This window comes from Streptomyces sp. NPDC030245, assembly GCF_055572995.1.
Genome location: NZ_JBVICF010000008.1, coordinates 1 through 176,782, shown reverse-complemented (window position 1 = coordinate 176,782; position 176,782 = coordinate 1). Strand labels below are relative to the sequence as shown.

General features: G+C 71.5%; 148 protein-coding genes, 1 tRNA gene and 2 pseudogenes. 84 read left to right on the top strand and 67 right to left on the bottom strand.

Features of this window, described 5'->3' with window-relative positions; all coding sequences use genetic code 11:
• Positions 1–237: 237 nt before the first annotated feature.
• Positions 238–1,275 carry a methyltransferase gene (locus ACZ4Z4_RS22390; protein ID WP_468329843.1) on the bottom strand — a complete coding sequence of 346 codons (1,038 nt, stop codon included), beginning with the start codon at positions 1,273–1,275 and terminating at the stop codon, positions 238–240.
• Between the two features lie 217 nt (positions 1,276–1,492).
• On the opposite strand from ACZ4Z4_RS22390, the gene lon reads away from it, so the two are divergent.
• Complete coding sequence (lon, locus tag ACZ4Z4_RS22385) at positions 1,493–3,907, top strand: endopeptidase La (RefSeq protein ID WP_468329840.1); 2,415 nt, start codon at positions 1,493–1,495, stop codon at positions 3,905–3,907.
• A gap of 56 nt (positions 3,908–3,963) precedes the next feature.
• Here the strand turns inward: lon and ACZ4Z4_RS22380 are convergent, their stop codons facing one another.
• The gene (locus ACZ4Z4_RS22380) at positions 3,964–4,800 is read right to left on the bottom strand and encodes a lysozyme (protein ID WP_468329838.1); all 837 of its coding nucleotides are present in this window, start codon (positions 4,798–4,800) and stop codon (positions 3,964–3,966) included.
• Positions 4,801–5,059: 259 nt separating this feature from the next.
• Here ACZ4Z4_RS22380 and ACZ4Z4_RS22375 point away from each other — a divergent pair, with 259 nt between their 5' ends.
• Positions 5,060–5,548, top strand: coding sequence for a MarR family winged helix-turn-helix transcriptional regulator (locus tag ACZ4Z4_RS22375; protein WP_468329835.1), 489 nt, complete (start codon positions 5,060–5,062; stop codon positions 5,546–5,548).
• Positions 5,549–5,655: 107 nt separating this feature from the next.
• On the opposite strand, the gene ACZ4Z4_RS22370 is transcribed toward ACZ4Z4_RS22375, so the two are convergent.
• A complete protein-coding gene (locus ACZ4Z4_RS22370; protein WP_468329832.1) occupies positions 5,656–6,501 on the bottom strand; it encodes a hypothetical protein in 846 nt (281 codons plus the stop codon).
• Positions 6,502–7,136: 635 nt separating this feature from the next.
• Between ACZ4Z4_RS22370 and ACZ4Z4_RS22365 the strand changes: the two genes are divergently transcribed.
• From ACZ4Z4_RS22365 to ACZ4Z4_RS22345, 5 genes are read left to right on the top strand one after another with little or no spacing between them, the layout of a single operon-like run.
• Positions 7,137–10,007 (top strand): sensor histidine kinase, encoded by a 2,871-nt coding sequence (locus ACZ4Z4_RS22365; protein ID WP_468330453.1) that lies wholly within the window; start codon positions 7,137–7,139, stop codon positions 10,005–10,007.
• 8 nt (positions 10,008–10,015) lie between these two features.
• Complete coding sequence (locus ACZ4Z4_RS22360; RefSeq protein ID WP_468329829.1) at positions 10,016–10,561, top strand: roadblock/LC7 domain-containing protein; 546 nt, start codon at positions 10,016–10,018, stop codon at positions 10,559–10,561.
• The gene (locus tag ACZ4Z4_RS22355) at positions 10,558–10,983 is read left to right on the top strand and encodes a DUF742 domain-containing protein (protein ID WP_468329826.1); all 426 of its coding nucleotides are present in this window, start codon (positions 10,558–10,560) and stop codon (positions 10,981–10,983) included. Before ACZ4Z4_RS22360 ends, ACZ4Z4_RS22355 begins: the two co-directional genes overlap by 4 nt.
• The gene (locus ACZ4Z4_RS22350; protein WP_468329823.1) at positions 10,964–11,581 is read left to right on the top strand and encodes a GTP-binding protein; all 618 of its coding nucleotides are present in this window, start codon (positions 10,964–10,966) and stop codon (positions 11,579–11,581) included. The genes ACZ4Z4_RS22355 and ACZ4Z4_RS22350 overlap by 20 nt, the downstream gene beginning before the upstream one ends.
• Before the next feature lie 13 nt (positions 11,582–11,594).
• Positions 11,595–12,833, top strand: coding sequence for a styrene monooxygenase/indole monooxygenase family protein (locus tag ACZ4Z4_RS22345; RefSeq protein ID WP_468329820.1), 1,239 nt, complete (start codon positions 11,595–11,597; stop codon positions 12,831–12,833).
• On the opposite strand, the gene ACZ4Z4_RS22340 is transcribed toward ACZ4Z4_RS22345, so the two are convergent.
• The 4 genes from ACZ4Z4_RS22340 to ACZ4Z4_RS22325 all read right to left on the bottom strand — a co-directional run bounded on the left by ACZ4Z4_RS22340 (position 12,803) and on the right by ACZ4Z4_RS22325 (position 16,538).
• Positions 12,803–14,035, bottom strand: a complete 1,233-nt coding sequence (locus ACZ4Z4_RS22340; protein ID WP_468329817.1) for a C40 family peptidase — start codon at positions 14,033–14,035, stop codon at positions 12,803–12,805. The two genes, ACZ4Z4_RS22345 and ACZ4Z4_RS22340, sit on opposite strands and share 31 nt — an antisense overlap.
• A 325-nt stretch (positions 14,036–14,360) precedes the next feature.
• Entirely contained in the window at positions 14,361–14,633 is a 273-nt protein-coding gene (locus tag ACZ4Z4_RS22335) for a hypothetical protein (protein WP_468329814.1), read from the bottom strand.
• Positions 14,634–14,667: 34 nt separating this feature from the next.
• On the bottom strand, positions 14,668–15,393 hold the full coding sequence (locus ACZ4Z4_RS22330) for a TetR/AcrR family transcriptional regulator (RefSeq protein ID WP_468329811.1): 726 nt from the start codon (positions 15,391–15,393) through the stop codon (positions 14,668–14,670).
• Between the two features lie 206 nt (positions 15,394–15,599).
• Complete coding sequence (locus tag ACZ4Z4_RS22325) at positions 15,600–16,538, bottom strand: AurF N-oxygenase family protein (RefSeq protein WP_468329808.1); 939 nt, start codon at positions 16,536–16,538, stop codon at positions 15,600–15,602.
• A 126-nt stretch (positions 16,539–16,664) separates the two neighbouring features.
• On the opposite strand from ACZ4Z4_RS22325, the gene ACZ4Z4_RS22320 reads away from it, so the two are divergent.
• Positions 16,665–17,771: a ferritin-like domain-containing protein gene (locus ACZ4Z4_RS22320; RefSeq protein ID WP_468329805.1), complete on the top strand. Its 1,107-nt coding sequence runs from the start codon at positions 16,665–16,667 to the stop codon at positions 17,769–17,771.
• Positions 17,772–17,798: 27 nt separating this feature from the next.
• Here ACZ4Z4_RS22320 and ACZ4Z4_RS22315 read toward each other — a convergent pair whose 3' ends face one another.
• From ACZ4Z4_RS22315 to ACZ4Z4_RS22295, 5 genes are all read right to left on the bottom strand, one after another.
• Positions 17,799–19,259: a peptidoglycan D,D-transpeptidase FtsI family protein gene (locus ACZ4Z4_RS22315; protein ID WP_468329802.1), complete on the bottom strand. Its 1,461-nt coding sequence runs from the start codon at positions 19,257–19,259 to the stop codon at positions 17,799–17,801.
• Positions 19,256–20,629 (bottom strand): FtsW/RodA/SpoVE family cell cycle protein, encoded by a 1,374-nt coding sequence (locus ACZ4Z4_RS22310; protein ID WP_468329799.1) that lies wholly within the window; start codon positions 20,627–20,629, stop codon positions 19,256–19,258. The genes ACZ4Z4_RS22315 and ACZ4Z4_RS22310 overlap by 4 nt, the downstream gene beginning before the upstream one ends.
• 62 nt (positions 20,630–20,691) lie before the next feature.
• On the bottom strand, positions 20,692–21,231 hold the full coding sequence (locus ACZ4Z4_RS22305; protein WP_468329796.1) for an SH3 domain-containing protein: 540 nt from the start codon (positions 21,229–21,231) through the stop codon (positions 20,692–20,694).
• Between the two features lie 131 nt (positions 21,232–21,362).
• Positions 21,363–22,670, bottom strand: coding sequence for an ATP-binding protein (locus tag ACZ4Z4_RS22300; RefSeq protein ID WP_468329793.1), 1,308 nt, complete (start codon positions 22,668–22,670; stop codon positions 21,363–21,365).
• Positions 22,667–23,431 (bottom strand): hypothetical protein, encoded by a 765-nt coding sequence (locus tag ACZ4Z4_RS22295; RefSeq protein ID WP_468329790.1) that lies wholly within the window; start codon positions 23,429–23,431, stop codon positions 22,667–22,669. The genes ACZ4Z4_RS22300 and ACZ4Z4_RS22295 overlap by 4 nt, the downstream gene beginning before the upstream one ends.
• Positions 23,432–23,836: 405 nt before the next feature.
• On the opposite strand from ACZ4Z4_RS22295, the gene ACZ4Z4_RS22290 reads away from it, so the two are divergent.
• Positions 23,837–24,646: a nuclease-related domain-containing protein gene (locus ACZ4Z4_RS22290; RefSeq protein ID WP_468329787.1), complete on the top strand. Its 810-nt coding sequence runs from the start codon at positions 23,837–23,839 to the stop codon at positions 24,644–24,646.
• A 3-nt stretch (positions 24,647–24,649) separates the two neighbouring features.
• Here the strand turns inward: ACZ4Z4_RS22290 and ACZ4Z4_RS22285 are convergent, their stop codons facing one another.
• Positions 24,650–25,078 (bottom strand): nuclear transport factor 2 family protein, encoded by a 429-nt coding sequence (locus ACZ4Z4_RS22285; protein ID WP_468329784.1) that lies wholly within the window; start codon positions 25,076–25,078, stop codon positions 24,650–24,652.
• 103 nt (positions 25,079–25,181) lie between these two features.
• Positions 25,182–26,069, bottom strand: coding sequence for a non-homologous end-joining DNA ligase (ligD, locus tag ACZ4Z4_RS22280; RefSeq protein ID WP_468329781.1), 888 nt, complete (start codon positions 26,067–26,069; stop codon positions 25,182–25,184).
• Between the two features lie 105 nt (positions 26,070–26,174).
• On the opposite strand from ligD, the gene ku reads away from it, so the two are divergent.
• The 9 genes from ku (at position 26,175) to ACZ4Z4_RS22235 (ending at position 48,567) form a co-directional block, all read left to right on the top strand.
• A complete protein-coding gene (ku, locus tag ACZ4Z4_RS22275) occupies positions 26,175–27,314 on the top strand; it encodes a non-homologous end joining protein Ku (protein ID WP_468329778.1) in 1,140 nt (379 codons plus the stop codon).
• Positions 27,315–27,514: 200 nt separating this feature from the next.
• Entirely contained in the window at positions 27,515–27,721 is a 207-nt protein-coding gene (locus ACZ4Z4_RS22270) for an MbtH family protein (RefSeq protein WP_468329775.1), read from the top strand.
• Complete coding sequence (locus ACZ4Z4_RS22265; RefSeq protein WP_468329772.1) at positions 27,666–29,174, top strand: MFS transporter; 1,509 nt, start codon at positions 27,666–27,668, stop codon at positions 29,172–29,174. Before ACZ4Z4_RS22270 ends, ACZ4Z4_RS22265 begins: the two co-directional genes overlap by 56 nt.
• Entirely contained in the window at positions 29,167–32,850 is a 3,684-nt protein-coding gene (locus ACZ4Z4_RS22260) for an amino acid adenylation domain-containing protein (RefSeq protein ID WP_468329769.1), read from the top strand. Before ACZ4Z4_RS22265 ends, ACZ4Z4_RS22260 begins: the two co-directional genes overlap by 8 nt.
• Entirely contained in the window at positions 32,835–33,923 is a 1,089-nt protein-coding gene (locus ACZ4Z4_RS22255; RefSeq protein ID WP_468329766.1) for a MupA/Atu3671 family FMN-dependent luciferase-like monooxygenase, read from the top strand. The genes ACZ4Z4_RS22260 and ACZ4Z4_RS22255 overlap by 16 nt, the downstream gene beginning before the upstream one ends.
• Entirely contained in the window at positions 33,920–38,959 is a 5,040-nt protein-coding gene (locus ACZ4Z4_RS22250; RefSeq protein WP_468329763.1) for an amino acid adenylation domain-containing protein, read from the top strand. Before ACZ4Z4_RS22255 ends, ACZ4Z4_RS22250 begins: the two co-directional genes overlap by 4 nt.
• Positions 38,956–42,978 (top strand): amino acid adenylation domain-containing protein, encoded by a 4,023-nt coding sequence (locus ACZ4Z4_RS22245; protein ID WP_468329760.1) that lies wholly within the window; start codon positions 38,956–38,958, stop codon positions 42,976–42,978. Before ACZ4Z4_RS22250 ends, ACZ4Z4_RS22245 begins: the two co-directional genes overlap by 4 nt.
• Before the next feature lie 4 nt (positions 42,979–42,982).
• The gene (locus tag ACZ4Z4_RS22240) at positions 42,983–46,369 is read left to right on the top strand and encodes a non-ribosomal peptide synthetase (protein WP_468329757.1); all 3,387 of its coding nucleotides are present in this window, start codon (positions 42,983–42,985) and stop codon (positions 46,367–46,369) included.
• A complete protein-coding gene (locus ACZ4Z4_RS22235) occupies positions 46,366–48,567 on the top strand; it encodes a beta-ketoacyl synthase N-terminal-like domain-containing protein (RefSeq protein WP_468329754.1) in 2,202 nt (733 codons plus the stop codon). The genes ACZ4Z4_RS22240 and ACZ4Z4_RS22235 overlap by 4 nt, the downstream gene beginning before the upstream one ends.
• An 18-nt stretch (positions 48,568–48,585) precedes the next feature.
• On the opposite strand, the gene ACZ4Z4_RS22230 is transcribed toward ACZ4Z4_RS22235, so the two are convergent.
• The 4 genes from ACZ4Z4_RS22230 to ACZ4Z4_RS22215 all read right to left on the bottom strand — a co-directional run bounded on the left by ACZ4Z4_RS22230 (position 48,586) and on the right by ACZ4Z4_RS22215 (position 51,187).
• On the bottom strand, positions 48,586–49,395 hold the full coding sequence (locus tag ACZ4Z4_RS22230) for a thioesterase II family protein (protein ID WP_468329751.1): 810 nt from the start codon (positions 49,393–49,395) through the stop codon (positions 48,586–48,588).
• 119 nt (positions 49,396–49,514) lie between these two features.
• The gene (locus ACZ4Z4_RS22225; RefSeq protein ID WP_468329748.1) at positions 49,515–50,141 is read right to left on the bottom strand and encodes a YceI family protein; all 627 of its coding nucleotides are present in this window, start codon (positions 50,139–50,141) and stop codon (positions 49,515–49,517) included.
• A gap of 316 nt (positions 50,142–50,457) precedes the next feature.
• Positions 50,458–50,661 (bottom strand): AraC family transcriptional regulator, encoded by a 204-nt coding sequence (locus ACZ4Z4_RS22220; RefSeq protein ID WP_468329745.1) that lies wholly within the window; start codon positions 50,659–50,661, stop codon positions 50,458–50,460.
• A gap of 163 nt (positions 50,662–50,824) precedes the next feature.
• A complete protein-coding gene (locus tag ACZ4Z4_RS22215) occupies positions 50,825–51,187 on the bottom strand; it encodes an AraC-like ligand-binding domain-containing protein (RefSeq protein ID WP_468329742.1) in 363 nt (120 codons plus the stop codon).
• Between the two features lie 229 nt (positions 51,188–51,416).
• Between ACZ4Z4_RS22215 and ACZ4Z4_RS22210 the strand changes: the two genes are divergently transcribed.
• Entirely contained in the window at positions 51,417–53,234 is a 1,818-nt protein-coding gene (locus tag ACZ4Z4_RS22210; RefSeq protein WP_468329739.1) for a phosphorothioated DNA-binding restriction endonuclease family protein, read from the top strand.
• A gap of 59 nt (positions 53,235–53,293) precedes the next feature.
• Here ACZ4Z4_RS22210 and ACZ4Z4_RS22205 read toward each other — a convergent pair whose 3' ends face one another.
• Positions 53,294–53,929, bottom strand: a complete 636-nt coding sequence (locus ACZ4Z4_RS22205; RefSeq protein ID WP_468329736.1) for a hypothetical protein — start codon at positions 53,927–53,929, stop codon at positions 53,294–53,296.
• A gap of 239 nt (positions 53,930–54,168) precedes the next feature.
• Positions 54,169–54,240, bottom strand: a tRNA-Arg gene (locus ACZ4Z4_RS22200).
• A 230-nt stretch (positions 54,241–54,470) separates the two neighbouring features.
• On the opposite strand from ACZ4Z4_RS22200, the gene ACZ4Z4_RS22195 reads away from it, so the two are divergent.
• The 25 genes from ACZ4Z4_RS22195 to ACZ4Z4_RS22075 all read left to right on the top strand — a co-directional run bounded on the left by ACZ4Z4_RS22195 (position 54,471) and on the right by ACZ4Z4_RS22075 (position 80,811).
• Positions 54,471–54,989 (top strand): response regulator, encoded by a 519-nt coding sequence (locus ACZ4Z4_RS22195; protein ID WP_468330450.1) that lies wholly within the window; start codon positions 54,471–54,473, stop codon positions 54,987–54,989.
• Between the two features lie 427 nt (positions 54,990–55,416).
• Complete coding sequence (gene nrtL, locus ACZ4Z4_RS22190; RefSeq protein WP_468329734.1) at positions 55,417–56,631, top strand: ArgS-related anticodon-binding protein NrtL; 1,215 nt, start codon at positions 55,417–55,419, stop codon at positions 56,629–56,631.
• A gap of 26 nt (positions 56,632–56,657) precedes the next feature.
• A complete protein-coding gene (lysA, locus tag ACZ4Z4_RS22185; protein WP_468329731.1) occupies positions 56,658–58,049 on the top strand; it encodes a diaminopimelate decarboxylase in 1,392 nt (463 codons plus the stop codon).
• 103 nt (positions 58,050–58,152) lie between these two features.
• Positions 58,153–59,445 carry a homoserine dehydrogenase gene (locus tag ACZ4Z4_RS22180; RefSeq protein WP_468329728.1) on the top strand — a complete coding sequence of 431 codons (1,293 nt, stop codon included), beginning with the start codon at positions 58,153–58,155 and terminating at the stop codon, positions 59,443–59,445.
• A gap of 6 nt (positions 59,446–59,451) precedes the next feature.
• Positions 59,452–60,510 (top strand): threonine synthase, encoded by a 1,059-nt coding sequence (gene thrC / locus ACZ4Z4_RS22175; protein WP_468329725.1) that lies wholly within the window; start codon positions 59,452–59,454, stop codon positions 60,508–60,510.
• A gap of 243 nt (positions 60,511–60,753) precedes the next feature.
• Positions 60,754–61,671 (top strand): homoserine kinase, encoded by a 918-nt coding sequence (gene thrB, locus ACZ4Z4_RS22170; RefSeq protein WP_468329722.1) that lies wholly within the window; start codon positions 60,754–60,756, stop codon positions 61,669–61,671.
• 394 nt (positions 61,672–62,065) lie between these two features.
• Complete coding sequence (gene rho / locus ACZ4Z4_RS22165; RefSeq protein WP_468329719.1) at positions 62,066–64,138, top strand: transcription termination factor Rho; 2,073 nt, start codon at positions 62,066–62,068, stop codon at positions 64,136–64,138.
• Positions 64,139–64,457: 319 nt separating this feature from the next.
• On the top strand, positions 64,458–65,573 hold the full coding sequence (locus ACZ4Z4_RS22160; RefSeq protein ID WP_468329716.1) for an LCP family protein: 1,116 nt from the start codon (positions 64,458–64,460) through the stop codon (positions 65,571–65,573).
• Positions 65,574–65,732: 159 nt separating this feature from the next.
• Complete coding sequence (gene rpmE / locus ACZ4Z4_RS22155) at positions 65,733–65,954, top strand: 50S ribosomal protein L31 (RefSeq protein WP_098244794.1); 222 nt, start codon at positions 65,733–65,735, stop codon at positions 65,952–65,954.
• A 115-nt stretch (positions 65,955–66,069) separates the two neighbouring features.
• Complete coding sequence (prfA, locus tag ACZ4Z4_RS22150) at positions 66,070–67,146, top strand: peptide chain release factor 1 (protein WP_468329713.1); 1,077 nt, start codon at positions 66,070–66,072, stop codon at positions 67,144–67,146.
• A gap of 44 nt (positions 67,147–67,190) precedes the next feature.
• Positions 67,191–68,036, top strand: coding sequence for a peptide chain release factor N(5)-glutamine methyltransferase (gene prmC / locus ACZ4Z4_RS22145; RefSeq protein ID WP_468329710.1), 846 nt, complete (start codon positions 67,191–67,193; stop codon positions 68,034–68,036).
• Positions 68,037–68,082: 46 nt separating this feature from the next.
• Positions 68,083–68,730, top strand: coding sequence for an L-threonylcarbamoyladenylate synthase (locus tag ACZ4Z4_RS22140; RefSeq protein WP_362990246.1), 648 nt, complete (start codon positions 68,083–68,085; stop codon positions 68,728–68,730).
• Positions 68,727–69,380: an arsenate reductase/protein-tyrosine-phosphatase family protein gene (locus tag ACZ4Z4_RS22135; RefSeq protein ID WP_468329707.1), complete on the top strand. Its 654-nt coding sequence runs from the start codon at positions 68,727–68,729 to the stop codon at positions 69,378–69,380. Before ACZ4Z4_RS22140 ends, ACZ4Z4_RS22135 begins: the two co-directional genes overlap by 4 nt.
• Before the next feature lie 50 nt (positions 69,381–69,430).
• Complete coding sequence (locus ACZ4Z4_RS22130) at positions 69,431–70,693, top strand: serine hydroxymethyltransferase (protein WP_468329704.1); 1,263 nt, start codon at positions 69,431–69,433, stop codon at positions 70,691–70,693.
• 138 nt (positions 70,694–70,831) lie between these two features.
• Complete coding sequence (locus tag ACZ4Z4_RS22125) at positions 70,832–72,142, top strand: MraY family glycosyltransferase (protein WP_468329701.1); 1,311 nt, start codon at positions 70,832–70,834, stop codon at positions 72,140–72,142.
• 261 nt (positions 72,143–72,403) lie between these two features.
• Positions 72,404–72,841, top strand: a complete 438-nt coding sequence (locus ACZ4Z4_RS22120) for a hypothetical protein (protein WP_468329699.1) — start codon at positions 72,404–72,406, stop codon at positions 72,839–72,841.
• A 276-nt stretch (positions 72,842–73,117) separates the two neighbouring features.
• Positions 73,118–73,888, top strand: a complete 771-nt coding sequence (gene atpB / locus ACZ4Z4_RS22115) for a F0F1 ATP synthase subunit A (protein WP_468330447.1) — start codon at positions 73,118–73,120, stop codon at positions 73,886–73,888.
• Between the two features lie 73 nt (positions 73,889–73,961).
• Positions 73,962–74,207: an ATP synthase F0 subunit C gene (gene atpE / locus ACZ4Z4_RS22110; RefSeq protein WP_016643250.1), complete on the top strand. Its 246-nt coding sequence runs from the start codon at positions 73,962–73,964 to the stop codon at positions 74,205–74,207.
• Positions 74,208–74,248: 41 nt separating this feature from the next.
• Positions 74,249–74,803 (top strand): F0F1 ATP synthase subunit B, encoded by a 555-nt coding sequence (locus tag ACZ4Z4_RS22105; RefSeq protein ID WP_468089703.1) that lies wholly within the window; start codon positions 74,249–74,251, stop codon positions 74,801–74,803.
• Complete coding sequence (locus tag ACZ4Z4_RS22100) at positions 74,800–75,624, top strand: F0F1 ATP synthase subunit delta (RefSeq protein WP_468329697.1); 825 nt, start codon at positions 74,800–74,802, stop codon at positions 75,622–75,624. Before ACZ4Z4_RS22105 ends, ACZ4Z4_RS22100 begins: the two co-directional genes overlap by 4 nt.
• Before the next feature lie 112 nt (positions 75,625–75,736).
• The gene (atpA, locus tag ACZ4Z4_RS22095) at positions 75,737–77,329 is read left to right on the top strand and encodes a F0F1 ATP synthase subunit alpha (protein ID WP_468329695.1); all 1,593 of its coding nucleotides are present in this window, start codon (positions 75,737–75,739) and stop codon (positions 77,327–77,329) included.
• A 20-nt stretch (positions 77,330–77,349) separates the two neighbouring features.
• Entirely contained in the window at positions 77,350–78,270 is a 921-nt protein-coding gene (locus tag ACZ4Z4_RS22090; RefSeq protein ID WP_468329693.1) for a F0F1 ATP synthase subunit gamma, read from the top strand.
• The gene (gene atpD, locus ACZ4Z4_RS22085; protein WP_468329690.1) at positions 78,270–79,712 is read left to right on the top strand and encodes a F0F1 ATP synthase subunit beta; all 1,443 of its coding nucleotides are present in this window, start codon (positions 78,270–78,272) and stop codon (positions 79,710–79,712) included. Before ACZ4Z4_RS22090 ends, atpD begins: the two co-directional genes overlap by 1 nt.
• 130 nt (positions 79,713–79,842) lie before the next feature.
• On the top strand, positions 79,843–80,217 hold the full coding sequence (locus tag ACZ4Z4_RS22080; RefSeq protein WP_150172272.1) for a F0F1 ATP synthase subunit epsilon: 375 nt from the start codon (positions 79,843–79,845) through the stop codon (positions 80,215–80,217).
• Positions 80,218–80,361: 144 nt separating this feature from the next.
• Complete coding sequence (locus ACZ4Z4_RS22075; RefSeq protein ID WP_468329687.1) at positions 80,362–80,811, top strand: DUF2550 domain-containing protein; 450 nt, start codon at positions 80,362–80,364, stop codon at positions 80,809–80,811.
• A gap of 74 nt (positions 80,812–80,885) precedes the next feature.
• Here ACZ4Z4_RS22075 and ACZ4Z4_RS22070 read toward each other — a convergent pair whose 3' ends face one another.
• From ACZ4Z4_RS22070 to ACZ4Z4_RS22060, 3 genes are all read right to left on the bottom strand, one after another.
• A complete protein-coding gene (locus tag ACZ4Z4_RS22070; protein WP_468330444.1) occupies positions 80,886–82,721 on the bottom strand; it encodes a glycosyl hydrolase family 18 protein in 1,836 nt (611 codons plus the stop codon).
• A gap of 214 nt (positions 82,722–82,935) precedes the next feature.
• On the bottom strand, positions 82,936–83,586 hold the full coding sequence (locus tag ACZ4Z4_RS22065; protein ID WP_468329684.1) for a response regulator: 651 nt from the start codon (positions 83,584–83,586) through the stop codon (positions 82,936–82,938).
• Positions 83,583–84,773, bottom strand: a complete 1,191-nt coding sequence (locus ACZ4Z4_RS22060) for a sensor histidine kinase (RefSeq protein WP_468329681.1) — start codon at positions 84,771–84,773, stop codon at positions 83,583–83,585. Before ACZ4Z4_RS22060 ends, ACZ4Z4_RS22065 begins: the two co-directional genes overlap by 4 nt.
• Positions 84,774–84,938: 165 nt before the next feature.
• Between ACZ4Z4_RS22060 and ACZ4Z4_RS22055 the strand changes: the two genes are divergently transcribed.
• Complete coding sequence (locus ACZ4Z4_RS22055) at positions 84,939–85,511, top strand: hypothetical protein (protein ID WP_468329678.1); 573 nt, start codon at positions 84,939–84,941, stop codon at positions 85,509–85,511.
• Here the strand turns inward: ACZ4Z4_RS22055 and ACZ4Z4_RS22050 are convergent.
• The 3 genes from ACZ4Z4_RS22050 to ACZ4Z4_RS22040 are packed head-to-tail and all read right to left on the bottom strand — an operon-like array spanning position 85,508 to position 87,651.
• Positions 85,508–86,080, bottom strand: coding sequence for a cob(I)yrinic acid a,c-diamide adenosyltransferase (locus tag ACZ4Z4_RS22050; protein ID WP_362990278.1), 573 nt, complete (start codon positions 86,078–86,080; stop codon positions 85,508–85,510). The genes ACZ4Z4_RS22055 and ACZ4Z4_RS22050 overlap by 4 nt on opposite strands.
• A gap of 13 nt (positions 86,081–86,093) precedes the next feature.
• Complete coding sequence (locus tag ACZ4Z4_RS22045) at positions 86,094–86,849, bottom strand: ABC transporter permease (RefSeq protein ID WP_468329675.1); 756 nt, start codon at positions 86,847–86,849, stop codon at positions 86,094–86,096.
• A 19-nt stretch (positions 86,850–86,868) separates the two neighbouring features.
• Complete coding sequence (locus ACZ4Z4_RS22040; protein WP_468329672.1) at positions 86,869–87,651, bottom strand: ABC transporter ATP-binding protein; 783 nt, start codon at positions 87,649–87,651, stop codon at positions 86,869–86,871.
• Between the two features lie 84 nt (positions 87,652–87,735).
• Between ACZ4Z4_RS22040 and ACZ4Z4_RS22035 the strand changes: the two genes are divergently transcribed.
• From ACZ4Z4_RS22035 to ACZ4Z4_RS22020, 4 genes are all read left to right on the top strand, one after another.
• Positions 87,736–88,377: a TetR/AcrR family transcriptional regulator gene (locus ACZ4Z4_RS22035; protein ID WP_468329669.1), complete on the top strand. Its 642-nt coding sequence runs from the start codon at positions 87,736–87,738 to the stop codon at positions 88,375–88,377.
• 147 nt (positions 88,378–88,524) lie between these two features.
• Positions 88,525–89,373 (top strand): 3-hydroxyacyl-CoA dehydrogenase family protein, encoded by an 849-nt coding sequence (locus ACZ4Z4_RS22030; RefSeq protein ID WP_468329666.1) that lies wholly within the window; start codon positions 88,525–88,527, stop codon positions 89,371–89,373.
• 196 nt (positions 89,374–89,569) lie between these two features.
• Positions 89,570–89,893 (top strand): STAS domain-containing protein, encoded by a 324-nt coding sequence (locus tag ACZ4Z4_RS22025; protein ID WP_030792181.1) that lies wholly within the window; start codon positions 89,570–89,572, stop codon positions 89,891–89,893.
• Positions 89,894–90,110: 217 nt separating this feature from the next.
• Positions 90,111–92,585, top strand: a complete 2,475-nt coding sequence (locus tag ACZ4Z4_RS22020) for an ATP-binding protein (RefSeq protein ID WP_468329663.1) — start codon at positions 90,111–90,113, stop codon at positions 92,583–92,585.
• A 13-nt stretch (positions 92,586–92,598) separates the two neighbouring features.
• On the opposite strand, the gene nucS is transcribed toward ACZ4Z4_RS22020, so the two are convergent.
• A complete protein-coding gene (gene nucS, locus ACZ4Z4_RS22015) occupies positions 92,599–93,270 on the bottom strand; it encodes an endonuclease NucS (RefSeq protein WP_362990291.1) in 672 nt (223 codons plus the stop codon).
• A 243-nt stretch (positions 93,271–93,513) separates the two neighbouring features.
• Here nucS and ACZ4Z4_RS22010 point away from each other — a divergent pair, with 243 nt between their 5' ends.
• On the top strand, positions 93,514–93,906 hold the full coding sequence (locus ACZ4Z4_RS22010) for an SCO5389 family protein (protein WP_467671383.1): 393 nt from the start codon (positions 93,514–93,516) through the stop codon (positions 93,904–93,906).
• Positions 93,907–93,980: 74 nt separating this feature from the next.
• On the opposite strand, the gene ACZ4Z4_RS22005 is transcribed toward ACZ4Z4_RS22010, so the two are convergent.
• Entirely contained in the window at positions 93,981–95,018 is a 1,038-nt protein-coding gene (locus ACZ4Z4_RS22005; protein ID WP_468329660.1) for an LLM class flavin-dependent oxidoreductase, read from the bottom strand.
• Between the two features lie 209 nt (positions 95,019–95,227).
• On the opposite strand from ACZ4Z4_RS22005, the gene ACZ4Z4_RS22000 reads away from it, so the two are divergent.
• Complete coding sequence (locus tag ACZ4Z4_RS22000; RefSeq protein ID WP_468329657.1) at positions 95,228–95,560, top strand: ATP/GTP-binding protein; 333 nt, start codon at positions 95,228–95,230, stop codon at positions 95,558–95,560.
• Between the two features lie 27 nt (positions 95,561–95,587).
• Here ACZ4Z4_RS22000 and ACZ4Z4_RS21995 read toward each other — a convergent pair whose 3' ends face one another.
• The 8 genes from ACZ4Z4_RS21995 to mce form a co-directional block, all read right to left on the bottom strand.
• Positions 95,588–96,430 carry an ABC transporter permease gene (locus tag ACZ4Z4_RS21995; RefSeq protein ID WP_468330441.1) on the bottom strand — a complete coding sequence of 281 codons (843 nt, stop codon included), beginning with the start codon at positions 96,428–96,430 and terminating at the stop codon, positions 95,588–95,590.
• Between the two features lie 92 nt (positions 96,431–96,522).
• A complete protein-coding gene (locus ACZ4Z4_RS21990) occupies positions 96,523–97,707 on the bottom strand; it encodes an ABC transporter ATP-binding protein (RefSeq protein ID WP_468329654.1) in 1,185 nt (394 codons plus the stop codon).
• Positions 97,708–97,812: 105 nt separating this feature from the next.
• Entirely contained in the window at positions 97,813–98,637 is an 825-nt protein-coding gene (locus tag ACZ4Z4_RS21985; protein ID WP_468329651.1) for a hypothetical protein, read from the bottom strand.
• Positions 98,638–98,683: 46 nt separating this feature from the next.
• A complete protein-coding gene (locus ACZ4Z4_RS21980) occupies positions 98,684–99,454 on the bottom strand; it encodes an ABC transporter permease (RefSeq protein ID WP_468329648.1) in 771 nt (256 codons plus the stop codon).
• A 3-nt stretch (positions 99,455–99,457) separates the two neighbouring features.
• On the bottom strand, positions 99,458–100,408 hold the full coding sequence (locus ACZ4Z4_RS21975; protein ID WP_468329646.1) for an ATP-binding cassette domain-containing protein: 951 nt from the start codon (positions 100,406–100,408) through the stop codon (positions 99,458–99,460).
• 127 nt (positions 100,409–100,535) lie between these two features.
• Entirely contained in the window at positions 100,536–101,471 is a 936-nt protein-coding gene (locus ACZ4Z4_RS21970; RefSeq protein ID WP_150216158.1) for a coiled-coil domain-containing protein, read from the bottom strand.
• Between the two features lie 181 nt (positions 101,472–101,652).
• The gene (gene scy, locus ACZ4Z4_RS21965; protein WP_468329643.1) at positions 101,653–105,657 is read right to left on the bottom strand and encodes a polarized growth protein Scy; all 4,005 of its coding nucleotides are present in this window, start codon (positions 105,655–105,657) and stop codon (positions 101,653–101,655) included.
• A 247-nt stretch (positions 105,658–105,904) separates the two neighbouring features.
• Positions 105,905–106,345: a methylmalonyl-CoA epimerase gene (gene mce / locus ACZ4Z4_RS21960; protein WP_362990308.1), complete on the bottom strand. Its 441-nt coding sequence runs from the start codon at positions 106,343–106,345 to the stop codon at positions 105,905–105,907.
• 138 nt (positions 106,346–106,483) lie between these two features.
• On the opposite strand from mce, the gene ACZ4Z4_RS21955 reads away from it, so the two are divergent.
• Together ACZ4Z4_RS21955 and meaB are read left to right on the top strand one after the other, a co-directional pair.
• Positions 106,484–107,686 (top strand): acetyl-CoA C-acetyltransferase, encoded by a 1,203-nt coding sequence (locus ACZ4Z4_RS21955; protein ID WP_468329640.1) that lies wholly within the window; start codon positions 106,484–106,486, stop codon positions 107,684–107,686.
• Positions 107,687–107,729: 43 nt separating this feature from the next.
• Positions 107,730–108,686 (top strand): methylmalonyl Co-A mutase-associated GTPase MeaB, encoded by a 957-nt coding sequence (gene meaB, locus ACZ4Z4_RS21950; RefSeq protein ID WP_468329637.1) that lies wholly within the window; start codon positions 107,730–107,732, stop codon positions 108,684–108,686.
• An 84-nt stretch (positions 108,687–108,770) separates the two neighbouring features.
• On the opposite strand, the gene ACZ4Z4_RS21945 is transcribed toward meaB, so the two are convergent.
• Positions 108,771–109,490: a PepSY domain-containing protein gene (locus ACZ4Z4_RS21945; protein ID WP_468329634.1), complete on the bottom strand. Its 720-nt coding sequence runs from the start codon at positions 109,488–109,490 to the stop codon at positions 108,771–108,773.
• A gap of 156 nt (positions 109,491–109,646) precedes the next feature.
• Here ACZ4Z4_RS21945 and ACZ4Z4_RS21940 point away from each other — a divergent pair, with 156 nt between their 5' ends.
• Positions 109,647–110,312, top strand: a complete 666-nt coding sequence (locus ACZ4Z4_RS21940) for a response regulator transcription factor (RefSeq protein WP_468329631.1) — start codon at positions 109,647–109,649, stop codon at positions 110,310–110,312.
• Complete coding sequence (locus ACZ4Z4_RS21935) at positions 110,309–111,751, top strand: sensor histidine kinase (RefSeq protein WP_468329628.1); 1,443 nt, start codon at positions 110,309–110,311, stop codon at positions 111,749–111,751. The genes ACZ4Z4_RS21940 and ACZ4Z4_RS21935 overlap by 4 nt, the downstream gene beginning before the upstream one ends.
• Before the next feature lie 31 nt (positions 111,752–111,782).
• On the opposite strand, the gene ACZ4Z4_RS21930 is transcribed toward ACZ4Z4_RS21935, so the two are convergent.
• The 4 genes from ACZ4Z4_RS21930 to ACZ4Z4_RS21915 all read right to left on the bottom strand — a co-directional run bounded on the left by ACZ4Z4_RS21930 (position 111,783) and on the right by ACZ4Z4_RS21915 (position 114,471).
• Complete coding sequence (locus tag ACZ4Z4_RS21930) at positions 111,783–112,259, bottom strand: MarR family winged helix-turn-helix transcriptional regulator (protein WP_468329625.1); 477 nt, start codon at positions 112,257–112,259, stop codon at positions 111,783–111,785.
• Positions 112,260–112,377: 118 nt separating this feature from the next.
• Positions 112,378–113,172 (bottom strand): AIM24 family protein, encoded by a 795-nt coding sequence (locus ACZ4Z4_RS21925; RefSeq protein ID WP_468330438.1) that lies wholly within the window; start codon positions 113,170–113,172, stop codon positions 112,378–112,380.
• A gap of 8 nt (positions 113,173–113,180) precedes the next feature.
• Positions 113,181–113,831, bottom strand: coding sequence for an AIM24 family protein (locus ACZ4Z4_RS21920; RefSeq protein ID WP_468329622.1), 651 nt, complete (start codon positions 113,829–113,831; stop codon positions 113,181–113,183).
• A gap of 1 nt (position 113,832) precedes the next feature.
• Positions 113,833–114,471, bottom strand: coding sequence for an AIM24 family protein (locus tag ACZ4Z4_RS21915; RefSeq protein ID WP_468329619.1), 639 nt, complete (start codon positions 114,469–114,471; stop codon positions 113,833–113,835).
• 167 nt (positions 114,472–114,638) lie between these two features.
• On the opposite strand from ACZ4Z4_RS21915, the gene ACZ4Z4_RS21910 reads away from it, so the two are divergent.
• From ACZ4Z4_RS21910 to glxA, 7 genes are all read left to right on the top strand, one after another.
• On the top strand, positions 114,639–114,989 hold the full coding sequence (locus ACZ4Z4_RS21910) for a DUF3817 domain-containing protein (RefSeq protein WP_468329617.1): 351 nt from the start codon (positions 114,639–114,641) through the stop codon (positions 114,987–114,989).
• Positions 114,986–115,279: an MTH1187 family thiamine-binding protein gene (locus ACZ4Z4_RS21905; RefSeq protein ID WP_468329614.1), complete on the top strand. Its 294-nt coding sequence runs from the start codon at positions 114,986–114,988 to the stop codon at positions 115,277–115,279. Before ACZ4Z4_RS21910 ends, ACZ4Z4_RS21905 begins: the two co-directional genes overlap by 4 nt.
• A 146-nt stretch (positions 115,280–115,425) precedes the next feature.
• The gene (locus ACZ4Z4_RS21900; RefSeq protein WP_468329611.1) at positions 115,426–116,142 is read left to right on the top strand and encodes a hypothetical protein; all 717 of its coding nucleotides are present in this window, start codon (positions 115,426–115,428) and stop codon (positions 116,140–116,142) included.
• A gap of 29 nt (positions 116,143–116,171) precedes the next feature.
• Positions 116,172–116,828: a DUF4166 domain-containing protein gene (locus tag ACZ4Z4_RS21895; protein ID WP_468330435.1), complete on the top strand. Its 657-nt coding sequence runs from the start codon at positions 116,172–116,174 to the stop codon at positions 116,826–116,828.
• Positions 116,825–117,478 carry a TetR/AcrR family transcriptional regulator gene (locus ACZ4Z4_RS21890; RefSeq protein WP_468329608.1) on the top strand — a complete coding sequence of 218 codons (654 nt, stop codon included), beginning with the start codon at positions 116,825–116,827 and terminating at the stop codon, positions 117,476–117,478. Before ACZ4Z4_RS21895 ends, ACZ4Z4_RS21890 begins: the two co-directional genes overlap by 4 nt.
• Positions 117,479–117,632: 154 nt before the next feature.
• Positions 117,633–119,510: a glycosyltransferase family 2 protein gene (locus ACZ4Z4_RS21885; protein WP_468329605.1), complete on the top strand. Its 1,878-nt coding sequence runs from the start codon at positions 117,633–117,635 to the stop codon at positions 119,508–119,510.
• A 3-nt stretch (positions 119,511–119,513) separates the two neighbouring features.
• Positions 119,514–121,481, top strand: coding sequence for a radical copper oxidase GlxA (gene glxA, locus ACZ4Z4_RS21880; RefSeq protein WP_468329602.1), 1,968 nt, complete (start codon positions 119,514–119,516; stop codon positions 121,479–121,481).
• Between the two features lie 18 nt (positions 121,482–121,499).
• Here the strand turns inward: glxA and ACZ4Z4_RS21875 are convergent, their stop codons facing one another.
• Together ACZ4Z4_RS21875 and ACZ4Z4_RS21870 are read right to left on the bottom strand one after the other, a co-directional pair.
• Positions 121,500–122,528 carry a glycoside hydrolase family 6 protein gene (locus ACZ4Z4_RS21875; protein ID WP_468329599.1) on the bottom strand — a complete coding sequence of 343 codons (1,029 nt, stop codon included), beginning with the start codon at positions 122,526–122,528 and terminating at the stop codon, positions 121,500–121,502.
• A 63-nt stretch (positions 122,529–122,591) separates the two neighbouring features.
• The gene (locus tag ACZ4Z4_RS21870; protein ID WP_468329596.1) at positions 122,592–123,593 is read right to left on the bottom strand and encodes an ArsR/SmtB family transcription factor; all 1,002 of its coding nucleotides are present in this window, start codon (positions 123,591–123,593) and stop codon (positions 122,592–122,594) included.
• 87 nt (positions 123,594–123,680) lie between these two features.
• Between ACZ4Z4_RS21870 and ACZ4Z4_RS21865 the strand changes: the two genes are divergently transcribed.
• The 5 genes from ACZ4Z4_RS21865 to ACZ4Z4_RS21845 all read left to right on the top strand — a co-directional run bounded on the left by ACZ4Z4_RS21865 (position 123,681) and on the right by ACZ4Z4_RS21845 (position 129,481).
• Complete coding sequence (locus ACZ4Z4_RS21865; protein ID WP_468329593.1) at positions 123,681–124,934, top strand: MFS transporter; 1,254 nt, start codon at positions 123,681–123,683, stop codon at positions 124,932–124,934.
• Between the two features lie 10 nt (positions 124,935–124,944).
• A complete protein-coding gene (locus ACZ4Z4_RS21860; protein ID WP_362990340.1) occupies positions 124,945–125,454 on the top strand; it encodes a MarR family winged helix-turn-helix transcriptional regulator in 510 nt (169 codons plus the stop codon).
• A gap of 88 nt (positions 125,455–125,542) precedes the next feature.
• Positions 125,543–125,875, top strand: coding sequence for a DUF3817 domain-containing protein (locus tag ACZ4Z4_RS21855; RefSeq protein WP_398301307.1), 333 nt, complete (start codon positions 125,543–125,545; stop codon positions 125,873–125,875).
• A 74-nt stretch (positions 125,876–125,949) separates the two neighbouring features.
• Positions 125,950–127,650 carry an acyl-CoA mutase large subunit family protein gene (locus tag ACZ4Z4_RS21850; protein ID WP_468329590.1) on the top strand — a complete coding sequence of 567 codons (1,701 nt, stop codon included), beginning with the start codon at positions 125,950–125,952 and terminating at the stop codon, positions 127,648–127,650.
• A 730-nt stretch (positions 127,651–128,380) separates the two neighbouring features.
• Positions 128,381–129,481, top strand: coding sequence for an alpha/beta fold hydrolase (locus ACZ4Z4_RS21845; RefSeq protein ID WP_468329587.1), 1,101 nt, complete (start codon positions 128,381–128,383; stop codon positions 129,479–129,481).
• 4 nt (positions 129,482–129,485) lie between these two features.
• Here the strand turns inward: ACZ4Z4_RS21845 and ACZ4Z4_RS21840 are convergent, their stop codons facing one another.
• Positions 129,486–130,886 (bottom strand): sensor histidine kinase, encoded by a 1,401-nt coding sequence (locus ACZ4Z4_RS21840; RefSeq protein WP_468329584.1) that lies wholly within the window; start codon positions 130,884–130,886, stop codon positions 129,486–129,488.
• On the bottom strand, positions 130,883–131,626 hold the full coding sequence (locus tag ACZ4Z4_RS21835) for a response regulator transcription factor (RefSeq protein ID WP_468089647.1): 744 nt from the start codon (positions 131,624–131,626) through the stop codon (positions 130,883–130,885). The genes ACZ4Z4_RS21840 and ACZ4Z4_RS21835 overlap by 4 nt, the downstream gene beginning before the upstream one ends.
• A 64-nt stretch (positions 131,627–131,690) precedes the next feature.
• Here ACZ4Z4_RS21835 and ACZ4Z4_RS21830 point away from each other — a divergent pair, with 64 nt between their 5' ends.
• Together ACZ4Z4_RS21830 and ACZ4Z4_RS21825 are read left to right on the top strand one after the other, a co-directional pair.
• Entirely contained in the window at positions 131,691–132,836 is a 1,146-nt protein-coding gene (locus tag ACZ4Z4_RS21830; protein WP_468329581.1) for a UDP-N-acetylglucosamine--N-acetylmuramyl-(pentapeptide) pyrophosphoryl-undecaprenol N-acetylglucosamine transferase, read from the top strand.
• On the top strand, positions 132,833–133,828 hold the full coding sequence (locus ACZ4Z4_RS21825; RefSeq protein ID WP_468329578.1) for an SDR family NAD(P)-dependent oxidoreductase: 996 nt from the start codon (positions 132,833–132,835) through the stop codon (positions 133,826–133,828). Before ACZ4Z4_RS21830 ends, ACZ4Z4_RS21825 begins: the two co-directional genes overlap by 4 nt.
• A gap of 75 nt (positions 133,829–133,903) precedes the next feature.
• On the opposite strand, the gene ACZ4Z4_RS21820 is transcribed toward ACZ4Z4_RS21825, so the two are convergent.
• Entirely contained in the window at positions 133,904–134,539 is a 636-nt protein-coding gene (locus ACZ4Z4_RS21820) for a TetR/AcrR family transcriptional regulator (RefSeq protein ID WP_468329575.1), read from the bottom strand.
• Positions 134,540–134,826: 287 nt separating this feature from the next.
• Here ACZ4Z4_RS21820 and ACZ4Z4_RS21815 point away from each other — a divergent pair, with 287 nt between their 5' ends.
• The 4 genes from ACZ4Z4_RS21815 to ACZ4Z4_RS21800 all read left to right on the top strand — a co-directional run bounded on the left by ACZ4Z4_RS21815 (position 134,827) and on the right by ACZ4Z4_RS21800 (position 139,129).
• Positions 134,827–135,810: a tetratricopeptide repeat protein gene (locus ACZ4Z4_RS21815; RefSeq protein ID WP_468329572.1), complete on the top strand. Its 984-nt coding sequence runs from the start codon at positions 134,827–134,829 to the stop codon at positions 135,808–135,810.
• Between the two features lie 638 nt (positions 135,811–136,448).
• Positions 136,449–137,081: a DUF6230 family protein gene (locus ACZ4Z4_RS21810; protein ID WP_468329570.1), complete on the top strand. Its 633-nt coding sequence runs from the start codon at positions 136,449–136,451 to the stop codon at positions 137,079–137,081.
• A 163-nt stretch (positions 137,082–137,244) separates the two neighbouring features.
• A complete protein-coding gene (locus tag ACZ4Z4_RS21805; RefSeq protein WP_468329567.1) occupies positions 137,245–137,796 on the top strand; it encodes a DUF6114 domain-containing protein in 552 nt (183 codons plus the stop codon).
• A complete protein-coding gene (locus ACZ4Z4_RS21800) occupies positions 137,786–139,129 on the top strand; it encodes a hypothetical protein (protein ID WP_468329564.1) in 1,344 nt (447 codons plus the stop codon). The genes ACZ4Z4_RS21805 and ACZ4Z4_RS21800 overlap by 11 nt, the downstream gene beginning before the upstream one ends.
• An 89-nt stretch (positions 139,130–139,218) precedes the next feature.
• On the opposite strand, the gene pyk is transcribed toward ACZ4Z4_RS21800, so the two are convergent.
• From pyk to pta, 3 genes are all read right to left on the bottom strand, one after another.
• Positions 139,219–140,649: a pyruvate kinase gene (gene pyk, locus ACZ4Z4_RS21795; protein ID WP_468329561.1), complete on the bottom strand. Its 1,431-nt coding sequence runs from the start codon at positions 140,647–140,649 to the stop codon at positions 139,219–139,221.
• Positions 140,650–140,722: 73 nt separating this feature from the next.
• Entirely contained in the window at positions 140,723–141,940 is a 1,218-nt protein-coding gene (locus tag ACZ4Z4_RS21790) for an acetate kinase (RefSeq protein ID WP_468329558.1), read from the bottom strand.
• A gap of 24 nt (positions 141,941–141,964) precedes the next feature.
• Entirely contained in the window at positions 141,965–144,046 is a 2,082-nt protein-coding gene (pta, locus tag ACZ4Z4_RS21785; protein ID WP_468329555.1) for a phosphate acetyltransferase, read from the bottom strand.
• A 296-nt stretch (positions 144,047–144,342) separates the two neighbouring features.
• Between pta and ACZ4Z4_RS21780 the strand changes: the two genes are divergently transcribed.
• On the top strand, positions 144,343–145,368 hold the full coding sequence (locus ACZ4Z4_RS21780) for a 6-phosphofructokinase (protein WP_468329552.1): 1,026 nt from the start codon (positions 144,343–144,345) through the stop codon (positions 145,366–145,368).
• Positions 145,369–145,410: 42 nt separating this feature from the next.
• On the opposite strand, the gene ACZ4Z4_RS21775 is transcribed toward ACZ4Z4_RS21780, so the two are convergent.
• The 10 genes from ACZ4Z4_RS21775 to ACZ4Z4_RS21730 all read right to left on the bottom strand — a co-directional run bounded on the left by ACZ4Z4_RS21775 (position 145,411) and on the right by ACZ4Z4_RS21730 (position 157,235).
• Complete coding sequence (locus ACZ4Z4_RS21775; protein WP_468330432.1) at positions 145,411–146,049, bottom strand: helix-turn-helix domain-containing protein; 639 nt, start codon at positions 146,047–146,049, stop codon at positions 145,411–145,413.
• Between the two features lie 463 nt (positions 146,050–146,512).
• Positions 146,513–147,004, bottom strand: coding sequence for a hypothetical protein (locus ACZ4Z4_RS21770; protein WP_468329549.1), 492 nt, complete (start codon positions 147,002–147,004; stop codon positions 146,513–146,515).
• 7 nt (positions 147,005–147,011) lie between these two features.
• A complete protein-coding gene (locus ACZ4Z4_RS21765) occupies positions 147,012–149,249 on the bottom strand; it encodes a protein kinase domain-containing protein (RefSeq protein WP_468329546.1) in 2,238 nt (745 codons plus the stop codon).
• Positions 149,250–149,304: 55 nt separating this feature from the next.
• The gene (locus ACZ4Z4_RS21760; RefSeq protein ID WP_468329544.1) at positions 149,305–150,339 is read right to left on the bottom strand and encodes a hypothetical protein; all 1,035 of its coding nucleotides are present in this window, start codon (positions 150,337–150,339) and stop codon (positions 149,305–149,307) included.
• On the bottom strand, positions 150,327–150,980 hold the full coding sequence (locus ACZ4Z4_RS21755; protein WP_468329542.1) for a hypothetical protein: 654 nt from the start codon (positions 150,978–150,980) through the stop codon (positions 150,327–150,329). Before ACZ4Z4_RS21755 ends, ACZ4Z4_RS21760 begins: the two co-directional genes overlap by 13 nt.
• A 190-nt stretch (positions 150,981–151,170) precedes the next feature.
• Entirely contained in the window at positions 151,171–152,025 is an 855-nt protein-coding gene (locus ACZ4Z4_RS21750; RefSeq protein WP_468329539.1) for a carbohydrate ABC transporter permease, read from the bottom strand.
• Positions 152,026–152,988 (bottom strand): carbohydrate ABC transporter permease, encoded by a 963-nt coding sequence (locus tag ACZ4Z4_RS21745; RefSeq protein ID WP_468329536.1) that lies wholly within the window; start codon positions 152,986–152,988, stop codon positions 152,026–152,028.
• Between the two features lie 80 nt (positions 152,989–153,068).
• Positions 153,069–154,436: an extracellular solute-binding protein gene (locus ACZ4Z4_RS21740; RefSeq protein WP_468329533.1), complete on the bottom strand. Its 1,368-nt coding sequence runs from the start codon at positions 154,434–154,436 to the stop codon at positions 153,069–153,071.
• 169 nt (positions 154,437–154,605) lie between these two features.
• Positions 154,606–155,289 carry a response regulator gene (locus ACZ4Z4_RS21735; protein ID WP_468329530.1) on the bottom strand — a complete coding sequence of 228 codons (684 nt, stop codon included), beginning with the start codon at positions 155,287–155,289 and terminating at the stop codon, positions 154,606–154,608.
• Positions 155,286–157,235, bottom strand: a complete 1,950-nt coding sequence (locus ACZ4Z4_RS21730; RefSeq protein ID WP_468329527.1) for a sensor histidine kinase — start codon at positions 157,233–157,235, stop codon at positions 155,286–155,288. Before ACZ4Z4_RS21730 ends, ACZ4Z4_RS21735 begins: the two co-directional genes overlap by 4 nt.
• A 300-nt stretch (positions 157,236–157,535) precedes the next feature.
• Here ACZ4Z4_RS21730 and ACZ4Z4_RS21725 point away from each other — a divergent pair, with 300 nt between their 5' ends.
• On the top strand, positions 157,536–158,945 hold the full coding sequence (locus ACZ4Z4_RS21725; RefSeq protein ID WP_468329524.1) for a cation:dicarboxylate symporter family transporter: 1,410 nt from the start codon (positions 157,536–157,538) through the stop codon (positions 158,943–158,945).
• 113 nt (positions 158,946–159,058) lie between these two features.
• Here ACZ4Z4_RS21725 and ACZ4Z4_RS21720 read toward each other — a convergent pair whose 3' ends face one another.
• Entirely contained in the window at positions 159,059–159,667 is a 609-nt protein-coding gene (locus ACZ4Z4_RS21720; protein ID WP_468329521.1) for a TetR/AcrR family transcriptional regulator, read from the bottom strand.
• Positions 159,668–159,842: 175 nt separating this feature from the next.
• On the opposite strand from ACZ4Z4_RS21720, the gene ACZ4Z4_RS21715 reads away from it, so the two are divergent.
• Positions 159,843–161,528, top strand: a complete 1,686-nt coding sequence (locus tag ACZ4Z4_RS21715; RefSeq protein ID WP_468329518.1) for an MFS transporter — start codon at positions 159,843–159,845, stop codon at positions 161,526–161,528.
• Positions 161,529–161,600: 72 nt separating this feature from the next.
• On the opposite strand, the gene ACZ4Z4_RS21710 is transcribed toward ACZ4Z4_RS21715, so the two are convergent.
• Positions 161,601–161,831, bottom strand: coding sequence for a DUF397 domain-containing protein (locus ACZ4Z4_RS21710; protein WP_468329515.1), 231 nt, complete (start codon positions 161,829–161,831; stop codon positions 161,601–161,603).
• 4 nt (positions 161,832–161,835) lie between these two features.
• Positions 161,836–162,717, bottom strand: a complete 882-nt coding sequence (locus ACZ4Z4_RS21705; RefSeq protein ID WP_468329512.1) for a helix-turn-helix domain-containing protein — start codon at positions 162,715–162,717, stop codon at positions 161,836–161,838.
• 234 nt (positions 162,718–162,951) lie between these two features.
• Between ACZ4Z4_RS21705 and ACZ4Z4_RS21700 the strand changes: the two genes are divergently transcribed.
• Together ACZ4Z4_RS21700 and ACZ4Z4_RS21695 are read left to right on the top strand one after the other, a co-directional pair.
• Positions 162,952–163,206 (top strand): ATP-binding protein, encoded by a 255-nt coding sequence (locus ACZ4Z4_RS21700; protein ID WP_468329509.1) that lies wholly within the window; start codon positions 162,952–162,954, stop codon positions 163,204–163,206.
• A 302-nt stretch (positions 163,207–163,508) separates the two neighbouring features.
• Positions 163,509–164,114, top strand: a complete 606-nt coding sequence (locus ACZ4Z4_RS21695) for a dihydrofolate reductase family protein (RefSeq protein WP_468329506.1) — start codon at positions 163,509–163,511, stop codon at positions 164,112–164,114.
• 91 nt (positions 164,115–164,205) lie between these two features.
• Here ACZ4Z4_RS21695 and ACZ4Z4_RS21690 read toward each other — a convergent pair whose 3' ends face one another.
• Positions 164,206–165,012 carry an alpha/beta fold hydrolase gene (locus ACZ4Z4_RS21690; RefSeq protein WP_468329503.1) on the bottom strand — a complete coding sequence of 269 codons (807 nt, stop codon included), beginning with the start codon at positions 165,010–165,012 and terminating at the stop codon, positions 164,206–164,208.
• 183 nt (positions 165,013–165,195) lie between these two features.
• Between ACZ4Z4_RS21690 and ACZ4Z4_RS21685 the strand changes: the two genes are divergently transcribed.
• Positions 165,196–166,137, top strand: a complete 942-nt coding sequence (locus ACZ4Z4_RS21685; RefSeq protein ID WP_468330429.1) for a MerR family transcriptional regulator — start codon at positions 165,196–165,198, stop codon at positions 166,135–166,137.
• 54 nt (positions 166,138–166,191) lie between these two features.
• Here ACZ4Z4_RS21685 and ACZ4Z4_RS21680 read toward each other — a convergent pair.
• Positions 166,192–167,163: pseudogene (locus tag ACZ4Z4_RS21680) on the bottom strand (glycoside hydrolase family 16 protein); the annotation flags it as partial.
• A 172-nt stretch (positions 167,164–167,335) separates the two neighbouring features.
• Between ACZ4Z4_RS21680 and ACZ4Z4_RS21675 the strand changes: the two are divergent.
• The 5 genes and pseudogenes from ACZ4Z4_RS21675 to ACZ4Z4_RS21655 all read left to right on the top strand — a co-directional run bounded on the left by ACZ4Z4_RS21675 (position 167,336) and on the right by ACZ4Z4_RS21655 (position 172,097).
• Positions 167,336–167,929 carry a mycothiol-dependent nitroreductase Rv2466c family protein gene (locus ACZ4Z4_RS21675; RefSeq protein ID WP_468329500.1) on the top strand — a complete coding sequence of 198 codons (594 nt, stop codon included), beginning with the start codon at positions 167,336–167,338 and terminating at the stop codon, positions 167,927–167,929.
• Positions 167,930–168,013: 84 nt separating this feature from the next.
• Positions 168,014–168,903 (top strand): annotated as a pseudogene (locus tag ACZ4Z4_RS21670) (NAD(P)-dependent oxidoreductase).
• Between the two features lie 45 nt (positions 168,904–168,948).
• Positions 168,949–169,341: a MerR family transcriptional regulator gene (locus tag ACZ4Z4_RS21665; protein WP_468329497.1), complete on the top strand. Its 393-nt coding sequence runs from the start codon at positions 168,949–168,951 to the stop codon at positions 169,339–169,341.
• Entirely contained in the window at positions 169,338–169,688 is a 351-nt protein-coding gene (locus tag ACZ4Z4_RS21660; RefSeq protein WP_468329494.1) for a thioredoxin family protein, read from the top strand. Before ACZ4Z4_RS21665 ends, ACZ4Z4_RS21660 begins: the two co-directional genes overlap by 4 nt.
• Positions 169,689–169,862: 174 nt before the next feature.
• Complete coding sequence (locus ACZ4Z4_RS21655; RefSeq protein ID WP_468329491.1) at positions 169,863–172,097, top strand: HelD family protein; 2,235 nt, start codon at positions 169,863–169,865, stop codon at positions 172,095–172,097.
• Positions 172,098–172,112: 15 nt separating this feature from the next.
• On the opposite strand, the gene glgB is transcribed toward ACZ4Z4_RS21655, so the two are convergent.
• The 3 genes from glgB to ACZ4Z4_RS21640 all read right to left on the bottom strand — a co-directional run.
• Positions 172,113–174,503: a 1,4-alpha-glucan branching enzyme gene (gene glgB, locus ACZ4Z4_RS21650; RefSeq protein WP_468329488.1), complete on the bottom strand. Its 2,391-nt coding sequence runs from the start codon at positions 174,501–174,503 to the stop codon at positions 172,113–172,115.
• Positions 174,504–174,529: 26 nt separating this feature from the next.
• Positions 174,530–175,972 (bottom strand): maltokinase N-terminal cap-like domain-containing protein, encoded by a 1,443-nt coding sequence (locus ACZ4Z4_RS21645; RefSeq protein WP_468329485.1) that lies wholly within the window; start codon positions 175,970–175,972, stop codon positions 174,530–174,532.
• A gap of 141 nt (positions 175,973–176,113) precedes the next feature.
• The coding region (locus ACZ4Z4_RS21640; protein ID WP_468329482.1) for an alpha-glucosidase C-terminal domain-containing protein at positions 176,114–176,782 on the bottom strand (669 nt) is incomplete at its 5' end.

Here is a 176,782-nt window from a genome sequence, read left to right as displayed (position 1 = left end):
GTCGTCGTCTCAGGGGGCCGCCTGTCTGCGAGTCGGGTGCCGGTCGGGTGTGGCTGGGCGCGCAGTTCCCCGCGCCCCTGAGGCGGCACCTTCGCCCCCCGTCGTCGTCTCAGGGGGCCGCCTGTCTGCGAGTCGGGTGCCGGTCGGGTGTGGCTGGGCGCGCAGTTCCCCGCGCCCCTGAGGCGGCACCTTCGCCCCGTCGTCGTCTCAGGGTGCCGCCTTCGCCCCGGCGGCGTGTCAGGTGGCCGCAACCGCCTCCACGATCGAGGGAAACGCGTCGGTCGGGAGGATGCGCGTCAGGCGCAGGCCCGCTCCGACGAGGAGTGCGGCGAACTCGTCCTCCGTCCGTTCCCGGCCGTCCACGATCGCCGCCATCGCCACGTCCAGGGTCTTGCCGATGTGCGGTTCGTTGCCGGACGGCAGGACGCAGTCGACGATCAGCAGGCGCGCGTCCGGCGCCATCGCCGCACGGCAGTTGCGCAGGATCCGCTCGCAGTCGTCGTCCGGCCAGTCGTGCAGGACGTGCTTGAGCACGTAGACGTCGCCGCCCTGGGGGACCTCCGCGAAGAAGTCCCCGGACTCGGCCCGCCATCTGCCGCGCAGCTCCTCGTCGGTGCCCAGGAGGTGCGTGCTCACGGCGGGTGTCTGGTCGAAGAGGACACCCGTCAGGCCGGGCCGCCCGCGCAGGACCGCACGGAGCAGCCCGCCGCGGCCGCCGCCGACGTCGACCACGGTGCCCTTCTCCGGGAACGGGTACGTCCCGGCGATCACCGCGTCGACCGGGCCCGACAGCGACGCCATGCCGCTGTCGAAGAGCTCCCGCAGCGCGGGGTCCTCGGCCAGGTACGCGAAGAACGGCTTGCCGAAGACCCGTTCGAAGGACGGGCCCGCCTTGCGCACCGTCTCCTCAAGCCCCGCGGAGGTCCGCCGGAACGCCTCGTCGGTCAGCATCACGACCGCCGCGTGCAGCGAGTCCGGCACGTCGGTGCGGAGCGCGTGCGCGAGCGGGGTCAGGTGGAACGCGCCCGCCCCGTCCTCGCGGAAGACCCCGCGGGTGGCGAGATAGCGCAGGACGCGGCGGAGGTGGCCGGCGTGGGTGCCGGTCAGCTCCGCCAGTTGCCCGGCGGTGCGCGGGCCCGTCGCCAGATGGTCGGCCACCCGGCAGAGCGCCGCCGTGCGCAGCGCCGCCGAGAAGAGATGCCCCAGTGCGTGGTCCGTGAGCTGCCCGGTCACGTCCCGCACGCCACCGTCACCGTTCTCGGGTCTGTCCACCATGGATCCCCTCCGTGGGAGTCGGAGCGTCCACGGTCCCAAGGGGACGGCCGGGAGGGAACGGTACGCGGGGGACGCGTGACGGGAATGAGCCACCACGAACCACGGCTGACCAAGACCCTTTTCGCTGATCGCTCAGAGCGAACATGGCTCGGGGAACAACTCGGCGCTCATAACCATTGAGTCCATACAGCTCAACTTGAATGCCGAAGGGGAGATCATGGCTACTGAGTCCACCTCGTACACACCGCTCACTCTGCCTGTGCTGCCGCTCGACGACGAGGTGGTCCTGCCCGGCATGGTGGTTCCGTTCGACCTCTCGGACGCCGATGTGCGCGCCGCGGTGGAGGCCGCCCAGGCGGCGGCCCGCTCCACCGGCGACAGCAAGCCGAAGGTGCTGCTTGTTCCGCGCATCGACGGGACGTACGCCGCGACCGGTGTCCTCGGCACCGTCGAGCAGGTCGGCCGGCTCTCCGACGGCGATCCCGGCGCCCTCATCCGTGGCCGGAGCCGCGTGCGCATCGGCGCGGGCACGACCGGGCCCGGCGCCGCCCTCTGGGTCGAGGGGCAGAAGCTCGACGACGCCGTGCCCGACCCCCTGCCCGGCGCCGTCACCGAGCTCGTCAAGGAGTACAAGGCGCTCGCCACCAGCTGGCTGAAGAAGCGCGGCGCCTGGCAGGTCGTCGACCGCGTCACGCAGATCGACGACGTCTCCGCCCTCGCCGACAACTCCGGTTACTCGCCGTTCCTGACCACCCAGCAGAAGGTCCAGCTCCTGGAGACCGAGGACGCGGTCGCCCGGCTCAGGCTCGCCACCGAACAGCTGCGCGAGCACCTCGCCGAGCAGGACGTCGCCGAGTCCATCGCCAAGGACGTACAGGAGGGCGTGGACAAGCAGCAGCGCGAGTTCCTGCTGCGGCGCCAGCTCGACGCCGTCCGCAAGGAGCTGCGCGAGATCAACGGCGAGAAGGAGGGCGAGGAGTCCGACGACTACCGCGCCCGCGTCGAGGCCGCCGACCTGCCCGAGAAGGTCCGCGAGGCCGCCCTCAAGGAGGTCGACAAGCTGGAGCGCGCGAGCGACCAGTCGCCCGAGGGTTCGTGGATCCGCACGTGGCTCGACACCGTCCTCGAACTGCCGTGGAACGAGCGCACCGAGGATGCGTACGACATCAAGGGCGCCCAGCAGATCCTGGACGCCGAGCACTCCGGCCTCCAGGACGTGAAGGAGCGCATCACCGAGTACCTCGCGGTGCGCAAGCGCCGCGCCGACCGCGGCCTCGGCGTCGTCGGCGGGCGCCGCGGCGGCGCCGTGCTCGCCCTCGTCGGCCCGCCCGGCGTCGGCAAGACCTCGCTCGGCGAGTCCGTCGCGCACGCCATGGGCCGCAAGTTCGTGCGCGTCGCGCTCGGCGGCGTACGGGACGAGGCGGAGATCCGCGGCCACCGCCGTACGTACGTGGGGGCGCTGCCGGGCCGGATCGTGCGGGCCATCAAGGAGGCCGGGTCGATGAACCCGGTCGTGCTCCTCGACGAGATCGACAAGGTGGGCTCGGACTTCCGGGGCGACCCGGCCGCCGCCCTCCTCGAAGTCCTCGACCCGGCCCAGAACCACACCTTCCGGGACCACTACCTGGAGGTCGAACTGGACCTCAGCGACGTCGTCTTCCTCGCCACGGCGAACGTGCTCGAAGCCATCCCCGAGGCGCTGCTCGACCGCATGGAGCTCGTCCGCCTCGACGGCTACACCGAGGACGAGAAGGTCGTCATCGCCCGCGACCACCTGCTCCCGCGCCAGCTCGACCGGGCCGGCCTGGAGAAGGACGAGGTGACCCTCGACGAGAGCGCGCTGCGCAAGCTCGCCGGTGAGTACACGCGCGAGGCGGGCGTGCGCAACCTGGAGCGGTCCGTGGCGCGGCTGCTCCGCAAGGTCGCGGCCCAGCACGAACTGGGCGAGCGTGAGCTGCCGTTCACCGTCACCGACGCGGACCTGCGCGAGCTGCTCGGGCGGCCGCGGCACGTGCCCGAGTCCGCCCAGGACCCGGCCGAGCGGCGCACGTCGGTGCCGGGCGTGGCGACCGGGCTCGCGGTCACGGGCGCCGGCGGTGACGTGCTGTTCGTGGAGGCGTCGCTCGCGGACCCGGAGACGGGCGCCTCGGGGCTCACGCTCACCGGCCAGCTGGGCGACGTCATGAAGGAGTCGGCGCAGATCGCGCTGAGCTTCCTCCGCTCGCACGGCGCCGAGCTGGAGCTGCCCGTCGGCGACCTGAAGGAGCGGGGCGTGCACGTCCACTTCCCGGCCGGCGCGGTCCCCAAGGACGGGCCGAGCGCGGGCATCACGCTGACGACGGCCCTCGCCTCGCTGCTCAGCGGGCGGCTCGTCCGTACGGATGTGGCGATGACCGGTGAGGTCTCGCTGACCGGCCGCGTCCTGCCGATCGGCGGCGTCAAGCAGAAGCTGCTCGCCGCGCACCGCGCCGGGATCACCACGGTGATCATCCCGAAGCGGAACGAGGCGGACCTCGACGACGTACCGGCCGAGGTCCTGGAGAAGCTGGACGTCCACGCGGTGACGGACGTGCGCCAGGTGCTCGAACTGGCGCTCACGGAGGCCGAGGTGAAGGTCCCGGCGGCCGCGTAGGACGTAGGGAGGGAGAGGCGGCCACCCCCGTGCCGGGGTGGCCGCCGTCCGCGCGCTCAGCCGTTGGCGAGCGCCTGCACCCGGTCGAGGGCGCCGTTGAACTTGTTGTGGTCGCCGACCGTCGGGCCCGACGAGGTGTACTGCCACATCGTGTGGAAGCCCCAGCCGGCCGGGAGCTCACCGGGGCTGGTGTTGTAGCGGGCGATCCACAGCGGGTTGCTGGCGCCGAAGCCGCTGTAGTTGCCGGTGCACTGCTTCCACCAGCTGGTGGCGGTGTAGATGACGGCGTCGCGCCCGGTGCGGGCCTTGTACGTGTTCAGGAAGTCCCGGATCCAGCTGACCATGCCCGCCTGGGTCTTGCCGAAGCAGGCCGCCCCGTACGGGTTCCACTCGATGTCGAGGGCGCCCGGCAGCGTCTTGCCGTCGCGCGACCAGCCGCCGCCGTTGTCCACGAAGTAGTTGGCCTGGGCGGCGCCGCTCGCGGTGTCGGGCGTCGCGAAGTGGTACGCGCCGCGGATCATGCCCACGTTGTACGAACCGTTGTACTGCTGGGCGAAGTAGGGGTTCTTGTAGTACGTCCCCTCGGTGGCCTTGACGTAGGCCCACTTCACACCGCTGTTCCACAGCGTCGACCAGGCGACGTTGCCCTGGTGGCTGCTGACGTCGACGCCCTCGGTCTGGGTGGCACCGCCACCGCTGGGCAGACCGCCCTGGCCGTCGTGCTCGATGACGCCCTGGCCGAGGCGGGCGGAGCCGCGCGGGGGGACGTCGTCATCCGCCCGAGCCGCCGTGGGGAGCGCCAGGAGGAGGGAGAGGGCGGAGAGTGCTGCGAGGAGAACCCCCGCCGGCGACAAGCGCGAGCGGCGGGCAGGTCCGGGTCTGTGCACGGGCATGGGTATGCCTCCGAAGGCCTCGGTGGTGCGCTGGGGGGACCTTGCGACATGTCGAATGGTGTGAACATGTCACTTGAAAAGCTACGCACGTAGACCGCCGCCAGGGAAGAGGGGCGGGTCGCTGCCGTTGGTCCACTCCTGTGGCGGTGCCTGCCGCGCGGGACCGTCTCCACCTTGCGAAATACTGGTCAGGCCGCTGCCGCCACGGCCGCGGCGCGAGGGCCTTCCGGCGATAACTTTCAGAATCGGGAAAGCGGACATGGGTGCTGGAGAAGAGCGTGGGGAGCGCGGCGCGCGGGACGCCGCCGAACAGGGTGAGGACCGCGAGTTCCTCGCCCTGGAGCGGGAGTTGTCGGTCCTGCTGCGCCGCGCGCGGGCCTCGTCGGGCGAGATGGCGCGCCAGGTCCACCCCGACCTGGAACCCGCCGCGTACGGACTGCTCGTCCGCCTGGACGACTCCGGCCCGCAGCGCGCCACCGACCTCGCGGCCTTCATCGGCGTCGGCAAGGCCACGATGAGCCGCCAGCTGCGGGCACTTGAGGAGCTCGGTCTGGTCGCCCGCGAGCCGGACCCGGCCGACGGGCGCGCCTGGCTCATCCGGCTCACGCCCGGCGGCCGCACCCGCTTCCGCACGGTGCGCGCCGCCCGCCGCGCCAGTTACGTGCGCCGTCTCGCGAGCTGGGACCGGGCGGAGGTCGCCGAACTCGCCCGGCTGCTCGGCCGCCTGAACGCGAGCGCGGACTCGTGAGCCGTACGCGCCAGCCGGTTGGCCGACTTGTGAGCCGTACGCGCACGGGCGGCGCGTGAACCGTACGCGCGCAGGCGGCGCGTGACCTGGGGCCCGCGCAGCCCGGGTCACAGCTCCGCGTACACGACCGCCGCGTCGTCGTGCCGCTTCCCGCGCGGGAAGGCGAGGCGGTCCGGGTCCGCGCGCTCCAACTCCCGCACCCGGTCGATCAGGTGCTGCGGACCCTCCTTGCGCAGCAGCGCGAAGCACTCGGCCCAGCCGCCCTCGCGGAACGTCTCGACCCACCGCCCGGCCCCGTCGGTGAGCGCCGCCACCGCCGTGACGTCCGCCCGCGGCGCCTCACCCGTCACGGCGCGCAGGGCGGCCGAGGGGTCGGCGGCGGCGGTGAAGAAGCCGTCCTCCGCGTTGCGCAGCGCCTCGACCGCGACTCCGTAGGCGCGGGCCGCCGCGTCCCGTTCGGCCGAGCCCCGGGGCAGGGCGCGCACCTCGTCGCGCAGGGCCCGGACGGCGGGTGGCAGTTCGGCCAGGCGGCGGTCGAGCACGGCGGTCACGGCGCCGCCGGGGCCCGCCAGGAGGAGCGCCGAGTCGGACAGGACCAGGTGCTCGACGCGGTCCGCGTCCCACCGTACGAGCACGACGGTTGCCTGAGGTGTGCGTGGGTGAGAAAGGTCACAGGTTGAACCATGTGACTCGGCGGTACGTGAAATGCCGGCCGCGAGGATCTCAGCGAGCGTCATATCCGGGCGTGAAACGGACAGTTCGCCCAGCGCGCCGCCGAGTCGCGAAGTGAACCAGGGGACGGAATGCGGACAGCCCACCGGGCCCTCGGGCGGCGTCACGCCGTCCAGGAGGACGAGCGATCCACCCTGTCCGGACGCGGGAAGCGCGACCGCCGCGTAGTCCTCGTTGGGGCGTGCGGGGTCGCCGGGCTCGGTGGCGAGTTCGATGCGCATCCGGCCAGTCTGCACGAGCCCTTCACAAGGTCCACCAGAAGCCGCAAAGGGGCACCGGACCGGCTCGTACGGGCGGACCGTGCGCCGGAATTCGACCGGAATGATCAACTCCGGCAAGGGTGTGGCGGCGCATCCTGCCAAAGCCGATGGGAGACGTCCAACCGGCACACCGGACGGGCCCCGCACCGGCCCTGCCGGGACTTGCCCGCCAACTCCCCGCCGATGTTCACTCCTTCGGGTGGCCGGCCAGGCGATGCGCGACCGCCACTCACCGGCACTGGAAGGGTCAGGAGCCGTACCGGGGGGAGCGCTCGTGTTGACAGGTCGTCACCCGGGCCCAAGGGCAGACGAAAACGAGAATGCGAGCACCGGTGCAGAAGATGCGGCCTCGGCGCAAAGGCAAGCAGACGGCCCCTGACGGGGCCACGCCGGGCGCGACCACTCCGACCGAGCGTGCGCCGGAGGGTACGGCCACGGACGCCTCCGCGGGCGCGGCTCCACACCCTGGAGCGGCTTCCTTTCCGGCCACCGGGGCGGGCGTGAACACGGCCGCCGCTCCGGGCGGGGCCGCGGCCCCCGGCGGCAAGGCCGCCACTGCTGACGGCAAGGCCGGCGCGGCTGCCGGTCAGGCGGGCATGCCTGCCGGTAAGGCCGCTCCTCATTCCGGTGCATCAGGCGCTCCTGCCGGTGCGGCGGGCGCCCCTGACGGCAAGGCCGCCGCGCCTGTCGGCAAGCCCGGCGGTCCCGACGCCTCCGTCCCGGCACCCTCCACCCCGGCGGCCCCCGTCAACAAGGCGCCCACCGCCCGTGTACGCAATCGGCTGATCGTCGCCGTCGCCGTCGTGGCCGCCGCCGTCGCGGGAGCGGGCGCGCCCGCCGTCATCGCGGCGTCCGACCGGCTGAACGACACCCAGAGCCTGGTGACGCTCGCCGAACAGACCCAGCAGGCGGTCTCCCTCGGCCACTCCCTCGCCGACGAGCGGGACGAGGTCACGTCCTTCATCGCCGCCGGGCGCCCCCAGGGCAAGGGCCTCTCCGAGAGCCGCAGCGCCCGCGTGGACCGGCAGGTCGACGAGCTCCGCGGCGCCGACACGCCCCCCGCGCTCCGCGCCGATCTCGCCGACATCGCGGCCGTACGCAGAGCGGCGCTCACCGGCAAGAGCACCGCTCTCGAAGCCCACGAGGCGTACACCAAGGTCATCGCCGAGCTCCACGGCCTCACCCGCGACCTCGCCGAGCGGCTGCCCCCCGAGGCGAACCGGGGCGCCCTCGCCCTCGCCGACCTCGACCACGCCGTCGAACAGGCCGCCGTCGCCCGCGGCCTGCTCCTCGCCGCCCTCTCCCTGCCGCGCTCCACCGGCACCGCCGTCGACCCCGTCACCGGCCTGCCCACCGACGGCACCGAGGAGGCCCCGGCCGACGCGAAGCGCCGCGACGAGCTCAGCGGCGCCGCCCAGCGGGCCCGCGTCCGCGAGCTGGCCGCCCTCGCCGACTTCCGCGACGCGGCAGGCGACCCGGCCCGCGCCACGTACGAGTCGACCGTCACGGGCGCCGAGGTCAGCGCCGCGGAGAAGTACCTGGAGCGCCTCACCGACCAGCCCACGCTCTCCACCGACGAGCGGCGCTACGACCGCAAGAAGGTCGACGCCGCGCTCTCCGCCCGCATCGAGACGATGCGCGGCGCCGAGTCCGCGCTCGGCGTCGAGCGCACCAAGCACCTCGCCCAGCTGCGCGACGACGACGTCACGGCCCTGGAGATCCGCATCGCGCTCGTCGGCGTCTGCCTGCTCGTCGCGGTCGGCTTCGCCATGGGCACGGCCCGCTCGCTGACCCGCCCGCTCGCCGTCCTGCGCCTCGGCTCGGCCCGCCTCGCCACCGAGCCCGCGCCCCAGGAGCCGATCCGCTTCACCGGCCGCGACGACGAGTTCGCCCAGGTCGTCCGCTCCGTCAACGCGCTGCACGGCCACGCGGCCGCCCTCACCGAGCGCCTCGCCACCCTCGAATCGGACCGCAAGCACCTCATCGGGCAGCGGCAGTCCATGGCCGACGAGCGCGCGGCGCTGCGCGAGGAGCTCGCCGAGGCCTCCGCGCATCTGGAGCAGGTGCGCCAGTCCATCCACGGCACCTTCGTCAACCTCGCCCTGCGCACCCTCGGCCTGGTCGAGCGCCAGCTCGCCGTCATCGAGAACCTGGAGGACCGCGAGCAGGACCCCGACCGGCTCGCCACCCTCTTCAAGCTCGACCACCTCGCCACGGTCATGCGCAGGCACAGCGAGAACCTCCTGGTCCTCGCCGGCGCCGAGCACGGCCACCAGCACCCCGGCGCGGTCCCGCTCGTCGACGTCGTACGCGCTGCGGTCTCCGAGATCGAGCGGTACGAACGCGTCCGCATCGCCACGCTGCCGCCGCACGCGCACGTGGCGGGGTTCGCCGCCGACGACATCAGCCACCTCACCGCCGAGCTCCTGGAGAACGCGACCTCGTTCTCGCCGCCGGACGCCTCCGTCGAGGTCTCCGGCTGGCTCCTGGAGAACGGCGAGGTCATGCTCTCCGTCCAGGACGAGGGCATCGGCGTCCCGCAGGAGCGGATGCGGGAGCTCAACGCCCGCCTCACGGACTTCGATCCCGACGCCGTGCACGACCAGGAGAGCGGCGACGGACTCGGGCTCGGCCTCTACGTCGTCGCGCGGCTCGCGGCCCGGCACGGGGCGCGCGTGCGGCTGCGGGAGCAGAAGCAGGGCGGTGTCGCGGCGGTCGTGGTGCTGCCCGAGGGAATCCTCGCGGACGCGCCCGCACCGGCCGCACCGGCCGCCGTGGTCGCGCCGCCGCGCGCCGGTGAGCCCCTGACGCACCTGCCCGGCTCCGCGGCCGAGGCCAACTCCAATGTCCTTCCCGGGCGTCTGACCAGCGCACCCGGTGAGGATCCGCTGATCGCGGCGGCCGAGCGGACGCTGGAGACGGCGCTCCCCTCGCCTTCGGCTTCGCCTGCTCCCGAGCCGGAGCCCGAGACCAAGCCGGAACCGGAGGCCAAGCCTTCAGCCGACTCCGACGCCAACTCCGGCACTGATACCGACTCCGACTCCGACTCCGAGTCCGCGTCCGACTCCGGCCCTTCGCCCTCGGCGGAGACCACGATGGAGCTCGTGCCGCCGCAGCGCCTGGCGCCGGACCCGGACGACGACCCGGCACCGGACCCGGCCCCGGAGCCCGCCGAGGCCCCCGCGCCCCCCAAGTGGGAGCGCGTCACCGACAAGGGGCTGCCCAAGCGCACCCCGAAGATCACCGCGCCCGCGGCCGCCGCGCCCAAGCCGCGCACCGGCTCCGTGGACGCCGAAGCACTCCGCCGCCGCCTCGGCGGCTTCCACCAGGGCGCGATCAGCGGCCGACGGGACGTGGAGGCCGAGATCGCGGGGGAAGACGCGGGGGAAGAGACGACGAAGCCGTCGGACCAGAATGAACGAGCCGCAGACGTAATGGGGGACTCAGTCGAGGAGGCAAGCAGTTGACTGCGCCCATGCGCACGCCCAGTTCGTCCGCCACACCCGCAAAACCCGCACGACCCGCCGAGCGTGCCGAACCGGCCGCACCGACCGGATCCGCGGGCCTGAGCAGTGAAGCCCGCAATCTGCACTGGCTCCTGACCAACCTGGTGGAGGAGGTGCCCGGACTGCTCTCCGTCGCGGTCGTCTCCTCCGACGGGCTGCTGCTGCTCTCGTCCGACCCCGGGCGCAACGCCGAGCGCCCCGCGGCGAAGCCCTCGGGGCCCAAGGGGTCCAGCGCGGACCTCGCCACCATCGTCTCCGGGCTCGGCTCCCTCACCATCGGCGCCGCGAAGCTGATGGACGGCGGAGCGGTCAAGCAGACCGTCGTCGCCATGGAGGAGGGCAGCCTCTTCGTGATGTCGATCAGCGACGGCTCGCTGCTCGGCGTGCACGCCACACCGGACTGCGACATGAGCGTCGTCGCGTACCACATGGCGCTCTTCGTCGGCCGCGCCGGGCACGTCCTCACCCCCGAACTCCGCAGCGAGCTGCGCCAGTCGATGGAGAGCGCCCGATGAGCAGCAGGAGCAGCAGCCGCAAGTCGCCGAAGCTGCCGCAGCGCGGCGGCGACCGAAAACCCGCCCGGGTGCGGCCCTACTCGCTGACCGGCGGGCGGACCAGGTTCGGGCACGTCCTGCTCGTCGAGACGTTCGTGGCCAGCAACCCGGCGCTCGAAGCGCCCGACGAGCGCCTCGAACTGCCCAAGGGCTCGCTGTCGAAGGTCATGCCGGAGATGCGGGCGATCGTCGAGATCTGCCGCCGCATGCGTACGGTCGCGGAGATCGCGGCGCTCCTGAAGATGCCGCTCGGCGTGGTCCGCGTACTGCTCAGCGACCTCGCCGACCAGGGAAAGATCCGCGTGTACGGTACGGGCCACGGCCCGGGACAGCCCGACCGCGCACTGCTGGAAAGGGTGCTGAGTGGACTCCGCCGTCTCTGAACTCCTCGACAACGAGGGTCAGTTGCAGGCCTGGCAGACGGACAGGTCACGTGCCCCGATCGCCACGAAGATAGTGGTGGCGGGCGGTTTCGGCGTCGGCAAGACGACGCTGGTGACCGCCGTCTCCGAGATCACGCCCCTCCAGACGGAGGCGCTGATGACGCAGGCGAGCGCCGACACCGACGATCTGAGCGGGACCCCGGAGAAGACGACCACCACGGTCGCCATGGACTTCGGCCGCATCACGCTCGACGACGACCTGGTGCTCTACCTCTTCGGCACGCCGGGCCAGCAGCGCTTCTGGTTCATGTGGGACGACCTGGTGCGCGGCGCGATCGGCGCCGTCGTGCTGGCCGACACCCGCCGCCTCTCCGACTGCTTCCCGGCGCTCGACTACTTCGAGAGCTGCGGCCTGCCGTACATCGTCGCCGTCAACCACTTCGACGGCAGCGAGAGGTTCGAGCCGGCGGACGTGCGGGAGGCCCTGACGGTGCCGCCGCACATACCGGTGCTGATCATGGACGCACGGCGGCGCATCTCGGTCATCGAGTCGCTGCTCGCCCTGGTCGGCCACGCGCTCGACGTAACCCCTGAGTAAGAGAAGGACCCTCATGCGGAAGATACTTGTCGTCGGAGCCGGGCAGTCCGGGCTCCAGATCGCTCTCGGGCTCCAGGCGCAGGGGTACGAGGTCACCCTGATGTCCAACCGCACGGCGGACGAGATCCGGTCCGGCCGTGTCATGTCCACGCAGTGCATGTTCCACACCGCGCTCCAGCACGAGCGCGACATCCAGGCGAACTTTTGGGAGTCGCAGGCCCCGAAGATCGAGGGCGTCGGCGTCTCCGTCGCGGGACCGGACGGCTCCCGTGCCATCGACTGGGTCGGCAAGCTCGACGGATACGCCCAGTCCGTCGACCAGCGCGTGAAGATGGCGGGCTGGATGGAGACGTTCGCGCAGCGCGGCGGCCAGCTGGTCATCCACGGCGCGGCGGTCTCCGACCTCGACTACTTCGCGCGCACCTACGACCTGGTGCTCGTCTCCGCCGGCAAGGGCGAACTCGTCTCGATGTTCGAGCGCGACGCGGCCCGCTCCCCGTTCGCCGAGCCGCAGCGCGCTCTCTCGGTGGCGTACGTCCACGGGCTCGGCCCGCGCCCCGAGCACCCCGAGTTCGACGCGGTGCGCTGCAACCTCGTGCCCGGCGTCGGCGAGCTCTTCGTCATGCCGACGCTCACCACGTCGGGCCGCGCGGACATCCTCTTCTGGGAGGGCGTCCCCGGCGGCCCGCTCGACGTCTTCCAGGGCATCAAGGACCCCAGCGAGCACCTGGCGCTCACCCTCGAACTCCTGGAGAAGTTCCTGCCCTGGGAGTACGCGCGCGCGACGAAGGTCGAGCTGACCGACGCGGGCGGCACGCTGGCCGGGCGGTACGCCCCCACCGTGCGCAAGCCCATCGGCCGGCTGCCCAGCGGCGGCCTGGTCCTCGGCGTCGCCGACGTCGTCGTCGCCAACGACCCGATCACCGGCCAGGGCTCCAACTCGGCGTCCAAGTGCGCCGCCTCGTACATCTCCTCCATCGTCGAGCACGGCGACAAGCCGTTCGACGCGGAGTGGATGCAGTCGGCGTTCGACCGCTACTGGGAGACGGCGCAGTCCGTCACCAAGTGGACCAACGCCATGCTGGGCGCCCCGCCGGAGCACGTCCTGAACATCCTCGGCGCGGCCGGTCAGATGCAGCCGGTCGCCGACCGGTTCGCCAACGGCTTCAACGACCCGGCCGACTTCGAGAACTTCTTCTTCGACCCGGAGAAGGCGGCCGCCTACCTGGAGTCCGTGGCGTCCGGCGCCTGACCCCTGCCGTACCCGAGGTCGCTGCCCGAGGTGGCGCCCTCGGGCAGCCTCGGCGGCGTGTACGAGGACACGGCCCGGCCCTTCGGGTCGGGCCGCATCGCCCCGAGGACCGGGTTGGCCGCGATCGGTGAGACCTTGACGCGGGTGCCGGGGCGCGGCGCCTGGACGACCTTGCCGTCGCCCAGGTACATCGCCACGTGCGTGGCCTTGCGGAAGTAGACGACGAGGTCGCCCGGGCGCAGCTTCGACAGGGGGATGCGGCGCAGCTCGGCCCACTGCTCCTGGCTGGTCCGCGGGATCTTCCGGCCGGCGTGCGCCCAGGCCCGCGAGGTCAGCCCGGAGCAGTCGAACGCCTTCGGGCCCTCGGCGCCCCACTTGTAGGGCCGCCCGATCTGCCGGACCGCGTAGTCGAGCGCCTTGTCGCCCTGCCGCGAGGGCGGTCGGGTGCCGGGGCTGCCGCCGGGCGCGCCGGGTGTCCCGGGTGCTCCGGGGGTCCCGGGTGCTCCGGGGGTCCCGTACGTTACGCGCGTCCCAGGCTCGCCGAGCGCGCCCGACGCCAGGAACCTCTCCTGCGCCTCCGCCGTACCCGCCTCCTCCGCCTGGCGCAGCGCGGCCAGCTGCTCCGCGCTCAGGGAGGAGAGCAGCTCCTCGACCTCCCGCAGCTGCCCCTCGACCTTGTCCCGCTGCTTCCTCTGCCGCGCGGCGAGGGCGGCCCGGTCCGCCAGGGCCTTCTTCGCCGCCCTCGCGAGGTCGTCCGCCCTCTTCTCGCCGCCGACCAGCCGCTCCACGGTGGCGGCCCGGCCCGCGGCGACCCGCCCGAGCACGTGCCCCTGGTCGAGGGCGCGCTGCGGGTCGCGGGCGAGCAGCAGGCGTACGTAGGGGGAGAGCTCGGTGGCGCCCTGATACTGCTGCCGGGCGAACAGGCCGGCGTCGCCCCGGCTGTCGCGCACCGCGGCGCGCGCCTTCGCCAGCGCGACGTCCAGGGCCTTGGCCCTGGCCTTCTGCTTCTTCAGCTTCTCCTCGGTCGCGTTGTACGTCTCCGAGGCCTCCTCGGCCGACTGGTACAGGCGGTGAAGGTCCGTCAGGAGGGCCGTGACGCTCTGCCCTTCCGGGGTCGGGGCCGCCTGGGCCGGGGGAGCGGTCGTGCACAGGGCGCCGAGGGCGGCCCCGGTGCAGACCCACCGCAGCAGCGTGTCTGACACGTCATCACCTCCGGTGCGCGGAGGACTCTCCTGCGCGCAGGGTGAGCTTCCGGCCCGGCCGAGGGGTTCGCCTCCCGGCGGGGGCGGTCGGCGCAACCTGGGTCACCCTTGCAGGGGGCGTCGGCGTGGTGGGTTGCGTCGTGTCGTTCATGTCTGCGGATGGGTGGGGGCTGGTCGCGCCCGCGCGGCGGAGCCGCACATGTCACAGCCCCGCGCCCCTGGAACACCCCTGCGGGGTGCGCTTCAGGAGGGCGGGGTGAAGGTTCGGGGTCAGGGGCGCGGGGAACTGCGCGGCCAGCCACGATCTGCCCACAGAGGCGCACGGTCAGCGGGGTCCCGGTTTCGACCACGGCCACTTCAAGCCGCCCCCGTTGTCGCCGGCCGCGTCGAACTCGTACTGCCACCTCGCGCCGAGCGAGACCCGGCTGCGGCCCGCCGCGGGAGTACGGCGGTAGACCAGGACCGTCGGCGGACCGCCCGCGTCGTCGGGGACCGGGACGCGGTACGTCTTCGGGGGATGCCCCGTCGGCCCGACGAGGATCGGGAGTACCCGGCCGTCCAGGGGGCCGCCCACGAACGGGGTGTCTTCGCTCTTCACGCCCCCAGTGTCACACCCCGCACGCCGAGGACGCTCAGAGCAGGTGTGCCGCGTCGGCCACGACCGGCAGTACGCCGCGCGCGAGGTCGCCGACGGGTCCCTCCGGCGTCTCCAGGGTCAGCGCCCACCGGACGACGTCCGCGGTCTGCGGGTCGCGTCCCGCCGTCGTCACGAGCACCGCCATGAACTGCTCGACGAGCATGTCCCGCAGGTCGTCGAGGGGCGGCTGCTTCTCCTCGTCCAGCCAGATCAGCGAGGCCGCCTCGACCGCCGTGATCCACATCCGTACGGTCATCCGCAGCCGCGGACCCGGCTCCGGCACGCCCAGGTGGCTGAGGATGTGCTCGGCGGCGGCCCGGCGCACGCCGTCCACGATGGCGGTCGTGCGCGAGGTCTCCACGACGCTGCCGCCCTGAAGCAGGGCGCTGAACCCCGCGTCGTGCTGGTCGACGAAGGCCAGGTACCGGTCGAGTGCGCGGGAGAGCCGCCGGGTGAGGGGGCCCTCCGGCGGCTCGGCGAAGCACTGCTCCAGCTCGTCGGCGGCGGACCGCAGCGCGGCCTCGTACAGCTGCTGCTTCCCGCCGGGGAAGTACCGGTACACGAGCGGACGCGAGACCCCGGCCGCCTCCGCGACGTCGTCGAGGTTGACCTCCTCCGGCGCCCGGTGCGCGAAGAGCGTGAGCGCGGACTCCAGAAGCTGCCGCCGCCGCGCCTCGACGCTCATGCGACGGTAAGCGGGAGAGGCAGCAGGCAAGCTCATGCCAGGCAGCGTAACGCGGGGCGCGCCGCGCCAGGGAGCGCGCCCAGCCCCTGGGGCGCCCCGCAGGGGCGTTTCAAGGGGCGCGGGGCTGTGACATATGCGGCTCCGCCGCGCGGGCGCGCCCAGCCCCTGGGGCGCCCCGCAGGGGCGTTTCAAGGGGCGCGGGGAACTGCGCGACCCGCCACAGCGCACCCGCAGCAAAAAACCTAGGCCAACAACCCCGAACTCCGCCAAAGCCGTCGCCCGACACCTCGCATCACACCAATGTCGTCCAAAAAGTCAGTGAGCCGCTTCGCCCCGCTCTGCATGACCTCCCTGCGGTGCCCGCTCGCCTTCACCTGGGCCACGGCCTCCCGCCGGTCGAGGCCGACGTTCGTGTAGACCTCGGGGTTGACGAAGGCGATGGAGAAGACCCGCGCGGCCTCGCCGCAGCTGAGCCGCGTGAGCTCGCGCTCCCAGTGGGGCGCGGTCACCATCTGGCGCCGCAACTCCTCCCGCGCGTACCGCACATGGCGCGCCTCCTCGACGACGTGGATGCGGGTCACCCCGCGCACCAGCGTCTGGACGCGCTCGTCCGGGAACGTGAGCCGCTGCATCCAGTCGAGGATCTCCTCGCCGAGCAGCGTGCAGGCGAAGGAGCCGGGCGTGGTGGAGACCGTCTTCAGGACGCGCGCGAGGTTGTGGTTGAGGCGCGAGACCGGGTACGTCGGGGCGCCGCCCTTCTGGATCATCCGGGCGAACATCATCGAGTGCCTGCACTCGTCGGCGATCTCCGTGAGGGCGTACCGCACATGGGCGCTGGTCACGGACTTGTCGTAGATGTGCCGGACGAGCAGCTGCATCAGGATGATCTCGAACCAGATGCCGAGCGAGGCGAGCGAGGCGGCCTCGTGCCGGGCGAGGTCGAGCCGCTGCTCCTCGGACATCCGCCGCCACATGGGGGTGTCGTAGAGGGAGACGAGCTCCGGCGGCCAGAACCACTTGCCCTCCTCGACCGGCGCGTCCCAGTCGAGCTCCTTGTCGGGGTCGAAGGAGTGTTTGGCGGACGACTCCAGGAGCCGGGCGGCCACCTGCTCCCGGTCCTTGAGCAGCCCGAGTGCGTCCCGCAGGCCGTCGAGCGAAACGTCTTCCGTCACGGTCGTCATGACTGTTCCTGCCTTGTCGCGGGGTTACCGGCGGTCAACTCTTATGAGACTGCTTGTCAGCAAGGCCGTCAATCCCTTGTGCGCGACTTGTTGACCCCTTGTCCATCAGCGTGTGAGCCTGCCGTCATGGCGACGCATGAGCTTTACACCAGTCCGCCGGCTGGGCTCAACTGGCAAGTACCGTCCGCCGGTTCGGCCCGTTTCAGCTGGGAGTACGACGACGGGCGCGACCGCCTCCTCGCCCTCTACCAGAAGGGCAAGGACAAGCAGTGGGACGGCGCCAAGCGCATCGACTGGGACCTTGAGGTCGATCCGTACGACCCCCTCGGCACCCCCGACGAGTCGATGACCCTCTACGGCACGCCGCACTGGGCGAAGATGACCGACAGGGACAAGGGTGAGCTGCGCAAGCACTACGCCTCCTGGCAGTTCAGCCAGTTCCTCCACGGCGAGCAGGGCGCGATGGTGTGCGCGGCCCGCATCGTCGAGTCGGTCCCCGACCTGGACGCGAAGTTCTACTCCGCGACGCAGACCATGGACGAGGCGCGGCACGCGGAGATCTACGGCCGCTTCCTGCACGAGAAGATCGGGATGCTCTACCCGATCAACGACAACCTCCAGTCACTGCTCGGCGACACCCTGCGCGACTCCCGCTGGGACATGCCCTACCTCGGCATGCAGGTGCTCATAGAGGGCCTCGCGCTCGCCGCGTTCGGCATGCTCCGCGACACCACGGACAAGCCGCTGCCCAAGCAGATCCTCGCCTACGTCATGCAGGACGAGGCCCGGCACGTGGCGTTCGGCCGCATGGCGCTGCGCGACTACTACAAACAGCTCACGGACGCCGAACTGCGCGAGCGCGAGGAGTTCGTCATCGAGGGCTGCTACCTGATGCGCGACAGGCTGCGCGGCGTCGAGGTCCTGGAGAACTTCGGCATCCCCAAGGCGCAGGCCCACGAGTACAGCGAGCACTCCGAATTCCTCGCCCTCTTCCGGCAGTTGCTGTTCTCCCGCATCGTGCCGTGCGTCAAGGACATCGGCCTGTGGGGCAAGCGCCTCCAGGAGGCCTACGTCGACATGGGCGTCTTCGAGATGGGCGACGCCAACCTCGACCGGCTCATGGCGGAGGACGAGGAGATCGCCGAGAAGCTGGACGCGGAGCGCTTCGCGGCCGAGGAGCGGGAGCGCGTGGCGGAGGTGCGGGACGCCATCGCGTCGGGCGGGGCGCACTGATTCCACCGGGGAAGTCCCGCCGGGGAATCAGCGCGCGCCGAGCGCCGCCTTCATCACCGCCCGCGCGATCGGCGCCGCGCTGCCGCCCCCGCTGATGTCGCCGCGGTCCGCCGACGCGTCCTCGACCACCACGGCGACCGCCACCGACGGCTCCGGGTCGTCGGCCGCCTGCGCCCAGGAGATGAACCAGGCGTACGGCGTACCGGAGTTGTCGACGCCGTGCTGCGCCGTGCCCGTCTTGCCGCCGACCGTCACCCCGCGGATCGCCGCGTTCGTGCCGGTGCCCTCCTCGACGACCTGCGTCATCATCTCCCGCAGCTGCGCCGCCGTGCCCGGTGTCATCGCCTGGCGCAGCGTCCTGGTCCCCGTGGTGGCGACCACGTCGCCGTCGTCGCTCGTCGTACGGTCCACGAGGCGCGGGGACCTGACCGAGCCGCCGTTCGCCACGGCCGCCGACACCATCGCCATCTGGAGTGGCGTCGCCCGGGTGTCGTACTGCCCGATGGCGGAGAGCGCGAGCTGCGCCTTGTCCATCGACGTGTCGAAGCGGGACGCGGCGACGGCCGACGGGATCCGCAGCCCGCCGTCGTCGAACCCGAAGCCGCGCGCCGTCCGCGTCATCGGGCCGAGACCCGTGGCGACGCCGAGCTTCGCGAACATCGTGTTGCAGGACCACTGGAAGGCGTAGCGCAGGCTCGCGTTCTTGCAGCCCTCCACCTCGTTGGTCAACTGCGTGCTGGTGCCGGGCAGGGTGTACGGGGCGGGGGACCTGGTCGGCGCGTCCAGGTCCGTCACCGTGCCCGAGTCGAGCGCCGCCGCGGCCGTCACCACCTTGAACGTCGAACCGGGCGGATACGTCTGCCGGATCGCCCGGTTCAGCATCGGCCTGTCCGGGCTGCCGTTCAGCTCCGCCCAGCTGTCGGCGACCGACCCACGGGTCCCGGAGAGCCGTTCGGGGTCGTACGAAGGGGTGCTGACCAGGGCGAGGATCTTCCCGGTCGACGGTTCGAGCGCGACGACCGCGCCCCGCTTGCCGCCGAGACCCGCGTACGCCGCCTGCTGCACCGGCGCCTTGATGGTGGTCTCGACCTTGCCGCCCGGGTTCTGCGTGCGCGTGATGTCGTTCCACAGGGGGAGCGGGGCGAGCATCGGATCGGTGCCGGAGAGGATGTCGTCCTCGGCGTCCTCCAGGAAGGTCGTGCCGTACACCTGCGAGGCGAAGCCTGTCACGGGTGCGTACAACGGACCGTTGCGGTACGTCCGTTCGTAGCGGAGCTGCTCGCCGGTGTCCCTGGAGCCGGTGACGGGCCGCCCGTCGACGAGGATGTCGCCGCGCGGCTGGCCGAAGCGGACGATGGCGTTGCGGCGGTTGGCCGGGTTGTCGTCGAGCGCGCCGGCCTCGACGACCTGGACGCGGGTGGCGTTGGCGAGCAGGGCGATGAGCAGCAGCGCGCAGAACGCGGCGGCGTGCCGGATGTGCCGTGTCACGCGGGCTCCGCGGGGACGGGCTGGCCGCGCGCCGAGTCGCTGACCCGGATCAGCAGCGCCACGATGATCCAGTTGGTGACGACCGAAGAACCGCCCTGCGCGAGGAACGGCATCGCCATGCCGGTGAGCGGGATGAGCCCCATGACGCCGCCCGCGATCACGAACACCTGGAGCGCGACGATCGAGGCGAGCCCGATCGCGAGCAGCCGCCCGAACGCGTCGCGCAGCGCGAGCCCGGCCCGGAAGCCGCGCTCCACGAGCAGCGCGTAGAGCAGGAAGATCGCGCAGAGTCCCGCGAGCCCGAGCTCCTCGCCCGCCGTGGCCAGGATGAAGTCGGACTTCGCGGCGAAGCCGATGAGGATGGAGTGGCCGTGGCCGAGTCCGGTGCCGAGCATCCCCCCTGCCGCGAACGCGAAGAGGGACTGGGCGAGTTGGTTCGGCCCCTGCCCGGCTTCGACGGAGGCGAAGGGGTGCAGCCAGTCCGCCACGCGGCTGTGGACGTGCGGTTCGAGCGACCCGACCGCGAACGCGCCGAACGCGGCGAGCAGCAGGCCGACCGCGATCCAGCCGATGCGGCCCGTGGCGACGTACAGCAGGATCACGAAGAGCCCGAAGAAGAGCAGCGAGGTGCCGAGGTCGCGCTCCAGGACGAGGACGCCGACGCTCAGCAGCCAGATCGCGACGATGGGGCCGAGGACGCGTCCGGTGGGCAGCTGGAGGCGCTGGAACCGCCAGACGGTGCGGCCGGTGTGGGCGAGGGCGTTGCGGTTGGCGGCGAGGTAGCTGGCGAAGAAGACCGCGAGCAGGATCTTCGCGAACTCGCCGGGCTGGATGGAGAAGCCGCCGATCCTGATCCAGATCCGGGCGCCGTTCACGGCGGGGAAGAGGATCGGCACGATCATCAGGATCAGGGCGGTGACGACGGAGAGGTAGGCGTAGCGCTGTAGCACGCGGTGGTCGCGCAGGACGAGGACGGCGACGATGAAGAGGGCCACGCCGACCGTCGACCAGATCAGCTGGGCGGGCGCGGCCTCGTCGTCCGGGGTCTCCAGGTCGAGCCGGTAGATGAGGACCAGGCCCAGGCCGTTGAGGAGCACCGCGATGGGCAGCAGCAGCGGATCGGCGTACGGGGCGCGGAAGCGGACGGCGAGGTGCGCGAGGAGGGCGAGCACGCCGAGCCCGGCGCCGTAACCGGCGGCGCCGGGCGGGACGGTGCCGTGTCGGGCGAGGCCGACGTCGCAGTAGCCGTACACGGAGAGCAGGACGGCGACGACGAGCAGGGCGAGCTCGGTGCCGCGGCGCCTGGGGACGTGGCCGGTCCGGACAGCGGGGCCCGCTGGGGGTGCGGGGTCCGCGCTGGTTCCGGCCATGCCCGGAACGTAGCAAGCAATCGCCCTGAAGTCCGCTTATGCCGCCTATGTCGGCCGGGCCGTCAGCACCAGCGGGGCACCTTCCCGATGTTGGCGATGTAGTGCGCGGACCCCCAGGCCCAGGTCCCGTCGGTGAGCAGGTACCAGACGTTGTTGTTGACGACGCGGTCGCCCTTGCTCCGGCAGAAGATGGTGACGACCTTGCCGTGGGGGACGGTGCGGACCACCTTGCTGCCGCGGGTCGGGGAGGTGCGGAGCAGGAGCCCGCTCTTGGCGGTGACGCGGCCCTTGTACACGGGTGGCTTGCTCTCGGCCTTCACGGTCTTGCCCACCTTTTTGGGCTTGTTGACCTTGTCGACCTTGGTGGGCTTGCTGACCTTGTCGGGCTTGGCGGTCTTGGCGGGCTTACTGGTTTTGCCGGTCTTCTCGGGCTTGTCGGTCTTCTGGACCTTCTCCACCTTCTGGGTCTTGCCGGTCTTGCTCGGCTTGCCGGTGTTGTCGGGGTCGTCCAGGGCCGCGGCCGGGCCGGTGACGGTGAGTGCGGCGAGAGCGCAGCCGGCGGTGACCGTGCCGAGCCGGATGGCGGTGCCACGCAGGGACATGAGTGCTCCTCAGGTAAGCGAGTGGGGCGGCCGACCGGTTACGCAAAGGCCGCGAATCTCACTAAAAGCGACACCGTGGGTGCGCACAACCTCACCCGCAACCCCAGGAATCCCACGGGTGGCGCAACCGCCTAGCGCGGCTCGTCCCCGTCGCCGCCCTCCGGGGCCTCCTCGAACGGCAGCCGCAGGGTCGCCACCGCCCCGCCGTCCGCCGCGTTCGAGAAGGTCAGCCGCGCGCCGAGGACCGCCGCCTGCCCGAGCGCGATGGTGAGCCCGAGCCCGTGCCCCTTGCTCGTCCCCTCGGTGCGGAACCGCTGCGGCCCGTGCTCCACCAGGTAGTCCGGGTAGCCGTCGCCGTGGTCCCGCACGGAGACGACGGGGCCGTCGACGGTCACGAGGACCGGCGCACGCCCGTGCTTCAGCGCGTTGGTCACGAGGTTGCCGAGCACCCGCTCGAGGCGGCGCCGGTCGGTCTCCACGCACACATCGCGTACGACGACGAGCTCCGTGCCGTCGCCCGAAGAGCGCACCACCCGCTCCGCCAGTGGAGCGAGCCGGTGCGCGTCCAGGTCCACCCGCTCGCTCTTCGCGTCGAGCCGCGAGATCTCCAACAGGTCCTCGGTCAGCGTGCGCAGCGCGGCGACCCGGTCCCGCACCAGCTCGGTCGGCCGGCCCGGCGGCAGCAGCTCGGCCGCCGCGTGCAGCCCGGTCAGCGGGGTGCGCAACTCGTGCGCGACGTCCGCGGTGAACCGCTGCTCGCTCAGGAGCTTGCCCTGAAGTGTGGACGCCATCGTGTCCAACGCCCCGGCGACCGCGGCCACCTCGTCCTGGTGGCGGACCACCCCCGTGGCGTCCGGGCCGGAGTGCGGGTCCCTGACCCGGGCGTCCAGATCGCCCGCGCTGATCCGCCGCGCCACCTGCGCCGTCTGGTGCAGCCGCCGCGTCACCCGCGTCACGGCGAACGCGCCGACCAGGAGGGTCGCGCCGATCGCGAGCACCGAGGAGCCGAGGATCGCCCGGTCGAGCCCGTCGATGGTGCGGGCGCCCTGCGCGTAGTCGACCTGGACGGCGATGGCCCGGTGCCCGTCGGCGGGGCCCGCGGCCCACATCGTCGGCCGGGACTCGTGCGAGGCGACCATCGTGCCGCGCTCCCCGCTCAGCGCGAGGTCGCGCAGGCTGCCCGGCAGGCCCGCCGGGTCGACGCCCGCGCCGGGGCCGAGCCGGTCGCCCGCCTCGTACCGCTCGGTGACCTCGGCGAGCCGGGCGAGGGCGCGCTCACGGGCCTGGCCCACGGTCTGGTTGGTCACCGAGACGTGCACGAGCGCGCCGAGCAGCGCGGCGAGCGCGCAGCACATGACGGTGATGAAGACGGCGGCCTTCCAGGTGAGGGTCGCCGTCCAGGCGGGGAGCCGCGGCCCGCGCGGCTGCCGGTGGCTCATCGCCCGCCGCCCGGCGAGGAGGAGGAGCTCGTCGACGGCCCACCGCTTTCGGAGGGCCGCGCGGGGGAGGGGCGGGCCGTCTTGTCCCGCGGCGCGTCGGTGGCGCGGACGATCTCGTCGCTCTTCGGCAGCATCGCTTTTTGGTGCGCGTCCCAGGACCAGACGGTGTGGTACTCGTACCCCGCGAGGCTGGAGACGGCGCGGATGATCAGGTCGCGCCCGGCCAGCTCGACGCCGAGCACGGCGTCGCTCATCTCCATGATCTGCGTCAGCTGCCGCTCACGTTCGGCGTAGACGCGGATGTCGAGGTTGTCGTCGGGGGTCGAGACGCCGACGATCAGGTCGTCCTCGCCGTCCCCGGTCAGATCGCGGTAGTACGCCTTGAGCACGGGGCACCGCCCCCGCTCGCCGGAGCCGTCCGCGGCGCAGTCCGCCAGCCGGTCGAGGGTCTTCCGGTACGCGGAGTCGGAACGCTCGTACGTCCCCGGGTTCTCGATGAAGTCCGCGCGGACGACGTCGACCGGGTCCACCTTGCGCAGCCCGCCCTTCGGCACCTCGACCCCCTCGACCTTGACGCTCTCTATGGCGCCGTAGTCCTCGGCGGGCACCGAGGGCGACGGCAGGTCGGGCCAGAGGCGGGTGGGGCCCTGGGCGGTCGGCGTCGCGCCGGCACCCTCCAGCCCGCCCGGGTCGCCGCAGCCGCCCACCGCCGTCACGGCGAGGGCGGCGAGGGCGGCGGCCGCGAGCCGGCTGCGGTTCACTGCACTCCTGCCTGCCGCGGGGCGCGGCCTGTCGTGAGATGTCGTCCGGGCGGTGACCGCCCACGATCGCCTCGCCGCAGGTCAGCGGGCGCGGCTCGGGTCGGTCGGCCCCGTACACCTTATTGGTGGGGAAGTCCTTCTTGTCGACCTGCTGGATCTGCCGCACCGCGCGAGCTTCGCCAGTCCTGTGGCGGTACGGAGGAGAAGGCGGCGGCGCTCGGTGCTCACGGGAGCCGCGTGACAGCGGGCCACAGCTGTGCGAGTGGTGCCGTGACAGGACCGGAGGGACGTCCCGCCCGGACCGGGCGCACCCGGCGCAAAGACGCCCCAACTCCCTTCGCGCGCCGCCGGGTTCTTGCCGCGGGAGCATGCGGGCTGGTCCCATGGTCCAGGGGGTGATGGCGCATGAACGGACTGCGCGTCGTACCGGCCTGGCGGCACGGGCAGGAGCGGTTGTACGTGTGTCTCGCGGACGGCAGGAACATCGCCTGGTACGACCGTGACTCGTCCCGCGTCAACCTGCTCAGCGAGGACCACGAGCGGGCCGTACTGGACGTCCTCGCCCCCTTCCTGACCGGTCAGGTCACGGTGGGCCCGCCCCCTGCCCCCACCCCGGGAGAGCTGGCCCGCCTCGCCCTCCACCCGGACGACGACCTCGCCCCCAACCGGCCCGGCGAGGCCCTTCAGATCTCCCTGGACCGCGACCCGGCGCCCGCCCGCAGACTGCGCGCCGACCCCCGGCACCGCGCGCTCGCCGCCGAGCAGACGGTCGGCGAGGCCCTGGACGCTCTGGAGGGCGCGGGCTGGCGCGTACTGCACTCCCTGCCGCTGCCCGGCGGCGCCCGCATCCACCATCTCCTGATCGGCCCCGGCGGCCTGTTCTGCGTGGGCACCCTCGCCGTCCGCAAGCAGCGGGTGCGCATCGCCGACCCGATGGTCACGGTCGGCCGCGCCGAGCCGTTCCCGCTGCTGCGCACGATCCGCTCGGACGCGGGCCGGGCCTCCTTCGCGCTGACGGCCGAGGTCCGCCCCGTCCTGGCCCTGGCCGGGACCGGCGCCGCCGACCTGGACGTGGCGGCGCCGCCGCGCGACGTGCGAGTGCTGCGCGAGGCGGACCTGCCGGCGCTGGCCCGGCTCGGCGGGGTGCTGAAACCGGCCGATGTGGAGGCCCTGCACGCCCTGGCCAGGGACCGCCGCACCTGGGAGCGGGTCTGAGCGTTACAGGTTGTCCCCCCAGCCGCCCTGGATCATGGTCTGGAAGGCCCAGGACCCGCCGCGCCTGATCAGGATGTCGGCGTAGCGCAGCCGCTGCGTCTCGCCGTTCGCCGTCATCACCGAGTCGGTGAAGACGACGGCCATCGCGGGGGAGAGGAAGACGGGCGTGCGCGTGGACTCGAAGGTGATGTCCTCGCCGCCGTCGCCCATGACGTGCGTCATGGTCGCCACGAACTGCTCCCGGTCCCACTGCGCCGCCCGGCCGTCGCCCGCGGAGTCGTCGCTGACCAGGTTGAGCGGGAAGACGGCCAGGTCGGCCATCCGCTCCACGTCGCGCTTCGCGCTGTGCGCGTCGTACTCGGCGAACCAGGCGTCCAGGCCGGCGCGGTCCTCGGCGGTCGGGACGTATCCGGTCTCGGGAAGAAGGGTCACGCGGTCTCCTCATCAACTTTGACTAGTGCCGTAGAAGGTATGCCTTCGATGGTTAGTAGTCAAACTTGATTAGGTGTGATGCCGGTCACGCGCCGGTTTGGGGTCAAGGCAGCGGGCGCGCCAGGTCCGGGTCGGCGAGGGGTTCGAACAGGTCTCCGAGCCGTCGCAGCCGGGGCCCCACGTCGTCCGCGGCGAACGCCAGCTGTTCCGGCTCCTCGCACTCCTCGACCTCGTCCCAGGTCACGGGGGTGGAGACGGTCGGCTCGGGGCGGGCTCGCAGGGTGTAGGGGGCGGCGGTGGTCTTGGCGGCGGCGTTCTGGCTGAAGTCGACGAAGACCTTGCCGGGGCGCAGGCTCCGCGTCATGCGGTGCACGACGAGCTCGGGCAGCTCGCGCTCCGCCTCGACGGCCAGCCCTTTGGCGTACGCGGTGACCCGTTCGGAGGGGGTCGGCTCCAGCGGTACGAGCAGGTGCAGCCCCTTGCTGCCGGACGTCTTGGCGTACACGTGGAATCCGTCGGCGGTCAGCCGCTCCCGCAGCCAGAGCGCCGCCCGGCAGCACTCGACCACCGAGGCGGGCGGGCCGGGATCCAGGTCGAAGACCATCCGGTCGGCCCGCGCCGGGGAGTCCGCCCGCCACTGCGGCACGTGGAACTCGGTGACCAGGTTGGCCGCCCACATCAGTGTGGCCAGGTCCTGGACGAGGACCTGGCGCGCCCGCCCCTCGGAGCGGGAGCGGGGCACCTCGGCGGTCCGCACCCAGTCCGGGGTGCCCGGCGGCACGTTCTTGGCGAAGAAGCGCTGGCCGTCGGGGCCGTCCGGGTAGCGCAGGAAGGAGACGGGCCGGTCGCGGAGGTGGGGGAGGAGGGCGTCGGCGGTGCTCGCGTAGTAGTGCAGGACCTCGCCCTTGGTGAAGCCGCTCGCGGGATACAGGACCTTGTCGAGATTGCTGAGCGCGAGCCGTCGCCCCTCCACCTCTGTGATCGGCGTCATAGGATGAGAGTCCCATAAAACGGTCACAACGCCACAAAGAGGGCTGCGGTCTCTCCGGGCCCTTCCCTTGCCCCCACCCCTCCCCACTCCCGTGAGGTGCCGGACGTGCGATCCATATGGAACGGTGCGATCTCCTTCGGTCTGGTCAGCATCCCGATCAAGCTCGTGAACGCCACCGAGAACCACTCCATCTCCTTCCGGCAGATCCACACGGAGGACGGCGGCCGCATCCGCTACCGCAAGGTGTGCGAGCTGGAGGAGCGCGAGGTGCCGACGGCGGAGATCGGCAAGGGGTACGAGGACGCCGACGGCTCGATCATCCCGATCACCGACGACGACCTGGCGGCGCTGCCCATCCCGACGGCCAGGACGATCGACATCGTCGCCTTCGTCCCCGCGGACCGCATCGACCCGCTCCAGATGGGCGCCGCCTACTACCTGTCGGCGAACGGCGGCCCCGCCGCCAAGCCGTACACGCTGCTGCGCGAGGCGCTCAAGCGCAGCCGGCGGGTGGCCATCGCGAAGTTCGCGCTCCGGGGCCGGGAGCGGCTCGGCATGCTCCGCGTCGTCGACGACGTGATCGCCATGCACGGGCTGCTGTGGCCGGACGAGATCCGTGCGCCCGAAGGGGTGGCGCCGGACGAGCACGTGACGGTCCGGGACGCCGAACTCGACCTGGCGGACGCCCTGATGGACACCCTCGGCGAGGTCGACCTCGACACCCTGCACGACGACTACCGCGAGGCGGTCGAGGAAATGGTCGCCGCGAAGGCCGAGGGCGCCGCCCCGGCGCGGAAGGCCCCGGCGGGCGAGGGTGGCGGCAAGGTCATCGACCTGCTCGCCGCCCTGGAGAACAGCGTCCGCGAGGCGCGTTCGGCGCGCGGGGAGGCCGAGGCCGACGAGAGCGCTCCGGACGGCTCGGACGGCTCGGGCGGTTCGGTGGCCGAGGTGACGCACCTGCCGCGCAAGTCGTCCCGCGCCACCCCCAAGCAGGTGGGCGGCAAGAAGTCGACGGCCGCGTCCAGGGCCGGGGGAGCGGGAGCGGGGGCGGCCAAGAAGAAGGCCGCTCCGGCCAGGAAGAGCACGGCGAAGTCGACGGCGTCCAAAACGGCGGGCTCCAAGGAGTCGGCGACAAAGACGACGGCGACAAAAGCGACGGCTCGTAAGACCACCGCCAAGAAGGCGACGGAGAAGAAGGCCGCCGCGGCGAAGAAGTCGACGGCAAAGCGCAGAGCCTCGGCCTGACAAGCGCGGGGCCGGGTCCGCCACGGCACCGATGTTGACACGTAAGGGGGCATTGCAAAGCACGGACGGCATATTGCGTCACGTCCCTTTTGCGCCCCTGTGATGAATGTCACAAGCTCTTGATGGAATTAGATCCTCCGCGTAATGATCCCCTGCGGGTGCAGGGGGATTCTTTAGGATTTCTGGAGGGTTTAAGGTTAATGGCCAGTAATCCATTCGAAGACGAGAGTGCGCAATATCTGGTGCTCGTCAACGGCGAGAACCAGCACTCCCTCTGGCCCGTCGACCTCGATGTTCCGGACGGCTGGAGCGTCGGGCAAGGAGCGAGCTCACGGGCGGATTCCCTGGCCCATGTGGAGCGAAACTGGACCGACCCGCATCCCGTCGGCCCGATATCCGGCTCCTGACGTGGCCGACCGCAAAAGAGAAGAAGGAAAACAGGGGGAACGGGGCGCGACGGGTGGGGAGAGCGGTGCGGGCCGCCCCCCGGGACGCTTCACCGGCGCCGGTCCCTTGCTGCTCGTCTGGTCGGGACAGGCCGTCTCACTGGTCGGAAGCGCCGTTCTCAGATTCGCTTTCATCATCGAGGTGTGGTCCACCGGGGAGCAGGCGTCCGCCGTCACCGCACTGTCGCTCTGCGCCGTACTTCCGCAGGCGCTGTTCAGCCCATTTGCTGGCGCGATTATCGACCGTATCCGTAAACGGTCCGCACTTCAGATCGCGGACGCGGGCGGAATTCTGGCCGTCGGGCTGCTCGCTCTCGTGCACTTCTTCGGCGGCGGCCTGGAGCCGTGGCAGGTCTACCCCGCCACCGTCCTCCTCGGCATCTCCGCCGCCTTCCAGCTGCCCGCGCTCACCGCCGCCGTGCCGCTCCTGGTCCGCAAGGACCAACTCGGCCGCGCCAACGGCCTGCTGGCGGGCGCCAGGAGCGCCGCCGGCATCTGCGGCCCCGCGCTCGGCGGCATCATGATCGCCCTGTCCGGCATCGGCGCCGTCCTCGTCGTCGACCTGGTCAGCTACGCCTTCGCGCTGATCGGCGTACGCATCGTGCGCATGAAGGGCGACAAGGTCCCCGAGGGCGCGGGCGCCCCGCGTACGAAGATCACCGCGGAGGCCGTCGAGGGCATGCGGTACCTCTTCCGGTACGCGAGCCTGCGCGACATGACCGTGAACTTCTGCACGGTCAACCTCGTCATGGTCTTCGGCTTCGCCGTCGTCCAGCCCATGGTGCTGCTCAAGTCGGGCAACGGCGCGCTCGCCGCCGTGAACAGCGCGATCGGTGTCGGCGGGGTCGTCGGCGGCCTGCTGATGGCCGCCTGGGGCGGACCGAAGAACCGCGGCAGCGGCATGATGCTCGGCATCCTCGGCATGTGCCTGTCGGCGCAGATCGGCATGGCCCTGGTCGGCGGGGTCGTCGGCTGGTGCGCGGCCATGCTGGTCGGCGCGCTGCTCATGACCGTCGTCAACGCCTCGATGCAGGCCATCGTGCAGACCAAGGTGCCCCACGAGTGGCAGGGCCGCGTCTTCGGCGCGGTGATGTTCCTGTCACAGATCTCCGGACCGCTCGCCATGGCGTTCTCCGGGCCGCTCGCCGACGGGCTCTTCGAACCGCAGGCCGCCGACGGGTCCGGTGTCTTCGTGGCCCTCGGCCCGCTCCTCGGCGACGAGCCGGGCAGCGGCATGGCGGGGATGCTGTTCCTCGCCGGTGCCGCGGGTGTCGTGGTCGCGCTGTGGGGCCTGGCGAGCCGCTCCATCCGGGACATCGACGTACTCCTGCCGGACATCGACGGACCCGAGCCCGACGGGGCCCTCGTGACCGAGGACGAGGGCGGTGAGAAGGATGACGCGGTGCGTGCATGAGCTGTTCGAGGAGCAGGCGGCGCGGACACCCGGCGCGACGGCCCTCGTGCATGGGGACGAACGGCTGACCTATGCCGAACTCGACGTCCGCGCCGACCGGTTGGCCGGGCTCCTCGCGGCGCGCGGAGTGGTCCGCGGCGACACCGTCGGGGTCTACCTGGAGCGCACCACCGAACTGGCCGTCGCGGTCCTCGGCACGCTGAAGGCCGGCGCCGGATACGTGATGCTCGACCCCGGCTTACCGGCCGGGCGGCTGCGCGAGATGGCGGCGGACGCGGGGATCGCCGTGCTGCTGTCCCGGAGCGACGCGGCGCCGGGGCCGGTGGTGGGTGCGGCGGTGGAGCCGGCCGTGGGCTGTGCGGCGCCGACCGTGCCGGCGGTGTACGTCGAAGACGCCGCGCGGGCACGGCCGTTGAGGCGGGGGACTGTGCGGGCGGAGCCCGACGACGTCGCGTGCGTGATGTTCACGTCCGGATCCACCGGCCGGCCCAAGGGCATCGTCGCACCGCACCGCGCCGTCACGGCCACGCTGACCGGGCAGGAGTTCGCCTCCTTCGGGCCGGGAGCGGTGTGGCTCCAGTGCGCGCCCGTGTCGTGGGACGCGTTCGCCATGGAGCTGTGGGGGCCGTTGACGAACGGCGGCACCTGCGTCCTGCATCCGGGCCGGCGCCCCGACCCGGTGGTGATCGCCCGGCTCGTCGCCGCGCACGGCGTCACGTCCATGTACCTGTCGGGCTCCCTCTTCAACGTGATCGTCGACGAGTACCCGCGCGCCCTCGACGGGCTGCGCGAACTGATCGTCGGCGGCGAGGCGCTGTCGCCCCCGCACGTGGCCCGCGCCCTGGAGCGCCGCCCGGAGCTGCGGCTCGGCAACGGCTACGGCCCCGTCGAGTGCATGGTCTTCCTCACCGTCCACCCGATCACGTCCCGGGACGTGCGGGACGGCGGTCCCGTGCCGATCGGCCGCCCGCTGCGCGGCAAGCGGCTGTACGTCCTCGACGAGCGGCTCGCGCCGGTCGCGGACGGCGACACGGGCGAGCTGTACGCGGCGGGGGCGGGCCTCGCGCGGGGCTACTGCGCGGGGCCGCTGACGGCGGAACGGTTCGTGGCCGACCCGTTCGGCGCACCGGGCGACCGCATGTACCGCACCGGCGACCTGGCGGTGCGGCGGCCCGACGGCACCTTCGAGTACCGGGGGCGCGCCGACGGCCAGGTGAAGATCCGGGGCTTCCGGGTGGAGCCGGGCGAGGTCGAGAACGTACTGACCCACCACCCCGGCGTCGACCGGGCCGCCGTGGTCGCCAATCCTGGGGGGCCGGACGGGGAGCGGCGGTTGGTCGCGTATGTCGTACCGGGCGTTGGTGCGAGTGCGAGTGCGGGTGCGGGTGCGGGTGCGGGTGGGCGCGGGGGCGCGGGCGGCGAACAGGCGCCGTCGGACGCGGAGTTGCGGGCGCACGCCGCGAGCCTCCTGCCCGACTACCTGGTGCCCTCCGTCTTCGTGCCCCTGGCCGCGCTGCCGCTGACCGCCAGCGGGAAACTGGACCGGGCGGCGCTGCCCGCTCCCGACGACCTCTCTCCGGCGCCGGGCAGCGGCGCGGAAACGACCGCGAACGGGGGCGAGAGCAAGACCGTTCGTGCGCTGTGCGGGCTGTTCGCCGATGTCCTCGGCGTCGGCGAGGTCGGCGCGCACGACGACTTCTTCGCGCTGGGCGGGCACTCGCTGCTGGCCGCACGCGTCCTCGGCCGCGTGCACGCGACGCTGGGCGCGGCGGTCGACCTGCGGACACTCTTCGAGGCGCCCACCCCGGCCCGGCTCGCGCCGTACGTCGAGGGCGCGGCGGGGGAGCCCGGCGGGACCGGCCCCGTGCCGGGGGCCGCCTCGGCGCACCTGCCCGTCTCGGACGCCCAGCACCGCCTGTGGTTCCTCGACCGGCTCGGCGCGGGGGTCGCGTACAACCTGCCCATGCTGGTACGGCTGCGCGGCGCGGTCGACGCGGGCGCGCTGGAGGAGGCGCTCGGGGATGTCGTGGCCCGCCACGAGGTGCTGCGCACCGTCTTCGACGAGGTGGACGGCGCACCGGTGCGGCGGGTGCTGCGCGGGGCCGCGGCACGTGCTCCCTTCCGGCATGTGGCTGTCGCCGAGGCCGAGTTGGGGGCGGCCATCGACGAGGCCGCCCGACACCGCTTCGACCTCCAAGGCGAACTGCCCGTTCGCGGCGCCCTGTTCAGCATCCGTGAGCGGCCCGACGAGCACGCCCTGCTCGTGCTCGTCCACCACATCGCCGCCGACGGCTGGTCGCTCGCACCGCTCTTCCGCGATCTGTCGCGGGCTTACGAGGTCAGGGCAGGCGATGGCGCCGACGGGCCGCTGTCGACCCTCCCCGTCTCCTACGCCGAGCACGCCCGTCACCGGACCGCCCGCCTCGGACGTGCCGAGGACCCGGCCTCCGTCCTGTCCCGCCAAGTCGCCTACTGGCAGCAGGCGTTGGCTGGCCTCGACCCCGCCGGCCCCCTGCTGCCCAGGCGTCCGGAGCGGCCCGCCGTGCCCGGCCCGGCCGCCGCCACGGTCGTACGCCGCCTCGACGCCGCGGCCCACGCCCGGATCGTCGAGGCCGCCCGCGCCCAGGGCGCCACCCTGTTCATGGCCCTGCACGCCGCGCTCGCCGCGACCCTCGTGCGGGCGGGCGCGGGCGAGGACCTCGCGATCGGCGCGCCGGTCGCCGGGCGCACGGGAGACGGCGGCGTCGAGGACGTCGTCGGGTTCTTCGTGAACATGCTCGTGCTGCGCACCGACGTCTCGGGCGACCCCGGCGCACGGGAGCTCCTCGCCCGGGTCCGGGAGGCCGACCTCGGCGCCTTCGCCCACCAGGACGTGCCGTTCGAGCACGTGGTGGGCGAGCTCAACCCCGTACGGACCCCGGGCAGGCAGCCGTTCACCGACGTCGTCCTCGCCCTTCAGAACAACGCGCGTGCCGAGGTCGAACTCCCCGGCGCCGACCAGGGCGTCGAGGTGGTCCGTACCGGCGCCGCCCGCTTCGAACTGCTCGTGGACGTCACCGACGCGACGGGCCCCGGCGGCGTACCGGAAGGGCTGACCCTCACCTTCGAGTACCGCGTCGAATCCCTGGAGGAGCGCTTCGTGGCCTGGCTCGCGGACGCGCTGCCCCGGGCGCTGGAGGCGGCGGCCACCGCGCCGGACACCCCGCTCTCGCGGCTCGTCCCCGTGGAGCCGCCGCGCCGCGCGGACGACCGGGACGTACTCCTGCCGACGGCCGCCGCGAGGCAGACGGACACTGCCCCGGACGACGCTCCGGCCGACGCGCTGGAGCGCGAGATCGCCGCGGTCTGGCGCGACGTACTCACCCCACAGACCACTGCATCGGGGCCGGACGCCGCCCCGCCCATCGGACGGCACGACGACTTCTTCGCCCTCGGCGGCAACTCCTTGCGCGCGGTGCGGGCCGCCGCGCGCCTCACCACCGAGACCCGCCCCGTGACGGCCGCGCAGCTCTTCGCCGCGCCCACCGTCGCCGCCCTCGCGGCCGAACTGGCGCGCCCGCCCGCCCAGACCGGCCCCGCCCCCGCACCCGTCCCGCGCATCCGACGCGTACCCCGCGTGCCGCGCGTACCCCAGCCCCGCCCCACCCAGGAGGAGAAGCCGTGGACCTCAGCGTGATGTTCTTCGGCGCCGACAGCGGCGCCCCCGCGCAGAGGGCCGGCTCCGGTCCGGCGAAGGCGGGCGTCCGGCACGCGGACACGTACGACGACATCCTGACCATCGCCCGCACCGCCGACCGGCTCGGTTTCCACGCCATGTGGACGCCGGAGCGCCACTTCCAGCAGGTCGGCCAGGTGTTCCCCAGCCCGCCCGTGCTCAGCGCGGCGCTCGCCGTCGCGACCGAGCGCATCGGGATCCGCGCGGGCAGCGTCGTCCTGCCCCTGCACCACCCGCTGAAGGTCGCCGAGGACTGGGCGGTCGTCGACAACCTCTCGCACGGCAGGGTCGGCCTCTCCGTCGCCACCGGCTGGCACTCCGCCGACTTCGCCCTCGCGCCCGGCCACTACGAGGACCGCAGGGAGCGCACTCTCAGCGCCATCCCCGAACTGCGGCGGCTGTGGGCGGGCGAGCCGGGCCAATACCCGGACGGCACCGGGCAGCCGGTCAGCGTGGTTCCCCAACCCCGCCCTGTACAGGCCGAGTTGCCCCTGTGGGTCACCACGTCCGGCAACCCCGCCACCTGGGAGGCCGCGGGACGGCTCCGGGCCGGCGTGCTGGGCGCCACCGTCGGCCAGAGCAGGGACGAGCTCGCCGAGAAGATCACCCGCTACCGCGCGGCCTGCGCCGCCGCCCCCGACCAGGCGGGCACCGACGCCCACGGACGCGTGACCCTGATGGCGCACACCTACGTCGGCGCGGACGACGCGGAGGTGCGGAGGCTGGCCGCCGCGCCCCTCAAGGCGTACCTCGCCAAGTACTTGGGCCAGACCGCCGCCAACCGTGCGGCCGAGGGCCGCGACGGCGAGCGCCTCACCGAGGAACAGACGGGCATGCTCGCCGAGTTCGCGTTCCAGCGCTACCTCAACTGGGGCAGCCTGCTCGGCTCGCCCGGCACCTGCGCCAAGATGCTCGCCGACCTGCGCGACCTGGGCTGCGACGAAGTGGCCTGCTTCATCGACTTCGGCATCGGGCGGGACGAGGTACTCGCCGGACTGCACCGCCTCGCCGAGCTGAAAGAGGCCGCCCTGTGACCCCGAAGTCCCCGTCCATGGCCGAGCGGTTCAGCGCGCTCACCGGCGAGCAGCGGGTCCGGCTCATGCGCCGCCTCGTCGACGCGGGCCGCGCCCGGGAGATCCCCGCGGTCGTGCCGCCCCGCGACGCCACCGCGGGACCCGTGCGGCTCAGCTCCGCGCAGCGGGACCTGTGGGTGTACGAGTCGCTCTATCCCGGCACCCCGGCGCTCAACCTCTGCTGCGCCTACCACTTCGACACGGCGGAGGGCCCGGTCGACCCGGCCCACCTGGAGGCCGCGCTCACCCTCGTCCAGCGCCACCACGACATCCTGCGCACCCGGCTCACCGGCACCGCGGACGACCTGCGCGTCGACTTCCCCGACGAGGGCCCCTTCGTACTGGAACGCGAGGACCTGCGCGGCACCGGCACGACCATCGAGGAAGCCTTTCGCGCCTTCCGCCGCCGCCCGTTCGCCCTCGGCACGGACCGGCTGGTCCGGGGCCGTTTCGTACGCGTCGACGACACCCGTACGACGCTGATGCTGAGCGTGCACCACATCATCACCGACTGGTGGTCGTTCGACGTCCTCCAGACGGAGTTCGCCGAGGCGTACCGCGCCGTGCGCGACGGCACCGAGCCGAGGCTGAGCCGCCCCGCCGTCCAGTACGCCGACTTCGCCGCCTGGCAGGGCGAGCTGGAGGCCGCCGGGGTCTTCGACGCCCGCCTCGACTTCTGGCGCCGGTACCTGGAGGAGCCGCCGGGCCCGCTGACCGTGCCGGGGCACGGCGGCCCGGAGGCGGGCGAGGACGGCATCGTCCAGATCCGCTTCCGGGTCGACGCGGACACCACGCGGGCCGTGCGCGCGCTGGCCCGCGAGCGCGGCGCCTCCGTGTACGTCGTCCTGATGACCGCCTTCGCGATCCTCGCGCACCGCGTCTCGGGCGCCGACGACCTGGTGCTCGGCACCCCGGTCGCCAACCGTTCCGCCAAGGGCCTCGAACGCGTCATCGGCTACGTCATGAACGCCGTGCCGACCCGCTGGCGCATCGCCGAAGGGGACTCCTTCGCCGACGTCCTCGCCCGGTTCGGCACCGACTTCGCCGCGCTGATGGCCAACGCCGACCTGCCGGTGGGCCGCATCGTGTCGGCCGTCGCACCCGAGCGCAGCGCGGGCCGCTCCCCGCTGTTCCAGTGGGTGTTCATGCACCTCACGGAGCAGCCGAGCGTGTCGGCCGTACGCGAGTTCGCCGAGCCCGAGCGCATCCACACCGGCGGCGAGCACGACCTCGTCGGCGTCGTGCGGGACAGCGGCGACGGCATGGACGGCAGCTTCGAGATCCGCACCGACCTGTTCTCCGCCGCCGCCGTGACCCGCTGGGCCGATAGCTACCTCACGCTGCTCCAGCAGGTCACCGCCGCCCCGACCGCACTCGTACGGGACCTCGACCTGCTGTCCGCCGCCGAGCGCCGCCGCGTCCTCGCCCTGTCGGCGGGCCCCGCCGCGCCCGCGCCCGAGACGCTGCCGGACACGGTGGCGCGGCACGCGGCCCGCACCCCGGACGCGGTCGCCCTCGAAGCCGACGGGCTGCGGCTCACCTACGCCCAACTGTCGCGGCGCGTCGACCGGTTGGCGTCGCGGCTCGCCCGCCGCGGGGCGGGGCCGGGCCGGACGGTGGCGCTCGCCCTCGGGCGCGGCGCGGACCTGCCGGTGGCCGCGCTCGCCGTGCAGCGCGCCGGGGCCGCCTATGTGCCGGTCGACCCCGACTACCCGGCCGACCGCGTCCGCCGCACCCTCGACGACGCGGCCCCCGTCCTCCTCGTCACCGACGCGCGCACGGCCGAGGCCGGCGTACTGCCGCACACGGGCCTGCCCCGCGTCGTGCTGGACGACTTGGGCGACTTGTGCGGTGACGCGTACGCGGGTGTGCTGTCTGCGTCCGCCCCGCACGTCGACCCGGCAGACGCCGCCTACGTCATCCACACCTCCGGATCCACCGGCACCCCCAAGGGCGTCGTCGTCACCCACACGGGAGTCGCCGCGCTCGCCCGCAGCCTCCAGGACCGCTTCGCGCTGGACGCGGACGCGCGGGTGCTGCTCCTCGGCTCACCCGCGTTCGACATCTCCGTCGCAGAGATGTGCATGGCCTTCGGGCCCGGCGGCACGCTGGTCGTGCCGCCGCCGGGGCCGCTCGTCGGCGACGCGCTCGGCCGGGTCCTCGCCGAGCGGCGGATCTCCTGCGCGATGGTGCCGCCGTCCGTCCTCGCCACCGTGCCCGACGGCGCATACCCCGCGCTGCGCGCCCTCGCGGTCGGCGCGGAGGCCTGCCCGCCCGCCCTCGTGACCCGCTGGGCCGTCGGCGGCCGCCGCTTCCACAACGCGTACGGGCCCACGGAGGCCACCGTCGCCGCCACCCTCTCGGGACCGCTGACCGGCGACGGCACACCGCCGCCCATCGGCACGCCGGTCGCGGGCACCACCGCGTACGTCCTCGACGCGCGGCTGCGCCCGGTGCCCACCGGGGTCGCGGGCGAGCTCTACCTCTCCTCGGCGGGCCTGGCCCGCGGCTATCTGAACCGTCCCGGCGCCACCGCCGAGCGCTTCGTCGCCGACCCGTACGGTGCCCCGGGCTCCCGCATGTACCGCACGGGCGACCTGGTACACCGCGCCGACGACGGCACCCTGCACTACCTCGGCCGCACCGACGAGCAGGTCAAACTGCGCGGGCTGCGCATCGAGCCCGGCGAGGTCGCGGCCGTCCTCGCGGGGCACCCGGCGGTGGCCGCGGCCGCCGCGGTGGTACGCGACGACGACGATGCCACCGGCAGGGCGCACACCGGCCCGGGAAGGGGGTCGAGGACCGGGTCGGAGGCGGGGTCGGGGACCGGCCCGCGTACCGGGTCGCGCACCGGGCCGCAGCTCATCGGATACGCGGTACCCGCCCCGGGGCACACCGTCGACCCGAACACGCTCCTCGCGTACGCCGCCACCCGCCTGCCCTCCCACATGGTCCCCTCGGACCTCGTGGAACTCCCCGAGCTGCCCCTCACCCCGAGCGGCAAGCTCGACCGCGCGGCCCTGCCCGCACCCAGGACCGCCACGGCGACGCGCGCACCCGCCTCCGTGCGCGAGAAGGAACTGTGCGCCCTCTTCGCGCGGATACTCGGCGTCGAGGAGGCCGGCGCCGACGACGACTTCTTCCGGCTCGGCGGCGACAGCATCATGGCCATCCAACTGGTGGGACAGGCCTCGGCCGTCGGGCTCGTACTGGCCCCGCGCGACGTCTTCACGCTCCGTACGCCCGCTCAACTGGCGCTCCACGCGCGGTCGTCGGCCGACGCGCCGGACGGAGGCCTCGTCGGCCCCGACACCGGCACCGGGCGCTTCCCGCTCACCCCCGTGATGCGGTGGTGGTGTGAACAGGGCGGCGACGCGGCCGCGTTCACCCAGTCGATGGCCTTCCCCGTGCCGCCCGGCACGGACCTGCGACGCGTCGAGGAGGCCGTCCGCGGACTCGCCGAGCGGCACGCGGTGCTGCGGATGCGGCTCCTGCCGGACGACGCGGCGGCGGAGGTCGCCGACGACGTTCCGGCCGGCGCACGCCCGGTACGCGTCGAGGTCGCGGGTGAGACGGAGGCGATGGCCGCCGCGCGTGCACGGGCGGCGGCGACCCGGCTCGCCCCGGAGGACGGCGAGATGATGCGGGCCGTCTGGTTCGACGCGGGCCCGCACCGGCCGGGCCTGCTGCTCCTGACCCTGCACCATCTGGCGGTCGACGGCGTCTCGTGGCGGATCATCGGCCCGGAGCTGGAGGCCGCACTGTCGGGGCGCGCAGCAGAAGTGGGGAATACCGGCCCCGGGATGTCCTTCCGGCGGTGGGCGGAACTGCTCACCGAGGAGGCGGGACGACCGGAGCTGGAGGCCGAACTCGCGTACTGGCTGCGGCAGGTGGAGGGCTTGGCGGCGGGCGGGGCCAGGCTCGTCGCCGGGCGGGGCGCTGACGGGGGTTCGGGGTCGGGTGTGCGGGGCGTCGACGGGGGTTCGGGGTCAGGCGTGCGGGGTGCTGACAGGGATCCCGGGTCAGGCGTGCGGGACGCTGACAGGGGTTCGGGTTCGGGGTCGGGGTCGGGTGCGCGGGACGCTGACGGGGATCCGGGGGCGGGCGCGCGGCGCGCGACCCTTACCGTCGAGCTGCCCGCCGCGCTCACCACCGCCGCCCTCACCACGGTGCCGACCGCCTACAACTGCGGCCCCGACGCGGTCCTCCTCACCGCCCTCACCGTCGCGGCCGTACGGCACCGGGGTGCGGGCACCGGGCTCCTCGTGCACCTGGAGGGCCACGGCAGGGAGACGCTGTCCCGGCCCGCGGACGTGTCCCGGACGGTCGGCTGGTTCACGATCCAGTACCCGGTGTTGCTCGACATCGGGCGGCACGCGGCGACGGGTGACGCAGCGGCGGCGGACGACGCCGCGTCCGGCGAGGCGCTCAAGTCCGTCAAGGAGCAGCTGCGGGCCGTGCCGAACGGCGGTATCGGCTGGGGGCTGCTGCGCCATCTCAACCCGCGCACGTCCCCGGTCCTCGCCGCACACCCCGCTCCCGACGTGCGGTTCAACTACCTGGGCCGCCTCACGGCCGGCGACGCGGCGGGCGGCGAACTGCTCGACGGCGGCGCCGACGCGGTGCCGCTCGGCCACGCCGTCGAGGTCGACGCCCTCGCCAGGGAGGGCGCGGACGGGCTGCGCCTCGAAGCCACCTTCTCGTACGCGGAAGGGGTGCTGGCGGACGAGGAGATACGTGAACTCGCCGCACTGTGGCGCGAGACGCTCGACGCCCTCGTGCGGGAGACGGAGCGGAGCGGCCCGGTGGGCGCGACCCCCTCCGACTTCCCGCTCGTCAGCCTCTCGCCCGACCAGCTCGCGATGCTCGAAGGCGACATGGCGGGCCTCCTAGACGATGCACCCGGCGATCCCGGCGATCCCGGCGATCCCGGCGATCCCGGCGCACCCAGTGCACCCGGCGATCCCGGCGCACCCGGCACGGAGGGCGCCCGATGAGCGCACGCATCGCGGACGTCCTGCCCCTCACCCCGGTCCAGGAGGGCCTGCTCTTCCACGCCGTGCGGGACAGCGAGGACCCCGAACCGCGCCCCGACCCCTACCTGGTCCAGGCCCGTTTCCGTATCGGCCCCGCGGTCGCCCCGGACGCGGTGCGCGCCGCACTCGACGCCCTCATGGCGCGCCACCCCAGCCTGCGCGCCTGCTTCCGGCACGAACGTCTCGAACGGCCCGTGCAGGTGATCCCGCACGCCGTCACCGTGCCGTGGACGGTCGTCGACCTGACCGGCCGGGAGCCCGACGACGTCGAGGCGGGCGTGGCGGAGCTGCTGGCCGAGGACCGTGCGCGGCGCTTCGACCCGGCACGCCCGCCCCTGCTCCGCGCCGCGCTCGTGCGGCACGACGCGGGCCACGAACTCGTCCTGTCCTTCCACCACATCCTGCTCGACGGCTGGTCGATCCCGGTCCTGGAGCGCGACCTGGCGGCGCTCGTCACCGGCAGGACACTGCCGCCCGCGGTGCCCTACCGCCAGTACGCCCTGTGGCTCAGCCGCCAGGACCAGGGCCGGGCCGAGGCGGCCTGGCGCGAGGCGCTCACGGGCCTGGAGCGCCCGGCACGGCTGGCGCCCGCGGAGGAGGACGGCGGTGCGTCCGGTGAGACGGCGGACCCCGACACCGTCCGGCTCCACCTCACCGCCGAACTGACCGTCGCCTTGGCGCGCCGCGCCGCCGAGGCGGGCGTCACCCTCAACACCCTGACGCAGGCCGCCTGGTCCCTGGTGCTCGCCCGGATGACCGGCGCCCGGGACGTGGTCTTCGGCGGCGTCGTCTCGGGCCGCCCGCACGACCTGCCCGGAGCGGGCGAGATGGTGGGCCTGTTCATCAACACCTTGCCCGTACGGGTACGCCTGCGCGCCGGCGAGACCGTGACCGAGCTGCTCACCCGCATCCAGGACGAGCAGTCGCGCCTCGGCGCCTACCACCACGTGCACCTCGCCGAAGTGCAGAAGGCGGCAGGGGCGGGAGCGGGTGACCTCTTCGACTCCGTCCTGGCGTTCGAGAACTTCCCCCGCGAGGCACGGGGGGCAGACGGGACGCAGGGTGCGCAGGACGGCCCGGACGCGGTCCGGGTGACCGAGGTCCGCGACGCCACGCACTACCCCGTGACGCTCGCCGTCGTCGCGGGGGAGCGCATGCTCCTCGCGGTGAGCTGCCGCCTCGGCATCTCCGCGGCAGCCGTCGCGGCCCGCATGGAGCGGGCCCTGGAGCAACTGGCGGCCGATCCCACCGCCCCGGCCGACCGGATCGACGTACTCCCGGAGAGGGAACACCGGGAGCTGCTGGCACGGGCGGCCGGAGCGCCGGGACCCGCGGCCGCCGGACCGGCCACCATCACGGCCCGGTTCGCCGCGCACGCCGCCCGCACCCCGGACGCACCAGCCGTCGAGGCCGACGACGACGTCCTCACGTACGCCCGACTGGACGCGGAGTCCGACCGCGTGGCCCGTCGTCTCGTCGCGGCGGGCGTCACCCCGGGCGCCACCGTGGGCCTGCTGCTGCGCCGCTCACCGTCCCTGGTCGTCGCGCAGCTCGCGGTGGTCAAGGCGGGCGCCTGCTGGCTGCCGCTGGATCCGTCCCACCCGCCGGAGCGGCTGGCGCGGCTGCTCGACGCGGCGTCGGCGGAGTTGGTGGTGGTGGAAGGGGACTCGGACGCCGGCCGCCCGACCCCGGACCTACCCTCTGGGGTACGCCAGTTGGGCGTACGCGGGACGTCACCCGAGGGCGGCCCCCTCACCGATGACGCCGCCCGCCCCGAGTCCACCGCCTGCGTGATGTACACGTCCGGGTCGAGTGGCGTGCCGAAGGGCGTCGCCGTCCCGCACCGGGCCGTCGTCGAGCTCGCCGCCGACAGCCGCTTCACCGGCCCGGCACACCGCCGCGTGCTGCTGCACAGCCCGCACACCTTCGACGCCGCCACCTACGAGGTGTGGGTGCCGCTCCTGACCGGCGGCACGGTGGTGATCTGCCCGGACGAGCCCGTCACGCCGGCCCTGCTGGCCCGAATACTGCCCGAGCGCGGCGTCACCGCGCTGTGGCTCACCGCCGAACTGTTCCGCGCGGTCGCGGAGCTGGCGCCCGAGGCGCTGCGCGCGGCGCGGGAGGTGTGGACCGGCGGCGACGTCGTGGCCCCGGAGGCGGTGCGCCGGGTCCGCGAGCACTGCCCCGGCACGACCGTCGTCAACGGTTACGGACCCACGGAGACGACCGTGTTCGCCACGGCCCACCACGTCACGGAGCCCGTACCGTCGAGCGGCCGCCCGGTGCCGATCGGGCGGCCCCTCGACGGCACGCGCGTCCACGTGCTCGACGCACGGCTGCGGCCCGTCCCGGACGGTTGCGTGGGGGAGGTGTACGTCGCGGGGGCGGGCCTCGCCCACGGGTACGTCGGCCGGCCGGGCGCCACCGCGGAACGCTTCGTCGCCGACCCGCACGGCGCCCCCGGCACCCGCATGTACCGCACCGGCGACCTGGCCCGCAGAACCCCTTCGGGCGCCCTCGTCTTCACGGGCCGCGCCGACGACCAGCTGAAGATCCGCGGCTTCCGCGTCGAACCGGCCGAGGTCGAGGCGGCCCTGGCCACGTGCCCCGGGGTGATCCGCGCGGTGGTGGGGCCCGTGCCCGGCCCGGACGGCGGCAAGCGGCTGGCTGCGTGGGTGATCCTGTCCGAAGACGCGACGCCCCCGCCCGGAACCCGTCGCGCCAACCCCGACCCCGACTCCGAGCCCACCGCCAACCCCGGCCCCGACCCCCTGGACCGTGTCCGGGCGGCCGCCGCCCGGCTCCTTCCCGCCCACCTCCTGCCCACCGCCTGGGCCCGTATCGACGCCGTGCCGCTGACCCCGCACGGCAAGACCGACCGGGCCGCGCTGCCCGAACCCGGCACCGCAACCACGCCCTCGCGCACCCCGCACGCCCCCCGATCCCGGCGGGCCCCGCGTACCGCCCGCGAGAAGGAGCTGTGCGCGCTGTTCGGGGAGGTCCTCGGGATCGTGGACGCCGGGCCCGACACCGACTTCTTCGCGGCCGGCGGGCACTCGCTGAGCGCGCTGCGGCTCGTGGGCCGCATCGAGGGGGAGTGGGGCGTACGCGTCCCGGTCGCCACGCTCTTCGCCGCGCCGACGCCCGCCGCACTCATCGCCCGCGTCGACGGGCCGGAACCGGGACGGGACACGGCGTCCGACCCGGAGCCAGGCCCGGAGCCCGAGCCCGACGCCGCCGACAGCCTGGCCCCCCTGCTCGCCCTGCGCGCGGCGGGCGACCGCACCCCGCTGTTCTGCGTGCACCCCGGGCTCGGCGTGGGCTGGGCCTACACGGCCCTGCTGCCCCACCTCGACCCCGGCCGCCCGGTGTACGCCCTACAGACCCCCGCCCTCTCGCAGGACAACGGGGAGGCCGCGCAACTCCACTCCTCAGTGAGTGAGTTGGCAGACGCCTACCTGGCACGCATACGTACCGTCCAACCACACGGCCCGTACCTCCTGCTCGGCAGGTCCTTCGGCGGGCCCGTCGCCCACGAGATGGCGGTGCGGGTGCGGGCCGCGGGCGAGGAGGTCGGCCTGCTCGCCGTGGTGGACGCCATGCCGAAGCCGCCCGAGATCGCCCGCACGCCGCTCGCCGCCGACGTCGTGGAGGACGAGGCGCGGCGCATCATCCGGGAGGAAGGTGCCGCGCTCGACGGAATCGGCGAGCGCCGCCTCGCCGCCCTGACCCGCGCGGTCGCCAACCACGTGCGCCTGGGCCGGAGTTGGTGCCCGTCGCCGTACGACGGCCCCGTGCTCCTCTTCGCCGCCACCCGTGACCCCGAGGCGATCCCCACCGAGGTGAAGGCGGCGGGCTGGCGGCGCGCCGCCGCGGCGGTCGAGGTGCACGAACTGGCGTGCGGCCACGCCGAGGTGCTCGACGCGGAACCGGCGGCCCGGGTGGCCGCCGTCCTTGAACACACGCTCCAGGGAGAGTGAACCAGTGGACATCGAGGAGTACGAGTTCCCCGTCTCCGACGCCCAGAGCCGCCTCCTGGTCCTCGACCGGATGAACCCCGGCACCGCCCAGTACAACGTCCCCGCCGCCTTCGCCGTACACGGCCCCTTCGACCTGGGCGCGTTCACCCGCGCGCTCGACGCCCTGGTCGCCCGGCACGAGTCCCTGCGTACCGTCTTCCGCACCGCGGCCGACGGTGCGCAGACACAGATCGTCGCCGCGTCCGGCCGCGCGCACCTCACCGTCGAGAAGGACGTGCGGGCGCCCGAGGCGGACGAGCGGCTGCGGTCCGACGCCACCCGCCCCTTCGACCCGGCGACCGGACCGCTGCTGCGGTGCACGGTGTACGCCGTCGACGACGGCAGCCATCGCGTCCTGCTGGTCGCCCACCACCTGATCTGCGACGGCTGGTCCCTCGGTGTGATCCTGCGCGACCTGTCCGCCGCGTACGAAGCGGAGTCCGGGCGCGGAGCCGAGTACGAGGTCGAGCCCCGGGTGGCCCGTCCCGCCCCCGAGCCGTCCGAACCACCCCTCCAATACCCCGACTTCGCCGTCTGGCAGCGCGAACGCCAGGCCGAGGGCGCCTACGCCGAAGCCGTCGCGCACTGGGCCGGCCGGCTGCGCGGCGCGCCCGAGGTCGTCTCGCCGCCCCTGGACCGGCCGCGCCCCGCCGTGCGCTCGGCGGCGGGCGGCAGCGAGCGGTTCCTGCTGGGCGGCGGGGTCCGCGCACGCCTCGCGGAGACCGCCCGGACCCGGGGCGCCACCCCGTTCATGGCGCTGTTCGCCGCGTACGCCGCGTTCCTCGGCCGGCTCAGCGGCCGCGACGACCTGGTCATCGGATATCCGGTGTCCGGACGCGACAGGCCCGAGCTCCAGGAGATGGTCGGCATGCTGACCAACACCCTGGCGCTCCGCGTCGACCTCGCGGGCGACCCGTCGTACACCGAGCTGATCGGGCGCGTCCGGGCCGAGCTGCTCGCCGGACAGCCGTACCAGGACGCCCCGTTCGAGTCCGTCGTGGACGCGCTCGCCCCGGCCCGCGAGACCAGCCACGATCCGGTGGTGCAGCTGGTCTTCGCGTACGACGACGACACCGACCTCTCCCTCGCGCTCACGGACGCCCACGTGGAGCGCGTACAACTGGAGCTGCCCGCAGCCAAGTTCGACCTCCACCTGCACGTGGAGCGGTGGAGCGGACCAGGGCGCGGTCGCGGCGGCGCGGGCGCCGACGACGGCGAGCTCGCCGCGCAGTTCATCTACCGCACCGATCTCTTCGAGGCCGCCACCGTGCGCGGCTGGGTCCGCACCTTCGAGACCCTTCTCGACACGGCCCTCGCCCACCCCGACGCGCCGCTCTCCACCCTCGACCCCGTCCCGGCCGACGAACGCGCCCGCGCCCTCGCCGCCGCCGACCGCACCGCCGAGGCCGCGCCCACCGACCGCCTGGTCCCCGGCCTGATCGCGGACGTCGCCGCCGCCCGCCCCGACGCCACCGCCCTCGTCTGCGGCGACGTCCGGCTCAGCTACCGTGAACTCCTCGCCGCTGCCGACGCGTTGGCGTCGCGGCTGCGCGCCGCGGGGGTGCGGCCCGGTGTCCGGGTCGGCCTGCTGCTGCCCCGCTCGCCCGAGATGGGCATCGCGGCCCTCGCCGTGCTCCGCGCGGGCGGCGCGTACGTGCCCCTGGACCAGGCCCATCCGCACGCGCGCCTCGCGCACATGGTCGAGGCGTCGGGCACGGGCCTGCTCGTGACGGCGGCGGAGACCACGGCCCAGGGGGAGGCCCTCGGTGTGCGGTGCGTGCGCGCGGACGAACCTACCGACAACTCCGCCATCTCAGACGGTAATTCCACCGGCAACCCCACCGACACCGGCCTTCAGGGGGACGCCGCCGCCCCGCCCCCCACGGACCGGCCCACCCCGCAGGACCTCGCCTACGTCCTGTTCACCTCCGGCTCCACGGGCGTCCCGAAGGGCGTGGCCGTCGAGCACCGCGCGCTGCTCAACCTGACCGTCGGCGTGCGGCCGGAGTTCCCCGTCACCGCCGACGACCGTGTGCTCCAGTTCGTGTCGTTCGGCTTCGACGTGGCCGTCTCCGACCTCTTCTTCGCCTGGGTCGCGGGCGCCGAACTGCACATCGCGCGGGACGACGAACGGCTCGGCGACGCGCTGTACGCCCGGCTGCGGGACTCCCGCATCACGTACGTGTTCCTGCCGCCGTCCGCCGCGATGCTGCTGCCCGACGTGACGGGCCGCCTGCCGGAGCTGCGTACGCTCGCCGTCGGCGGCGAGGCCTGCCCCGCCGAGCTCGTCGAGCGGCTCAGCGAGCCGGGCCGCCGGATCGTCAACGCGTACGGGCCGAGCGAGGCCACCGTCTACGCCACCACCGCCGACCTCGCGCCCGGCGAACCCGTGGTGATCGGCCGCCCGGTGCCCGGCTCGCGCGTGCACGTCCTCGACGCCCGGCTGCGGACCGTGCCGCCCGGCGTGACCGGCGAGGTCTACATCGCGGGCGCCTCGCTCGCCCGCGGCTACATCGGCCGCCCCGGCATGACCGCGGAACGCTTCGTGGCCGACCCGTTCGGGCCGCCGGGCTCCCGCATGTACCGCACCGGCGACCTCGCCCGCGTCGACGCCCGGGGACGCCTCCACTACCTCGGCCGCTCCGACTCCCAGGTCAAGCTGCGCGGCATCCGCATCGAACTCGGCGAGATCGAGGCGCTGTTGGCCGGCTCCCCGGATGTCGCGGTCGCCGCGGCCGCCGTACGCGGGAGCGGGGCCGAACAGCGCCTCGTCGCGTACGTCGTGCCCCGGGACGGCGCGACCCCCACGGACGAATCCCTCCGCGCCCACCTCGCCGCACGCCTGCCCGGCTACATGCTGCCGGAGGTCTACGTCCACCTCGACGAGCTGCCGCTCAACCGCTCGGGCAAGATCGACCGCCCGCGCCTGCCGGAACCGTCCACCGAGCGGCGGAAGCCGACCCGTACGTACGCCGAGGCGCGCACCCCCACCGAGCGGCGCGTGGCGGAGGTGTGGGCCCGTGCCCTGACCCTGGACCGGGTCGGCGTCCACGACAACTTCTTCGACCTGGGCGGCAACTCCGTACGCCTGCTGGGGGTGCTCGAAGCGCTCCGGGAGACGGAGACGAGGGCGGAGGCAGCGAAGGAGCTGACGCTGGTCGACCTGTTCCGCCACCCCACGGTCGCCTTGGTCGCGGCACACCTGGACGAGGCCGCCACCCCCACCGCCCCGACCGCCTCCACCGCCCCGACCGCCTCCACCACCCCCGCCGAGCGCCGTGGAACCGACCGACGCGCGCGCCAGAACGCCGCCGCACAACGGCTCCGCTCCAGAAAGGGCACGTCACGATGACCGAGCCAGCACCCTGGAACCGCGACTCGGGCCCCGACACCGGCCCCCAGACGGAAACCGACCCCGTCGGCGACCTCGACTCGGCCATCGCGATCGTCGGGATGAGTGGACGGTTCCCGGGCGCCCCCGATCTCGCCACCTACTGGGTGAACCTCCGCGACGGCGTCTGCTCCATCGCCGACTTCACCGAGGAGGAGCTGCTCGCCGACGGCGCGGACCCGGCGGAGCTGCGCGACCCGAACCACGTACCGGCCAAGGGCCACCTCGCCGGAGCCGACCGCTTCGACGCCGCACTCTTCGGCTTCAACCGCACCGAGGCCGCCGCGCTCGACCCCCAGCACCGGCTCCTCCTGGAGACCGCCTGGGCCGCACTGGAGGACGCCGGCCGCGACCCGCTCGCCGCGCGGGACCGCACCGGCGTGTACGTCGGCGGCAGCCCCACCGAGCACATGCTCGCCGCCCACACCGACCGCCGCCTGGCCGCCTCGATCGGCGCGATGCAGATCCGCATCCTCACCGACCGCGAGTTCCTCGCCCCCTGGATCTCCTACCGTCTCGGCCTCGAAGGACCGAGCCTGACCGTCCAGACGGCGTGCTCGACCTCGCTGACGGCGGTGCACCTCGCCGCCCAGGCACTGCTCCTCGGCGAGTGCGACACCGCGCTCGCGGGCGGCGTGAGCGTCGACACCGTACGCAGGCAGGGTTACGTCCACTACGCGGGCGGCATCTTCTCGGCCGACGGCCGCTGCCGCCCCTTCGACGAGCAGGCGGGCGGCACCGTGCCGGGCAGCGGCGTGGGCGTCGTCGTACTGCGCCGCCTCGCGGACGCCCTCGCGGACGGCGACCCGATCCGCGCGGTCGTACGCGGCAGCGCGCTGACGAACGACGGCGCCACGAAGGTCGGCTTCACCGCCCCCGGAGTGGAACAGCAGACGGCGGCGATCGTCGAGGCGTGGTCGGCGGCGGGCCTGCGACCGTCCGCGGCCCAGTACGTGGAGACCCACGGAACGGCGACGGAACTGGGCGACCGCATCGAGCTGACGGCGGCGACGGAGGCGTTCGGGAGGCGCAATCGGGAGCCGGGCGACGTCGGTACTGACACCGGCACCGGAATCGGCATCGGCATCGGCTCCGTGAAGTCCAACATCGGCCATCTGGACGCGGCCGCGGGCGTGGCCTCGCTCATCAAGGTCGTGCTCATGCTGGAGAACGCCACACTGGCGCCCACCGTCAACGTCACCCGCCCCCACCCCGAACTCCGCCTGCACGCCACTCCGTTCCACGTCGTGGACCGCCCCGCCCCGTGGCCGCGCCCGGCCGAGGGCCCGCGCCGCGCGGGAGTGAGCTCGCTCGGCATCGGCGGCACGAACGTCCACGTGGTCGTGGAGGAGGCCCCGGCACGCCCCGCGCCACCGGAGACCACCCCGCCCGGCCCCCGCACCGAACTCCTGCCGCTCTCCGCCCGCACGGAGACGGCCCTCACCACGCTCGCGGGCACCCTGGCCACCGCGCTCCGCGCCCCCGGTGCCCCGTCCCTCGCGGACGTGGCGCACACCCTGCGGACCGGCCGCACCCCCATGGACGTACGCGCGTACGTCCTGGCCTCGGACCCGGCGGAAGCCGCCGAGCGGCTGACAGCGCTCGCGGAGGGCCGCCCCACGAACGACACGGAGGGGGACCCGGAGCGGACCGAGGGGCTGCGGGAGCTGGGCGAGGTATGGCTGAAGGGCGGCACGGTCCTCTGGCCGGAGGAGCCGGGCGGGGCGGCCGGGGCGGGCGGGGGCCGCAGGGTGAGCCTGCCGACGTACCCGTTCGCGGGGGAGAGCCACGGAGCACTGACGCTGCCGCACCCATCGGCGCACACCCCGACACACTCCCCGACGGCCCCGACACCGACCGAGACCACCGCGCCCGAGGCCCCCGCCACCAAGGCGATCTCCGAACTCCTCGCCGAGGCCCTCGGCCTGGAGACCCCCGTCGCCCCGGAGATGACCTACTTCGCGGCGGGCGGCGACTCGCTGACCGCCGTCCACCTGGTCGGCAGGCTCCGGGACGACTTCGGCATCGAGGTGCCCATCACCCTGTTCCTGGAGGAGCTGACCCTCCAGGAACTGGCCGCCCGCATCGTCGGCTCGAAGGAGCCGGACGAGGCGGAGGACTCGCTGGACGCGCTGCTCGCGGAGTTCGAGGCGGAGTGAGGGCGAGGCGCCCGGACGTCACCGGGTCGACGCGTTCCGCCCCACCAGGGTGGAGGCGATGACTTCGGTGACGTACGCGCGATGCCGGTCGAGGAAGAAGTGGCCCCCGTCCAGCACATGGCAGGAGAAGGGGCCGCGGGTCTCGCTCTCCCAGGCCCGCACGCTCTCGACGGTGACGCGGGGATCGGCGTCGCCGGTGAGGGCGACGACGGGGCAGTCGAGCGGGGGCCCGCTCCGGTGGACGTGGTGGTCCAGGAGGCGGTAGTCGGCGCGTACCGGCGGCAGGATGATCGGCAGCAGCTCGGGGGAGGTCAACAGCTCGTTCGCGGTGCCGGAGAGCTTCCGCATCTCCGCGACGAGCTCGTCGTCGGACATCTCGTCGACCGGCCGCACCACCGCCGCCGGCCGCCGGGGCAGCGAGGGGGCCTGCCGCCCGGAGACGAAGAGAGCCGCGGGCGGATGCCCCGCCGCGGTCATGCGCCGCGCGGTCTCGAACGCGAGGACCGCGCCCATGCTGTGCCCGAACAGCGCCGTCGGCGCCCCGCCGTCCCACCGGGGGAGCGCGGCGAGCACGGCGTCCACGACGTCGTCGGCCCGCTCGGCGAACGGCTCACCGAACCGCTCCTGCCGCCCCGGATACTGCACGACCAGCGGGTCGACGACTCCGCTGACGGCGGCCGACAGCGGGTGGTAGGCGCTGGCGGAACCGCCCGCGTGCGGGAAACAGAGCAGACGGGTCCCGGCGTGGGGTGCGGGGTGGAAGCAACGTATCCAGTCGCCCACGAGCGCGCCCTCCTTTCGCGTGCCGCGTACGGCGGCGGTGTTCACGGTGTGCTCGTCGTGATCACGACGAGCACGGTGTCCTGCTGCAACGCCGCCAGCATCGCACTGACACACGCGAGACCCCGAACCGCCCACCCGGTGAACCGGAGCGCCGAGATGCCGAACTACCCGGTGAACCGGATCGCCGAGATGTCGAACTGCAACCGGACCTTCTCGCTGACCATCGTGCCACCCGCCGCGAGCCGCTGGTTGTAGACCAGGCCCCACTCGGTGCGGTCGATGGTGGTGGTGCCGTCGAAGCCGACGCGCTCGAAGCCGAAGGGGTCCACGACCGACCCCAGGTAGTCGAGTTGCAGGTCGACGGGGCGGGTGACGTCCCGGATGGTCAGATCCCCGTACATGCGGAAGCTCTCCCCGCCCTCATGGACGGTGGAGGTGCTGCGGAACACCATCTCCGGGTAGCGCCGCGCGTCGAAGAAGTCGCTGCCGACGAGATGTGCGTCCCGCTGCTCCACACCGGTGTCGACGCTCCCGACCCGGATGACGATCTCGGCGCGCGACTCGGAGGGCCGGTCGCCGTCGAAGTACAGCGTGCTGTCGTAGTCGGCGAAGGCACCCCGGACGGTGGTGACCATCGCGTGCCGCACGGAGAACCCGACACGGCTGTGCGGCCGGTCGATGGTCCACTGCCCCGTCAGCTCCCGCAACGCGGAGTCGAGCGCGACACCGCCGGCCGGCGTCGGCTCAAGGGTGGCGGTGGTGCCGGTCTGGCGACGGCTGAAGATGCCCACGAGGTCGTCCCCTCCTTCGAAAGTGATCACCCCGTGCTATCACGGCGTTCGAAGGTGCCACCCGGCAAGATGGCCCGCCTGGTCCGGCTTCCATGGTGCCGACGGCAAAGATGCACAGGATCGACATGATGTGAAGGCACGGACGGTCGAAGGAACCTCGCACACGGTCACGCGGAGACGCCCAAGAGACGCCCACGAGACGAGACGTACTGGTCACAGACGCACGCCCCTGCGCCCTCCCCCGATACACGGGCGCAGGGGCGAACACCGGCGGCGACCCCCGAGCTCGCCGCCGCGCACCAGTCTTCCCAGCCCCTCAGCCGACGTCATTGACCATGGGCGCACACCCGTTGGCCACCGACGCGCTCCGGTGTCCCGCCAGCGCCCGCGCGCGTACGTCGCTGGGTGTGAGCCCGTACGCGGCACGGAAGGCGCGGGTGAAGACGGCGGGCTGCGTGAAGCCCCACCGGGCGGCGACGGCAAAGACGGGCACGGCGGCGAACGCCGGATCGGCGAGCACCCGACGGCAGCGCTCCCCACATCCTCCCCGACTTGCCGCATGAACCGAGCGAGCAGGGCCCCGAACCCCTCCTGACTCGAGAGCGGCCGGGAGACGACGTCGGAGAGCCGGTCGACGGGAAAGGGCAGCAGATGCAGGGGCCACGTGGCCACGCTGCTCCGAGTCAGCCCACTCCCACCACTCCTACCATCGTGTTGCCGCATCCCCCCTCAAAAGGCGAGAACGACTCGTACAGAAGAAGACTCCCGGGCCCGAACCGCACGTTGCGCCCGCCCTGTTCGAACCCGCTGAGCCCCGACAGGGTCAGCGAGACCTGCAAACTGCCGGGATCCCCTCTACGGATGTGCCGCTCGATACGCCGCACCTCGGCCGACGGATACGACATGGTGGTGACCGTCGAGGCCCCGAGATCGACATGGTCGACCGCGACGGGAAAGTCATCGGTGTGATCACTCCGCAGAGTCGTCACGATGGGCGAAGCGGCCTTGAGCCCACCCCACCACCCGAACCGCTCCTCGCGCGGCACACCCTCACTGCTCAAACACGACCGAATCACGCTCTCCCCTCCCCTTTCTCCCTCCCCCACTCGCCCCCCACTCTCCTTCCCCTACGACGCCACACCCCGCGGGCCTCGTTCCATCAGGAGCCGTAGAAGGGGAGGTTGTGACGTACTGAAGCGGGTGCACCGTAGATGAGTGAGCAACACCGACCTGGCAAAATAGGAGAAGTAGAGCGGTGGGATGAGGGGGAGTGCGGTGGGAAGCCAGTTGCGCGTCGGTGGTGTGTATCGATCTGCCCGGAACAGGGACCCTTCGGTAGAGCTCATCGATGGATACCCGAACATTCATCACGCCACGGCTTCCGGAGTTCTCGCTCCGGTTCAGCTCAGCAAGGGAATCAATCCGACTGCCAAGGTCAAGACCCCGGAGGGGCGGCGGCGCCCATCGATTCTGATCCGTTCCAGCCCGTGGAAGGCAGGCACGACTGAAACTCCCTGGCATGACGTGTTCGACCTCGACAACGGCCGCATCCGCTACTTCGGGGATCACAGGGTCGACCACGCAGAACCACTCGGAAGTACCCCGGGTAATGCGGTGCTGTTGGAGGCGCTGGCCGAACACCGGGCGAGCACGCCGGAACAGCGTGCCCTGGCCGTTCCACTGCTGGTATTCGCTGCTGTGACGCGAAACAAAACGCCGAAGGGTTACGTCCAGTTCTGCGGCGTGGCAGTCATCGAAGGCGTCGAGCAGGTCGAGCAGGAGGCGGAGGGTAAACCCTTCCCCAACTACCAATATGACTTGGCGCTGTTGGACCTGAGCGCAGAAGACGACCAACTGGACTGGGCCTGGATCGAGGCGCGAGGCAATCCTGGCCTCTCGGCCGCGGACACGGTCGAGATCGGCCCCCGGTCCTGGCGACAGTGGGTGGAGCAGGGGCACGCAGTGTTGCCCGAGGTGAAGCGGGAGCCCAATGGCTCCGCTGAAGACGGCGGCCCCGATCGACACGGGTCTGCGGATGCCCGTGAATCCACCGCTCTCAATCCCACTGCACTGTTTCCCGCCCCACGGCGCACCGAAGATCCTGCTTCGTCCCCTTCTGTATCGACTGGATCATCGGACGGGCTCACGGTGAGTGCGCTCATGGAGAGGCTGAGGAACCTCAAGGTTCACAAGAGGAACGGTCGACAGAGCAGACACAAGCCGTTGGCTCTGCTATGGGGAATCTCCAGGGTGGCCACGGGAAAGCCTCCCCTCGCGCCGTGGCTACAGTTCCGCGAAGAGGTGGGAGGGTTGTTGGCAGAGTTCGGTCTTCCCGAATCCGGAATAACTCCTGAATACCCGTTCTGGCATCTCCGGACCAGTGACCTGTGGGACGTGCACGGCATCCCGTCCGAGCAGGCCGCGGTGGCTCACGCCGCAACGTTCGACAGGCTCAATCCCAAGGCAGGAGTAACCAAGCAGGCTGAGCAGTTGTTGGCTGACGCGTGCGTGCGGTCCCAGGCCGTCGCAGTCCTGCGGGAGACCTACCTCGCGGATATCGACCAGGGCGCCCTTATGGAACGCCTGGGGTTGGCCGGCTACGAAAGCGCGAGTGGTGTCGAGGATTTTTCGGAGCAGACGGAGAACACGGAGGAGGAGACAAGCCCGGTCGCACGGCGTGCCATCACCACTTCCCGTGTCGTCCGTGACACTGCCCTGACGGCCAGAGTGAAGAAGTTGCACGGTGATCGCTGTCAGATCTGCGGCCTACAACTGCGCACCCGTTTCGGTACCTACAGCGAGGCTGCTCACATCCGTGGTCTGGGCCGACCGCACGACGGCCCCGACGAGCAGGCCAACCTGCTGGTCCTCTGCCCGAACCACCACGTGCAATTCGACACGCTGGCGCTGTACATCGACCCCGACGGCGTCGTCCGTGCCACCGCTGACGGCACCTCCATCGGAGCACTCCGTCGACACCCCGCCCACGAAATGAGCACAGAGCACATTCGCTATCACCGCGCGCTATGCGGAAGGGACACGCCCGACTACAGACGCCAGGGCCAGCCTCTGCTTCCCGAACGCACGCCCTGAACGCCATCCCCCCTCGTCACCGGATCTGCGCGAGTACGAGTGAGAGCACCTCCTCGAGCCTAGGCGGCCGGTTCGCTTGTCTGGGCTCCTTCGGTAGCCAGCAGATGCGCGAGGTTCTCCCGTGCACTGTCGAGCGTGGCAAGCATCTGCGCACGGGTCTCTTCGAAATCGGGGTCGACCTCGACTCCGAGGTCATGTCGCAGCGTGACTCGTAGCAGGTATACGCCATCAGACAGTGGGCCACTGAACCATGTATCGGCCCGCTGATATGCCCCGTTGAGATCAGGGCCGCTCGGTAGATGCTTGACGACCGCGTACCCGACCCCAAGAGATCTGTTGATGGCCGAGGCTACGTCCAGGACATCCTTGGCCAGTGCCATCTGTGCCTGGGAGTACTCGTCCGCCCAGGCCTCCTTCGCGCTTTCGAGCAGAGCCGGGTCGATGCTTTCACCGCGCTTCGCTGCCAAGACGGCGTCCCTGGCGGCGACTCGGTAAGCGCGAGCGGTGGTATTCAGACGGGCATAGAGATCTTGGCGGGTTTGTATCGCCTGCTCGTAGCGCTCCTGCTCTCGTTCACGGTCCACCCGCTCGTTCTGTTCCCGGTTGGCGCGCTGGCTGAGCACCGCCCCACCAAGGGTTCCGCCCAACGTTCCTCCGACGGTGATGAGTGCGACGGCAAGCGTGGTCACATCCACGAAATCCTCCAACTCCTCCAGCTGTCTGACTTGCAGCCAGCGGCTGATGGCCGCAGGGCTGGAGCACTTTCACCAGACGCACGGCCGCCTGCAGTGTGGTCGTGGGAGAGCATGGCGTAACAAGAAGCAGAGGTCTGCTCGGCTCCGCTACGTGGCATCTGCGTCTGCCTGCACATACGCAAAGACCCCGGCCTCAGCGTTTCCGCTGGTGACGGGGTCTTCGGGCACCTCATGAAGGGTGCCCCCGGCAGGATTCGAACCTGCGCACACGGCTCCGGAGGCCGTTGCTCTATCCCCTGAGCTACGGGGGCGTACCGTCGCGGGTTGCGCGGCGACGGGTAGAACCCTACCAGCTCTTCGGGGCTCCCCATGAACAGGTATTCCGGGGCTCGCGCGGGGGCGTGGTGAGGGCCCGACTCGGCGGGGCCGGGAGGCGGCGCCGGCTTGTCCGTGGGCGGTGGAAGTGGGGAAAACCGGGACGCGGTGGCGGGCGCGGACCTACTCTCGAGTTGTGCCAGGCGTGCCCGGCCGCGTGCTTGTTGTGGACGACAACAAGGTCATCCGGCAGCTGATCAGGGTCAACCTCGAGCTGGAGGGCTTCGAGGTCGTGACCGCGGCCGATGGTGTCGAATGCCTGGACGTCGTGCAGCAGGTCCAGCCCGATGTGATCACCCTCGATGTCGTGATGCCCCGGCTCGACGGGCTGCGGACCGCCGCCCGCCTCCGTGCCGACGCGCGTACGCGTGACGTGCCCATCGTCGTCGTCAGCGCTTGCACGCAGTACGAGGTCGAGAGCGGCCTGGAGGTCGGCGTCGACGCCTTCCTCGCCAAGCCCTTTGAGCCGAACGAACTGGTCGCCACCGTGCGGCAGTTCATGTTCGAGGGGAGGGGCGAAGGGAGTGGAAGTGGTGAGGGCGGGCGTGCGGAACAGCGTGAGCAGGGCCGTGGGGCCGCCCGGGAAGCGGCCGAGTGCCGGGTCAGGGGTTGTGGCGCTGGGGGCGGAGGCGTCGTAGGTGGCGGTCTCGGCGAAGCGGAGCGCGCCGCGCAGTCCGGCGGCTGATTCTCGCCCAGGCCCAGCCCGGCCCGCCCCGGGTTTGGGGCTCCGCTCCACCCCGGTCCATGAGTCCGGCGCCTGACCCCACCTCGACCGCGCCCTGGGGCCCAGCCCCGGCCCATGGCCGAGTCCGGAAGCCGACCTCACCTCGGCCCAGCTCCGGAGCCCCTGCCTCGCTGCGGACCACGAGTCGGGAGGTTGCCGACCTCGTTTCGGTCCCGCTCGGGGCCCCGCATCGCCTCGGCCCTGAGCCCGGCGGCTGACCCCACCTCGCCCCCGCCCCGGGCATGCGCCCCACCTCGGCCTCCGTCCAGAAGCTGCCCCCACCTCGCCCCGCCCCGCCTGTGACCCCACCCCCACCCCCGTCCACATCCCGGACCATCCACGAAACCGAGTCGCCTCCCCACCCCCCTCCTCCCATACGCTTGGTCCCGTGACCCCCGTCGAGCTTTCCCGCACCGTGCTGCGCGCCATGCGTCAGGCCGTCGATGCCGGTGAGCTCAGCGTGGGCCCGGGTCGGGGACCGGACCTGGGGCTGGGCAGCGAGCTGGGCGCGGACGGCGGCGCGTCGACGCGCGGACCCGTGCGTGTGGAGAAGCCCCGCCCCGGCGGCTCCGGCGACTACGCCACCAACGTCGCCCTCCAGATCGCCCGCGCCGCCGGACGCACCCCCCGGCAGGTGGCCGAGGTCCTCGCCCCGCGGATCGCCGCCGAACCCGGCATCGCAGGCGTCGACATCACCGGGCCCGGGTTCCTCAACATCACCCTCGCGGGCGCCCGCGACGAAGCCCTCGTACGCGAAATCCTGGAGCGTGGGCCCTGCTACGGGCACGTGCACCCCGACACCGGTGCCCTCGCCCAGATCCACGTGCCCCGTGAGATCCGTGCCGTCGTCGTCGCCGACAGCGCCCGCCGCATTCTGCGTTCCCAGGGCGTCCTCGTCCGCGTCAGCTGTGACGACGTGCCCGACCCGGCGTGGACGGACATCCTCGGCGCGCACGTCGACGCCCACGGACGGCCGCCGCAGCCCCTCCCCACCCTGCGCCCCGTCCCCGCGACCACGACCGCGACGGCAACCACAACCGCGACAACCTCCGTCAGCCCCCTCCGCCTCGGACGCGACGCCGCCCGTTGGGCGCTGCTCCACCCCGCCGCCCACGACCACCCCCGCATCACCCCCGAGCAGGGCGGCGACCTGCACCTCGTGCAGCGCGAGAGCAACCCCCTCTTCCGCGTCCGGTACGCCCACGCCCGCTCCCGCGCCCTCATCCGCAACGCCGCCGACCTCGGTTTCGCGGCCGCCCCCGGCGACATCGGCGCCCCCGCCACCCCCCTCCTCGACGCCCTCGCCGCCCACCCCACGGTCCTCGCCTCCGCCGCGCGCCACCGCGCCCCGGACCGCCTCGCCCGGCACCTCGTCGTCATCGCCGACGCCTTCCTCGCCTTCCAGAGCGCCCCATGTGACCCGCACACCTCACGCGCCCCACAAAGGCCCACGCGACGCGCCGCCCAAGGGCAGATATTGCCGATGGGGGACGAGAAACCCTCGGCCGCCCACCGCGCCCGGCTCGCGCTTGCCGAAGCCGCCGGGACGGTGCTTGCCGGTGGCCTGTCCCTGCTCGGTATCAGCGCACCCGACCACCTGTGACATGTGAAAGACGAGACGACACAGCCATGAGCCGTTCCGCACACCCCGCCGGCCCCCGTCACGCCGACGTACTCCCCGAGGGCCACTACAGCGCTCCGCCCGCCGATCTGAACGCCCTCGACCCCAAGGTCTGGTCCCGCACCGTCACCCGTACGCCCGAGGGCGTCGTCAGTACGGGCGGCATCGAAGTGACGCGGCTCGCCGAGGAGTTCGGCACGCCCGCCTACTTCATCGACGAGGCCGACTTCCGCGCCCGCTGCCAGGCCTGGCGCGACGCCTTCGGCAGTGACGCCGATGTGTTCTACGCCGGGAAGGCGTTCCTTTCCCGGGCCGTCGTGCGGTGGCTGCACGAAGAAGGTCTCAATCTCGATGTGTGCAGTGGTGGGGAGCTTGCCACCGCACTCGACGCGGGCATGCCCGCCGAGCGCATCGCCTTTCACGGGAACAACAAGACCCCGGACGAGATCGAGCGGGCGATCGCGGCCGGCGTTGGGCGCATCGTGCTCGACTCCTTCCAGGAGATCGTGCGCGTCTCGCACATCGCCGAGCGGCTCGGCAAGCGGCAGCGCGTGCAGATCCGGGTGACCGTGGGCGTCGAGGCGCACACCCACGAGTTCATCGCCACCGCGCACGAGGACCAGAAGTTCGGGATCGCGCTCGCGGGCGGGCAGGCCGCCGAGGCCGTGCGGCGCGCCCTCAAGCTGGACGGGCTCGAACTCATCGGCATCCACAGCCACATCGGGTCGCAGATCTTCGACATGGCCGGGTTCGAGGTGTCCGCCCGCCGCGTCGTGCAGCTGCTCGCCGAGGTGCGCGACGAGCACGGCGTGGAGCTGCCGGAGATCGACCTCGGGGGCGGGCTCGGCATCGCGTACACCTCCGACGACGACCCCCGCGAGCCGCACGAGATCGCCAAGGCGCTCAACGAGATCGTCGCCCGGGAGTGCGCGGCCGCGAAGCTGCGCACGCCGCGGATCTCCGTCGAGCCCGGCCGCGCCATCGTCGGTCCGACCGCCTTCACGCTCTACGAGGTCGGCACCATCAAGCCCCTCGAAGGGCTGCGTACGTACGTGTCGGTGGACGGAGGGATGTCCGACAACATCCGTACCGCGCTCTACGACGCCGAGTACACCGTCGCCCTCGTCTCCCGCTCCTCCGACGCCGAGCCCGTGCTTGTGCGTGTCGTCGGCAAGCACTGCGAGAGTGGGGACATCGTCGTGCGGGATGCTTTCCTTCCGGCGGACCTCGCGCCCGGCGACCTGATCGCCGTGCCCGCGACCGGTGCGTACTGCCGCTCGATGGCGAGCAACTACAACCACGCTCTTCGCCCGCCCGTCGTCGCCGTCAGGGACGGCGAGGCGCGGGTGATCGTGCGGCGCGAGACGGAGGAAGATCTCCTGCGTCTCGACGTCGGATGACGTAAAAAATGAAATACATGTCTCAGGATCCGGACAATGGACAGAAAGTCTGTTCCGGTGGGTGAGACTGGTTCCACCGTAGATGTATGAGAAGTGAGGTCGGATGATGCGTACGCGTCCGCTGAAGGTGGCGCTGCTGGGCTGTGGAGTGGTCGGCTCAGAGGTGGCGCGCATCATGACGACGCACGCCGACGACCTCACAGCCAGGATCGGTGCCCCGGTGGAGCTCGCCGGGGTCGCCGTCCGCCGGCCCTCCAAGGTCCGGGAGGGAATTGATCCCTCGCTCATCACCACCGATGCGACCGCGCTGGTCAAGCGGGGGGACATCGACGTCATCGTCGAGGTGATCGGGGGGATCGAGCCTGCTCGGACCCTGATCACCACCGCCTTCGAGCACGGTGCCTCGGTCGTCTCCGCGAACAAGGCGCTCATCGCGCAGGACGGCGCCGCGCTGCACGCCGCCGCCGTCGAGCACGGGCGGGATCTGTACTACGAGGCCGCCGTCGCCGGCGCCATCCCGCTCATCCGGCCGCTGCGCGAGTCCATGGCGGGTGACAAGGTCAACCGCGTCCTCGGCATCGTGAACGGGACGACCAACTTCATCCTCGATGCCATGGACACGACGGGGGCCGGCTATCAGGAAGCCCTCGACGAGGCCACCGCGCTGGGATATGCCGAGGCCGACCCCACCGCCGATGTCGAAGGGTTCGACGCCGCCGCCAAGGCCGCCATCCTCGCCGGGATCGCCTTCCACACGCGGGTGCGCCTCGACGACGTGTACCGCGAGGGCATGACCGAGGTGACCGCCGCCGACTTCGCTTCCGCGAAGCGCATGGGCTGCACCATCAAGCTCCTCGCCATCTGCGAGCGAGCCGCCGACGGCGAGTCCGTCACCGCACGCGTGCACCCCGCGATGATTCCGCTCAGCCATCCGCTGGCCTCGGTGCGCGGCGCGTACAACGCCGTCTTCGTCGAGGCGGAGGCAGCGGGACAGCTCATGTTCTACGGGCCCGGCGCCGGTGGCTCGCCCACCGCGTCCGCCGTCCTCGGCGACCTCGTCGCCGTCTGCCGCAACAAGCTCGCCGAAGCCACCGGACCCGGCGACTCCGCGTACACGCAGCTGCCCGTGAGCTCCATGGGCGAGGTCGTCACGCGCTACCACATCAGCCTCGACGTGGCCGACAAGCCGGGCGTCCTCGCCCAGGTCGCGACGGTCTTCGCCGAACACGGCGTATCGATCGATACGGTCCGTCAGACGGGCAAGGACGGCGAGGCCTCCCTCGTCGTCGTCACCCACCGCGCGCCCGACGCCGCCCTCACCGGCACCGTCGACGCGCTGCGCAAACTCGACACCGTGCGTGGTGTCGCCAGCATCATGCGGGTTGAAGGGGAGTAAGCAGCAATGACCCACCAGTGGCGCGGAATCATCGAGGAGTACCGGGACCGTCTTCCGGTCTCCGACACCACGCCGGTCGTGACGCTCGGCGAGGGCGGCACGCCGCTCGTGCCCGCACAGGTGCTCTCCGAGCGCACGGGCTGCGAGGTCCACCTCAAGGTCGAGGGTGCCAACCCCACCGGGTCCTTCAAGGACCGTGGCATGACCATGGCGATCACCAAGGCCAAGGAGGAGGGCGCCAAGGCCGTCATCTGCGCCTCCACCGGCAACACGTCGGCGTCCGCCGCCGCCTACGCCGTACGCGCGGGCATGGTCTGCGCCGTCCTCGTGCCGCAGGGCAAGATCGCGCTCGGCAAGATGGGCCAGGCGCTCGTCTACGGCTCGAAGATCCTCCAGGTCGACGGCAACTTCGACGACTGCCTGAACCTCGCGCGCGGGCTGTCCGACAACTACCCGGTGGCGCTGGTCAATTCGGTCAACCCGTTCCGCATCGAGGGCCAGAAGACCGCCTCCTTCGAGATCGTCGACGCCCTCGGCGACGCCCCCGACATCCACGTCCTTCCCGTCGGCAACGCCGGCAACATCACCGCCTACTGGAAGGGCTACAAGGAGTACGCGGCCGACGCGGTGTCGACCCGTACGCCTCGGATGTGGGGCTTCCAGGCCTCCGGTTCCGCGCCCATCGTGCGCGGCGAGGTCGTCAAGGACCCGTCGACGATCGCCACCGCGATTCGCATCGGCAACCCCGCGTCGTGGCAGTACGCGCTCGACGCGCGCGACGAGTCGGACGGCTTCATCGACGAGGTGACGGACCGTGAGATCCTGCGCGCCTACAAGCTGTTGGCGTCCCAGGAGGGTGTCTTCGTGGAGCCCGCGTCGGCCGCGTCGGTCGCCGGTCTGCTGAAGGCCGCCGAGCAGGGCAAGGTCGACAAGGGGCAGCGCATCGTCTGCACCGTCACCGGCAACGGCCTCAAGGACCCGGACTGGGCCGTCGCGGGCGCCCCGCAGCCGGTCACCGTCCCGGTCGACGCCGCCGCCGCGGCCGAGCGCCTCGGCCTCGCGTAACCGCAGGCAAGACCCGCGACTCCGTACAGGGGGTGGCACAGGGGGCTTACGACACGCATCGTGCGCCTCCTGTGCGCCCTATGTCGCCACAGAACCTTCCTTCGATAGGCTGTACCGAACCCGCCCCGCCGCATATGCCGCGGTGCCGCCGTTGTCCGCGGCCTTCGGGTGTTCCGTACATGTGGCACGTACTGAAAAATACGGAGCCTCAAAAACACGCAGCTCAAGGAGAGTCATCGAGCGATGGCCGGTCCCGCGTTCCGCGCCGCCGCCGTCCGGGTGCGCACCCCCGCCACCAGCGCCAACCTCGGTCCGGGCTTCGACAGCCTGGGCCTGGCACTGGGGCTGTACGACGACGTCGTCGTCCGGGTGGCCGACTCCGGCCTGCACATCGACATCGCCGGCGAGGGCAGCGAAACCCTCCCGCGCGACGAGTCGCATCTGCTTGTACGTTCCCTGCGCACCGCCTTCGACCTGCTCGGCGGACAGCCGCGCGGCCTTGAGATCGTCTGCGCCAACCGCATCCCGCACGGCCGTGGCCTCGGCTCGTCGTCCGCCGCCATCTGCGCGGGCATCGTCGCCGCCCGCGCCGTGACGATAGGCGGCGAGGCCAGGCTCGACGACGCCGCGCTGCTCGACCTGGCCACCGAGATCGAGGGCCACCCCGACAACGTCGCCGCCTGCCTGCTCGGCGGCTTCACGCTCTCCTGGATGGACGGGGGAGCGGGACGGGCCATCAGGATGGAACCGGCCGATTCCATCGTTCCGGTGGTTTTCGTCCCCGGCAAGCCCGTCCTCACCGAGATGGCGCGCGGCCTGCTCCCGCGCACCGTCCCGCACGTCGACGCGGCCGCCAACGCGGGCCGGGCGGCCCTGCTCGTCGAGGCCCTGACCAGGCGCCCCGAGCTGCTGCTGCCCGCCACCGAGGATCGGCTGCACCAGGAGTACCGCGCCCCGGCCATGCCGGAGAGCGCCGCCCTGGTGGAGCGGCTGCGCGCCGACGGCGTGCCCGCGGTGATCTCCGGCGCGGGACCCACGGTCCTCGCGCTGGTCGAAGACAGTGCGGCCGACAAGGTCGCACGGCTGGCGGGGGAGGGCTGGGCGGCCAATCGCCTGGCACTCGACGCCACGGGCACGAGCGTGCTGCCGCTCGCGCCCTGACGCAGTGAACGAAGGGATTTCGGGGTGTCCCGATCCTGAGAGGGGGAATGTTTGTTGGATCCGGTAGTGTTAATCTCAAGTCTGCACCCGACCTCACCATGGCGAGGTGCTTTGTGTCCCCGTCCGGGACAACCATTCTTCCGGGAGCCTCCCAAACTGCTTCGTGCCTTGCACTGAGCGGTCCTGAGCACGCTCCGGAACCGGCGTGACCGAGCCGCGTGACACCGCACATCAGTGGCACCGCACCGGGAATCGCCATCACCAATGAATTCTTCCGCCGCGTTGGCGGACCACCGCCCCGGCACGGTCCACGAAATGCAAGGACCGATCGCCGGACAGCACAACCGGTCGCCGAGCCAGACAGGCCGACGTCCGCTCCAGGGAAGGACCCTTCGTGAGCGACACCACCGATCTGATGGGCGTGACTGCCGACACGCCCGCCACGGACGCCTCCGCGGCGCCTGCCACCGGTGCTTCGGCCGGGTCCCGGCGGCGCCGCGGCACCGGCCTTGAGGGCATGGTGCTGGCGGAATTGCAGCAGGTCGCATCGGGCCTCGGAATCAAGGGCACCGGGCGCATGCGCAAGAGCCAGCTGATCGAGGTCATCAAGGAGGCGCAGGCAGGGGGCGGAGCCCCGGCGAAGAGCGCCGCGGCTTCCGGTGAGACCACCGAGACCAAGCCCAAGCGCCGGGCCACCTCGAAGGCCCGTACGGGCGAGGACGCCGCCGAGCCGGCCGCCAAGGCGGCCAAGGCCGACGACGCCAAGGGCGCCAAGGCCGAGAAGGCCGCCGCCCAGCAGCAGATCGACATCCCCGGCCAGCCCGCCGGCGGCCCCGGCCGCGCGGCCGAGGCCGAGCGCGGCGGGGACGACCAGCCGGCCGGCGAGCGCCGCCGGCGCCGCGCCACCGCCGAGGCGGGCAGCCCGGAGACCGTCACCGCCGAGGCGAAGGCCGAGGCCAAGGGCGACGCGTCCGAGCCCAAGGGCGACAAGGGCGGCGACGGCTCCGGCGACGGCGCCGAGGGCCGCCGCGACCGCCGTGACCGGCAGGGCCGCGGCCGCGACCGCGACCGCCGCGGCAACAAGGGCGACGACCAGCAGGGTGGCGGCCGTCCGGACCGCCAGGACCGGCAGGAGCGTCAGGACCGTCAGCAGCAGGGCGGCGGCCGTCAGGACCGCCAGGACCGCCAGCGTGACAACGGTCCGCAGGACGACGACGATTTCGAGGGTGGCCGCCGCGGCCGCCGGGGCCGTTACCGCGACCGCCGCGGCCGTCGCGGCCGCGACGAGCAGGGCTTCGGCAACGAACCGCAGGTCTCCGAGGACGACGTCCTGATCCCCGTCGCGGGCATCCTGGACATCCTCGACAACTACGCGTTCATCCGTACGTCGGGCTACCTCCCCGGTCCCAACGACGTGTACGTCTCGCTGGCCCAGGTCCGCAAGAACGGCCTGCGCAAGGGCGACCACGTCACCGGCGCGGTCCGCCAGCCCAAGGACGGCGAGCGCCGCGAGAAGTTCAACGCGCTCGTCCGCCTCGACTCCGTCAACGGCATGGCGCCCGAATCCGGGCGCGGACGGCCGGAGTTCAACAAGCTGACGCCCCTTTACCCGCAGGACCGGCTCCGTCTGGAGACCGACCCGGGCGTGCTGACGACCCGCATCATCGACCTCGTCGCGCCCATCGGCAAGGGCCAGCGCGGTCTGATCGTGGCCCCGCCGAAGACCGGCAAGACCATGATCATGCAGGCGATCGCCAACGCGATCACGCACAACAACCCCGAGTGCCACCTGATGGTCGTCCTGGTCGACGAGCGTCCGGAAGAGGTCACCGACATGCAGCGGTCGGTGAAGGGCGAGGTCATCTCCTCGACCTTCGACCGTCCCGCCGAGGACCACACCACGGTCGCCGAGCTCGCCATCGAGCGTGCCAAGCGCCTGGTGGAGCTGGGCCACGACGTCGTCGTGCTGCTCGACTCGATCACCCGTCTGGGCCGTGCGTACAACCTCGCCGCCCCGGCCTCCGGCCGCATCCTGTCCGGTGGTGTCGACTCGACGGCCCTCTACCCGCCGAAGCGCTTCTTCGGTGCCGCGCGCAACATCGAGGACGGCGGCTCGCTGACCATCATGGCCACCGCGCTCGTCGACACCGGCTCGCGCATGGACGAGGTGATCTTCGAGGAGTTCAAGGGCACCGGCAACCTCGAGCTCAAGCTGGACCGCAAGCTCTCCGACAAGCGGATCTTCCCGGCGGTGGACGTGGACTCGTCCAGCACCCGCAAGGAAGAGATCCTGCTCGGCAGCGACGAGCTCGCCATCACCTGGAAGCTGCGCCGCGTCCTGCACGCGCTCGACCAGCAGCAGGCGATCGAGCTGCTTCTCGACAAGATGAAGCAGACCAAGTCGAACGCCGAGTTCCTGTTGCAGATCCAGAAGACGACGCCGACGCCGGGCAACGGCAACGACTAGTCGTCCTCAGCGGTCCAAGAGCCGCCCCGTCACTCCTGTGACGGGGCGGCTCTTGCGTTGTCAGGGGTGCCGGAGCGAGACCTTGGCCACACACCTAAGAGATTCTCACGGTCACTGCCGGTAGCGCCGAACCGGCCGAAAGCGCAGGTGAGGGGCTGAAAAGCGGATGTTCCCGGCACTGTCCGTAGTGACGGGACCCCGGGGCGCACACAAGGCGGCGTGCAACCCTTCTTTCGGTTTTTCCGTCTGACAAGTGACGGAAAACCGCGCCTGGCCCTGAAAGCAGGGGGTAACCGAAGGACGAGGACTGAGGAACCGCATGACTGACGAGAGCAGGGCCGCCGACGCGCCGAGGCGCGGCAGCAAGCGCGGCCGTCGGCGCAAGCCGCGCAGCACGCGCAAGAAGGTGCTCGTCGTCACGGCCTGGACCGCCGCAGGCGCGGCCGTCCTCGGAGGCACCGGTCTCGGTTACGTCTACTTCAAGCTCAACGGCAACATCAAGGCCGTCGACATCAACGCCGCCCTCGGCACGGACCGCCCCATGGACGTCGACAACGGCTCCCAGGACATCCTCGTCCTCGGCTCCGACTCGCGCTCCGGCGACAACGCCAAGTACGGCAAGGACGAGGGCGCGGCCCGCTCGGACACCGCGATGATCGTCCACGTCTACAAGGGCCACAAGAAGGCCAGCGTCGTCTCCATACCCCGCGACACCCTCATATCCAGGCCGGACTGCAAGACCGACGACGGCAAGGACGCGCCGGGCGGCGAGCGGCAGATGTTCAACACGGCCTACGAGGTCGGTGGCCCCGCCTGCGCCGTCAAGACGGTCGAGAAGATGTCCGGCATCCGGATGGACCACTACATAGAGGTCGATTTCACGGGCTTCAAGAAGCTCATCGACACCCTCGGCGGCGTCGACATCACCACCAAGAAAGACATCAGGGACAAGGACAGTCACCTGAACCTGGACGCCGGCACCCATACGCTCGACGGCGAGCAGGCCCTCGGCCTGGTCCGCACCCGGCACGGCGTCGGCGACGGCAGCGACCTCGGCCGCATCCAGCTCCAGCAGGCCTTCATCAAGGCCCTCCTCGACCAGGTCAAGGACGTCGGCGTCTTCAGCAACCCCAAGAAGCTGTTCGACCTGGCGGACGACGCGACCAGCGCCATCACCACCGACTCCGACCTGAACGACGTCAAGTCCCTCGCGAGCTTCGCCAACGGCCTCAAGGGCATCGGCGCGGGCGACATGAAGATGGTCACCCTGCCCATCCAGTACGACCCCGCCGACCCCAACCGCGTCCTGCCCCTGGAGGAGGCCGACCAGCAGGTCTGGGACGCCCTCAGGGCCGACAAGCCCATACCCAAGTCCGCCACCGAGAAGTCGGCCGGCGACAAGGGCGACGTGGGCGACGTGGTGGCCGGTCACTGACCGGTCCGGGAACGGTCCGGGAGCCCGCCAGGAATAGAACGGCACCCACCCCGGTTTTGGGAGATACGGCCGGTCCTGGCAGACTGGTACGTCGGCCCCGGTTCACGTACGAGCAATCCGCGCGTACGACCCGGCGCCCTCCCGAAACTAGGAGACACCTTGAAGCGCGACATCCACCCCGAGTACGTCGAGACCCAGGTCAGCTGCACCTGCGGTGCGTCGTTCACCACCCGCAGCACGATCTCCAGCGGCACCGTCCGTGCCGAGGTCTGCTCCGAGTGCCACCCGTTCTACACGGGCAAGCAGAAGATCCTCGACACCGGTGGCCGTGTGGCCCGCTTCGAGGCCCGCTTCGGCAAGGCTGCAGGCGCCAACAAGTAGCGAGCCACTGCGCCGGTCATCGGCCGCCCTCGGGAGGGGGTGGCCGGGACCGGCGCTTTTGCCGTCCCGCAGCCGATTCGCGTAGAACCACCGCGTAGAAAACCAGGAGCCCCCGATGTTCGAGGCGGTCGAGGAACTGATCGGCGAGCACGCCGATCTCGAGAAGAAGCTCGCCGACCCGGCGGTCCACGCCGACCAGGCCAACGCGCGCAAGCTCAACAAGCGCTACGCCGAGCTGACCCCGATCGTGGCGACGTACCGCTCCTGGAAGCAGACCGGGGACGACATCGAGACCGCGCGCGAGCTCGCGGCCGACGACCCCGACTTCGCCGCCGAGGTCAAGGACCTGGAGCGGCAGCGCGAGGCGATCACCGAGAAGCTGCGGCTGCTGCTCGTGCCCCGGGACCCGTCCGACGACAAGGACGTCATCCTGGAGATCAAGGCGGGCGCGGGCGGCGACGAGTCGGCCCTGTTCGCCGGCGACCTCCTGCGCATGTACCTGCGGTACGCCGAGCGCGTCGGCTGGAAGACCGAGATCATCGACTCCACCGAGTCCGAGCTCGGCGGCTACAAGGACGTCCAGGTCGCCGTGAAGACCAAGGGCGGCCAGGGCGCCACCGAGCCCGGCCAGGGCGTCTGGGCGCGCCTGAAGTACGAGGGCGGCGTGCACCGCGTGCAGCGCGTGCCCTCCACCGAGTCCCAGGGCCGCATCCACACCTCCGCGGCCGGCGTGCTCGTGACGCCCGAGGCCGAGGAGATCGACGTCGAGATCCACGCGAACGACCTGCGGATCGACGTCTACCGCTCCTCCGGGCCCGGCGGCCAGTCCGTCAACACCACCGACTCCGCGGTGCGCATCACGCACCTGCCCACCGGCGTCGTCGCCTCCTGCCAGAACGAGAAGAGCCAGCTTCAGAACAAGGAGCAGGCGATGCGTATCCTGCGCTCCAGGCTCCTCGCCGCGGCCCAGGAAGAGGCGGAGAGCAAGGCCGCGGACGCCCGCCGCAGCCAGGTCCGCACCGTCGACCGCTCCGAGAAGATCCGGACGTACAACTTCCCGGAAAACCGGATCTCGGACCACCGCGTCGGCTTCAAGGCGTACAACTTGGACCAGGTGCTCGACGGAGACCTCGACCCGGTCATCCAGGCCTGCGTCGACGCGGACTCCGCGGCCAAGCTCGCCGCCGCCTGAGCCACCCCTCGTACGACCCGTCCCGACCCGCCCGGAGGACCAGCGTGAACCTGCTGCTCGCGGAAGTGGCCCAGGCCACCCAGCGGCTGGCCGACGCCGGCGTGCCCTCGCCGCGCAACGACGCGGAGGAGCTCGCCGCCTTCGTGCACGGCGTGAAGCGGGGCGAGCTGCACACCGTCAAGGACTCCGACTTCGACGCCCGCTACTGGGAGACGATCGCGCGCCGCGAGGCCCGCGAGCCGCTCCAGCACATCACGGGGCGCGCCTTCTTCCGCTACCTGGAGCTCCAGGTCGGCCCAGGCGTCTTCGTGCCGCGCCCGGAGACCGAGTCCGTCGTCGGCTGGGCCATAGACGCAGTCCGCGCGATGGACGTCGTCGAACCGCTCATCGTCGACCTGTGCACCGGCTCCGGCGCCATCGCGCTCGCCATGGCACAGGAGGTGCCGCGCTCGCGCGTGCACGCCGTGGAGCTGTCCGAGGACGCCCTCACGTGGACGCGGAAGAACGTCGAGGGGTCCAGGGTCGAGCTGCGCCGCGGAGACGCCAGGGACGCCTTCCCGGAGCTCGACGGCCAGGTCGACCTCGTGATCTCCAACCCGCCGTACATCCCGCTCACCGAATGGGAGTACGTCGCCCCGGAGGCCCGCGACTACGACCCCGAGCTCGCCCTCTTCTCCGGCGAGGACGGCCTCGACCTGATCCGCGGCATCGAGCGCACCGCCCACCGGCTCCTGCGGCCCGGCGGAGTCGTCGTCATCGAGCACGCGGACACCCAGGGCGGCCAGGTCCCGTGGATCTTCACCGAGGAGCGGGGCTGGGCCGACGCGGCCGACCACCCCGACCTCAACAACAGGCCGCGCTTCGCGACCGCCCGCAGGGCGATGCCGTGACGACCCAGATCATCAGTGTCAGCTTTTCAGTGAGGAGTCCGGACTAATGGCACGGCGATACGACACCAACGACGCGACCGACCGTACGACCGGTCTGCGCGAGGCCGCGTCCGCCGTCCGCCGTGGCGAGCTGGTCGTGCTGCCCACCGACACCGTCTACGGCATCGGGGCCGACGCCTTCACCCCGGAGGCCTGCTCCGACCTGCTGGACGCCAAGGGCCGCGGCCGCAACATGCCCACCCCTGTCCTGATCGGCTCGCCGAACACGCTGCACGGCCTGGTCACCGACTTCTCCGAGATGGCCTGGGAGCTCGTCGACGCCTTCTGGCCCGGCGCCCTCACCCTGGTCGCCAAGCAGCAGCCGTCGCTCCAGTGGGACCTCGGCGACACCCGCGGCACGGTCGCCATCCGCATGCCGCTGCACCCCGTCGCCATCGAACTGCTCACCGAGGTCGGCCCCATGGCCGTCTCCTCGGCGAACCTCACGGGGCACCCCGCCCCGGAGAACTGCGACGCCGCGCAGGAGATGCTCGGCGACTCCGTCTCCGTGTACCTGGACGGCGGCCCGACCCCCGGCATCGTCCCGTCGTCGATCGTCGACGTCACGGGCAAGGTGCCGGTGCTGCTGCGCGCGGGCGCGCTCACCGCGGACGAGCTGCGCAAGGTGGTACCCGACCTCGAGGTGGCGAATTGACAGCCCCTGAGACGGGGCGTGGCATAGCGGGCTTCCCGGGCTCCGCGGACGCCTTCCGCATCCTCCACGTCAGCACCGGCAACGTGTGCCGCTCACCCATCACCGAGCGGCTGACCAGGCATGCCCTCGCCGACCGCCTCGGCGACCCGCTCACCGGCGGCCTCATCGTGGAGAGCGCGGGCACCTGGGGCCACGAGGGCGCCCCCATGGAGACCAACGCCGAGACGGTCCTCGCCGACTTCGGCGCGGACGCCAGCGGCTTCATGGGGCGCGAGCTCCTCGACGACCACGTCATCCGCGCCGACCTGGTCCTGACCGCCACGCGCGACCACCGGGCGCAGGTCATCTCCATGGGCCACTCGGCGGGCCTGCGCACCTTCACGCTCAAGGAGTTCACCCGGCTGGTGCGGGCCATAGACCCGACGACCCTGCCCGAGCCCGACGGCAACGGCGTGGTCGAGCGGGCGCGGGCCCTGGTCCGGGCCGCCGCCGCGCTGCGTGGCTGGCTCCTCGCGCCGAGCGTGGAGGCCGACGAGGTGTACGACCCGTACGGGGCGCCCCTGCCGTTCTTCCGCTCCGTGGGCGACGAGATCAACCAGGCCCTCGACCCGGTGGTGACGGCGCTGACCGGGGTGCCCGCGCACATGTAGCGGCCTACATTGGATCTGAGGTCACCCCCCGCACGGCCCCGGAGCCCACGATGCCGCTCAGCACGGTCAGCACCGCACCCACCGCCTCCACCGCGTACACGGATCTCGACGGGCTGCGCAGGCAGGACCCCGAGCTCGCCGACGTCCTCATCGGCGAGGCCGCCCGGCAGTCCGACGCGCTCCAGCTGATCGCCGCCGAGAACTTCACGTCGCCCGCCGTCCTCACCGCCCTCGGCTCGCCGCTCGCCAACAAGTACGCCGAGGGCTACCCCGGCGCCCGCCACCACGGCGGCTGCGAACTGGTCGACGTCGCCGAGCGGATCGCCGTCGACCGCGCCAAGGCCCTGTTCGGCGCCGCGCACGCCAACGTCCAGGCGCACTCCGGTTCCTCCGCCGTCCTCGCCGCCTACGCCGCGCTGCTGCGCCCCGGCGACACGGTCCTGGCCCTCGGGCTGCCGCACGGCGGACACCTCACGCACGGCTCGCCCACCAACTTCTCCGGCCGGTGGTTCGACTTCGTCGGCTACGGCGTGGACCCCGAGAGCGGCCTGCTCGACTACGACCAGGTGCACGCCCTCGCCCGCTCGCGCCGTCCCAAGGCCATCGTGTGCGGCTCCATCGCCTACCCCCGGCACATCGACTACGCGGCCTTCCGCGAGATCGCCGACGACGTGGGCGCCTACCTCATCGCCGACGCCGCGCACCCCATGGGCCTGATCGCCGGGGGAGCGGCGCCCAGCCCGGTGCCGTACGCGGACGTCGTCTGCGCCACCACCCACAAGGTCCTGCGCGGCCCGCGGGGCGGCCTCCTGCTGTGCGGGGCGGAGCTCGCGGAACGGATCGACCGGGCCGTCTTCCCGTTCACCCAGGGCGGCGCCCAGATGCACACGATCGCCGCCAAGGCCGTCGCGTTCGGAGAGGCGGCGACGCCGGCCTTCACGGCCTACGCCCATCAGGTGGTCGAGCACGCGCGCACCCTGGCGGAGGCGCTGGCCACGGTCGGGTTCACGATCACCACCGGCGGCACGGACACCCACCTGGTGCTCGTCGACCCCGCGCCCCTGGGCGTGGACGCACGGACCGCCCGCGCCAGGCTCGCGGCGGCCGGCATCTACCTCGACACCTGCGCCCTCCCACACGGCGAGACACGCGGCCTGCGCCTCGGCACGGCCGCCGTCACCACCCAGGGCATGGGCGCACCGGAGATGGCACGCATCGCGGCACTGCTGGTCGAGGCGGTGCGCGAGGAGTCGAACGTACGAGAAGAGGTACGCGAACTGGTGGGAGGATTTCCGCCCTATCCGGCCCGGTGAGGGACGGCCGCCGCAGGGGTCTGACGGTGCTGGTGCGGTGCTCGTGCAACCATCGTCGCTACCCGCAAGTCCCCAACCGTATGCGCACAAAGCTAGGGTGTGGGGCTGTGACGGCCAGCGAGACCTGTGGGGAAGCCCGTGCGTGAATACCTGCTGACGCTCTGCATCACGGCTGCGGTGACCTACCTGCTGACCGGCCCGGTGCGGAAGTTCGCGATCGTGGCCGGTGCCATGCCGGAGATCCGCGCTCGTGACGTGCACCGGGAGCCGACGCCCCGGCTCGGCGGGATCGCGATGTTCTTCGGGCTCTGCGCGGGTCTCCTCGTCGCCGACCACCTGCCGAACCTGAACACGGTCTTCGAGAACTCCAACGAGCCGCGCGCGCTGCTCTCCGGGGCGGCGCTGATCTGGCTGATCGGCGTCCTGGACGACAAGTTCGAGATCGACGCGCTGATCAAGCTCGGCGGCCAGATGATCGCCGCAGGCGTCATGGTCATGCAGGGCCTCACGATCCTGTGGATCCCGGTCCCCGGCGTCGGCACGGTCTCGCTCACCTCGGGCCAGGGCACCCTGCTGACGGTCGCGCTCGTCGTCATCACCATCAACGCCGTCAACTTCGTGGACGGTCTCGACGGCCTCGCGGCGGGCATGGTGTGCATCGCCTCGGCGGCGTCCTTCATGTACGCCTACCGCATCTGGTACGGCTACGGCATCGAGGCAGCGGCCCCCGCCACGCTCTTCGCCGCCATCCTCATGGGCATGTGCCTGGGCTTCCTGCCGCACAACATGCACCCGGCCAGGATCTTCATGGGCGACTCGGGCTCGATGCTCATCGGGCTGGTCCTCGCCGCGGGCGCGATCTCCGTCACCGGCCAGGTCGACCCGGCCGCGATGAAGCTGAACTTCGGCGGCGGCCGCGATGCCACGCACGCGATGCTGCCGGTCTTCATCCCGCTCCTGATGCCGCTGACGATCATCGCGATCCCCTTCGCGGACCTGGTCCTCGCCATCGTCCGGCGCACCTGGAACGGCAAGTCGCCGTTTGCCGCGGACCGCGGCCACCTGCACCACCGGCTCCTGGAGATCGGTCACTCGCACAGCCGCGCGGTGCTCATCATGTACTTCTGGTCGGCGCTCATCGCCTTCGGTACCGTCGCGTACTCCGTGCACTCCACGAGCATGTGGATCCTGCTGATGATCGTCGCGCTCAGCGCGCTCGGCCTCGTGCTGCTCCTGCTTCCGCGCTTCACCCCGCGCACGCCGCGGTGGGCGGAGTCCTTCGTGCCGCCGCGCTACCGGCGTCGTGCCGCTGCCGCTGCCGAATCGGCCGCCCACGGGGCGATGCCGGCGGAGGAGGAGACTCCGGTCCCCGTGGGCGTCAACGGAGCGACCGCGATCGGCGCCCGCTCGCGGTTCGAGGAGCGGCGGGAAGCAGAGACGTCGCGTTGACGCCCGGTACGAAATCGCCCCATTACCAGACAAGTTGACCCGCCGAGTGCACATGCGCGCGGATTACTTCTCATGTGTGACAGTTGGCACACCGGGCAGGTAAAGACCTCATCAAATAGTTTGTGATACGGTTCACGAGATCCCGGGATAGAGCCGAAGGACCGTAGTGCGACGGTCCAGCGGCCCGAGGGCCCCTCTCGATCCGGGTCTACGCTCGTCCATGACGACACCCTGCCCCCATCAGTAAGCGGAGCTGCCGCCATGCCGTCCCAAGACACCCGAAATCTCCTTCAGTCCGCTGTGCCCACAGCTGCCGTCGGCGCGATCGTCGCCGTGGTCAGTGCCGTGGTGGCCGGCGGAAAGGGGGCCATCGGGGCTGTCGTCGGCACCCTGGTCGTCATCGCCTTCATGGGGCTCGGTCTCTTCGTCCTGCAGCGGACGGCAAAATCGCTTCCGCAGCTGTTCCAGGCGATGGGCATGATGCTTTATGTCGCCCAACTCCTGCTGCTGCTCGTCTTCATGGGCCTGTTCAAGGACACGGATCTCTTCAATCCGAAGGCCTTCGCGGCCGCGCTTGTGGCGGCGACCATCGTGTGGATGGCCGCACAGGCCCGCGCGCACATGAAGGCCAAGATCCTTTATGTCGAGCCCGACTCGGATAAGAGCGAGAAGCAGGAGAAGTCGGGGTCCTCGCAGTGAAGGGTAGGGGCGGGATAAATGCCCGTTCGAGATGCTGCTATCGTCCGGTGCCAACTGCGGCACTGCTGGCGCGGGCATCTGAGCTGACGCCTGCACGATCGCGAGGCTCGATGCCTGAACGCCGCTCACACTTCCGAAACACCAGTCCGGTGCCGAACCGCGGCCGTGTGCCGCGCCGACACGACAACGAGGTTGCCGTACCTATGCGTCACGCCGAAGGAGCCCGCGGTGAGTGCTGACCAAACTGAGCTCGCCTTTGACTGGAGCTGTCGGATCATGTCCGACAACGGCTGTGGCTTCCCGGCTCCGGGCCTGCACTCGTTCCTCTTCAAGCCGATGTTCACCGTCGGCGGGTTCGAGTTCAACAAGGTGATGATGCTCGCCCTGTTGACCACCCTCGTCGTCGTCACCTTCTTCTACGTGGCGTTCGGCAAGGCCAAGCTGGTCCCGGGCAAGCTGCAGATGATGGGCGAGGCGGGATACGACTTCGTACGCCGCGGCATCGTCTACGAGACGATGGGCAAGAAGGACGGCGAGAAGTACGTCCCGCTCATGGTCTCGCTGTTCTTCTTCATCTGGATCATGAACATCTGGTCCGTGATCCCGCTGACCCAGTTCCCGGTCTCGTCGATCATCGCCTACCCGGCGGTGCTGGCGGCCGTCGTCTACCTGGTGTGGGTGCCCCTCACTTTCAAGAAGCACGGCTTCGTGGGCGGCTGGAAGAACATCACCGGATACGACAACTCGCTCGGTCCGATCAAGTGGCTCGTGTCGTTCATCGAGTTCTTCTCGAACCTGCTCGTGCGCCCCTTCACGCACGCGGTGCGACTGTTCGCCAACATGTTCGCCGGTCACCTGATGCTGGTGATGTTCACCGTCGCCTCCTGGTACCTGCTGAACAGCTGGATGATCCCGGCCGCCGGTGTCTCCTTCGTGATGACCATCGGCATGATCCTCTTCGAGCTTTTCGTGCAGGCCGTCCAGGCGTACGTCTTCGTGCTCCTCGCCTGCTCGTACATCCAGGGCGCTCTCGCCGAGCACCACTGACCGCCCTCCCGCAACCCCCTAAGCGCCCGGTGGCCAACCCCCACCGGTCCATGAAAGAGAAGGAAGTAACGGCATGTCCGCGACTCTCGAGCTCGCCGCCCTCCAGGGTGACATCAAGGCCCTCGGCTCCATCGGCTACGGCCTCGCGGCCATCGGCCCCGGCATCGGTGTTGGCATCGTCTTCGGTAAGGGCACCGAGGCCCTGGCTCGTCAGCCCGAAGCTGCCGGTCTGATCCGTGCCAACCAGATCCTCGGCTTCGCCTTCTGTGAGGCGCTCGCCCTCATCGGCATCGTCATGCCGTTCGTCTACGGCTCCTGATCGCCCGAGACGATTAGTCCCGTTCGACGAAAGGCAATGATGTGATCGCCAACCTGGTACAGCTGGCGGCCGAGCATGGCGAGGAGCAGAACCCTCTCATGCCGCCCGGCCCTGAGCTGCTCGTCGGCGCCATCGCCTTCGCCATCGTCTTCTTCTTCTTCTGGAAGAAGCTCCTCCCGAACATCAACAAGGTTCTGGAAGAGCGCCGGGAGGCGATCGAAGGCGGTATCGAGAAGGCCGAGGCCGCTCAGACCGAGGCCCAGAGCGTTCTTGAGCAGTACAAGGCTCAGCTCGCCGAGGCCCGGCACGAGGCCGCGCGTCTGCGCCAGGAGGCGCAGGAGCAGGGCGCCACGCTCATCGCCGAGATGCGGGCCGAGGGCCAGCGTCAGCGCGAGGAGATCGTCGCCGCCGGTCACGCCCAGATCGAGGCCGACCGCAAGGCCGCCGCGCAGTCGCTGCGTCAGGACGTGGGCCAGCTGGCCACCGCCCTGGCCGGCAAGCTCGTCGGTGAGTCCCTCGAGGACTCCGCCCGCCAGAGCCGCACCATCGACCGCTTCCTCGACGAGCTCGAGGAGAAGGCCGAGGCAGCTCGATGACAGCGCACGGAGCGAGCCGCGAGGCCCTGGCCGCCGCGCGCGAGCGTCTCGACGCGCTGACGGACAGCACCTCGGTCGACGCCAAGCAGCTCGCGGACGAGCTGGCCGCCGTCACGGCGCTGTTCGCCCGCGAGGTCTCGCTGCGCCGGGTCCTCACCGACCCGTCGCAGTCCGGTGAGGCCAAGGCCGAGCTTGCGGGACGCCTGCTGTCCGGCCAGGTGGGCGGCGAGACCGCCGACCTGGTGGCCGGCATGGTCCGCGCGCGCTGGTCGCAGTCGCGCGACCTGGTGGACGCCCTGGAGGAGCTCGCCAACCTCGCCGACCTGACCGGTGCGCAGAAGGCCGGCGCCCTGGACAACGTCGAGGACGAGCTCTTCCGGTTCGGCCGGATCGTCTCCTCCAGCACCGAGCTGCGGGCCGCGCTGACCGACCGCGCCGCGACGGGCACGGCCAAGAGCGAGCTGCTGCGCAGCCTGCTCGGCGGTCGCGCCGAGGACGTCACGGAGCGTCTCGTCGAGCGCCTCGTCACCGCGCCGCGTGGACGTAGCCTGGAAGACGGCCTCGAGTCCCTCGCCAAGCTGGCCGCGGACCGCCGCAACCGCATGGTCGCCGTCGTCACTTCCGCCGTTCCGCTCTCGGACCGGCAGAAGGAGCGCCTCGGCGCCGTCCTGGCCAAGGTGTACGGACGCCAGATGCACCTCAACCTCGACGTGGACCCCACGGTTCTCGGCGGGATCACGGTGCAGGTGGGCGACGAGGTCATCAACGGCTCCATCGCGGACCGTATCGAGGAAGCCGGCCGCCGCGTGGCCGGTCAGTAAGACAAAGAAGCACGACCTACGGCCCTAGTTGGGCCGTGCAGAGGATTCCTGGGGGCTGACCCCAGACCCCCCAAGAAAACTTCGGGCCCAACAAGGAGAGCAGGGAACCCAGATGGCGGAGCTCACGATCCGGCCGGAGGAGATCCGGGACGCGCTGGAGAACTTTGTCCAGGCGTACAAGCCGGACGCGGCCTCGCGCGAGGAGGTCGGTACGGTCACCCTTGCCGGCGACGGCATCGCGAAGGTCGAGGGCCTGCCCTCGGCCATGGCCAACGAGCTGCTGAAGTTCGAGAACGGGACCCTCGGTCTCGCGCTGAACCTTGAAGAGCGCGAGATCGGTTCGATCGTCCTCGGCGAGTTCAGCGGTATCGAAGAGGGCCAGTCGGTCAGCCGTACCGGCGAGGTGCTGTCGGTCGCCGTCGGCGAGGGCTACCTCGGCCGCGTCGTCGACCCGCTCGGCAACCCGATCGACGGCCTCGGCGAGATCGAGACCAGCGGACGTCGCGCCCTTGAGTTGCAGGCCCCCACGGTCATGCAGCGCAAGTCGGTGCACGAGCCGATGGAGACCGGCTACAAGGCCGTCGACGCGATGACCCCGATCGGCCGTGGCCAGCGTCAGCTGATCATCGGTGACCGCCAGACGGGCAAGACCGCCCTGGCCGTCGACACGATCATCAACCAGCGCGACAACTGGCGCACGGGCGACGTGAACAAGCAGGTGCGCTGCATCTACGTCGCCATCGGTCAGAAGGGCTCCACCATCGCCTCCGTGCGCGGTGCCCTCGAAGAGGCCGGCGCGCTGGAGTACACGACCATCGTCGCCGCCCCGGCGTCCGACCCGGCGGGCTTCAAGTACCTGGCGCCCTACACCGGTTCGGCCATCGGCCAGCAGTGGATGTACGAGGGCAAGCACGTCCTCATCATCTTCGACGACCTCTCGAAGCAGGCCGACGCCTACCGCGCCGTGTCCCTGCTGCTCCGCCGCCCGCCGGGGCGCGAGGCCTACCCGGGTGACGTCTTCTACCTGCACTCGCGTCTGCTCGAGCGCTGCGCGAAGCTCTCGGACGAGCTGGGCAAGGGCTCGATGACCGGTCTGCCGATCGTCGAGACCAAGGCGAACGACGTGTCGGCGTTCATCCCGACCAACGTCATCTCCATCACCGACGGCCAGTGCTTCCTGGAGTCGGACCTCTTCAACGCCGGTCAGCGCCCCGCGCTGAACGTCGGTATCTCCGTCTCCCGAGTCGGTGGTTCCGCGCAGCACAAGGCGATGAAGCAGGTCTCCGGCCGCCTGCGCGTGGACCTCGCCCAGTTCCGTGAGCTGGAGGCGTTCGCCGCCTTCGGTTCCGACCTGGACGCCGCGTCGAAGGCGCAGCTGGAGCGCGGTCAGCGCATGGTCGAGCTGCTCAAGCAGCCGCAGTACGAGCCGATGGCCACCGAGGACCAGGTCGTCTCCGTGTGGGCCGGTACCACCGGTCGCATGGACGACGTGCCGGTCAACGACATCCGTCGCTTCGAGCGTGAGCTCCTCGCCTACCTGCACCGGCAGGAGCAGGGCCTCATGACCTCCATCAAGGAGGGCGGCAAGATGTCGGACGACACGCTCACCGCCGTCAGCGACGCGATCGCGGCGTTCAAGAAGCAGTTCGAGACCTCGGACGGGAAGCTTCTCGGCGAGGACGCTCCGGCCGCCGCCGGCAAGTGACGACGGAAGGGACCTGACTCATGGGAGCCCAGCTCCGGGTCTATAAGCGTCGCATCAAATCCGTCACCGCGACCAAGAAGATCACCAAGGCGATGGAGATGATCGCCGCCTCGCGCGTGGTCAAGGCCCAGCGCAAGGTGGCGGCGTCCACGCCGTACGCGACCGAGCTCACCCGCGCGGTCACGGCGGTCGGCACCGGCTCGAACACGAAGCACCCGCTGACGACCGAGCCGGAGACGGCGACCCGCTCCGCGGTGCTGCTCCTCACGAGCGACCGCGGACTGGCCGGCGCCTTCAACTCCAACGCCATCAAGGCCGCGGAGCAGCTCACCGCGCGCCTGGAGGCCGAGGGCAAGGAGGTCGACACGTACGTCGTCGGCCGCCGTGGTCTGGCCCACTACAACTTCCGCGAGCGCAAGGTCGTGGAGTCGTGGTCGGGCTTCACCGACGAGCCCACGTACGCGGACGCCAAGAAGGTCGCGGTGCCGCTGATCGAGGCGATCGAGAAGGAGACGGCGGAGGGCGGCGTGGACGAGCTCCACATCGTCTACACCGAGTTCATCTCGATGATGACGCAGACGGCCATCGACGGCCGCCTGCTGCCGCTCAGCCTCGAAGAGGTGGCGGAGGAGTCGAAGTCCGGCAAGGACGAGATCCTTCCGCTGTACGACTTCGAGCCGTCGGCGGAGGACGTCCTCGACGCCCTGCTGCCGCGGTACGTCGAGAGCCGTATCTACAACGCGATGCTCCAGTCGGCTGCCTCCAAGCACGCCGCCACGCGCCGCGCGATGAAGTCGGCGACCGACAACGCCGGGGATCTGATCAACAGCCTCTCCCGGCTTGCCAACGCGGCCCGCCAGGCCGAAATCACCCAGGAAATCAGCGAGATCGTCGGCGGCACAGCAGCGCTGGCCGACGCGACCGCGGGGAGTGACAAGTAATGACGACCACTGTTGAGACGGCCGTTGCCACGGGCCGCGTCGCCCGGGTGATCGGCCCGGTCGTCGACGTGGAGTTCCCCGTCGACGCGATGCCGGAGATCTACAACGCCCTGCACGTCCAGGTCGACGACCCGTCGACCGCGGGCGCGAAGAAGACGCTGACCCTCGAGGTCGCCCAGCACCTGGGTGACGGCGTGGTCCGCGCGATCTCGATGCAGCCCACCGACGGCCTGGTCCGCCAGGCGCCCGTCACCGACACCGGCAAGGGCATCTCGGTGCCGGTCGGCGACGTGACCAAGGGCCGCGTGTTCAACACGCTCGGCGAGGTCCTGAACGACGACCCGTCCACGGTCGCCGACGCCGAGCGCTGGACGATCCACCGCAAGGCCCCGGCCTTCGACCAGCTCGAGTCCAAGACCGAGATGTTCGAGACCGGCCTGAAGGTCGTCGACCTCCTCACCCCGTACGTCAAGGGTGGAAAGATCGGTCTGTTCGGTGGTGCCGGTGTCGGCAAGACCGTTCTGATCCAGGAAATGATCGTCCGTGTGGCCAAGCTGCACGACGGTGTCTCCGTCTTCGCCGGTGTCGGCGAGCGCACCCGTGAGGGCAACGACCTCATGGTCGAGATGGAGGAGGCCGGCGTTCTCGACAAGACCGCGCTGGTCTTCGGCCAGATGGACGAGCCGCCGGGCACGCGTCTGCGCGTCGCCCTGGCCGGTCTGACCATGGCGGAGTACTTCCGCGATGTCCAGAAGCAGGACGTGCTGTTCTTCATCGACAACATCTTCCGCTTCACCCAGGCCGGTTCCGAGGTCTCGACCCTGCTCGGCCGCATGCCGTCCGCGGTGGGTTACCAGCCGAACCTGGCCGACGAGATGGGTCTCCTCCAGGAGCGCATCACGTCGACCCGCGGTCACTCGATCACCTCGATGCAGGCGATCTACGTCCCCGCGGACGACCTGACCGACCCGGCCCCGGCCACCACGTTCGCCCACCTCGACGCGACGACGGTGCTCTCCCGTCCGATCTCCGAGAAGGGCATCTACCCGGCCGTGGACCCGCTGGACTCCACGTCCCGCATCCTGGACCCGCGCTACATCGCGCAGGACCACTACGACTGCGCCATGCGCGTCAAGGGGATCCTCCAGAAGTACAAGGACCTCCAGGACATCATCGCGATCCTCGGCATCGACGAGCTCAGCGAAGAGGACAAGCTCGTCGTGGCCCGTGCCCGTCGTGTGGAGCGCTTCCTGTCGCAGAACACCCACGCCGCCAAGCAGTTCACCGGCGTGGACGGTTCGGACGTGTCGCTCGAGGAGTCGATCGCGGCGTTCAACGCGATCTGCGACGGTGAGTACGACCACTTCCCCGAGCAGGCCTTCTTCATGTGCGGTGGCCTCGAGGACCTCAAGAAGAACGCCAAGGAGCTCGGCGTCTCCTGAGCTCGGTAGCTCATGACGGTGAGGGACGGGTCACCCCCGCGGGGGCCGTGTCCCGTCCCTCCCCGTACGCCCACTAGAATTTGACCCAACACCCGGCTGAACCGCCGGGTGGTGACCCGAGGAGCCACTCTTGGCTGCTGAGCTGCATGTCGAGCTGGTCGCGGCGGACCGCAGTGTCTGGTCCGGCGAGGCCACCCTGGTCGTCGCGCGCACCACGTCCGGCGACATCGGCGTCATGCCCGGTCACCAGCCGCTGCTCGGTGTGCTGGAGTCGGGCCCGGTGACCATTCGTACGAGCGACGGCGGCACGGTCGTGGCCGCCGTCCACGGAGGATTCATCTCCTTCGCGGACGACAAGCTGTCGCTGCTCGCCGAGATCGCGGAGCTGTCCGACGAGATCGACGTCAAGCGTGCGGAGCGGGCGCTGGAGCGCGCGAAGTCGGAGGCCGACGCCTCCGCCGAGCGGCGCGCCGACGTCCGACTGCGTGCGGTGGCGACGCGCTGACCCCAGCGCGCGGCGTAACGTGACTCAGCCGCGGCCAGGTCCGGGAAGGTTCCGGACCGGGTCGCGGCTGAGGCAATGCGGGTGCAATGTATTGGTCCGTTGTCGGCCCGTCGGCCGACGGTAGAGGCGAGGAGGTCGGTGCCGATGATCCTCACTCTGCTCGTGTGCGGACTTGCTTTGATCGTGCTGGTTCTGATGGGGCTCTTCGTCTTCGGACTGCGGCGCCGGCTGATCCAGCGCTCCGGCGGCACCTTCGACTGCTCCCTGCGCTGGGACGCCCCGGAGAAGGGCGACACCTCCGGCAAGGGCTGGGGGTACGGGGTGGCCCGTTACAACGGCGACCGCGTCGAATGGTTCCGCGTCTTCTCCTACGCTCCCCGGCCACGCCGGGTCCTTGAGCGCTCCGCCATCGAGGTCGTGGACCGCCGCGCCCCGGACGGCGAGGAGGAGCTGGCCCTGCTCTCCGACGCGATCGTTCTTGGCTGCCTGCACCGTGGCGTCCGCCTGGAACTGGCGATGAGCGAGGACGCGCTGACGGGTTTCCTGGCCTGGCTGGAGGCGGCCCCTCCGGGCCAGCGCGTGAACGTGGCGTAGTACATCCCGTACGGCATGAAGAAGCCGGGAAGACAGGGGGCGATCCTGTCTTCCCGGCTTCGTTTCAGGGACGGCTACTTCAGGCCGTCATTGATGGCGGTCACCAGCTCACCGTTGCTGGTGTCGCCACTGAACTCCCAGAAGAACGCCCCACCAAGCCCCTGCTCCTTGGCCCAGGCCATCTTGGAGCGGACGGTGGACGGCGTGTCGTAGGACCACCAGTTGCTGCCGCAGTGGGCATAGGCGGTCCCGGCGACCGTGCCGTTGGACGGGCAGGAGTTCTTGAGGACCTTGTAGTCCTCGATGCCCTGCTCATAGGCGCCGGGGGCCGGCCCCGTGGCGGTGCCGCCCGGCTCCTTCTGGGTGACGCCGGTCCAGCCACGCCCGTAGAAGCCGATGCCGAGCAGCAGCTTGGCGGCGGGCACGCCCTTGGCCTTCAGCTTGGCGATGGCGTCCGCGGAGTTGAAGCCCTCCTGCGGGATGCCCGGGTAGGACGTGAGCGGGGAGTGCGGGGCCGTCGGGCCCTTGGCCGCCCACGCGCCGAAGAAGTCGTACGTCATCACGTTGTACCAGTCGGAGTACTGCGCCGCGCCGCCGTAGTCGGCGGAGTCGATCTTGCCGCCGCTGGAGGCGTCCGCGGTGATGGCGGCCGTGACGAGGTTCTTGGAGCCGAACTCGTTGCGGAACGCCTGCATCATGTTCTTGAAGACGGCGGGCCCCGACGTGTCGCACGACAGCCCGCAGGCGTTCGGGTACTCCCAGTCCAGGTCGATGCCGTCGAAGACGTCGGCCCAGCGCGGGTCCTCGACCAGGTCGTGGCAGGACTTGGCGAAGGCCGCCGGGTTCTTCATGGCGTCGGTGAAGCCGCCGGACCAGGTCCAGCCGCCGAAGGACCAGAGGATCTTGATGTTCGGGTACTTGGCCTTCAGCTTGCGCAGCTGGTTGAAGTTGCCGCGCAGCGGCTGGTCCCAGGTGTCGGCGACGCCGTCGACGGACTGGTCGGCGGTGTAGGCCTTGTCGATGGCGGCGTAGGAGTCACCCATGGTGCACTTGCCGCCCTGGACGTTGCCGAAGCTGTAGTTGATGTGGGTGATCTTCTCGGCCGAGCCGGAGGTCGCGATGTTCTTCGCGTGGTAGTTGCGCTGGTAGACGCCCCACTCGGTGAAGTAGCCGAGCTTGACCTTGTCGCCGGGGCCGGGGCCCGGGTCGCCGCCGCCGGTGGTGCGGACCTTGACGGCGCCGCTCGCGGGACCCGTCTGGCCGGCGGTGTCGCGGGCCTGGACGGTGTACGAGTAGTCGGTGCCCTTGGTCAGGCCGGTGTCGGAGTACGAGGTCTCCGTGACCGTCGCGACCTTGGCGCCGTCGCGCAGGACGTCGTAGTTCTTGACGCCCTTGTCGTCGGTGGCGGCCTTCCAGTCGAGCTTGACCGAGGTGTCGGTGATGCCGGACGCGGTCGGGGTGCCGGGGGCGCTCGGCGGGTTGTCGCCGGGGACGCCGCCGCCGTCGCAGCCGGCGCCGTTCAGCTCACAGTTGGCGGGGGAGCCGGAGCCGGTGCCGTTGAAGCCGAAGGAGACCGAGGCGCCGGGGGCGAGCGTCCCGTTCCACCCGAGGTTCTTCGCGGTCCAGCGGTTGCCGGAGTTGGTGACGGTGGCGTCCCAGGCCGACGTCACCCTGGTGCCGGTGGGGAAGTCCCAGCCGACGTTCCAGGAGCTGATGCTGGTGGTGCCGGTGTTCTTGATCGTCCACTTGCCCTCGAAGCCGCTGCCCCAGTCCTGGGTCTTGGTGTACGTGGCGGTGGCCTCGGGGGCGGCGTCGGGTGCCGCCTCGGCGGAGGAGCCGAGGGCGACGAGGGTGGCGAGCGGGAGCAGCAGCGTGGTGACTCCCGCTACGGCTTTGTGTCTGAATTTCAGTCTCGAGCGGTTGGTGCTCTTCTTGAAGCGCACGAGGTGCTCCTCGGGTGAGATCCGGGGGTCTTAGGGGTTGGGACCCTGCGCCGCCCGTGAGCACGTGGACACGTGGGGGAGTGCTCACCGCAGTGCGGTGAGAATAGAAAGGTCTGGACCAACGGTCAAGAGGTCTGAACCATTGGCCAGACCGTGACGGCCCGTCATCGGGGCGGGTCGGTCAGACGCCCAACTCCTGTGCCAGCACGGCCGCTTGCACCCGGCTGCGCAGCTCCAGCTTGCCCAGCATCCGGCTGACGTGCGTCTTCACCGTCGCCTCCGCCATGGAGAGTCGGGCCGCGATCTCCGCGTTGGACAGGCCCTCACCGATGCAGGACAGGACCTCGCGCTCGCGGCGCGTGAGGCCGTCCAGGACGGCGGGGTCCGGCGCGTTCTCCCCGCGTACCGCCTTCGAAGGGGCGGCGAACTCGGCGATCAGACGGCGGGTGACGGCCGGTGCGATGAGGCCCTCGCCGCGCGCGACCGTACGGACCCCTTCGAGGAGGTCCCTCGCCTCGGTGTTCTTCAGCATGAACCCGGAGGCGCCCGCGCGCAGCGCCCCGAAGACGTACTCGTCGAGGTCGAAGGTGGTCAGGACCAGGACGTCCGCGAGGTGCTCGGCGACGACCTGCCGGGTCGCCGCCACCCCGTCGAGACGTGGCATCTGTATGTCCATCAGGACCAGGTCGGGACGGAGTTCGCGGGCGAGCGCGACGGCCTCCTCGCCGTCCGCCGCCTCGCCGACGACCTCGATGTCGGACGCGCTGCGCAGGATCAGGACGAGTCCCGCGCGCACGGCTGACTGGTCCTCGGCGACCAGCACCCGGATCATTCCTTGGCTCCTTCGTCGGCGGGGTCGACGGGCAGGGTCGCGAAGACGTTCCAGACCTTGCCCGTGGGGTTGCTCTCGGGGCCCGACTCGAAGGTGCCGCCGAGCAGTTCGGTGCGCTCGCGCATGCCGACGAGGCCGGCGCCCGAGCCCGGGGCGCGGGGCCCCGAAGGATCTCCGTAGGGGCTGGTCACCCGGACCGTGAGGGCGCGCGGTTCCTGCACCAGGGAGACGGTGACGCGGCCGGGGGACGCGTGCTTCAGCGCGTTCGTCAGGGACTCCTGCACGATCCGGTACGCCGCGAGCTCCACCGGCGTGGGGAGCTTCGGGCCCTCCGGGATGCGCGCGTCGACGAGGGTGACGTCGAGGCCGTTCGTACGGGCGTTGGCGACGAGGGTGCCGAGCCCTTCCAGCGTGGGCGCGGCCGCCGGCTCCAGGTCGCCGCTGTGGTCGCGCAGGATGCCGATGAGGCGGCGCATCTCGGCCAGCCCCTCGACGCTGTTCTCACGGATGACGGCGAGGGCGTCCCTGCTCGTCGCCGGGTCGTCGAGGGAGAGCGCGGCCGTGGAGTGGATGGCGATCGCCGAGAGGTGGTTGGCGACCATGTCGTGCAGTTCGCGGGCCATCCTGGCGCGCTCGGCGCCGACGGCCTGGGCCCGGTCCATCTCCGCGAGGAGCGCGGTCTGCTCGGCCCGCAGCTTCGCCGCCTCGGCGGCCTCGCGGTGGTTGCGCACGAGGACGCCGGTGGTGGCGGGCGCGAAGGAGACCACGCCGGTGACGAAGCCGATGAGGATGGCCTCCGCCTCCTGGAACCAGGCGAGGAAGCCGATGGTGACCGCCACCGTCACCAGGCCCGTGGTGACGGGGATGCGCCGGGCGGCGGCCGGGGTGCCGTACACCACGGCCGCGTACACGATGTCCGTGAACATCAGGATCGACGCGAGGTTGCCCGACGTGAACTGGTCGGCCACCAGCGTGACCGTGCCGAGGGCCAGGGCGGTCTGCGGCCGGCTGCTGCGCAGCAGTTCGAGCCCGGCCAGGACGAAGAGCGGCACCAGCGACCAGTGGCCGCCGAGCAGCCGGCCGCCCTGGGAGTGCAGCCCGAGCGCCTCCAGGGCCAGCCCGGAGAGCAGGCTGGCGGCGGCGATCTGTACGTCGACGCGCTGCGGGCGGGGGAGGGGCGGGGCCATGGGTCCATCCAACACGGCGCGGCGGCCCCCTGCCTGATCCTGAGGGAGGAACCGCCCGCTACATCGAAGGATGCAGTCCCACTTCGTCACTGACGACGACGATCAGCGGCCTTTGGAACGCGAGGCTTGAGGGGTGACCGGGGAAGCGAACACGAGGAGAGCGCCGTGATCGTCACGCTGATCGTGATCTGCGAGGTCGGCTTCTGGGTGCTGCTGGCCGGCGGGCTCGCCCTGCGTTACTGGGCGAGGATGCCGCGGGCGGGCGTCGCCGTCCTGCTGTGCGAGCCGCTGCTCGAAGTCCTGCTGTTCGTCGTCACCGCGATCGACCTGAAGAACGGCGCCGAGCCGGACTGGAAGCACGGTCTCGCCGCCGTCTACATCGGCTACTCGATCGCGCTCGGCCACTACACGATCAAGTGGGTGGACGTCCGTGTCGCCCACCGCTTCGCGGGCGGCCCGGCCCCTTCGACGCCGAAGTACGGCACCGCCCGCGCCGTCCACGAGTGGAAGCTCGCCGCCCGCTGGATCCTCGCCGCGCTGATCGCCATGGCCCTGCTCCAGGGCGCGGTCTGGTACGTGGGCGGCGACGGCGAGATCTCCTCGCTGCGGATGTGGCAGCAGAAGATGCTGTGGGTGATCGGGATCAACGTCATCGTCGCCGGGACGTACACGCTCTTCCCGAAGAAGGAACCCGCCGTCGCCCCCGGGCGGCGCCAGGACATCGCCGGCAAGCTCTAGCGCTCGCCCCCCGGCACCCACAGCACGTCCCCGACCTCCTTGTTGGCCGCGCGGGCCAGGATGAACAGGAGGTCGGAGAGGCGGTTGAGGTACGTGGCGGTCAGAGGGTTCATGACATCCCCGTGCACCTCGAACGCCGCCCAGGTCGACCGCTCGGCCCGCCGCACCACCGTGCACGCCTGGTGCAGCAGCGCCGCGCCCGGCGTGCCGCCCGGCAAAATGAAGCTGCGGAGCTTCTCCAGCTCCTCCAGGAAGCGGTCGCAGTCCGCCTCCAGCTTGTCGATGTAGGACTGCTCGACGCGCAGCGGCGGGTACTTCGGGTCCTCGACGACGGGGGTGGAGAGGTCGGCGCCCACGTCGAAGAGGTCGTTCTGGACCCGGACGAGGACCTTCACGACCTCCTCGTCGAGGCTGCCGAGCGCGATCGCCGTGCCGATGGCCGCGTTGGCCTCGTTGGCGTCGGCGTACGCCGCGATCCGCAGATCGGTCTTGGCGGTGCGGCTCATGTCCCCGAGGGCCGTCGTGCCCTGGTCGCCGGTCCTGGTGTAGATGCGCGTCAGATTGACCATGCGGTCAGCGTAGTTACGCTCCGGCCTTCTTGAAGACGCGTGTGCCCACCGTCACGGACAGCAGGACGAAGGCGAGGGCCATCAGGACGCCGTAGAGCATAGTGGTGGTCGCGTACTCCCCGACGTATCCCGCCCGCACCGCGTCGACGAGGTAGCGGAACGGCATGAAGTGGGAGAGCACGTCCAGCCAGGTGGGGGCGAGGGCCATCGGCAGCATGAGGCCCGAGAGCAGCATCGAGGGCATGCTCACGGCGTTCACGGCGGGCCCGAACTCGTGCGCCTTGGAGATCTTCATGGCCAGCGCGTACGACAGGGAGGCGAGCCCCGCGGTCAGCAGCGCCACGAACGCGAAGCCGATGAGGATGCCGCCGAGCGGCGCCCTGAGCCCCATCGCGAGCGCGGCGAGGACGAGCAGCACGGCCTGGAAGACGAAGAGCGCGGCGTCGCGCACAATCCGGCCGAGGAGCAGCGCGAGACGGCTGACGGGCGTCACCCGCATCCGCTCCACCACGCCGAACTGCTTCTCGATGATGAGGGCGAAACCGCTGAACGTGGCGCCGAACAGGCCGAGTTGCAGCAGTAGTCCGGGTACGAGCACCTGCCAGGAGTCGCCCCGTGAGCCGAGCGGCAGATCGGTGAGGAGCGGGCCGAAGAAGAGCAGGTAGAGCAGGGGTGTGAGGACACCGAAGAGGATCTGGAACTTGGAGCGGAGGGTCTGCCGGGCGTACCGCCCGAAGATCAGCGCGGTGTCGGAGAGCAATGCGGGCATGGTGGGGGTCCTGGGGGTGTCAGACGGCGACGGGAGCCGTGTCCTTGGGCGCGACGTCGCGTCCGGTGATGGCGAGGAAGGTGTCCTGGAGGGTGGCGTCGATCGAGCCGCCGTACCGGAGCTTGAGGGCGCTCGGCGTGCCGTCGGCGACGACGACGCCCCGGTCCACGACGACCAGCCGGTCGGAGAGCGCGTCGGCCTCGTCGAGGTAGTGCGTGGTGAGGAAGACCGTCGTGCCGTGCTCGTCGCGCAGCCGCCGCACCAGCTCCCACAGGTCGGCCCGGCTGCCCGGGTCGAGGCCGGTGGTGGGCTCGTCGAGGAAGAGCACCTCGGGCCGGTGGGTGAGGCCCATGGCGATGTCGAGCCGCCTGCGCTGGCCGCCGGAGAGCGCCGCGCAGGGCCGCTCCAGGAGGTCGGTGAGGCCGAGGTCGTGGGCCAGTTCCTCGGCCCGGGTCTCGGCGCGGGACTTCGGCAGGCGGTAGAGCCGGCCCTGGGTGACGAGCTCCTCGCGTACGGAGACGCTCAGGTCGACGCCGCCGGACTGGGCCACGTACCCGATTCTGCTCCGCACTCCGGCGGGGTCCCGAGCCAGGTCGCAGCCCGCGACGGTGGCGGCGCCGCCGGTGGGCGCGAGCAGCGTGGTCAGCATGCGCAGCGTGGTGGTCTTGCCCGCGCCGTTCGGCCCGAGGAAGCCGAGGATCTCGCCGGGCTGTACGCGCAGGTCGATGCCGCGCACGGCTTCGACGGGGCCGCCCTTGGTCCGGAAGGTCCGGGTGAGCCCGGAGGTGCTGATGATTGGCATGCCGACCACAAAAACAGAGTCCCTTAAATTTTGCAATCGCCCCAAGTTTTCATCGACCCCAGGATGGCGGGCTAGGATGCGGCCATGAGTGAGGGACTGAGGGAGCGCAAGAAGCGGCAGACGAAGCAGCGGATGTCGGACATCGCGACCGGGCTCTTCCTGGAGCGCGGCTTCGACGCGGTGACCATCGCGGAGATCGCGGAGGCCGCGGACGTCTCGGTCAACACCGTCTACAACTACTTCCCGGCCAAGGAGGACCTGTTCCTCGACCGGGGCGAGGCCGTCGTCGACCGGCTCTCCGGTTACGTGCGCGGCCGCCGGCCGGGGGAGTCCGCCGCCGCCGCCGTCCTGCGTGAACTGCGCGCGGACGTGGAGGGCGTCTCGCCCGCCGTCGGGCTCTTCCCCGGCTGGGCCGACTTCATGAAGGTCATCACCGAGGCACACGCCCTGCGCTCCCGGCTCTGGGCGATCCAGCAGGAAGCCCTCACGCACCTCACGAAGACCCTCGCCGGGGAGACCGGAGCCGCCGACGGCGACCCCCTGCCCGGACTGATCGCGGGTCAGCTCTCCTGGCTGCACAGCACACTCATGGCCTGGATCGGCGACGAGATGTCCAAGGGCCGCGAGCCCGCCGAGGTCTCCCGCGAAGCGCTGGTGCTGCTCGACGAGATGGAGGAGCTGCTCGGCGAGAAGGTCCTCAACTACGCGGTGCGCGCCGCCCGGTGAGGCGTACCAGTGTGATGTCCGTCATTTGAGACGTGACGCGCATCTCTTCACCGCCACAGGCGCGCCCACGACCGCTAACGTGCGCCGGAGAGGCATACGTGAACAGCGTGCAAGCCAAGCGTGACAAGCGGTAGGGGAGTCGGAACAGTGGCACGGAAGCTCGCCGTCATCGGCGCCGGACTCATGGGGTCCGGCATCGCTCAGGTCTCCGCCCAGGCGGGCTGGGACGTCGTCCTGCGCGACGTCACCGACGAGGCTCTGACCCGGGGCACCGACGGGATCAAGGCGTCCTACGACAAGTTCGTGAGCAAGGGCAAGCTCGCCGCCGAGGACGCGGAGGCCGCGCTCGCGCGCATCACGACCACCACCGACCTGGACGCCGTCGCCGACGCCGACATCGTCGTCGAGGCCGTCTTCGAGAAGCTGGAGGTCAAGCACGAGATCTTCCGCACGCTCGACAAGCTCGTGCGGGACGACGCCGTGCTCGCCTCCAACACCTCCGCCATCCCGATCACGAAGATCGCGGCCGTCACGGAGCGCCCGGAGCGCGTCGTCGGCGCCCACTTCTTCTCGCCGGTCCCGATGATGCAGCTCTGCGAGCTGGTGCGCGGCTACAAGACCAGCGACGAAACCCTCGCCCGCACCCGCGAGTTCGCCGAGTCCGTCGGCAAGACCTGCATCGTCGTCAACCGCGACGTCGCCGGCTTCGTGACGACCCGGCTGATCTCCGCGCTCGTCGTCGAGGCCGCCAAGCTCTACGAGTCGGGCGTCGCCACCGCCGAGGACATCGACATCGCCTGCAAGCTCGGCTTCGGCCACGCCATGGGGCCGCTCGCCACGGCCGACCTCACCGGCGTCGACATCCTGCTGCACGCCACGAGCAACATCTACACGGAGTCCCAGGACGAGAAGTTCGCGCCGCCGGAGTTGATGCGCCGGATGGTTGACGCCGGTGACATCGGGCGCAAGAGCGGGCAAGGGTTCTACAAGCACTGAACCAGCACTGACGTACGCCGTCTGACGCCCCGTCGGGTGCCTTGGCATCCGGCGGGTCACCCCTCGGAGTGAATTCGGTATCGGTTCGCTTACAGACGGCAACTTCCTCGCCCACGCGGCAGTCAGTTGCAGTGACATACGCAGACGCCCTACGTATCGGGCGTCACAGCAGACACAGCACTCTCGGGGAGCGCATATGCACATCAGGGGCGACCAGGCCCAGCTGGTCGTCGGGGGACGCCTCGACGTACGCAGCGCGGCGGACGCCCGCACGGTCCTGCACTCGGCCGTCGACGACGGCGCCGGCGACCTGGTGCTCGACCTGTCCGAACTCGACTCGTGGGACGCCACGGGACTCGGCGTCATCATGGGCGCGCACCGCCGCGCCGGGCGGTGCGGACGCAGGCTCGTCCTGCGCCACGTGCCACCACAGATGCAGCGCCTCCTCGTCGCGACCCGGCTGCACCGGATCCTCGCCATCGAAGGCGGCATCGGTGTCGAATCGCTCCCCAGAGCCTGAACGATCCTGAACCGCACCTCACGCACAATCCTCACGAGACTGTGACGTCTCGGACGGGGCGGTACCCCGCCCACTCGTAGATACTGAGCGAAGGTCTAGGGTTCGGTCGCCCACCGATAGACGGACCCGCACGGGGGCACCGGACCAGAAGCGACAGCGCAGTGTGCACGAAGGCCGGAGGGGGCTGTGCACACCACGCATCTGGGGGGCTGAGACCATGGACCCGATGAACCGGGGACCCGAAGAGTACGGCCGCGACGGCACCGACGACGACAGCATCCGCGACGGCGTGCACGACACCACAGACGACGCGTCCACCCGCGCCGGGCGCCCGCCGCGCGATCCCCTGACCCCTGACTTCGGTCAGCCCGCGCCCGCCCTCGCCCGCACCGTCCAGCTCGTCTCCGGCGACTTCCTGCTCACCGTCAACCCCGTCGACGGCAGCGAGATCGAACCCTGCCCGCCCGGGGAGCAGCCGACACGGCCCGCCAAGCGCACCGCCGCCGAGCGCGCCGAGCTGCGCCGGGCCTCGATGCCGCCCGTGCCGCCGGGCCCCGCGCTGCCCAGGCTGCCGCTCCTGGAGCGCCAGGAGGAGCGCGAGCGCCTCGCACGGCTCCTCGCCCGCGGCCGTTCCGTACGGCTGACCGGCCCCGCCGGCTCGGGCCGCACCGCACTCCTCGACGCCGTCGCCGACGACTGCGCGGACCTCGCCCCCGACGGCGTCGTCCGCCTCTCCGGGTACCGCAGAACACCGGGAGAGCTGCTCCACGACCTCTTCGCCGCCGTCCACGACGCGCCCCTGTACCGCCCCGACCGCGCCCGGCTCCTCGAACTGGTCCGCGACATCGGCGCCGTCGTCGTCCTCGACGACCTGGAGTTCGGCGGCGCGGGCCTCGACGAACTGCTCGACGCGACCCCCGAGTGCGCCTTCCTCATCGCCACCACACCCGACGTGGCGGCCCCCTCCGCCGACTGCCACCTCGAAGAGGTCTTCCTCGGCGGACTCGGCCGGGGCGGCGGCCTCGAACTCCTGGAGCGCGCCGTCGGCCGCGTCCTCGACGACGAGGAGGCCAACTGGGCGGGCGACCTGTGGTTCGAGTCCGAAGGCCTGCCGCTGCGCTTCGTCCAGGCGGGCGCCCTGCTCCGCCAGCGCGACCAGCTGCGCGCCGACCCGCACTGCTTCGAGGAGTACGGCTACTTCGCACCGGCCCCCGTCGACGCGGGCGCCGACGAGCACGACGTGCCGCTGCCCTCGCTCGCCGACGGCGCCGCACCCGCGGCCCTGCTCGCCGCCCGGCTCAGCCCGTCCGCCCGCGCCACCCTGAAGTTCGCCGTCGCCCTCGGCGGCGAGCTGCCGCACCAGGCCCACCTGCCCGCCCTCGTCGGCGACACCCACGCCGACGCGGCCCTCGCCGAACTGGTGGGCTGCGCCCTCGTCACCCCGGTCGGCGCCCACTACCGCCTCGCCGCGGGCGTGCGCACCCAGCTGGAGGCCGCCGGATACGCCGACGACGCGGCCGAGCACGCCCTGGCCGCCGCCCAGCACTACGCCTGGTGGGCCGGACACCCCTCCGTCACCCCGGAGCGCGTCGCCGCCGAGGCCGACGCCGTGCAGGCGGCGCTCGGCGCCCTGGTCGCCACGGAGGCCGGCGCGGCCGTGCTGCTGGCCCGCACCGCGGCGCCCGCCTTCGCCGGCGGACTCGACTGGGGCGCCTGGGAGCGCGCCCTGCGCGCCGGCCAGGAAGCCGCGCGGAACGCGGGCGAGGTCGCCGAAGAGGCGTACTTCCACCACGAGTTGGGCATCCTCGCGCTCTGCGGCGGACAGCTCGACCGGGCCCGCGCCGAGCTGGAGGCCTCCATCGGGCTGCGCGGCGCGCTCGCCGACAAGCGCGGCATGATCTCCGGGCGCAGGGCCCTCGCCCTGGTCGCCGACCGCTCGGGCGGCGCGCTGCCCGGCGGACGCACGGCCGCGGGCGAAGAGGTGCCCGACGCCCGCTCCGAGGAGTCGGCGTCGCCCCCCGGCGGCATACCCGCCACCTTCGCGCCGCCCCGGCCGCCCGCGGAGCCGGACACGCTCGTCACCAGCAAGATGCCCTCCACCGTCGGATCCGGGCCCGCACCGAGCCGCCGCTCCATCATCAGCGGCACCCGGCGCAACCTCGTCGCCGCCGGCGCCGGAGCCCTCCTCGCCGCCGTCCTCGGCACCGTCGTCACCCTCGGCGCGACGTCCGACAGCAACGACCCGCCCGGCGACAAGGTCACGACGGAGCAGTCGGCGAAGGAGGACCGCGACGGCGACGGCCTGACCGCCGACAAGCCGCGGCAGGACGCCACGAGCCGCGGCGACACCCCGGGCGACGGCGCCACCGGCGCCGCATCGGACGACGCGAAGCCGAGCGGCAGCGGCAAGCCGTCGACCACGCCGAGCGGCAGCGGCAAGCCGTCCGACGACCCCTCCGGCAAGCCGACCGAGCCGTCCGACAAGCCGACGGACAAGCCCACCAAGCCCACGGGCAAGCCGACCGAGCCGTCCGACAAGCCGACGGACCCGCCGACCACTCCGCCCACGACCCCGCCGAGCACGCCCCCCACGACCCCGCCGACGACACCGCCCACGACCGACGACCCGCCCACCTCGCCCGACCAGTCGAACTCGGCGAGCGGCTCCGGCGGGACGACGCCCGGCGCCTGAGACGGCCGCGCGGTCAGAACAGCCGCAGCTTGTCGTCCTCGATGCCGCGCAGCGCGTTGTAGTCGAGGACGGTGCAGCCGATGCCGCGGTCCGTGGCGAGGACGCGGGCCTGCGGCTTGATCTCCTGGGCGGCGAAGATGCCCCTGACGGGCGCCAGGTGCGGGTCGCGGTTCAACAGCTCCAGATAGCGGGTGAGTTGCTCCACGCCGTCGATCTCGCCGCGCCGCTTGATCTCGACGGCGACGGTCTGCCCGTCGGCGTCGCGGCAGAGGATGTCCACCGGGCCGATCGCCGTCATGTACTCGCGACGAATGAGTGAATACCCCTCGCCGAGTGTCTCGATCCGGTCGGCGAGCAGCTCCTGAAGGTGCGCTTCCACGCCGTCCTTGATGAGGCCGGGGTCCACGCCCAGCTCGTGCGAGGAGTCGTGCAGCACTTCTTCCATCGTGATGATGAGCTTCTCGCCCGCCTTGTTCACGACCGTCCACACGCCGGCGTCGTCCCCCGTCCCCTCCTTCAATGTGCACGGCGGGGACATCCAGTTGAGCGGTTTGTAAGCCCTGTCGTCCGCGTGGATCGAGACGCTGCCGTCCGCCTTCACGAGGATCAGGCGGGGGGCCGAGGGGAGATGGGCGGTGAGCCGGCCCGCGTAGTCCACGGAGCATCGGGCAATGACGAGACGCATGGGGCGCAACGCTACTCGACCGGGGCGGGTGCGCGCGATTCGCCCACCCCACACCCGTCGCGGGAGCGACTTGTCCGTCGATGAACCTGTTCGATCCTGGCCGGTTATGCGCCCAATCTTCTGGTGTAGGCCCCGCCCGGTGCCTACCGTAGAAGCAAGAGGTCGTCGTCCGTGCACGCTGCGTAGGCGGACTCCATCCCTGTCCGTAAACCCCCGCTCCCCGGGGGTGCGAGAGGAGAACCCATGTCGCTCGACGTCTCACCGGCACTGTTGGAACAGGCCGAGCGAGGCGAGGTCGATGAAGCAGAATTCGTCGACTGCGTCCGGACCTCCCTGCCTTACGCATGGGAGATGATCAGCTCCCTGGTGGCCCAGCTCAAGGTCGACGGTGGCGAGTTCGCCGACAACCAGACTCCGCCGCCGGACGAGCAGGCACGCGGTCAGCTGCTGCGCGCGCTCGCGAGTGACGCGATTCGCGGTGCCCTTCAGCGGCACTTCGGAGTGCGTCTGGCATTCCAGAACTGCCACCGCGTAGCGGTGTTCCCGCTTGACTCTTCGGTGGACGACCGGCTCGCCCGCTTCACGTCGATCCGGGGGCAGCTGCTCAACCAGTCGCCCGAACTGCGGGACTGCTGACGTCTGTTGCTGCCGCTCCGTACGCGGGAGGTGTTTCAGTCCGGAGCGGCAGCTCCTCCGTCGGACGGCGGATCTCAGCCGAGCTGGGGCAGGACTTCGGCGCCCAGCCTCCGCACGTTCTCCTCCGTGGCCGCGAGGTCGCCCGAGCCCTCCACGAGCAGCGCGAAGCGCGTGATGCCGGTGCGCTCGGACGTGGCGGCGAGCCGGTCGGCGCACACCTGCGGGGTGCCCACGGGATGCAGCCCGCAGAGCAGCTCGGTGTAGGCCGCCGGGTCCCGCATGGCCCGGTGCCTGCCGTCGACGGTCACATGGGCCTCCAGGCCCTGCTTCAGCCAGCCGGGCATCGCCTTCTGTAAGGTCTCGGCCGCCTCCACGCGCCGGTCCGCGATCTGTGCGACCCCGGCGGAGACGTGCGAGGCGGCGGCGACCTGCTCGGGGGTGTGCCCGGCGGCACGGGCGTGCCGATTCCACAAGGCCACCATTTCGGCCTTCTCGTCGTCGCCCACGTGCATGCCGAGCAGCATGGGCAGGCAGCGCTGGGCCGCGAGCCGCACGCTGGACGGCGAGGTGCAGGCGACGATCACCTCGGGCCCCGCGCTGTCGCCCTGGCCGGGCAGCGCCTCCCGCGGGCGCGGCACGACGGCCACCTCGCGGAAGGAGTACCGGCCGCCGTCGGCCTCGACCCGGGGCTCCTTCAGCCACCGGAGCAGCAGGTCGAGCGATTCCGGGAAACCCTTCTCGTACGCCTCCAGGCCGGCCCCGAAGACCTCCAGGTCCACCCAGGGGCCGCCGCGTCCGACGCCGAGCGAGAACCGGCCGCCGGACGTCATGTGCAGCAGCGCCGCCTGCTCGCCGAGCGCCACGGGGTGCACGGTCGGGAGCACGCTGACGGCCGTGCCGACGCGGATCCGCCGGGTCCGCCCGAGCAGCAGGGCCGCGAGGGTCACCGCGGACGGGCACGTGCCGTACGGCACGAAGTGGTGCTCGGCGAGCCAGACCGCATCGAGCCCCGCCTCCTCGGCCACCTCGGCGGACCGCACCGCTCGGTGCAGTGCCTCCCCCTGCCCCTGTCCGGGGAACTGGGCGGCCAGAACAAAACTACCTACACGCATCGAACTCCTGCCTCCTTGACGCCGACGCAGGCACTCCCCCTACGGGCAACAACGCGTGACACGTGCCAAAGGCACGGCCTGGCATGAAGATTGTTGGATTTTCCGTGCAGCGAAGGGGTCGGCGGCCCTCCATGCGGCACGGGTACCCCGGGGCGTGGCGCGTAGGCTGGTCACACCCCTGACCGCCGTACAGCCCGTGAGGTGTTTCCGTGTCCCCGCGTCGCAACCGCCCCAAGGGCGCCGGAGAGCCGAAGGCGTTTACGGGCGAGGAACCGCCGGGCCGCTACGGCGGCTTCCAGTCCACCGAGAGCTGGCAGGGCGAGGAGTGGAGCGTGCGCCACGTCGCGGGCGCGAGCTCGGCGGGCAAGCGGTACCGCTGCCCGGGCTGCGACCAGGAGATCCCCTCGGCCCTCGCGCACGTGGTGGCCTGGCCCGAGCACTCCGGCGTGGACGAGCGCAGGCACTGGCACAAGGCGTGCTGGAACGCGAAGGACCGCCGCACCACGCGGGTGCAGCGGTCCCGTAACGCGCCGAGGTACTGAGGCTCCCCGTACGTTCGTGCCGTACGGCTATACGTCGCGCTTCTCCAGGAGCGCGAACGCGCCGGCGAGAGCGGCCACCGTGACGACGACGAGCAGCGCCAGCTGCGAGCCGCCGCCGGGGCCGTCCGCGGTGTCCGCGCCGAAGATCTTGGCGAGCGCCGTGATGGCGTTGTAGTCGTTCATCTTCTCGCCGAGCGGCTGCGTGCTCTCCCAGATCATCAGGAACGCGGGCATGATCGCCGGGACCAGGACCACGCCGAGCATGGCGGTGATGGCGCCCGCGGAGTGGCGCAGCATCGAGCCGACGGCGAGCGCCAGCACGCCGAGCAGCGAGACGTACAGACCGCCCTTGAAGACCGTGCCCGCCCAGGGCAGGTCGCCCGCCTCGGGGCCGCTGTGGGCGGCCGAGGCCGCCAGGCCCACGAGGAGGATGGAGCCGGCGGAGACGACGAAGGCGACCACGAAGTAGATGATGACCTTCGCGGCGAGGACGCGGTGGCGCTGCGGGGACGCCGTGAACGTCGTACGGATCATGCCCGTGCCGTACTCGGACGAGGTGACGAGCACGCCGAGCGTGATCAGGCAGATCTGACCGAGCATCAGGCCGAAGAAGGCCGGGACGGTGAACGGCACGTCCGCGTAGTCGAGCGGATCGGTGTTCGCCACGGCGAGCAGGCCGATGCCGACGACCAGGAGCAGGAAGACGCCCAGGGTCCACATGGTGGAGCGGACCGACTTGATCTTCGTCCACTCGGAGGCCAGGGCGTTGCCGAGGTGGGTCTTCTTGACCGGGATCGGCGAGGTGTAGGCATTGGCCATCGCCTGCTGCCAGGCGGAGGGCGGCGCGGGGGCCGCGGGCGGCGGAGCCAGCGGGGCGCCCTGCGGCGCCGGGGCGCCGGCCGGTGCGTACATCTGCTGAGGCTGCTGCGCCTGCGGCTGCTGCTGCGGAGTCGGAGGCGTGGTCATCGTGCGGCGTCCTCGTTGTCGGTGGCGGTGGCGCGCTTGGTCATGTCGGGGGCGGGGGCCGCGGCCGGCGGCTGCTGCGGGGGTGCCGCGGCGTAGGGGTTCTGCCCGTCCTGCGGCTGCGGCATCGCGAAGGGCTGACCGCCCTGCTGGGGCGGCGGGGGCGCGTACCAGCCCGGCTGACCCTGGCCGGGCAGCGGCATGGGCGGCTGGCCCTGCGGGACGGCGCCGGGCGGCATCTCCTGCTGGAGGCCCGCGCGCTGGTCGACCGTGGAGCGGTAGTCGACGGCGCCCTGCGTCATCCGCATGTACGCCTCTTCCAGCGACGCCTGGTGCGGGGAGAGCTCCCACAGGCGGACGTCCGCGCCGTGCGCGAGGTCGCTGATGCGGGGGAGCGGCAGGCCGGTGACGCGCAGCGCCCCGTCCTGCTCGGGCAGCACCTGGCCGCCCGCCTCGGTGAGGGCCGCCGTCAGCTTCTCGCGGCCCGCGCTCTCGCCGTCCGGCGTGCGCACCCGCGCGAAGTCCGCGGAGTTGTGCGAGATGAAGTCCTTGACGCTCATGTCGGCGAGCAGCTGGCCGCGGCCGATCACGATCAGGTGCTCGGCGGTGAGCGCCATCTCGCTCATGAGGTGGGACGAGACGAAGACCGTGCGCCCCTCGGCGGCGAGCGCCTTCATCAGGTTGCGGACCCAGAGGATGCCCTCGGGGTCGAGGCCGTTGACCGGCTCGTCGAAGAGCAGCACCTGCGGGTCGCCGAGGAGCGCCGCCGCGATGCCGAGCCGCTGGCCCATGCCGAGCGAGAAGCCCTTGGAGCGCTTCTTGGCCACGTCCTGGAGGCCCACGACGCCGAGCACCTCGTCGACCCTGCGGGCCGGGATGCCGGAGAGCTGCGCGAGGCAGAGCAGGTGGTTGCGGGCGTGCCGGCCGCCGTGCACGGCCTTGGCATCGAGCAGCGCACCGACCTGGCGGGGGGCGTTCGGCAGCTTGCGGTAGGGGTAGCCGCCGATCGTCACCTGCCCGGTGGTGGGCGCGTCGAGCCCGAGGATCATGCGCATCGTCGTCGACTTGCCGGAGCCGTTGGGCCCGAGGAAGCCGGTGACGGTTCCGGGCCGCACCTGGAAGGAAAGGTTGTACACGGCTGTCTTGGCGCCGTAGCGCTTCGTCAGGCCGACTGCCTCGATCATTCTCCGCACCCATCGAATGGTTCAGGACGTCGGGGCACACGCCCCCGTAAGGGTTAGGAGGATAACGGGGAGCTGACGGTTCCAGCCAAGAGCGAGTAAAAGCGGCTACGGCGGCGGGAGCTCCGTCCACGGCAGCACCCAGCCCTCCTCGCGGAAGAGGAGCGTGCCCCGCGCGCGGAGCTCGGGGTCGGCGGCCGCCCGCCGTACCCAGGACGCCGCGTCGGGCCCGAACAGTTCCCGCAGGCGCGGCGACGCGTCGAGGAGCGCGTCCAGCAGCGCGGCCTGGTCGCCGCCGCCGGGCCGCGGCAGCCCGGTCACCGGGTCGGCGAGGACGCCACGCACGTTGACGTAGACGTACGCCCCATCCAGCCGCTCGCCGGACGGCAGGGTCATGTCGTACGCGTCGCCCGGCAGCAGGACCCGCCGGTAGTTGGGGAGCTCGGTGGCGTCGACGGCGGGCAGCTGCGCCGCGTCCAGCCAGGAGACGACGAGGGTGGTCCGCGCGGTGGGGGCGCCGTAGGGTGCGGCCGCCACGTACCCGGCGCGGCCGATGTGGGCGGAGCAGCCGATCCCGAGGCCGCGCAGCCGCACGGGCACCATCGGCACGGCGCCGGGGATGCCGCGCCGGGCGAGCTTGTGGGCGAGCTGGCCGGGGGAGGCGTTCGAGCCGACCGCGATGACGGGGTGGCGGCCCGCGACGGGTGTCCGGCCGAGGACGGTGAGGACGTCGTCCAGTGAGCGGTGCGTGCAGTGGCCGGTGCCGTCGACGGTCCAGGCGCCGAGCCCGCCGGGACGCGGGTGCAGCCCCAGGAGTTCGGCGCCGGTGAGCAGGGCGGGGACCGTGACCGGCAGGCCCGGGTAGGTGAGGGGTTGCAGCGCGGGCACGCCGTCGAGGCCGAGCGCGGCGAGTCCGCGGTCCTGCGTCGTCACATGTCCCCCCGGGGCACGGTGGTCGTACGTCCCGTGGACGCCGAGATCACGCGTCCCGTCTTTTCAGCAGTACGTACCCACCCAGCAGCGCCAGCACCACCCACGCCACCATGATCGCGAGACCGCCCCACGGCCCGTACGGGGTGTCGTCGTCGAACGGCGACTTGACCTGCATGATCCTGCTGCCGGCCTGGTCGGGCAGGAAGCGGCCGATCTTCTTCGTCGCCGACACGTTGCCGAGGATGCTGGAGATGAGGAAGAAGAACGGCATCAGGATGCCGAGGGAGAGCATCGGGCTGCGCAGCATCGCCGCGACACCCATGGAGAACATCGCGATGAGCGTCATGTAGAGCGCGCCGCCGATGACGGCGCGCAGCACCCCGGGGTCGCCGATCTGCGCCTTGTACGGGCCGAGCATCGCCTGCCCGACGAAGAACGTGAGGAAGCTGGTGGCCAGGCCCACCACGAAGGCGAGCAGCGTGGCGACGGCGATCTTGCCGAACAGGAACGCGGCGCGCTGCGGGACCGCCGCGAGCGAGGTGCGGATCATGCCGGTGCTGTACTCGTTCGAGACGACGAGCACCCCGAAGACGATCATCGCGAGCTGGCCGAGGGACATCCCGGCGAAGCTGATGAACGTCGGGTCGAAGGTCAGCTTGTCCCTGGCGTCCAGGCCGTCGTAGTCGTTCTTGGACAGGACGCTGATCAACGCGCCGAGGGCGACGGTGACGACGAGGGCGAGCCCGAGCGTCCAGACGGTCGACGACACCGAGCGGATCTTGGTCCACTCCGATTGCAGCACCTGCGTCGCGGCCATCGCTCAGGCTCCCTTCCGCGGCTGCCAGCCCTGGCCGGGGCCGGTGGGTCCGGTATGCGCGTGGTACTCCACCGACTCCGCGGTGAGCCGCATGAACGCCTCCTCCAGGGAGGCCTGTTGGGGGCTCAGCTCATGGAGGACGAGCTGGTGCCGCGCGGCGAGCTCACCGAGCTCCTCCGCGAGGGCGTCGTCCACTTCGAGGGCGCCGTCACCCGCGTCGACGGCGGTGACGCCCGCCCGGTGCAGGACGTCGAGGAGGCGTTCGTGCTGCGGGGAGCGGAGTCTGACGTACGACCGGGAGTTGCGCCGGATGAAGTCGGACATCGCCAGGTCGGCAAGGAGGCGGCCCTGGCCGATGACGACGAGGTGGTCGGCGGTGAGCGCCATCTCGCTCATCAGGTGCGAGGAGACGAAGACCGTACGCCCTTGCGCGGCAAGGGACTTCATCAGCGTACGGATCCAGTGGATGCCCTCGGGGTCGAGGCCGTTGACCGGCTCGTCGAACATCAGGATCTCCGGGTCGCCGAGGAGTGCCCCGGCGATGCCGAGCCGCTGGCCCATGCCGAGCGAGAAGCCCTTGGCCTTCTTCTTGGCGACGGCGGTCAGCCCGACGGTGTCGAGGACCTCGCTGACGCGGGCGCGCGGGATGCCGTTGCTCTGTGCGAGGCAGAGCAGGTGGTGGTAGGCGCTGCGGCCGCCGTGCATCGCCTTGGCGTCGAGGAGCGCGCCGATGCACTTGAGGGGGTCCTTCAGCTCGGTGTAGTGCCGGCCGTCGATGCGGACGGCACCGGCCGAGGGATGGTCGAGCCCCAGCAGCATGCGCATGGTGGTGGACTTGCCCGCGCCGTTCGGCCCGAGGAAGCCGGTGACCAGGCCGGGGCGGACGGCGAAGGTCAGATTGTTGACGGCCACCTTCTCGCCGTACCGCTTGGTCAGCCCCTCGAGCTCGATCATGCGGCAACGCTAAAACGGCACAAAGCCCCCTGCCACTCGGGCTGGCAGAGGGCTTCGCGGAGGCCCCGTCAGGGGCGCGGGGAACTGCGCGCCCAGCCACAACCGGGCCCGCAGGTCCGATACAGCCTCAGCGGGTCTGCTGCGCGGGCACCCCGCGAGAGACGGGCTCGTCGTCCGCGGGCGTACCCGCGGCAGCGACCGCCGCCCCCGTGAGCGTCGCCAACATCTCCCGCACATTGGTGAGCTGCGCGTTGATGCTGTCGCGACGGTTCGTGAGCGCGGCGAGCTCGCGCTCGGACTCCGAACGGATCCGGTCCGCCTTCGCGTTCGCGTCGGCCACGATGTCCTCGGCCTGGCGCTGAGCGGTCTCGACGGTCTGCCGGGCGCGGCGCTCCGCGTCGGTCCGCAGCTTCTCCGCCTCCAGGCGCAGCTGCTCCGCACGGTGCTCGATCTCCGCGAGGCGCTTCTCCGCCTTGGCCTGACGCGAGGCCAGGTCACGCTCGGACTGCTCACGGCGCTTGGCGAGGTTCGTCTCGAAGTCCGCGGCGGCCTGGGCGGCCTTGGCGCGGGTCTCCTCGAAGAGGGCGTCCGCCTCCTCGCGCTTGGACTGCGCGTCCTTCTGGGCCTCGGCGCGCAGCGCGCTCGCCTCGCCCTTGGCCTTCTCGACGATCCGGACGCCCTCGTCCTCGGCCTTGGCCTTGCGCTCGGCGGCGAACGACTCGGCGTCGTTGCGCACCTGCTGGGCGGCGGACTCGGCGAGCTCGCGGTGCTGCTCGGCCGCGCGACGGGCCTCCTCGCGCAGGTCCTTCGCCTCCTCCTCGGCGAGGCGGAGGATCTTCTCGACGCGGGCACCGAGACCGGCGTACGACGGCTCGGCGTCGGCGACCTGGGCCTGGGCGTTCTGCGTCTCGAGGTGCAGCTCCTCGATGCGCTTTTCCAGAGCAGTGATACGGGCCAGAGCACTGTCACGGTCGGAGACGAGCTTGGAGATACGTTCGTCCACCTGAGCGCGGTCGTACCCACGCCGCACAAGCTCGAAGCCGTAGGGGGAAGTGTCGCTCATGGGGTTCCTGTCGAATGAGACCGGTGAGGTGATAGAGGGAATCCTAGGGGTCCAAGCGGCGTGTCATCGAGCAGATGCCTGTTTGATCTGGAGAATGAGACCCCTTTTGAGTGGCTGACCGTCAGAGCGCTTGCCAGAACAGGGCCAAAGGTCCTTTCGGAGCACGGCGGATTCCCTTTGACTACCCCTCCGACTGCTTCCCACTCGAACGTGTCGATCCGGCCGCGGCGCCCGCCTTGACACCGCCCGAACCGGAGCCGCTGCCCGACCCGGACTTCGCACCGCTCGACGGGGCCTCGAAAGACTCCAACGCCTCCAGCACGTCCTGGACACGGGAGATCTCCGCGTTGATGTCCGCGCGCCGCCGCACCAGAACCTCCAGCTCCTGCTTGCCCTCCTCGACGACGCGCGCCGCCTCCGCCTCGGCCTCGGCCTTGATCTGCTCGGCCTCGGCGATCAGCGCGGCCTTCTTCGTCTCGGCCTCCTTCAGCAGACCCTCGGCCTTCTTCACGGCGGCGATGCGGACCTTGCTCGCCTCCGAACCGGCGTCCGCGACCAGCTCCTTCGCCTTCGCCTCGGCCTCGGCCAGCTGCTCCTCCGCGGCCTTGACCAGCGCGTCGCACCGCTCGCCCGCGGACTTCATCGCCTCGGCGGACTCGCGGCGGGCGCGGTCGTGCAACTCCTCGATCTCGGCGCTGAGACGGTCGCGCTGCTCCTCCGAGCGCTCCCTTATGGCGGTCGCGTCGCGGCGGGCGCCGACCAGCAGCTCGTCCGCGTCCGTACGGGCCTTCTCCACCAGCGAGTTGCCCTCGACCGTCGCCGCGGCGACCAGACGCTCGGCCTCCTTGCGGGCCGCGCCGACCATCGTGTCGGCCTGCGCCTCGGCGTCCGTGGTCGCCTTCAGCGCCTTCTCCTGGGCGTCCGAGGTCAGCTTCTCGGCCTCCGCCGCGGCCTCCGTGATGAGCGTGTCGACCTGCTCGGCGGCCTCCTGACGGCGCTTGTTGGCCTCCTTGCGGGCCTCGTCGAGCGTGCGCTCGGCCTCCTCGCGCGCCTGGGCCGTGAGCTGCTCGGCCTCGCGCGCGGCCGCCGCCTTGACGCGCTCGGACTCGCTGCGGATCCGCTCGGCGTGCTGCTGCGCGGAGTTGACCGTCTCGGCGGCCTCGGCGCGCAGCCGCTCCGCGTCGCCGGAGGCGTCCGAGATGAGCTTCTCGGCCTTCGCCACGGACTCCGCGCGCACCCGCTCCGCCTCGGCGGTGGACTCGGCACGCAGCCGCTCGGCCTGCTCGACGGCCTCCGTGCGGACCCGCTCGGCCTCGGCGGCCGTCTCGGCCGTGAGCCGCTCCGCCTGCTCGACGGCCTCCGTGCGGACCCGCTCGGCCTCCGCGGCCGTCTCGTTCTGAAGCAGCTCCGCCTCGCTGCGGGCCTCGCCGATCAGCGTGTCGGCCTGGCCCGCCGCGTCGTTGCGGATGCGGTTGGCGTCCTCGCGGGCGTCGGCACGCGTGCGCGCGGCGTCCTGCTCCGCCTGCGCGATGGTGTCCGACGCCTCCGTGCGCACCCGCTGGGCGTGCTCCGAGGCGTCCGAACGCATCCGCTCGGCCTCCGCGATGGCGTCCGCGACCGTGCGCTCCGCGAGCTCCTTGGCGGCCTCCGAGGCCTCCGTCGCCTCGCGCCGGGTGCGGTTGGCGTCCTCGGTGGCGCGCTCCCGCTCGGCGTAGGCGTCGGCGCGGACGCGGTCGGCCTCCTCCTGCGCCTCCGTCCGCGTGCGCTCGGCGGCGTGCTCGGCGGCCGAGCGCAGGCCCGCCACCTCCTCCTGCGCCGCCTCGTGCAGGCCGGCCACGGAGTCGCGTACGGACTGGGCGTGCTGCTCGGCGGCCGAGACCAGCTCGGTCGCGCGGCGGTCGGCCTCCTCGACGAGCCGGATCGCCTCGGCCTGCGCCTCCTCGACGCGCTTGCGGGCGGACGCGAGCAGCTCCTCGCTCTGCTCGCGGGCCCGCTCACGCTCCTGGTCGGCCTCCGCACGCGCGGAGTCGAGCGTCTCCTCGGCCTCGCGGCGGCGCCGGACCGCCTCCTCCTGGGCGGCGGCGAGCGCCTCGGCGGCCTCCGTGCCGACGCGCTCGGCGGCGGCCGCGGCCTCCGCGCGGACCCGGTCGGCCGACTCCTGCGCCTCCGTCTTGAGCCGCTCCGCCTCGGCGGCGGCCTCCGAACGCAGCCGTACGGCGATGTTCTCGCCCTCGGCGCGGGCCTGCGAGGCGTCGGCTGCGGCTTCGTCACGCAGCCGCTCCGCCTCGGTCTCGGCCTGCGCCTGGAGCGTGCGGATCCGCTCGGCGGACTCCGCGCGCAGCCGGTCCGTCTCGTCCGTGGCCTCCTTGCGCATGCGCGCGGCCTCGGCGCGGGCGTCGGCCAGCGCCTGCTCGGCGGCCGACAGGCGCTCCTCGGCCTCCGTGCGCAGCCGCGTCAGCTCATCGGCGGCCTCGGCCTGCCGTGCCGCTATGGCCTGCTCGGTCTCCTCGCGCAGCGCCCGCGCGGCCGCCTCGGCCTCCGACTTCGTGGCCTCGGCCTGCTCGGCGGCCTCCTCGCGGTGCCGCTCGGCCTCCTCGCGGGTGCGCTCCAGGGTCTCCTCGGCCTGTGCGCGCAGCGTCGTGGCGCGCTCGACCGCCTCGGTGCGGACCCGGTCGCTCTCGGCGGCCGCGGCGGTGCGCAGCTCCTCGGCGTCGGCCTTCGCCTTGGCGAGGAGCTCCTCGGCGGACTTGGCCGCCTCCTCGATCTCCTTGACCGCCTCGCGCCGCGCCTCGCCCCGGATGCGCTCGCCCTCGGAGACCGCGTCGGCCCGCAGCTGCTCGGCCTCGCCGCGCAGCCGGCGCGCCTCCTCCTGGAGCTCGACGGTCTTGGCGCGGTACTCCTTGGTGTCGTCCTTCGCCGCGCCCTTGAGCTCCTCGGCGATGTCGTGCGCCTCGGCGCGCAGCCGGTCCGCCTCGGCCTCCGCCTCGGACCGGATCCGCTCGGCCTCGTCGGTGGCGGCCTTCGTGGTCTCCTTGGCGTTCTTCGAGGCCTTGTCGAGGACCTCCTCGGCGGTCCGCGCGGCCTTCGCGAGCTGGCTCGCGGTCTCCTCGGCGGTGATCGTGCGCGCCTTCTCGGCGGCGTCCGCGATCAGCTTCTCGGCCTCCGCGCGGGCGTCGGCGACCAGCTGCTCGGCCTCGGACCTGGTGGCTTCGGCCTCCTTGGTGGCCTCGCCGACAAGGCGGGCGACCTGCTCCTTGGCGGTCCGGGTGCGCTGCTCGTTGGCGGCCTCGGCGGCCGACAGCTGCTTGGCCGCACTCTCCTTGGCCTCGGCGAGCACCTTCTCGGCCTCGCCGCGCGCCGCGCGCAGCGCCGTCTCGGCCTCGGCCATGCGCTGCTCGGCGGCCCGGCTCGCCTCGGCGGCCTGGCGGCGCGCCTGCTCGGACTCGGTCGCCGTGGTGGTACGCAGCTGCTCGGCGTGGTCGGTGGCCTCCTGGGCCTGCGTGGACGCGGCGTTCAGGAGGCGCTCGGCGTCGGTGCGGGCGCGGCGCAGGATCGCCTCGGCCTCGGCGCGGGCGGCCTCGGCGTCGCCCGCCAGGCGTTGGCGGGCCTCCTCGGCGATCCGGGCGGCCTCCGCGCGGGCGGCGGCCAGGGCCTGGTCGGCCTCGGCGCGCGACTCGTCGAGGAGGCGGCGGGCCTGCTGCTCCGTGCGGGCCCTGAGCTGCTCGGCCCAGGCCACGTTCTCGTTGACGTGGGACTCGACGGTGCGGCGGCGCTCGGCCAGCTCCTGGTCGAGCTGCTGGCGGCGCGAGACGGCCTCGGCGTGCAGCTCGGACTGGAGGCGGGCCTGTTGCTCGGCGTGCTCCTGGAGGATGCGCTGGGTCTGCGCGCGGGCGTCGCGGAGCTCGCGCTCGGCGTCGGCGCGCAGCTGCTCGGCCTGGATCTGGGCGTTGCGGAGCAACTGCTCGGCCTGATACCCGATGTCCGCGCTGTCGTAGGCAGGGCGGGACGCGAGGTTGCGGCGCGCCTCGTGCAGCTTGGCGCGCAACACCTCGACCTGGTAGCCGAGGTCCTCGGCGTGCTGGACGGCTTTCTCCCGCTCGGTCTTCAGCCGGTCCATCTCGGCCTCGAACCGCGACAGACTGTCCGTCTCAGCCCGCGAGTTCTCCTGGCGTTCGTAGCCCCGCACTGCGCGGTCCCATCCTTCCCCGAGCTCTCGGCTGCGCTCGAGCAGGGGAGGCCCCACTCCTGGTCGCAATTCTCTCCAACGAGCCCCGTCCATCCGCCGAACGGGGCCCCCGGGGGAATGGTGTCAGATCAACAGCGGAGCATGAGCTGCTGCCCCGACGCACGTCCCCCGAAACCCGGACCCCGGTAGGTGGCCGCCCAAAGTTCGGACGGCCGCCACTAACCCTACCGGCCCAGATATACGGAGGTCAGTGCTCCGGTGCCTCGGAGGGTGCCGAAGTGACAAGTTCCGTAAGGACACCGTGGCAGTCCTTCGGGTGCAGGAACGTGATGCGTGACCCCATGGAGCCGATCCGGGGCTCTTCGTAGAGGACGCGTACGCCCTTGTCTTTGATGGCCGCGGCGTCGCCGTCGACGTCCGCGGTGCCGAAGGCGATGTGGTGCACGCCCTCGCCGTTCTTGGCCAGCCACTTGCCGACCGCGGAGTCGTCGCGGGTCGGTTCGAGGAGCTGGAGGTAGGAGGCGCCCCCGTCACTCGTCTCGTTGATTTTGAGCATGGCCTCGCGCACGCCCTGCTCTTCGTTGACCTCGGTGTGGAACACCTCGAATCCGTACGTCGCGCGGTAGAACTCGACGGTCTTGTCGAGGTCGAAACAGGCGATCCCGATGTGATCGATTCGCGTCAGCATGGTTCAAGTGCAGCGCTTGACGCAGTGATTACGCAACGTGCGCGCGATCACAGTCGTCGCCCGATGACGGCAGGGGTACTGCTCAGTACATTCAGATAAACCCTCGTTAACTCCTCTCCTCCCAAGGGGTCGTCGCACATGGCAGGAACGACCGGCACCACCTCAGTGATCGTCGCGGGCGCACGCACGCCCATGGGCCGTCTCCTCGGCTCGCTGAAGTCCTTCTCGGGTGCGGATCTGGGGGGCTTCGCGATCAAGGCCGCGCTGGAGCGCGCGGGAATCGGCGGCGACCAGGTCCAGTACGTGATCATGGGCCAGGTGCTCCAGGCCGGGGCAGGGCAGATCCCGGCGCGCCAGGCCGCCGTCAAGGCGGGCATCCCCATGAACGTCCCCGCACTGACCGTGAACAAGGTCTGTCTCTCGGGCCTCGACGCCATCGCGCTCGCCGACCAGCTGATCCGCGCGGGCGAGTTCGACATCGTGGTGGCCGGCGGTCAGGAGTCCATGACCAACGCCCCGCACCTGCTGCCCAAGTCCCGCGAGGGATACAAGTACGGCGCGATCGAGATGCTCGACTCCATGGCGCACGACGGCTTGACCGACTCCTTCGACGGCGTCGCGATGGGCGAGTCCACGGAGAAGCACAACACCCGGCTCGGCATCCGCCGCGCTGAGCAGGACGAGGTGGCAGCCCTCTCCCACCGGCGCGCCGCCGCAGCCGAGAAGAACGGCCTGTTCGAGGCCGAGATCACCCCGGTCGAGATCCCGCAGCGCAAGGGCGACCCGGTGCTCTTCGCCAAGGACGAGGGCATCCGCCCGGAGACCACCGCCGAGTCCCTCGGCAAGCTGCGCCCGGCCTTCGCCAAGGACGGCACGATCACCGCGGGCTCCGCCTCGCAGATCTCCGACGGTGCCGCAGCGGTCGTCGTCATGTCCAAGGCCAAGGCCGAGGAGCTGGGCCTCGACTGGCTCGCCGAGATCGGGGCGCACGGCAATGTGGCGGGACCGGACAACTCTCTCCAGTCCCAGCCGTCCAACGCCATACAGCACGCGCTGAAGAAGGAGGGCCTGGCGGTTTCCGACCTCGACCTGATCGAGATCAACGAAGCCTTCGCCGCCGTCGCGGTGCAGTCAATGAACGACCTCGGAGTTTCATCGGAAAAGGTGAACGTCAACGGCGGAGCCATCGCGCTGGGCCACCCGATCGGTATGTCGGGCGCACGCATCGTCCTGCACCTCGCCCTGGAGCTGAAGCGGCGGGGCGGCGGTGTGGGCGCGGCCGCGCTGTGCGGTGGCGGCGGGCAGGGCGACGCCCTGATCGTGAAGGTTGCCAAGGCCTGACCCGCACGTCGGCCCTCTCCCGTACAGAGCGAACGGAGCTGTGATGCAGGACGTCCCCTCCCTGGTGGCGCAGGCCCGCGAGGGCAGGCCGCGGGCCGTGGCCCGGCTGATCTCACTGGTCGAGGGGGCGTCTCCGCAGCTGCGTGAAGTGATGGCGGCGCTGGCCCCGCTCGCCGGCCACGCGTACGTGGTCGGGCTCACCGGATCGCCCGGTGTCGGCAAGTCGACATCGACGTCCGCGCTCGTGAGCTCCTACCGGCGGGCCGGAAAGCGGGTCGGCGTCCTCGCCGTGGACCCGTCGTCCCCCTTCTCCGGCGGCGCGCTCCTCGGCGACCGGGTCCGGATGTCGGACCACGCGTCCGACCCCGGTGTCTACATCCGCTCCATGGCCACGCGCGGGCACCTCGGCGGGCTCGCGTGGGCCGCGCCGCAGGCCATCCGTGTCCTGGACGCGGCGGGCTGCGACGTGATCCTCGTCGAGACCGTCGGCGTCGGGCAGTCCGAGGTGGAGATCGCCTCCCAGGCCGACACGTCGGTGGTGCTCCTCGCACCCGGCATGGGCGACGGCATCCAGGCGGCCAAGGCCGGAATCCTGGAGATCGGCGACGTGTACGTCGTCAACAAGGCGGACCGCGACGGCGCCGACGCGACCGCGCGCGAGCTCAACCACATGCTGGGCCTCGGCGAGTCCCGCGGCCCGGGCGACTGGCGGCCGCCCATCGTGAAGACGGTCGCGGCGCGCGGCGAAGGCGTCGACGAGGTCGTGGAGGCGCTGGAGAAGCACCGGGCCTGGATGGAGGAGCGCGGTGTCCTCGCCGAGCGGCGGGTCGCCCGCGCCTCCCGGGAGGTCGAGACGATCGCCGTGACGGCGCTGCGGGAGCGGATCGGGTCCCTGCACGGTGACCTCCGGCTGTCCGCGCTCGCGGAGCGCGTCGTGGCGGGGGAGCTGGACCCGTACACGGCCGCCGACGAGCTGGTCGAAGGGCTCACGGACAGCTAGGGCGTACACCTGCGGCCCGGACCGCGAGGTCCGGGCCGTGGGGGTGGGTGCGGGGTGCGGTGCTGTGCGGGCGGTGACCTGTGATCAGTCGTCGGAGCCGTCGTCGTCGTGGTCCTGGCCGTCGTGGTCGTCGTCGTGGTCGTCGTCGTCCGAGTGGTCCGCGGTGACCTTGCCGGTCTTCAGGTCGACGTCGTACTCGGACTCGGCGCCCTTCGCGCCCGTCGTCTCCACCTTCCAGGCGGTCGCCGTGCCGTCGTCGTCCAGGTCCACGGAGGTCACGGTGCCCTTGTCGGCACCGGCCCGCGCGGCGTCCGCGGCGCTCACGGAGGCGCCCTTCAGCGCGGAGTTCAGCCGGGCCGCGTCGGCGGCGTCCTCACGGGCGTCGTCCGCGTCGTTCTTCTCCGTCCAGGAGCCCAGGACCTTGCCGGTGCCCGGGTCGACCTCGACGCTGTGCCACGTCTTGCCGTTCAGGATGTCGACGTCCCAGACCAGGCCGCCGTCCTCGTCGTCGAGCTCGGCGGAGACCGCGGTGCCCTTGGTGTCGGCCAGGGCGGCCTTGATGGCGTCGGCGGCGGTCACCTTGGCGGCCTTCGCCTCGGCGGTGTTCTCCGCGGCGTCGTCGCGGTCGTCGTCCTTGCCGTCGTCGTCCCCGCGCTCGTCGCCGCGGTCGTGGTCCTTCAGCTGGACGCTCGACCGGTCGGCGGCGCTCGACTCGTCGTCGCCGGTGACCGCGAGGGCGGTGGCGGTGCCACCTCCGACGAGCGTGAGTGCGGCGACGGTGGCGATGACGATGTTGCGCTTCATGAGGTCCCTCCCGAGACGGTCTGTTGCTGCGAGCTGTCGTCGCGAGCCGTTGCTGTGAGCTGTTGCTGCGACGAGGACCAATCTGGCGGAGCGATCCTGAACCCACGCTGAAGCCGCCTGAAGAACTCTTCAGCTTCGCTCTGCCACCCTGAGCGCATGCGTTTGTTGATCGTGGAGGACGAGAAGCGGCTGGCCCTGTCGCTCGCCAAGGGCCTGACCGCCGAGGGCTACGCCGTCGACGTCGTCCACGACGGCGTCGACGGACTGCACCGGGCGAGCGAGGGCTCGTACGACCTGGTGATCCTCGACATCATGCTGCCCGGCATGAACGGCTACCGCGTCTGCTCCACGCTGCGCGCGGCGGGCAACGAGGTGCCGATCCTGATGCTCACCGCCAAGGACGGCGAGTACGACGAGGCGGAAGGCCTCGACACGGGCGCGGACGACTACCTCACCAAGCCCTTCTCGTACGTCGTGCTCGTCGCCCGCGTGAAGGCGCTGCTGCGCCGCCGCGGCGCCGCGGGCCCGTCACCGGTCCACGTCCTGGGCGACCTCAAGGTCGACACGGCCGCACGCCGCGTCTTCCGCGGCGATGACGAGATCACCCTCACCGCCAAGGAGTTCGCGGTCCTGGAGCAGCTGGTCCTGCGGGCCGGCGAGGTCGTGTCCAAGGGCGACATCCTGGAGCACGTCTGGGACTTCGCGTACGAGGGCGACCCCAACATCGTCGAGGTGTACGTGAGCACGCTGCGGCGCAAGCTCGGCGCGGCCCTCATCAAGACCGTGCGCGGCGCCGGATACCGCCTGGAGGCCCCGCGATGAGCCGGCTGTTCGGATCGGTGCGGGCCAGGGCCACGCTCGGCGCGAGCCTGGTCGTCGCCCTCGCCCTGCTCGCCGCGGGCACCGCCGTGCTGCTCGCCCTGCGGGCCAACCTCACCGGCCAGGCGGACGGCCGCGCCGACTCCGCGGCCCGCGATGTCGCCTCGCAGCTGGTGGCGGGCCGGCCGTTCGACGACCTCGACCTGCCGGACGAGGACGACAGCCCGGTGCAGGTCGTCGACGAACAGGGCAGGCTGGTCGCCGCCAGCGACGACCTGGAGCGGATCAGCGGCACCGGGACCGGCGCGGTCGCGCCCGTCAAAGCCGCCGCGCGCTCCGGCGGCGAGAGCGCGGGTGACGACGCCGACGACAAGGGTGAGGCGCCCGAGCCCGGTGAGATCGACGAGGACGCCGAGTACAGCTCCGGGTCCGCCACCGTCGACGGCGACAGCGCCGACTACCGGTTCGCCGCCGTCGAGGTGAGCACGGAGCAGCGGGGCGACTTCACGGTCTACGCGGGCGGTTCGCTCGCCGACGAACAGAGCGCCACGTCGACGGCGCTGACGTCCATGCTGATCGGCTTCCCACTGCTCCTCGCGGTCGTCGCCTCGGTCACCTGGCTGGTCACGCGGCGCGCCCTGCGCCCGGTGGCGGCGATCACCGCGGAGATGTCCGCGATCACCGCGTCGGAGGACCTCGCGCGCCGCGTGCCCGAGCCGGACACGCACGACGAGATCGCCCGGCTCGCCCGCACCACGAACGAGACGCTCACCGCCCTGCAAACCTCGGTGGAGCGCCAGCGCCGGTTCGTGGCGGACGCCTCGCACGAGCTGCGCAGCCCCATCGCGTCGCTGCGCACCCAGCTCGAAGTGGGCGCGGCCCACCCGGAGTTGCTGGACGTCGACGGCGCGGTCGAGGACACCGTGCGGCTTCAGGAGCTCGCCGCGGATCTGCTGCTGTTGGCCCGGCTTGACGCGGGGGAGAAGCCGGGCGGGGGCCGGGTCGACCTGGCGGCGTTCGTCCGCGAGGAGCTGTCGCAGCGCACCCGGGACCGCGTCGAGGTGCACGCGGAGCTGAAGAGCGTGGAAGTGGCGGGCTCCCGCGGCCAGTTGGCGCGGGTGCTCGGCAACCTCCTGAACAACGCCCAGCGGCACGCGCGCTCCCGTGTCACGGTCACCACCCGGAGCGAGGGCGCCTGGGCGGTGCTTGAGGTGTCCGATGACGGGAGCGGCGTGCCGGAGGGCGAACGGGAGCGCATCTTCGAGCGGTTCGTACGGCTCGACGACGCGCGGACCCGCGACGAGGGCGGGGCCGGTCTGGGCCTCGCCATCGCGCGGGACGTGGCGGTGCGGCACGGCGGCACGCTCGTGGTGTGCGAGGCGCCGTCCGGTGGTGCGCTGTTCGAGCTCCGGCTGCCCTGCCCTCAGTCGTCGGCGGAGTGAGGGTCGGTGCGGCCGGCCGGGGCGGAGCGGGTCAGGGCTTTCCGCGCTGGGAGCGCAGGTGCTCCGCGATCGGGGTCAGGGCCTTGCGCAGCTCGTCGAGGGAGTCGGCGGAGATGAGGTCGACGAAGTGCCGCCGCACGGAGGCGACGTGGTGCGGAGCCACCTTCTGCATGGTCTCCATGCCTTCCTCGGTGAGGACGGTGTAGAGCCCTCGCCGGTCGGATTCGCAGTTCTCGCGGCGCACCAGGCCCGCGTTCTCCATGCGGGTGATCTGGTGGGACAGGCGACTCTTGGACTGAAGGGTGGCGGCGGCAAGATCACTCATGCGCATCCGCAGCTCTTCCGATTCGGAGAGGTAAACGAGAATGTCGTAGTCGTTCATGGTCAGGTTGAACGGCTGAAGGTCCTTTTCGAGCTGATATGTCAGCATCCTGTTGACCTCCACGTGGGTACGCCAGGCGCACTGTTCCTCGTCGGTCAGCCACTGCGGGGCCGTCTCGGTCTCCATGGAATCGATTCTACCTAAGAAGTTGAAAGGTGAACGAATGGTGGGATGTGACGCGCCTCGCACCACCAGCCTCCCGGAGGGGCACAGGCGTTCGCCGTCACACTCCGCAGACTACCGCTCACAGCCCGAAGCGACGCTGGAGGTCCCCCAGTTGTCCGGGAAGGCGCGGTGCCCCCGGCTGCTGACCCGGTTGCCCCGGAGTGCCCCGTCCGCCTGGTACGCCCCCCTGGTGCGGCACCTCGCCCGTGGCCTGCTCGGGCAGCAGGGCCTCGGTGGACTGGAGCAGCACCGTGCCGGCCCCCACGAACTCGAACTGGTGCTCCTCGCCGGATGTTCCGCCGATGCCGGTCAGCGCCCGCACGCCTCCGATCACGCCCGTGAGGTAGCCGTGGTCGTAGTGATGGCAGGGTGAGGGGCAGTCCGCCCAGCCCACGAGCGCCTGTGGATCGACGCGGATCGGGGGCTCCATGAAGACCACCGGGCCGTTCGACGCGGCGACGAACTTGCCCGTGCCGATGAGCGTCAGAAAACCCGGAACGATCGACTGCTTGAGCGCGAGAGTTGGCTGAAAAGCGAGGAGGTTGCCGGAGCGAATGGTCAGGTTGCCCTCGTCCAAGTCATACGAATTCACGTCGAAGGCCCGGTCGGCGAGGAGCATCTTGCCCTGGCCGTCCGCCACGACCCAGTCGCTCGCGTGCAGCGGCGAATGGAAACTGGTCCGGACCAGGCGGTCGAGACGGCCGTGCCCGATGCCGTTGAAGTCGATGCGGCCGTAGTACGCGATCATCTTGCCCTTCTGGAGGAACCACTGGGTTCCCTGGAGCTCCACGCAGAAGGTGTGCGCGTTGACGTTGTCGTCGCTGGGGAGGGTCAGGGGGTCGAAGACGGCGGGCGCCCCCGCGGCGGTCGACACGTTCGGAATCACAGCTTTTCCTCCGATGCCTGGACGAAGACCGCACCGGTCCCCGACAGCTCCAGCTGGAAGGCCTCGCCGGAGCCGCGGCCCACCATGTCCCGCCAGCCGAGCGCGGTGGAGAGCTTGTTGCGCACGTCGCCGTGGTGTGCGACGTACGCCTGGGGGTCGACGTGGACGGGGCGTTGAGGGGTGATCGGGACCTCGATGACGCCGCCGTGCGCCATGACGGCCACCGAGCCGTGGCCCTTCAGGGTCGTGGTGAACAGGCCCTGACCGCTGACCTGGCCGCGCACCATCCCCATGACGCCGCCCTGTGAGCCCATGAACATGGTGCCCTGCTGGAGCGTGCCGTCGAAGGCGAGGAGGCGGTCCGCCTCCACGTACAGCGTGTCTCCGGAGAGGGTGATCACCTGGATGTGGTGGCCGCCGTGCCCGAAGAGGACCGTGCCGCTGCCGTCGACGGTCATCAGGGGCGTCGCCTCGCCCGCGACCCGGCGGCCGATCATGGACGCCAGACCGCCCTGTCCGCCCTGGAGGTTCGGGGTGAAGGAGACGTCTCCCTTGTAGGCGAGCATGGCGCCGCGCTGGCTGAAGATCTTGGCGCCCGGCCGCACGGTCGCCTCGACCATCTTCGAATTGATCTCACGGAAGGGCATGTCACACATCCCCGGCGATCGTGGTGCGCTCACTCGGCTGGACATAGACCAGGCCGTCGCCCTCGAAGCGGATCTGGAAGGCCTCACCGCCGCCCTCGCCCATGAAGGTGCGGAAGGTGACACCGGACTGGAAGCTCTGCCGGACGTCCCCTTGATGTGCGATGTACGCCCCTGGGTCCACCGTCAGCGGATACTGCCGGGAGACGCGCAGGGCCACCGCCGGGCCGTCGGAGACGATCGCGGCCTGGCCGGTGCCCTCGACGGTCGTCGTGAACAGGCCGTTCCCCTGGGTGGCGCCGCGCAGGCCCGTGAAGCTGGTGCCGGTGCGCAGGCCGGCGTCCGTGCAGAGCAAGTTGCCCGCCTCGACGTACAGCTTCTCGCCCCGCAGCCGCACCAGGTTGATCTCCGTGGCGCGGTCGGCGAACCAGCAGGTGCCGTGCCCCTTCACCTCCATCACCGTCATCTGCTCACCGGTGACGCGGCGGGTCACCATGCCCCGGATGCCCTCACCGCCGCCGGTCATCTTCTTGAAGGCCATCTGGCCGTCGTACGCCACCATCGAGCCGTTCTTCGCCTTGACGGCGTCGCCGGTCATGTCGACGGCGAGCACTCTGCTCCCCTGGAGCCGGAATGTAGCCACGAATCGACGGTAGCCGCCGCGTACCCACCCAGAACAGGGTGAAGGGCCCTGAGCGAACCCGGAGAACACCCCGATGTCACAATGGGGGTCGCTTGTGCGTCCGTTCACAAGATCGACGCCGACGAGCCCCCGCCCCTGCCTGCCGTCCGTCCCACCGAAGGTGACCCGTGGACATCAAAACCGCTTCCGCACTCCGCCGCCTCCGCCTGGTCTCCGTGCCCGAGGGCATCTCCTGGATCGTGCTGTTGGTCTGCACGATCATCAAGTACACGGTCTCCGAGGACTTCAACGTGGCGCCGGTGCTCGGCCCGATCCACGGCGTGCTCTTCGTCCTGTACGTGGTCTTCTGGCTCGACGCCTGGAACCGCGCCAAGTGGGACCTCGGGACCGGCGCGCTGTACTTCGCGTTCTCGTTCATCCCCGGCGGCGGCTTCATGGCCGAGCGCAAGCTCAAGCGTGAGGCGGAGGCCGCGGTCATCGCCTCGCGCGGCCGCAAGGAAGGCGTCGTCAACGCATGATCGTCGCCTTCTCCGTGACCCCGCTCGGGGTCGGCGAGGACGTCGGTGAGTACGTCGCCGACGCGGTCCGCGTGGTCCGCGAGTCGGGGCTGCCGAACCGGACCGACGCCATGTTCACGTCCGTCGAGGGCGAGTGGGACGAGGTGATGGACGTCGTGAAGCGCGCCGTCGCCGCGGTCGAGGCGCGCGCGCCGCGCGTCTCCGTCGTCATGAAGGCGGACATCCGCCCCGGCGTGACGGACGGTCTCACGTCCAAGGTGGAGACGGTGGAGCGCCACCTGTCCGCGTAACCCTGCCGCATTCCGAGAAGCCCCCGCCCTTTGGGTGGGGGCTTTTCTGTGCCCGGCTCCCGCTTGAGCTACTTGAGCGACTGCTCAAATACCTGTACTTTCAGTTTGAGCGGTCGCTCAAAAACGCGCTGACGTGGGGGTTTGTCGTGGGTCTGTACATCGAGGCACGGATACGCGCCGATCTGGACGACCTCTGGGCCCGCACCCAGGAGCCCGGCTCGCACCAGCGGTGGGACCTCCGCTTCACCGAGATCGACTACCTGCCGTGCGCGGAGGGCGAGCCGCAGCACTTCCGGTACGCCACGCGCGTGCTGCCCTTCCTGGCCATCGCGGGCACCGGAGTCTCCGCGGGGGAGAAGCGGCGCCCCGACGGTACCAGGACCTCCGCCCTGCGCTTCGCCTGCCTGCACCCGCTCTCCCTCCTCGAAGAGGGCAGCGGCTACTGGCGTTACGTACCGACGCCGGACGGCGACATCCGCTTCCTCACCGGATACGACTACCGCCCGCGCTGGGGCCGCGTCGGGAAGATCGCCGACCGCGCCGTCCTGCGCCCCCTGATGGGCTGGGCGACGGCCTGGTCCTTCGACCGCCTCAGGCTCTGGCTGGAGCGGGACATCACCCCAGAACGCGCCCTCCTGCACGCGGTCGCGGAGTTCACCGCCCGCGTCCTGCTCGTCGTGGCCGCGATCGTCCTCGCCCCCATGACGGCCCTGGCGACGGCGGCCCTGATGCTGATGCTGCCGCCGCTGCCCACGACGCCGGCGGCCCGCCGCTGCCTGCGCACCCCGCCGGCACGCGCGCGCGACCCGCGGCTCCTCACCACCCTCGCCCCGCTCGCCGCGCCCAAGGAGCAGCACTCGTGAAGCAGCCCGCATCGATCTTCCGCACCGCGATGGGCGCCGACTTCGACCGGCTGCACCCGCAGCTCCGGCGCCGCTTCTCCGTCGGCCTGGCGAGCGGCGAGGCCTGCACGGGCCGGGGCGTGATGGACCGCATCTGGCACGGCCGGGGCTTCGTGAAACCCTTCCTCGCACTCGGCGGCACGCGCCACATCCTCGTCCCGCGCCAGGGCAGGAACGTGCCCTTCGTCATCGAGAACGTGCCGTACACCGACACGTACGGCCGTGAGACGGTGACCTTCGTGCGCACCTTCGACCTGCCCGGCGGCCCCCGCCGCTTCGACGCCCAGATGGTCCTCGGCCCCGGGGGCGACCACGTGCTCGACTACCTCGGCACGCATCAGCACCTCGCCAGCGACCTGCACCTGCGGGCCGAGCCCGACGGCTCGCTCCTGATCCGCTCCGGCGCACACCGGTTCCGGGAGGGCCCGGTGGACTGCCGCGTCCCGTCGCTGATCGGCGGCGACGCGGAGGTGCGGGAGTCCTTCGACGAGGCGTCCGGACGCTTCCGCATCCGGGTCCGGGTCACCAACCGGCACTTCGGGCCGCTCTTCGGATACGAGGGGTCCTTCGCGGCGACGTACACCGACGTCCGTACGTGCGGGGTCAGGCCCGGGCTGCGCCCGGTCCGTGAGGAGGCGCGCGCGTGAGTGCCGCGAAGGATCCCTCCAAGGCCCAGGAGACCCGGGTCAAGCTCCTCGACGGGGCCCTGCGGACCCTCACGGAGCAGGGCATCGCCAAGACGTCCGCGCGGAGCATCGCGGCGGCGGCCGGCGTCAACCAGGCGCTCGTCTTCTACCACTTCGGCTCCGTCGACGACCTGCTCGCGGAGGCCTGCCGGTACGGCACGGAGCAGCGGGTGTCCCGCTACCGCGAACGCCTCGCCGGGATCGGCTCCCTCTCCGGACTGCTCGCCTTCGGGCGGGAGATGCACGAGGAGGAGCGCGAGGCGGGGCACGTCGCCGTCCTCGGGCAGCTGCTCGCCGGAGCGCAGACCCAGCCGCGGCTCGCGGCCGCCACGGGGGCGGGGCTCGCCCTCTGGATCGCGGAGATCGAGAAGGTCCTGACGCGGGTCCTCGCCGCCTCCCCGCTCGGCGAGTTCGTCGATCCCGTGGGGCTCGCGCGGGCGGTGGCGGCGTCGTTCGTCGGCATGGAGCTGTACGAGGGGGTGGACGCGGTGGGGGCCGAGCGGGCGCTCGACTCCCTGGAGCACCTCTCCGTCCTCGTCACGGCGGTCGAGGACCTCGGGCCCCTCGCGCAGCGGGCGGTCCGTCACCGGTTGCGCCGGGCTCGCCCGTAAGCTCGGGGCACCCCTCCACGCCCACACATCAACCCCCTCCGCAACCCCCCACTCCAAAACCCCTCGCACGGGCGAACCCCGTTCGACACGCCGAGGAAAGTCCACTTTTGTGTGGGTATCGGCTCGTTTGGATTACCAGAACCTGGAGGGCGCTGTGCGGCAGCCGGAGGGCTACGACTACGAGACCCACAGCACGCTCGCCGGACCGCTCACGGAGCCGGACGGCGCAGGCGGCGAAGGCGAGGGAGAAGGAGAGGGAAGGGGCCGAGGCGGGCAGGGCAGCGGGGCGTACCGGGTCCGGTACCGGAAGCTGCTCGCCAGTGAACCGCACCGAATACGCGCCGTGCTCCTCATGACCCTCGCCCCCCTCCTCACCGGCCTCCTCCTGGTCTACCTCGTCTGGCCCACCCACTGGACCGAACGCGAGGGCGCGGACAGCTGGCTGATCGGTCTGGACATCACGATGCTCGTGGCGATCGGGCTGATCGAGCTCTTCATGCTCGTGAACGTCGTCTCGATCGCGCACGCCACGATGGTGGCGAGGGACCCGATACCCGTCTATCCCGAGGCCGGCACCCGCGTCGCGTTCCTCACCACGTACGTGCCGGGCAAGGAGCCCCTGTCGATGGTCCGGGCGACGCTCGAAGGCGCCGTCCGGATTCACCACCCGGGCCCCTTCGACGTATGGCTCCTGGACGAGGGGGACACCCCGGAGGCCAAGGCCCTCTGCGAAGAGCTCGGGGTGCGTCACTTCACCCGGCACGGCGTGCCGGAGTGGAACCGCGAGAAGGGGCCCCACAAGGCCCGCACCAAGCACGGCAACTACAACGCCTGGCTGGCGATGCACCAGGCCGAGTACGACTTCTTCGCCTCCGTCGACACGGACCATGTCCCGCTCCCCAACTTCCTGGAGCGGATGATGGGCTACTTCCGCGACCCGGACGTCGCCTTCGTCGTGGGGCCGCAGGTCTACGGGAACTACGAGACGCCCGTCACCAAGGCCGCGGAGTCCCAGCAGTTCCTCTTCCACGCGCTCATCCAGCGCGCGGGCAACCGCTACCGCGCCCCGATGTTCGTCGGCACGAACAACGTCGTCCGCATCAGCGCGCTCACCCAGATCGGCGGCCTGCACGACTCGATCACCGAGGACATGGCGACCGGCTTCGAGCTGCACCGCCACCGCAACCCGGCCACCAAGAAGCACTGGCGCTCGGTCTACACCCCGGACGTGCTGGCCGTCGGCGAGGGTCCGGCCTCCTGGACGGACTTCTTCACGCAGCAGATGCGCTGGTCGCGCGGCACGTACGAGACGCTGTTCAAGCAGTACTGGAAGGCACCGTTCACGATGCCGCCCGGACGCCTCTTCTCGTACTCCCTGATGCTCGTGTACTACCCGATGACGGCCGTCAACTGGCTGCTCGGTGTGCTGAGTTGCGTGCTGTTCCTGTGGTTCGGGGCCAGCGGCACCCAGGTCGCCGCGTCCGTCTGGCTGATGCTCTACAGCGACGCGGCCGCCCTCCAGGTCGGCCTCTACCTCTGGAACCGCAGGCACAACGTGTCCCCGCACGAGCCCGAGGGCTCCGGAGGCCTCGCGGGCATGGCGATGTCGGCGCTCTCCGCACCCATCTACGCCAAGTCGCTCGGCGCGGCCGTCCTGCGCCGCCCCAGCCGCTTCGTCGTCACACCCAAGGGCGACGGCACGAGCCCGGACCGGCTGCTCACCTTCCGGATCCACCTCTTCTGGGCGGTGGTGCTCGGCGCGTCGCTCGCCGCCTCGTTCGTGCTCGGCCACACACATGTGGCGATGCGCACCTGGTCGGTCCTCGCGATGGGCGTCTCGCTGGCCCCGGTCGGCGTCTGGGCCTTCGGTCTCGCCAAGGAGCGCAGAGCGGCCCGGCGGCAGCGGGAGCGGCGGCGGGAGCCGGAGACGCAGAGCCTGCGCGCAGGGAGCGAGCCGGGGCGGCGGGCCGAGGGCCCGGAGGGCGAGCCGGAGCCGGCGTTCGCCACCGGCACGACGACAGGAGGGAACTGACCCATGGCCTACCGGCCCTCGAAGCGTACGAGAAAGACCGCCATCGGAGTCGGCGCGGGCGCGCTGCTCGTCGGACTGAACGCTCCCGCCGCGCTCTCCTTCGCCGAGGAGCGGTACTACGAGTACAAGATCTCCCAGCCCGGCTACAAGAAGAAGTACGGCTCCTGGAAGCAGGTCGCCATCCCCAAGGAGTACCGCACCAACGCCATCCACGCCGCGCTGCTGCACACCGGCAAGGTGCTGATCGTCGCGGGCTCCGGCAACGAGCAGAAGAAGTTCGACTCGGGGTCGTTCGACACCGTCCTGTGGGACCCGAAGAACGACACGTTCAAGAAGATCCCCACACCCGAGGACTTCTTCTGCGCCGGGCACGCCCAACTGCCGGACGGGCGGCTCCTGGTGGCGGGCGGGACCGCGCGCTACGAGCTGCTCGACGGCGAGGTGGAGCGGGCCGGCGGCGGCATGCGCGTGAAGAACGAGAACCCGGACAAGGCGGTGGTCCTGAAGAAGGGCACCAAGTTCCGCTCACCGTCCGGCATCGAGTACGTCAGCAAGTTCGACGTCGAGGTGCCGAAGGCGAAGCGGGACTACGAGATCACGTACTCCAAGTCCGGTGTGATGCAGCCCTGGAAGACGAAGGTCAAGGCGAGCGAGGCACGGGTCTTCGTCGAGGCGGTCGAGGAGGGCGAGCAGTCGGTCAACGAGAAGTCCGCGCAGTACGAGATCGAGGGACTGACCGGCAAGGAGGCCGACAACACCTACGGCATCGCCGACAAGCTCGACATGGAGAAGCAGGACTTCCAGGGGATCAAGGCGGCGTACGAGTTCGACCCCAGGGCCGAGCGGTACGTCCCGGTGGAACCCATGGACAAGGCCCGCTGGTACCCGACGCTCGTCGGCCTGGAGAACGGCAAGGTGCTCGCGGTCTCCGGACTCGACGACGTGGGCGTCGTCGACCCCGGCGACAACGAGATCTACGACCCGAAGACGAAGAAGTGGTCGGACGGCCCGAAGCGGTACTTCCCGACCTACCCGGCGCTCTTCCTCACCAAGGGCGGCAAGCTCTTCTACCCGGCGTCCAACGCGGGGTACGGGCCCGCGGACAAGGGCCGTGAGCCGGGCCTGTGGGACCTGGAGACGAACAAGTTCGAGAAGGTCCCCGGCCTGGAGGACCTCGACCAGACCGAGACGTCGGCGTCCGTGCTGCTGCCGCCCGCCCAGGACCAGAAGGTGATGATCATGGGCGGCGGGGGCGTGGGCGAGTCGGAGAAGGCGACGCGGCGCACGGCGGTGATCGACCTCAAGGAGGACAACCCGTCCTTCAGGACCGGCCCGCAACTGCCGCAGGGCACCCGCTATCTGAACAGCGTGCTCATGCCGAACGACTCGGTGTTCACGACGAACGGCTCCAGGGACTACCGCGGACGCAGCGGCAGCAACATCCACAAGGCGCAGTTCTACGACCCCAAGGCGAACGAGTTCCGCGAGGCCGCGGCGCCCAAGGTGGGCCGCAACTACCACTCGGAGGCGCTGCTGCTGCCCGACGGCCGGGTCGCCACGTTCGGCTCCGACCCGCTCTACGACAACGAGCAGAACACCAAGCTCGGCCACTTCGAGCAGCGCATGGAGATCTTCACGCCGCCCTCGCTGCACCGGGGCGGCGCCAACCGCCCGGTGCTCGGTGAGGGCCCGCAGGAGCTGGCCGCGGACGGCCGCGCCACCTTCCGCACCGACCACCCCGAGAACATCGCGTCGGCCCGCCTGATGCGCCCGAGCGCGGTGACGCACACGACGGACGTCGAGCAGCGCTCGATCGCGCTCGGCCTCAGCAAGGGCAAGGGCGCCATCACCGTGGACGTGCCGCGGGAGGATGCGGCGCTCGTCCCGCCGGGCTGGTACATGCTGTTCGTGACCGACAAGGACGGCACGTCGTCCGAGGCGAAGTGGATCCACGTCGGCACGGACGACTGACCGCCGGGCCCGCCGTGCTCAGGCCGCCTTGGCGTTCCGCGCGAGGCCCAGGGCGTAGTCCGGCCACCACTGCCCGGCCGCCGGGCCGCCGCGGCACGGCCCGTCCGAGTCGCCCGGCCGCTTGATCCACAGGACGGCGTCGAGCAGCGGGTCGCCCGTGCGGTCGGTCGGCGGGGTGCCGAGGCCGCGGCCCGGCGGGTTGCACCAGGCGTCCTCGCGGTCGCCCGCCAGCGGGCCCTTGCCGTTGCGGCTGGTGTCCATGACGAAGTGCTTGCCGCCGACGGTCGCCGAGAGGGTGCGGCCGTACGACTTGATGGTCTCGTCGCTCTGGAAGTTGGAGACGTTCAGCGAGAAGCCGTCGGCCCGGGCGACGCCCGCCTTCTGGAGCGGCTCGGTCAGCTTGTCCGGCTCGGTGATCCAGCCGGGGTTCCCCGCGTCGAGGTAGACCTTCACCTTTGGCTGCCGCTTCAGGCGCTGGATCGCCTCGGAGAGCAGCTGGTAGCGCTCCGCGTGGTACTCGGCGGGGGTGCAGCCGTCCACGATGTGCGGGATCGCGTCGGGCTCCAGGACGACCAGGGCGGGCGCGTCGCCGATCGCGTCGGCGAAGGTGTCCACCCAGCTCCGGTAGGCGTCGGAGCCGGCCGCGCCGCCCGCGGAGTGCTGACCGCAGTCGCGGTGCGGGATGTTGTACGCGACGAGCACGGCGGTGCGGTCGTCCTCGACCGCGCCCCGCGTCGCCTTCCGGACGTCGGGTGCCGGGTCGTCCCCGGCCGGCCACACGGCCATGGCCCGCTCGGAGATGCGCCTGAGCGTCTCGGCGTCCTCGGTGCGGCCCTGCTCCTCCCACTGCCTGACCTGGCGCGCGGCGGGGCTGTCGGGGTCGACCCAGAAGGTGCCCGCGGGCGGCCCGGCGCTCGCGGTGGCGGGCTTGCGCGCGGCCGCCTCCTTCGTCCCCTCGGGCCCCGGGTCCGAGGAGGAGCAGCCTGCCGGGAGCCCGAGGGCGGCGAGGGCCGCGAGTGCCGTGAACGTGCGGAGCAGCCGGTGCATCCAGCCCCCTTGGGCGGTGGTGACAGTGACGGTCAGTCAGCCCGGCAATCGTTACATAAAGGACTAACCAAGCTCTTGTGCCACACCGCCTCCGGTGCTGAGGGCGGTGCCGAGCGGCGTGCACTCGTAGAACACCTGGTGTCCGTACCGCCGGGACACCAGGAGCCCGGCGCCCCGCAGCGCCGACAGGTGCGCCGACACGGACGACGGCGCGAGTCCGAGGCGGTGCGCGAGCCCCGTCGTGGTGGCGGGCGCGTCGAGCGCGGCGAGCACCGTGGCCCGGCCGCGGCCGAGGAGCCGGACGAGCGACTCGGGGGTGCGCTCGGCCGGCTCGGCCCACAGCCCGGCGATGCCCCGCACCGGATAGGCCAGCGTCGGCTGCCACGGAGGGTCGAAACCGCTGATCACGTCCGGCCAGGAGAAGACGCTGGGGATCAGGACGAGACCCTGCCCGGCCAGCTGCCGCACGTGCTCGTCCCGCCACTCGACGGTGAGCGTCCCCGCGTCCCACGACAGCCGCCGGTCCAGCTCCGGCAGCAGCCCGCCGAGGCCGACCTCCGCGAGCCGCCGCGAGTGGAACGCGACATCGGCCTCCAGGAACGCCCGCAGGCGCGGCCACTCCGGTTCGATCAGCGCGTGCCACGCCGCCTCCAGGGCGTCGGCCAGCTCCCGCACCGCGCCCGCCGGATCGGCGAGCAGCGCCCGCCCCCGCGGCGACTCGGCGGCGCCCGGCGTGCAGGCCAGCGCCCGCGCCATGTCGTCCCGCGCCGCCCCGGGATCGGACGCGCGCACCCCCGCGATCTCCTCGTCGAAGCGGGCCGCGGGCCCGATCGGGGGCGGCCCGAGGAAGTCGGGGGAGTGCCCGCGCTGCGGCATCAGGAGCCACAGCGAGGTGAGGTCGAGCCCCCGGCTCGCCTCCCGGATGCGGCGCAGCCACCGCGGGTGGTAGGCGTGCCGGTCGGGGCGCTTGAGGGTGCGTACCGCCTCCTGCGTCTCCCACAGCGGCGACACCGCGAACCGGCAGCGCAGCAGGTCCTCCTGCCCGAAACGGATGTGGAACGGCACGGGATCCCTTCCTTCGAGGGCCGGGCTGAAGATTCGCCCGAGGCCGAAACTTTAGGCCGAGGCCGCTGTCCGCGTGAGGCTGCCGCCATGTCCCGTGCCGCCTCCCTGTCCACCGAACCCACCGGCTACAGGCGTGTCTTCGCCGTCCGCGAGTTCCGTGCCGTCTTCGCCGCGCACGCGCTCTCCCTGCTCGGCGTCGTCGTCAGCGAGATCGCCCTCACCGTGCTCGTCTACGGGCTCACCGGATCCCCGCTGCTCGGCGCGCTCACCTTCGCCCTCGGCATGCTGCCGTACATCGTGGGCGGCACGCTGCTCGCGGGCATCGCCGACCGGTACCCGCCGCGGCGCGTGCTCGTCGTGTGCGACGCGGTGTGCGCCGGGTGCGCGGCCCTCATGGTGCTGCCCGCGACACCCGTCGCCGCGCTCCTCGCCCTGCGCTGCGCCATCGCCCTGATCGCGCCCGTCTTCACCGGCACCCGGACCGCGACCCTCACCGACATCCTCGGCGACGGCGACCTGTTCGTCCTCGGCCGCTCCCTGCTGCGGATCGTCTCGCAGAGCTCCGTCCTCGCCGGGTTCGGGCTCGGCGGCGTCCTGCTCACCGTCGTCACGCCGCGCGGGGCGCTCGCCATCACCGTCTGCACGTTCGCGGCGTCGGCGCTGCTGCTGCGGTGCGGGACGCGGCGGCGGCCCGCGCGCGGCAGCGGCGGCGGCGCGCTCGTGCGCTACTCGCTGGGCGGCGCCCGGCAGGTGCTCGCCGACCGCAGGGCACGGGCCCTGCTGCTGCTCTTCTGGGTGCCGCCCATGTTCCTGGTCGCCCCCGAGGCGCTCGCCGCCCCCTACGCGGACCAGATCGGCGTCGGCGTCGCGGGTGTCGGGCTGCTCATGTGCGCGCTGCCGGTGGGCACGATCGCGGGCGAGCTGTACGCCGGGTCCGCGCTGTCCGCGTCCGTGCGCGCCCGCGTCGTGCTGCCGCTCGCGTCGCTCACCCTGGTGCCCCTGACCGTGTACGCGGTCACTCCCGGCCTCGTCCCAGCGCTGGCCGCCCTCGCGCTCGCGGGCGCCGGGTCCGCGTACACGTTGGGCCTGGACCGCTGGTTCGTGGACGCCGTGCCGGAGGGGCTGCGGGGGCGCGCGATGACGGTGCACACGGCGGGGCTCATGACGTTCCAGGGCGTCGGCATGGCGCTCGCCGGGCTCGCCGCCGAGTTCTGGGCGGTGAGCACGGTGGTCGCCGCCGCGGGGGCCCTCGGCACGGTCTGCTGTCTGCTCCTGGTGGCGGAGGTGCGACGTACGACCGAATTGCGAGACGGGGCTGACCAGCATGTGACCGGCGGGTAAGGTCGATGCCGTGCCGAAGCCGCTCAGCCTCCCGTTCGATCCCATCGCCCGCGCCGACGAGCTCTGGAAGCAGCGCTGGGGATCGGTCCCGGCCATGGGTGCGATCACCTCGATCATGCGGGCGCACCAGATCCTGCTCGCCGAGGTCGACGCGGTCGTCAAGCCGTACGGACTGACCTTCGCGCGCTACGAGGCGCTGGTGCTCCTCACCTTCTCGCAGGCCGGCGAGTTGCCGATGTCGAAGATCGGCGAGCGGCTCATGGTCCACCCGACCTCGGTCACCAACACCGTGGACCGCCTGGTCAAATCCGGCCTGGTCGACAAGCGCCCGAACCCCAACGACGGGCGCGGCACGCTCGCCTCCATCACGGAGAAGGGCCGCGAGGTCGTCGAGGCGGCCACCCGCGAGCTGATGGCGATGGACTTCGGGCTCGGGGTGTACGACGCGGAGGAGTGCGGCGAGATCTTCGCGATGCTGCGGCCCCTGCGGGTGGCGGCGCGGGATTTCGAGGAGCAGTAGGCCCGGTCGCCGGGCGATGGGACCCGCTTGTTCCGGTCGGGGCGGGGGCGGCGAAGATCGCGTGAAAAGGGCCGTTACGCTCGTAGCCATGAAACGCAGCGTGCTGACCCGCTACCGGGTGATGGCCTACGTCACCGCCGTCATGCTCCTCATCCTGTGTGCCTGCATGGTGGCCAAGTACGGCTTCGACAAGGGCGAGGGTCTGACGCTCGTCGTGTCGCAGGTGCACGGCGTGCTCTACATCATCTACTTGATCTTCGCCTTCGACCTGGGCTCCAAGGCGAAGTGGCCGTTCGGCAAGCTGCTGTGGGTGCTGGTCTCGGGCACGATCCCGACCGCCGCCTTCTTCGTCGAGCGCAAGGTCGCCCGGGACGTCGAGCCGCTGATCGCCGACGGCTCGCCGGTCACCGCGAAGGCGTAACCCCCACCGCCACGGACAGGTCCGTGGCGGTTGACCATCGACTTTTACTAGGACGTCCTAGTAAATTCGAAGGCATGGACGCTGACGCGATCGAGGAAGGCCGCCGACGCTGGCAGGCCCGTTACGACAAGGCCCGCAAGCGCGACGCGGACTTCACCACGCTCTCCGGGGACCCCGTCGACCCCGTCTACGGCCCCCGGCCCGGGGACACGTACGACGGGTTCGAGCGGATCGGCTGGCCGGGGGAGTACCCCTTCACCCGCGGGCTCTACGCCACCGGGTACCGCGGCCGGACCTGGACCATCCGCCAGTTCGCCGGCTTCGGCAACGCCGAGCAGACGAACGAGCGCTACAAGATGATCCTGGCCAACGGCGGCGGCGGCCTCTCCGTCGCCTTCGACATGCCGACCCTCATGGGCCGCGACTCCGACGACCCGCGCTCGCTCGGTGAGGTCGGCCACTGCGGCGTCGCCATCGACTCCGCCGCCGACATGGAGGTCCTCTTCAAGGACATCCCGCTCGGCGACGTCACGACGTCCATGACGATCAGCGGCCCCGCCGTGCCCGTCTTCTGCATGTACCTCGTCGCGGCCGAGCGCCAGGGCGTCGACCCGGCCGTCCTCAACGGCACGCTCCAGACCGACATCTTCAAGGAGTACATCGCGCAGAAGGAGTGGCTCTTCCAGCCCGAGCCGCACCTGCGCCTCATCGGCGACCTGATGGAGCACTGCGCGCGCGACATCCCCGCGTACAAGCCGCTCTCCGTCTCCGGCTACCACATCCGGGAGGCCGGTGCGACGGCGGCGCAGGAGCTGGCGTACACGCTGGCGGACGGCTTCGGCTACGTGGAGCTGGGCCTGAGCCGGGGGCTCGACGTAGACGTCTTCGCGCCGGGCCTCAGCTTCTTCTTCGACGCTCATGTCGACTTCTTCGAGGAGATCGCGAAGTTCCGGGCGGCGCGGCGCATCTGGGCGCGGTGGCTGCGCGACGAGTACGGCGCGAAGACGGAGAAGGCGCAGTGGCTGCGCTTCCACACGCAGACGGCGGGGGTCTCGCTCACGGCCCAGCAGCCGTACAACAACGTGGTCCGCACGGCGGTCGAGGCCTTGGCCGCGGTGCTCGGCGGCACGAACTCCTTGCACACCAACGCGCTGGACGAGACGCTCGCCCTGCCGAGCGAGCAGGCGGCGGAGATCGCGCTCCGTACGCAGCAGGTGCTGATGGAGGAGACCGGGGTCGCGAACGTCGCCGACCCGCTGGGCGGCTCCTGGTACATCGAGCAGCTCACCGACCGCATCGAGGCCGACGCGGAGAAGATCTTCGAGCAGATCAAGGAGCGGGGGCGGCGGGCCTGCCCCGACGGGCAGCACCCGATCGGGCCGATCACGTCGGGCATCCTGCGGGGCATCGAGGACGGCTGGTTCACCGGCGAGATCGCCGAGTCCGCGTTCCAGTACCAGCGGTCCCTGGAGAAGGGCGACAAGCGGGTCGTCGGCGTCAACTGCCTCGAAGGGTCCGTCACGGGGGACCTGGAGATCCTGCGCGTCAGCCATGAGGTGGAGCGGGAGCAGGTGCGGGAGCTGGGCGGACGGAAGGCGCGGCGTGACGACGCGCGGGTCCGGGCCTCGCTCGACGCGATGCTCGCGGCGGCGCGGGACGGGTCCAACATGATTGCCCCCATGCTGGAGGCGGTGCGGGCCGAGGCGACCCTCGGCGAGATCTGCGGGGTGCTTCGCGACGAGTGGGGCGTTTACGTGGAGCCGCCGGGCTTTTAGCGGTTGGGGGTGGGTGCGGGCCGGTGGGGGTTGCTCGCGCAGTTCCCCGCGCCCCTTGGGGGTGGCGCTCTGCGTGGTCGTCTGCGGGTGGTTGGTGATCGCTCGCGCAGTTCCCCGCGCCCCTTGGGGGTGGTGTGCTCGCCTTGGTCGTGTGCGGGCCGGTGGGGGCTGATCGCGCAGTTCCCCGCGCCCCTAACGGAACCTGCGCCCCGCAACCCGCCCTGCCCCGCCACTCGTGCGCGCCTCCCCCCGCTCCGCTCCTGCGGGGAGCGTCGGGGGCTTTCGGGGCCCTCCTGCGGTGGCGGCCGGGGGAGCGCCGGGGTCTTTTAGGGGCGCGGGGAACTGCGCGACCAGCCCCCACTCGCCTGTAGGCGGGAGTGAACCAGGCGTCTCCCCGACCCCGCCCGGCGGCACGGAGGCAGGACAGGGACGTGCCGGGGTCTTTCAAGGGGCGCGGGGAACTGCGCGAGCAACCCCCACCGGCCCGCAGGCAGGGGTGAGACAGGCAGCGCGCCTCGGCTTCGCGGTGGCGGTCGCGGACGGGCCGGGGGCTTTTCAGGGGCGCGGGGAACTGCGCGGTCAGCCCCCACCCGCCCGCAGACCGGGGCGAAACAGGGCAATGTCCCCCGCCCACCCCCGCGGCGCGAATTCGTAGGTTTGAGGGGGAAGAGGCGGGGCAGGCGCCCGCGCGGTCAAGTGCCCCCCCGCACCCCCCGCCCCAGGAGACCCCGTGACCCCGACCGGCCACGCCGGCCCCGCCCGCACCGCCGCCATCGCCATCGGAGCCGCCACCGCCACCGTCCTCGGCGCGCTGCTGGTCGGCGGCTCCGGCGAGGTGAGTGCGAGTCCGCCGCCCGAGCCCAAGGTCCAGGACGACTTCGACTCCCTCGGCCCCGAGGTGCGCGCCGCCAAGCTGTCCGACGGGCGGACGGCACACTATTCGGACACCGGAAACAAGGACGGCACGCCCGTTCTTTTCATCGGAGGCACCGGCACCAGCGCCCGCGCCTCCCACATGACCGACTTCTTCCGCACCACTCGCGAAGACCTGAACCTGCGCCTCATCTCCGTGGAGCGCAACGGCTTCGGCGACACCGCTTACGACGAGAAGCTCGGCACCACCGACTTCGCCGAGGACGCCCTGCAAGTCCTCGACAAGCTCGGCGTCGCCCACGTGTCCGTCGTCGCGATATCCGGCGGCGGCCCCTACGCCGCCGAGCTCGCCGCCCGCGCCCCCGAGCGGATCTCGCAGCTGCACCTCGCGGCCGCACTGCCGCCGTTCGGCGCGAAGCCCGCCTACTGCTCCCTCTCCGACGACCGGCTCGCCGCCGCCGTGAAGGACCAGATCAAGGACCCGCGCAAGTGGTGGGCGTTCCCCGACGACAGCCCCGTGAAGTCGATACCGGGCTTCGCCGACACGGCGTACGAAGAAGGCGCGCGCACCTACAACCAGCGCGGCCAGCAGGCCGACCCGGCGCCCCAGGTGCACGAGCAGAAGCTGTACTGCGAGCGCCCGGGCCCCGACCTGTCGAAGCTGGACGCCCCCGTCTACCTCTACGGCGGCAAGAAGGACACCACCGTGCCGCCGGCGACGCTCAAGACGTGGCGGGAGGAGCTGCCGGGCACGGTGAAGGTGCGTTCGTACGCGGACTCCGGGCACGACGTGCAGTACCGGCACTGGGACCAGATCCTCGTCGACCTCGCCGGGCACGGTGACCGCACCGTGGTCTGCAAGGGCGACCACACCCGCGTACTGATGGCCCGCGACGCCGACCGGCTCGTCGGCAAGGGCAAGGCCACGCTGGGCAGCTGCGCCTGGAAGAAGAAGTAGGTGCTCAGGGCGCGGGCAGCGTGAGGCGGAACAGCGCGCCGCCACCCGGCGCCCGTTCCGCCGTCAGCTCCGCCCCGTGCGCGTGCGCGATCTGGCGCGCCATCGCGAGGCCGAGGCCCGAGCCCGGCAGCGCGCGGGCCTTCTCCGCGCGGTAGAAGCGGTCGAAGACGTACGGCAGGTCCTCCTCCGCGATGCCGGGACCGTGGTCGCGCACGGTCAGCTCCGCGGCGGTCAGCGCGACCTCCACCGGTGCGCCCGGCGGGCTGAACTTCGCCGCGTTGTCGACCAGGTTCGTGAGCAGCCGGGACAGCCGCGCCGGTACGCCCGGCATGCTCCGGTCGGCCGCCTCCGGCGCCACGTGGAGCGCGAAGGGGACCGCCGGCCAGTGGCCGCGGGCCGCGTCCACCGCGTGGGCGGCGAGCGGGGCCAGTCTTACCTCTTCGAGGAGGGGCTGCGGCTCCTCCTCCCTCGCCAGCTCGATCAAGTCGTTGACCAGGCCGGTGACCTCGCGCAGCTGCCGACCGAGCGCAGCGGCCGCCCGGTCGCGCTGCGCGTCCGTCAACCGGTCCGCCCTGGCGAGGAGCTCCGCGTTCGTGCGCAGCGCCGTCAGCGGGGTGCGCAGCTCGTGCGAGGCGTCGGCGACCAGCCGGCGGCGCGCCGCCACGGACTCCTCCAGCTCGGCCAGCATGGTGTTGAAGGTGGTGGCCAGGCGGGTCACCTCGTCCTCGTGGCCCGCGCGGGCCGCCCGGCCCGGCGGGAGTTCGATGCGGTGGCGGGCGTCGCGTGTCGCGGCGATGCGCTCCGCGGTGGCCGTCAAGCGGGTGATCGGCGCCAGGCCGGTGCGGGAGACCCAGTAGCCGCCGGCCGCGGAGAGCAGCACGCCCGCGCCGCCCACCGCGGCCAGCAGCCCCGCGGCCTGCCGCACGCCGCGCTGCGCGATGTCCGCGCGCAGCGCGACCTGCACCGCCTCGCCCTCCTTGCCGAACGTGGTGGTGTACATGCGGCCCGGCTTGCCGCCGGGGAGTGTGATGTTCGCGTAGTGGGCGGGGCGGCGGCCGGCGGCGACCGCGCGCGTCCGGTCCGTCACCGGCAGGAGATACGGCATCGACGGATCGTCAGCCGCGTCCGCCGGGACGAGTTGCGAACAGGCGGGCGCGCCCAGGAACCGGCACTCGCCCGTGAGCACACCGGGCCCCTCGGTGCGGTGCTGCTGCGCGATGAGCGTCGCCGATTGCGCCAGGTTCTGGTCGAGCTGCTGGTACAGCTTGAAGCGGATCACGAAGAACGCGGCGGCGCACACCCCGATCGCCACCACCGCCACGGCCGCGGCCGCCACCACCGCGAGCCGGGTCCGCAGCGGCCTGCGGCGCCGCCAGGGCCCGCCGAGCCGGCGCCGCGCGCTCACGGGGAGCCCAGCCGGTAGCCGACCCCGTGCACGGTGTGGACCAGGCGCGGCTCGCCGCCCGACTCCAGCTTGCGGCGCAGATAACCCACGTACACGGCGAGGGAGTTGGAGTCGGGGCCGAAGTCCCGGCCCCACACGGCCTGCTGGATCAGGTCGCGCGGCAGCACCTGGCCCGCGTTGCGCAGCAGCAGCTCCAGCAGGACGGCCTCCGTGCGGCTGAACTCGACCCGGCGCCCGCCGCGGCTGCCGGTGCGCGTCGCGGGATCGAGGACGAGATCGCCGTACGAGAGGTCGTCGCCGTCGTCCGCGGCCCGCTCCGGCGTCGCACGCCGCAGCAGCGCCCGCACCCGGGCCACCAGCTCGTCCAGGGCGAACGGCTTGACCAGGTAGTCGTCGGCGCCCGCGTCCAGGCCGTCGACGCGCTCGCTCACCGAGTCCAGGGCCGTGAGCACCAGGACCGGCGTCCTGTCGCCCGCGGCGCGCAGCTGACGGCAGACCGCGAGGCCGTCCATGACCGGCATCAGCACGTCGAGGACCACCAGGTCCGGCTGCCAGCGGGCCACCGCCGTGAGCGCCCGGTGCCCGTCCGCCGCGCCCCGGACGTGGTGCCCCTCGACCGTCAGGGCGTCCTCGACGGCGGCCCGCACCTCGGGGTCGTCGTCGACCACGAGGATCCGGTGCGGTGCCGCCCCGCCCGCGCCCGGCGGGCCGCCCTTGCTGGTCACGCTCGCGAAACTCATGCACCAAAGGTGCCAAACACGCCTCTTAAAACCCTCTTAGACCCTCGCGTGAAGCTCCACTGCCATGCGAACCACTCTCTCCGTCGTCATCGGCGCGGGCGGCACCGGCGGGCACATCTACCCCGGTCTCGCCCTCGCCGACGCGCTGCGCCGGGCCGTGCCGAACGCGGTGATCTCCTTCGTCGGCACCGAACGCGGCCTGGAGACCCGGCTGATACCGGACGCCGGTTACCGCCTCCACACCGTCGACATGATCCCCTTCGACCCGTCGCTCGGCGCCCGCCGCTATCTGCTCCCCGCCGCCCTGTTGAAGTCCGGTGCCCAGTGCCGGGCCATCCTGCGCGAGCAGGGCGCGCAGGCCGCCGTCGGCATGGGCGGCTACCCCAGCGCCCCCGTCATCGTCGGCGCCCGCATGGCGGGTCTGCCCAGCCTCATCCACGAGTCCAACGCCGTACCGGGACGCGCCAACCGGTTCGCCGCCCGGCTCACCCCGAACATCGCCGTCGCCTTCGACCGCAGCCGCGCCCACCTGCCGGGCGGCGAGCGCGCGCACACCACCGGGATGCCCATCGCCGCGCCGCTCGCCGCGCTCGACCGGGCGGCGCTGCGCGAGCAGGCCCGGCACGAGCTCGGCGTGTCGCCCGGCGCCCGGCTCGTCCTCTTCAACGGCGGCAGCCTCGGCGCGGCCCGCCTCACGGAGGCCGCGGTCGGCCTCGCGGCACGGTGGCGGGAGCGGAGGGACGTACACCTCCTCATCAAGACCGGGCCCGCGGCCCTGGCGGAGACCCGCGCCCGGCTCGCCCTCGAAGGCGGGGACGCCGTCGCCCGCGCCGTGCCCTACCTCGACCGCATGGACCTCTCCTACGCCGCCGCCGACCTCGTCGTCTGCCGCGCGGGCTCCGCGACCGTCGCCGAACTCGCCGCCACCGGCGTCCCCGCCGTCCTCGTGCCCTACCCGCACGCGCCCGGCGACCACCAGACCCACAACGCCCGGGTCCTCTCCGACGCCGGCGCGGGCCTCCTGCTGCCCGACGCGGAGACCACCGCCGACCGCCTCGACCAGCTCGTCGGACCGCTGCTCGCGGACCCGGTGCGGCTCGCCGCGATGAGCGGCGCCGCCGACCCCGGACCGCACGCCCGCGCCGCCGACCTGCTCGCCGAGCGGGTCCTCGGCCTTGCCCGCCACACGTCCCACCTGGAGTACGCATGACCACCTTTTCCTGGCAGAACCGCACCGTCCTCGTCACCGGCGCCGAGGGCTTCATCGGCTCGACGCTCGTCGACCAGCTCCTCGAAGCGGGCGCGCGGGTCCGCGCGTTCGTGCACTACAAGCCGTACGCGGAGAAGGGACACCTGGCACATCTCCTGGGCGACCCGAGGGTCGAGATGATCGCCGGTGACGTACGGGACGCCGGGCGCGTGATGGACGCGGTCGCCGGCTGCGACACCGTCTTCCACCTCGCCGCGCTGATCGGCATCCCGTACTCGTACGACTCCCCGGGCGCGTACGTCCAGACGAACGTGGTCGGCACCGAGAACGTCGCGGAGGCCTGCCGACGGCACTCCGTGCGGCGCATGGTGCACACGTCCACGAGCGAGGTGTACGGGACCGCGCTGACGGCGCCGATCAGCGAATCCCACCCGCTCCAGCCGCAGTCGCCGTACTCCGCGTCGAAGATCGGCGCCGACATGATGGCGCTCTCGCACTGGCACGCGTTCGAGCTGCCGGTGACGGTGGTGCGGCCCTTCAACACGTACGGTCCGCGGCAGTCGGCCCGCGCCGTCATCCCGACCATCCTCGCCCAACTGCACGCGGGCGCCCGTGAGATCAAGCTGGGGTCGCTGACGCCCACGCGGGACTTCACCTACGTGACGGACACGGCGCGCGGCTTCATGGCGATGGCGGTCGCCGACCGGGCGCTCGGCCACGTGGTCAATCTCGGCGTGGGCCGGGAGATCTCCATCGGTGACCTCGCGGAGGCGCTGATCGCGGCGTCGGGGCGGGAGGCGGCCGTGGTCGTCGATCCGGCGCGGCTTCGCCCTTCGGGGAGCGAGGTGGAGCGGTTGCTGTCGGACAACTCCCGGGCTCGGGAGTGGGGCGGGTGGGAGCCTCGGGTCACTCTCGGGGAGGGGTTGAAGCGGACTTCGGCCTGGGTCGCCGAGAACCTTCGCCTGTTCGCACCTGAGCGGTATCAGGTCTGAGTTTCGGCTGCGGGTCGTGGGGGCTGGTCGCGCAGTTCCCCGCGCCCCTGGGTGGGCCGTGCCACTGCCAGCCGCTCAGGACTGTGTCGCTGCCGCCAAGCCGCCCAGGAGAAGAAGTGTGAAGCGGCGTGCCCACTCCTCGTCCACCGGTTCGCCGCTGACCAGGGCCCGGTGCACCACCGCGCCCGCGATCACGTCGAAGATGAGGTCGGCGGTGCGGGACGCGGCGCGGGGGTCGGGTTCGGGAGGGAGTTCGCCGCGCGTCTGCGCCCGCTCCCGGCCCGCGAGGACCAGCCGCTTCTGCCGGTCGACGATGGACGCGCGGATGCGGTCCCGCAGCGGCTCGTCCGTCGTCGACTCCGCGACCACCGCCATCAGCGCGGTCTTCGTCTCGGGACGCCCGAGCAGCGCCGCGAACTGGAGGACGACGCCCTCGATGTCGGCGGCCAGGCTGCCCCGGTCGGGGAGTTCCAGCTCGTCGAAGAGCTCCGCCACCGCGTCGACCACCAGCTCGCTCTTGCCCGCCCAGCGCCGGTACAGGGTCGTCTTCGCGACGCCCGCGCGCGTGGCGACGGCGCCGAGCGTCAGCTTGGACCAGCCCAGTTCGACGAGGCCCTGCCGCGTCGCCTCCAGGATCGCGGCGTCGGCGGTCGCGCTGCGCGGGCGGCCGCCGGTGCGGGCGGGTGGAGTGGTGGACGTACGGCTCTGCATGGCCGCGACCATACCGGCCGGTACGCGGACGACCGGGGTGTGGAGTGAGCGAGATCACCGAAGGGTGCTTCCCCAGGCCCCGACGGGACAGTTACGCTACGACCCGTAGCGAAAGCCACGAGAGACAACCACGCAGCACGATCACCGGCCCGGGGTGGGGACCCTGGGCCAAGCACCGGAACTCCGGTCTTCATAGGCACCTCGAACTGTGCCGCCCGTGCCCCCGCAATCCGGCGGGGGTGCACGGACGGGCACGGTTCCCGCACGGGTTGGGGGAGGATGTACTCATGCAGCCACGGAACATGTCCATGAGCGGAGTCGTCGACCTCGCCGCGGTGAAGGCGGCCCAGGAGGCCAAGGCGAAGGCGGAGCAGGCGCGCGCCGAAGCGGCGCGGCAGGGCGGGGGTGCGGCGGGCGCCGCGATCTCCCCGGCCTCCCTCGTCATCGATGTCGACGAGGCGGGCTTCGAGAGCCAGGTCCTCCAGCGCTCCACCGAGGTTCCGGTCGTCATCGACTTCTGGGCCGAGTGGTGCGAGCCGTGCAAGCAGCTGGGCCCCCTCCTGGAGCGCCTCGCGCAGGAGTACAACGGCCGTTTCCTCCTTGCCAAGATCGACGTCGACGCCAACCAGATGCTGATGCAGCAGTTCGGGGTCCAGGGGATCCCGGCTGTCTTCGCGGTGGTGGCCGGACAGGCCCTGCCCCTCTTCCAGGGCGCCGCCCCCGAGGCGCAGATCCGCCAGACCCTGGACCAGCTCATCCAGGTCGGCGAGGAGCGCTTCGGCCTGACGGGCCTCGTGGTCGACGCCGACGCGCAGGGGCAGCAGGCCACCGCGCCCGCCGAAGTGCCGGCCGGCCCTTACGACGCCCTGCTCGAAGCGGCCGTACAGGCACTGGACGCGGGCGATCTCGCCGGTGCCGTACAGGCGTACAAGAACGTGCTCAGCGACGACCCGGCCAACACCGAGGCCAAACTCGGACTCGCGCAGGCCGAGTTGCTCCAGCGTGTGCAGGGTCTCGACCCGCAGGTGGTCCGCAAGGACGCCGCCGACGACCCGGCGGACGTGCGGGCCCAGATCGCCGCGGCCGACCTGGACCTGGTGGGCGGTCACGTCGAGGACGCCTTCGGGCGGCTCATCGACACGGTGCGGCGCACCGCCGGCGACGACCGGGACGCCGCGCGGGTGCGGCTCCTCGAACTCTTCGAGGTCGTGGGCGGCGAGGACCCGCGGGTGACGGCGGCGCGCACGGCGTTGGCCCGCGTTCTCTTCTGAGGCCGGCCCGTCGGCTGACCAGTCCCTAAACGCGGGGCGCTGTGATGCCGGAGTGAAAAGTCTGTTCCCAAGGCACCACAGTGGCCGCGCTTTGCCAAAACTTGGCAAACGCGGCCACTGTTACTCGCAGTAAGACATCGGCGCCCCTCTGGGCTGTTACGCCCGCCGATGCCCCGTTCTGTGCCACCTCTTTGAGCCACCGTCCGTGCCCGACCGATACCGCGCGGTCGCGCTTCGGTTATCGGCCCGTTACTAGCCAGTAACGAACCCCCTTGTGCGGGGGCCGAGAATGCACCACGATCGGCCACGCTCGGTCCGATGACCCGCGACCCGAAAGCCAGTCGGGAGCGGGCCTCAAGGGTCCCCACCGAGCAGGCCGGTGACGCCGTCGCCGGTCTGGACAGGGGGGTCTCTGCCGTTCCCGGCAGGGCCTGTCCGTGAGGTTGTGCGTGATGCGTCAGGCGCGACCAGTGGTTGTCGCTCGGGGGTGATCGCCGGTGAACGTGGTGCAATTGCGCGCCTCCGATGCGGGCGCTCTCCTTCCCGAGGACGTAGCACTTCTCCCATCCCTGCCCGGCTGAGCCGCCCGAAAGGGAGCAGTCAGGGCCGGAGATGTACGTCCGAGAAGGAGGAAAGTCATGGAATCTGTGGCTCGTGGCGGAACCAGATGGAAGCGGTTCGCCGTGGTCATGGTGCCGAGCGTCGCGGCTACCGCCGCGATAGGTGTCGCCCTCTCGCAGGGCGCGCTCGCGGCATCGTTCAGCGTCTCCGGCCAGTCGTTCAAGGTGTCGGCCGACAAGCTCGACGGCCGCGGAATGGTCCAGTACGGCGGCGTTGACGTCGGTGTCGACATGGAGGGCGAGAAGGCCGCCCACCCGGTGTCGGTCTCGGCGTTCAAGAAGGCCAAGATCACCAACATGTGCCAGTCCGTCGTGACGCACATCCCGGTGCTCGGCGACGTCACGCTCCAGCTGCGGGCGGGCGGCGGCAAGACGCCCGTCGAGGCCAAGAACCTGTACATCGACGTGGCGCAGCTGAAGGCCGACGCCGAGTTCAGGAACATCAACATCGGTGTTTCGGCCGGGTCCTCCACCAAGGGCCCCGGCATGAAGGGCGGCAAGGAGCAGGCGAACCCGAACGGTTTCGCCCAGGAGGCCGACCGCGCCATCCTGCGGGACATCGAGCAGACGGCCTGGGCGACCAGCGCGGGCACCTTCAAGCTCAGCGGCCTCAACATGAAGCTGCACAAGGGCAAGAAGGAGTGCTTCTAGCACCCGCTTGAGCACTCGCCGCCGATTCCCCGGCCCGCCGGTCCGTCAGGGCCGGCCCGGGGGGCGGTGACTGGCCCGGCGGGCGCGGAGGACGACTCTCCCGCCCGCCACCACAGAGCTTCACCGAATTCACGTACCGCCGGTTCCAAGGAGCTGTTTTCCCATGAGCGCCAAGTCACCGGGGCCGAACGAGCACTTCCTCGCGGTCTACCGCAGGAAGTTCCGGGTCTGGCGGGGCTCCCGCCCGTTCTGGGCAGGCCTCCTCACCATCCTTGGCGGCGTGCCGATCGCCTACCTGCCCTACGGCAACATCAAGCTCGGCAACCTGACGCTGGCCCTGGCCACGACGGCGGGAGCGGGCTCGCTGATCATCGGCGTACTCCTGATGGTGCTCGGTCTGACCATGTGGTTCCAGGTGCACACGCGGGTCTTCGCGGGCGTCGCGGCGATCCTGCTCGCCCTGGTCTCCCTGGTCGTCTCCAACATCGGCGGCTTCCTCATCGGCTTCCTGCTCGCGCTCATCGGCGGCGCCCTCGGCATCGCCTGGGGCGAGCCCGGCAGCGTACCCGCGAAGGGGGCGAAGGGGCGGACGGACAAGGCGCCCGAGCCCGCGGTCGCGGGCGGCCCGAACGGTGCGGACGGTGCGAGCGCTGCCGACGATCTGTCAGGAACGAGCCCGGTGGACGGGACGAACGGGAGGCACCGTGCAGGCTGACGAGGTCCACCACGAGGACGCCGCGGGGGCGTCCCGTGCGAGATCCGGGCCGCGCCACGCGGCCCCCAGGAAGCCGCTGCTCACCCGTCTGCAAATGCCCGCGGGCAAGGCGATAGCCCTCGCGGCCATGCCGAGCGCGGTCCTCATGGGGATGGGCCTGACCCCGACGCTCGCACAGGCGAAGCCGGGTGTCCCCAAGAACCCCTTCCGGGACGGCCCGTGCGTCACGGCGCCGGACGACGCCTCCAAGTCCGTCGAGGAGGAGGCGAAGGACGCCAAGGACGCGAAGGACGTCGGGGACGCGAAGGACGCCGAGAAGAAGGCGGACGAGGACAAGGCGGGCGAGGACAAGGCGGGTGAGGGCTCCACCGAGCCGGACCCGTCCCGCTCGCCCTCCGGGGGAGCGCAGGCCGACTCGGGCGACAAGGCCGGGTCCGGCGAGAAGACCGGCTCCGGCGACACGTCCCGGGACGCCGAGGACAAGGACGCGGCGAAGGAGCCGGTGCCCGACCCCTCGCCCTCCGAGACCAAGAACCCCTGGGACCCGCTGGGTGTCGGGGACGCGCTCAAGGACGTCTTCACGCCCGACGACCCCGACGAGAAGGAGTCCCCGAGCCCGACGCCGACGCCCTCCGGCTCGGAGAAGACCTCGGAGAAGGCCGAGTCCCCCGAGGACAAGGCGAAGGACACGGCCAAGGACCCCGTCAAGGACACGACGGACAAGGTCACCAAGCCCGTCGAGGACAAGGCCGACGACCTCAAGGACAAGGTCGACGACCTGAAGGACAAGCCCGGCGACGCCGAGACCGACGAGGTCACCGACCCCATGGCCCCGGACGCGGACGGCAAGAAGCCGTTCCCGTGCGTGGTCGAGAAGAAGGTCGACGGCGAGAACGAGCAGACCCCCGTCCCGATCCCGGACGACCCGTGGGAGCTGGAGGCCAGCTCCCTGCTCCTCAAGGGCCTGGACTACAAGGGCGTCGTGAACCTGACGACGTCCGGCGGCAAGAAGAAGCAGGCGCTGAAGTTCACCGTCGACAACGGCACGGACATCGGCGACCTGCACCAGATCGCCCCGGGCCCCGACGGCTCGAAGTACCACATCAGGGCGGAGGAGGGCTCCACGTCCACGATCCGCGACGGGCAGACGATCATGTACACGGAACGGTTGCAGGGCAACCTCTTCGGTCTGATCCCGATCGTCTTCGACCCGGAGCACCCGCCGCCGCTGAACGTCCCCATCGCGTACTTCACCAAGGTGAAGGTGGTGCAGGCGGCCCAGTTCGGCGGCACCCTGAAGGTGCCGGGCCTGGAGCAGACGATCACCCGCTGACGCCGGCCGGAGCCGGTCATGGCTCATACGCCGAGGGCGCCCCCTGGATCAGGGGGCGCCCTCGGCGTATGAGTGCGGGCCGCCGACGGTCAGTCGCGCTCGCCGTTGCCCAGGTGGTGCACCCGGACCATGTTGGTGGTGCCGGGGACGCCGGGGGGCGAACCGGCGGTGATGACGACCGTGTCGCCGTCGTTGAAGCGGTTGAGCTTGATCAGCTCGGCGTCGACGAGCTCGACCATCGCGTCGGTGTTGTCGACGTGCGGCACCACGTAGGTGTCCACGCCCCAGCTCAGCGTCAGCTGGTTGCGGGTCGCCTCGTCCGTGGTGAAGGCCAGGATCGGCTGGGCCGCGCGATAGCGCGAGAGGCGGCGGGCCGTGTCGCCGGACTGGGTGAAGGCGACCAGGGCCTTGCCGCCCAGGAAGTCGGCGATCTCGGCGGCGGCACGGGCCACCGAACCGCCCTGCGTCCGCGGCTTCTTGCCCGGCACGAGCGGCTGGAGCCCCTTGGAGAGCAGCTCCTCCTCGGCCGCGGTGACGATCTTCGACATCGTCTTGACGGTCTCGATCGGGTACGCGCCGACGCTCGACTCGGCCGACAGCATGACCGCGTCGGCGCCGTCCAGGATCGCGTTGGCGACGTCGGACGCCTCGGCGCGCGTGGGCCGCGAGTTGGTGATCATCGACTCCATCATCTGGGTCGCGACGATCACCGGCTTGGCGTTGCGGCGGCACATCTCCACGAGGCGCTTCTGCACCATCGGGACCTTCTCGAGCGGGTACTCGACGGCCAGGTCGCCACGGGCCACCATCACGGCGTCGAACGCCGCGACGACGCCCTCCATGTTGGCGACGGCCTGCGGCTTCTCCACCTTGGCGATGACGGGGACCCGGCGGCCCTCCTCGTCCATCACCTTGTGGACGTCCTTGACGTCGTTGGCGTCGCGCACGAAGGAGAGGGCGACCATGTCGCAGCCCATCTTCAGGGCGAAGCGGAGGTCCTCGATGTCCTTCTCCGACAGGGCGGGCACGTTCACGGCCGCACCGGGCAGGTTGATGCCCTTGTGGTCGGAGATGACACCGCCCTCGACGACGATCGTCTTCACGCGCGGGCCGTCCACCTCGACGACGCGCAGCTCGACGTTGCCGTCGTTGATGAGGACCTGGTCGCCCTTGGAGACGTCGCCCGGCAGACCCTTGTAGGTCGTGCCGCAGATCGACTTGTCGCCCGGGACGTCCTCGGTGGTGATGGTGAACTCGTCACCGCGCACCAGCTCGACGGGTCCCTCGGCGAAGGTCTCCAGACGGATCTTCGGCCCCTGGAGGTCGGCGAGGACGCCGACGGCACGGCCGGTCTTCGCGGCGGCCGAGCGGACGCGGTCGTACCGCCCCTGGTGCTCGGCGTGCGTGCCGTGGCTGAAGTTGAAGCGGGCCACGTTCATGCCGGCCTCGATCAGCGAGACGAGCTGCTCTTCGGAGTCGACGGCGGGGCCCAGCGTGCAGACGATTTTGGAACGGCGCATGGGGCGATCCTATCGGTTTGTTTCGCTACGGAATATTCCGTCTGGTGGAATCTACAAATGGGCGGCTGTGCGCTCAGGCGTTGCGGTCACTGACCAATGCATACGTCTGATCGGCGATCTCCAGTTCTTCGTCGGTGGGCACCACGGCGACGGCCACGCGCGCGTACTCCGGCGAAATGAGACGGGCTTCGTCGGAACGTACGGAATTGAGTGCGCCGTCCACCGCGAGACCCAGCTCCTCCAGGCCCGCCACCGCAGCTTCCCGCACCGGAGCGGCGTTCTCGCCGACCCCGGCCGTGAACGCGATGGCGTCCACCCGGCCGAGCACCGCGTAATAAGCGCCGATGTACTTCTTCAAACGGTGGATGTAGATGTCGAAAGCGAGTGCCGCCTCTTCATCACCGGCATCGACACGGCGCCTGATCTCCCGCATGTCGTTGTCGCCGCAGAGGCCGATCAGACCGCTCTTCTTGTTGAGCAGAATGTCGATCTCGTCGATGGACATTCCACCGACCCGGGCGAGATGGAAGATCACCGCCGGGTCCATGTCACCGGACCGGGTACCCATCACGAGCCCCTCCAGTGGCGTGAGCCCCATCGACGTGTCGACGCAGCGACCGCCCCGCACCGCGCTCGCCGACGCGCCGTTGCCCAGGTGCAGCACGATGACGTTGACGTCCTCGGGCGCCTTGCCGAGCAGCTTCGCGGTCGCGCGTGAGACGTACGCGTGGGACGTGCCGTGGAAACCGTAGCGCCGCACGCGGTGCTCGTCGGCCGTCGCCACGTCGATCGCGTAGCGCGCCGCGGACTCCGGCATCGTCGTGTGGAACGCCGTGTCGAAGACGGCGACCTGCGGCAGGTCGGGGCGGAGCGCCTGGGCGGTGCGGATGCCGGTGATGTTCGCCGGGTTGTGCAGCGGCGCCACCGGGACGAGCCGCTCGATCTCCTTCAGCACCGCGTCGTCGATCACCGTCGGCTGGGTGAACCTCAGACCGCCGTGCACCACCCGGTGGCCGATCGCGGCCAGCTCGGGGGAGTCGAGGCCGAGTCCGTCGGCGGACAGCTCGTCGGCGACGGCCCGCAGCGCCGCCTCGTGGTCCGCTATCGGCTCCTCGCGCTCGCGGGCCTCGGCGCCGCCACCGGTCAGCGGGGTGTGCTTGAGCCGGGAGGTCTCCTCACCGATCCGCTCGACCAGGCCGACGGCGAGACGTGAGCTGTCACGCATGTCGAGGAGCTGGTACTTCACCGACGACGAGCCGGAGTTGAGGACGAGTACGCGCGTGGCGGTCACTGATCGAGACACCTTCTGTGGGGGTTACTGGTTCGGCGGCTGGGCCTGGGACTGGATCGCCGTGATGGCGACGGTGTTGATGATGTCCTGGACGAGCGCGCCCCGGGACAGGTCGTTCACCGGCTTGCGCAGGCCCTGGAGGACCGGGCCGACGGCGATCGCGCCGGCCGAGCGCTGCACGGCCTTGTAGGTGTTGTTGCCGGTGTTCAGGTCGGGGAAGATCAGCACGCTGGCCTGGCCCGCGACGTCCGAGTCGGGCAGCTTGGTGGCCGCGACCGACGGCTCCACGGCGGCGTCGTACTGGATCGGCCCCTCGATCTTCAGATCGGAGCGCTGGGCCCGCACCAGCTCGGTCGCCTCGCGCACCTTGTCGACGTCGGCGCCCGAACCGGACGTGCCCGTCGAGTACGACAGCATCGCGATCCGCGGCTCGACGCCGAACTGCTCGGCGGTGGTCGCCGACTGCACGGCGATGTCCGCGAGCTGCGGGGCGTTCGGGTCCGGGTTGACCGCGCAGTCGCCGTAGACGAGGACCTTGTCGGCGAGGCACATGAAGAAGACGGACGACACGATCGACGCGTCCGGCTTGGTCTTGATGATCTCGAAGGCCGGGCGGATGGTGGCCGCCGTCGAGTGCACGGAGCCCGACACCATGCCGTCGGCGAGGCCCTCCTGGACCATCAGCGTGCCGAAGTAGTTCACGTCCGCCACCACGTCGTACGCGAGCTCGACGGTGACGCCCTTGTGGGCGCGCAGCTCGGCGTACTTCGCGGCGAAACGGTCCCGCAGCTCGGAGGTCTGCGGGTCGATGAGCTCGGAGTCGGCGAGGTCCACGCCGAGGTCGGCGGCCTTCTTGCGGATCTGCTCGACCGGGCCGAGCAGGGTCAGCTCGCAGACGCCGCGCCGCAGCAGCACGTCGGCGGCGCGCAGCACCCGCTCCTCGGTGCCCTCGGGCAGCACGACGCGCCGCAGGTCGGCGCGGGCCCGCTCCAGGAGCTTGTGCTCGAACATCATCGGCGTGACCCGGTCGCTGCTGGGCGCCGAGACGCGCTTGAGCAGATCCGCGGTGTCGACGTACCGCTCGAAGAGACCGAGCGCGGTCTCCGCCTTGCGGGGCGTCGCCGCGTTCAGCTTCCCCTCAAGCGCGAACAGCTCGGCCGCGGTGGGGAAGGAGCCGCCGGAGACCGCGACGACCGGGGTGCCGGGGGCGAGGCGGTCGGCGAGGGTGAGGATCTCCGGGCCCGGCTGTTCGTTCAGGGTCAGCAGGACGCCCGCTATGGGCGGCGTCCCCGCGCTGTGCGCGGCGAGCGAGCCCACCACGAGGTCGGCGCGGTCGCCGGGGGTGACCACCAGGCAGCCCGGCGTCAGAGCGTTCAGGAAGTTCGGCAGCATGGCGCCGCCGAAGACGAAGTCCAGGGCGTCGCGCGCGAGCCCCGAGTCGTCGCCGAGCAGCACGCGGCCGCCGAGGGCGTGGGTGATCTGCGCGACCGTCGGCGCGGAGAGCGCGGCCTCGTCCGGCAGGACGTAGCAGGGCACGGGGAGGCTGGTCTTCAGCCGCTCGTGGATCTCGTCGCGGTCGGCCGGGGCCACCCGGTTCGTGATCATCGCGAGGACGTCGCAGCCGAGCGAGTCGTACGCGCGATAGGCGTTCCGCGTCTCGGCGCGCACCGACTCGGCGGTCTGGTTCTTGCCGCCGACCACGGGCAGCACGGAGGCGCCGAACTCATTGGCGAGGCGGGCGTTGAGCGCGAGCTCGTCGGGCAGCTGGGTGGCGGCGAAGTCGGTGCCCAGGACGAGGACGACGTCGTACTGCGAGGCGACCCGGTGGAAGCGGTCGACAAGGCGCGAGACCAGTTCGTCGGTCCCCTGCTCGGCCTGGAGCGCGGACGCCTCGTGGTAGTCCATGCCGTACACGGTCGCGGCGTCCTGCGAGAGGCGGTAGCGGGCCCGCAGCAGGTCGAAGAGGCGGTCGGGGCCGTCGTGGACGAGCGGCCGGAAGACACCGACCCGGTCGACCTGGCGGGTGAGGAGCTCCATGACTCCCAGTTCGACGACCTGGCGACCGTCTCCCCGGTCGATCCCGGTCACGTACACGCTGCGCGTCACGCGTGCTCTTCCCTTCTTCCCTGCCGGCCGACGTCCGTGGGGTACCCCGGTCGAGCTGGACAAATTACCTGATATCGCGGCTGTGCCCTCTTGACAATACCTCTGCGGCTGGCTAGGCCGCCCGCCGGAGAAGCCTCGCCGCGACGGGCCACGGGAGCCTTGTGCTGCCTCTGTCCCACCCCTGCCCCTGGATCGGACAGACATCCGTCGGACAGGTGTGAGCGGCGACCCCCTTCCGGCCGTGGAACAATCAGACCGGCTCACAAGTACCAGTAGCGAGCAGGAGACACAGCGCGATGCGTATCGGAATTCTCACCGCGGGCGGCGACTGCCCCGGCCTCAACGCAGTGATCCGGTCGGTCGTACACCGCGCCGTGACCCACTACGGCGACGAGGTCATCGGCTTCGAGGACGGCTACGCGGGCCTGCTCGACGGGCGCTACCGCCAGCTCGACCTGGACGCGGTCAGCGGCATCCTGGCCCGCGGCGGCACGATCCTCGGCTCCTCGCGCCTGGAGCGCGCCCGGTTCCGCACCGCCTGCCACAACGCCAAGGAGCTCATCGAGAAGAGCGGCTTCGACGCGCTCATCCCGATCGGCGGCGAGGGCACGCTGACCGCGGCGGGCATGCTCGCCGAGGCGGGCGTCCCGGTCGTCGGCGTCCCGAAGACGATCGACAACGACATCTCCTCCACGGACCGCACCTTCGGCTTCGACACGGCGGTCGGCGTGGCCACCGAGGCGATGGACCGCCTCAAGACCACCGCGGAGTCCCACCAGCGCGTGATGGTGGTGGAGGTCATGGGCCGCCACGCGGGCTGGATCGCCCTGGAGTCCGGCATGGCGGGCGGCGCGCACGGCATCTGCCTGCCCGAGCGCCCCTTCGACCCCGCCGACCTGGTCGCCCTGGTCGAGGAGCGCTTCTCGCGCGGCAAGAAGTTCGCGGTGATCTGCGTCGCCGAGGGCGCGCACCCGCAGGACGGCACGATGAACTACGGCAAGGGCGCCATCGACCAGTTCGGCCACGAGCGCTTCCAGGGCATCGGCACGGCGCTCGCGTACGAGCTGGAGGCCCGCCTCGGCAAGGAGGCCAAGCCGGTCATCCTCGGCCACGTCCAGCGCGGCGGCACCCCCACCGCGTACGACCGCGTCCTCGCGACCCGCTTCGGCTGGCACGCGGTGGAGGCGGTGCACCGCGGCGAGTACGGCAAGATGACGGCGCTGCGCGGCACGGACATCACGATGGTGCCGCTGGCGGAGGCGGTCACGGAGCTGAAGACGGTCCCGAAGGACCGGATGGACGAGGCGGAGTCGGTCTTCTAGGGCATTCTTCGGCGGCGGGCCGGGCGGTGGCCCGGGTGTTGGTCAGGTCCGGCCGCCGGCTCCGCCCCGGGCCAGCGCCCAGAAGTGCTCCAGGATCCGGTCGAGGAAGTCCCGGCCGGCCTCCCCGGACGCGTCCGAACCGGCGCCGCCGCCCCAGCTCAGCGTCCGCGCCATCCGGGACTGGTAGTCCTCGTGCATCTGCCGCACCACGTCCTCGACGTGCCGCTTCTCCAGGGGCAGCAGCTTGCTGACGGGCCGCACATACCCCTGCCACCGGGTGGTGACGGCGCTGCGCAGCAGCTCGGCGAGGGGCTCGGCCCGGCCGGTGACGGTGACGAAGTCGGGCACGGAGAGCTGGAGGACCCGGGCGAGGGCCTCGGACTGCCGCTCGTTCCCGCGCCAGGTGTCGGTCTCCTCCATGCGCAGATACGCCTGGATCTCCACGCCGGCCTGGCGGGCGACGTCCTCCGGCGCGAGCCCGCGGGCGACGCGGTGCTCGCGCAGGGTCCGCGCGGCCCCCATGAGCTCCCCGGGGGAGCACCACAGGGTCGCGGCCAGCGCGGTGAGCTCGGCGGACGTGGGCGAGGCGAGCCCGCGCTCCCACGCGGCGACGGTGTCGGCGGTGACGTACGAGAGTCCATAACTGGCCCGCAGCCCGTAGGCGACATGCCCATGGGCCATCCCCAGCGCCTCCCGCAGGCGCCGGGCGGCGGGGAAGTTGAACGGGGGCGTGGGCTGCTGGGAATGGTGCGGCGGCTGACTGGATTGGCTCGATTGCACGGGCACACCGTAGGCGCCGGTGGGGGTGGTGACTACGGTGTGTTTCTACGAGGTTGCGGATTGGTGGGAAGGTACGTAGACCGTGATCTCGTCCTCCCCGCCGTACTCCGCCAAGTCCCGGAACGCAGGGACGGAGACTCCGTCGGAAACAGCGGCGCCGCAGAAGTACCTGCGGCCCGGGGCGGACGAGTACAGGTAGTCGATGTCCTGCAGCGCCTCAGCGGTTCGGCAGAGGATTCCGGGCTCACGCCAGGAGTACATGGCCGCTGGCCCCCATGCGACTTCCTCCGCCCCACCTGCACCGCTCGTTACCGTACGCACGAGCGAAGTTATCGAATGTGTCCGCGTACAGGAAGGCTGTTGATTACGGGGCCAAGTGCTCCTCCAGCACGTGCGCGTACTTCCTGAAGCGTTGTCGGGCCTCGGGGTGGGCCGGGGAGGTCGGCAGGAGCAGGTCGACGAGGCAGGCGGTGCGCCACGTTCTGAACGCGGTTCTGCTGCGGGCGGTGAGCGGGTCGGCGTCGTCCAGGGCCCCGGTGAGCAGCTGCACCGCGATCCGCACCGCCTCGGCGATGAGTTCCGCACCGCGTGCGGGTTCCGGCCCGCGCACGATCGCCGCCTCGGTCAGGGCTTGGATGAACCGGGCCGATTGCAGGTCCGCGCCCGTGCGGCTCATCCGCCGTACGGCGGCGGGTTCTTCGAGGTCGGACGATACGTCCTCGTACCCGGAGGACCAGAGGAGGAGAGAGGACGCGTGTACTGGGTGGTCGCTCAGGTAGCCGAGATCGTCGAAGATCTGCATGGTCTCGGGGCTGAAGTCGCCGATCTGGCGGACCAGTTCGAGTAGGCGGGACACCTCAGGGTTACTTCCGGGTCGGGGTGTATTTCCTGTTCACCTTGCCGATCTCCTTCCAGGTGTTTTCGGTGCGGCGGTCGAACCACACCGGCCATGCACGCGCGGAGCGTCTCTTCTCGAAGGAGACCTCGTGGAGCGTGCCGTTGACCGAGACGTTCTGGATCTCGCGGTCCAGGGTGTGGCGGAGTGATGTGGGTGAGGTGTCTGTGGTGTCTGAGGGCTCTATGGGCTCTGTGGGGAGCTTTTTTAGGGCTGTCGCCAGGGCCAAAGCGCCGTCGTACAGTTCCTGGTTGCCCCGGGCCGGGAGGTTGTCGTCCGGCTCGCCGGAGTAGTTGCGGACGCGTACGACGCCGTCGGGGAGGCCCTTGTCACGGGCCTCGCTCCCGGCGCGTTCCTGCGAGTCGGCGCACGCGCCTGCCGGGTCGGACTGCGTGACGATGGGCCCCTCGAAGCCGTCTGCCCTGAGCCTCTTCGACCACAGCTTCACCGACGCGCCGGTGGGCACCACGACGGCTTCCGCCCGTGCCTCCTCCACCAGTGACGGGATCTGCGCGCCCGTCACCTCGTGGGCGTCGACCTTCAGCGCCTCCACGGTGACGCCGCCCCTGCGCAGCGCTGTGCCGATGCCGTCCTCGCGGTTCACCCAGAGTTCGTCCTCGGCGACGAGGACCCGGCGAGCCTCCGTCTCGGAGCGGAGGTAGCGGGCCATTGCCTCGCCCTGGCGTGCGTCGTCGGCCGGGATCGCGAACGCCCCGTCCGCGTGCGCGTACTCCGTGCACGTCTTGATCTCGGGCAGGAACGCCTCGTCCGTGTCGTGCACCCAGGAGAAGTCCTCGCTGTCCCCGATGACGGCCAGCATGCGGGGGTGTCGCGCCAGCAGCTCGCGGGAGCTGACGTCCGGGTTCGCGGAGACGGGGACGAGACGGAAGCGGCTGCCGTGGCCGGCGCCCAGCGTCTCCGAGAACGCGGACTCGACCGTACGCCGCTGCTGCGCCGTGAACTGATCGAACTCCGACTTCTCGTACGTGTCCCGGGCGGGGTCCTTCTGCTTGGCGCTGCCGACGTGGCGGTAGCTGTGGGCCACGCCGATTTCGTACACGGGCTTCTGCTGTGATCCGGACGTCGTCCGGGTGTCGGGTGACGCGAGAGCACGTATGCCGAAACCCGCGGGGATGCCGAGGGCGAGGATCAGGGCGGCCGGGAGCAGTACGCGTCTGCCGGTGCGGCGGCGTGGGGCGGGCGCGCTCGGCGTGGTGGTGTCCTTCTGGACGGCCGGGGGGCTGACGGGCGCCGTCTCGGCCGCGTGCACGTCCGGCACCCGCTCGGTGGGTGTGGGGGCGAGGGGTGGCGGAACGCGGAGTGGGCGCTCGGGGGGTGGCTGCGGGAGCATGTGCGTCGCCGACAGGATTCGGGTGAGCGTTGTCGCCGCGTCCGCGGGGCGGTCCGCGGGATCCTTGGCCAAGAGGTCGAGTACGAGCCGGTCCACCTGCTCCGGAACCTCGGGGCGCTCCGCGCTCGGGCGCGGCGGGGCGTCGTTGACGTGCTTGTACATGACTCTGACGGCGGAACCCGTGAACGGCGGGCGCCCGACGAGGAGTTCGTACAGGACGCAACCGAGCGCGTACAGGTCGGTGCGGCCGTCGCCCGCCTCCTGGCGGAACCGTTCCGGCGCCAGGTACGGCACGCTGCCGAACGGCAGCTGTCCCGTCTGCGTGAGGCGCGAGTCACCCGCCGCGCGCTCGACGAACGTGGCGATGCCGAAGTCCACGACCTTGGCCGTGCCGTCCCGCGCCACCATCACGTTGCCGGGCTTGATGTCGCGGTGCACGATGCCGGCGGTGTGCGCCACGGTGAGGGCGCGGCAGATGTCCGCCGCCCAGTGCAGTGCGTCGGTCACCTGCACGCGCCCGCGACCTTGCTCTTGCTCGTGCTCGTGCAGGATTTGGGCCAGTGAGCGGCCCTGGACGAGGGCCATCACCAGATACGGGGTGCCCTCGTCCTCACCGTGGTCGTGGACCGCGACGATGTACGGGCTGTCCAGGGAAGCGGCGGCGCGGGCCTCCTGCCGGAAGCGGGCCAGGAGCTGGTCCTGCTCTCCCTTGTCCGCCATGGCCGACGGTACGAAGAGTTTGACCGCCACCTCGCGGCCCAGGCTCCGGTCCCTGGCCCGCCAGACCTGGCCCATGCCGCCTGCTCCGATCGGTGCGAGCAGCTCGTACCGACCGTTCAGCAACCGCCCTTGCACGGTGTTCCCCCTTCGACGCCGAAGATCCTAATCGCGGCGCCGGTGCTGGTTCCGCCTAGCGGTTGATGGACTGGACCTCCTCGACCACGACGTCCTGCTCCGCGCCGAACTCGCCGTCGGGCAGCCCCTGTTCGCCGTCCACGCCGGTGCCGGTCCAGTGGATCTTCCACGTGACCGTGGCCTTCAGGGGGTACGAGCCGTCGCCCGAGGAGCGCAGGTACTTCACGCCGCAGGGCGGGGTCTCCTTGGCCTTGCCCTTGGCGTAGGGCGCGCCGATCTTGCCGTCGACGATCTCGCAGACGCCGGACGCGGGGTAGGTCTCGGCGTCCGGGGTGCCTGGGTCGATCTTGAGGGCGACGGGTTCGGCGGTCGTCGTCGCCTCGATGCCGAGGACCGGGACCGAGGCCGTGACCGAGACCGGTTTGAACTCCGCGCCGTCCAGCCACGCCCAGGTGGGCAGGTTCACCTTCGTCGCGGCCTCGGGGGCCAGGGACACCTTCGTGCCGGGGACGCGGATCTCGGCGTACGCCAGTTTCGCCAGGATCTCCGGGTCGATCGCCTCGGGGATGTCGGCGGGGGGCGGGTCGCCCTTGTCGACCCAGAAGGTCTCCTTCGTGCACTTGTCCCAGCCGGGAGGGTAGGACTTGTTGGGGAACGACGTCCACCAGTAGCCCTTGTCCGCCTTGTCGAGGTTGAAGTTCTTGTACGGCTCGCCCTCGACGTAACGCTTGCGCTGCTCCAGGTCCCACTGGTGTCCCGTGGAGTCGACGGCCCAGACCGCCTCGCGCTCCTTCTTGAATTCGGCGGCTGTGTAGCGGGGGCCGTACCAGCAGGGAGGCGGGCTGTAGTCGCCGGTGGGCGCGATCGCGCCTGTCTTGGCTCCCGAGCCGTTCTTGGAACGGTCGTAGACGATGCCGCCGGCTTCCGCGAGCAGCGATCCGTTCTTCTCCCCGCCCGACACGTTCGGCGGCGCCGCCGGCGTACCGCCGCCGATGCCCTTCTCGGCTGTGGCCGGTGTGGCGGACAGGGCCACTCCGGCCATGGCCGCTGCGGCTATCAGCGCTACTGACCTGTGCCTCACGGCTGGCATTTGTCGCTCCCCCGAGTCGCGTTCAGTTCTGTTGTGACCCAGACGCCCGCCTGGTTCTTGTGCAGCTTGGCCGCGTAGAGCACATAGCTGTTCTTGGTGGCGGGCGACCTGTCGACCTTGTTCTTCTTGAGGTACTTGTCGTAGACCTTGCTCTGGTCCTCGCAGTACGTGAGGGCAGCGCTCGTACCGTCGGCCGTGACGGTCGCGTCGTAGTAGCGGTATGCGCCGGTGGTACGTGCCTGTGCCTTCACGTAGGCCTGGATGTACTTCTGGGCGTTGGCCGCGGCGTCGCCCTCGTGGTAGTAACGCATCGCCTTGTGGGCCGGGTTCTTCTCGGCGATGGCCATGTCGACCGTCTGGATGGCCTGTTCCCGGTCGGCGAGCACGGCGTCCTTGGCCTTGTCCCCGGTCTTCGCCCACTGGAAGTCGAACGTCACGTCCGACGGCAGCTCGATCTTCGGGCGGTCCGGAGCCGTCTTCGCGGGCTTGCTCGGCGGGGTCGACTTCTCCGCGTCCCCCTGCTCCGCTCCCGCGATCCTGTCATCGTTCCCGGAGGGCTTGTCGTCGCTGCCGCAGGCCGTCAAGAGCAGGGCTGCGGACGCGGTGAGCGCGGCCGTCGCGAGGCGGAGGGGGCGGGTCACTGTCGGCTCCTGGCTGGTGGGAGGGCATGCGCGGGCTCAGCACGCTAGTGCGGTCCCGGGGCCGATACCAGGGAGATGTGTGGGCATGAATGGGGCGGGCGGGACGTATCGACCCGAATTCATGTCACAGTTCTGTCTTCGCCCGCCCCGGGGATGGGTCCGCCTCGCCCCGGCAACGGCTCCGTACCGCTCAGCCCTTCACCGCCCCGCCCAGCGCGAAGCCCCCGCCCAGGCGGCGCGAGACGAGGACGTACAGCAGGATCACCGGCGTCGAGTAGATGATCGAGAACGCGGCCAGCTGGCCGTAGACCACCGTCCCCTTGTTGCCGAAGAAGTCGTTGATGCTGACCGACGCCGGCAACTGGTCCGGGGTGAGCAGGAGCATGAAGGGGACGAAGAAGTTGCCCCACATCATGACGAAGGAGAAGACCGTCACCACGGCCACGCCCGGGCCCATCAAGGGGAGGACGATCCGCAGCAGGGACTGGAAGGACGACGCGCCGTCCGTCCACGCCGCCTCCTCCAGCTCCTTCGGGACGCCGTCCATGAAGTTCTTCATCAGCCAGATGGCGAAGGGCAGTTGCGACGCGGCGAAGAAGAAGATCGTGCCGTGCATCGTGTCGATCAGGTCGACCTGCACGAACAGCGCGTACACCGGAACCATGATCGCCGTGATCGGCAGGCTCGTCGCGAAGAGGATCGTCAGCATGAAGGGGCGGTTGAGGCGCGACGTGTAGCGGGAGAGCGGATAGGCCGCCAGGGCCGCGCAGACCACCGTGAGCAGGGTGCCGCCGCCGCAGAGCAGCAGGCTGTTGAGGAGCGGGGTGAAGGTGATCTCGGGGGTGAGAACCTGGTCGTAGTTGTCGAGGGTGAGGCTGTCGGGGAGCCGCACCCTCAGGTCCGCCTTCGGGTCGAAGGAGGACAGGACCACCCACGCGAGGGGGAGCACGAACGCCGCCGCCACGACCAGCAGCCCCGCGTCGGCGGCGAGGCGGTGTTTCGTGTGGCGTGAACCAGGGGCCGCAGGACGGCTCTTGACGGTCACTCAGGCCTCCGTGCGCAGCAGGCGCATGTAGACGACGGAGAAGAGCGAGCCGACCAGGAGGAGCAGCAGGGCCACGGCCGTGCCGTAGCCGATCATGCTTTTCTGGAAGGCCTGCTCGTACATGAAGAGCGGCAGCGTCTGGCTGTCGTTTCCCGGGCCGCCGCGCGTCATCACCCAGATCAGGCCGAAGACGGAGAGCGTCTGGAGGGTGTTCAGCATGAGGTTCGTGCCGATCGAGCGGCGGATCATCGGCAGCGTGATGTGCCACATGCGGCGCCAGCCGCCCGCGCCGTCGACCTCGGCCGCCTCGGTGATCTCCTTGGGGATCTCGTTGAGGGCGGCGGAGTAGACGAGCATCGAGAAGGCCGTTCCCCGCCATACGTTCGCGAACGACACCGCCAGGATCGGCAGCGTGAACAGCCAGTTCTGGGAGGGGAGATGGAGGAGGTCGAGGACGGCGTTGAGGGTGCCCTCGCGGCGGAAGAAGGCGTAGAGGAGGAAGCCCGCGACGACCTCCGGAAGCACCCAGGCCGTGACGACGATCGCGCCCGTGAGGGTGCGGACCGGCTTGGATGCGCGCTGCATGAGGGTGGCGAGGGCCAGGCCGAGCGTGTTCTGGCCGATGATCGAGGACAGGAGCGTGAAGACGAGGGTGAGCCAGACCGCGTTCAGGAACCGCTCGTCGCCGAACGCCTCACGGAAGTTGTCCAGGCCCACGAAGCTCGACTCGGCCTGGCCGGTGAGCTGGAGGTCGGTGAAGGCGATGTACGCGCAGTAGCCGATCGGGCCCGCGAGGAAGAGCGCGAGGAGGACGACGGCGGGGGAGACGGGCAGGGCCCGGAGGAGGCCTCGGCGGACCCGGGCCCGGGGGCCCGGGGGTGCGGTGGCCGGGCCGCGGGGCGTCTTGGCGACGCCGCCGGGGCCCGAAGGGGACGCGGCGGATGCGGAGGATGCGGTGGTCACGTACGGGCACTCACTCTCTGGTACCGGGTGGCGCGTACAGGGGGCTGTGTGGCGTGCGGCGCGTACCGGACGGTCGCGCGCTACCTCTTCACGACCTCGCCGTCCGTCGCCGACTCGACCTCCTCGTCGTAGCCCTTCGCCGCCTCCTCCACCGACGCGTCGCCCGTCGTCACCGACTCCATCGCCTCCTGGATCGCCGTGGAGACCTTCGGGTACGCGGGGTACGCGGGCCGGTAGTGCGTCGCGGAGACCAGGTCCGTGAAGAACTTGAGGCCGGGCTGCGCCTTCACGTACGACGGGTCGGCGGCGACGTCCTCGCGGACCGCGATGCCCGAGTTGGCGATGTACCACTTCTTGGCGTTGGTCTTCGTCTGCATCGTCTCGATGAACTTGAAGGCCAGGTCGGGGTTGCTCGCCTTGGCCGGGATCGACCAGGTCCAGCCGCCGGACATGCTCACCTTGCCGGGTGCCTGGCCGTGCTGCGTCGGCATGGCGGCGAGGCCCAGCTCCCGCGACCACTCGGGCCACTCGTGCCCAGCGCCCTTGCCCCAGTCCTGCGGCAGCCACGAACCGTCGAGGTTGATCGCCAGCTTGCCCTCGGGCAGCAGCTCACCGCGTACGCGGGTGGGGAAGTTCGGGTCGAGCGCGTCGGAGACGTCGGGCCCGAGCTTCTCCTCGTACACGGTCTCCACGAACTTCAGGGAGTCCTTGAACCCCTTGCTGCCCGTGACCCACTTCTTCGACTCCGTGTCATAGAGAGGGTCCTTGCCCGTGCCGTACGCGAGCATCTGGAAGCCCTGCATGGACGACGCCTCGCCGGCGGGCTTGCCGGTGTAGACGTTGAGGGGGGTGACCCCGGGGACCTTCTTCTTGATGGTCCGGGCCGCGTCGAGGACGTCGTCCCAGGTCTTCGGCTGCCAGTCCGCGGGCAGGCCGGCCTTCTTGAAGATCGCCTTGCTGAACCAGAGGCCGCGGGTGTCCGTCCCGTCCGGCACGCCGTACGTCTTGCCGTCGGCCGCCTTCGCCGCCGTCTTGGCCGTGCCGATGAACTGGTCCCAGTCCTTCCACTTGTTCAGATAGGTGTCGAGCGGTTTCAGATAGCCGCTGGTGATGTCCGAGTTGATGAGGAACGTGTCCTCGTAGACCAGGTCGGGTGCGGTCTTCGGGGAGCGCATCATCTGCTGGAGCTTGGTGTAGTACTCGGAGTCCGGCGCCTTGATCGGCACCAGTTCGACCTTCTTGCCGGGGTTCGCCTTCTCGAACTGCTTCTTCACGCCCTCCAGATAGGTGTCCATGACCCTGATCTGATTGTCCGTGGACTGCTTGAAGGAGACTCTCACGGTGTCGGGATCGTCGCCCGAGCCGCCGCCGCACGCGGTGAGGGTGCCGGCGGTCAGCAGGGCGGTGGCGGTGAGGAGCAGCGGGGTGGTGGTGGGACGCACGGGCACGACCTCCTACAGCGCGGGGGTGCAGCGCGAGGCTGCCCGGTGAACGTAAGGGCGTGCTCGGAACAAGGTCAATGCCCGTGCCACGGATGGGCGTTGACGCTTGTCATCTACGTGACAACGTTGTTATAGGACGTACGGACGTACGGCGTGGTGCGTACGGCGTGGTGCGTCATTCCGGCGCGGTGAGCCAGCGGTAGACCAGCTCCGGGCGGCCGACGTGACCGTACTGGGGGCTGCGGGCGGCGCGTGCCGTGTCGACCAGGTGTTCCAGGTAGCGGCGCGCGGTGATGCGGGACAGGCCCGCCGACCGGGCGGCCGCGGTGGCGGTCAGGCCGTCGGGGGCGTCCCGCAGGGTGCGGATGACGCGTTCGAGGGTCGGGCCGCTGAGGCCCTTCGGCAGGGCGGCGGGGCCCGGCGCGCGCAGGGTGGCGAGCGCGCGGTCCACCTCGTCCTGACCGGTGGCCTCGCCCTCCGCGGCGGCGGTGCGGAACTCCGCGTACCGGGTGAGGCGGTCGCGGAGGGTGGCGAAGGTGAAGGGCTTCAGTACGTACTGGACCACGCCGAGGGAGACGCCCTCGCGCACGACCGCCAGGTCCCGGGCCGACGTCACCGCGATGACGTCCGTGGGGTGGCCGGCGGCGCGCAGCGAGCGGGCCAGCTGGAGGCCGTGGCCGTCGGGCAGGTGCAGGTCAAGGAGGATCAGGTCGACCTGGGTGCGGTCGAGCGTGCGGCGGGCCTCGGCGGCGGAGTGGGCGGGGCGGTCGATGGCCTCGAAGCCGGGGACGCGGTTGACGTAGAGGACGTGGGCGTCGGCGGCGACGGGGTCGTCTTCGACGACGAGTACGCGGATCACTGGGCGCCTCCCTTGGCGCTGCTGTCACCCGGGGTCGGGCCGAGCGCGTCCTCGTCCACGCCACGGTCATCGCCCCCCGGCACCGGGGGCTGTGCCCACCCGTTCCGCCATGCGGAACGTTTGCCCACAGCGGGGGCGCCTGCGGCACGCTCGCCTACAGCGGGAACACCTGCGGCACGTGTGCCCGCAGCGGGAGCACCTGCGGCACGTGCGCCCACAGCGGCGGTGGCCCTGGTGCCCGCGGCAGGGCCAGCAGGACTGGCAGGTCCAGCAGAGGCGGCCGGGGCGGTAGAGGTGGCCGGGTCGGTAGAGGTGGCGGGCGTCGACCCTCGGGTCGTTGTCAGTGTTACCTCGAATTCCGCGCCCCCCTCCGGGGATTCCCGTACCGTCAGTGTGCCGCCGTTTCTTGTCACCGTCTGGTGGACCAAAGCCAGGCCGAGGCCGCGGCCCGTGGGGGCCTTCGTGGACCAGCCGCGTTCGAAGACCGCGTCGCGCTGCGCGGGGTCGACGCCGGGCCCCGTGTCCGAGACGCGCAGGAGGAGCCCCGCCGCGTCGGCCCGCGCCGTCACCGTGACGCGCGCGGCAGGGGACCCCTGCGCCGCGTCGACCGCGTTGTCGATGAGGTTGCCGAGGACCGTCACCAGGTCGCGGGCGGGCAGGGCCGACGGCAGCATGCCGTCGTCGATGCTGCTGTCGTCCGAGACGACCAGCTCCACCCCGTGCTCGTTGGCCTGCGCGGCCTTGCCGAGGAGCAGGGCCGCGAGGACGGGTTCGCTGACGGCGGCCACCACCTGGTCGGTGAGGGCCTGGGCCAGCTCCAGTTCGGCGGTGGCGAAGTCGACCGCCTCGTCGGCGCGGCCGAGCTCGATGAGGGACACCACCGTGTGGAGCCGGTTCGCGGCCTCGTGGGCCTGCGAGCGCAGCGCCTGTGTGAAGCCGCGCTCGGAGTCCAGCTCCCCGGTGAGCGCCTGGAGTTCGGTGTGGTCGCGCAGGGTGACCACCGTCCCGCGGCGCTCGCCGCCCGACACGGGGGAGGTGTTGACGACCACGACGCGGTCGGCGGTCAGGTGCAGTTCGTCGACCCGGGGCTCCGCCGCGAGCAGCGCGCCGGTCAGCGGGGCCGGCAGCCCGAGCTCGGCGACGTTCCGGCCGATCACCGGCTCGTCCCGCACCCCGAGCAGCTCACGCCCGCCGTCGTTGATGAGGGCGATGCGCCGCTGCCCGTCGAGCATCAGCAGCCCCTCGCGCACCGCGTGCAGCGCCGCCTCGTGGTAGTCGTGCATGCGGCTCAGCTCGGCGGCGTTCATGCCGTGCGTGCTGCGGCGCAGACGGGCGTTGATGACGTACGTACCGATGCCGCCGAGCACGAGGGCCGCCGCCGCGACCCCGAGCAGCGCGAGGAGCTGGCCGCGCGCCTTCTCGGTGATCTCCTCGATGGTGATGCCGGCGCTGACCAGGCCGACGATGCGGCCGTCCCCGTTCTCGGGGCCGTTCCAGATCGGCGTGACCACCCGTACCGACGGGCCCAGCGTCCCCGTGTACGTCTCCGCGAACGTCCTGCCGCGCAGCGCGTCCGCCCGGTGGCCGAGGAAGCGTTCGCCGATGCGGCGCTCGTCGGGGTGGGTCCAGCGGATGCCGCGCGGGTCCATGATCGTGACGAAGTCGACGCCGGTGTCCCGCTGCACCCGTGCCGCGTACGGCTGGAGCTCCCGCGTCGGGTCGCTGCCGCGGATGGCCTCCCGTACCGAGGGGGAGTCGGCGACCGCTCGTGCCGCCGCGGTCGCCTGGCGGCGCGCGCCCTCCTCGGCCTGGTGCTTGTCGCTCAGGTACGTGAAGAGCGCGCACCCGGCGACCACCACGGTGACCAGCACGATCTGCATCGCGAAGAGCTGGCCCGCCAGGCTGCGCGGCAGCCGGCGCGGGCGGGCGGGGCGGGTGCGGGACATGCTGCCAGTCTGCCCCTTCGTACAAGTGGTCGTATGCGCGGTCGTACACGCGGTCGTATAAGTGCGAACTAAATGAACGTAACCGTGACCGCCCTCACAGAGCGGGAGATAGTCACCGGGATCGCCCGGTGACAGCCACCGGGATCTCCCGGTGACAGTCGCCGGGATCTCCCGGTGACAGTCGCCGGGATCGCCCGGGACGGGGAGCCGGAACGCCCGGGACGGGAGCCGATCACCGGGACGTGAGCCGCACGCACCGCAGGCACCGCAACGCCGCCGTCGTCGTTCAAGGAGGGCCCCGTGACCAGCACGGCCGACCCACAAGCGCAGCCCGCCCCCAGGCGGGACCGCACGCACTACCTCTACATCGCCGTCATCGGTGCCGTGCTGCTCGGCATCGCCGTCGGCTTCATCTGGCCCGACTTCGCCAAGGAACTGAAGCCCGTCGGCACCGGCTTCGTGAACCTGATCAAGATGATGATCTCGCCGATCATCTTCTGCACGATCGTCCTCGGCGTCGGTTCGGTGCGCAAGGCCGCCAAGGTCGGCAAGGTGGGCGGGCTCGCGCTCGCCTACTTCATGGCGATGTCCGTCGTCGCGCTCGCGATCGGGCTGCTCGTCGGCAACATCCTGCACCCGGGCTCGGGCATGGACATCACCGAGTCCGAGAAGGGCGCGGGCCACGACGCCGCCGAAGAGGCGGACAAGGGGCTCGTCGACTTCGTGCTCGGCATCATCCCGAAGACGCTGGTCTCCGCCTTCACCCAGGGCGAGGTGCTCCAGACGCTGCTCGTCGCGCTGCTCGTGGGCTTCGCGCTCCAGGCCATGGGCCGCTCCGGCGAGCCGGTGCTGCGCGGCATCGAGCACATCCAGCGGCTGGTCTTCCGGGTGCTCGGCATGATCATGTGGGCCGCGCCGATCGGCGCGTTCGGCGCGATGGCGGCCGTCATCGGCGAGACGGGCGCCGACGCGCTCAAGGCGCTCGCCACGATCATGATCGGGTTCTACGTCACCTGCGCGCTGTTCATCGTGATCGTGCTCGGCACGCTGATGCGGCTCGTGACCGGGGTCAACCTCTTCAAGCTGCTCAAGTACCTGGGCCGCGAGTTCCTGCTCATCCTCTCGACCTCGTCGTCCGAGTCCGCGCTGCCGCGGCTCATCGCGAAGATGGAGCACCTGGGCGTCAGCCGCCCGGTCGTCGGCATCACGGTCCCGACGGGGTACTCCTTCAACCTCGACGGAACCATGATCTACCTGACCATGGCCTCGCTCTTCATCGCCGACGCCATGGACCAGCCGCTCGGCATCGGCGAGCAGATCTCGCTGCTGCTCTTCATGATGATCGCGTCCAAGGGCGCGGCGGGCGTCTCCGGTTCGGGCATCGCGGTCCTCGCGAGCGGCCTCCAGTCGCACAAGCCCGCGCTGGTCGACGGCGTCGGCCTGATCATCGGCGTCGACCGCTTCATGAGCGAGGCCCGCGCCCTCACCAACTTCGCGGGCAACGCGGTCGCCACGCTGCTGATCGGCACGTGGACCAAGGAGGTCGACAAGGAGCGGGTCGCGGCGGTACTCGCCGGACAACTCCCCTTCGACGAACGTACGTTGGTGGACGACGGGCACGGTCCGTCCACCGTCGACGACACCCGCGACACGGACCCGGACGCCGTACCGGAGCCGCGTGACGACGGCAAGCAGCCGGTGAAGGTGTAGCCAGCGGCCGCACGCCGCACGAAGGGGCCGCCGGGACGGGGCCGCCGGGCGCCGTCCGCGCCGTACGGGAGCTTCCTCCTCGTACGGCGCGGGCGGCGCTTTTGCGTGCGCGCTCAGACGGCCGAGCGGTCCTGGGGCAGCGCCGCGATGATCTCCCGTACCCGGTCCACCGGAACGCCCGCCGACATGAGTGCCGTCGAGGCGGCGGCGCGGCCCGCGTCCTCGGGGGGCAGGAGACCGTCGTTGACGGCTTCCATCAGGCCGAAGAGCTGCTGTTCGTGGACGTACGCGAGGGCGGCGGGCGGCAGGGGTGAGGTGAACGCGCCCTGGCCGAGGCCGAGTCGCAGGACGTTCACGCACTCCTCGCGGACCGGGGCGAGGCGCTGCCGGATGCCCTCCATCGCGACGCTGCGCTGGGCTAGGGCGACGAGCAGGCGGTAGCCGTCGGCGATCTCCCAGACGGCCACCATCGAGTGGGCGAGCGACTCGGCGGGGTCGTCCGAGCGTGCGCGCCCGGAGGCGTGGGCCGCGGCGACCGCCTCGACGGCGCCGTCGATGAGCGCGCCGATCAGCGCCTCGCGGCTGGGGAAGTGGCCGTACACGGTCCTGCGTACGACGCCTGCCGCGCGGGCGATCTGGTCCATGGAGGCGTCCGGATCGCGCAGCAGCTCGGCGAGCGCCACCTCCAGGATGCGGCGGCGGTTGGCGTCGGCTCGGCTCATGGGCTCCATTGTGCACGCGTCCGTTTTGCACACCAGTGTGCAGTGGCGTAAGTTGCACACTCGTGTGTAATTGCACAGTGCTGTGCAAGGTCACCGGCAAGCGCTACGAGTGTGACGAGCGCGACGAGCACGACGTATGTGGACAAGGAAGGGTGAGGCTTCGGTGGCTCTGCTCATGAAGCAACCGGTCGAGGAGATGAAGCAGCCGTACGCGCGCCGCTGGTGGGCGCTGCTGGTGCTCTGCCTGAGCCTGCTGATCATCGTGATGGCGAACACGGCGCTGACCGTCGCCGCCCCCGACATGACCAAGGACCTCGGGCTCTCCAGCTCCGACCTGCAATGGGTCATCGACGGCTACACCGTCCCGTACGCCGCGCTGATGCTGCTGCTCGGCGCGATAGGCGACAAGTACAGCCGGCGCGGCGCGCTCGTCCTCGGCCTCGTCGTCTTCGGCGCGGGGTCGGTCGCGGGCTCGCTCGTCGACAGCTCGGGCGGGGTCATCGCGGCCCGCGCGGTGATGGGCTTCGGCGCGGCGATGATCATGCCGGCCACGCTGTCGCTGCTCGCGGCGACGTTCCCGCGGGCGGAGCGGGCCAAGGCGATCGTGCTGTGGACCGCCACGGCGGGCCTCGCGATCGCGGCCGGGCCGCTCGTGGCGGGCGCGCTCCTGGAGGACCACGGCTGGGCGTCGACCTTCCTGATCAACGTGCCGGTGGTCGTCCTCGCGATCGTCGGCGCCTTCGTGCTCATCCCGCCGTCCAAGGCCGGGCACTCCAACCGGATCGACTACGTCGGCGGACTGCTCTCCGTCGTCTGGACCGGCGCGCTCGTCTACATGATCATCCAGGGTCCGCACTTCGGCTGGGACGCCAAGGCGATCTCGGCGGCCGTCGTCGCGGGCGTGGGCCTGCTCGCCTTCGTGGCCTGGGAGCTGCGCCACCCGCACCCGATCCTGAACGTCCGCCGCTTCCTCGACCGCCGCTTCGCGGGCTCGAACCTCGCGGTGGCGCTCTTCTTCCTCGCGGTCTTCGGCGCGTTCTACTACCTCACGCAGCACCTTCAGTTCGTCCTCGGCTACAACCCGCTGGAGACGGGCGTGCGCATGCTGCCGCTCGCGGGCGCGGTTTTCGTCGGCTCGGCGCTCACGGGCTATCTGACCCCGCGCATCGGCATGAAGATCACGGTGTCGGCGGGCATGGTCGCGGGTACGGTGGCGCTCGCGCTCCTGACGCGCGTCGACGCGTCCTCCGCGTACGGGGACTTCGTCGCCCCTCTCGTCATCCTGGGCCTGGCCATCGGCCTCGCCCTGTCGCCCTGCACCGACGCGATCATGGGGGCGTTCCCCGAGTCGGAGCTGGGCGTCGGCGGCGCCGTCAATGACACGTCCCTCGAACTCGGCGGCTCGCTCGGCATCGCCATCCTCGGCTCGGTGCTCGCCAGCTCCTACTCCTCGAAGCTGAGCGACGCGGCCGCCGCCTCCGGCACGAAGCTGCCCGACGGCACGCTGGAGACCGCGCAGGACTCGGTCGGCGCGGGGTACGCGGTCGCGCAGGGCATCGGCGACAAGGCGCACGAGGTCGCCGGGCAGGCCGCGAAGGCGACCTCGCCGGAGCAGGCGGCCCAGCTGAAGGGCCAGGCCGAGCAGCTCGCGCAGGGCGCGGGCAAGATGGCGGACGCGGTCGGCTCCGCGTTCTCCGACGCGGTGGCCCACACCAGCCTCGTCGGCGCGGCGATCCTCGGCGTCGGCACGGTCCTCGTGGCGGTGCTGCTGCCGAGGAAGTCCGCCTCGGCGGCGGCTGCGGATGCCCCGGAGAGCGCCGACGCGAATGAGGACGTACGGGAGCGGCAGCTTCAGCGGTAAGTGCGTGGAGTTTCAGTGATAGCGCCCCCGGCGCCGACGAGGTCGGCGTCGGGGGCGTTGTCGTAGTTCCCGCTACTGGCCGTTCGGCGTGCATGTGCGGCCGGCGTGCGCCACGAATGCGGACCAGGATGATGTGTGGAGGAGCAGGGCGGGGCCCTCGGGGTTCTTGGAGTCCCGTACGGCTATGTGGGGTGTGGCTGTCAGGTCGGCGACTTCCAGGCAGTTCTGGCCGGGGTCGCTGTAGGACGACTTGAACCACGCGTCCTCGCTGATCAGTTCGGCCGTGGGGCGGTGAGTCCTCATGGATTTACAGCTCTCGTTCTAGTCGGTGCAGGAAATCCGGTGTCTCCTCGGGCGGCAACGCCGATGCTGTCATGGCGTCGAACCGGCGGCTGAAGCGATCGACTTCGCGCGGTTTGCCCGAGGTGGAGACAGAGCCCCAAGCGCTGTCGGTCTGGACTCGCGGCGGGAGTGCGTTGCCGAAGTCGAGGAGTACGAAGTCGTTGGTCGAGCGGTAGCTCCTGCGGAAGGGCAGCACCTGGACGGTGACATGTTCCCAGCCCGCCAACTCCTCGATCCTCCCGTACTGTTCGCGCATCACGTCGGCATCACCCGCGAGGTGGCGCAGTGCTGCCTCGCCGAGGATGACGTGCAGCTTTACCGGGTGCTCCCGGGTGAGTACTTCCTGACGTCTCATCCGCAGCTCCACGCTACTTCGGATGAACTCGCTCGTGTACTCCTCGATCGGCTTGTGCGCCTCGTGCGTGGCGCGTGCGTAACGCTCGGTCTGAAGCAGGCCGTACACCACCGTCGGGTGGTACGCCTTCATGGCGCGTGCTTCTGGTTCCAGCCCGACGAAGCCAGGCATGCCCGCGGGCATGAGACCCCGGTACTGCGTCAACCAGTCCTGGTTGCTGGATTCCCGGTTGAGGTTGATCAGGGACTCGACGACGGCTTCGTCGGTGACGTTGTACTTCTCGAGCAGCTTCCGTAGGTCTCCTACGTTGCGGAAGTTCAGAGCGCCCGCCTCGATGCGCTGGAGCGAGGCTTCGGAGATGCGCAGGCCCTGCGCCGCTTGGCGGCGTGTGAGGCCGCCACCTCGGTCACCGAGTCCGCAGTTCTCACGCAACTGCCGCAGCTGTAGTCCGAGTTCGAGACGTTGTGCTGTCCGCCCGCGTTTGGCCGCCATGTGCACCGCCTATGTGTCGTCGTGCGAGTCGCCGGGTGACGTGCGTCGAGTCTGGCAGCAACTGTGCGGCTCGCGCGGCCCTTTGTGCAGATCTGCGCATAGTCCAATCTGTACCCGGCTGATTAATCAGTCGGGTTTCGATTGAAGTCACGAACAAGGCTCGGTCACGGTAGTCGGGCACCGCTCGTACCGGCCTGGGGCCCCACCCCATGCCGCCGAACAAGGGTTCCGCTCATGCCCGAACTCAAGGCTCCGCCCGCCCGCGACTGGTTCATGGGCTACCCCATGGCCCTCGCCACCGTCCGCCTCGCCCGTCGGCACGTCCGCCGTCGGCTCACGACCTGGGAGTGGGCCGGCGACATCGACGACGTCGTCCTCGTCGTCTCCGAACTGCTCGCCAACGCCGTGCGGCACGGCAGGATCCCCGGCCACCACGTGTGGCTGCGCCTTGCCGTGGAGGAGGGGAAGGGGCTCGTCGTCGAGGTCTAGGACCCGGTTCCCGTGTTCCCGGGCTTCGACGGGGGTGCCGCCGCGGCCCTCGACGAGGGCGAGAGCGGGCGCGGCCTGCTCGTGGTGCGGCAACTCACCGAGGAGCTCGGGTGGTTTCCGCGTACGGGAGTCGGCGAAACCGTACGCGCCAGGGTTGCCGAAGGGGCCCGGTAGCGACTGGACCGAAATCCGGCACCACAAAACCGTTGACACCACTCCAAGTGAAGTACTACGGTCTAACCACTTCAATCGGAGTACAACAAGCAACGTGGCTCGTCGCCACGGCAAGGCCAAGGAGCCGCATGCGAAAGCTCGTCTACTTCATTGCCGTCAGCCTCGATGGATTCATCGCGGGCCCCGACGGGTCCGACCCCACCGGCCCCGACGGCTTCTGGCCGGTCGGGCAGGACTACCTCCAGCACCTCGTGGAGGCGTATCCGGAGACGCTGCCGGACCCGGCGAGAAAGGCTCTCGGGATCACTGCCGAGGGCACCTGCTTCGACACGATCCTGGAAGGCCGCAAGACGTACATGATCGGCGTCGACGCCGGTCAGCCCAACTGCTATCCGCACCTGCGCCACCTCGTGTTCAGCCGCACCCTCACCGAGACCCTCGACCCCGGCGTCGAGCTGGTCGCCACCGACCCGGTCGAGAAGGTGCGGGAGCTGAAGCGCGAGGAGGGCAAGGACATCTGGCTGTGCGGCGGCGGGGAGCTCGCCGGGGCGCTGCGCGGCGAGATCGACCGCCTCGTCGTCAAGCTCGGCCCGCTGACGATGGGTTCGGGCACGCCCCTGTTCGCGCGGAACACCGCGTTCGACCCGGTGCATTACGAGCGGACGGACGCCGTGCTGCTCGACAGCGGCACGATATTCCTGACCTATGACAAGAAGGCCGGGGACGCCGCGTAGCGGCCGTGCGCGGGCGGTGCTTGTGCCCGTTGCCGTGCCCGCCGCGATGCCGGTGCGGCTCCCGCCCCCCGGGCGGCACGGCCCTGTCCGCCTACACGGCCGCCCTCGCCGTCAGGCGGTGGCCCTCGCCCGCCGCTGCGCGCAGGAGTACGTCGGTCAGTTCGTCGGGGGCGGAGAGCATCGGCCAGTGGCCCGTGGCCATGTCGAAGAACGTGGCGCGCGGGTCGGCCAGGTGCTGGACGAGTGGGAGGCCCGACGCGACCAGGGATTCGAGCGCGGCGATGTCCATCGTGCCGCCCGTGGTGCAGAAGATCCCGGTCGTGGGGAGGGCGGCCACCGCCTCCGAGATGCGCAGCTTCTGGGCGTACGGGCCGGCCGGCGCGGGTGAGGCGAGGCGCGCGAGCCGGTCGAGCGCGTCGTCGGGGACGCCCGCGAGGTTCCCGTGGGCCCGCCACTCGGCGAGAGTGGGCGCCGGGATCCGCCAGCCGTCCTCGGCCCGCTCCTGCTGGCTGAGCGTACGGTCGCGGGCCGGCCCGTCCGGCATCTGCTCGCGCACCTGGTCGATCATGGAGTAGCCGTCCTGCGGCATCGGCGAGTCCAGGTACACGAGCCGGGAGATCCGGTCCCGGCGCCGGTCGGCGGCGCCCGCGGACGGATAGATGCCGTAGCAGTAGCCGACGAGCACGACCTCGGGCGCGTCGACGTGGTCGATCAGCTGTGTCACGTCCTCGATGTGGGTGTCGAGGTCGATTCCGGGACCCGCCAGGTGGCGTCGGTCGCCGAGACCGGTGAGCGTCGCCGCGTGCACCTCGGCCCCGGCCGCCCGCAGCCCCGCGGTCACCTCCCGCCACAGCCAGCCCCCTGTGTATCCGCCCGACACCAGCACGAACGTCGTCATGAGTCCTCCTCCTATGCCTACGCCTACGCGACGGTCCGCGCGGCCCACCCGATCGGCCCGCCGCGCTCGCCGGTACGGTAGGAACTCCCCCTGAGGGAGGTTCAAGTCGTGTCGCCCGACGGAGAGTCACCCCGCGCCGCCGCCCCCGGCGCGGCCGTGGACGGCGGTGCGTCGCCGGACGGGATGCTGAGCATCGGACAACTCGCCGAGCAGGCAGGCGTCTCCGTCAAGACCGTCCGCTTCTACTCCGACCGCGGCCTGCTGCCCGAAGCCGCCCGCAGCGGCGGCGGCCACCGCCGCTACGGCCCCGACGCGCTCGACCGGCTCCGCCTCATCCGCTCCCTGCGCACCCTCGACCTGCCGGTCCCCGACGTGGGCCGGGTCCTCGACCGGGAGGACGCGCTGGCGGACGTCGTCGCGGGGCAGCTGCGGGAGGTGGGCTCCCAGTTGGCCGCCCTGCGCTGGCGGGAGGCGGCCTTGCGGCTCCTGACCGACTGCACCGCACGCGAACGCGCCGAGCGGCTGCGGCTGGTCGGGGCCCTCGCCGCGCCGCCCGGCACCGACGCGCTCGCCCGGTTCTGGCGGCACTGGCTTCCCGCCCGGCTCCCGGCCCGCGTCGTCACCGCCGTCGTCGACCAGGCGGTGCCGCCGCCGCCCGACAGCCCCACCCCGGAACAGGTCCTCGCCTTCGCCCGGCTCCAGGACTTCGTCACCACCCCCTGCTTCGTCTCCGGCCCCCGCGCCGGTACCGACTACGGGCAGCCCGAGGCGCACCTGCCCGGCAAGGGGTACCGCCCCGCCGTCCTCTACGAAGGCCTTCCCGAGGCGTACGGACTGGCCTCGGCGGAGCTGCGGGCGGGACGGGCCCCGCACGGGGGCGAGGCGCTCGACTGCTTCGTCGCCGTCCACGCCGCCACGCTGGGCCGGCGCGACACCGCGGACTTCCGCCGCGAGCTGCACCGCGTCCTCGCCGCCGAACCCCGCATCGACCTCTACTGGCAGCTCACCGCCGAGATCCTGAGCCCGCCCCCGGGCCCGCCGGAGCCGACGCCCGGAGCCGCCGACAACTGGCTCCGGGCGGCGCTGGCCGCGACAGCATCGGACCCGGACCACGGCCGTCCCTGACCACGGCCGTCCCTGACTACGGCTGCCCCTGACCACGGCCGTCCCTGACTACGGCCGCGTCCACACCGCGACGTAGTCGACCGCCATCGCATGGCCCGGTCGCGTCGCGGACGTCGGCGTCGCACGGCCCGCCACGCCGTCCGGGAAACCGCCGCCCATCGCCACGTTCAGCAGGAGGAAGTACCCCTGGTGAGACGTCATGTCGGTCCACGTCTTCGTCGAGAAGCGGTCCTGGCTCAGGGTGTGGTACCGCTGCCCGTCGACGTACCAGCGCAGCTGATTGGGCGTCACCGAGCGGTCCCACTCGAAGCGGTACGTGTGGAAGGCCGACTGACAGGCGGCGCCGGGGCAGGGGCGGCTTGCGCCCAGGCCCTGCGTCTCGTTGCAGTCGCCGCCCGGGTTGACGCCGCAATGCAGCACGCCCCACACGGAGTTGATGCCGTTCACGTTCTCCATGACGTCGAACTCGCCGATGGACGGCCAGTTCTGGTAGTTGCCGCGGTAAGGCGAGCCCAGCGCCCAGAACGCCGGCCAGTATCCGAGCGCTGCGTCCCCCGTGACGTCCGGCATCCGGATGCGGCCCTCGATGGCCAGCGTGCCGCCCGCCGGAGCCTTGAAGTCGCTGCGCCGCGTCTCGATCCGCGCGGACGTCCACTTGCCCGCCGCGTCCTTGCGCGGGGTGATCCGCAGGTTGCCCGCGCCGTCGAGGCTGAGGTTGTCCCGCGAGTTCGTGTACTCCTGGATCTCGCCGGTGCCCCAGTTGGGCGGCCCGCCCGGGTAGTTGTGGCCGAAGTCGACCTGCCACTTCTTCGCGGAGGGCGCACTGCCCGCGGGGCCGTTGAAGTCGTCGCTCCACTTCAGCGACCAGCCGGGCGCGGGCGGCGGCACGTCGCCGCTGGCCGTCCCGGGCGTCAGCAGCGCCCCGAGCAGGCCGACGGCGGCGAGCCCGGCCAGGAGAGGGGTCCTGCGCGTCGGGCGGGGCGTGCGAGCGGTGTGAGTAGTGGGGGCTGCGGGGACCGTGCTCATCGGGCACCTCCGTGGTGGGGGGCGGGGAGTGTGACGGTGAACTGTGACGGTGATCGGTGATCCGTGGAGCGTGAGAGCGCTCTCAGGACTGTGCTGCTGGTTTTGTAGTTGTGGGCGCGCCGCGCGTCAATGGCCGTGGTGCGTCAACTTTCCGAACACGTACGGTGGTTGGGTGAAAGTCGACTTCTGGTTCGACCCCGTGTGTCCGTACACCTGGATCACCTCGCGCTGGCTGCGCGAGGTGGAGGGAGTGCGGGACATCGACGTCCGCTGGCGGGTGATGAGCCTCGCCGTGCTCAACGAACGCCTCGCCGTCGACCCGGAGGACCCGGAAGGGATGTACGGGGAGTACATGAAGGCGCCGGGACGTGTCTGCGCGGCGGTCCGTGAGCGGCACGGGAACGAGGCGCTCGGGCGGTACTTCGACGCGCTCGGCGAGCGGATCCACGAGCGGCAGGACTGGGCGGGCGTGGAGGCCGCGCTCGCCGCCGCGGGCCTTCCGGCGGACCTCGCCTCCGTGGCGATGACCACGGAGTACGACGCCGCGGTACGGGCCTCGCACGAGGCGGGCGTCGCCCTCGTGGGCGGTGACGTCGGCACACCGCTGCTCTCCGTCGACGGCGTGGGCGCGCTCTTCGGGCCTGTCGTGTCCCCGGCCCCGCGGGGCGCGGCGGCCGGCCGGCTGTGGGACGGCGTGGTGCTGATGGCCGGGGTGGAGTCCTTTCACGAGTTCAAGCGAGCCTCCGGGGCAGTCGACTTCGGCTGAGCCTCCCGCGCACGCCACACTTACCTTTCGGTGCGTACCTGACTAATTAGTCGGTACTTGTGGGGAGTTGGCGCTCGGCCAACGATGGTGGGCATGACCAGCCACTCCCTCCCTCCTGTCGCCGTCCTCGGGCTCGGCTCCATGGGTCAGGCCCTCGCCGGTGCCTTCCTCGACGCCGGCCACCCCACCACCATCTGGAACCGCTCCGGCGGCAAGGGTGACGCCCTCGTCGCCCGGGGCGCCGTCCGCGCCGCCACCCCCGGGCAGGCGGTCCGCGCCGCCGAGGTGGTCGTCGTCTGCGTCGTCGACTACGACGCCGCGCGGGCCGTCCTCGACCGGGCCGCCGAGACCTGCCCGGCCGGCTCCTCGTGAACCTCACCTCCGACACCCCGGAGCGCGCCCGCGAGACCGCCGCCTGGGCCGGGGCGCTCGGCGTCGACTACCTCGACGGCGCGGTCATGGTGCCCGCACCGGTGATCGGCACACCGGAGGCGCTGCTCTTCCACAGCGGCACGCGATCCGCGTACGAGAAGTACGAGCCCACGCTCAAGGCCCTGGGCGGGCGGACCGTCCACGTCGGCGAGGACCACGGGCTCGCGGCCGTCCACGACCTGTCCGTCCTGGACTTCTTCTGGACGGCGATGTACGGCCTCGTGCACGGCTTCGCCCTCGCGGCCACGGAGGGCGTGTCGGCGGCCACCGTCGCCCCCTACATGAAGACCATCGGCGCCCTCCTCGCGAGCGTCATCGACGAGACGGCCGGTGAGCTCGACTCGGGGAAGCACCCCGGCGACCTCGACAACCTCACCGTGGAGGCGGCGAACGTGCGGCACCTCGTGCGCGCCGCCGAGCACCGCGGCCTGGACGCGGCCGCTCTGCGCGGCGTCCTCACGGCGGCCGACAGGTCGATCGGCCTCGGGCACGGCGCCGACAACTGGTCCTCGATCGTCGAGGGCATCCGCGACCCCGCCTGACTCACCGCTGGCCTTGACGCCCACGTCAAGGATTACGGTCGGGGCATGCGAATCGGCGAGCTCGCGGCGCGCGCGGGGACGACCACGCGGACGCTGCGCTACTACGAGTCCCGCGGGCTGCTGCCCGCACGGCGCACGGGCAACGGGTACCGGACGTACGACGAGGACGACGTGCGGCTCCTTGAGCAGATCAGGACCTTGCAGGACTTCGGGTTCGATCTGGAGGAGACCAGGCCCTTCGTGGAGTGTCTGCGCTCCGGCCACCCGGAGGGCGACTCCTGCCCGGCGTCGCTCGCCGTCTACCGCCGCAAGCTCACCGAACTCGACGCGCTGATAGGCGAGTTGACCGCGGTGCGGGAGCAGGTGGGGGCGCAGCTCGTACGCGCCGAGGCGGCGCTCGAAGACGGACCCGAGCCGCGGTGCGAACTGACCGGATGAGGAGAGTGGTGGCAGTGAGGGCAGCAGGTGTGGCCGAGGTGACGGACGCGGATTTCGCGGGGGAGGTGCTGCGCGAGGCGGACCGGCCGGTGCTCGTGGAGTTCACGGCGGACTGGTGCGGGCCGTGCCGGCAGCTGGCGCCGGTGCTGAGCGAGATCGCGCGGGAGGAGGCGGACCGGATCAAGATCCTCCAGCTGGACGTGGACCGGAGCCCCGAGACCGCCATCGCCTACAAGGTGCTCTCGGCGCCGACCATGATCGTGTTCCGTGGCGGTGAGCCCGTGCTTCAGATGGTGGGCGCACGGGCCAAGCGGAAGCTGCTCGCCGAGCTGGCCGCCGTGCTCTGAGCGGCGGAGCCCCCGGGCTCGAACCCCGGGGCCCGCAAGAGAAATGCCCCGGACGAATTGACGTCCGGGGCATTTCTCTGCGTATATTGGATTCTTTCGCGAAGCTCTTGCCATTTGTGCATGACGGCTTCACGAGAATCTTTATACGAGCACTGTAACTGGCGAGGGGCTGAATTGTCAACCGAGGAATTGCGTGAAGAGCAGCAATTCGTCTCCGGGCTGTACGCACGCCTGGACGCGCTGCGCGAGGAGGCCGAGACCGCCGTGCAGGCTTCGTTGTCGCAGGTGGGCACCGGTCTCCAGGCGCGTCTTGAGCGTGACGTGCTGGTGGCGGAGCAGTCCGGACTGCTCGCCGCCTTCGACGCGGGGGAGAACGGTCTCTGCTTCGGGCGGCTCGAATTCAGGGACGGCCGCGACCATCACATCGGACGCATCGGAATCCGCGCGTCCGACACCGAACGCACCCCGCTCGTGATCGACTGGCGTGCCGATGTCGCGCGCCCCTTCTATCTCGCGACGGGCCACACCCCGATGGGTCTGCGCAGGCGCAGGCACATCACCACCGAGGGCCGCGAGGTCACGGCTCTGCACGACGAGATCCTCGACCTCGGCGACACCACCCGCACCGGCCACGAGAGCGCCGACGCCGACGAGGTGCTCCTCGCCGCGCTCGACTCCGCGCGCACCGGCCGCATGCACGACATCGTGCAGACCATCCAGGCCGAGCAGGACCGCATCATCCGCGCCCCGCACCGCGGCGTCCTCGTCGTCGAGGGCGGCCCCGGCACCGGCAAGACGGTCGTGGCGCTGCACCGGGCCGCGTTCCTGCTCTACGCCCACCGGGAGCTGCTCGCCAAGCGGGCCGTGCTGATCGTCGGGCCGAACCCGGCGTTCCTCGGCTACATCGGCGAGGTGCTGCCCGCGCTCGGCGAGACCGGCGTGCTCCTCTCGACGGTCGGCGAGCTCTTCCCCGGCGTGACCGCGACCGGCACGGACAGCCCCGAGGCGGCCGAGGTGAAGGGCCGCGCGGAGATGGCGGACGTCCTCGCCGCGGCCGTACGGGACCGGCAGCGCACCCCTGAGCCGGGGGAGCCGATGGTCATCGAGCACGACGACGGCGACCTGATCCTGGACTGGACCATCGCCGACCAGGCCCGCGAGGCGGCCCGCGCCGCCGACGTGCCGCACAACCTCGGCCGGCCGCACTTCGCGTTCCGGATCATCGACGCGCTGACCGCGCAGCTCGCCGAGCGCATCGGCCACGACCCGTACGGCGGGCCGAACTTCCTCGGCCCCGACGACATCGCCCAGCTCGGCAAGGGCGTCGCGGCCAGCGCCGAGGTGCACGCGGCCATCGAGGAGCTGTGGCCGACGCTCACCCCGCAGCGCTTCCTCGCCGAATACCTGGAGGACCCGACGGGTCTCTCCGAGCAGGACGCCGCCGCCGTCCGCAGGCCCTACGACGCGCCCTGGACCACCGCCGACGTCCCGCTGCTCGACGAGGCCGCCGAACTGCTCGGGCACGACGACAGCGCCGAGCGGGCGGCCGCCGAGGCGGAGCGGGAGAAGCAGATCGCGTACGCGCAGGGCGTGCTCGACGTCTCGCGCGCCTCCCGGACGTACGAGTTCGAGGACAAGGACGAGGACGACGCCGAGGTCCTGCTCGCGCACAACATCATCGACGCGGAGCGGATGGCCGAGCGCCAGGAGGAGGCCGACCACCGCAGTGCCGCCGAGCGCGCCGCCGCCGACCGCACCTGGGCGTTCGGGCACATCATCGTCGACGAGGCGCAGGAGCTGTCCGCGATGGCCTGGCGGCTGCTCATGCGGCGCTGCCCGACCCGCTCCATGACGCTCGTCGGCGACCCGGCGCAGACCGCGGAGGCGGGCGGCTGCGGCTCGTGGGAGTCCATCCTCGCGCCGTACGTCGAGGACCGCTGGGAGTACACCCGGCTCGGCGTCAACTACCGCACGCCCGTGGAGATCATGGAGGTGGCGGCCGAGGTGCCGCGCGCGGAGCGGCCCGACTTCCGGCCGCCGAGCTCCGTCCGGTCCACGGGCGTACGCCCCTGGGCGCGCCGGACCGACGACCTCGCCGCGGCCGTGGCCGACGCGGTGGCCGCACAGGCGCGCGACGAGGGCCGCCTCGCGGTGATCGCCCAGCGCGACCTGCACGCGGAGCTGGCCGCGCGGCTGCCCGGGGTGACGGCCGGAGCGGCCCCGGACCTGACGCGGCCGGTCGTCCTGATCGACCCGCGGCAGGCGAAGGGCCTGGAGTTCGACACGGTCCTGGTCGTCGAGCCCGCGCGGTACGGCACGAGCGACCTCTATGTGGCCCTGACCCGCGCCACGCAGCGCCTCGGCGTGCTCTTCACCGAGGAGCTGCCCGTGGCGCTCAAGGGGCTCTGAGGGGGAGCGGGCGGGTCACACCGGCCGCAGCCACACCGTGGCGAGCGGCGGCAGGGTCAGGCGCAGGGACGCCGGGCGGCCGTGGGACGGCACGGGGTCCGGCTTGAGGGGGTCGGGGCTGGTGACGCCCCCGCCGCCGAACCGGGCCTCGTCCGTGTTCAGGACCTCCTGCCAGGCGCCGAACCCGTCCGGCACGCCGAGCCGGTAGGCGTGCCGCACGACGGGTGAGAAGTGGGAGACGGCGAGGAGCGGGGTGCCGTCCCCGTCCTCCGCCGGATACCGCAGGAAGGCGAAGACGTTGTCCTCGGCGGCGTCGCCGTCCACCCAGGCGAAGCCGCCGGGGTCCGTGTCGCGCTGCCACAGGGCGCCCTCGCGGCGGTAGACGGTGTTCAGCTCGCGGACGAGGTCGCGCACGCCCCGGTGGTCGGGTTCGGCGCCGTACGCCGGGTCGAGCAGCCACCAGTCCGGGCCGTGCGTCTCCGACCACTCGGCGCCCTGCGCGAACTCCTGGCCCATGAAGAGGAGTTGCTTGCCCGGGTGGGCCCACATGAAGCCCAGGTAGGCGCGCTGGGTGGCCCGCTGCTGCCACCAGTCGCCCGGCATCTTCGACACCAGCGACCGCTTGCCGTGCACGACTTCGTCGTGCGAGATGGGCAGGACGTAGTTCTCGCTGTAGGCGTACACCATCGAGAACGTCATTTCGTTGTGGTGGTACTTGCGGTGCACCGGCTCCTTGGAGACGTAGCCGAGGGAGTCGTGCATCCAGCCCATGTTCCACTTCAGGCCGAAGCCGAGACCGCCGAAGCCGCCGGGGCCCTGGTGGTGGGTGGCCCGCGTCACGCCGTCCCAGGCCGTGGACTCCTCGGCGATGGTGACGACGCCGGGGCAGCGGCGGTAGACGGTGGCGTTCATCTCCTGGAGGAAGGCGACGGCGTCGAGGTTCTCGCGGCCGCCGTGCGCGTTCGGCGTCCACTCGCCCTCCTCGCGCGAGTAGTCCAGGTAGAGCATCGAGGCCACCGCGTCGACCCGCAGTCCGTCGATGTGGAACTCCTCGCACCAGTAAGTGGCGTTCGCCACCAGGAAGTTGCGCACCTCCCTGCGGCCGTAGTCGAACTCCAGGGTCCCCCAGTCGGGGTGCGCGGACCGGGCCGGGTCCTCGTGCTCGTACAGCGGCCGGCCGTCGAACTCGGCGAGCGCCCAGTCGTCCCGCGGGAAGTGCGCGGGCACCCAGTCCATCAGGACGCCGATCCCGGCCCGGTGCAGCGCGTCGACCAGGAACTTGAAGTCGTCGGGCGTGCCGAGGCGGGCGGTCGGCGCGTAGAAGCCGGTGACCTGGTAGCCCCAGGAGCCGCCGAAGGGGTGCTCGGCCACGGGCATCAGCTCGACGTGCGTGAAGCCGAGGTCCGCGACGTACGCGGGCAACTGCTCGGCGAGCTGACGGTATGTCAGGCCGGGGCGCCAGGAGGCGAGATGCACCTCGTACACCGAGAAGGGTGCCTCGTGCGCCGGTACGACCGCTCGGCGCGCCAGCCACTCCTGGTCGTGCCACTCGTGGTGCGACTCGTGCACGACCGAGGAGTTGGCGGGCGGTGCCTCCGTGCGGCGCGCGAGCGGGTCGGCGCGCAGGGTGGTCGAGCCGTCGGGCCGGGTGATCTCGAACTTGTACAGCTCGCCCTCGCCGACGGACGGCACGAACAGCTCCCAGACGCCGGTCCCGCCGAGCGAGCGCATCGGGAAGCCGGTGCCGTCCCAGAAGTTGAAGCCGCCGACGATCCGCACGCCCCGGGCGTTGGGCGCCCACACCGTGAACCGGGTGCCGGTCGCGCCCTGGTGGATCATCGGCCGCGCGCCGAGAGCGGTCCACAGCTGTTCGTGGCGCCCCTCGCCGATCAGGTGCAGGTCGAACTCGCCGAGCGAGGGAAGGAAGGAGTACGCGTCATGTATCTCCAGCTCCGTGTCCTCGTAGGTGATGTGGAGCCGGTAGCCGTCCGGCACGGCCCGCAGCGGAAGGACCGCGGAGAAGAAGCCGTCGCCGTCGTCGCGCAGCTCGGCGCGGATGTCCTCCGCGACCACGGCGACCGCCTTGGCGTACGGGCGCAGCGCCCGGAAGGCGATCCCGCCGGGCACGGGGTGGGCGCCCAGGACGCCGTGCGGGTCGTGGTGGGTACCGCTCAGGAGCCGCTCCCGGTCGCTCGCGGAGACGGGCGACTCGGTGACGGGCGGCGGCGCCGCGTCGGGTGCGGTCACCGCCCTGGCCGCGCCCTCGGCCTGCGGCCGCGCCGCGGGTCCGGCCGTCGCTCCGCCGCCCTTCGCCGGTGCTTTCGCCGCCGCCTTCCTGGTGCCTTTGGCGCTCTTGGTGCTCTTCGCGTGCTGGTCGTCGGACGCTTTGCGGGGGCGCGGGGTCACGGGAGAGGCCTCCTCCGGAGGAGTGGTCAGTGGGCGTCGTCGGCGGGGCCGTCCTGGGCGAGGCGGCGGACCGCGGCCATCGGGACCGGCAGCCAGTCGGGGCGGTGACGGGCCTCGTAGAGGACTTCGTAGACCGCCTTGTCGGTCTCGTGGGCGCGCAGCAGCACGGGGTCCATGCGCGGGTCGCGGCCCGAGACCTCCGCGTATCCCGAGCAGTACGCGGCCCGGCACTCGTCGGCCCACTCGGGGGACCATGTGCCGTGGGAGGCCGCGTAGTCGAAGGAGCGCAGCATGCCCGCCACGTCGCGGACCGGCGGCTGCGGCAGGCGGCGCTCGGCGAGCGGCCGCGCGGGCTCGCCCTCGAAGTCTATGAGCGACCACTCGCCGTCGGGGGAGCGCAGGCACTGCCCCAGGTGCAGGTCGCCGTGGACGCGCTGGGCCGTCCACTGCTGGCCCTCGCCGCCCAGGTCGGCCAGCGCCTCGAAGGCGGTGAGCAGACCGGGGGCGTAGGGGCGCAGGGCGGGGACGGCCTGCGCGGCCGCGGTGAGCCGCTCCGCCATGGCGTCCGCCGCCGCCTCGACCTGCGCGCGGCCCAGGGTGACGGTGGGCAGCGCGGTCGCGAGCGCCGCGTGCACCTCCGCCGTGGCGCGACCGAGGGCCCGCGCCTCACCGGTGAAGGTCTCGCCCTTGTCGCGCATCCGCAGGGCCAGCTCCCAGCCGTCCTCGGCGCCGGCGAGGTACGGCTGGAGCACCCCGAGGCCGCAGCGGTCGGCGTCGTCGGCGCCGGCGCCGGCCGACAGGTCGGCGAGGAACCAGGCGGCGGGCGCGGGCACCCGTGCGCAGCCCTCGCGGGCGAGGTGCAGCGGCAGCTCCAGGTCGGGGTTGACGCCGGGCACCACGCGGCGGAAGAGCTTGAGGATGAACGTATCTCCATAGATGAGTGAGGAGTTTGACTGCTCGGTGGCGAGCAGCCGCGGGACGAGCCCGGAGGGGATCTCGGTGCTCATGTCGCGTTCGAAACGGAGGACGCCCTGCCGGCCCGGCATGCGCAGCCGCTCCAGGAGCAGCTCGGTGAGGTGCCGGTCGTGCAGCGCCTCGTACACCGTGGCTCCGGCGAGGGGGCCCTCGGTGGCGTGGCCGATCAGGGCGGGCGCCAGGTGCGGCGGCAGGATGCGGCGCACGCCGAGCAGCAACTGGTAGCAGTCGGCGGGCCGTTCGGCGCCGGCGCCGTCGAGTGCGGCGCCCTGCGCGGGAATGATCGGCTGGCGGACCCGCAGGAGCAGATGGAGCAGCCCTGACGGCGAGCCGTGCGGCAGGAGTTCGGTCGCCGTCACCGCTTCCAGGGCGCTGATCGGGCGCCCCTTCCCGGCGAACCACCGCTGCCGTGGCAGCCACTCGCGCAGCAGCGGGTCGAGCGAGGCGAGCAGCGCGGTGGCGTGTGCGGTGGGGCGGATGGCGGCTTCCGACATGGCGTCGCGTCCTTTCCGCGTCGCGGACGAGGCAGGGTGCGGGAGTGCCGGTGGTGCGCGGGGGGAGTGCCGGTCGTTGCGTAGGAGTGCCCAGGGCGGGGCGGTGGAAACCGCCCCGCGAGGGCGTCGCGCTGCCGGAGCCTACGCCGGTTCCTTGCGCAACCGGAACCAGTAGAACCCGTGTCCCGCCAGTGTCAGCAGGTACGGGAGCTCACCGATGGCCGGAAAGCGCACCCCGCCGATCAGCTCCACGGGATGGCGTCCCGCGAAGGTCTGGAGATCCAGTTCGGTGGGTTGCGCGAAGCGCGAGAAGTTGTGCACGCACAGCACGAGGTCGTCCCCGTCGTCGCCGGTCGACGGGGCCTCCCGCAGGAAGGCGAGGACCGCCGGGTTGGTCGAGGGGAGCTCGGTGTAGGAGCCGAGCCCGAACGCCGGGTTCTGCTTGCGGATCTCGATCATGCGGCGGGTCCAGTGGAGCAGGGAGGAGGGGGAGGACATGGAGGCTTCGACGTTGGTGACCTGGTAGCCGTAGACGGGGTCCATGATCGTGGGGAGGTAGAGGCGGCCGGGGTCGCAGGAGGAGAAGCCGGCGTTGCGGTCGGGGGTCCACTGCATGGGGGTGCGGACGGCGTCGCGGTCGCCGAGCCAGATGTTGTCGCCCATGCCGATCTCGTCGCCGTAGTAGAGGATCGGGGAGCCGGGCAGGGAGAGGAGGAGGGCGGTGAAGAGTTCGATCTGGTTGCGGTCGTTGTCCAGGAGGGGGGCGAGGCGGCGGCGGATGCCGATGTTGGCGCGCATGCGGGGGTCTTT

What these genes read in the sequence shown, in the direction of transcription:
- ACZ4Z4_RS22270 (WP_468329775.1), top strand. Translation starts at nt 27,515, where the DNA reads ATGGCCAGTAATCCATTCGAAGACGAGAGTGCGCAATATCTGGTGCTC.
- atpD (WP_468329690.1), top strand. Translation starts at nt 78,270, where the DNA reads ATGACGACCACTGTTGAGACGGCCGTTGCCACGGGCCGCGTCGCCCGG.
- ACZ4Z4_RS22065 (WP_468329684.1), bottom strand. Translation starts at nt 83,586, where the DNA reads ATGATCCGGGTGCTGGTCGCCGAGGACCAGTCAGCCGTGCGCGCGGGA.
- pyk (WP_468329561.1), bottom strand. Translation starts at nt 140,649, where the DNA reads ATGCGCCGTTCCAAAATCGTCTGCACGCTGGGCCCCGCCGTCGACTCC.
- ACZ4Z4_RS21825 (WP_468329578.1), top strand. Translation starts at nt 132,833, where the DNA reads ATGACCACCTTTTCCTGGCAGAACCGCACCGTCCTCGTCACCGGCGCC.
- ACZ4Z4_RS21920 (WP_468329622.1), bottom strand. Translation starts at nt 113,831, where the DNA reads ATGCCCTTCCGTGAGATCAATTCGAAGATGGTCGAGGCGACCGTGCGG.
- ACZ4Z4_RS21940 (WP_468329631.1), top strand. Translation starts at nt 109,647, where the DNA reads ATGCGTTTGTTGATCGTGGAGGACGAGAAGCGGCTGGCCCTGTCGCTC.
- ACZ4Z4_RS21805 (WP_468329567.1), top strand. Translation starts at nt 137,245, where the DNA reads ATGAGCGCCAAGTCACCGGGGCCGAACGAGCACTTCCTCGCGGTCTAC.
- ACZ4Z4_RS21855 (WP_398301307.1), top strand. Translation starts at nt 125,543, where the DNA reads ATGAAACGCAGCGTGCTGACCCGCTACCGGGTGATGGCCTACGTCACC.
- ACZ4Z4_RS22345 (WP_468329820.1), top strand. Translation starts at nt 11,595, where the DNA reads ATGCGGAAGATACTTGTCGTCGGAGCCGGGCAGTCCGGGCTCCAGATC.
- ACZ4Z4_RS22025 (WP_030792181.1), top strand. Translation starts at nt 89,570, where the DNA reads ATGCACATCAGGGGCGACCAGGCCCAGCTGGTCGTCGGGGGACGCCTC.
- ACZ4Z4_RS21760 (WP_468329544.1), bottom strand. Translation starts at nt 150,339, where the DNA reads ATGCCAGCCGTGAGGCACAGGTCAGTAGCGCTGATAGCCGCAGCGGCC.
- ACZ4Z4_RS22100 (WP_468329697.1), top strand. Translation starts at nt 74,800, where the DNA reads ATGACAGCGCACGGAGCGAGCCGCGAGGCCCTGGCCGCCGCGCGCGAG.
- atpA (WP_468329695.1), top strand. Translation starts at nt 75,737, where the DNA reads ATGGCGGAGCTCACGATCCGGCCGGAGGAGATCCGGGACGCGCTGGAG.
- ACZ4Z4_RS21660 (WP_468329494.1), top strand. Translation starts at nt 169,338, where the DNA reads ATGAGGAGAGTGGTGGCAGTGAGGGCAGCAGGTGTGGCCGAGGTGACG.
- ACZ4Z4_RS21705 (WP_468329512.1), bottom strand. Translation starts at nt 162,717, where the DNA reads ATGGCGGCCAAACGCGGGCGGACAGCACAACGTCTCGAACTCGGACTA.
- ACZ4Z4_RS22045 (WP_468329675.1), bottom strand. Translation starts at nt 86,849, where the DNA reads ATGCCCGCATTGCTCTCCGACACCGCGCTGATCTTCGGGCGGTACGCC.
- ACZ4Z4_RS21645 (WP_468329485.1), bottom strand. Translation starts at nt 175,972, where the DNA reads ATGTCGGAAGCCGCCATCCGCCCCACCGCACACGCCACCGCGCTGCTC.
- ACZ4Z4_RS22235 (WP_468329754.1), top strand. Translation starts at nt 46,366, where the DNA reads ATGACCGAGCCAGCACCCTGGAACCGCGACTCGGGCCCCGACACCGGC.
- ACZ4Z4_RS21980 (WP_468329648.1), bottom strand. Translation starts at nt 99,454, where the DNA reads ATGGCCGCGACGCAGGTGCTGCAATCGGAGTGGACCAAGATCCGCTCG.
- ACZ4Z4_RS22050 (WP_362990278.1), bottom strand. Translation starts at nt 86,080, where the DNA reads ATGGTCAATCTGACGCGCATCTACACCAGGACCGGCGACCAGGGCACG.
- lysA (WP_468329731.1), top strand. Translation starts at nt 56,658, where the DNA reads ATGAGCCGTTCCGCACACCCCGCCGGCCCCCGTCACGCCGACGTACTC.
- ACZ4Z4_RS22305 (WP_468329796.1), bottom strand. Translation starts at nt 21,231, where the DNA reads ATGTCCCTGCGTGGCACCGCCATCCGGCTCGGCACGGTCACCGCCGGC.
- ACZ4Z4_RS22330 (WP_468329811.1), bottom strand. Translation starts at nt 15,393, where the DNA reads ATGAGCTTGCCTGCTGCCTCTCCCGCTTACCGTCGCATGAGCGTCGAG.
- meaB (WP_468329637.1), top strand. Translation starts at nt 107,730, where the DNA reads ATGCAGGACGTCCCCTCCCTGGTGGCGCAGGCCCGCGAGGGCAGGCCG.
- ACZ4Z4_RS21930 (WP_468329625.1), bottom strand. Translation starts at nt 112,259, where the DNA reads ATGGAGACCGAGACGGCCCCGCAGTGGCTGACCGACGAGGAACAGTGC.
- prfA (WP_468329713.1), top strand. Translation starts at nt 66,070, where the DNA reads ATGTTCGAGGCGGTCGAGGAACTGATCGGCGAGCACGCCGATCTCGAG.
- ACZ4Z4_RS22010 (WP_467671383.1), top strand. Translation starts at nt 93,514, where the DNA reads ATGTCGCTCGACGTCTCACCGGCACTGTTGGAACAGGCCGAGCGAGGC.
- ACZ4Z4_RS21665 (WP_468329497.1), top strand. Translation starts at nt 168,949, where the DNA reads ATGCGAATCGGCGAGCTCGCGGCGCGCGCGGGGACGACCACGCGGACG.
- ACZ4Z4_RS21780 (WP_468329552.1), top strand. Translation starts at nt 144,343, where the DNA reads ATGCGTATCGGAATTCTCACCGCGGGCGGCGACTGCCCCGGCCTCAAC.
- ACZ4Z4_RS21695 (WP_468329506.1), top strand. Translation starts at nt 163,509, where the DNA reads ATGCGAAAGCTCGTCTACTTCATTGCCGTCAGCCTCGATGGATTCATC.
- ACZ4Z4_RS21935 (WP_468329628.1), top strand. Translation starts at nt 110,309, where the DNA reads ATGAGCCGGCTGTTCGGATCGGTGCGGGCCAGGGCCACGCTCGGCGCG.
- ACZ4Z4_RS22075 (WP_468329687.1), top strand. Translation starts at nt 80,362, where the DNA reads ATGATCCTCACTCTGCTCGTGTGCGGACTTGCTTTGATCGTGCTGGTT.
- ACZ4Z4_RS21810 (WP_468329570.1), top strand. Translation starts at nt 136,449, where the DNA reads ATGGAATCTGTGGCTCGTGGCGGAACCAGATGGAAGCGGTTCGCCGTG.
- ACZ4Z4_RS22130 (WP_468329704.1), top strand. Translation starts at nt 69,431, where the DNA reads ATGCCGCTCAGCACGGTCAGCACCGCACCCACCGCCTCCACCGCGTAC.
- ACZ4Z4_RS22365 (WP_468330453.1), top strand. Translation starts at nt 7,137, where the DNA reads ATGCCTGCCGGTAAGGCCGCTCCTCATTCCGGTGCATCAGGCGCTCCT.
- ACZ4Z4_RS22090 (WP_468329693.1), top strand. Translation starts at nt 77,350, where the DNA reads ATGGGAGCCCAGCTCCGGGTCTATAAGCGTCGCATCAAATCCGTCACC.
- ACZ4Z4_RS21690 (WP_468329503.1), bottom strand. Translation starts at nt 165,012, where the DNA reads ATGACGACGTTCGTGCTGGTGTCGGGCGGATACACAGGGGGCTGGCTG.
- ACZ4Z4_RS22375 (WP_468329835.1), top strand. Translation starts at nt 5,060, where the DNA reads ATGGGTGCTGGAGAAGAGCGTGGGGAGCGCGGCGCGCGGGACGCCGCC.
- ACZ4Z4_RS21850 (WP_468329590.1), top strand. Translation starts at nt 125,950, where the DNA reads ATGGACGCTGACGCGATCGAGGAAGGCCGCCGACGCTGGCAGGCCCGT.
- ACZ4Z4_RS22005 (WP_468329660.1), bottom strand. Translation starts at nt 95,018, where the DNA reads ATGCGTGTAGGTAGTTTTGTTCTGGCCGCCCAGTTCCCCGGACAGGGG.
- ACZ4Z4_RS21945 (WP_468329634.1), bottom strand. Translation starts at nt 109,490, where the DNA reads ATGAAGCGCAACATCGTCATCGCCACCGTCGCCGCACTCACGCTCGTC.
- ACZ4Z4_RS22320 (WP_468329805.1), top strand. Translation starts at nt 16,665, where the DNA reads ATGGCGACGCATGAGCTTTACACCAGTCCGCCGGCTGGGCTCAACTGG.
- ACZ4Z4_RS22380 (WP_468329838.1), bottom strand. Translation starts at nt 4,800, where the DNA reads ATGCCCGTGCACAGACCCGGACCTGCCCGCCGCTCGCGCTTGTCGCCG.
- ACZ4Z4_RS22300 (WP_468329793.1), bottom strand. Translation starts at nt 22,670, where the DNA reads ATGAGCCACCGGCAGCCGCGCGGGCCGCGGCTCCCCGCCTGGACGGCG.
- ACZ4Z4_RS21975 (WP_468329646.1), bottom strand. Translation starts at nt 100,408, where the DNA reads ATGATCGAGCTCGAGGGGCTGACCAAGCGGTACGGCGAGAAGGTGGCC.
- ACZ4Z4_RS21715 (WP_468329518.1), top strand. Translation starts at nt 159,843, where the DNA reads ATGAAGCAACCGGTCGAGGAGATGAAGCAGCCGTACGCGCGCCGCTGG.
- ACZ4Z4_RS21835 (WP_468089647.1), bottom strand. Translation starts at nt 131,626, where the DNA reads ATGAGTTTCGCGAGCGTGACCAGCAAGGGCGGCCCGCCGGGCGCGGGC.
- thrB (WP_468329722.1), top strand. Translation starts at nt 60,754, where the DNA reads ATGGCCGGTCCCGCGTTCCGCGCCGCCGCCGTCCGGGTGCGCACCCCC.
- lon (WP_468329840.1), top strand. Translation starts at nt 1,493, where the DNA reads ATGGCTACTGAGTCCACCTCGTACACACCGCTCACTCTGCCTGTGCTG.
- atpB (WP_468330447.1), top strand. Translation starts at nt 73,118, where the DNA reads ATGTCCGACAACGGCTGTGGCTTCCCGGCTCCGGGCCTGCACTCGTTC.
- ACZ4Z4_RS22060 (WP_468329681.1), bottom strand. Translation starts at nt 84,773, where the DNA reads ATGGCCCCGCCCCTCCCCCGCCCGCAGCGCGTCGACGTACAGATCGCC.
- atpE (WP_016643250.1), top strand. Translation starts at nt 73,962, where the DNA reads ATGTCCGCGACTCTCGAGCTCGCCGCCCTCCAGGGTGACATCAAGGCC.
- ACZ4Z4_RS21685 (WP_468330429.1), top strand. Translation starts at nt 165,196, where the DNA reads ATGCTGAGCATCGGACAACTCGCCGAGCAGGCAGGCGTCTCCGTCAAG.
- ACZ4Z4_RS22020 (WP_468329663.1), top strand. Translation starts at nt 90,111, where the DNA reads ATGGACCCGATGAACCGGGGACCCGAAGAGTACGGCCGCGACGGCACC.
- ACZ4Z4_RS22120 (WP_468329699.1), top strand. Translation starts at nt 72,404, where the DNA reads ATGCCGTCCCAAGACACCCGAAATCTCCTTCAGTCCGCTGTGCCCACA.
- ACZ4Z4_RS21990 (WP_468329654.1), bottom strand. Translation starts at nt 97,707, where the DNA reads ATGATCGAGGCAGTCGGCCTGACGAAGCGCTACGGCGCCAAGACAGCC.
- ACZ4Z4_RS21700 (WP_468329509.1), top strand. Translation starts at nt 162,952, where the DNA reads ATGCCCGAACTCAAGGCTCCGCCCGCCCGCGACTGGTTCATGGGCTAC.
- ACZ4Z4_RS22360 (WP_468329829.1), top strand. Translation starts at nt 10,016, where the DNA reads ATGCGCACGCCCAGTTCGTCCGCCACACCCGCAAAACCCGCACGACCC.
- glxA (WP_468329602.1), top strand. Translation starts at nt 119,514, where the DNA reads ATGGCCTACCGGCCCTCGAAGCGTACGAGAAAGACCGCCATCGGAGTC.
- ACZ4Z4_RS21895 (WP_468330435.1), top strand. Translation starts at nt 116,172, where the DNA reads ATGGGCGCCGACTTCGACCGGCTGCACCCGCAGCTCCGGCGCCGCTTC.
- ACZ4Z4_RS21775 (WP_468330432.1), bottom strand. Translation starts at nt 146,049, where the DNA reads ATGGCCCATGGGCATGTCGCCTACGGGCTGCGGGCCAGTTATGGACTC.
- ACZ4Z4_RS22355 (WP_468329826.1), top strand. Translation starts at nt 10,558, where the DNA reads ATGAGCAGCAGGAGCAGCAGCCGCAAGTCGCCGAAGCTGCCGCAGCGC.
- ACZ4Z4_RS22245 (WP_468329760.1), top strand. Translation starts at nt 38,956, where the DNA reads ATGAGCGCACGCATCGCGGACGTCCTGCCCCTCACCCCGGTCCAGGAG.
- ACZ4Z4_RS21820 (WP_468329575.1), bottom strand. Translation starts at nt 134,539, where the DNA reads ATGCAGAGCCGTACGTCCACCACTCCACCCGCCCGCACCGGCGGCCGC.
- ACZ4Z4_RS21865 (WP_468329593.1), top strand. Translation starts at nt 123,681, where the DNA reads ATGTCCCGTGCCGCCTCCCTGTCCACCGAACCCACCGGCTACAGGCGT.
- ACZ4Z4_RS21955 (WP_468329640.1), top strand. Translation starts at nt 106,484, where the DNA reads ATGGCAGGAACGACCGGCACCACCTCAGTGATCGTCGCGGGCGCACGC.
- ACZ4Z4_RS21720 (WP_468329521.1), bottom strand. Translation starts at nt 159,667, where the DNA reads ATGAGCCGAGCCGACGCCAACCGCCGCCGCATCCTGGAGGTGGCGCTC.
- ACZ4Z4_RS21710 (WP_468329515.1), bottom strand. Translation starts at nt 161,831, where the DNA reads ATGAGGACTCACCGCCCCACGGCCGAACTGATCAGCGAGGACGCGTGG.
- ACZ4Z4_RS22140 (WP_362990246.1), top strand. Translation starts at nt 68,083, where the DNA reads ATGGCACGGCGATACGACACCAACGACGCGACCGACCGTACGACCGGT.
- ACZ4Z4_RS22035 (WP_468329669.1), top strand. Translation starts at nt 87,736, where the DNA reads ATGAGTGAGGGACTGAGGGAGCGCAAGAAGCGGCAGACGAAGCAGCGG.
- thrC (WP_468329725.1), top strand. Translation starts at nt 59,452, where the DNA reads ATGACCCACCAGTGGCGCGGAATCATCGAGGAGTACCGGGACCGTCTT.
- ACZ4Z4_RS21905 (WP_468329614.1), top strand. Translation starts at nt 114,986, where the DNA reads ATGATCGTCGCCTTCTCCGTGACCCCGCTCGGGGTCGGCGAGGACGTC.
- ACZ4Z4_RS21970 (WP_150216158.1), bottom strand. Translation starts at nt 101,471, where the DNA reads ATGAGCGACACTTCCCCCTACGGCTTCGAGCTTGTGCGGCGTGGGTAC.
- ACZ4Z4_RS22265 (WP_468329772.1), top strand. Translation starts at nt 27,666, where the DNA reads ATGTGGAGCGAAACTGGACCGACCCGCATCCCGTCGGCCCGATATCCG.
- ACZ4Z4_RS22390 (WP_468329843.1), bottom strand. Translation starts at nt 1,275, where the DNA reads ATGGTGGACAGACCCGAGAACGGTGACGGTGGCGTGCGGGACGTGACC.
- ACZ4Z4_RS22160 (WP_468329716.1), top strand. Translation starts at nt 64,458, where the DNA reads ATGACTGACGAGAGCAGGGCCGCCGACGCGCCGAGGCGCGGCAGCAAG.
- ACZ4Z4_RS22040 (WP_468329672.1), bottom strand. Translation starts at nt 87,651, where the DNA reads ATGCCAATCATCAGCACCTCCGGGCTCACCCGGACCTTCCGGACCAAG.
- ACZ4Z4_RS21875 (WP_468329599.1), bottom strand. Translation starts at nt 122,528, where the DNA reads ATGCACCGGCTGCTCCGCACGTTCACGGCACTCGCGGCCCTCGCCGCC.
- ACZ4Z4_RS22370 (WP_468329832.1), bottom strand. Translation starts at nt 6,501, where the DNA reads ATGCGCATCGAACTCGCCACCGAGCCCGGCGACCCCGCACGCCCCAAC.
- ACZ4Z4_RS21730 (WP_468329527.1), bottom strand. Translation starts at nt 157,235, where the DNA reads ATGTCCCGCACCCGCCCCGCCCGCCCGCGCCGGCTGCCGCGCAGCCTG.
- ACZ4Z4_RS21815 (WP_468329572.1), top strand. Translation starts at nt 134,827, where the DNA reads ATGCAGCCACGGAACATGTCCATGAGCGGAGTCGTCGACCTCGCCGCG.
- ACZ4Z4_RS22180 (WP_468329728.1), top strand. Translation starts at nt 58,153, where the DNA reads ATGATGCGTACGCGTCCGCTGAAGGTGGCGCTGCTGGGCTGTGGAGTG.
- ACZ4Z4_RS21830 (WP_468329581.1), top strand. Translation starts at nt 131,691, where the DNA reads ATGCGAACCACTCTCTCCGTCGTCATCGGCGCGGGCGGCACCGGCGGG.
- ACZ4Z4_RS22325 (WP_468329808.1), bottom strand. Translation starts at nt 16,538, where the DNA reads ATGACGACCGTGACGGAAGACGTTTCGCTCGACGGCCTGCGGGACGCA.
- ligD (WP_468329781.1), bottom strand. Translation starts at nt 26,069, where the DNA reads ATGACGCCGATCACAGAGGTGGAGGGGCGACGGCTCGCGCTCAGCAAT.
- nucS (WP_362990291.1), bottom strand. Translation starts at nt 93,270, where the DNA reads ATGCGTCTCGTCATTGCCCGATGCTCCGTGGACTACGCGGGCCGGCTC.
- ACZ4Z4_RS22310 (WP_468329799.1), bottom strand. Translation starts at nt 20,629, where the DNA reads ATGGCCGGAACCAGCGCGGACCCCGCACCCCCAGCGGGCCCCGCTGTC.
- ACZ4Z4_RS22290 (WP_468329787.1), top strand. Translation starts at nt 23,837, where the DNA reads ATGAACGGACTGCGCGTCGTACCGGCCTGGCGGCACGGGCAGGAGCGG.
- mce (WP_362990308.1), bottom strand. Translation starts at nt 106,345, where the DNA reads ATGCTGACGCGAATCGATCACATCGGGATCGCCTGTTTCGACCTCGAC.